This window comes from Plantactinospora sp. BC1, assembly GCF_003030345.1.
Taxonomy (GTDB): domain Bacteria; phylum Actinomycetota; class Actinomycetes; order Mycobacteriales; family Micromonosporaceae; genus Plantactinospora.
Map to the genome: position 1 here is coordinate 115344 of NZ_CP028158.1, position 230686 is coordinate 346029.

Sequence of the window (230686 nt, forward strand, 5' to 3'; positions counted from 1 at the left end):
GGGGGAGACCGGATGCGGTGGCGGCCGACCGGCCGCTGTCACGAATCACCGTCCCACCCGGTCGTTGTGGGTGACAGGGCGCCGTCGGCGCCACGGAAAGCCGAACCAGAGGAACAGAGAAATGAAGATCGTCGTTATCGGCGGCAGCGGACTCATCGGCAGCAAGGTCGTGGAGCTGCTCGCCGCAGCGGGTCACCAGGCGGTGGCGGCCTCCCCGAGGACCGGCGTGAACGCGGTGACCGGCGAGGGACTCGCCGAGGCGCTCGACGGGGCCGACGCCGTCGTGGACGTGTCGAACTCGCCCTCCTTCGACCCGGCCGCCGCGCGGGAGTTCTTCGAGACCTCCACCCGCAACCTGCTCGCGGCCGAGGCGGCGGCCGGGGTGGGCCACCACGTGGCGCTCTCGGTCGTCGGCGCGGACCGGATGCCGAACGTCGGGTACATGGGGGCGAAGGTGGCGCAGGAGGCACTGGTCGCGGCGGGGCCGGTCCCGTACTCGATCGTGCGGGCGACGCAGTTCTTCGAGTTCCTCGACGCCATCGCCGACACCGGGACCGACGGCGACACGGTACGCCTGGGACCGGTGCTCTTCCAGCCGATCGCCGCCGACGACGTGGCGGCCACGGTCGCGGACGTCGCGCTCGGTGCCCCGGTCGGCGGCATCGTCGAGGTGGCCGGCCCCGAGCGGTCCCGCCTCGACGAGGTGATCCGGTCGGTGCTGCGCGCACAGCAGGACCCCCGGCAGGTGGTGACCGACCCGGCCGCCGGGTACTACGGCGCCGAGGTGGCCGAGGACGCGCTGGTTCCGCTCGGCGAGGCCCGGACGGGGCGCATCCGGCTGGCGGAGCGGCGTGCGGTGGACGGGGCCGGGCGGTAGCCGTCGATCCGGCACGCTGTCTGCCCGACCTGCGGCCGGCCCGCCGTGCCGGCCGGAGGCCGGGCCCGGCACCGGCCCCGGATCGTCGGTCGGGCGCCGACGGGATTTTGCCAGCCGCCCCCGAACCCGTGGACGATGGCGATGTGCAGCCCCCGATCGAGCAGGCCGACGGAGCGATCGAACCGGCCGAGGGACCCACCGAGCAGGCCGAGGGACAGCCCGAACAGGCCGACGGAAAGGCCGGGCAGTCCGGACATACCGACGAGCTGGGCGACTTCCAGGCGGTCCGGGGACGGTTGTTCGGCATCGCCTACCGGATGCTCGGCAGCGTCGGGGACGCCGAGGACGTCGTGCAGGATGCCTGGCTGCGCTGGCAGGGGACGGATCGCCGGAGCGTCCGGAACCCCGCGGCGTTCCTCACCACCACGACGACCCGGTTGGCGATCAACGCGGTGACGACGGCCCGGGCGCGTCGGGAGACGTACGTCGGGCCGTGGCTGCCGGAGCCGGTGGACACCTCGGCCGATCCGGCGCTCGGCGCCGAGCGGGCCGAGGGGCTGGAGTTGGGGGTACTGCTGCTGCTGGAGAAGCTCGCCCCGGCGGAGCGGGCGGCGTACGTGCTGCGGGAGGCGTTCGACTACGCCCACCGGCAGGTCGCCGAGGTCCTGGGTACCACCGAGGCGAACGCCCGGCAACTGTTGAGCCGGGCCCGCCGGCACCTGGCCTCGACGCGCTCGACACCCGTCGGCCGGGCCGAACACCGGCGGTTGGTCGAGGCGTTCCGGGCGGCGGCCCGGGGTGGCGACCTGGCCGCGCTGGAGCGGCTGCTCGCGGCCGACGTGATCGCCAGTTCCGACGGCGGGGGACGGGTGCACGCCTCCCGGAAGGACCTGTACGGCGTGGCCCGGGTGACGACCCTGCTCGACAACGTCCTGCGGAAGTACTGGAGCGAGTCGGTGATCCGGGTGGTGCCGGCCAACGGCACCGAGAGCCTGCTCGTGGCCGCCGCAGACGGGACTCCGGAGGCGCTGCTCGCCCTGGCGGCCACCGACCGGGGCGTCGAGCGCCTTTTCCTCGTGCTGAATCCGGACAAGCTGCGCCAGTTCGCCGCTCGGGGCTGACGGCTGCGGCACGGCGGATTCCGGCAAACCGCCCTGCACCAGGCCCGAGCTGTGTCTAAATCGGGTACGTCGGGCGCTGGAACGATCGCGACGTACGGGGGAGTCATGGGCTTCGTCACCGCCAAGGACGGCACGGAGATCTACTACAAGGACTGGGGCTCCGGTCCGGTCGTGACCTTCTCACACGGCTGGCCGTTGAGCGCGGACGCCTGGGACGGCCAGTTGCTGTTCCTGGTGCAGCAGGGCTTCCGGGTCGTCGCGCACGACCGGCGGGGGCACGGCAGGTCCGGCCAGGCCTCGGCCCGCAACGACATGGACGGGTACGCCGACGACCTCGCCGCCGTACTGGAGGCGCTGGACCTGACCGACGTGACGCTGGTCGGCCACTCGACGGGCGGCGGTGAGGTGGCCCGCTACATCGGCCGGTACGGCACCGGTCGGGTCGCCAGGGCGGTGCTGATCTCCGCCGTGCCACCGATCATGGTGCAGACGCCGGACAATCCCGAGGGGCTGCCGATCGACGTCTTCGACGGGCTGCGCGCCAAGCTCTTCGCCGACCGGTCGCAGTTCTACCAGGAGCTGGCGCAGATGTTCTACGGCGCGAACCGGCCCGGGGCGCAGGTCTCCAAGGGCATCCTCGACCAGTTCTGGCTCTGGAGCATGCAGGCCGGCATGAAGAACGCGTACGAGAGCATCAAGGCCTTCTCCGAGACGGACTTCCGCGACGACCTCGCCAAGTTCGACGTTCCGACCCTGGTGATGCACGGCGAGGACGACCAGATCGTCCCGGTGAAGGACTCGGCCCGGAAGACCGCCCAGTTGATCGCGAACGCCCAGGAGATCTACTACCCGGGCGCGCCGCACGGCTTGACCGCCACCCTCCAGGACCAGGTCAACAACGACCTGCTCGCCTTCCTCAGGAGCTGACCGGGGACAGCTCAGAGCCCCTGACCGGCGACGACCGAGAGCAGCCGGAGCCGCTCCGCGCTCTCGCTGCCCGGGGTGGCGGTGAAGACCAGCAGCGACTGGGACTGGTCGGGATCGAGCAGCACCTGGCAGTGCAGTTCGAGGAGCCCGAGCCGGGGATGCTGGATCCGCTTCGCCGCGCAGTACGGGCCGGTGACCGGGTGCTCGCGCCATAGTTCGGCGAACTCCGGGCTGCGGGCGAGCAGCCCGTCGACGATCTCCCCGGCCCGGGAGTCCCGCCCGGCCCGGGTGTACGCCCGGTGCAGGTCGGCGGCGAGCAGCCGGCTGTGCCCGGGATGGTCCTCCTCGGGGTGGATGCGCCGGCTCTCCGGTTCGGTGAACCAGCGGTAGTGCAGGCTGCGGGCCAGCCCGGTGTGCCGGGTCTCGTTGCCGAGCAGCGCGGTGGCGAGCCGGGTCTGCCGCAACGTCTCGCCGAGGTCGCTGACCACCTGCGCGGCCGCGTCGCCGAGCCCGTCGAAGATGCGCATCATCCCCGGGTTGATGTGCTCGGCCCGGCGTACCCGGCTCGGCGTCGGATAGCCGCCGAGCCGGAACAGGTGGTCCCGTTCCTCCAGCGAGAGGCGCAGGCCACGGGCGATCGCGGCGAGCATCTGCTCGGAGGGGCGGGGGCCGCGCTGCTGCTCGATCCGGCTGTAGTAGTCGGTCGACATGTCGCTGAGCGCCGCGACCTCCTCCCGGCGCAGCCCGCCCGTACGCCGCCGCCGCTGTCCCCGGGGCAGCCCGACATCCTCCGGTTGGAGCGCCTCGCGCCGGCTCCGGAGGAACTCGGCCAGCCGCACCCGGTCCATCGCGCCTCCTGCTCGTCCTGCCTTTCGGCCGCCTGCCGACCGTTCGACTTCGGCAACAATCCCCGGACCGGCGGGAATTCCTCCGGCGGCGCCGATCGTCACACCGAGGCGGGCGGCCGACCAGGTGAGCGCTGTCCACGGATCGGCTGTACCTGGCTACGCCCGTACCGCCGGCCAAGACTCGGCTCCATGACTGGACCAACACAGAACGCGCCCGGGCACTGGATCGACGGCGCGTGGACCCCGGCCGGATCGTCGGCGACCATTTCGGTGTCGAACCCGGCGAGCGGTGAGATCGTCGCCGAGGTGCCGGCCGGTACCGCCGATGACCTTGACCGGGCGGTCGCCGCCGCCCGGGCCGCCCTGCCCGGCTGGGCCGCGACACCGCCCGCCGAGCGGGCCGCCGTCGTGCGGCGGATCGCCGAGGGCCTGGGTACCCGGGCCGAGGAGATCGCCGCCGCGATCACCGCCGAGATGGGTTCCCCGCTCATCCTGTCCCGGACCGCCCAGGTCGGCTTCCCGGTCGCCGTCGCCGAGTCCTTCACCAGCCTGGCCGCCGACTTCGCCTGGACCGAGGAGATCGGCAACTCGCTGATCGTGCGCGAGCCGATCGGCGTGGTCGGCGCGATCACCCCATGGAACTTCCCGCTCCAGCAGATCGTGTCGAAGCTGGCGCCGGCCCTGGTCGCCGGGAACACCATGGTCTTCAAGCCCTCCGAGATCGCGCCGCTGACCGCGCGGATCCTCGCCGAGGTCACCGCCGGGGCGGGCCTGCCGGACGGGGTCTTCAACGTCGTCTACGGCACCGGACCGGTCGTCGGCGAGGCGATCTCCGCCCACCCGGGGATCGACATGATCTCGTTCACCGGCTCCACCCGGGCCGGCCGGCGGATCGCCGCCGTCGCCGCGGCGACGGTGAAGCGGGTCGCGCTGGAACTCGGCGGCAAGGGCGCGAACGTGATCCTCGACGACGCCGACCTGCCGACGGCGGTACGGACCGGGCTGGCGATGGCGTTCACCAACGGCGGTCAGGTCTGCGGGGCCTGGCCCCGGATGCTGGTACCGGCGTCGCGCCAGGACGAGGTCGTGGCGCTGGCCGTCGCCGCCGCCCGGGAGTACGTCGTCGGCGAGCCGACCGACGAGGCGACCCGGATCGGCCCGATGGCCTCCGAGGCGCACCGGGAGAGGGTCCACGGCTACATCGAGCGGGGCATCGCCGACGGGGCGAGGCTGGTCTTCGGCGGTCCCGGCCGACCCGAGGGGCTGGACCGGGGCGCCTACCTCCGGCCGACGATCTTCGCCGACGTCGACCCGTACTCGGTCATCGCCCAGGAGGAGATCTTCGGCCCGGTCCTGACGATCATCCCGTACGCGGACGAGGACGAGGCGGTCGCCATCGCCAACGGCACCGTGTACGGCCTCACCGCCGGGGTCTTCGGCGAGCCGGAGCACGCCCTCGCCGTGGCCCGGCGGCTGCACGCCGGTCAGGTCGACGTCAACGGCGGCCACTGGAACCCGCTCGCCCCGTTCGGCGGCTACAAGCAGTCCGGCAACGGCCGCGAGTTCGGCCGGGCGGGGCTGGAGGAGTTCCTGGAGACCAAGTCCATCCAGCGCTGAACGGGCGTGCGGGGGGGCCCGACGGCGGCCGGTGGACGCCCGTCGTCACACCCCGCGCGAGTGCAGGTAGTCCGCCAGCGCGGGGACGGTGTCCAGCCCGGAGACGTCGTCGTCGGGCTCCACCACGACGCCGTAGCGGTGCTCGACGGCCTGGATCAGCCGCACGTAGCCGAGCGAGGTGAGGCCGAGCAGCCCGAGCGACTCGGGCTCGGCCAGGGCGTCCGCCGCACTGATCTGGCCGTCACTGGCCTCGACGACCAGGCCGGCGAGGTCGTGGTGCAGCTCGGAGACGGTCACCCGGGCTCCTCCGGTCGTCACTCCTGCTCCTCCTGTCGCAACGCCTGCTCTTCCTGCCGCCACTCCTGCTCCTCCGGTCGTCACTCCTGCTCCTCCTGTCGCAACTCCTCGATGGAGCTGACCACCCCGTCGACGGTCGGGGTGTCGAAGAAGACGTCGAACGGCACCTCGACGCCGAGCGCCTTCCGGATCCGGGCGGTGATCTGCATGATCGTCAGCGAGTGGCCACCGAGGTCGAAGAGGCTGTCGTGCGGGCCGATCTCGTCGACCCGCAGTACCTCCTGCCAGATGCCGGCCACGATCCGGGTCAGGGCCACGCTCTCCGGCGTCCCGGCAGGCTCGACCTCGGTGGCCGGCGGCGTGCCGTCGGTCCGCTCCGGGGTCGGCAGGGCGGCCCGGTCGAGCTTGCCCGCCGGGGTACGGGGCAGCCGGTCCAGCCACCGGAGATCCCTCGGGATCATGTAGCGGGGCAGCGTACCGGCGACGTGCGCGCGGACCGGCGCCAGCTCGCCCGCGCCGACCAGGTAGGCCACCAGCTCGCCGTCCCGGACCGCCACCGCCGCCTCGACGACCCCCGGCGCGTCGAGCAACGACCGCTCGACCTCGCCCAGCTCGATCCGGTGCCCGCGCAACTTGACCTGGTTGTCGGCCCGGCCGAGGAACTCGACAGTTCTGTCCGCACCGAGCCGTACCCGGTCACCGGTGCGGTAGCGCCGCCGGCCGGTACCGTCCGGCACGAACCGCTCGGCGGTGAGTTCCGGCCGCCCCCGGTAGCCCCGGGCCAGCCCGACACCGCCGATGCAGAGTTCGCCGGGTACCCCGACCGGCACCGGACGGAGCCGGGCGTCCAGGACGTGCAGCGTGGTGTTGGCGATCGGGCCGCCGATGGTGACCCGGGACGGGTCGGCCGGGATCTCGGCGGCGGTGGACCAGATGGTGGTCTCCGTCGGGCCGTAGACGTTGACCAGGCGGTCGACGAGCGGGCGCAGCCGCCGGGCGAGCGGGAGCGGCAGCGCCTCCCCGCCGCTGAGCGCGGTGATCGGGGCGCCGGCCCAGCCCGCGTCGAGCAGCAGTTGCCAGCTCGACGGGGTGGCCTGCACGTGGGTGATCCCGGCGTCCCGGACGAGTCGGCCGAGCGCGGCGCCCTCCCGGGCGGTCGCGTCGGCGGCCACCACCACCCGGCCGCCGGTGCAGAGCGGCGCGAAGAGTTCGAGTCCGCTGATGTCGAAGGAGATGGTGGTCTGGTGCAGCCAGCGGTCGGCCGGGTCGGCACCGAGCAGCTCGGTCATCGCGGTGACCAGGTTGAGCAACGCCGGGTGGCCGATCTCGACGCCCTTCGGGCGGCCGGTCGAACCGGAGGTGTAGATGACGTAGCCGAGCCCGTCCGGGTCGATGGCGGTCGGCGGTGTCTCCGGCTCACCGGCGAAGGCGGCCAGACCGTCGAGCGGCAGCAGCTCGACGGGTACCCCGCCGAGCGCGGCGGTCGCCTCGGCGTGCCCGAGGACCAGCTTCACTCCGGCGTCGCCGACGATGAACTCCAGCCTGTTCGCCGGATAGCCCGGATCCAGCGGGAGGTAGCCGGCCCCGGCGGCGAGGATCCCCAGCACACCGGCGACGAGTTCGACGCCCCGGCGGGGGCAGAGTCCCACCAGGTCACCGGCGGCGACGCCGTGCCGGCGCAGCCCGTGGCCGATCCGGTGCGCGGCGGCGACCAGCTCGCGGTAGCTCAGGGTGCCGTCGTCGGCGTGCACCGCCACCGCGTCCGGGCTGGCCTCGGCGGCCGCCCGGACCAGGTCGAGCACGGTGCTGGCCGGGCGCGGTCGCGCGGTGGCGTTCAACCGGTCCAGCAGCGCCAGCTCCGCCGGGACGAGCAGGTCGAGGTCGCCGACCGGGCGGTCGGGCTCGGCCAGCGCCGCGCCGAGCAGGGTACGCAGGTGTCCGGCGATCCGCTCGGCGTCCGCGACCGAGAGCAGCCGGGCCGGTACGAGCATCCGCCCGGTCAGCCCGCCCGGCGCGTCGACCAGGTGCAGGTGCAGGGCGCTGCGTACCGTCGCCGGTACGAGCAGCCAGTCCACGTCGGACGCGCTCTCGGCCAGCCGTCGGTAGCTGACCGAGACCGGTGCCATCGCCGGCCGGGGCGGCAGGCCGGGCAGGGCACGCCCGAGCGGTACCTCCCGGTGCCGGTAGACGGCCCGGGCCTCGGCCCGTACCGTGCGGACCAGCTCGGCGAAGGGGGCCGCCAGGTCGACGCCGACGGTCACCGGCAGCTCGTTGACCCACATCCCGAGTTCGTGTGCGGTCTGCGGGGACCGGGTGGAGAGGTCGACGGCGACCGAGGCGGTGCCGTTGCCGTAGCGGGCGAGTACCACGTGCACGGCGGTGAGCAGCACCTCGAACCGGGTCACCCCGAGCGCCGCCGCCCCGGCGGTCAACGCGGCGTCCAGCTCACCGCCCCAGTCGAGGTCGAGTCGGGTGGCGGGTTCGGCGGCGGTCGGCGTACCGGTCAGTCCCGGCAGCAGTACCTCGTCGGCCGGTGCCGGGCGGGCGGACCAGAAGTCGCGGGCCGCCGGGAGCGCCTCGGCGATCCGGTCGGCCTGTGCCCGTACGGCGGCGGTCAGCCCGGCCGGCGATCCGTCGCCCAGCGGCCGGCCGGCGAGCGCCTCGGCCAGGTCGGCGACGAGGACGTCCTTGCCGCCGCCGTCGAGCACCAGATGGTGGCCGACGACCAGCACCACCGTGCGACCGTCGTCGACCCGCAGTGCCACGCAGCGGGCGAGCGGGTCGGCGGTGAGGCCGAAGCCGACGGCGAGTTCGGCGGTGACGGCGGAGTCGAGCGCCTCCGCGCCGACCGCCCGGTGCGCGACCGGCGCCGGGTCGGTGCGGGTCAGCAGCGCCGCGCCGTCCACCTCGGTCACGGTCGCGGCGAGCAGCGGATGCCGGCCGGTCAGCTCCGCCCAGGCCCGATCCAGCACCGCTGGTTCCACCGGCTCCGGCACGGTCAGCGCCACCGCCAGCAGGTACGCCGTCGACGCGCCGCCGGCCCGCTCGGTGAACCAGACGCCCTGCTGGGCCAGGGTCATCGGCACCTCGACCGGCGAACCCGCCACCGCACCGGCTCCGTCGGGTCCGGCGCCGACGACCGGGGCGTGGGCACCGGACGGCTCGGCTGGCAGGAGGTTCGGTGCCTGGGTCATGGCCTCGCCGTTCTCTCTGGTGCTGCCTCCGGTGGGCAGCCGCTCGGATGCGCCGGAGTCGGGTCGGGCTGGTCGAAGAGCGCCCGCAGGCGCTGTTTGACCACCTTGCCGCCGGCGTTGCGGGGCAGTTCGTCGACGTGGACGATCCGGCTGGGCTGCTCGTGCCCGGCCAGCCGGCTGGCGAGGAACCCGCGTACCTCGGCGAGGCGCAGCGGGCGGGTGGTCACCAGCGCGGCCACCGGGGTGGTCCCGAGTACCGGATCGGGCAGGCCGAAGACGGCGGCCTCGACGATCTCGGGGTGCTCGTGCAGGGCCGCCTCGACCGCGACCGTGGAGACCTTGTCCGCACCGCTCTTGATGACGTCGCTCTCCCGGTCGACGAGGTAGAGGTAGCCGTCGGCGTCGAGATAGCCGACGTCGCCCATCCGGGTCCAGCCGTCCCGGAACACCCGCCGGGTCGCCGCCGGATCGTCGTGATAGGACCGCGCGGTACCCGCGGCGCGCAGCCACACCTCGCCGGTCACCCCGGCGGGGCAGGGCCGGCCGGCCTCGTCGCGGACCTGGAGCGCGCCACCGGCGACCACCCTGCCCAGCGCGGCCGGGCGATCGGGCTCGAAGACCACGCTGGTCTGGGTCGGCGCCGCCTCCGTCGAGGTGTAGTAGTTGACGATGGTGGCGCCGGGCAGCGCGGCCGCCAGTCCGGTCGCCACGGCCGGTGGCAGGACGGCGGCGGTCGAGCCGAGCAGCACCACGCTGCTCAGGTCGTACCGCTCCAGTGCCCCCGAGCGGAGCAGTTCGATCGCCATCGCCGGCACCACGAAGACGCTCCCCACCCCGTGCCGCTCGATCAGCCGGGCGAAGTGGTCCGGGCCGAACCGGGCCGTCACCAGCATCCCGGCGTGCGCGTCGAGGGCGTTGAACAGCATGGTCTGACCGGCGTTGGTGCCGATCGGAAAGGCGTGCAGGAACTGCCGGGAGTGGGCCAGCGCCCGCAGCGGCGGGTCGAGCCGGCAGCCGTGGGTCAGGTTGGCGTGCGTCGCGGTGACCCCCTTGGGTCGACCGGTCGTGCCGGAGGTGTAGAGGATCTGCGCCGGGTCACCCGGCCGGGGTCCGGCCGTCGGTGCCGCCCCGGGTAGCTCCGCGTCGGGTAGCGCCGCCCCGGGCAGCTCCGCTCCGGGCAGCTCCGCTCCGGGCAGCTCCGCGTCGGGCAGCCCCGCGACGTCGTCGGGGCCCCAGCGGAGCCGGATCGGCACGTCGGGCAGCTTCGCGGTCGGCCCGTGCAGCAGCGCCGTCGCTCCACTGTGGTCCAGCATGTACGCCAGTTCCGCCGGGGCGCTGCGGGTGGAGAGCGGCACCGCCACCGCGGCGGCGGCGAGTACCCCGGTGTAGGAGCAGGCGTACCCGATCCAGTCCTGGGCGCCGTAGAGCAGCCCGACCCGGTCGCCGGGGCGTACCCCCGCCGCCCGCAGCCCGGCGGCGATCGCCTGGGTCCGGGCCTGCCAGGTGCCCAGGTCGAGGCTGGCCGCGCCCTGGCTGACGGCGACGTGCGACGGTTCGGTGCCGGCCCGGGCGGCGAGCAGTTGCGGCACGGTCAGCGCGACCCGACCGACCCCGCCCGGCCGACGGCCGACGGTCCGCCGCGCCCCGCCGCCGGTGGCGACGCCGCGTCCCGCACCGGCGGCGCCCTCGGCCGAGGTGCCGCTCATCGAGCCGTCACCCGCTCGGTGGCCGCCCGCTGCGCCCCAGCGGGCTGCACCCCACCCGGCTGCGTTCCAACCGGCTGCGCCCCAGCGGGCTGCGTTCCGGCCGGCTGCGTTCCACCGGGCTGCGCATCCGACTCCGCCTGGCACCGCGTTCCAGGCTGCGCCCCGGGCTGCGTTTCGGCGGGCTGGGCGGGCGCGGCCCGGTGGCGCAGCGCCTCCACCCCCACCTGGTCGTCCGGCTGGGCGTCCGGGACCTCGTCGTCGAAGCGGGCGATCCGGGGCAGCCGCATCGCCACCAGCGCCACCGCCGCGATGGCGACCGCGAGCAGCAGGTAGAGCAGGCCGATGCCCCGGCCGTGCCCGACCCCGATGACCCGGCCGACCGTGCCGGCGAGCCCCCCGTCCGGGGCCATCAGCGGTTCGAGGAGGCGGGAACCGACGGGGCCGACCAGGGTCCAGCCGATCGGCAGGGTGGACCAGGCGATGACGGTGTTGATCGCGAAGACCCGGCCGTGGAACCGCTGGGGGATCTTGACCTGCACGATCGTGGTGTAGACGCCGTTGAGCAGCACCAGCCACATCGAGATGCCGAACGCGCCGACCGCGATCACCCACAGCGTCGGCCGCAGGCCGATGACCAGGCAGAAGCCGGCCAGCACCAGCGTGCAGCAGAGCACGGTGAAGAGCCGGCGATGCCGGGGGCCGCCCCAGATGCTCATCGCCAGGCCGCCGAGGAACGCCCCGACGCCGCCCGCGACCGAGACCTGGGCCACCTGGTCGATGCCGGCGAAGGCCAGCACCAGCGGCGTCAGCATCATGAACAGCGGCGACAGGAACACGTTGAGACTCATGAAGAAGAGCAGCAGCGACCGGAAGCCCCGGTGCCCCCAGGAGAGGCGCAGCCCCTCGCGGATCTCGGCGGTCAGGCTCTCCCGGCGCCGCCACGCCAGGGTCCGGGGGAAGCGCACCAGCAGCACGATGACGATGGCGGCGGCGTAGCTGAGCACGTCGATCACGAGGATGCCGCCGAGGTCGATCACGGCGAGCAACGCCACCGAGAGCAGCGGCATCATGATGGTGGCGACGCCGGTCACCATCTGGACGACCCCGTTCGCGTGCCCGAGGTACTGCTTCGGCACCAACTGCGCGATCGCCGAGTTGTAGGCGAGCCGCTGGAAGGTGAGCGACACCGACAGCAACGCGATCAGCGGATAGATGTGCCACACCTGGAGCGACCCGGTCCAGAGCAGGACGCCGAGCAGGAGCTGCGTGCCGCCCGCGCCGACGTCGCCGCAGAGGATCACCGCACGTCTGCTGTACCTGTCGACGACGGCTCCGGCCACCGGCAGCACCAGCAGCCCGGGGACGAGCCCGGCGACGGCGAGCAGCGCGAAGTTCAGCAGCGACCCGGTCTCCTTGAGTACCCAGAGCGGCAGGGCCACGTCGGTGAGGGTCGAGCCGAGGATGGAGACGAGCTGGGCGAGCGCGATGACCAGGAAACGCCCCATGCTGGGTTGCGGCCCGGCCGGGGCGACCCGGTCGGCGGACCGGGAGGTGTCGTGCAGCCACCAGGTCGGCTCTGCACCGCGCGCAGGCCGGGTCAGCGGCTCGGTCCGCTCCGCCAGCACGGCGGAGTCGACGGTGGTGACGATCTCGGCCAGCTCGTCGGCCCGCCACCTGAGGAAGAAGTGCCCGGCCTCGTCGAGTACGACGACGGCGGCGCGGTCGGTCAGGAAGTGCCACTCGGTGAACCGTTCGGCGTAGAACTCGGTCGCCGGGTCCCGCTCGCCGGCCACCGTGATGACTGGTGCGCGGAGCCGCTCGGTGCCGGCGTGCATCAGCTGGGTGAAGTACGCCTCGGCGCTGTCGGAGTCCCGGCGCATGTTCCGGATGATCTGGCGGGCTTGGCCCGGCTCGATGTCGCTCATGTCGACGCCCATCGAGGTCAACCAGTTGGCGTAGACCCGGTCGGAACGGAGCGACTCCATCCGGGTCAGCCGGGACAGTGCGGTCCAGACCCGGCTGCGCGGCCGGGCGAACGGGAAGATCGCTCCGATGTAGACGGCGTCGAGGTCCCGCCCGCGCTGCTCCAGCCGGCGGGCGATCTCGACGGTGAGCGCCGAGCCGACCCCGCAGTGGCCGTAGAGCGCCAGTGGCCCGTCGACCTTTGCCAGGATCTCCTCGGTGCAGCGCTCGGCCAGTTCGTCGAAGGGGAGTGCGGCCTCGTCCAGGCCGATGTCGTGGCCGGGGATGGCGACGGAGAAGAGCCGGTGCCCGGCCGGCAGCGCGTCGGCGAGCGGCTGGTAGACCACGGCGCTGCCGCCGCCGTAGGGCACGCAGACCAGGGTGCGTACCCGCTGCGCGGCGGGCACCGGGCGGGTCAGCTCGTGCACCAGGTCCCGGGGGCCGCGCTGCTCCGGCGGGGCGGCGACGAGCCGGGCCAGCTCGCGTACGGTGCGGTGGGTGAAGAGGTCCAGCACGGAGACGCCGGCACCGGCGGCCCGGCGCAGCCGCGCGACGACCTGCACGGCGAGCAGCGAGTGCCCGCCGAGGTCGAAGAAGTCGTCGTCGAGGCCGACCCTCGGCACGTCGAGCACCTCGGCCCAGACCTCCGCGACCAGCACCTCGGTGGCCGTCTCCGGTGCGACGTAGGGGGCGTCGAGGTCGCGCCCCCGGGGCGGGGCCGGCAACCGCCGCCGGTCCAGTTTGCCGTTCGGGCTCAGCGGCAGCTCGGGCAGCTCGACGAAGGCCGCCGGCACCATGTAGTCGGGCAGCCGCCGTTTGAGGGCGAGCCGGAGCGCGGCGACATCCACCGGGGCGGACCCGACCAGGTACGCCGCCAGCCGCCGGTCGCCCGGACTCTCCTCGCGGACGACGACGGCGGCGTCGCGTATCCCGGGCTGGTCGCGCAGCGCCACCTCGATCTCGCCCAGCTCGATCCGCAGGCCGCGCAGCTTCACCTGCCCGTCGAGCCGGCCGAGGAAGTCGAGTGTCCCGTCCGGCCGCCACCGGGCCAGGTCGCCGGTGCGGTAGCGGCGCTCGCCGTCCGGGCCGGTGCCGAACTTCTCGGCGGTCAGCTCGGGTCGGTTGAGGTAGCCGTGCGCCAGCCCCACCCCGGCCAGGTGCAGTTCGCCCGGTACGCCCACCGGGAGCGGCTCGCCCCGCTCGTCGAGGACGTACACCCGGATGTTGTCGATCGGTGCGCCGATCGGCACCCGGGCGGCGCCGGTCAGCTTCTCGGCGGTGCAGTGGTACGCGGTGACGTCGATGGCGGCCTCGGTCGGCCCGTACAGGTTGTGCAGCTCGGTGTCGGGCAGCGCGGCGAGGGCGCGCAGCGCCAGGTCGACCGGGAGTTCCTCGCCGCTACAGACGATCCGCCGCAGCGACCGGCACCGTCCGATCCCCTCCTCGGTCAGGAACACCGTCAGCATCGACGGCACGAAGTGCACCGTGCTGACCTGCTCGGCCACGATCAGGTCGCGCAGGTAGCCGGCGTCCCGGTGCCCGTCCGGCCGGGCCAGCACCAGCCGGGCGCCGGCCAGCAGCGGCCAGAAGAACTCCCAGACGGAGACGTCGAAGCCGGCCGGTGTCTTCTGCAGCACGGTTTCCGTCGCGGTCAGGCCGTAGCGGCGCTGCATCCAGTGCAGCCGGTTGACCACGCCGCGGTGGCCGTTGAGCACCCCCTTGGGCTGCCCGGTCGAGCCGGAGGTGTAGATCACGTAGGCGGGGTCGTCCGGGCCGGCCAGCGGTTCGGGGGCGGTGCCGGGAGCGCCCGCCCAGTCGGCCGGGTCGTCGAGGGCCAGCACCGGCCGGTCGGTCGGCGGCAACGCGGTCGCAGCCGCCCCGGCGGTGAGTACGGCCACCGGGTCGGCGTCGGCGAGCATGAAGCCGAGCCGTTCGGCCGGGTGGTCCGGATCCAGCGGCAGGTACGCCGCACCCGAGACGAGTACGCCGAGCAGCGCGACGACCAGCTCCGGGCTCCGGTGTGCGCAGACCGCGACCAGCCGCCCCGGCCCGGCGCCGTGTTCGCGCAGCCGGTGGGCGACCCGGTTCGCCCGCTCGGCCAGCTCCCGGTAGCTCAGCGTCGTCCCCTCGAAGGTGACGGCCGGCGCCTCCGGGGTGGCGGCGGCGCTGGCCTGGACCAGCTCGTGCAGGGTCGCCTGCTCCGGGAAGTCGGCGGCGGTGTCGTTCCAGGTGACCAGTACCTCTTCCCGGGCCGCTCCGCCGAGGGCGAGCAGGCGGTGCAGCGGCCGGTCCGGGTCGCGGGCGACCTCGTGCACGAACTCGACGAAGGTGTCGGCGATCCGTTCGACCGTCTCGGCGTCGAAGAGGTCGCGGCGGTAGACGAAGGCGCCGGAGAGCGTCTCCCCGGCCAGCAGGTCCAGCTCCAGGTCGAACCGGGTCGCCACCGCCTCGACGACGAAGGGCGCCACCGAAAGCGCGGTGTTCGCGCCGCCCGGGGAGGGCGGGGAGACCGGTGACGGCGCGGCGGGGGTCCGCATCGAGAGCGCGACCTGGAAGATCGGCGAACGGCCGACGTCGCGCGGCACGTCCAGCTCGGTGACCAGCTCCTCGAACGGCAGCTCCTGGTGGGCGTACCCGTCCAGCACGGTGTCCCGGACCCGGGCGACCAGCTCGGGAAAGCTCGGGTCGCCGCTGGTGTCGACCCGGGTGACCAGCATGTTGACGAACATGCCGATCATCGGCTCCAGCTCGGCATGGCTGCGCCCGGCCTGCGGTGACCCGACGGCGAAGTCGTGCTGCCGGGCGAACCGGGCCAGCACCGCCGCGTAGGCGGCGAGCACCACCATGAAGAGGGTGGCGCCGTGGTCCAGCGCCAGCCGGCGCAGCGCCGCCGTCGACCCGGCGTCCAGGTGCACGCCGACCGGCGCGCCCCGGAAGGTCGGCTCCGCGGGGCGCGGCCGGTCGGTCGGCAGCTCCAGCGGGGGTACCCCGGACAGCCGGGTCCGCCAGTAGCCGACGTCGCGGTCCCGGGTACCGTCGGCGAGCCGCTGCCGCTGCCGTTCCCGCTGCCAGAGCGCGTAGTCGCCGTACTGCCGCCGCAGCGGCGGGAGGGGAGCGGCCGGGGTGCCCCGCCCGGCGTCACCGGCGGCGGCGAGCAGGGTGAGCACCTCGCCGACGAGCAGCTCGGCCGACCAGCCGTCGCAGACGATGTGGTGCACGGTGAGCGCGAGTACGTGGTCGTCGGGATCGACGGCGTAGAGGGCGGCGCGCAGCAGCGGACCCCGGGCCAGGTCGAACGGTTCGGCCAGCCGGGCCTGGACGGCAGTACGCACCCACGCCTCCCGAGCCGCCAGGTCGGCACCGGCCGCCTCGACCACCTCCAGCCGGATCGACACGGTGTCGTCGATGCGCAGTACCGGCCGGCCGTCGGCGGTGGCGTCGAAGCGCATCCGCAGGCTCTCGTGCCGCGCCGCGACCGTCCGGAGGGCGGCCTCCAGCGCGGTCGCGTCGAGCGTCCCGCGCAGCCGGAGTACCACCGGGACGGTGTACGCGGCGGTGCCGGGCGCGTACTGCTCCATGAACCAGAGCCGCTCCTGGGCGAACGAGAGCGGCACCGTGGTCCCCGGCGGCCGGGCCGGGACGACCTCGGCCGGCGCGGCCGCCGGCCTGAGCCGGGCGGCGAGCAGCGACCGTTTGGTGGCGGAGAGCTGGCCGGGAACGCCGGCGGTGGCGGTGCCCGGCGGGGTAGTGCTCGACGGGGTAGTGCTCGGCGTGGCGCTGGCTGGCGTGGCGGTGGCTGGCGTGGCGGTGGCTGGCGTGGCGGTGGCTGGCGTGGCGGTGGCTGGCGTGGCGGTGGCTGGCGTGGCGGTCTCCGCCCGGCGCGGGCCCGCGATGCCGGGCTCCGGTGCGGCCGGGGGCGGCTGGATGCGGCCGGTCACGGTGCCCCCGTCCGGGCGGCGGCGAGTTCTGCCGCCGCCTCGTCCTCGGTGAGCCGGTCGATCTCGGCGACGAGTGCCGCCTCGACCGCGCGGGCGAAGCCGGCGACGGTGGGATGCTGGAACAGCAGCCGCACCGGCAGGTCCAGGCTGACGGCCGCCCGCAGCCGGGCGATCACCCGGACGGCGAGCAGCGAGTGCCCGCCGAGGGCGAAGAAGTCGTCGGCTGCGCCGACCCGGTCGACCGGGAGCAGCTCGGCGAAGATCCCGGCGACCAGTTCCTCCGCGTCGGTCCGGGGTGCCTCGAACGCGACCCGGGCCTCGTCGACGATCGACGGCACCGGCAGCGCCGCCGTGTCGACCTTGCCGTGCGGGGTCAGCGGCAGCGCGGCCAGCGGCACCAGCACGCTCGGCACCAGCGGCGCGGGGAGCCGCTCGGCGGCGTGGGCCCGGACCTCGGCCACGGCGGAGGTGCCGGTCACGTACCCGACCAGCGTCTCGCCGAGCGCGGTGACCACGGCCTGGCCCACCTCCGGGTGCCCGGTCAGCACCGCCTCGACCTCGCCCGGCTCGACCCGTACCCCGCGTATCTTGAGCTGCCGGTCGAGGCGGCCGAGGAACTCGAGTACGGGTTCGTCCCGGCGCCAGCGGGCCCGGTCGCCGGTGCGGTAGAGCCGCCCGCCGCCGTACGGGTCGGGGCGGAACCGCTCGGCGGTCAGGTCGGGCCGGCCGAGATAGCCGTCGGCGAGCCCGGCACCGGCCAGGCAGAGTTCACCGACCGCCCCCCGGGGCACGAGCCGCCCCGCCTCGTCGAGCAGGTACGCCCGGGCCCCGCCGACCGGGCGCCCGATCGGTGGCCGGCGAGCGGTGTCGGCGGCCCCGAGGTCGATCGCGGTGGCGATGATCGTCGCCTCGGTCGGCCCGTACGTGTTGGTCAGCCGGATCCGGTCGCCGTGCCGGTCGCGCCAGCGGGCGACCGCCGTCGCGTCCACCTGTTCACCGCCGAGGATCACCAGCCGCAGCGCGGCCGGCCAGTCCGGTACGAGGCCCAGCAGCTCCTGCCAGTACGCGGTCGGCAGGTCGAGTACCGTGATCGCCGGGTCGGCGGCGAGCAGTTCCGGCAGCGACTGTGCACCGTCGGGGAGCAGCACCAGGGTGCCGCCGGTGGCCAGGGTGGGCCAGATCTCCTCGGCGTGGGTGTCGAAGCTCGGCTCGGCGAACTGCACGACCCGGTCGGTGCCGGTCAGCCGGTAGGCGTCGATCATCCAGCCGACGCGTGCGGCCAGGGCGGCGCGGCCGACGAGCACCGGTTTCGGAGTTCCCGTCGAGCCGGAGGTGAAGAGGACGTAGCCGGGGTCGGGCACCCGGGTCGGCGCGGTCGAGCCGGGCCGGAGACCCTCGACGGTGAGTACGGCGGCGACGGCGGCCTGCTCGACCAGCGCCGCCCGGCGCCGGGGCGGCAGTCCCGGGTCGACCGGCAGGTAGCCGGCGCCGACCCGCCAGGTCGCCAGCAGGGCGACGACCAGGTCGGGGCCGCGCGGCAGGTTCACCCCGACGAGCTGGCCGGGCCGGACCCCGGCGGCCCGCAGCGCGTCGGCCAGCTCGCCGGCACGTGCCCAGAGTTCCCGGTAGCTGACCTGGTCGGCGCCGCTGACCAGGGCGATCGCCTCGGGTGTGGTGTCGACCGCCCCGGCGATGCGGGCGAGCAGCGGCGGGCCGTCGGCGAGGACCGGGCCGGTGCCGATCCGGGTCAACTCGGCCCGGGCCGCCTCGTCGACCAGCGGTAGCGCCCGGACCGGAGTGTCCGGGTCGGCCAGCACGGCGCGCAGCACGGCGCCGAACCGGTCGGCCAGCTCGTCGGCGGTGGCCGGGTCGAACAGGTCGGCGCTACAGGTGAGCAGGATGTCCATCCGGACGTCGTCGGACCGGCTGTTGATCGCCGTCGAGCTGACGAAGACGTCCATGGCGACGTCGGTGACGGTGCGCCGCGACCCCTCCCCGAACGCCTCGACGGTGAGCCCCTGGAAACCCTCGAAGCCGGTCGCCGAGACGTCCATCGTGGAGTGCAGGGTGAAGGCGGCCTGGAAGAGCGGGTTGCGGCCCGGGTCGCGCGGCAGGTCGAGGTCGGCGACGAGCTGCTCGAACGGGATCTCCTGGTGGGCGAAGGCGGCCAGGCAGGTCGCCCGGGTCCGCAGCACCAGGTCGCGCAGCGTGACGTCACCGGAGAGGTCGCCGCGGAGCACCAGCATCCGGGTGAAGTAGCCGAAGACCGACTCCGCCGCCACGTCGTCGCGGCCGGCGACCGGGGTACCGACACAGATGTCGTGCTGACCGCTGGCCTGCGCCAGGGTCAGTTGGTAGACCGTCATCAGCAGCATGAACGGGGTGCAGCGCAGGTGCCGTGCCGCCTGTTGCACCGAGGTCCACAGCTCGGCGCCGCACCCGCGGACCACCGCAACGCCCGCCGAGGTGCGTACCGCCGGGCGTGGCCGGTCCAGCGGCAGTTCGAGTACCGGCGGCCGGGCCAGCGCCGTCCGCCAGTAGCCGAGCGCCGCCTCGTCAACGGCCTGCGCGGAGCGGGCGTGGTCGAGGTAGCGCAGGCCGGGGGCGGCGGGTTCGACTCCCCGGTACGCCTCGGCGACCTGCCGGTAGAGCAGGTTCATCGACCAGCCGTCCCCGACGATGTGGTGCACGGCGGTGCAGAGCACGTGTCTGCGCGCGTCGAGGCGCAGCAGGCCGACCCGGATCAGATGCCCCTCGGCGAGGTCGAACGGGCGGCCGATCAGCTCCTCGACGGCCCGCCGGGCCTCGTCCTCGCTCGACACCTCGACCAGCCGTACGGGTGTCGGCCGTGCCGCCAGCACCTCCTGGACCGGTACGCCGCCGGACTCGACGAACCGGGTCCGCAGGCTCTCGTGCCGGGCGATCACGGTGTCGAGGGCGCCGACCAACCGCTCGACGTCGAGGTCGCCCCGGAGCAGCACCGTGGTGGAGACGGTGTACGCGGGGTCGCCCGGGTCGAGCCGGTCGAGGAACCAGAGGCGCCGCTGTGCCGGGGTCAGCGGTGCCCGATCGTGTTCAGCCATGACGTGCCCGCCCCCCGTGGACCGGCTCCGGGACGGCGGGTCCCAGCAGGCGGTCCAGCAGTCGCGGCAGCTCCGGGTGCTGCCAGTCCGGGAAGACCGCCGCCGCTCCGGCCGCCCCGATCCTCTCCAGGTAACCCCGGTCCGGCACGGTGGGCATCGCCACCACCGGACTGCCGGCCGACCGGGCGGCGGTGATGCCGGTGACCGAGTCCTCGAAGACCAGTTGACTCGCCGGGGGGACACCGAGCCGTCGCGCCGTTTCCCGGTAGACGTGCGGCGCCGGCTTCAGCTCCGGTACGTCCCGCGCCGTCACCACCCGGTCGGCGCCGAAGAGCGGGAGCAGCCCCGCCCGGCGCAGGATCCGCAGCGCGGTCCCGCGTTCGGTGACGGTGCCGACGGCCATCGGGACACCCCGACCAGCCAGCCGGTGCACGATTTCGGCCACACCGCTGCGCGGCACGATCTCGTCGACGGCACCGACCAGCGAAGAGAAGTACCGGCGCTTCGCCGCGAGCACCTCGGCCGGCGAGACCCCGGTGCCGGACAGCGCCGCGACCTCCGCCGCCAGCCGGGCGTCGGGGCCGCCGACGAAGTGCGGGAGCCGGTGCAGCGCCTCGTCCCAGCTGAGCACGACGCCGACCTCCCGGGCGGCCCGCAGTAGGGCGTCGTGGTGGAACCGTTCCAGGTCGACCAGGGTTCCGTCGAGGTCGAAGGCGACCGCCGACGGCCGGCTGCCCGTCACCGCCGGCCACCAGGCGGCGCGGACCCGAGGTCGGGTGGTGCCGCCGTCGCCGACCCGGGGTGGGTGAGCCGGACGACGGCCATCTCGTCGTCCTGGTAGGAGATGACGGCGGAGTAGCGGGGCGTGAGCATGTCGAGGAGATAGTCCAGGTCGTCGAGCATGCCGATCCCGTCGGCCGGGTCCCGGCGGAGCCCCTTCGACAGCACCAGCAGCGCCACCCCGGCGATGCGGAGGCTGTCCAGGATCAGCGCGGAGAGGTCGATCGGGGTGAGCATGCGCCACAGGTCGAGGTGCACGACGTAGTCGAAGGAGCCGTCCGGGTACGGCGTCCGGACGCCGAACAGGTGCGGGTTCTCCGGCCCGTACGCGACGGCGTGGTCGATGCCGGTGATCCGGCCGGCCGACGCCGCCGTGCCGACGTCGTACCCGATCCAGAGACTGCTCGCCGCGTCCGGCAGGCCGACGGCCTTGCGCACGGCGTCGCCGGTGACCCGGGCCGGATGGTCCCGGACGAACTCCCGGCACTCCTCGTAGAACGGCAGCGTCCGGGCGACCCGGCGGTGGTTGTCCGACGGGTGGGTGAAGAACTCGACGTCGTAGTGCCGGTATTTCTCGACGAGGTACGGCAGGACCGGCTTGGTCTTCTCCCACTCGGTCGCCCAGTCCCGGAAGTGCGGGGTGTGGTAGCAGAGGGCGTCCGGGTCGTAGCGGAAGCGGCTGCTGTCCCGACCGAAGTGCCGGTAGATCCGGTAGGTGAAGTCGGTGTCCTCGTATCCCCACTGCACGAACGCCTCGTCGAAGCCACCGACCTGGAGGTAGAGCTCGCGGGGGAGCGAGAGGTTGTGCGTGAAGCCGAACATCCAGCCGGTACGCCGGTAGACGTCGAAGCCGCCGCCGGCCCGCCCCGGCAGGTCGCGGTGGTCGCCCTCCATCGGCAGCAGGTCGGCCTCGTCGGGTATCGCCTGCCGCAGCCGGGCGAACGTTCCCCAGCTCGGCTCGATCCGCCGGCCGTAGACGACCTCGACGCACGCCCCGCCGGACCGGCGCAGGTGCCGTTCCACCAGGTCCGGGGCGGCGTAGGAGTCCGCGTCCATCAGCAGCAGCAGATCGGCCCGGGACCGGGCCACCCCGGAGTTCCGGGCCGCCGACCGCCCCCGGTTGGTGTCGTGCCGGACGTACCGCAGTCGCAGGTCGGCCTCGTGCCGGCGGACCACCGCGCGGACGTCCTGGACCGAGGCGTCGTCGACCACGATCACCTCGAACCGGTCCCGGTCGGCGGTCTGCCGGGCGAGCGACCCGAGGGTCAGGTCCAGGCAGCTGACCTGGTTGTAGGTCGGCATGATCACGGAGAGCACGTCAGGCTCCCCGGTGTGCGTGCAGGGTCGGCGTGGCGATCCCGACGAGGTCGGCCACCCGGTCGACGTCGAGGTCACCGGCGTCGAGCAGCTCGATCAGCACGAGTTCCAGCCCGGCCAGCAGCCTGCCGGCGTCGGCGGCCGGCAGGCGGCGGCTGTCGGCGAAGAGTTCGAGGACGGCGCGGGAGCGCAGCGACCTGACGTGCAGGTACAGCGTCAGCCGCTCGCTCTCCCGGCCCTCCAGCTCGGAGACCACGGTGGCCGCGGTCAGCTCGCGCAGCTCGGCGACGCCGAGCGGCGCCGGAGGCGGCCCCGCGACGCCGGGTTCGGGTACCACGTTCACGGTGCTCGCCAGGTCGATGTCGACACCCCGCCGGGTCTGCACCTCCGCCAGCAACCGCGCGACGTCCCGGGGGTCGCTCTGCCCCCGCAGGTACGCCAGCGTCGAGGCCCGGTGCGCGGCGCGGAGGGTGCCGGCCAGCGAGCCGCCGTCCACCTTGATCAGTGCCGGGGCGCCCTGGTAGAAGGTCCCCACCGAGGCGGCGTCGCCCGGGGTGAACCGGTTGCCCCCGGCGAGGAAGAGCGGCACCTCCCGGGTACCGGTCCGGACGCCGATGATCGTGGCGAGCGCGCCGAGCAGGACGGCGGCCGGCCCGACCCGGTGGCGTACCGAGACCGCCCGTACGGCCGCCGCCAGCGCCACCGAGTGCAGGCCGACGCCGGGGAAGAGCGGGCTCCCGCCCGGCCCCGGCGGCCCGGGAAAGGCGGTCGGCGGCATGCTCTCCAGCACCCGGCGCCAGTAGGCGAGGGCGAGCTCGTTGGTCCGGCGGCCCGACGCCGACGCCTCGTAGCCGGCCCGGGCCAGCGGCTGCCAACCTGCGGCCGGCGCGGCGCGGTCGTCGCGGAGCAGGTCGAGGAACTCCCGGCGGAGCACGAAGCAGCCCCAGGAGTCGGCGGCGAGGTGGGAGAGGACGAAGACGACCTGCCGGGGGCGGCCACCGGCGGCGACGAGGCTCACCCGCAGCGGCCACTCGTCGTCGTGCCGGAACGGCTGCCGCCAGAGCCGTTCCTCGGCCTGCTCGGCAACCCGGCGTACCCGGCCGGGCTCGGTCTCGCAGATCTCCACCGGCAGGTCGCCGGCCCGGTCGCAGTGCTGCCGGGGCTCGCCGTCCGGGTCGACGGTGAACCGGGTCCGCAGCGCCTCGTGGCGGCCGACGAGGGTGTGCAGCGCGGTCAGCACCCGCTCCCGGGTGACGTCGCCCGGCAGGTGCACCCGGAACCGGATGTTGAGGTAGTGGTTGGCCGGGGCCAGCGACTCCAGGATGTCCCAGACGAAGCGCTGTCCCCAGGTCAGCTCGGCGCTGCCCCCGTCCAGCCCGGTGAACTCCAGCGTCGACCGCTCGCGGCGCGGCGCGTCGGCTGTCCCGTCGCCGGTCATGACGCCTCGGCGGTCGGGTCGGTGCCGACACGGCGGTAGAGCAGGAACCAGTCACCGGCCCCGACGAGTTCGCGTACGTCGGGGTCGGCGATGGTGGGTTCGCGGGCCGCCAGGACGTAGCCGTGGCGCGCGAGTACCGGGGCGAAGTCCCGCCGGAGGTAGTCGTCCTCCAGGCTGAGCAGCCGGTCGCCCTCGTTCGGCACGATCAGCAGCGTGGGTACGCCGCATCGGGCCAGCAGGTCGATCCAGGCCTCGATCGCCGCGATCGGCATCTCCGAGAAGCTGTGCACGTTGACGGCCAGGTCGGGCCGCTCGGCCGCCAGCCGCTCCGCCATCTCGTCGAGGCGCAGGACCACCGCCTTCGGCTCGACCCTGCGGTGTCGCAGGTAGTGCTCGCTGAGGAAGGTCGACTCCGGGATCGCGTCGACACAGAGATAGCGCTTCAGGCCGGGAACGCTCTCCACCATCCGGTGGGCGAGGCGGCCGTACCCGGCGCCGATGTCGACGACGGTGAAGTCGGTCCTGGAGAGCAGCCCCCAGTGCCGGTCCAGGAAGTAGATCTCGTTGATCGAGTCGAGCAGGTCCCGGCTGGCCGTCGGCAGGCTCTCGAAGTCGAACGTCCAGCAGCCGAACGCGCCGTCCTCGGTGGTCCGGTCGAGCAACTTGTGCGTGTCGAGCGAGCTGACGTACCGGGCGAAGAGGAAGAACTTCAACCGGGCGTTGTCGCCGAGCTGGCGCAGCTGCCAGACGTAGGCGTTGTCGCCACGGAAGTACCGGAGGTCGAGGTCGCGCAGGCGCCGGCTCCGCCGCCAGAACCGGCCGGGCCGGAACGGCGACGCCAGCTCCCGGTAGCGCCTCCGGAGCTGCACCAGGTCCGGGTTCCGGTCGTGCAGCAGCGCGGCCAGCTCGGCGGGGAGCGGTCGGGAGTCGTCGTACCGCCCGTGGCCGGCGTGGATCCGATAGCTGGTGATCTCGGTGGAGGTCCGCGTCAGGGTCAGCCCGAAGAGGCCGACGAGGTAGCGAACGGTGAGGAAGAGCCTAGAACTGACGTGGTTCACCGCGCTCGCCAACCTTCTCGCGTTCCGCCCCGGCACCGGCCGGCCCGTCGTCGGCGGCAGCGGCGCTGAATCGGCAGGCGTCGCCGCCGCGCAGCACGCGTACCGCCATGTGCCCGAGGGCGACGTGCAGGTCCTCGGTCAGGCCGTAGTCCGCCTGGCCGAAGACGACGAGCCGGTCCGCGAGCCGCGCCACCTCACCGGCGTTGCCGAGCGCGGCCAGCACGGTCATCCCGAGGTCACGGCCGACCCGGGCCGCCCGGACCAGGTTGGTCGAGTGACCGCTGACGCTCAGCAGCAGCAGTGCGTCGCGCGGCCTGCCCCAGCCGGTCAGCTGCCGGGAGAAGATCTCGTCGTAGCAGTGGTCGTTGGCGATCGCGGTGATCCGGGCGATGTTCTCGGTCAGCGCCACGACCTGGGGCGCACCGCCCAGGGTGCCCGCCGCCGCCATCAGGTCGCTGGCGATGTGGATCGCCGCCGTGCTGCTGCCGCCGTTGCCGGCCACGAAGACCCGGCGACCCGAGTGCAGGGTGAGGACCAGGGTCTCCAGCAGGTCGGTCACCGAGCCGGTCTCCAGCTGGGCCAGCGCCAGCGTCAGGTCGTCGACGTACTGCTTGACCACGGTTTCGGCGCCGGTGGGTGCGGGGACCGGCCCGGCTGCCGGATCGAGCCGCTCGCCCGGGTGGACGGTCATCGGTATTCGGCGGCGGGGGAGCGCCCGAATTGCACGGACGCACCGCATTCGGTGTTGCTTTCGGATAACCGCCGGAGACCCCGTTCCGGGGTGTGCGGCGCAATTATGGCCGCCGATAGTCCGACCAACGCAGGCTCCTCCTCGACACGTTGTGCGAGGACGGTGACAGACCGCAGCGCTGCGCCAGGTCGCCGTTCCCCCGTGACCCGTGTGGAAGATAACAACCATCGATGGGTACGGCAACCCCGCGATTGTGCGTCCCGGGGCCGGCCTGGGCATCTTCCATCGTGCTACCAGCGACCCGTGACGGCGGTATATCGAGATTGGACGATTCGCGCCCGCTCGGTCCCGAAATAGACCGGTGCCCGCCGTGCGGTGCGGAATGCGCCCGGAATTTGGGTGTCCACCCCGCCCTCGGACCGATCCGGAATCGCTGTCCGGCACATTTTGTCGAATGCCGGGCAACGCTCCCGCTGGCCGACGGTCCGGTCGGTTACGGCTTGGTGGGATTTACGATAGGGAGGACTGGCCCGGCGGCCGGGTGCGGCGCTCAGACCCGGGTGATCCGGACCGCGTCGGCGACGACGTAGCCGGTGCCCGACGTCCACCGGCTCACCCCCACCCTGTTCGCGTCTCCCGAGGGCAACGTGAACACCCCGAGCGACACCCACCGTCCGCCGTTGGCCCGCTGGTTCACCCGTACGGTCTGGTTGCCGCTGGTGGTGGCGACGATGAACGGCGTCGAGTCGTTGTATCCGGGGTCGGCCGGATACCAGACCGCCACCGCGTAGCTGGCGGTCTCCGGGACGTTCACCCGGTACCAGGCGACGTCGCTGGACAGGACCGGGTCGGCGAACCGGTAGTCGGTGCCGAACCTGGAGCTGGAGTAGCTGGAGGTACCCCAGTTCGCGCTGGCGGTGAACCGGCCGGCCGTGCTGTTGTCGACCGTGCTGCTCCACGCCTGCGCGGTGGAGACGAAGCCGATCCCGTTCGGCACCGGTCGTTGCGCGCCGTCCGACGGGGTGTTGCGGACCGACACCGAGGTCGCTCCCGGCATCCGGGCGACCATGGTGCTGGAGCCGCCGCCGTCGAGGTTGATCGCGTCGTCGGCGCCGAGCGACTTCATGTAGTTGGCGAGTTCGACATAGGTCATCCCGACGCTGGTACCGGAGCGTCCGTCGACGACGACCATCCACATGGTGAGCCCGTCCGCCGAGAAACCGACCGCGGTACGCGGATTGCGCGGATGCGCCACCGTGGTGGCCACCCCGTCCCGGACCAGTACGAGGTTGCCGCCGATCGCGACCTGGGTCGCGCCGGCCGCGCCGCGTGGCGAGTAGTCGACGGTGACCGTGTCGCCGACGGCGATCCCGGCCAGGGCGTCGGCACCGGCGTTCACCCCGAGCAGTACGACGGATCCGGCCGACACCTTGCCACCGGCGGTGGTGCTGACCCGGCTGACCCGGCCACCGGTTATCTCGACCTCCCGGCTCCGGGTAGCACCGTCGAGTGCCTGACTGCGTGGCTCGTCGCCCCAGAGCGCGTTGTAGACGCCGATGCCGTCGGCGGCGATGTTCGGCGAGTTGAGGTTGGTGGCGGTGAGCTGGGCGCCGCCGGGGAGGGTGATCCGCGCGTCGAGGAAGATCTGGGCCAGGCCGCCCCGGGTGCCGGTGCCGTTGGCGTACAGCGCGGCCACGTTGTTCCAGCCGGACGCGGGGCCGTGCAGCATCGTGCCGTCGTCCAGCCCCACCCCCCGGGGTGCCCCGGTGGCGCCGATGTCGAAGAAGTCTCCGTTCACGGCGGCGACCGCGCCGACCCGGTTCGCCTGGGTGGTCAGGGTGGCGGTGGCGCCGACGGTCCCGGGACTGAGGTATTTCGGCTTCAGGGTGGGCTCGGAGAGGTTCGCGGTGAGGACGTTGACCTGGTTCGGACCGCTGGTCGAGGCGGTGCTCAGGGAGAGGCCGGGGGCCAGTGAGGTGCTGGCGAGCGTACCGATGTCGGGGTCGGCGGCGACCGCGACCGCCGGGACGGGGTTCGCCGCACCGATGCCGACGAAGGCGACCAGTGCGGCGAGCGGGACGGCGAGGGCTGATCGTCGCATGGCGTCTCCCGTGCGGGCAGGGGTGGGGACCGGAGACCGGTGAGGACCGGACCGGGACGGCGCGAAACTTATTGTCATATCTTGATGCTTCGATGGCAAGAAGCGCCGCCGCCTCGGCCGGGCGGGCGAGGCATTGCTAGGCTGCCCCGGATGATCGGACCGGACGCCTACGTCGAGAACGCCGCCGCGATGTGGAGCGCGGTCGCGCTCCACACGCGTCGAGACCAGAGCTGCTTCCGCGCGGAGCTGCCCCGGGCGACCCGCCTGATCCTGCGCGCGCCGCTCTCCACCGAGGGCGTGTCGGGACTGCTCGACTCCGTGCCGCCGGCCAAGAGTGCGGTAGTGGAGGACGTCTTCGGTGGCGGTGCCGCCGAGCCGGCCGACCCGGCGGTGCGGGTCCTGCGCATGCCGGTGATGGTGCGCCCGGCGGGGACGGTCGGGACCACTTCGGACGGTGACGTCCGGATCGTGTGCGTCTCCGATCCGGCGGAGCTGGCCGTGGCGGAGCGGACCATGGTGGAGGGCTTTCCGCTGCCGGCGTTCCTGCCGTGGCGCAGCGGAGAGGCGCTTCCCGCCGCTGTGCTGACGGTGCCCGGCTGGAGTGTCCGACTGGCGTACCGGCGGGGCGAGCCGGCCGCCGCCACCTACACCTACGACGACGGCCGGGTGGTGGGCCTGTACTGGCTCGTCACGTCGCCCTCGCACCGCTCGGCGGGGCTGGGGCGGGCGCTGCTGACCCAGGCGATCGCGGCGCACCCGGACCGGCCGTTCACCCTGGTGGCCACCGACGCCGGGCGGCCGCTGTACGAGTCGCTCGGGTTCCGTACCGTGGCGACGACCGGTTGGTACCTGCGGGCACCCGTCCCGGCACCCGACCCGCACCGGTAGCCGCTGGTCCGGTCAGCCCCGGGATCCCCGGTCGAACCTGCCCGGCACGGCGTGCGCGGTGTCGGTGACGACCCCGCCTCCAGAAGCTGTTCGAGCCGGCGGAGGTTCGCGGCCATCTCCTCGCCGGGTGGCTTCCCGGCGAGCTTCAGCACCGCGTGACCCAGGTCGCCCAGCGGCGTGCTCAGCACCTCGCGGAGCCGAGCGGGTGCGGGTAACCGATGAATGAGCCGAAGTTTTGTCCGGGCGTCCGAAAGTCTGTTCAGATTGAACGAAAGCGGTTAGCCTCGCGGAAGGTTTCTACCGAGAGCCGAGGTACGCGATGGGTCGTGCGGCACCGCGTCTGCTCGCTGCCGTCCTGCTCGGCCTGCTCACCGTCCCGCTGGGAGCCGTGGCGTCCCGCCCGGCGTACGCGCACGGGCAGCTCGCCGTCTCCACCCCGGCCGACGGCGCCACCCTGAGCGCGCCCGTCGAGTCGGTGTCGCTGGCCTTCACCGAGCAACCCGCGCCGTTCGCGTACTTCACCGTGACGGCGCCGAACGGCAGCCGGGTCGACCGGCGCTGGTCGACCGGCGCCCCGATCCGGCTGGACGAGCCGGTACGCGAGTACCAGTTGGTCAACGGTGCCTGGGAGCCCCGGCTCTTCCACGTCGGGTTCACGGTGCGGGTGCCGGTCGCGTACTGGCCGGAGCAGGGCCGGTACGTGGTGCGGTACCAGACGGTCGCCTCCGACGGCGAGGAGGTCGAGGGCGAGGTCCGGTTCACCTACACCGGCGCCAATACGTCCGCTCCGGCGGGTTGGCAGGCCCCGACCGACCAGCCCAGCCCGGAACTGGTCGCGGCGGCCGGACACGGCCGCCCCACCGCCCCGGCCCCGGTACCCCCGTCGGCACCGCCGTCGGCGTCGGCCGCACCCGCGGCGGCGCCGGAGCGCGGGCCGGGTGTGTCGGTCTGGCTGGTCCCGGCCGTGCTGGTGGTCGGCGCCGTCGTGCTGATCGCCGGGGTCGCCCGCCGCCCGGCCGGTCCGGGCAGCGCGTCCCGCTCACGTGCCCCGACCGGCGGGCCGACCCGCCGCCGGGCCGGTCCCGCCCCGACCCCGAACCGCCGCAAGCGTCGCTAGGCGTGCGTCCCCCGAACCGCCACCGACCGTCCTGGAGACCCCCATGCCGCCCCACCCCCGGCGACACCGGTCGACGCATGCCGCCGTCGCGCTGCTCGCCCTGCTCCTGATCGGACCGACCGCCTGCGGTGACGGCGAGCCGGCCGCCACCGGCACCGTCGAGACCGTCACGGTGACCATCGCCGGAGGTAGCGTCTCACCCGCACCGGGCCGGATCGAGGTGACCCGGGGCCAGACCGTCCGGATCACCACGACCAGCGACGTCGCGGACATGGTGCACGTGCACGGGTACGACAGGTCGGTGACCCTGCGACCCGGGGTCGCCGGCACCGTCGAGTTCGTGGCCGACCAGGACGGGCTCTTCGAGGTGGAGACCCACGGCCAGGACCTGCAACTGTTCCAGCTCGTCGTCAGGTAGCCGGCCGTGTGGCTCGCACACGGCGTCGGCGGGCGCCAGGACCTGCCCATCCCGTTCGGCCTCGCCCTGACCGGCGCGCTGGTCGCCCTGCTGGTCTCGTTCGTGGCGCTGGGCGCGCTCTGGCGGGAGCCCCGGCTGGGCGACGACGCCGGGTCGGCACTACCGCTGCCCGCACCGGTCCAGCGGGTGCTGGCCAGCCCCGCCTGGCCGTGGCTGTGCCGACTGCTCGGGCTGGTCGTCGCGGCGTACCTCGGGCTGGGTTTCGCCGGCCCGGACACGGCCGACAACCCGACCGCCGGGGTGGTGTACGTCCTGTTCTGGGTCGGCCTGCTGCCGCTCTCGCTGCTGTTCGGCCCGGTCTGGCGGAGCCTGAACCCGCTGCGGACCCTGCACCTGCTGGCCTGCCTGGCGCTGCGCCGGGACCCGGTACGCGGGCTGCGTGACCTCCCGTCCGGACTCGGCTACTGGCCGGCGGCGGCCGGGCTGTTCGCCTTCGTCTGGCTGGAACTGGTGGCCCCGCACCGGGTGAGCCTGCCGGTCATCGGCGGCTGGCTCGCCGGGTACGCCGTCGCGATGTTCGCCGGGGCGGTGGTCTACGGTTCCCGGTGGTTCGACCGGGGCGACGCGTTCGAGGTCTACAGTGCGCTCGTCGGCCGGCTGGCGGTGCTGGCCCGGCGCCCCGACGGGACGCTGGTCCGGCGGCACCCGTTCGACGGGATCGCCGGGCTGCGACCGGCTCCCGGCCTGGTGGCCTTCGTGGTGGTACTCCTCGGTTCCACCATGTACGACAGCCTCTCCAACGCGCCGTTCTGGGTCCGGCTCCTCCAGGCGGGCGTGGCGCCGCCACCGCTGGTCGGTACGGCCGGGCTCGCCGTGGTGGTGGCGCTGGTCCTCGCCGCCTATCTGGCGGCGACCGGGCTGGCCGCCCGGCTCGGCGGCCGGTCGGTGCGGGACTGCGCCGGGGAGCTGGCCCACTCGATCGTGCCGATCGCCGTCGGCTATCTGGTCGCCCACTACTTCACGCTCTTCGTGCTGGAGGGGCAGCGCACCCTCGCCCTGCTCAGCGATCCGCTCGGAATCGGAGCGGACTGGCTGGGCACCGGGTCGTGGGCGGTACGAGGCTTCGGCACCTCGCCGGCCAGTACGGCGGTACTCCAGGTGACTGTGATCGTTCTCGGTCACGTCTTTGGCACGGTACTCGCGCACGACCGGGCGCTACGGCTCTTCGACCGGCGTACGGCGCTCGTCGGTCAACTGCCGCTGCTGGTGCTGATGGTGCTCTACACGACGGCCGGGCTGCTGCTCCTCTTCGCCGCCTGAGCAACGGCGTCCCGGCCCGGGCACCCGCCCCGGCACCGGAGGGGGAGCGAGGACGCCGGATCGTCAGCGGTCGGGGGCGTCGGCGGGGGCCATCACCCGCAGCGCGTTGGCGGCGAGCCCGATCCGGACCGGGGTGCGGCCGCGTACCTCGCCGTCGACCTCGACCGGGACCGGGCGGTCGGTGCGGAGCAGGATCTCACCGGCGGTCAGGAAGGGCTCGTCGTCGAGGGTGCGGCGATGACCGGTCGCCGCGTTGCGCGCCGTCGCGCCCAACAGGTCGCGGCGGGTCGGTCCCCCCACCGGGTACGCGACCAGCAGCCGGTCGTCGGCGTTCGCGTCCGCGGTGATCGGCCGGCCGGCGTGGAAGCCGCCGTTGGCCACGAAGAGCTGGTGGGTCAGGTACTCCCGGGACCGCCCGTCGGCCTGCACGGTGATCCGCATCGGACGGTGTCCGGTGAGCAGCGCCAGGGCCGTCGCCGGGTACGCCAGCCGGCCGACCACCCGCTTGAGCCGGGCCGGTACCCGGGCCATCACGTCGGCGGAGAGTCCGACGCCGACGTGGTTGGCGAACGGCATCCCGTCGGCGGTCCCGAGGTCGACGTCGATCACCTTGCCGTCGGCCAGCGTCGCGACGGCCGCGTCCAGGTCGAGCGGGATGCCGACGGTCCGGGCGAAGTTGTTGGTGGTGCCGAGCGGCAGCAGCCCGAGCGCGATGTCGCGGTGCGCGAGCAGCCGGGCGGCGGCCCCGATCGTGCCGTCCCCGCCGCCAACGGCCAGCAGGTCCGGACCCAGCCCGGCGGCGGTGGCCAGGCTGGTTTCGAGCTCACCCGGCCGGTCCGCCGGATAGGTGCCGAGCAGGGTGAAGCCGGCCGCGACCAGCCGGGTCCGGGCCTCCTCGTAGAGCCGGCGGCCCCGGCGGGAGCGGGCGTTGACCACCAGCGCCGCCCGGCGCTCCCGCCGGATGGCGGCGTCCAGCTCCTGCTTCGACCGCATGCGCCAAGACCCTATCGCCCGCCGCCGCGCCGGTCCCCGGCGGTGCGGGACCGGCGGGTCGCAGGCCGCGGGGTCACCCGGGGCGGGCGGTCAGCAGGTAGTCGTCGGTCTCCGGGCTCCACCGCAGCTCGACCGCGCCGCTGGTGGCGGCCGCCTTGCAGAACTGGAGGAAGCTGCGGTAGCCGAGCTTCTTCTCGCTGAAGTCGGGCCGGGCGCGGCGGAGCTGGTTCTTCAGCCCGGAGAGCGCCACCGAGCCGTCCGCGCCGGCGAGGTCGAGGAGCACGGTACGCAGCAGCCCGAACGCCACCTCCCGGTCGCCGTGCTCGGGCAGGGACACCCCCGGGTCGCCCTTGGCCGGGCCCTCGGTCAGCTCGACCACGTTGTGCTCGGCGAGGTGCCGGAGCAGCTCCCCGAAGGCCCGGAACCCGTAGTCGGACTCGCTGAAGGTCGGGTCCTTGCGCAGCAGGGTGCGCTTGAGCGTGGAGGCGGTCACCTCCCCGCTGGAGCTGCCCTGCAACCCCGCCACGGTCTGCGCGACCACCTCGGCGAGGGTGTCGACGTCGCGTACCGGCTCCTCGGTGCCCTGTGCGGGCTCGGGTACCGGCTCCGCCTGCTGGTCCGGACCGGCCTGCGGCGCCTCCGGGCCGGTCGGCCGGGTCGGTCGGCCCCGCCGGGGACGGGTCGAGGGGATGTCCACCCCCTCCAGCCGGTCGTAGTAGAGGAACTCGTCACAGGCGGGCGGCAGCAGTGCCGAGGTGGACTTCTCCACGCCGACGCCGATCACCCGCTTGTTGAGTTCGCGCAGCTTGTGCACCAGCGGGGTGAAGTCGCTGTCGCCGGTGCAGATCACGAAGGTGGAGATGTATCCGCGTTCGAAGGCGAGTTCGACGGCGTCGACCGCCATCTTGATGTCGGCGGCGTTCTTGCGGCTCGCCCCCATCCGCTGCGGGATCTCGATCAGCTCCACGTGTGACCGGGTGAGCATCCGGCGGTCCTCGTCGAAGTACGACCAGTCCGCGTACGCCCGGCGGACCACCACCCGGCCGCGCTCGGCCAGCGCGTCGGCGATCGGGCGGAAGTCGAAGGCCTGGCCCCCGAGATGGTCCCGCGCGCCGAGCGCGAGGTTCTCGTAGTCGAGGAAGAGGGCGATCCGGTCTTCTTGATCCACGTCGTTCAGCCTACGCCGGGTGGGGCGCCGCAGGCGGTGGCCCGGCCCGGCGGGTCCGACCTGCTCCGGGTTGTTGCCCGATATCGCCGGTCGGTACGCTCGCCGCGACAATTGTCGATGACCACGGGGGAGGAACAGTGCCGGAGCATGTCAGTCGCCGGGCGGCGATCGGGATGGGAGCGGCGGCGGCCGCGCTGGTGGCGACCGGACGGCCCGCTGCCGCCGCGCCGGCCACCACGGTGGCGGTCGGGCGGGCACCCGTCTCCGGGCCGGGCGTACCGGGCGGCCCGCTGGGCGTGACCGGCACCGCGCAGGCGTCGATCCGGCAGGCGTACGACACGCAGAAGGCCCGGGCCGGTGGGGTGTGGCACTCGCACATCGCGATGGTGAACGCCGCCGGCACCCTGGAGACCGTGGTGGCGGACGACGCCGACCGGGTGACCCACGGCTACAGCGTGCAGAAGCTCGCGGTCGCGGTGGCGGTGATGGACAAGATCGACCGTGGTCAGCTCCGGCTCGACCAGAAGCTCGACCTGACCGCCGACATCATCCTCGGCGGCACCGGCATCTACTTCCTGCACACCGTCTGGGGCGACGACATCACGGTCGCCAACTTCCTCACCGCGATGCTGCTGGTCTCGGACAACACGGCCGTCCGGATGTGCGGCCGGGTGGTGCCGGCGTTGGAGATCAACGAGATCCTCGCCAGCAAGGGCTTCACGCACACCCGGGTCGAGCCGGTCGCCAACCCGAACCGGTTCTTCCTCGGCGTCACCACGCCCCGGGAGACCCACGACCTGCTGTGGCGACTGGCCAACAAGACCATCGTGACGCCGAGGTCCGCCGACTTCCTGCTCGGCATCCTGCGCTGGATCAACGGCTACCACGACGGGGTCCGCCGGAACATGTCCTCGGCCGAGCGCAGCCGGGTGGCCACCAAGTACGGCGCGGACTACGACGAGTTGGGTGCGGCCCGACACGAGGCCGGCATCATGTTCGACGCGGCGGGCGCGCCGACGCTGACGTACGCGATGTTCGCCGACTCCCTCGGCGACCTGGACAACTACGGCGCGACGCACCCGGCGGTGCAGGCGCACGCGGTGCTCGGCCGGACCATGTTCGACGCGATCGCGACGGTCACCAACCGGACGGCGAAGGCCCGGCACACGGTCGACCCGTTCCGTCCGGTCAGCGGCGGCTGACCGGCGCCGATTCCCGGACCGTCGGCCGGGGCGAGCGGATTCCGGCTCGCTCCGGCCGACGGGTCGCCGGGTGGGCGCTCAGAACGTCACCACCACCTTTCCCTGGCTGTGTCCCTCCTCCTGATAGCGGACCGCCTCGCGGATCTCGGCGAACGGATAGCGCCGGTCGACGACCGGGGTGACCCTGCCCTCCTCGATGAGCCCGGTCAGCAGCCGCAGGCACCGCTTCTTGTCGGGGCAGCGGACGGTGTCGGCGAGCGTGATCCGCTGGGACACCAGCGGGCTCGCCGCGAGCGCCGCGAAGACCCGGCCGACGGGCTGTAGCCAGCGACCGGCCGGGCCGCCGACGACGACGAGGGTGCCGTCGCGGGTCAGCGCCCGCCGGTACGCCGCGACGGAGCGGCTCCCCACGTTGTCCAGCAGCAGGTCGTAGCGGCGTCCGCGCCGGGTGAAGTCCTCGGTGGTGTAGTCGACGACCTCGTCCGCGCCGAGGGACCGGACCAGTTCGACGTTCCGGCCGCTGCACACGCCGGTGACGGTGGCGCCGAACGCGCGGGCGAGTTGCACGGCGAAGGTGCCTACCCCGCCCGAGGCGCCGTTGACGAGTACCTGCTGGCCGGGCTGGATCCGGCCCGCGTCGCGGAGTGCCACCAGGGCGGTGACGGCGGCCATCGGCACCGCTGCCGCCTGCTCGTACGTCAGGTTCGCCGGCTTCGGGGCCAGCAGGTCCTCGCGGACGCAGACGTACTCGCCGAAGCCGCCCTCCGGCAGCAGGGCGTAGACGTCGTCGCCGGGGCGGAACTCGGTGACGTTGCCGCCGACCGCCTCGACCTGGCCGGCCATGTCGCAGCCGGGGATGCCGATCGCCGGGGTGCGCAGTCGGGGGCCGTCCGGCATCAGGCGGGCGACCAGCGGCTCGCCGCGGATGTGGTGCCAGTCGTACGGGTTGACGGAGGTGGCCCGGACCCGGACCAGCACCTCGTCGTCGCCGGGGGTGGGGCGCTGGACCTCGGTGAGTTCCAGTGCATCGGGTGGGCCGTACGAACGCAGGACTGCCGCCTTCATCGTCGTCTCCTCGGCTCGGCTCGGCTCGGTTCGGGCTCGGCTGGATCGCGTGGGCGAGCGGTGTCCCGCGTGGAACCACCGACACCCTTACGTTGTAAGTCTTACGTCGTAAGGTACTCGTACGACGTAAGGTTGTCGAGGGTCGAGCGTCGATGGAATCTCGCGTTGCTGGTCGGCACCGTCCAGCCGGGACGGCGGGTGGGCTCAGGCGCGCTCGCGGAGCCGGTCCAGGCCGTCCAGGATCAGGTCGAGTCCGAACTCGAACTCGGCCTGGTCGTCGCACCAGCCCAGCGTCGAGTCGGGATCGTCGTGCGCGATCTCGGAGAGCATCCCGACCAGGTGCGGAAGCTGCTCGGCCAGCTCGGCCAGCCCGGCCGCCGGGTCACCGTCGCCGCCGCCGTTCGGGTCGAAGAGTTCCTGGCTGAACCCCAACGCCCGGCTGCCCAGCGCGTGCATCGCGTGGTGCGCCAGATCGTAGGAGAAGCCGCCCTCGCGCAGCAGACCGAGCAGGGCGTCGTAGTAGTGCAGCACCGCCATGCTGGTGGTGGTACGCGTCTCGAAGACCCCGGGCGCCCACCAGTGCCGGAGCAGGACCTCGCGGGCGGCGAGGATGCGCTGGCGTACCGCCTTCTTCCAGCCCGCGCCCCCGGCCGGTACGTCGATCCGGTCGACGACCTCGTTGATCTCCGTCGCGATCACGTCCACGACGCCGTCGAGCACGTCTTCCTTGTTGGTCACGTGGTAGTAGAGCGACATCGCCTCGGCCCCGAGATGCTCCGCGAGGCGACGCATCGTCAGCGACTCGATGCCGCCCGAGTCGGCGATGCTGACCGCGGCCCGCAGCACCCGCTCGCGACTCAACGGGATCCGGGGCTCGACGCGCTCGGCTTGGCTGGCCACCTACCTCAACTCTCCTCCGGGACGACATCGTACAAGGCAGGTCGGGGCCCGGACGGCAGGTGGCTCGGCGGAGGCGGTCGCCCGGCCGGCGGCGTCAGTAGATCCGTCGGCCGTGCGCGTCCGGTACCCCCGACTTGCGGAGGAAGTAGGTGTTGACCTTGTCGCGCCACTCCTCGGCCGAGCGCAGCTGCTCGGCGAGCCGTTCCGTCACCCGGGCGTGCAACGCCGGGTCCACCAGCCCCGCCGTGCCGATCCGCTGCCACCGGCGCACCATCTCCACCACCTGCTCGACCCCGGCGAACCGGGTGTCGTAGACGTGCTGGATCACCGTCGACCCGGAGTGCAGCACATGCTGGTAGGGCACGTGGTGGAAGAAGAGCAGCAACTCGTCCGGGCAGGTCTCCAGGAACTCGTACCGGTCCGCCCAGGGCTGCGGGTACTGGCCGGTGAAGCCGGTCCCGGTGGCCCGGGTGCGGTCCACCCCGACGCCGTACCGGTCGGCGAAGTGGTAGGTGCCCCAGCGCGAGTACTCGTAACCGTCCACGTCGGGGCCGTAGTGGTCGCCCGGCGCGACCATGAAGCCCACCCCGAGCGGTGCCGTGTACCGCTCGTAGGTGCGCCACGAGTCGTCCAGCAGCGCGTGCAGCGTCCCGCGCAGCAGCTCGGGATCGCCGGTCGCCGACGGTGTGAAGGTCAGCTCGATCCACTCGTCGAGTACGGCCAGCGGGTCGAGGTCGGGGGCCCAGGCGAGCCGGCCGGCGACGTAGAGGTTGGCCTGGGCGAACGGGTGGCCGGTCCAGTACCGGTCGTCGCCCACGTTGGAGACGACCACCAGGCCGCCACCCGCCGACGCCCCGCCCTCACCGGCACCGTCACCCGCCGAGCCGGCGACCACCGAGGCGACCGTCGGCCCGCCCGGACCCCAGGGCGCGAACCGCAGCACCTCGCTCCAGCAGGGGCCGAGATAGCAGACGTGCCGCTGCTGCCCGGTGTACTCCTGGGTCGCCTGGAACTCCACCGCGAGCCGGGTGTTCGGCATCGCCGCCAGTACCGGGGAGACGGGCTCGCGCACCTGGAAGTCCATCGGACCGTGCTTCACCTGGAGGACCACGTTCTCCCGGAACCGGCCGTCCAGGGGCGTGAAGTGGTCGTACGCCGCCCGGGCCCGGTCGGTCGACCGGTCCCGCCAGTCCTGCCGGTGGTTGTAGACGAAGGCACGCCAGTGCACGGTCCCGCCGAACGGCGCCAGCGCGTCGGCGAGCATGTTCGCGCCGTCCGCGTGACTGCGCCCGTACCTGGCCGGGCCCGGCTGCCCCTCGGAGTCCGCCTTCACCATGAAGCCGCCGAAGTCGGGAATCCGCTCGTAGACCTGCGCGGCGGCCTTGCACCACCAGGCCCGCACGTCGTCGTCGAGCGGGTCGGCCGAGGGCAGCTCGCCGAGGACGAACGGCGCGGCGAAGTTGACCGACAGATGCACCCGGATCCCGTACGGGCGGACCAGGTCGGCGATCGCGGCGACGTCGTCGAGCCGGTCGGTCAGCAGCCGGGTCGCCGTACCGTGCACGTTGACGTTGTTGACCGTCAGCGCGTTCATGCCGCAGGCGGCGAGCAGCCGCGCGTAGTCGCGTACCCGATCCGGGTCCCGGCGCGGCGCACCGTCGCGCCAGAAGATCGACCCGCCCGCGTAGCCGCGCTCGACCTGCCCCATCACCGGATGCACGTCGACGTTGTCCCAGTGGCTGACCAGGCGCAGCCGCATCGCCGGCCGGTGCCGCCGGACCGCGATGTCGGCGCCGAACGCCGCCGCACCGAGCCGGACCACGTGGAACAGGCCGTGGAGCAGCCCGGCCGGCTCGTCGGCGAGCACCACCGAGACGCCGTCCCGGCGGGCCACCGCGAAACCCTCCGGTCCGAGCCCGTCCGGCTCCGATCCGGGGCCGATCTCGGCGGCGAGCGCCGCCGCGCCGGCCGGCAGCGGCCCGGCCGTGCCGAGCGCGAACACCAGGTCGTACGGCCCGTCGTGCTCGCCGGTGCGCTGCCTCTGCTCGGCCGGCAGGTGGGTGACCGTGCCGCCGAAGCGGGCGCAGGCCCCGGCCACCTCGTCGCGCACCGTGTCCACGAGCGCGCCGGCGCCAGAGACCAGCGTCCGCCGCGATCCGATCGCCCGGAACGCCTCCGCCGGCAACCAGGCCGGATGGGTGGCCGTGGGCTGACCGGTGCTCATCGGGTCCCTCCCGGGCATGCTGCCGGAACCGTCATCGGTCCGTCTCCGGGGGGTCCTCGCGCAGCACCAGTACCCCCTTCGGGTCCAGCCGGATCGGCTGGCCCGCCGCCACCCGGCCCCCGCCGAGCAGATCCGTACCGGCGGCGTGCGCCGTCGTCTCGACCGGCTCCGCGCCGTGGTTGAGCAGGAACCGCAGCCGCGTCCCGTCCGGGGCGACCCGCACCGTCGACTCCAGTTCCGGCAGGTCCGCGTACGGGCCGACGAGATCGTGCCGCTCCAGCACCCGACGGACCACCCAGTGCACACCGGGCTGGTCGAGGCCGGCGGCGACGTACCAGCCGTGGCCGGCACCGTAGCTGTTCCGGGTGACCGCCGGAGTACCGGCGTAGAAGTCCGCCAGGTAGCTGCCGACCACCTCCGCACCCTGCGGGATCACCAGCTCGAAGAGGAGCCGCGCCTCGACCTCCAGCTCGTCGTCCGGGCCGGCGCCGTGCAGCCGTACCGGATTGACCACCTCGGGCGGGCGGGCGTCCCACTCGTCGATGCGGATGCCCATCAGCGGCCCGAGCGGACCGGGCACGTCCATCAGGAACGCCCGGTCGTCCTCGTCGACCCGGCCGGAGAGGAAGGTGGTCAGCACCGAACCGCCGCGTTCGGCCACCGCCGCCAGCCGCTGCGCCAGGTCGCCCTTGAGCATGTGCAGCGCCGGCGCGACCACCACCGCATAGCCGGTCAGGTCCGCGGTCACCGGCACGACGTCGACGTCGACGCCGGCCTCCCAGAGCGCCCGATAGTACGCGTGCACGATCTGCTGGTAGCGCAGCAGCCGGGACGGGCCGTCGGAGATCTCCAGCGCCCACCAGCTGTCCCAGTCGAAGAGCAGGGCGACCCGGGCCGGGGTCCGGGCGCCCAGCGTCGCCGGGCCGAGCCGGTCCAGCTCGGCGCCGAGGCCGGCCACCTCCTGGAAGACCCGGGTGTCCTCTCGTCCGGCGTGCCCGATGACCGCGCCGTGGTATTTCTCGCAGGCACCCCGGGAGGCGCGCATCTGGAAGAAGAGCACCGCGTCCGCGCCGTGCGCCACCGCCTGCCAGCTCCACAGCCGCATCACCCCGGGCCGCTTGAGCGGGTTGACGTCCCGGGACGCGGTGTAGCTCGGAGTCTGCTCCATCAACCAGAACGGCTGACCGTCCTTGAGCCCGCGCATCAGGTCGTGGGCCAGCGCCATCCAGGCCGGCGAGTCGTCGTCGGGCGGGTAGTTGTCCCAGGAGGCGAAGTCGAGGTGCGGCGCCCAGCGGTGGTAGTCGATCGGCCGGTACATCCCCATGAAGTTCGTGGTGACCGGCACGTCCGGGCTCGACTCCCGGATCGCCGCCAACTCGTCCCGGAAGTTGGTCAGCATCGCGTCCGACATGAAGCGCAGGTAGTCGAGGGTGATGCCCTGGAAGGCGGTGTGGTTCGGCCCGCGCCAGTGCTCGGTCAGTGCCGACGGCGGCTCGATCTCGGCCCAGTCGGTGAAGGTGTGCGACCAGAACGTGGTGTACCAGGCGGTGTTGAGCGCGTCGAGGCTGCCGTACCGGTCGCGCAGCCAGTCCCGGAAGCCGGCCGCGCAGAGGTCGCAGTAGCAGGCGCCGCCGTACTCGTTGCCGACGTGCCAGGCGACCACGGACGGGTTGCCGGCGTACCGCCGGGCGATCCGCCGGGCCAGTTCGGTGGAGAGTCGACGGAAGACGGGGGAGCTGGGGCAGGAGTTGTGCCGCTGCCCGTACCGGTGCTTGCGCCCCTCGAAGTCCGTCCGGGTCACCTCCGGATGGGCCCGGGCCAGCCAGGCCGGGTGCGCGCCGGTGCCGGTGGCCAGGCAGATCCGCCGGCCCTCGGCGGTGGCCCGCTCGACGATCCGGTCCAGCAGGCTGAAGTCGTAGACGTCCGGCGCCGGCTGGGTCAGCGCCCAGTCGAAGACGCCGAGGGTGACGGTGTCGATCCGGGCGGCGTCGAAGAGCCGGTAGTCCTCCTTCCAGACCTCCTCCGGCCACTGCTCGGGGTTGTAGTCCCCACCGAATGCAATCTTGGGGGTGACCGGCAGGCTCACGCGGTGAACTCCTTCTCGACCTTCGCGATCAGCGGGCGGCAGTTGCGGAGCAGGGCCAGCGTCAGCACCGAACCGAGCAGCCCGAGGACCGCCTCGGAGGTGACCCAGACGACCCCGGCCATCACCACCAGCAGGCAGAGGTTGCCGAGGGTCACCCCGGGGGTGTGCCCGAGGAAGTGCATCGCCAGCCGGGCGACGTCCCGGACCCGGAAGCTGAAGAGCGACGTGATCACCAGGGCGTGCACGCCCCACAGGGTGACGCCGAGCGCGACCAGGAGCAGCGGCACCCGCCACCAGCCGGGCACCCCGGCGGCGCCGAAGTAGCTGAGGTTGAGCGCGACGATGGTGAGCCAGGCCAGCCAGGGCACCCAGATCGCGAGTACGCCCCGGACGTTGGCCCGGTAGCCGCGCCAGAACAGGGTCGCCGGCGTCAGTTCGGTCAGGTCCGGGCGGTGGTGGCGCAGCGCGTACAGCGCGGCGGAGACGGCCGGGCCGAGCGGCAGCGCGCAGAGCGCGACCAGTGGAAGGTTGCTGACGTGCCGGTCCAGCAGGAAGAGCGGGACCAGGCCGGGCAGGGTGGTCAGCACCAGCAGCAGTTCCACCACCAGCAGGCTGTAGACCAGCGCCATGGCCCGGGAGAGCGGCCCGGTGCCGAACCGTCCGCCGGCCTCCGTGGTCTCGTTCATCCCTGCTCCCTCCCGGGCGTACCCTCCGGCGTGGTCAGGCCGAGGAGCCGCCCCTCGCCCCACCACGGCGGGGTCTCGTCGACCACCGCCGTGATCTCCGCCAGGGTCACCTCGTGCCGGGCCAGGGTCAGGTCGAGTTCGACCCGGCCGGCCACCACCGGCAGGCTCCGGTGGGTACGGGCCGGTTCGGCCGCCTCGCGCAGCGCGTCCAGTTGACCGGAGCGCGGCGAGCGGGGCCGACCCATCTCCGACCAGGCCGTCCAGGCGTTGCCCGACTCCTCGTTGACCGTCGAGCGGAGCAGGAAGGCGGAACCGGTGCCCGGCGGTCCGACCGGGATGGAGAGCGCCACCCGATGCCGGTCGACCGGCGCCGCCCCGGTGACGTCCACCGGTGCCCAGGCGAGCACCGCGACCCGGCCGGCGGCATCCCGGGTCACCAGGTGGTCGTCCCCGCGCGCCAGCACCTGGTCACCGAGCCGGGCCAGGAAGGCGTACAGGTGGTAGGTGGGCTTCTTGACCTGGCGGTGGGTGAGCAGGCCGAAACCGCCGTGGAAGAACGAGGTCGGGATGCCGACCTCCTCGAACATGTCGCTGAAGGTCCAGTACGAGAAGGAGTCGACCAGGTCGCCGCCGGCCGCCAGCACCGGGGCCAGATAGGCCGCGTGGAACGCCGTGTCGTGGATCGGGTTGTCCGGCCGGTAGGAGGAGTTGAACTCGGTGATGTGCACCGGCAGCCCGGCCAGGGCGGTGTCCCGGAGCAGCTCCCTCGGCGTGCCGAACTGCTCCAGCAACCGGGACGCCGGAGCCAGCGTCTGGTGTACGCCGAACGGCACGTGCTGGGCCGGCCCGGAGGTGTAGGCGTGCTTGCTGACGAAGTCGATCGGCACGTCACGGGCGGCGACGAAGTCGGCGAAACGCGGCAGCCACTCGTCGGCGCCGGGGGAGATGGCCGGTCCACCGACCTGGAGGCCGGCGTCGACCTCCTTGACGGCGTGCGCGGTCACCTCGTAGAGGCGGTGGTAGGCGGACTCGTCGGCGCCCTGCCAGAACTGTTCGAGGTTCGGCTCGTTCCACACCTCGATCGGCCAACGGCGCACCTCGGCGAGGCCGTACCGGTCGACCAGGTGCCCGACCGTGGCCCTGACCAGGTCGGCCCACTCCGACTCGGAGCGGGGCGGGGTGACGTTGCCCTGCCACCAGAAGACCGTCTGGTCGCCGGAGGCGAGTGCGGCGGGCATGAAGCCCAGCTCGACGAAGGGCCGGATGCCGAGTTCCAGATAGGCGTCGACCACCTGGTCGACGTAGCCGAAGTTGTGCCGGATCCGGCGCGAACCCTGGTGCTCGTAGGGCCGGTAGACGCCGACACCGTCGCTGAGCAGCCCGTGCCCGCGGATGTGCCGGAAGCCGATCTCCCGTTGGACCAGCGCGAGGGAGTCCTGGTAGTCACGGCGCAGCGCCAGTTCGAAGCGGCCCGTGCCGACGCAGGTCCGCCAGGCGTCGCTCAGCCGTCCGGTCGGCTGCTCCGGTACGGGGATGTGCATGGTGTTCCTCTGTTCCGTTTCGCGCGGGTCCCGCCCGCTCCGGTGGTGGTGCGGGCGGGGCCGCTGCGCCGACGTCCGGTCCGGTCGTGCCCGTCGCGGGGCACGACCGGACCGGAGTGGTCAGCCGTGTTCCTTCTGGTACCGGTCGTACGCCTGCTGCACCTTCTCCATGTAGGAGTCCATGTTCTTGCCCTTGAGTTCGGTCAGGTAGGCGTCCCACTGGGCGAGGTCCCGCTGCCCGAGGATGAACTGAAGGGTCGCCTGGTAGACGAAGTCCCGCAGCGGCGTCGCCCAGAGCGATATCTGCTCGCGCTCCTCGTCGGTGAACGGGAAGGGCGGCATCACCGCCCGCGGCTGCCGGGCGTTCATCACCTTCTGGAACTCCTGCTCCTCGGGGGAGAAGAAGGCCTGCACCAGTTCCGGCTTTCCGCCGTAGGCGAAGATGCCGTTGTAGAAGCCGAAGTCCTTCTGCAGGTGCTTCGGCGCCTTGGGGTTGAGCGCGATGACCCGGACGTCCGGCGACAGGGTGTACTTGCCGGAGGCGTCCTTGGTGAAGGTGGTGCCCTCCACGCCGAGCCGGGCGAACTCCTGCCCAGCGTCGGAGTAGAACAGCCAGTCGATGAACTGCATCATGGCGACGAAGTTCTTGCTGTCCCGGGCCTTCTTCGAGATCATGACGCCGTTCTCCAGCCTGCCGGCCGGGTTGATCTCGCCGGCCGGGCCGATCGGCAGCGGGATCTTCGTCAGCGTCGCGTTCGGCAGGGTCTTCGCCAGGTCCGGACGGTAGTCGTTGTCCAGGGTCTGCGCGTTGCTGCTGATCACGAACGACTTGCCGTTGGCGAGCTTCTGCCGGGCGTTGTCGTCGGTCTGGGTGAAGGTCTCCGGGTCGAGCAGCCCCTCCTTCACCAGCTTGTTGAGGTAGGTCAGCATGTCCCGGTACTTCTCGCTGGCGCCGGTGTAGAAGAGCTTCTTGGCGCTCGCGTCCCAGCTCACGTGCTGGAAGTTCCAGCCGGCACCCTCCAGGCCGTACGAGGCGGCGAGGATGTTCAGCAGGTTGCCGGCCGGGTTGGGCTGGCTGAACCGGTCGGAGAAGGGGAAGGTGTTGGGGTACTTCGCCTTCATCGCCTTGAGCACGGTGTAGAGCTCGTCCCAGGTCTTCGGGATCTCCAGGTTGAGTTCCTTGAGAATGTCCGTCCGGATCGCCAGCGAGTAGTCGTGCCAGGGCTTCTCGTGCAACCCGGGGAGCAGATAGAATTTGCCGTCCGCCTGCCGCCGCTGGTTGATCTCAGGAGCCAGGTTCCACTTCTCGATCTTGTCCTTGAAGTTCGGCATCAGGTCGAGATAGTCGCTGACCGGCAGGATCGCGCCGGAGGAGACGAAGGTGTCCTCCTGGCTCGGGTAGGTCTTCGGGATGATCATCGGTGCGTCGCCGGCACCGATCAGCAGACTGCGCTTCTGCTCGTAGTCGCTCAGCGGTACGGAGACCGGTTCGAGCGTGACGTTGGTCCGCTTGTTCAGCTCGGTCCAGAACAGCCAGTCGGCCTTGTAGGGGTAGTTCGGGTGGTTGTTGTAGAGCATGGAGAACGACACCGGTTCGGTCGCCTTGAACTGCTGGTTGACACCGTATTCGGCCATCGCCCCGGCGCGGTTCTCCGAGAGGTCCTCAGCCTCGCCCTCGTCGCCACTGCCGCAGGCGACGAGCGAGAGAGTGAGCGCGCCGGCAGCGACCACCGCTGCTCGGCGCCGGGCTCGTTGGAACATCAGGCTTCCTTTCGCTGGTGGTTCGTGGGTTCGACGGCTCACTCCCGCCTGCCGGACTATCCCTTCACCGCGCCGAGCATCACGCCCGACACGAAGTACCGCTGGACGAAGGGGTAGACCAACAGGATGGGCAGGGTGGTGAGCACGATGGTCACGGCCTTGAGCGTCGCCTCGGCCTGTACCTCGTTCGCCTCGGTGACGGCGCCGACGTTCTCCGCGCCGACGGCTCCGGCGATCAGGTTGCGCAGATAGACGGTGACCGGCAGCAGGTCCTGCCGATCCATGTAGAGGAACGCGGAGAACCACGAGTTCCAGAAGGAGACGGCGTAGAAGAGGATCATCGTGGCGATCACCGCCTTCGACAGCGGCAGCACGATCCGCAGCAGGATGCCGTACGTGTTCAGCCCGTCGACGGCCGCGGCCTCCTCCAGGTCCACCGGCAGGCTCTCGAAGAACGCCTTCATGACCAGCAGGTTGAAGACACTGATCGCGTTCGGCAGCACGATCGCCCAGATGGTGTTCGTCATGCCCAGGCTGCTGATCAGGACGTAGTTCGGGATCAGCCCGCCGTTGAAGAACATGGTGAAGACCGCGATGCCGATCAGCACGGTGCGGCCCTTGAGGTGGTGCTTGGAAAGCACGTACGCGAAACAGGTGGTCAGCACCATCGCGATGATGGTGGCGACGACGGTGTAGACCACGGTGTTCCGGTAGTTGGTCCAGAACAGCGAGTCCTTCATCACCAGCGCGTACGTGTCGGTGTTGAAGCCGCGCGGCACCACGGTGACCTGGCCGGCGATGATGTACGCCTCGTCGCTGAGCGACCGGGCCACGATGTTCAGGAACGGGTAGAGCGTCACCACCACCACGCCGGTCAGCACGATGGCGTTGAACACCTGGAAGACCCGGTAGCCCCGGGTGTCCTGGATGCCGCGCCGCCGACGGGGCCGGCCGAGCCGCTCGGCGGCCCGCTCCGGGTCGGCGGCCTCGGGCGCGACGGTGCTGGAATCCACGGTCACCACAGGCTCGTCCCCACTGTGCGGCGAGAGATCGCGTTCGCGGACAGGATCAGGGCCAGCCCGATCACGGCCTCGAAGAGTCCGATCGCGGCGGCATAGCTGAAGTTGCTCGACTGGAACGCCATCCGGAACAGGTAGGTCGAGATCACGTCCGCTGTCGGGTACGTCAACGGGTTGTAGAGCAGCAGGATCTTCTCGAAGCCGACCGCCATGAAGGTGCCGATGTTGAGGATCAGCAGCGTGACCATCGTCGGCCGGATGCCGGGCAGCGTGACGTGCCAGGTCTGCTTCCACCGGTTGGCGCCGTCGATCCGGGCCGCCTCGTAGAGGTTGTCGTCGATCGTGGTCAGGGCGGCGAGGTAGAGGATCGTGCCCCAGCCGACCGTCTGCCACACCTCCGAGGTGACGTAGATGGTCCGGAACCACTCCGGCCGTTGCAGGAACGGCACGGCGTCGCCGCCGGTGAGCTTGACCAGCTGGTTCACCGTGCCGTCGGTGGAGAGCAGCTGCATCACCATCGCGGCGACGATCACGATCGACAGGAAGTGCGGCAGGTAGGAGACGGACTGGACGAAGCGCTTGAGCTTGCGGGTCCGGACCTCGTTGAGCAGCAGCGCCAGGATGACCGGCAGCGGGAAGCAGACCACCAGGGTCAACGTGCCCAGGATCAGGGTGTTGGTGAAGACCTCCCAGAACGTCGGGTCCGAGAGGAACATCTTCACGTAGCGCAGGCCGACCCAGTACTCGCCGAAGATGTTGCCGCCGGGCTGGAAGCGCCGGAACGCGATGATGTTGCCCAGCATCGGCAGGTATCGGAAGACCAGGAAGAAGAGCAGCGGCAGCAGCGCCAGCGAGTAGAGCTGCCAGTCCCGGCGTATCGCCTGCCGCCACGTCCGGCGGTGCTTGCGGGACCGGCGCCCGGTCGCCCCGGCGGCCGGTCGGTCGGACTCGACGGTCACGGGCGGTGGGCCCGCGGTCATGGGCGCACTCATCGGCGTACCTCCGCAACTGTGGGCGGGAGCGGGCCGGTTTCCTCGCCGGAGGCGTCGGTGCCGCGCAGTCGCGGATCGCGCCGCGGCACGGCGGTCCCCGTCGTGGCGCGGTCGGCCACGGGCAACTGGCTCTTCATGCCACCCCTTCGGGCCGACGCGCCACCGTCCGGTCGGGACGGTGAAGCTGTCAGGCCGGCGAGTCTTCGAAACTTTCGGCAATATCCGCGTTACCTGTGCGGGGCAACCTATGCGGCGTAGCGAAGATGTGTCAAGGGTGTCTGAACTGCTGGATCCGTGACCACACCGCATATCGTGCGTAGAGCGGTCCGGACGGTCAACCGGATCCCACTGCATTGTCGAACCCGGGTCCGCCCGGCCGGTGTTAGGGTTTCGCACCGAAAGTTTCGGATAGTTGCGGGAGGGTGTCGATGACGAGGTCCCGACGGATCGTCAGTACCGGTGCCGCGACGATCGCGACCATCGCCGACGAGGTCGGGGTCTCCCTGACGACCGTCTCCAAGGTCCTCAACGGCCGCTCGGACGTGGCGCCCGAAACCCGGGCCCGGGTCGAGGCCAGCCTCGAACGGCACCGGTACCGCCGCCGCGCGAAGCGCCAACCGAGCGCGGTGGAGCAGATCGACCTGGTCTTCCACGAACTCGACTCCGGCTGGGCGACGCAGATCATCCACGGTGTGCAGGCGGTGACCAACACCGCGAACGTCGGCGTGGTGCTCTCCCAGCTGGGTGGCCGGCACCGCCCCTCGGCGCAGTGGTTGGAGGGTGTGCTGCTGCGGCGGCCGCTCGGGGTGCTGCTGGTGCTCTGCCACCTCACCGAGCCGCAGCGGCAGCAGCTCGCGCGCCGGTCGATTCCGCTGGTGGTGATCGACACCGACAGTGCGACCTCGGCCTCGGTGCCGACGGTGGGCTCCAACAACTGGAACGGTGGCCTGCTCGCCACCCGGCACCTGCTGGAGCTGGGCCACCGCCGGGTCGCCTGCGTCTCCGGTCCGGAGGACGTACTGTGCAGCCGGGCCCGGGCCGCCGGATTCCGCTCGGCACACGACGAGGCCGGCATCCCGGTCGACCCCGATCTGGTCCGGTACGGCATGTTCTCCGCGCAGGCCGGCTACCAGTACGGGATGGAGCTGTTGACCCGGCCCGACCGGCCCACGGCGATCTTCGCCGGCTCCGACATGCAGGCCCTGGGCGTGCTCCGCGCCGCCCGGCAGCTCAACCTCGACGTGCCGGCGGACCTCTCGGTGATCGGTTACGACGACCTGCCGGTGGCCTCCTGGATCGGCCCGGCCCTCACCACGGTCAACCAGCCGCTGCGGGACATGGCCGGCACCGCGACGCAGATGCTGCTCGACCTGGCCCGGGGGGCGGAACTCTCGACCAGCCGGATCGACCTCGTCACCGAGCTGGTGGTCCGGGAGAGCACCGCGCCGCCCCGGCAGCGCGGCTGAGCCCGGCTGCTCTGGTCGACCGGCCGGACCCCGAACGCCGCCGTCGCGCCGCCGGCCGCCCGGTCACACCGGCGCCGGGCCGGCGGTCACCAGTCGGCGTCCTGGCACACCTTGTGCGTGGTGGGCGGCTCGATCTGCAGGGTGCAGTGGTCGATGCCGAAGCCGTCGTGCAGCCGGGCACGCGCGGCGGCGAGCACCGGGGCGAGGTCGGCGCCCGGGGCCAGGGCGAGGTGCGCGGAGGCGACGTCCATCCCGGAGGTGAGGGTCCAGACGTGCAGGTCGTGCACGCCGGTGACCCCGGGTACCCCGGTCAGGCTGGTCGCCACGGCGGCGACGTCGATGTGCGGCGGTGCCGCCTGCACCAGTACCCGGACCGCGACCCGGGCCAGTTGCCAGGTGCGGGGCAGGATGAAGAGGCCGACGGCGACCGCGACGACCAGGTCGGCGTAGCGCCAGCCGGTGGTGGCGATGACCACGGCGGCGACGATCACCCCGACCGAGCCGAGCAGGTCGCCGAGCACCTCCAGATAGGCGCCCCGGACGTTGAGGCTCTCCTTGGCACCGGCGCGCAGCAGCAGGAACGCCACGACGTTGGCGGCGAGACCGACGACCGCGACTGCCAGCATCGGCCCGGCCCGCACCTCGGGAGGGTCGTCGAACCGGCGTACCGCCTCGACGATCACGAAGATCGCCACCCCGGAGAGGAGTACGGCGTTGGCCAGCGCGGCGAGCACCTCCAGCCGGTAGAGGCCGAAGGTGCGGTGGGCGTGCCGGGCGGCCCGGCTGGCGGCGGTGATCGCGGCCAGCGCCAGGCCGATGCCGAGCACGTCGGTGAACATGTGGCCGGCGTCGGAGAGCAGCGCCAGCGAACCGGTCCACCAGGCCGCCCCCGCCTCCAGCAGCAGTACGGTGCCGAGGACGGCCACCGCGGCCCAGAGTGGCCTGCGATGACGCTCGCCGGCCCGCATCGCCTGGCCGCCGTGGTCGTGACCCGCGCCCATCTGCCCAGCCTCCCGCCGCCGACGCCGTCGCAGCCAACATATGCGGACATTGCAATGTGTGCAAGTTGAAACTGGATGCCGATGCCGATGCCGATGCCGATGCCGATGCCGATGCCGATGCCGGTGCCGCTGTCGATGCGGTGCCGGTGCCGATCCCGCTGCCGGTTCCGGTTCAGCTCAGCGGCTTCGCCCTGTTCAGCCAGGCCGCCACGTCGCGGTAGATCGGCGCGTTGGCCAGGTAGCTGAACGGGGCGGCCGGCTTCCAGGGGTAGACCTGACCGGCCCTGACCGCCGGCAGGTTCGTCCAGGTCGGGATCTTCTCGGCCTTGCCCGCCACGCTGGTCACCTCCCGGCTGTCGAAGATGATGGCGTCGGCGGGGAAGCCGCCGATCTGCTCCCAACTGATCTCCTGGAAGTACTCGCCGTGCCCGAGTCGCCGGGACGGCAGCACGAACCGCATCCCGAGGGCGGCCAGGTGCTTCAGGTCGGGGTGGGCGTTCGGGTCGGCGACGTAGAACTTCTCCGGGTCGCGGGAGATGGCGAGTACCCGCAGTCCGGGCTTTGCCGCGATCGCCGCCTTCACCTCGGCGACCGCCGCGTCGAAGTCGGCCCGGGCCGCCTTCACCGGCCCGGCCTCGGGGTCGGCGCCGAGTTGCGTGGCGAGCGCCATGAAGCCGTCGATGATCTGCGGCAGGTCGAGACCGGGCATCTTCATCCCGATCGACGGGGCGAGCGCGTCGACCTCGTCGACACTGGCCTGCGGGATGTACCAGAGGGTCTTGTCGTCGAAGGAGAGGTCGACCAGGAGTTCCGGGCGCAGTGCGGCGTACCGCTCCAGGTTGAACTCGCCCCAGGTCGATCCGACCACCTCCAGGCGGTCCAGTTCGATGTTCCCGGCCTGGTAGTTGAGCTTGCCGTCGGTGGTGCCCAGCTCCCCGTACACCCCGGTCACCCGGAAGCCGGCGTCCCAGAGCGCGGCGGCGGCGCTGCTCTGCGCGACCACCCTGGTCGGCCGGCCGGCCAGCTCGACGGTCCGGCCCCGCCCGTCGGTGTAGCGGAACGGCTGGCTGCCGGCGGACGGGCCGGCGCCGGGGGAGCCGGCGTCGCCGCAGGCGGCCAGCCCGAGCAGTAGGCCGGTGGCGCCGGCGTAGCGCAGGAAGCCGCGCCGGTTCACGAGGTGCGCAGACATGTTTCTCCAGTCGTCTCGGGTGCGATGCGGTCCGGGGAGGGCGCCGTTAGGTTAGCCTGCCCTAAGACTCGCTGCGCAACCCCCTCGGCCTGGTCTTTTCGCTCGGTGACTCCGGCGACAACCGGAGTGGCGAACCCCGATGCTCGCGCGCCGACGGCCCGCGCGACCGGGGGCCGGCGGGTCGGCGGGCTGGCGAACGAAGATCAAATATGCCGGGACGACGGGACGGGACGGGCGCGGCCGGCGCTGCTCAGGCGCTCTCCCGGAGGATCAGCTCGGACGGGTACGCGGTGGCCGGCGGCACCCAGGCCCGGTCGAGCACCGCCGTCGCGGCCGCCGTGGCGATCTGCTCGACCGGATGGCTCGCGGTGGTCAGGGCCGGCGCGCTCAGCGCGGCGAACGGCACGTCGTCGAAGCCGGCCACCGCGATGTCGCCCGGCACGTCGATCCCGCGCCGCCGCAGCACGGCCAGCGCCCCGAGCGCCATCGCGTCGCTGTTCGCGAAGACCGCGTCGGTGTCCGGCCAGCGCTCCAGGATCGTCAGCATCGCGGCCTGGCCGGCGGGAGCGGTGAAGTCGCCCGGCACCAGCCGGATCGGCCGCCCCGCCGCCCGCATCGCCTCCCGGTAGGCGATGACGGGACGCCGGGAGCAGGGCATCCACTCCGGGCCGGTGATCATCGCGATCCGGCGGCGTCCCGAGGCGAGCAGGTGCCCGACGATGGTGCGGGCGGCCCCGCCGTTGTCGACGTCGAACGACGGTACGCTCCGGGAGCCGATCCCGATCGACACCGTACGGCCCTGAAGCCCGGTCGGTACCGCCGCCAGAATCGGTTCGGTGGTGTTGATCATCAGTACCCCACGGACGCCACGGTCCTCCGCCAACTGTCGCAGCCGGGCGGGTGCGTGCAGCGGCAGCCACTCCAGGGAGACCCCGACCTCCCGGGGTGCACAGACCTCGGCCGCGGCCCGGACCACCCGGTCGACGTACGGGTCGTGCAGCACCGTCGGCACCGTGCCGGCGACCGCCACCACCAGTCGTACCCCGGCACCGGTGGCCAGGGCCCGGGCGGCCGGGTCGGGTGCGTAGCCGAGTTGCGCGGCGGCCGCGACGACCCGGTCCCGGGCGGTCGCCGAGGCGGCACCGTATCCGGCGATGACGCGGGAGGCCGTCGACCGGGAGACTCCGGCGACCCGGGCCACGTCCTCCAGGGTGGCCCGGCGCGGCGCCCGGCTAGGCACCCGGGCTCCCCGTGTCGCGCGAGCAGGGAGACGACGGGGTGGCGACGGAACGGCCTGGCTGACGCATGAGGGAATGATGCACCCGAGACGCACCCGTCCGCGAACGGGTTGCGCCGAGGCGGACGAGCGGCGGACCTGCGCTCTCGGGTTGCGTCGAGAGCGTTCCCAGGGGTGCGATCAATGGACCCTTCCGACCCGGACGGCGTGGCGGGCGCCACGGCTTCCACCCGGCGGCCACGACTGACCGCCGGGAAGGGTGCGCAAGGGTGCACTCGGCGGCTCGCCGACGGGGGAGCCGAGGAAGCGGAGGGGTACCAGGTGAACATGTCCGCCGGCACTGTCCGGCCACCCGTCGTACCGCGGCAGGTCCTTACCGCCCGGACCGCCGTCGCCGTGGTCTTCGGGCTCAACGGGCTGGCCGTCGCCTCGTGGTTCGCCCGGGTGCCGGCGGCCCGGGACGCGCTCGGGCTCACCCCCGGACGGTTGGGCCTGCTGCTGCTGGCTCTCTCCGCGGGCGCCCTGCTCGCACTGCCGTCCGCCGGGATCCTGGCGCAGCGGCTGGGCACCGCCCGCACGGTCGGCACCGCGACCGGAGTGGCCGCGCTCGGACTGGCACTCGCCGGGGTCGCCACCGGAAGCTGGCAGGCGATACCGGCCGTCGCGGTCGGGCTCTTCGCCCTCGGCTACGGCTCCGGCACCTGCGAGGTCGCGATGAACGTCGAGGCGGCGGCGGTCGAACGGCGACTCGGCCGTACCGTGATGCCCCGGTTCCACGCCGCCTGGAGCCTCGGCACCGTGGCCGGGGCGATCGTCGGGGCCGGCAGCGCCCGGTTCGGCGTACCGATCGGGCTGCACCTCGGGCTCGCCGCCGTGGCGATGCTCGCCGGTACGCTGCCCGCGGTCCGGCTCTTCCTGCCCGATCGCGCGACCCCGCCGTCGCGGTCGAGGAGCGGACCGACCCGGGGTACGGGCACGCTGGCCGCCTGGCGCGAGCCACGTACCCTGCTGATCGGCCTGCTGCTGCTGGTGATGGCCTTCACCGAGGGGACCGCCAACGACTGGCTGGCACTGGCCTTCGTGGACGGCCACCGGGTGAGCGACGCGGTCGGCGCGCTCGCCTTCGGGGTCTTCGTCGCCGCGATGACGGTCGGCCGGACCGCCGGCACGATCGCGCTGGACCGCTGGGGCCGGGTACCCGTGCTGCTCGGCACCCTAGTGCTGGCCGCGTTCGGCGCCACGGTGGCGGTACTGGCCGGCCCCTGGCAGTTGGCGATGGCCGGGGTACTGCTCTGGGGCCTCGGTACCTCGCTCGGCTTCCCGCTCGGGATGAGCGCGGCGGCCGACCAGGAGGACCGGGCCGCCGCCCGGGTCAGCGTGGTTGCGGCGATCGGCTACACCGCCTTCCTGGCCGGGCCGCCGCTGGTCGGACTGCTCGGCGACCGGGTCGGCAGCCTCCGCGCCCTGCTGGTCGTGCCGCTGCTCCTGCTGCCCGCCCTCCTCCTGGTGCCGGCCACCCGCCCGCCCGCCGACGCCCGACCCGAACCCGTTGGCGGCCGGTCGGAACCCGTTGGCGGCCGGTCGGAACCGGGCGGCCGGTCGGAACCGGGCGGCCGGTCGGTGCCGGTCAGCTCTCCCGGAGACCCCACCGCCGGTGGAGCCGGCTGAGCGGGGCCGGCGCCACCAGTTGGCCGGGCCGGCGAGCTCCAGGGCCGGCACCAGCGGCCGTGATCAGCCGGCCCGTCCGGGCCAGCCGGGTGGCGACCGACCGGACGGCCAGCCCGGTGGCGACCGGCCGGACGGCCAGCCCGGTGGCGACCGGCCGGACGGCCAGCCCGGTGGGGCTGGCCGTCCGGATCAGAGGGTGCCGACCGCCGGCCGGGTCACGGCCGGCGGCGGCACCGGGCGGGGCCGGCGCCGAGACCGTTCCCGCCAAGTGCCGGGCGGGTCCGGTCGGGCGGCGCCGGCCGCCCGCGTTCACCGGCGCGACGGCGCCGTCCCGCCCCGGACCGGCTCGGTGGCCGGCGGGGCGCCGTCGACGGCACCCGCCGCGGTGGCGGCGCTGGTGGCCGGGTCCGGCAGGTCGAGGCTGGTCCGCAGGGTGACCGGCTTGAGCAGGGCGGCGGCGATCACCCCGACCACCGCGATCGCGGCGGAGATCAGGAAGATGTGCCCGGTGGCGTCGCCGTAGGCGTCGCGCACGATGTGCACGACGACGTCCGGCAGGCCGGAGAGGTTCAGGCTGTTGCCGGCGCTGCCCGCTCCCGAGGCCGGGATCCCGGCCGCGGTCAAATCCTCGGTGATCTGCTCGGTGACCCGGCGGGCGAGCACCGCACCCAGTACGGAGACTCCGATGGTGCCGCCGAGCGAGCGGAAGAACGCCACCGAGGAACTCGCCGCGCCGATGTCCTTCAGCGGTACGGCGTTCTGCACCGCGAGGACCAGGTTCTGCATGGTCATGCCGACCCCGACCCCGACCAGCAGCATCGCCCCGCCGATGAAGACCAGGGAGGTCTGGTGGTCGATGGTGCCGAGCATCAGGAAGCCGGCGACCAGGACGACCGCCCCGATCAGGATGTACGGCTTGATCCGCCCGCTGCGGGTGATCAGCCGCCCCACCACGATCGACGAGACGAGTACCCCGACCATCATCGGGATGGTGAGCAGGCCGGCCTCGGTCGGGCTGTAGCCACGGCCGATCTGGAAGTACTGGCCGAGGAAGACGGCGCCACCGAACATCGCCATCCCGACCGCCAGGCTGGCGAGGATCGAGAGTGCGGTGGTGCCCTGCCGGACGATGTCGAGCGGCACGACCGGCTCGGCGGCGCGGGTCTCGACCAGGACGGCGAGGGCGAGCAGGACCAGGGCGGCGCCGACCATGGCACCGGTCTGCCAGGAGATCCAGCCGAACGAGCCGTCGACGAACGAGATCCAGATGAGCAGCACGCTGACCCCGGCCGCGATCAGGGTGGCGCCGAGATAGTCGATCTTCACGTTCTCCCGGCGGACCGTGACCAGGTGCAGGGTGGCCTGGAGGACGAGCAGCGCGATGATCGCGATCGGTACCCCGACGAAGAAGCACCAGCGCCAGCCGAGCCAGGAGGTGTCGACGATGAGTCCGCCGAGCAGCGGTCCGCCGACGGTGGCGAGCGCCATCACGCCGCCGAGGTAGCCGTTGTAGCGGCCGCGCTCCCGGGGCGGGATCATCGCGGCGATCACCACCTGGACGAGGGCCTGCAACCCGCCGACCCCGATGCCCTGGAAGGCGCGGGCGGCGATGAGCTGGCCGGCGTTCTGGCTCAGCCCGGCGACCACGGAGCCGAGAATGAAGATCACGATAGCGGTCTGGACCAGGGCCTTCTTGTTGAACAGGTCCGCCAGCTTGCCCCAGACCGGAGTGGTCGCGGTCGCGGTGAGCAGGGTCGCGGTCACCACCCAGGTGTACTGGTTCTGCGAGCCGTTCAGGGCGCCGATGATCTTCGGCAGCGCGGTCGAGACGACCGTGCTGCTGAGCATCGCCACGAAGAGCACCAACAGCAGGCCGCTGAGCGCCTCCAGGGTGCGCCGATGACTCATCGGCTCCGCTTCCGGCGCGGGTGCGAGGGTGGTGGGTGCGCTCATCGCGCGGCCTCCAGCTTTTCTTGAGAGTTGATCGTTCCAGGGGCCCGGTCGAGGCTGCCCTGGATGTCGGTGACGAACCGGTCGAGCGCGCCGGTCAGCGCGTCGATCTCCGCCGCGCTCCAGTCGGCGAGCGCGGCGCGGAGCAGGTCGCCGTACCAGTCACGGGCTTCGGTCAGTGCCGTACGCCCCTCGTCGGTGAGTACGACGAAACTGGCCCGCCGGTCGGCCGGGTCGGCGCGCCGGGTCACCAGGCCCCGCGCCACCAGCGCGGCGACGGCCCGGCTGACCGTGGACGGGTCGAGCCCGGACCGGTCGGCCAGTTCCTTGGCGTGGCAGCCGGCTGTCTGGTCGGCCAGCTCGTCGATCTGCAACAGCATTCCGACCAGCCCGGACGGCACGGCCGGCCGTTCGATCGCGCGACGGTGCCGGATCAGCCGCATGGCCGACATCAGGTCCCGGAGCCGGTCACCGAGCGCGATGTGCCGAGCCATGGTGTCCACCTCGTCTCCTCGGGCGGTTGGTTGTCACATACAAGGATCGGCAGTCGCTGCGCAACGCGCAAGTTTGCTCTTTGAGAAATGAGTCACCACCCCGTAAGCTCTTCCCGATGGATGAGACGGTGGGGCGGCGGGAGCGCAAGAAGATCGCCACGCGTGAAGCACTGCACCGGGCGGCACTCCGGCTCGCCGCGGAACTGGGACCCGACCGGGTGACCGTTGAGGCGATCGCGGACGCCGCCGACGTGTCCCGCCGGACATTCTCGAATTACTTCGCAAACAAGGAAGAAGCCCTCTTCCACGCCGATCTGCTCCGAATCCGCCGGCTGTTGGAGCTGGTGCACGCCCAGCCCGCCGACGAGGCGCCCTGGACCGCCCTCACCCGGGCCGCCGAGCAACTGGCCCGGGAGAGCGACGGCCTCGACCCGCTGTGGCTGGCCCAGCGGCGGCTGATCCGCCACCACCCCAGCCTCGCCGCGCACCAGATCGCCGCGTACGGCACCGTCGAGCAGGAGTTCATCGCCGAGATCAGCCGGCGCCTGCCCGAGGCACCCGAGACCCCGCTGCACGCCCGGGTACTCGCCGGAACGTTCCTGCACACGCTGCGCGCGGCCACCCAGTACTGGACCGACCATCCCGAGCGCCCCCTGGTCGACGTGGTGCGTACCGCCCTCGGCTACGTACTCCGATGACCGGCGGGCCGGCCCCCACCGGTCGCCGGGGCGGGCCCCGGGCCGGTGACACCCGGTCCCGGATCCAGGACGTCGCGCTCGGCCTCTTCGTCGCCGACGGCTACGACCGCACCTCCCTGCGCGAGGTGGCCGACCGGCTCGGCCTGACCAAGGCGGCGCTCTACTACCACTTCCGGGCCAAGGAAGACATCGTCGACAGCCTGATCGAGGAGCGGATCGCCGCTCTGGACGAGTTGATCGAGTGGGCGGAGCGGGAGCCGGACCCGGTACGGATGCGTCGCGAGTTCGTCCGCCGCTACGCCAGCGACCTGTACGAAACCGAACGGCAGGCGGACATCAGCCGGTTCGTCGCCCGCAACCCGACGGTCGTCAACGCGCTGCCCGGCGGCCGGCGGTTGGCCGCCCGGATGCGGCGGGCCCTGGAACTGCTCGTCGCGCCGGACGAGCCGCTGGGCGCCCAACTGCGGCGGATCCTGGCGGTCTTCTGCCTGCACGCCGGTGAGCTGTTCGACGAGGGGCTCGGCGACGAGCGGGAACGGCGGACGGCGCTGCTGGAGATCGCGCTGGAGACGATGGAGAGCGCGGACGGGGCGACGGCCCGCCGCGACCGGCAGCGGAGCCCTGCTCCGGCGGCAGCGCCCGCGCGACCGGGCACCCGGCAGACCACGACCCGGTCGGGCCACTGACCGCTGCCGGCTGACCGCTGCCGGCGGACGGCTGACCGCTGACCGCTGCCGGCTTTCCGGAGCCCGGGACCGGCCGCGTGGTGAACCCGACTCCCTTGCCGGCTGTCCGGTCTCCGAGGTCGACCTCGACGTGAACCCGACTCCCTTGAACATCGGTGGTGCTTGATGTTAGGAAGAGTTGATAATTTTCGGTCCCTGTGCGGATCTGTCGAGATCCGGGTGAGAGGGTGTCGATGTCATCCCGAGGACTGCTCGCCGCGTTCACCCTGCTAGCCCTGCTGGCGCCCGGCGCGGCGCCGCCGGCCGCCGCGTCGGCCGCCGGGCGCCCGAGTACCGCCGCCGCTGCCGAGGGCCCGGTCACCGCCGAGGACGTCTACCGCTATCTGGACGACCCGGAGATGACCGGCGAGGGGCAGCAGCCGCCACACGCGATGCTCCGCCCGTACCCGGACGCCCGGACCGCCGCCGCCGACATCACCGAGCACAGTGCCCGGTCGCCCTGGATGCTGCCGCTGAACGGCGACTGGCGGCTGACCGTCGCCGAGCGCCCCGGCGAGGTACCGGCCGGCTTCCACGCCGAGGACTACGACGTCTCCGGCTGGCCGACCGTCACGGTGCCGCACACCTGGCAGTCCGACTTCGTCGACCACCCGATGTTCCGCAACATCCCCGAGGAGATCTGGCCCGACGACCCGCCCCGGGTTCCCCGGGACGTCAACCCCACCGGCGCCTACGTCCGCGCGTTCGAGGTCTCCCCGTCCTGGTCCGGGCGGCGGTCCTTCCTCCGCTTCGAGGGCGTCACCAGCGGCTACTTCGTCTGGGTCAACGGCCGCTACGTCGGCTACGACCAGGGCGGCTACACCCCGGCCGAGTTCGACGTGACCGACGCGCTGCGCCCGGGCACCAACCGGGTCGCGGTGCAGGTGCACCGGTGGGGCTCGGGGGCGTACCTGGAGGACGTCGACCAGTGGCGCTACAGCGGCATCTTCCGGGACGTCTGGCTGTACGCGACCCCGCGGACGCACCTGCGCGACGCGTACGTCAGCACCGACCTGGACGACCGGTACCGGGACGCCACCCTCACCGCCCGGATCGGGCTGGCCGGCCCGGCCGACGGGTACACCGTGCGGGGCACCCTGCGCGACGCCGCCGGCCGGACGGTCAGCACGATGACCGGGCGGGACACGCTGAGCACCACCGTGCGGAACCCGGCGAAGTGGAGCGCCGACGCGCCGCACCTCTACGCGCTGGTGCTGGAGCTGCTCGACCCGGAGGGCCGGGTGGTGCAGACCACCGCGCAGGCGGTCGGCTTCCGCGAGGTCGAGGTGCGCGACGCGCAACTGCTGGTCAACGGGGAACGCATCCTGATCAAGGGCACCAACCGGGCGGAGACCGACCCGGAGACCGGCCGGCACGTCAGCCGGGCGGCGCAGCGCCGCGACGTCGCGTTGATGAAGAGGCTGCACATCAACGCGGTCCGCACCTCGCACTATCCGTCGGACCCCTACCTCTACGACCTGGCGAACCGGCACGGGCTCTGGATCGCCGACGAGGTGGACATCGAGACGCACTCCCACGAGAACTGCCCGAACAACTGCCTCGCCTCCCGCCCGGAGTGGCAGGCGGCGTTCGCGGACCGGTTCCAGGCGATGGTGCACCGCGACAAGAACCACCCGAGCGTGATCATCTGGGACACCGGCAACGAGGCGGGCCTCGGGACCGCGCACTTCGCGATGGCCGAATGGGCGGACGCGAACGAGCCCACCCGGCTGCTCTACCACCAGTCGAACAGCCCGAACGGCGACGCGCCGTACGCCGACGTGTGGGGGCCGCGCTATCCGACCCCCAGGTACGTCGAGTCGATCGCCCGCACCACCACCCGGCCGGTGGTCTTCGGCGAGTACGCGCACGCCATGGGGAACAGCGTCGGCAACTTCGACCGGTTCTGGGCGCTCGCCCGGGAACATCCGTCGCTACAGGGCGGCTTCATCTGGGACTGGGCCGAGGCGAACCTGCGCCAGCCCCTGGTGTTCACCCCCGACTCGTCGCGCAACCGGATCCAGGCGTTCTTCGTCGGCAAGCCGTCCCTGGTCGACGGCAGGCGCGGCAAGGCCGTCGCACTGTCCAGCCTGGACGACTTCGTCGACGTGTTCCGCGACCCCCGGCTCGACTTCACCGGCACCGAGGTGACCCTGGACGCCTGGGTACGCCCCGGCGAGTGGGCCGGCAGTTTCCCGGTCGTCACCAAGGGCCGGGCGTACGCGCTCCAGATGCGGGACCGCGGCACCCTGGAGTTCGGGGTGACCACCGCCGCCGGCTGGGCCTCGGTCGCCGCGCCGGTGCCGGCGAACTGGTACGACGACTGGCACCGGGTCAGCGGCGTCTACGACGGCACCGCGCTGCGGCTCTACGTCGACGGCACCGAGGTCGGCAGCGCCGCCCGCTCCGGCGCCCTCGACCCGGGGCTCTACGAGGTGAACGTCGGCCGCAACGCCGCCACCCAGCAGGACGACCTGCGTACCCGGTTGGCCCGGGGGCTGGTCGACGACGTCCGGGTCTACGGCGCGGCGCTGACCGCGGACGAGTTGGCGGCCGACCCGGTGCGCCGGGCCGCGCTGGCCCTGGACTTCGACCGGGCGCAGCCGCGCGGCGAGTTCGACAGTCTCGGGATCAGCCTCTCCGGCACCGACGGGCTGGTCGGCACCGACCGCTACCTCCAGCCGGAGACCGTCGAGGTGGCCTGGGCGCACGCGCCGGTCCGGTTCGACACCGACGACGCGGCGACGGGCCGGGTCCGGGTGCACAACGAGCAGCCAGCCGCCGCGCTCGACCTCCGGCTGCGCTGGTCGCTGGTCGAGGTGGACCGAACGCTGCGGTCCGGCACCCGCCCGCTGCGGCTCGGGCCGGGCCAGACCGTCACCCTCGACCTCGGCGCCGCGCCGCCGAACCCGCAGGACCGGCAGCGTCGGTTGCGGCTGGAGGCGGTCGGCGCCGACGGTCTCCGGTACGGCTGGGACGAGTTCGCCGCCGGTGGCCGGGTGGTGCCCGGCGTACTGCCGTCGGTGCCGGGCGCCGACGCCCCCCGGTTGACCCGGGACGGTCGGACGGTGCTGGTCTCCGGCCCCGGCTGGCGGTACCGGTTCGACACCGGCAGCGGAGTCCTGCGCTCGATGACGTCGGACGGCCGGGAGCTGCTGCGTACCGGTCCGGAACTCGACGTCTACCGGCCGCCGACCAGCAACGAGACGTACGGCTGGGGCACCGCCGACCGGGAGGTCTGGCACGCGCTCGGCCTGGACCGGCTGCGGACCGAGGTGACCGGCGTGTCGTCCACGCTGGAGGGCGGGACGGCCGTCGTCGAGGTACGCAGCGTCGCCCGGGGTTCGGCGGCCTTCGAGATCGACCAGACCATGCGCTACCGGATCGACGGGCGCGGCACGATCACCCTGGAACACCGGGTCACGCCGCGCGGCTCGGGCGTCGGGCAACTGCCCTACCTGCCCCGGGTCGGCGTGCAACTGCGGGTGCCGGACTCGATGCGGAAGTTCGCCTACTACGGCCGGGGACCGCAGGAGACCTACAACGACCGGCAGCGGGGGGCCTTCACCGACGTGTGGCGCAGCACGGTCGACGAGGAGTACGTGCGCTACTCCCGGCCGCAGGCGTACGGCAACCACACCGGGGCCCGGTGGGCGTCGCTCAACGACGGCCGGCGGGGACTACTGGTCGGCAGCGCCACCGGTGCCGATCTCGACGTCAGCGTCACCCCCTACGACGAGCTGGCCCGGGCCGAGTACGACTTCCAGCTTCCACTGGTCCGCAACGACGGCTGGGTCACCCTGCACGCCGCCGCCGGGGAGACCGGGATGGGCGAGACGCCGAACTCGGTGCTGGACGAGTACCGGGTGCCGGCGAACCGGTCGCACGAGTACACCCTGACGCTCCGGCCGCTGACCGGGCCGGAGGTCCGGGCCGGTGGCGTACCCGATTCCCGGGCGGCCGCGCCCTGCCCGCCGGACGTCGCGGTGGCGGCCGGTGCGGAGGTCCGCCCCGGCGAACCGCAGCGGGTCGCGGTCACGGTCACGGCCCGGTGCGCCGACGGCCTGCGGGACGCGGTGGTCAGGCTGGCCGCGCCGGCCGGCTGGACGGTCACCCCGGCGGCCGTGCCGCTGCCGCAGGTGCGGTTCGGCTCGCCCGAGGAGGCGGTCTTCACGGTCACCGCGCCGCCGGAGACCGACTACGGCGGATACGAGCTGACCGCGACGGTGCAGGCGGTGGGCAACGGCTTCCCGTCGGCCGTGCAGGCCCGCACGACGGTACGCGCCCCGCTGCCGCCCGGGGACCGCTGGGTGAGCGACCTGCCGTTCCTGGTCGCCGAGAACGGTTGGGGGCCGGTGGAGCGGGACATGAGCAACGGCGAGCAGCCGGCCGGGGACGGGCAGCCGCTGCGGATCGGCGGGACGACCTACGACAAGGGGATCGGGGCGCACGCACCGTCCCGGATCGTGGTCGACCTGGCCGGCGAATGCACCGCGTTCCGGGCCGACGTCGGGGTCGACGAGGAGATGGGCGGGAGTGGCTCGGTCGCCTTCGAGGTCTGGGTCGACGGCGAGCGGCGGGCCGCGACCGGGGTCCTGACCGGTGCCGCCGGGCCCGAGCGGATCTCCGCCGACGTCACCGGCGGCCAGCGGCTGGAGTTGCGGATCACCGACGGCGGCAACGGCAACGGCGCCGACCACGGCGACTGGGCCGCCGCCCGGCTCACCTGCGCCTGACGCCGGTCAAGCTGCACTCCCCGACGCCGGTCGAGCTGCTTCTGAGGCGTGCCGACCGGCGTCGGGGCGGGCGGGCACGGCGGCCGGTCGGAGACGCCGACCGGCCGCCGGCCCGGTTACGGTGCCACCGGGTACTCCGTGAGATAGACCGGTGCGCCGACCCGGGTGGTGTCGGCCGGCCCGCCGACGCCGTTGACCACGTGGTCGATGGTGCCGGCGCTGAGGTTGACGGTCATGATGTGGTGCAGCCGCACGCCCGGGGTCTCCGGCACCTCGAAGCCGTTCTCGGTGTGGATCGACGGGTTGTTCTGGTTGAAGACGTACACCCCGCCGCCGTGCAGGGTGTGCCGCCGCACCCGGTCGCCGACCTTGTAGCCGGCCCAGCCCTCGACGTCGCCGTTCATCCAGTCGGCCTGGGTCGGCGGGTCGTACGGCAGCTCGTTCTGGTAGAGGATCGTCGTGCCGTCCTCGCCGTTCCAGACGGTGTTGTAGCGCTGGAAGTGCTCGACGAAGAGGCCGGTCGCGGTGACGTGGTCGCCGTTGATGACGGCGCCGTACCGGCCGGTGTTGGTCCGCCAGCGGTCGGTGTCGCCGTTGACGCCCTCGGTGAAGCCCTCGACGCCGTGGTCACCGCGCCACACCCAGGTGTGGTCGATCAGGACGTGGTCGCTGTTCACCTCCAGGGCGATGTGCGTCCTGCCGATGTGCGGCCCGCCGACCCGGAAGTAGACGTCGGACAACGTGATCGGGTTGCCCGGGGTGCTGTGGTTGCGGCCGTGCCGGCTGCCGACCCGGAGCAGCACCGGCGACTCCCGCAGGCCGGCGTCGACGGTGACCCCGGCGACCACCACGCCGGGCACCCCGGCGACCTCCAGCGGAACGGCGCCGTTCACGGCGGTCAGGGTGGCGTGCCCGATGCCCAGCACCACCGTGTCGGGGCGGCGGACCTCGATGCTGCGGGCCACGTCGTAGACGCCGGGGGTGAGCAGCAGATGCCGGCCGCGCGCCAACTCGCGGTTGATCACGTGTACCGGGTCGGACGGCCGGGCGACGAAGAAGTCCCGCAGCGGGATGGTCCGGCCCGGGGTCAGCCCGGCACCCCAGGTGACGCCCCGGCTCTCCCGTCGTACGGCGGGCACCCGGACCTGGTACTTCCCCTTCCCGTCGACGAAGAGGTACGGCTTCTCCCGGCTCAGCGGCGTCCGCTCCAGCGTGGTGTACGGCGGGTCGGGGAACCCGGCGTCGTCGGGTGCGCCGACCACCCCGGCGAAGACCTGGTTCCAGACCGCGTTGGACCAGCTCGCGACCTCGGTGTTGCGGGTCAGCCACTGCTGCTGGGAGCCGTTGGTGGTGGCGGGCAGCCGCGAGTCGGCGATGAAGCCGCCGCTGGCGTACTGCGGTCCGGCGGTGCAGTAGTCCATCAGCGACAGTCCGCCGCCGCCGATGTTCATCCGGCGCAGCGAGACGGCCTGGGAGACGGCCCAGAAGTTCGCCGACGCCCGGCAGTCGTCCTGCCCCGTCGTGACGATGTTGATCGACAGGTTGGAGAGGGTACGCCAGAAGTTGACCAGGGCGATGCAGTTGCCGGTGCCACCGCCTTCGAGGCAGCGGTTGTAGACCTCGACCTTGCCGTTGATCACGACGTCGGTGGGGGAGGCGCCGAGCCCGGAGATCTCGGTGTAGTAGCCGACCTTTATCTGTAGCGGCTGTTCCGGGCTGCCGTAGGTGCCGGGCTTGAAGAGGTAGGCGTACCGGTCGGTGCCCATCTCGTTGCCGACCTGCCGGGCGTGTGTCGCGTCGAGCGTCGCCTGGATCTGGCTGACCGGCATGCTCGGGTCGAAGACGGTGACGTTGCGCCCGAGGTCCTGGGTACCGGGCCGGGCCGGGCCGGTGGCGCCGGCGGGTGCGCTCGTCGCGGTGGTGGCGGTGGCCAGTACGAGGCCGAGCACGAGCGCCCGACGGAGCCGGTGCCGCGCGGGGCGCCGCCGGAGGCCGGGGGAGGGTGTCGTCATGCGGTTCGTCCGTCCTTTCCACTGGCCGGAGCAGCGGCTCCGGACGCAGCGACGGGGTGGGTCGACGGGGCACCTTCGCCGGGCGGCGGCGGAGTCCCGGACGGCTAAGAGAGCGCTCTCTCGACCGTCCGGGGACATCCGCTCGCCGCACGAGGAAGGTTGACATGTTTCTACCCGTTGCCCGCCCCGTACGCCATCGGACGAGCGGCGTCGTCGAGAGTCGACGGACGTCAGGAGATCCGGGTGGCGGTCCTCGGCGCGCTCGCGGGACAGACGACGAGCAGGCAGCTCTCGACGCGTACGGCGTCGATGACCGGGCCGTAGGCGCTGGGCGTGGTACTGGTGAACCGGAGGGTGGTCGAGCCGGAGAGCACGTTGGTGAAGTACACCGTCCGGTACACGTAGCCCATGTCGGACGGGTTCCGGCCGGTGGTGTCGAAGGTCAGGTTGCCGATCGGTGACGCTATGGTGACGCGACCAGGCGGGACAAGGTCGTCCCTGCTCGGGAGTGCCGCCGCCATCCGACAGCGGAAGGAGTATCCGCCGACCTTGACACGCCGGCCCCGATCGTCGGCGGAGCCGGTGGGCGTCGGTGCCGGGCGAGGTCGGGTCGGCCGGGATGGCAGCAGCGGCGGACCTCTGCCGGCGTGGCATCCCTCCGGCTGATACTCAGCTCAGCGCAGGATCAGCACCGCCACCGTGCCGATGACCGCGTTGGCGGTCACGTGCACCAGGTACGGCACCAGGATCCCGCCGCTGCGCAGCCGGAGCACGCCCAGGGCCAGCCCCCAGGTGCCGGCCATGACCATGCCGACCGTGCCGGACGGAAAGCCGGCGTGGTGTGCGGCGCCGAACAGCACCGCCTGGAGCAGCACCGCTGCCCGGGCACCCCAGACGGTGGCGAGTTCGCTCAGCAGTACCCCTCGGAAGAGCATCTCCTCCCACACCGGGTTGACCAGCGCGAACCCCACGATCCCGAGGATGGCGAGCCAGAGTGGGAGGCGTTGCAGGTCCCGCAGGTATTCGGCCGGCTCGGGGCGTACCGCGAGCGCCCAGGCGACGAGTGCGACCCCGCCGAAGAGTACGGTGGCCAGGCCCAGCCACGGCGCCTCCGGGGTCAGCCTGCCCCGGGCCAGCCACGGCGCCGCCGGGGCCACCCCGGCCCATCGCCCGACGAGTAGCAGGCAGGCCAGCGGCAGCACGCAGACCAGCACGGTGGTGAGCGCGGGCGGCCAGTCGGCGAGGATCCCCACCGCGAAGCAGCCGAAGAGCGGGCCGACGAAGGCGGCGGTCCGCAGCGCCGCCGGTGAACGCAGCACGGCGGCGGCCACGATCAGCGCGGCCACCAGCACCGCGACGACCGCCGTCCGGGCCGGTGCCGCGGGATCGATCGGCAGCACGGCGCAGACACCGAGCGCGACGACGATGCCGCCGGCCAGCCCGGCCCGGTTGACCGACGACGTCGATCTCGACTGCTTCGTGCCTGAGGACATCGGCGGCTCCCGAGCGGTGCGCTGCGACGGCGGACAAATCACATTGTGCTGACCGCTCGGCATCGAGGTGGTCCCGGACCGGCGCCGACCGCCGGAATCCCACCTCCGCGCGGCGCTGGCGCGCGCGTCGGAACGGCTCCACGATGCCCGGTCGTGACCCGAGCCGGTGTCGGTCGGGGTTGGTGCCGCTGGGGCACGAACGGCCCCGCAGGCACCCTCCCCGACCGACAGCATCGGGTGGTCGATTCAGCCGACCAGGTCGAATCGTTCCCAGGGGCCGATTCCGGTCCGGTTGGCGACCAGCGGGGCGGCTCCGGCGTTCTCGGCGACCACGTACCGGTTGTTCACCGTGGCGCGCAGGCTGACGCTGCCGTCGCCGTTGCGGACCAGGTGGAAGGTCTCCCAGCCGCCGACCGCCGTCCGGTTGGCGACCAGCGGGTTCGCCCCGGCGTTCTCGGCGGCGACGTACCGGCCGTTGGCCCGGGCGCGCAGCGCCACGGTGCCGGCGCCGAGTTCGACGAGGTCGAACTGTTCCGCCGTACCGACGGCGGTGCGGCTGGCGATCAGCGGGGCGGTGCCGGCCGGGTCGGCGGTGACGTACCGGCCGTTGGCGTGGGCGCGCAGGCTCACCGGCCGGGCCGGATCGGGCCCCGGTCCGGGGTCGACGGCCGGGTTGAACTGGCGTACCCAGTGCCGGGTCCGGTCCAGGTAGGCCGTCTCGGCGGCGGCACCGGTCTGCCCGTACGCCCCGGAGTAGGTCAGGTAGCCGTGCCCGTCCGGCGGGTTCGCGCTGGCCGGTTCGATCGTCGAGCCCTCGTGCCACTCGTTGAACGAGGTGATCGAGACCCAGGTCGGCGGGCCGCCGTGCGCCGCGCTCAGCGCGTTGCCCCACTGCCGGTCGTACGCGGCGCCGTTCGCCCGGTCCACCGTCGGGGTGGTGTTGCCGGGCACCGCCCGGTCGTCGAGGTACCCGGGTGCCACCGAGGGAGCCCAGACCAGGCCGTTCGCCTTGCAGAAGGCGCTGGCGTCGGCCCAGCCGGGCGCGGTCGCCCCGGCGATCCCGTCGTAGGTGTACATCCCGCCGAAGTGCGCCACCTTCGTGGTGTCGGTGGTCTGGGCCAGCACGATGCTGTTCGGCTTGACCTGCTCCAGCGGGGACCAGTCGGTGATCCGCAGGCTCTCGAAGACGTAGAACGCCGACCGGTTGCCGTGCGCGGTGTCCCGGTGGAAGGCCGGGTGGCCGCCGTACCGGCTGTGGATGTAGTTGATGTCGGCGACGGTCGAGTCGGCGCTCCGCCCGGCGTACGGCTCAAGGTGCCAGGCGACCCGGAGGCCGTGCTCGGCGGCGGCGTCCAGCACCACCGGGGTCAGGTTGTCCTCGTAGGAGCCCTGCCCCCACCAGCTGTGCACCACCACCCCGACCCCGGCCCGGCTGATCCAGGCCATGTGCTGCCGCACCGCCGCCGGGTCACCGGAGTCGTACGCCCCGAGCGTCGGATAGAAGTTGGCGCCGATCTCCTGCGGCGGGGTGTGGCCGCCCTGTTGCCAGTGCCGGTAGCTGCCGGAGTGCGCCGGGTTGCCGTACCAGGAGTAGTAGAAGATGTGCACGTTGTCGGCGGTTCGCGGCGGCGCCGCTGCCGCGACCGGCTCGGCGGGGCCGGCCGGTGCGGCGGGGTCGGGCGGGGCGGCGGCGTTCGCCGGTACGGCCGGCGCGGCGAGCCCGGCCGCCAGCAGCAGGGTGGCGGCGGTGCGCCGCAGCCAGCGCGTTCTCGGGTGCATCAGGGGTTACCTCCGTTGTCGAGCCGGGCCGGCGCGGTGCGGTCGGGGGACGCCGACCGCACCGCCCGGCCCGGGGGTGCTCAGCCGTTGACGAGGGTGAACTTCTCCCAGGGGCCGATCGCGGTCCGGTTGGCGATCAGCGGTTCGGTGCCGGCGTTCTCGGCGGCGACGTACATGTTGTTCACCGTGGCCCGCAGGCTGACCGTGCCGTCCGGGTTGCGGACCAGCGCGAACGTCTCCCACGCCCCGGCGGCGGCCCGGTTGGCGACCAGCGGGTTCGCCCCGGAGTTCTCGGCGCAGACGTACATTCCGGTGTTCCGGGACCGCAGCGCGACGTTGCCGCCGCCGAGGTCGACCAGGTCGAACTGTTCGGTGGCCCCGATGCTCGCCTTGTCGGCGACCAGCGGGCTGCTGCCGACGGCGCTGACGTACCGGTTGTTGGCGCTCGCCCGCAGCCCGGTCGCCGGCCCGCCGCCGGTGCCGCCGGTGGCGAAGGTGAACGAGTCGACGTCGAAGAGGTTGCCGGCGCCGCCCTTGAAGACCAGGAAGAGCGTGGTCGTCCCGGCCGGCTGGTTGGCGAGGGTGGTCGAGACGTTGCCGAAGGTGTCCCAGCTACCGGTGTTCGGCACCGCGACGCTGCCGAGCAGGGTGCCGGTGGCCGAGCCGGCCCGGACCTCGATGGTGCCGCCGGCCCCGCCGGAGGAGACCCGCGCGGTGAACCGGGTGGCGTTGCCGAGCTGGTACGGCTGGTACGAAATCCAGTCGTTGTTGTCGATGAATCCGGCGGTCCGGCCGCCCTCGGCGGTGGCGTGCTCGGCGGTCTGCACTCCGCCGGACTGTGCGCCGAAGTGCTCACCCTGCCGGTGTCTCGGTTGCAGGGTCCGGATGCTGTGCGAGGTGAGGCCGCCGTTGTCGGTGTAGCTGGCGTCGAAGACGCCGTAGATGTTCGCGGCGGCGTCGTGCTCACCGTCGACCGGGACGTCGATGGTGCCGGAGCAGCCGGTCCTGGAGGTGATCTCGTGGGCGTGGCTGTCGTGCCCGAGGGCGTACGTGACCCGGACCCGGGCACAGTCGATCGTCCCGTCCTCCGGGTCGCTGACCGTCACCTGGTACGGCACCGTGTCGCCGAAGCTGAACAGCGCGCCGTTGCCGGGGACGGTCAGGTTCACCGTCGGCGCCGAGTTGCCGACCGTGACCACCAGGCTGGCGGTGCCGGTCAGCCCGGCCGGGTCGGTGACCCGCAGCGTCGGGGTGTACGTCCCGTTCGCCGTGTACGTCTTCGTCGGGTTCGCCGCCGTCGACGTCGTACCGTCGCCGAACGTCCAGAGGTAGCTCAGCGTCCCGCCCTCCGGATCGGAGCTGCCGGCCGAGGAGAAGTTCACGGTCAGCGGGCTCGGTCCGGAGCTGCGGTTGGCGGTGGCGACCGCGATCGGGTTGCGGTTGCCGCCGCCGATGTACTCGATCCGGTACAGCGCCTGGTTGTTGGCGCCGGTGCCGTAGTCGAGGACGTAGAGCGCGCCGTCCGGGCCGAACGCCTGGTCCATCACCTGGGTACCCCGCCACGGGAAGTCGGAGATCTCCCCGGGCGAGCCGTCGGCGTTCACCGCGATCGCCTTGATCCAGCGCCGGCCGTACTCACCGGCGAAGAAGCGGCCGTTCAGCGAGGCCGGGAACTTGACGCTGGAGTCGAGGTTCGGGTCGTACCGGTAGACCGGGCCGCCCATCGGGGACTCGGAGCCACCGCCGAACTCCGGTGGCGAGCCGGCGTCGCCGTACCGGATCCAGCTCGGCTTGGCGGGCGGCAGGGTGCTCAGCCCGGTGTTCCGGAACGAGTTGTTGGTCGGCCCGCCGGCACAGTTGTACTTCGCCTGGGACGGCCCTGACGGGAAGGTGTACTCGTTGTACGTCTCCGCCGTGGTGTTCGTGCCGGTGCAGTACGGCCAGCCGTAGTTGCCCGGTCCGGTGATCCGGTTGAACTCGACCTGCCCGCCCGGTCCCCGGTTCGGGTCGCCGACGCCCGCGTCCGGCCCGTAGTCGCCGAGGTAGACGATTCCGGTCGCCCTGTCGACGCTCATCCGGAACGGGTTCCGGAACCCCATCGCGTAGATCTCCGGCCGGGTTCCGGCGGTCCCCGGCGCGAACATGTTCCCGGCCGGGACGGTGTAGGTGCCGTCGGCCTGCGGCTTGATCCGCAGCACCTTGCCGCGCAGGTCGTTGGTGTTGCCGGAGGAGCGCTGCGCGTCGAACTGCGGGTTCCGGTTGGTCCGCTCGTCGATCGGGGTGTACGAGTTCGACTCGAACGGGTTGGTGTCGTCCCCGGTGGACAGATAGAGGTTGCCGGCGGCGTCGAAGTCGATGTCCCCGCCGACGTGGCAGCACTGCCCCCGGTCGTTCGGCACCTGGAGCACCACCCGCTCGCTGCCCAGGTTGAGGGTGTCGTCGGCGTTCATGGTGAACCGGGAGAGCCGCAGGTGCCCCTTCCACCGCTCGAAGTCGGCGGCGGTCCCGGTGGTCGGGGCGTCCCCGGCCGGGGTGTTCAGCGGCGGCGAGTAGTAGAGGTAGACGAAGCGGTTGCTGGCGAAGTTGGGGTCGACGGCGACACCCTGCAACCCCTCCTCGTCGTGGGTGTAGACCGGGATGGTGCCGGCGACCCTGGTGTTGCCGGCCGCGTCGGTGACCCGGACGGTGCCGTTGCGGGCGGTGTGCACCACCGACCGGTTCGGCAGTACGGCCAGGGACATCGCCTCGCCGATCTCGGCGGAGCCGGTGGCGAGGGTGACCTGCTGGTAGTCGGCGGCGGGGACCGGGTCGGCCTGGGCCGCCGTCGTCGGCGACGCGGCGAGGATCGCGGCGGCGGTGGCGAGCGTCGCGGTCGCGTACGACCACGGTCGTCCTCTGCGGGGGTGCGCGGACACGGGAACCTTCCTTCTGGGCCGGGGTGTGCGCGACCGCCGCCCCGGGTCGCGGGGCGCGGCACGCGCGTGCTGGGGGAGGGAGCGGAGCGGCGGTCAGCCGCCGTAGACGTTGAGGTCCCAGAGCGAGTAGCCCCACTGGGTGGCCCGCTGGGTACCGGTGATCCGGACGTACCGGCCGTTCGCCGAGATCGGCACGTCGTCGACGCCGCCGTCGCCGCTGCTGGTGGCGTAGACCTGGGTCCAGGTCGCGTTGTCCGGCGAGACCTGGATCTGGTACGCCCGCCCGTACGCCGTCTCCCAGTTCAGCCGCACCCGGTTCAGCGGGTACGCCGCGCCGAGGTCGACGGTGATCGTCTGCGGGTCGCCGTACGCGCTGCCCCACCGGGTACCGGAGTTGCCGTCGACCGCGTTCGCCGCCACGTGCGGGCTGTTCGGCTCGACGCTGCTGGCGGTGGCCGACCTGCCCCGGGCCAGGTCGGTGCCGGGCGGCTGGGTCGGCCCGTCGGTCCTGATCCGGACGTTGCGGTAGTTGATGTCCAGCCCGGCGCCGTCGTTCTGGAGTCCGAGGTAGCCGTCGGCGATGTTCCGGCCGCTGGTGTAGTCGTTCACCTTGACCCCGTTGAGCCAGACCTCGACCCGCTGGCCGTGCACGCCGATCTCGTAGCTGTTCCACGAGCCGGGCGGGTTCAGCGCGGCGTCCCGGATCGCGGGGTTCGGTGCGGAGAAGCTGTAGACGCTGCCGGTGGTCCGGGACGGGTCGGCGTCGGTGGCGTCGATCTGGATCTCGTGGCCGGCGTCGACCGGCCGCCACGGGTCACCCTGCGGGTCCGGGAACCCGACGAAGACGCCGCCGTTGTCGTCGCCCGGCATCATCCAGTCGACCTTGAGGGAGTAGTTGGCGTAGCTGCGGACCGGGAACCAGAGCAGCCCCATCCCGCCGAACGAGGTCAGCGTGCCGTCGGCCAGGGTGAAGCCGCCCGGCCCGGCCTGCCGCCACTGCGCCAGGCTGGCCTGGGTGCCGTCGAAGAGCGCGGTGTAGCCGGTCTCCGGCCGGCAGTCCGCCGGGGCGGCCCCGGCGGCGATCCGCAGCCCGCCGAGGAGCATCCGGGTGAAGTTCGGATCCGAGTACGACTCGTCGGTGTGCCCGAGCCCGGTGTACCAGGATCGTCCGCCGCCGTAGTTCTGGCACCAGGTGATCGGGTGGTCGCCACCCATCGACCCGCCGCTGTACGACGACTCGTCGAGGCTGGCCAGCACCTTCACCCGGGACCGGGGATTGGTCCGGTAGTTGTACCACTCGTCGGTGCGGGTCCAGCTCGCCGGCAGGTGCGAGGTGGCGGCGTTGCCCCGGTCCTCGACCCGGATCGTCGCCTGCTGGGTCGCCGGGTGCGAGGCGAAGTACGCCCCGACCAGCCCGCCGTACCACGCCCAGTCGTACTCGGTGTCGGCGGCGGCGTGCACCCCGACGTACCCGCCACCGCCCGCGACGTACGCCTCGAACGCGCTCTGCTGCCCGGCGTCGAGTACGTCGCCGGTGGTGTTCAGGAAGACCACCGCCTGGTACCGGCCGAGGTTGCCGGTGTTGAAGGCCGCCGCGTCCTCGGTGGCGGTCACGGTGAAGCCGTTGGCGGTGCCGAGCTGCCGGATCGCGGCGATCCCGGGCGCGATCGCGGAGTGCCGGAAGCCGGCGGTCTTGGTGAAGACCAGCACCCGGCTCAGCGGGGCGGCCTCGGCCGGTGCCGGGCTCAGCACCGTGACCGCGCCGGCCAGGGCGAGTCCGGCGGCCACGGCGGCGGCCGTCACGGCGAGAAGACGTCTGCGCATGCGAACTCCTTGCGAGGGGGTGTGTTCCGGGCGGAGGGGCGGACGGGGCGTGGTCAGGGCAGGGTCCAGTTCTGCGCGGCGGTGCCGTTGCAGTCGTAGATCTGCAACTGCCGGCCGTTGCCGGGATTCGAGCCGGGGATGTCCAGGCACCGGTTGGCCTGCGGGTTGCGCAGGCTGCCGTTGGCGCCGGCCGCCCACTGCTGCGCCCCGCTGCCGTTGCAGGTCCAGAGCTGCACCGGGGTGCCGTTGGTGGTGCCGCTGGCCGCCACGTCCAGGCATTTGCCGCGGGCCCGGATCGTGCCGTCGCCGGGCAGCGTCCACGTCTGGTTGGCCGAGCCGGCGATGCAGTCCCACATCTGCACCCGGGTCCCGTCGGCGGTGCCGCCCGCGTTGACGTCGACGCACCTGTCCATGCCCCGGATCGGCCCGGTACGCGGCCCGCCGCCGCCGGCCGGGGTGCTGACCCCGGCGCCGGTGAAGGTGTAGCTGTCCAGGTCGAGCAGGGCGCCGCCGCTGCCGCCGGTGAAGACGACGTAGAGGTCGTGGGTGCCGTCGTCGGGTTTGCTGACCGGGGCGCTGACCTCGGTGTAGTTGTCCCAGCCGCCGGTGTTCGGCACGGTGACCCTGGCCACCTCCGGGCCGGTCGGCGAGTCGTACCGGAAGGAGACGACGTTGCCGGCCTTGTCCGACGAGACCCGGGCCCGTACCCCGGTGATGCCCTTCAGGCTCACCGCGTGGTGCCGGACGTACTCGCCGGTCTGGATGTCGCCGAGCCGCCGGCCGCCCTCGGCGCCGGAGGCGTTGATCACCTGCGGGCCGTGCACCGAGACGTAGTGCTCGGCCTGCCACTGCTTCGGCCAGAGGGTGATCTCCTTCTCCCCGGTCAGCGGCACCGCGCCGGTGGCGCCCCGGTCGGTGTAGCTGGAGCGGAGCACGAAGAAGAGCACCGAGTCCGGGCCGGCGTGCACCGGTCCGGTGTTGACGGTGAAGCCGCAGCCGGTGCCCTGGCCCTCCTCGTGGGCGTGCTCCTGGTGGCCGAGCGCGGCCCGGATCACCACGTTGGCGCAGGGCACGGCGCCGTCCTGCGGGTCGGTGGCGGTCGCCGTGGCGGTGACGTTCTCGTCCCACGAGATCATCCCGCCGTTCGGCAGCCCGTCCAGCGTGACCGTCGGCCGGTTGTTGCCGACCACGATCGCGACCTGGGTGGTGCCGGACCGCCCGGTGCCGTCGTTGACGGTCAGCCGGGCCCGCTTGTCACCGTTGCCGGTGTAGGTGTACGTCGGGTTCGCGGCGGTCGAGTCGACGGTGCCGTTGCTGTCGAAGTCCCAGGCGTAGCTCAGCGGGTCGCCGTCCGGGTCGGAGCTGCCGGCGCTGGAGAAGGCGACCTGGAGCGGGGCGAGCCCGTTGTCCCGGTTGACCGTGGCGACGGCGGTCGGGGAGCGGCCCCCGGCGACGTAGTTGATTTTGTAGAGGCCGGCGGCGACGTCACCGGAGAAGTAGCCGTTGCCGTACTCCAGCAGATAGAGCGAGCCGTCCGGGCCGAACTCCATGTCGATCGGGTGCACGAACTGCATCCCGGCGAGGACCGGCTCGATGACGGTCGGGTTGCCGGTACGCGGGTTGCCGTTGTCGAACTGGACCTCCTTGATCCAGTTGCGGCAGTACTCCGTGATGATCAGCTTGTCGTCGTAGTACGCCGGCCACTTCACCTCGGAGTTCAGGTTCGGGTCGTAGTGGTAGACCTCGGCGTGGTTCGGCGAGCCGCAGCCGCCCGGGTTGTCCAGCGCCGGCCACTCCCGGCTGCCGCCGTGCTGCTCCCAGACCAGCGCGCCCCGGGTCGGCGGCAACTGCCGCAGCCCGGTGTTGTTCGGCGAGTCGTTGACCGGCCCGGTGCCGCCGCCGCACGGGAACCAGCCGCGCGGGGAGTTGGTGGCGAAGTTCCAGTCGTTGTAGGCGACGTTCGGCCCACCGCAGTACGGCCAGCCGTGGTTGCCCGGCGCGGTGGCCCGGTTGTACTCGTCGTACGCCGCCGGCCCCCGGTTGGCGACCGTGGCACCCGCGTCCGGCCCGACCTCGCCCCAGTAGAGGGTGTTCGCGTTCTTCCTGTCGACCCAGATCCGGTACGGGTTCCGTACCCCCATGACGTAGATCTCGGGCCGGGTCTGCGCGGTCCCCGGCGCGAAGAGGTTGCCGGCCGGGATGGTGTAGCCGCCGTTCTCCTCCGGATGGATCCGGTTGATCTTCCCGCGCAGGTCGTTGGTGTTCCCCGAGGTGCGCTGCGCGTCGTACTGCGGGTCGCGGCTGGGGCGCTCGTCGATCGGCGCCATCCCGGCCGAGTCGCCGCCGGAGTTGGTGTTGTCGCCGACCGCGAAGTAGAGGTTCTCGTTGCTGTCCCAGCTCATCGAGCCGGCCGAGTGGCAGCAGAGCCGCCGCTCGGTCGGCCACTCGATCAGCTTCGTCTCGGCGCCCAGTTGCAGGGTGCCGGTGTCGAAGGTGAACCGGGAGATCCGGTTGACCAGCGGGGTGCCGACCGGCGAATAGAAGAGGTACACCCAGCGGTTGGTGGCGAAGCGCGGGTGCAGGGTGATGCCGATCAGCCCGTCCTCGAACCGGGCGTCGAGTGGCAAGGTCAGCGCCACCGTGGTCGAACCGGTGGCCGGGTTGTAGAGCCGGACCTGCCCGCCGCCGGAGCTGGTACCCCGGTTGATGTAGAGCACCTTGCCGTCCGGCAGCACGGAGAGCTCGATCGGCTCGCCCATGGAGAGCCCGCCGTCGAGCTTGACCTTCTCGAACTGCGTGGTCGGCGGCGGCGCGGCGGTCGCCGGTGGGGCGGCGACGCCGACCGCGACCAGCGGCGGCAGCAGCGCCGCGACGGTGGCCAGCACCACGGCGGCGACGGTACGACGTGCGGGAAGTCTTCGATTCATGGCGTACTCCGGCGGTTCGGTGGGGGTGCGCGGTGGGGTGGTCCGGGTACGCGGCCGCCGATGCCCGACCCGGTGGTACTGGCGGAAGAGCCGGCGGATGCGGCTGTCCCGCCGCCACGGCCGGCGGGTCGGGGGTGGACCCGCCGGCCGTGGCCGGTCAGGCGGGGACCAGGTCGAACTTCTCCCAGGGGCCGATCGAGTCCCGGTTGGCGATCAGCGGCGCCGCGCCGCCGTTCTCGGCGACGACGTACCTGCCGTTCACGTTGGCCCGCAGGCTGACCGAGCCGTCCGAGTTGCGGACCAGGGCGAACGTCTCCCACGCCCCGGCCGAGGGCCGGTTCGCGATCAGCGGGTCGGCCCCGGCGTTCTCCGCGCAGACGAACTGGTTGTTCACCCTGGCCCGCAGTCCGATGGTGCCGCCGCCGAGGTCGACCTGGTCGAACTGCTCCCACGAGCCGACGGCGGCGGCGTTCGCGACCAGGTTGCCGGCGCCCGCGTCGCTGGCGCTGACGTACTGGCCGTTGGCCTGGGCGCGCAGCGCCACCCCGCCGGACGGCTGGCTGCCGCCGGTGAGGATCCGGAGCGCGTCGACCATGCCGACCGAGGTGGTCCGGTTGACGATCCGGATCGTGTGCTGGCCGTTCGACAGCCCGGTCCGGCGCCAGACGACCTGCTGGGCCTGCCGGGCGCCGGAGGCGTTCAGGTTGACGTTGGCCTGCAACACGTTGTCGAGATAGACGTCGACGTTGCCCATGTCGCTGAAGCGCTCCGAGAGGTATTCGACGCCGGTCCCGGTGAAGGTGTAGGAGGCGGTCGCCCCGACCGTGGTGCTGTGGTGGGTGTCGTCGTTGTAGTCGCCGTACCCGCGGGCGGTGGTGAGGTGCCAGTTGGCGTCGTAGCTCAGCAGGGTGTTGTTGACCAGTTCACCGCCGCCCGGGTTGCCGGGGCCGCCGCCGAGGCCGAGCGTCGAGGCAGTACCGGAGAGCGCCTTCGCGCCCTGGTTGGCGCTGCCGGTCAGCGTGGCGGCGGAGTAGCTGGCCAGCGGCTTGCCGGTCCGTTCCAGCACGTAGTTCGCGTTCGCCGCCGTGGCAAAGGCGATCTCGCCGGCCGTGCTGGTCGTCAGGACGGCGTTGTCCGAGGTACGCCGGACGCGTACCTCCTGGTTGCCCCACGGGTTCACCACCCGGGCCTGCTTGCCGTGCAGGCTGCGCAGCCCGACGTACTTGATCTCGCCGGCCTCCCGCTCGGAGCTGACCAGGAAACCGTCCTTGGCCAGCAGGGTGAACCTGCCGACGAAGCTCGCGTCGGTCGGCACCGCCGGAAAGACCCGGATCTTGTCGTTGTACGACTGCATCAGCGACTCGTTCATCGCCGCCAGGTGGATGCCGAGGTACTCGAAGACCCCGTTGGTGTTGTTGGTCATCCCGTTCGGATAGTTCTGATATTTCTGGAGCATCGTCCGCATGCCCTGGAACGCCTGGTTGCCGAGCCCGAGCCGGGCGGCGTGCACGTGGTCGTTGGCCCAGACGTTGCCGTAGGGGTGCGGCCGGACGTTCCAGGTGTTCACCGCGGTCTGGTAATCCGGGTAGCCGATCCCGGTCAGGTCGTAGGGCCAGACCAGCTCCAGCGCCACGTTCTCCCCGTTGCGGGTCGGCGACGACGGCGGGTCGTGCGGCAGGTAGGCCCCGTTCGAGATCTGGTACGGCGCCAGGTTGTTCACGATGTTCTGCCAGTTGGCCCGCAGCCCCGAGTCCAGCCCGAGCTGCTGGCTGACCGCGATGGTCAGCGGGAAGAGCAGCCGTACCGCCGCCAGGTCGGTGATGGCGTTGCGGACGTCCCAGTAGGTCTCGTGGGCGTTCGAGTTCGCCATGTAGTAGCGGCCGGAGGAGTCCCGGCTGAGGATGTCCTCGTAGAACTTCACCGCCTCCCGCATGTACGGGTACGCGGTGTTTCGCAGGTAGTTCTCGTCGTTGGTGTACCGGTATTGCAGGTACATGTTGTAGGCGGCCTCGGTGCCGGTGGAGTAGAGGTCGTTGACGTAGTCGCTGTTGACGGTGCCCCGGGCGTTGCCGTCCCAGCCCATCGTCTCCGGCACCCAGAGCCCGTCACTGCCGTACCGGGTGGTGGTGAAGGACTTCAGCGCGGCCAGGTTGCGGCTGTAGAGCCGGTTGAAGCCGGCCATCAGGTCGACGTGGTTGCTGGCGTAGAACGAGTTGTAGACGTCGCGCTGGTTCCAGTACCAGTAGCCGTTGCTCCACTTGGAGTTGTCCTGGGTGGCCCGGAAGACTCCGTTGATGAAGTGCAGCGGATAGTTGCCGAAGCCGCCCGCCGCGATCATGTAGGTGGCCAGGTAGTAGACGTTCTCCAGGTAGTCGGCGTCCCCGCCCGCGTTGGAATACTGGACGAACGACCTGGCCCAGAAGTTGTGCCACCAGTTGCGATAGTTGTTCAGCGTGCTGGCGTAACCGGTCGCCTTCACCGCCGCGAGCTGGTTGCGCGCCTGCTGCACCGAGTTCTGCCCCGGGGAGTTGATTCGGGAGGCGGCGGTGAACCAGACGGTGTAGCTGCTGGTCGGGGTGATGTTCAGGCGTACCCGGGTGCCGTTGACCGTCTGCGAGGTGTAGCTCGCGCCTTCGACGGTGGCCGCCAGGGTGTAGCCGAAGTTGTTCGGGTCGGCCTGACCCCGGCTGATCCCGACCCCGGTCGAGTCGGCGAAGGTGCTCGCGGTGCGCCAGGTGGTCAGGTTCGGCACGTCAGCGATGTTCTGGACGCTGTTCAGGTCCCAGAGGCTCAGGTCGAGGCCGACGCTGGTGACACCCGGCCGGCTGTCCTCGACGTGGATTCCCATCACCTCCGAGTTGGGCGAGCCCATGATGGTGACGGTGCGGTTGTTGTCGTACTTCGTGGTCAGGGTGCCGTCGTAGAGCGACAGCCGCTGTTGGAACGTGGTGTAGCCGGTGTCCAGCTGCGGGTTGCTGAACAGGTTGACGTTGCCGGCCGCATAGGTCGACTGCTGGGCCAGGTCGACTCCGGAGACCTGCATCGACAGGCCGTTCTGGCTCCACACCATCGCCCCGGTCCTGCCGTTGCCGACGGTCAGGCCGTGCAGCGGGTTGGTGTTCGGCCGGTTGTAGACGATGTCGTGCTTCGACAGGTAGCTGGCGTAGTTGACGTTCAGGGTGCCGGTGCTCGAATTGAACGCGGCGTCGGTGGGCGCCGCTGCGGCCGGTGTGGCCGGGCCGGTGGCGACGAGACCACCGGTGAGCAGGGCGGCGAGCATGACGCGGATCGGCGTACTCACCTTCATCGACACGATCCCCTTCTAGATCGTCCGGTGGATGATGTCTCGCGCCCCGGAGGCCGGTGCAGCTCCCCATCCGCCGAAAACGGGGAGCGACGTCGAGACGGACCGGGCCGGTGCGGTAGCCCGAGGTCGCGTTGACCCCGGGTAACCATCGACCCAGGTCTGTGATTTGCAGTTAACATTGGATGTCTTGCATCCGTCAATCCCTTGCTGCGAGGTTTTGCCGGCAGCCTGCTGCCGGAGAGCGCACACATACATCGGACGTATCGTCTGCCGCACCGTGCCGTGCCGTGCCGTCGTGCGGCAGGCGGCCCGCCCCGGACCAGGGGAGAGTGGTCCGGGGCGGGCCGGGGGTGACGAGACGGGTCAGCGGCGCCGGGGCACCCAGTAGAGGAGCTGCCCGGCGATCAGCGCGGGATGCGTGTCGGGCAGCGCTCGCAGCGCGCGGGCAAGGTGCGCGGCGAGGTACATCATCAGTCCCACCCGGTCACCCCGGAAGCCGACCAGCAGGGCAAGGCGGGCCGGCGCGCACGGCCACGGGTCGCGGCAGGTCCGACACTGGTACGTCGTCGCCGGGCTGTGCCGGCCGGCCGGGTAGCGCCGCGGGTTCCGGCGCATGTGTCGGTACCAGCGCTCCTGCGGCCCGATCACGGCTCACACCAGGGCGCTGGTGCCGCGCCCGGACCGTTGCTGCCGTACCGGCGTCGCGGCGGCCGCCCGGTTGGTCCGTCGGGCGTGCAGGGGTGCGTCCCAGCCGTGGCGGCGGTTGGTCGCCCTGGTGCGGGCCTGCGGCGCGGGTACGGCCGGCTGGGCCGGCTCGGGCGTCGCCGCCCGGACGGCGGCCCGATAGTCGGCGCGGGAGAGTCGCGCTGGTGGCGCCGGCTGACAGGGCATCGGCGTCAGTTCGGCCGAGTCGGGACAACGCCACCGGTAGCCGCACCGGCAATACCGCCAGAGCCGGCGCCAGTTTCGGCGGTGATAGGGCCGGAATCCGCGCCAGAGTTTCATGATGATGCCTTTCGTCGGCGGAATTGGAGGGGGCGGCGCCAGGCTCCGAACCTCGGCGCCACCCCCCGTGGGCACCCACCCGAATTGGAAGGTCACGGGGGCGGGCAAGTGCCCGGATTCCACCCTGGACCCTGGCCCCAGCAGGGCGGAAGATGCTGGTCGGGCACGGGAACCCAGCAGGCAGAACAGCGAACATGACCATCGGCGCCGAAGTGATTTGGGGGACGTGAGAGCCTATGTCCGCGAGCGAATATCTGGTAAAGGACCTACGCCGTACGCGCGAGTTGCTCGGCCTGACCCAGGAGGCGTGGGGAGATCGAATCCACTTTTCCGCCAAGCATGTCGGCGCGGTGGAGCGAGGCGAGCGGCCGGCGCTCCCGGACTATCTTGGGGCGGTCGATCGCGCCTTCGGAACCACGTTCATGCAGTTCTACCGGATGTTCGTGAAGGAGGAGCTGGTCCCGGTCTGGTACCGACCGTTCAACGAGCACGAGCAGCAGGCAAGCCTCCTCAGGGTCTACCAACCGCTGCTGGTCCCTGGCCTCCTGCAAACCGAGGCATATGCTCGGGCCATCCTGGCCGGCTTCCGCATCCATCCAGACTCCATAGATGCCATCGTGGCGACCCGGCTCGGTCGACAGGAGATCCTCTACCGCCGGCCCGACCCCTGCCAGTTGGTCGCGGTGATCGACGAGGGTGTCCTGCACCGCCGCGTCGGGGACGCGGAGGTCATGCGCGACCAGTTGAAGGCCCTGGTGGCGGCGTGCGAGCATCCCAACGTCCGGGTGCAGGTCGTCCCGTTCGAGGCCGGCGCCTATGTGGGGCTGGACGGGCCGCTGGTGGTCGCGACGGTGGACGGCCGGTCGGTTGGGTTCCTGGAAGGGCACCTGAAGGGTCGCGTGGTAGAGAGCCCGGATGCCACGACGGACCTTGAGGGCGCCTGGGAGGCAATCCGGGACTACGCTCTACCCGGTAACCAAAGCCTAGACCTGATCACGAGGACGACTGAGAAATGGACGTGAACACCGCCCCGAACTGGCACAAGTCGTCACGCAGCGAGAGTGGACAGTGCGTCGAGGTGGCTGACAATCTCCCCGGCCGTGTCTTCGTGCGCGACAGCAAGGACCGGCAGGGACCGGTCCTGACGTTCGGCCCCCGACAGTGGCGTGGATTCGTGGAAGGGCTCTCAAGATTCTTGGAGAATCAGGGCTTGTAGCGAACCACAGATCTCCAAGAATCTTGAGGCTTGGCACGGCGGTTCACTGCGCTGCGGTCCGGTCGAGGAGGAACAGTGCGGTGGCGTCGATGACGTCGTCGAAGTGGCTGCCGTTGCCGGGGTAGTGGAACCCGTGTCCCGCCTGGTCGTATTCAAGGAGCGTGCACTCGTTGCCGGCGCGCACCATCGCGTCCCGGAACTGCCGCACGGAGTCGATCGGCTCGACCTCGTCGCGGGTACCGTGGTGGATCTGCATCCGCGGATTCCCCGGCCGCACGAACTCGGTCAGCGAGTACTCGGTCAATCTGCCCGCCGCGACACCGACCTGCTGTTCGAGGCGGTGCTGCACCTCCGGCTCGAAGGAGCGCAGATTCGATCCCGCAGGATTGAAGCCGACCACGGCCGCGATGCCGGGCTCCGGCGCGGTGCCGGACGCCTCCGGGGTCATCGCGGCAAGGATCGCGAGATGAGCACCGGCTGAGCTGCCACCCGAGGCCAACTGCGGCGCTTCGAGCCCGCGCGACGCCGCCAGCCGGCGGAACTGCTCGACCGCGCGCCGAACGTCGGCGATGCAGTCGTCGATGCTGACCGCGCCACGGCCGAGCAGCCGATAACCGGCTGACACCGCGAGGATTCCGCGTGCCGCCAATTTCCGGCAGTGCGGGGCGAGCCCGTCGGCCGAGCCCGCGCGGAGGGCGCCGCCATGGAACAGCACGATGCCGGCGCGCGGCCGTGTGTCGTCGCCCGGCTCGAAGAGCAGCAGGGGCAGCTCCCGGCCGTCGGCGGCCTGATAGAGCATCGAGGACTCGCGACGGCCGGTCGTCATGACGGCGTCAGCCAACCCGGACGGGCAGGGCGGCCAGCCCACGGAAGACCGGAAAGGGGAGCCAGCTCAGCTCCTCCGGAGCGCACGCGAGGCGCAGGTCGGGGAAGCGGCGCAGCAGGGTACCGATCGCGACGGATCCTTCCATCCGCGCGAGCGCGGCGCCCAGGCAGCGGTGCAGACCGTGCCCGAAGGCCAGGTGCCGGTCGTCGCCGCGCGTGAGGTCCAGCCGGTCGGGTTCGGCGAACCGGCGCGGGTCGCGGTTGGCCGCCGCGATCCCGACGATCACGATGCTGCCAGCCGGAACAACGGTGTCACCGATGGTGAAGTCCTGCACGGCGTAGCTCGGCGAAGAACGTGCGGTGGGGCCGTCAAAGCGCAACAGCTCCTCGATCGCGCCGGGCAGCAGCTCCGGCCGCTCGCGCAGCGTGGCCAACTGGTCAGGATGCCGGAGCAGGGCCGCCATGCCGTTGCCGATGAGGTTGGTCGTCGGTTCGTGGCCGGCGAAGAGCAGTTGCTGGGTGAGGGCGACCAGTTCCGCCTCGGTGAGCTGGTCGCCGTCGTCGCTCGCCGCGAGCAGCGCGGTCAGCAGGTCGCCCTGCCCACCGGTACGGGCCTGGTCACGCTTGTGCGCCACCAGACCGATGGCGTACTCCCGCAGCAGCCGGCGCGCCTCCTGCCTGGACATCGGGGCGTCGGTCACGAACGGCGGATGCATCGCCGCGACGGTCCAGGCCCGGAACCGGCCATGGTCGATCGACGGCACCCCGAGCAGTTCGGCGATGACGGTGAGGGACAACGGGTACGCGTAATCTTCGATCAGGTCTGCGGTCGTCCGCTCGGCGACGGCGTCGAGCAGGCCGTCGGCGATCTGCTGGGTCCGCTCCCGCAGCTCGGCCACCCGGCGGGTCGTGAACGCCCGCCCCACCAGCGCCCGCAGCCTGGTGTGCTCCGGCGGGTCGGTGGTGTGCAGGTCGAACGTCGCCTCGCCCGGCTCACCGCTGACCACCCCGGCCGCGCGCAGGGCATCCCAGGCGCGTCGCGGATCCTTCGACAGCCGGCCGTCGGCGAACGCCGCCCGCGCCTCGTCAAACCTCGTGACCAGCCAGTATTCCAGGCCGTTCGGGTTGCGAAGCCGATGTACCGGCGCCTGCTCACGCAGCCGCGCGTACGCCGGGTGCGGATCGGCGAAGAACTCGGGCGTGTACATCGCGTGGTTAGCTGTCACCTGCACCGCCCCCCGGGCACCCCGTCGCTCGTCCTGCCGCCCGAACCGCACCGGACCCGCCCGCCGCTGCCCGGTCGGCTGCCCGGCGATTGCCTCGACGTCCGCGATCGAAGGCTACCTCCACCGGGAGGGTCGCCAGGCCCCTGCGGTGCCGACACCTCGGGCCGGCGGTGTCGAAGGCTCGGCGTAGGCGATAGCCGGCAGTGGGACACCGGGGCAGCGGACGTGGCAGTCCTGGAATTCGGTGCGCGATGGTGGCGCGGGTTTGTAGGCTCGCCGAGCGCCGGAAGCGACGGGGGGCGGCTTGTTCTGTCAGATGGGGACGCTCCGGTGAGCGGCACGCCGGATCTCGGTCCCGTGCCGCAGCGCATCGTCGTCGACGCCGAGCAGGTACGTCGGCTCGTCGCCGACCAGTTTCCCCAGTGGGCCGATCTGCCGGTCTGGCCGGTGGCCGAAGGCGGCTGGGACAACTGGACCTTCCACCTGGGCTCCCGCCGGTCGGTGCGGCTGCCCTGCGCATCCGAATACGCCCTGGCGGTGGCGAAGGAACACCGCTGGCTACCGGAACTCGCCCCTCGGCTCCCGCTGCCCATTCCGGTACCACTGGCGAAAGGGGAGCCGGGCCGAGGCTACCCGTACTCGTGGTCGATCTACCCGTGGTTGGACGGCGAGCCTGCCCGCGCGGACCGCATCGCCGACCCCGTCCGGTTCGCCGTCGGCCTGGCCGAGTTCCTAGCGGCCCTGCGCGACGTCGACCCCACCGACGGTCCCCGGCCCGGCCTGCACAACTGGTTCCGCGGCGGCACGCTGCGCACCTACGATGGGCGCGCGCAGTACGCGCTCACGGCACTCGACGGCCATGTCGACGTCGAGCTGGCCGGCGAGATCTGGAAGAGCGCGCTGGACGCTCGCTGGGACGGTGTGCCGAGCTGGTTCCACGGTGACGTCGCCGAGGGAAATCTCCTGCTCAACGACGGCGAATTGGCAGCCGTCATCGACTTCGGGACGTGCGGCGTCGGCGACCCGGCCTGTGACCTGGCCGTCGCATGGACGCTGCTGACCGCCGACGGCCGGCAGGCGTTCCGGGAGCGACTCTCCGTCGACGACGCGACCTGGGCGCGCGGGCGCGGCTGGGCACTCTGGAAGACGCTCGTCACCTGCTCCCACACCCTGGGCGAGGCCGACGAGTCGGCCGCCGGAAACGCACGGCGCGTCCTCGGCGAGATCTTCTCCGAGTACGCCGCCGGTGCCGTCGCCACGTCATAATCACGTTCTGCGTTAATCGCGTCGCGTGCCGATCGTCGCGGGGGCTAGCCTGGCGCGGTGAGTTCAGGGGATGACCTTCACGGCGGATGTGTCGAGCCGGTGGTCCGGCAGGAACGGGCCGAAGATCACGAGGCCGTGCGGGACCTTCACGCCCGGGCGTTCGGCGACGGCGATCGGGTTCCTGCGCTGGTCGATGCGCTCCGCGCCGGTCGGGCATCGCTCGCGCCGCTGTCGCTGGTCGCAACCGTCGCCGGGCAGGTGGTCGGGCATGTGCTGCTCAGCGCCTGCCGGTTGGACGCCCTGCCCCGGCTCGTGGACGTGTACTCGCTGTCGCCCCTCGGCGTGCTGCCGGAGCACCAGCGTCGGGGGATCGGCACTCGGCTCGTGGCGCACGCCCTCGCGGAAGCCGACAGTCGGGGCGTCCCGCTGGTGTTCCTGGAGGGCTCGCCGCTCTACTACGGCAAGCGCGGCTTCGCCGACGCCACGAAGCTGGGCTTCCGTCCGCCGACACTGCGCTACACGCCCGGCGTCTTTCAGGTCGCCAAACTGTCCTCGTACGAGGAATGGATGACCGGCACCTTCGTCTACTCCGATGCCTTCTGGGCCTTCGATTGCGTGGGCGGGCGGAGCGCAGACGCGCGGTCATAACGAGGTCGACGGGTGAATTCCGGCTGACCGCGCACCCACAATGCGGAGTACGGGGAATGCGGCGCCTCGTGCACGGCCCGCCCGGGGTTGAATGTCGGTAGTACGCTCGGGCGGCGAAGCAACCGAGCGGATTAACCGCATGATGCTACTCGGGCGACTACGGCCATCGGCGGATGGCGGCCGGAACGAGATGAGGGTGCCATGGGGCAGCGGCGGGCAGGTCGGCGCAACAGGTCGACGAAGCCAGGTTCCACGGCGACCCGGGAGGCCGCCCCGCCGCCACGGCCCCACACCCGCGCTGCGGCCACACGCGACTCCGACGAGCCCGGGGCGCCGTACCGGTCGATGATGGAACGCGCCGCACAACCCGGCCCGGCGCTGGCGGTTCTCCTGCTCGTGGGGCTCTTCGCGGCAGGCTGGCTCGCCCCGAGGTACGTCGCCGACCCCACCGCCGTGCAGGGCTCGGCGCGTTACGTGGTCGCCGCGGGATTGGCCGTCGTGGCATTTCTGGCGTTCTCCACCTTGAACCTGGTGGCCTATTGTCTGATCGTCGCGAGACGGTCGGAGCCGACGAAGAGGTTTGTCGCGGCGGTCGGAAACCGTGCCGCTATCGGCGCGATTCTGGGTACTCTGCTGGGCTTGCGCATGGCGACGATGATGGCGGACCGAACGGCGGGCGGCACCGTTACGGAAGGCATCACCTTCCTGGAGTTCGAGAGCAACCTGAGCAATACGATCACGCTGGCGACCCTGGCCCTGATCGGGACGGCGTGGCCATATTGCTGGGGTCCGGTCAAGACCTCGATGGCCGCCTTTGCCGCGAAGCCACCGCTCCAGGCGCACTCCGGCAAGGTGGGATCCGCGCTCGGGGCGGTCCTGCTGCTGAGCACCCACTTCCTGGGATTCGGGGTGGCGTTGTCCGTCTATCGAGGTGTCGCCTACCCGTAGCCGCCTGCCCACGTCCGGTCCCCGGTAACCCCGAGGATCGGCCCGAACCAACCCGGCATGCGCGCGATCAGCCGAGCGCTATGGCCCGCTGCGCGTCGTCGGCCGAGTCGAAGAACGCGCAGCTCGGCCAGGGCGGTAGTTCCGCCGTTCCGCTCCAGGTCAGGTGAACCAGTGCCCACCGGTCGCCGACCCTGAGCAGTACGTCGTCGGTGGCATCGGAGCGTCCGACGACGGTGAAGGCCACCCCGTACAGCGGATGCCCCCGCGATGTCTCCTGGACCAGTTCCGTACTGATCTCCTGGACCTGCCGTTGCTCGGAATCGCCGGGTCCCCGCAGATCCCACCAGGGGTCGACCAGGACCACATCGTCAAGCACGTCGATATCTTGACATGTCGACCGCCGGCGGACGTGCCGTACCCGTCACTCTCGGTGCCGCCCGCGATCCGCGCCCCAGGAGTGGCGGTCGATGGGTGTGGCGATGATGATGAGCGGATGTCGACTCCGACCCGGCCGTCGCCCCCGCGCCGCCGACCGGGCACGGTGCGGGTGGTCACCCAGAACGTCTGGGGGTGGTACTACTTCACCGAGGCGGGGATCGGCCGGGCCGCGCCGGCCGAGGAGTGGCCCGCGCCGTGGCGTGCTCGTCAGGCGGTGCTGGCCGGTGGGTTCGGTGAGCTGGATCCGGACGTGGTCGCGTTCCAGGAGGTGATCGCGGATCCCCACTACGACCAGGTGGCCGAGTTGCTGGGCGCGGGTTACCACGTCGCGCACGCCGGCCGGCGGGAGGCCGACGGCTCGGGGGCCTCGATCGCGAGTCGCTGGCCGATCGGCGACGTGCGCGAGGTCGATCTTCAGGTGAGCGCCCGCACGGCCGAGTTCCCGGCGGTGGCCCTGGTCGCCGAGGTCCGGGCGCCGGAGCCGATCGGGCCGCTGCTGCTGGTCAACCACAACCCGAACTGGGAGCTGTCGTTCGAACGCGAGCGGGAACTCCAGGCCGTGGTCACCGCGCGGGCGGTCGAGGGCATCGGCGGCGTCGACGACCGGCATGTGGTGCTCGCCGGTGACTTCAACGCCGTACCGGAGGCGGCCAGCATGCGGTTCTGGGCCGGGCTGCGCTCGCTCGACGGTGTCAGTGTCTGCTACCGGGACGCCTGGCGCGAGGCTCGGCCGGCGGAGCCCGGCCACACGATGACCCCGGCGAATCGGGTGGTCGCCGAGGGTACCTGGCCGCAGGAGCGCGGCCGGCGGATCGACTACCTCTTCGTCCGCTGCGTCCACCACGGGCCGACCCTCGACGTGCTCGACTGCCGTCAGGTCTTCTCGGAGCCCGTCGGGGACGTCTGGGCCAGCGACCACTTCGGCGTCGTCGCGGATCTCGGGATCCCGAGCAGGGCACCCGCCACCCGCTACTGACCGGCCTGCCGGCGGCGGCCGGTTGTCTCCGGGGAGGTGGCCCTGGCGTACGTCGCCGCACCGGAACCCGCTCCGGCTCGGACGTCTGCGTACGTCGTCCGAGCCGGCCGACCTGCCGCGGAGTCCCGGGCGCGGAGGTCGGCCGGTCGGCGGGACGTCAGCCGGCGGTGCAGGACCTGATCTGTGGTCGGGCGCTGGAGTTGCCGTTGGTCATGGTGGTGAAGCCGAAGCTGTTGCCGCTGCCGTTGGAGCGCATCGTCAACACGGTGTTGTTGCTGCTCAGGCTGGCGCTGCCGCTCCAGGTGGTGCTGATCGACTGTGGTGAGGTGACGGCGACGACGACGGTCCAGTTGCTGGCGCCGCTGACGGTGACCGTGGTGTTGTACCGGTCGCCCCAGACGGTACCGGCGGTGGTCGAGGCGGTGCAGCCGCCGCTGCCGGGGGGTGGGGTGGTGGGGTTGCCGCCGGGCGGCGGGGTGGTCGGGTTGCCGCCGGGGTTGCCGTCCGGGGCCACCGCGCGGCCGGTGGACGGCGAGATCATGCCGGGGCAGAGGTTGCGGCTGGTGAGGTTGGACATGATCTGCGGGATCGCGTCGCGGGTGTTCTGGATTCCGTCGTGCATCAGGATGACCTGGCCGGCCTGGAGTCGGCTGGCGTTGGCGACGATCTGACTGACGCTGGCGCCGTTCCAGTCCTGGGAGTCGACGTCCCAGATCACCTGTCGCATCCCGAGCGACGAGGCGACGGACTGGAGGGTGCCGTTCGTCTCCCCGTACGGCGGCCGGAAGAGCTGCGGCCGGACGCCGGTCGCCGACTGGATCGCCGAACTCGTCTGGGACAGGTCGGACTGCATCTGGCTCTGGCTCATCGAGGTCATGTGGGCGTGGTTCCAGCTGTGGTTCGCGACCCACATGCCGGCCGAGACCTGCGCCTGGGCCGCCGACCGGTTGTTCTGGACGTTCTGCCCGACGTTGAACATCGTGGCCCGTACGCCGTTGTTGCGCAGCACGGAGAGCAGCGCGCTGGTACTGCCGGTCGGCCCGTCGTCGAAGGTGAGTCCGACGTAACCGTTGCAGGCGGCGGCGCTGGACGGAGACGCCACGACGGCGATGGCGGCACCGCCGGTCGCCACGGTGGTGGCGACGACGGCGAGCCGGACGAGGTGGCCGAGCCAGCCCCGGGTGGTCGGTGGCCGGGGCTTGGCGAGTCTGCCGAACATGCGGGTCTCCTTCTCACAGGTGGTGGGGTGCCGGCGGTGTCGGCCGTCCGGGCCGGGGCAGGGACGGCAGTCGTACGGTCCGGACGGGTGGCGGTGGGCGGGAACGCCGCCGCAGACCTGAGCGGGTGCGTCGCATCGACCGCGATAGATCAAAGTATCGCAGCGTAAATTCAGGAACGTCAATAAGTTCCGGAAGCTTTCCGGACGTCGCGCGGGTGGTCGCCGTCCTGCTGGCGACACTGACGCGCGCCGCCGTCGCCGCCGCGCCGCTTCGTCCGAACCGGGGTGACGCGGCGGCGGCCCGCGGCTCAGACGTTTCCGGAACGCTGCCGGGGCCTGGGCGGTCGCGTCGCTCGGCTGTCGCCGCGGCCCGGGTGATGACCGTCGCGCCGTTTCCGGCCGGGCGGCGGGTGCGCGCCCATCTTCCGGAACTTCTCCGATATGAGACCTCGTTGGAGGGCCGGTTCCCCCCGCCAACCGGCCGTCCGCGGGTGCCCGGGACAACCGACGGCTCGCTACTCGCCGACGAGTGTGGACGACGCGTCGCGGCCGGCCGGCGGTCCCACCTCGGGGTGGGTGCTCGGCTGGTCTTCCGCGCCGGGAAGGGTCAGTGCGCGCGGCTCGGTGCGGCTCTCGGAAGTTTCCGAAACATGTCTTGAACTTTTCAGGTCCGTCTGCGAGTCTTTGCCGGTCGATAGACAGTTACTGTGACGTTCGACGGATCGGATGATGGCCGTTTGATGGCTGCGAGCCGGCCGTCGGACCGACACCTGTCGACGGGAGGGGACAGCGGCCCTCGTGTCCAGGGCGGACAACCGAGACCACTGTTCCCGTTCGCCCCGAGGGAGCCTCGGCTGGGCGCACTGGGCAGAGAGGACAGGTTGATGAGGGCAGGCAAGCTACTGACTCTGTCGGTAGTCCTGGCGACGGGCGTCCTGGGAACGGTCGCCTGTGGTTCCGGGGACTCGGAGGGTGCCGGGGGCAGCGGCGGCAACGTCACGATGACCTTCTGGCACAACGCCACGACCGGGCCGGGCAAGACCTTCTGGGAGAAGACCGTCGCCGACTTCCAGGCGGCCAACCCCAAGGTCAAGATCCAGCTTCAGTCGATCCAGAACGAGGACCTGGACGGCAAGCTCCAGACCGCGTTGAACTCCGGCGACGCCCCCGACGTGTTCATGCAGCGCGGCGGCGGCAAGATGGCCGCGATGGTCAAGGCCGGCCAGCTGATGGACATCACGGACGGGATCAGCGACGCCACCAGGAAGGTGGTCTCGGAGGGGTCGTTCAAGGCCCAGACGATCGACGGCAAGGTCTACGCGATGCCGGTCGCGGTGTTGCCCGGCGGCTTCTTCTACAGCAGGGACCTCTTCGCCAAGGCCGGTATCACCCAGACGCCGACCACGCTGGCCGACCTCCAAGCGGCCGTCGAGAAGCTCAAGGCCTCCGGTACCCAGCCGATCGCCCTCGGCGGCAAGGACGCCTGGCCGGCCGCCTTCTACTACTACTTCTTCGCGCTGCGCGAGTGCAGCACCGCCACGCTCACCGAGACCGCCAAGAGCATGAACTTCGACGACCCCTGCTGGCTGAAGGCCGGGCAGGACGTGCAGGCCTTCGCCGCCACCCAGCCCTTCAACAACGGCTTCCTGACGACGTCGGCGCAGCAGGGCGCGGGCAGCTCGGCCGGACTGCTCGCCAACCACAGGGCGGCGATGGAACTCATGGGTGCCTGGAACCCGGGTGTCATCGGCTCGTTGACCCCGGACAAGAAGCCGCTGCCGGACCTGGACTGGTTCCCGTTCCCGAGCATCGAGGGCGGTGCGGGCGAGCCCGGCGCGATCCTCGGCGGCGTCGACGGCTACTCCTGCTCCGCGAAGGCGCCGAAGGCGGAGTGCACCGCCTTCCTCAACTTCATGCTCCAGACCCCCGTCCAGGAGGCGTACTACAAGGCGTTCCAGGCGCCGCCGGTGAACAGCGAGGCGCAGGGCGCGGTGACCGAGACGCACCTGAAGTCGGTGCTGGAGGCGTACAACAAAGCGCCGTTCGTCTCGCAGTGGCTGGACACCGTCTACGGGCAGAACGTCGGCAACGCGCTCAACACCGCCGTCGTGAACCTGCTGGCCGGCAAGGGCAGCCCCGAGGAGATCGTCAGCGCGGTCAAGACCGCCGCGAAGAGGGCCTGAAGACCCGTACATGTTCGACACAGACCGCGAGAGCGTGCAGCTCGCGCAGGACCGGCCGGCGGGTCTGACGACGGTCGGGGGTGACGCGCCCGTCGCGTCGCCCCCGACCCGGCGCCGTGCCCGCAAGGGCATCGGCTGGCCCGCCCGGCTGGAGATCGCGCTGATGACGGGCCCGACGCTGCTCGTCTTCCTCTCCTTCGTCATCCTCCCCGTCGCCATGGCCGGCTACTACGGCTTCTTCAGCTGGCAGGGGTACGGTCCGCCGACCGAGTTCGTCGGGCTCCGCAACTACCTGCTCGTCTTCCAGGACGGCACGTTCGTCGACGCGTTGCGGCACAACGCCGTGATCGTCGTACTGTCCCTGGTGCTCCAGGGGCCGGCCGCCGTGCTCCTCGCCCTGCTGCTGAACCGGAAGATGCGCGGGCAGACCCTGATCCGAGTACTCGTCTTCGTCCCGTACGTGATCTCCGAGGTGGTGGTCGGCACCGGCTGGAGCCTGATGCTCCAGGGCAGCGGCGCCGTCAACGCCTACCTGGAGCGGCTCGGGCTGGGCTGGTTGCAGAGCGACTGGCTCTCCGACCCGGAGAAGGCGATCTGGACCCTGATGGGGATCCTGACCTGGAAGTACATCGGCTTCGCCGTGATCCTCTTCCTCGCCGGGTTGCAGGGCATCCCGGACGAGCTGGTCGAGGCCGCCTCGATCGACGGGGCCTCCTACTGGCAGATCCAGCGCCGGATCACGCTGCCGCTGCTCGGGCCGACGATCCGGATCTGGGCCTTCCTGTCGATGATCGGTGCGCTGCAACTCTTCGACCTCGTCTACATCATCTGGGGCCAGTACGTCGCCGCCACGGCCGGGACCTCGACGATGGCGACGTACATGGTGGCCAACGGCCGCAACGCGGGGGAGTACGGGTACGGCAACGCCGTGGCCGTGGTCCTGTTCTTCGTCTCCCTCGTCGCGGCGCTGGTCTACCAGCGGTTCGTCCTGCGCCGTGACACCGAGGGCGCGATCACCGGAGGGAGACGCTGATGGCCGCGACCGCGGTAGCCGTGCGCAGGCCGGTGCGGGGCGGCCGGAAGCTGCCCTGGGGAAGCCCGGCGGTGTACTTCGTCGCGCTGCTGCTCATCGGGGTGATGCTGGCCCCGATCGGCTACATCGTGCTCGGTGGCTTCCGCACCAACGCGGCGATCACCACCGACCCGGCGGGCTGGCCGAGCCCGTGGGAGACCGGGAACTACCTCGACGTGCTGACCGGCGGCGTGTTCTGGCAACAGGTGCTCAACTCGACCATCGTCGCCGGGTTCACCACCGCGGGCGTGGTCACGCTCGGCCTGATGACGAGCTTCGTCCTGGCCCGCTACCGGTTCCGGGGCCGGGGCGCGATGTACTCGCTCTTCGCGGCCGGGCTGATGTTCCCGCTCACCGTGGCGATCACCCCGCTCTACATCCTGGTGCGGACCCTCGGGCTGATGAACACGCTGCCCGGGGTGATCCTTCCGCAGATCGGGTTCGCCATCCCGATGACGATCATCATCCTGGTCCCGTTCGTGCGGGCGATCCCGGACGAGATCCAGGAGGCGGCGTCGATCGACGGATGCGGCCGACTCGGCTTCTTCTGGCGGATGGTGCTGCCGCTCTCCATGCCGGGAGTCGTCACGGTGGCCATCCTGACCTTCATCTCCAGCTGGAACAGCTACCTGTTGCCGCTCTTCATCCTCAACCGGGAGGAGACCTTCACGCTGCCGCTCGGCGTGCAGGCGTTCGCGTCGCAGTACTCGGTCGACACGGCGAAGGTCCTGGCGTTCACCTCCCTGTCGATGCTCCCGGCGCTGCTGTTCTTCAGCCTGTTCCAGCGCCGGATCGTCGGAGGGCTGACCGGCGCCGTGAAGGGCTGACCGGGGACGGCTCAGCGGCGCGGGGTCAGGTAGCCACGGGAGAAGGCGGTGGCGACCGCCGCCGCCCGGTCGTTGACGCCGAGTTTGGCGTACACGTGCAGCAGGTGGGTCTTCACCGTCGCCTCGCTGATGAAGAGCTGCCGGGCCGCCTCCCGGTTGGTCGACCCCTGGGCGATCAGCTCCAGCACCTCCAGCTCGCGCTGGGAGAGCGGCTCCGAGGCGGGCTGGCGGATCTGACCCATCAGCCGGGTCGCGACGGCGGGGGAGAGGACCGCCTGTCCGCGCGCGGCAGCCTCGACCGCCCGGAACAGCTCCTCCCTCGGCGCGTCCTTCAACAGGTACCCGGTGGCGCCCGCCTCGATCGCGGGCAGCACGTCGCTGTCGGTGTCGTACGTGGTGAGCACCAGGATCCGGGCCGGCACCCCACGGCTGGCCAGTTCCTTGATCGCGGTGACCCCGTCGGTCCTCGGCATCCGCAGGTCCATCAGGATCACGTCGGGCCGGAGCCTCTCTCCGGCGGTGATGGCCTCGGCGCCGTCACCGGCCTCGCCGAGCACCTCGAAGCGCGGGTCGGCGCTGAACATGCCCCGCAACCCGTCCCGCACCACCGGGTGGTCGTCGACGATGAGCAGCGAGATCACTGCGCACCTCCGGCGGGGATGGCCGGCACGGCCGCCGAGATCGCCGTACCGCCACCCGGCTCCGACTCGATGTCCAACCGGCCCGCGAGGCGCTGCACCCGCTGCCGCATCCCGGCGAGCCCGAACCCGCCGTTGTGGGAACCGTTGGCCCGCTTGACCCCGGGCTCGAAGCCGACCCCGTCGTCGCGCACGTCGAGCGTCACCAGATCCTCCATGTAGGACAGGGTCAGGCCGACCCGGCTGGCCCGGGCGTGTTTCGCCACGTTCGCCAGCGCCTCCTGCGCGGTACGCAACAGGGCCACCTCCACGTCGGTGTGCATCGGCCGGGCGTCGCCGGTGGTGGTGAGTACCGTCTCGATGTGGTGCGCCTCCGCCCAGCGCCGCGCCATGTCGTTGATCGCGTCCGGGAGCCGGGCCTCGGCCAGCATCGTCGGCTCCACCGCGTGCACCGACCGGCGGGCCTCGGTGAGGCTCTCCCGGGCCAGGTTCATCGCGTTCGTCACGTGCCGGCGGGACGTCGCCGGGTCGTCGGTCTGCTCGGCGGCCTGGAGCTGGGTGAGGATGCCGGCGAGCCCCTGGGCGAGGGTGTCGTGGATCTCCCGGGCCATCCGCTGCCGCTCGTCCAGCACCCCCGCCTCGCGCGCCTGCACCAGCAGTTGGGCGTGCAGGCCGGCGTTCTCCTCCAGCGCCGCCTCCAGCTTGGTGTTCGCCTCGTGCAGCTCGGTCAGCGCCTGCCGCTGCTTGTGGTTGCGCTGGTCGGCCAGCTCGGCGAAGTAGAAGAACACCCCGGCCAGCACGATGCAGATCACGCTGACGGAGATCCCCTCCCACCACTCCCCGGCGACGATCTCGGCGGCCCCGCCCAGGTAACCGATCGCCGAGACGACCGCCGTGGCGGCGACGCCGGCATAGCGCCAGCGGCCCTTGAGGTAGAGGAACGCCTGGGGGTAGCCGACGAAGGCGAAGAGCGCGAAGAAGGGCGCGATCGCCACCAGGCCGGCGGCCAGCACCATCAGCCCGGTGTAGTAGAGGCCCATCAGCGGGCCTCTCTGGTGCCACTCCGGGTGCAGGGTGTGGAAGCAGAGCAACCAGAGCGTGGCCGCGAACGCCAGCCCGAGCACGGCCGGGACGTGCACCGGCGTGTCCCAGGTCGGTTGCAGCAGCGTGACCAGGACACTGGCCGCCAGGAGGAGGTACGGCAGCACGTTGAAGAGCGCCACCTCCCGGCGTTCCCAGCGGTCGAACTCGGCGCGCAGCTCCGCCTCGATGCTCACGACCTACTCCCAGCGGAAGTACCGCGCGGCCAGCCCACCGGCCACGATCGTCCACCCCAGCATGACAGCCAGGTGCAGCGGCTGCGGCCAGTGCCCGGCCGTCGCGTCCTGCAACGCCTGCACACCCGCGCCGAGCGGGGTGAGGTCGCTGATCGTCCGCAGTACGTCGTTCATGCTGTCGCGGGGGATCCAGAGGCCGGCGAAGAAGACGATCGGGAAGAACAGCACGGTCCCGATCGCGCCGGCACTCTTGCCGCTCGGGGCGAGCGCGGCGACGAGCAGGCCGATCGCGAACATCGCCAACGCGGCCAGCAGGTAGCCCAGCAGGTAGGCCGGGAGCTGCCGGGGCAGGCGTACCTCGAACGCCAGCCGGCCGACCGCCAGGACCACCACCATCGTTGCCACCGACAGGATCGTCGACATCAGCAACTGCGCGCCGAGCATCATCGCCGGCTTCACCGGGGTGGTCCGCATGCGTCGCAGCACACCCTTCTCCCGATAGCTGGCGAAGAGCTGGGAGAGGCCGTTGAGCGCGAACATCGCGAGGGCCAGCGCGACGACGATCGGCACGTACAGGTCGATCACCCGCAGGCCGCCGAGGGACTGGTCGGGTTCCCGGAACGCCGGGATCGCCCCGAAGATGCCGAGCAGGATCGGCGGGAAGGCGAGCGCGAAGAACACGATCATCGGCTCGCGGAAGAAGAGTCGGGTTTCGGTGGCGGTGAGCCGGTACAGGGCGGACATGGCAGTCTCCTCAGGCGTCGACGGGTCGGCCGGTGAGCGCGACGAAGGCGTCCTCCAGCGAGGTCTGCTCGACCCGCAGGTCGGCGGCGACGACCTGGTTGCGGGCGAGCACGGTGGTCACCGCGAGCAGCAGGTTTCCGGTACCGGTCACCACGAGTTGGCTGCCGGCCCGCTCCACCGACGTCACCTCGGGCAGCGCGGTCAGTACGGCGTGGTCCAGCGGCGCCGACGGGCGGAACCGGATGCGCTGCCGGTCGTCGACCCTGGCGACCAGCCCGGCCGGAGAGTCGAGCGCGACGAGCCGACCCGAGTCGATCACGGCCAGCCGGTCACAGAGCCGCTCCGCCTCCTCCATGAAGTGCGTGACCAGCAGGATCGTCACGCCCCGGTCGCGGATGTCCTCGATCAGGTCCCAGGTGTCCCGGCGCGCCTGCGGGTCCAGGCCGGTGGTCAGTTCGTCGAGTACCGCCACCTTCGGGTTGCCGACCAGCGCGAGCGCGATCGACAGCCGCTGCTTCTGCCCGCCGGAGAGCCGCCGGAACTGCGTACCGAGCCTGCCGGTGAGCCGCAGGGTGTCGACCAGGTCCCGCCAGTCGGCCGGCTCTCGATAGAAGGAGCTGAACAGTCGCATCGCCTCGCCGACCGTGAGCTTGTCCGGCAGCTCGCTCTCCTGGAGCTGTGCGCCGAGCAGTTGCCGGAGTTCTCCGGTGTCCCGCTGCGGGTCGATGCCGCAGACCCGGATGCTGCCGGCGTCCGGGGTACGTAATCCCTCGACGCACTCGACGGTCGTGGTCTTACCCGCCCCGTTCGGTCCCAGGATGCCGAAGATCTCGCCCGGCTCGACGGCGAAGCTGACCCCGTCCACCACCGTCTGCTCGCCGTAGCGTTTGACGAGGCCGTCTACCTCGATGATTGTCATACCGGAAGCGTGCCGTCCGCGCCCCGGCGCCGAATCGACCACGCAGCCACCGCTGCCGCCGGCCCCGACGGGTGCCCCGGTCAACCGATCGGTGGATGCCCGGCCCGTCGTCGGGTCGACGTCCAGTCGGCGTCCAATCTGCGTTCAGTCCGCACTGGGAGCTTGTCCGAAAACCACACCAGCGACGGAGGCGACAGTGGAACGGACAGGCACGGCACGGATCGTCGGCCGGGGATCGGCGTGGATTCTCGCGCTGACGCTGGCCCTGATCGGGGCGTTGGCGAGCACCTTACCCGCGCAGGCCGGAGCGCGGGCGGCACGCGGCGCACCGGATCTCCCCAACCTCACCGCCTCGGCACCGTCCGGCATCGCCAAGGCGACGCCGGATGCCGCCAAGCGGCCGGCAGGCGCCCAGCGGGCACTGCGCAAGCTCGACAGCACCGCGATGAAACTGGGTACGAAGGACGCGGGTACGGCCACCCGGAGGGTCGACGGCACCCAGGCGGAGGCTGCCGGGTGCACGCCGTACATCAGCGGATACGTGACCCGGGTCGGCCTCGACGTGCGGATCGACTACCTGGCGGAGATCGTCTGCAACTTCTACCTCGCCGGCGCCGGCCAGGCGTACCTGATCGAGCGGACGAGCGGCTCACCGTACAACGGGCAGGTGGTCGCCGCCGCCGGGGTGTTCAGCTTCGGCAACGACTACTACGGCTACAGCCTCGGCGCGGTGCTGATCGACGGCCGGGTATACGACGGCGGCAGCCAGCTGGAGATCGGGTTCAACCTGGCGTTGCAGACGCTGGACGGATCGACCTGGGCCGGCTGCTTCCCGCTGCCGGCCGGGCAGCGCTACCTGAGCGGGTGTGCCGGCCTCGGCACTCCGACCATCTCCGTCTCGGTCGGTTCCGGAGTCTTCGGCACGGGGCTCGCGCCGAACCGGCTGGCGGTGCTGGCGAGCCTGACGCAGACCGGCTCCGACAGCTATGCCACCTGGGACGCGGCCCGGCAGAACCAGGCGATCCTGGCCGCGTACATGTTCGACTGGTCCAACGACGGCTGCACCGGCGCGCCGGACAACCCGCTCGGGTTCGCCTTCGAACTCTCCTGCATCCGGCACGACTTCGGTTACCGCAACTACAAGGCGGCGCAACGGTTCGCGGAGAACAAGGACCGGCTCGACCTCGCCTTCTACGGCGACATGCAGCGGGTCTGCGCGACCTACTCCGACGCGCTGCGACCGCCCTGCTACGGCCTGGCGACGATCTACTACGAGGCGGTCCGGATCTTCGGGCGCCCGAACGTCACCGACGCGCAGCTCAGGGCGGCGCAGGAGCAGATGCCGGAGGGTACGGCCGGCACAGCCCCGCTGGCCAGCACCGGCTGAGTACCGGGACCGCAGCCAGCGGCAGGCAGCATTCCGGTAACCGGTCAGCGACGCCGGCAACGGTGCACGGCGAGCCTACGAGCAGGCTCGCCGTGCACCCCGTTGCCCGCTCCGACGGCCGGGTCATCCGGGGAGAGCGGAGATCGTCTTGACGAGGAACCGGCAGGCGTCCGCGATCTCGTGCCGGACACCGTGGTCGTCCACGTACGGGTAGCGGTCCAGGTAGCGGCAGCCGGTATCGCGGTACCCGAGCCGGAGATAGAGCCGGGCGGCGCGGACGTTCTGCTCCTCGACGCCCATCCCGATCCGGTGCCGGCCGCGGCGCGCCGCAAGGTGTTCGGCCGCACGGATGATCGCCGACCCGACGCCCTGCGACCGCCGCTCGGCAAGGACGGCCAAGCCGTTGATCTCCGGGCAGCCGGGGAACCGGTCACGGACGTCCGGATCCTTCGCCCCCTGCCACATGACCTCGCCGGAACCGACCGGAACGGCATCGAGGCAGGCGATCAGGAACGTGCTGGAGCCCGCACGCTGCCGCTGGTAGCGGGCCTCGTGGTAGCGGTTCCGCCCGGTGGGGAAGTGCCGCTCCAGCACGGCGACATCCTCCGGTCGGCACTGCCTGAGCGTCAGCCGCAGCCCTGCCGTACCCACCCGCAGCACGCTAGCCCGCGCCGACCACCGGTACCAGGGGTTATCTGTGACCGAACGTCGTGAGGCACGCCGATGTGGATTGTGACCCGGCCATCGCCCCCGCGCCGTTGACCGGGCACGTTGTGGGTGGTCACCCAGAACGTTTGGGGTGGTACTACTTCACCGAGTCGGGAATCGACCAGACCGGGCCGGGCGAGGAGTGGCCCGCCCAGTGGCGTGTTCGCCAGGCGGTCTTGGCCGGTGGGGTCGGTGAGCTCGATCCAGACTTGGTCGCGTCCCGGGAGGTAATCGCGGAGGGGAAGGCGCACGCTGCCGATGCCTGTGGGACGCCCTCGACAGCGACCGTCCAGGACAGGCTAGCCTCACAGAGCTGCACGCCCGGCGAAAGCGCACGAGTTGTGGCGAGACTTCAGCTCCCGGGAACCTCGACCTTGTGCAGGTATCTGGCCACCTCTTCGAAATCGACGTGCGCCAGATCGACCGGACGGAGAACGATTCTCAGCTCTCGGGCCACCGTCCGGTCGAGTGTACTAGCGACGAAGGACTCTATGATCAGCGTGAGCAGGCGGGTCGGCGAGACTCCGTGGACGCGGGCGAGGGCCGAGCCGATCAACGGCATCGCCACCGGTCGAAGCTGTCCCTCCTGGTACACCGTGTGCCACAGCGCGCTGAGGCTTGTCCTTACGTCGTCCAGCGTGGACCGCGCGATCAGATCGTTGCCCATCCTGCTATATGCGAGGGCGAATACCTGTCGATCCTGCTGGCGTAGCACGGCGACGGTGCCTATCGGATACCGGATCAGGCGTCCTCTGGGTTTCGCGGTCCGTTTCTCACGGCCGGCCTCCGGGACGTGGCGCAGGGCGGCACGCAGACGACGGTCGAGCAGGGCGCGGTCGCCATCGAAGAGCCGTCGCATTGCCTGTGCCTGGACGGACTCATTGCTGATGACGACGTTCTCGTGAGTGTTTGTGTCGAACGTATCGGTGAAGCCGACAACCAGGTGGGCATCGTGGTGGTCGAAGAGGTCCCCCGACACCACGCTGATGCTGACCGGTGGGCTGTCACTGATGATCCGGTGGATCAGTCCACGCCGTCGTGGTCGCAATTGCTGCTTGATCCCGGAGAGGATCGAACGAAGCACGGTGTCGTCTGGACGCTCCTGTAGGCAGGCCGTGCCGAAGGCGAGCGCGCTCTCGGGTCTGCCGACGTCCCGGTAGAGGCCGACGAGATCGTGTTCGGCCGCCTGCCGAAGGTCCGCCAGCCGTCGGATCGGTTGCTGGGCGAACGGCAGGTCCGCGACCTCGGCCAACGGCATGCCTTGCCAGAGACCCAGCGCTGCCTCGATCAGGGGTGTCGCGGCGACCGCGTCGGCGGACCGGGCCTGGTCCACTAGGTGCTCGAAAAGTAGGAAGTCGATCCGCTCGGGCGGCAACACGAGCCGGTAGCTGGAGGTGGGCGCGGCGTTCTCCGTGCTTATGAACGACTCGCTGTCGCCCCCTGCTACCGTACGTAGCAGATTGACACACTTCTGTACTTGATTTCGTGCTACACGATCAACCGGCGCGCCCGGCAGGTTCCATACGTCGCGATAGATCCGCTCGACGGGGAGCGCCTTGCCCGCCGCGACGGCGAGCCGGAGCAGGATGCGTACAACGCGTGGCGGGAGCATGGCCTGTTCGCCGTTGACGAAGAGGCGGCCTGGGCCGAGGGCGGCCAGCCAACCCGGCTCGTGGGAAGCGCTTGGGAAGCACTTGAGATCTTTCGTGGGAAGCATATGCCGGCTTTCCTTGCCTCAGCTGTTCTGCCGCTGACAGAGTCCGACCCTGATGATGCTCGTATCCGGCACTGCCGCCTAACTCCCTTCGGCCATCTCACGTTCGGCCGTCCGGCTCCGGTCACCGTCGCGCTGGAGGTTCCACCGATGTGTACCGCTCGGTCACACTCACCCTCGAGTCCTATTCCGCCGACGCCGGTTCCGTCTCCGGTGTCGTGTTGACGATCTTCATCGAACGGACGATCTCTATGGAACGTACGATCCTTGTCGAACGACAGTCGCTGGTCCACGGTGCGAACCGGCTGACGTCGGTGAGTCCGACGTCGGTTGCCGGACCGACACCGGTCGGTGGGCCGTGGTGAGCCAGCACGACTGGTCGCTGGAGGACCCGGTTGGTAAAAAGCCGAACTATCTTGCCTCCCCCTCCGCGAACAACCGGCCCACCTGCCGACTCTGCGAGGCCGTGCATCTCAACGGCCCGCTGAGGCGGAGCATCCTCGCTGCCTATCTTGGGCGTGCCGTGAGCGCCTGGCCCCCGAACTACGGGCTCGACATGATTGCGGTGCTCAGACACGCCTGGTGGGCGCAACGCTGGGAGCGCGGTCGCAACTTGGCTCTCTGCGCGGTCATCGTCGGCGTTCTGGTGGTGCTGGCGGCCGCGTGCTACTCCCGGGGCGACGGGCCGGTTGCCCTCGCCGTGGTGCTGCTGGTCCTCCTGTTGGTGTTCCTGCGTCGTCTCCTACGGCGACGCCGAGTCACCGTCCGCGAGGCCTTCAAGTGGTTCCGGAAATGGCGCCAGCGTCATCGAGCCCTGGCGCGGCGCGTCACGACGCTGTTCCTGCTCTGCACGTTGGTGTTCGGCTGGTTGATATCGCAGCTCGCGCATCCGCAGGATGCTCAGGTCGTGCTTGTCGGTGCAGTGATTATCTGGGGCATCGGGATCGTTGACGCCTACGTGGTGGCCGGCCGTGCACGGCGTTGTCGGCATGCCTATCGAACCCTCGACGCACCTCACCTGCGTGACGTCGCTCCGGCGATGCCGGACCACCAGGAACGGAGCTTCTACGCTCTGGGCGAGGGTCCCGATCCCGATCAGACTCGCGGTAGGGCCATCGCGCGAGTCATCGTCTATGACCTGGAGTTGCGGCACGACAACGAGTTCATCGGGAGCGGTGAGTCAATCTGGGACGTCGAGTACCGCGTCGACACTCGCCTCGGCAGCACCGGCAAGGACGGCAAGAGCCGCCGTCCCAAGCGAGTAGACATGGTGACCTTGCATCGCAAGCTTGAGTTCTCGATGCGGAAAGCCGGGGTCCCCGGTCTCTGGTGCGGCTACCGCATGTATGTCAACGGGCTGGATCTGTTTGCCAATGACGTTCTGCCCGAGCCGAAGAAGGTCCCAGTCACCCACCAGCCACGAGACCAAATTCTCCAGTATCTGCGCGAGACGGTGGCTACTAGGCGGACTTATCTCTGTGTCCAGGTACCGGTGTCGGGCTGGGACAACGAAATCATCGTGACGCTGTTCGTGCGGGGTCAGCTGATCGGCGACCAACTGATCCTGCATAGCAAGATTCTTATCCTTCCGGCCATGATCTTCACCACTTTCGGGCGCCCCGAGAAGAATCCGAACGACGGGTGGACTCAACTCATGCACGCGATCCATTTCGGAACTACAAAAATCTGGGTGACAGCGCTGGGGAGTCCGCGTTTACTGGCCGATGAGGCGTTCGCTGCAGTACGCCGTCGATGGGCGCGGTGGCGGATCAAAAAGGCGGTCAAGCACAACCGCGAAATTCGTTATGGAGCGATCGATTCCATCCGGGAGCAACTCGCTGTAGGCGGCGCCGTGGTCACTCCAAACGCCAGGCAGGACATCCGGGGGACGATCGCATTTCTCGACCAGACTCTCGCGAAGGCTGTCAGGACTTACCTGGTGAAGCGGCGAATTGACACCTCGAGCTTCGACGGATTCGTCCAGAACATCTTCAACCAGCATCAGAACAAGATCGACCAGCTCAATGCCAAGAACGTTACGTTCGGCAGCAAATCACGTGCCGGCGACAGCACGGAGACCGGAAAGTCAACACCCGCCCTCGGAAGGGATTGAAGACAGTCATGGCTGAGCAACGCAATCGGATCGGCAGGGTGAACGCCGACGCGGTGACCTTCGGCGAACGCAGCCCGATCCACGCAAGCCCCGCCGAACCCACGCCGGCTCGACCCCGCAAGGCGGGGAAGGGCAGACGGGTGTTCGTCATCCACGGTCGTGACCTGGCGGCCCGCGACGCGCTCTTCGACTGCCTCCGGGCTCTCGGGCTCACACCCATGGAGTGGGAGCGACTCGTTCGCAACACCGACTCCACCGTGCCGTCCCTGAAGGAGGTGATCAACAAGGCGGTCCGGGACGCTTCCGCAGTGATCGCTCTGCTGACGCCGGACGACATCGTCGAGCTGCATCCGACGCTGCGCGGAGCGACGGACAGTGCTGACGAGCACGGATCCTGTCAGGCCAGACCCAACGTGTTCCTGGAACTCGGTATGGCCCTCGCGCTGCACCCGGACCGCACGATCATTCTGGAAGTGGGCACGATGCGTCGTCCCACCGACCTCGCCGGTCTCAACTACGTCCACATGGATGCCTCCGGTAACTGGCTCAACAAGATGGCCAGCCGACTGGAAGGGGCCGGCTGTCCTGTCGACCGGACCGGCGATGACTGGCGGACTCTCGACCGATTCAACACACTGGCGGCACATGAGAGGAAGCCGCGCTGACGTCGGCGTAAACCGGAACGGTGGGTACCCCGCGGCTACGGGTGCCGGCGGGGTACCTCGGTGGAGATCCGCCGCCACTCGCCCGGGGTGAGCCCGTAGGTGGCGCGGAACCGTCGGGTGAAGTGGGTCGGGTCGGTGAAGCCCCAGCGGCGGGCGACGGTCGCGATCGTACGGCCGCGGCTCGCCGGTCGCTGCAACTCCTGCCGGGCGCCCTGAAGTCGTTCGCCGATGATCCACTGTTCCAGGCTGAAGTCGGCCTGGGCGCAGATCTTGTAGAGGTGGCGGAGCGAGACGTTGTGCGCGGCGGCGATGGTGGCCGGGCGCAGGTTCGGATCGGCGAGGTGCTGGCGGACGTAGGCGCGGACCCGGGTCAGCAGCGTCTCGGCGAGGACCGCGCGGCTGAGCGGCTCGACCCGGGCGGCCGAGACGAGCAGGGCACGGAGCAGCTCGACGCTGGCCCGGCCGAGCGCGTCGGCGGCGGGGTCGAGGCTGAGCCGCTCGGCGTCCCCGACGAGCTGGCTGACGTGGTTGGCGACCAGGCCGTACAGCGGGCTGGTGCGCAGGTTCGCCGCCGCCCGGCGGATCAGGTCGAGCGGGAGGCCGACCTGGTCGATCGGGACCTGGATGCAGCCGGCCGCGCCCTCGCCTGACCAGGAGAAGTCGTACGCCGCCGAGAGGTCGACCATCAGCATCTCGCCGGGCGGCACGACCTGGCGGTACCCGAGTTGCTCGTGCCGGCCGTCGCCGAGCCGCTGCACGGAGAGCGCGATGACCGGGGCGGCGTCCTGGCGGGCCTGCTTGGGGGTGCGCAGCAGCCGGAGGCCGGTGGAGCGGGCGGTGAAGATGTTGGCGCCCCCGAGGTCCCACACCTCCAGCCGGGTCCGGACCTCGCCGTCCGGATCCTCGTGGATCACGTACGACGGGACGGACGCCTGCATCATCGCCGCGTAGATCGCGTCGACCCGCTCGTGAGGTGGAATGTCCGCCGTATCCAACACGAAGCCCATTTACCCCGCCCGATGTGCACGCTCAGCCGACAACGGTGCACGCACAGCCCCCGACCCGACGCGCTCCGCTCAATAGGTTCGCATGCGGGTGTTACGAGAGGGTGCCGTGCCGCAGGGGGCGGGGCAACGCCCGGATCGTCGCCCGACTCCTCATCAGCGCGAGCGCGGGAGTGTATGCATGCCCTTCGTCACCACCGCCGACGACACGCAGATCTACTACAAGGACTGGGGCGAGGGGCGACCCGTCCTGCTCAGCCACGGCTGGCCGCTCAACTCCGACAGCTGGGAGGCGCAGCAGCTCTTCCTCGCCGAGAACGGATACCGGGCCATCGCGCACGACCGCCGTGGGCACGGCCGCTCCACCCAGTCGTGGACCGGCAACGAGATGGACACCTACGCCGACGACCTCGCCGCCGTCATCGAGGCACTCGACCTGCACGACGTCACGCTGGTCGGCTTCTCGACCGGCGGCGGCGAGGTGACCCGGTACATCGGCCGGCACGGCACCGCCCGGGTCGCCCAGGTGGTGCTGGTCGCGGCCGTACCGCCGCTGATGGTGCGGACCGAGGACAACCCCGGTGGCGTGCCGGTGGGGGTCTTCGACGGGATCCGGGCCGGTTCGGTGGCCGACCGTTCGCAGCTCTACCGGGACCTCGCCGACGGCCCGTTCTTCGGCCTCAACCGTCCGGGGGCGAGCGTCTCGCAGGGCGTGCGGGACGCGTTCTGGCGGCAGGGACTCCAGGCGGGACACCGCAACGCGTACGAGTCGATCGCCGCCTTCTCGGCCACCGACTTCCGCGCCGACCTGGACGCGTTCGACGTACCGACGCTGGTCATCCACGGCGACGACGACCAGGTCGTCCCCTTCGAGGTCGGCGGAAAGGCCTCCGCCGCCCGGATCAAGGGTGCGACGCTGCTCGTGTACCCGGGCGCACCGCACGGCATCACCGACACCCACAAGCAGCAGCTGTCCGAGGACCTGCTCTCGTTCCTGAGGAGCCTGCCATGACCAGCACGCCCGACACGATCGTCCTCGTGCACGGCTTCTGGGTGACGCCGCGCAGCTGGGAGCAGTGGATCACGCACTACGAGGCGAAGGGCTTCCGGGTGATCGCGCCCGGCTACCCCGGCTTCGAGGTGGAGGTCGAGGCGCTGCGGGAGAACCCGCAGATCATCACCGACGTTACCGTGCCGGCGATCATCGCCAAGATCGAGGGGATCATCCGGGAGCTGGACCGCCAGCCGATCATCATCGGCCACTCGGCCGGCGGCGCCTTCACCCAGATCCTGCTCGACCACGGCTTCGGCGCGGCCGGCGTCGCACTCAACTCCGCACCCACCGAAGGGGTACGGGTCGTGCCGCTCTCCCAGGTGAAGTCGACGCTCCCGGTGTTGAAGAGCCCGGCCAACCGGCGCCGGGCCGTCGGCCTCTCCTTCGAGGAGTGGAAGTACGCCTTCACCAACACGTTCACCGAGGAGGAGTCCCGCGCCCTCTACGAGCGCTACCACATCCCGGCCAACGGCGGCATCCTCTGGGGCAGCGTGCTCGCCAACTTCCAACCCGGCCACCAGGACACCTGGGTCGACTACCACAACGACAACCGGGCGCCGCTGCTCTTCGTCTCCGGCAGCGAGGACCACATCATGCCGCCCGCGATCCAGAGGTCGAACGCCAAGCACTACAAGTCCAACACGGTCACCGAGGTCGAGGAGTACCAGGGGTACGCGCACCTGCTGCCCGCGCAGAAGGGCTGGGAGGAGATCGCCGACCACGTTCTCGACTGGGCCCTCTCGCATGCCCGCTGAGGTCCGCGTCACGCACATCGGCGGCCCGACCGTACTGATCGAGGCGGCCGGCTGGCGGCTGCTGACCGATCCGACGTTCGACCCGGCCGGGCGCAGCTACGCGTTCGGCTGGGGTACCTCCTCCCGCAAGCTCGCCGGTCCGGCCGTACCTCCGGACGCGCTCGGGCCGGTCGACGCGGTACTGCTCACCCACGACCACCACGGCGACAATCTCGACGAGGCCGGCCGCCGGTTCCTTCCCTCGGCCGGGACCGTCGTCACCACCGTGTCCGGCGCGGGCCGTCTCGGCGGCGGTGCGCGCGGCCTCGCGCCGTGGGCGACGACCACCCTGCGGGGTGACGGCCGGCCGTCGATCGAGGTCACCGCCACGCCCTGCCGGCACGGGCCGCCGCTGAGCGGGCCGATCGTCGGTGACGTCGTCGGCTTCGCCCTGCGCTGGCCGGGGCAGCGGCACGGTGCCCTCTGGATCTCCGGCGACACCGTGCTCTACGGCGGTGTCCGGCAGGTCGCCGGGCGGATCCCCGTCGGGCTGGCGCTGGTGCACCTCGGCGGGGTCCGCTTCCCGGTCACCGGTCCGCTCCGCTACACGATGACCGCCCGGGACGCCGTCGAACTGCTCGGTGCGGTACGTCCGCACACCGCCGTGCCGGTGCACTACGAGGGGTGGCGGCACTTCCAGCAGCCCCGTTCCGTCATCGAGGCCGAGTTCGCCGCCGCCGCACCCGAGGTACGCGACCGCATCCGCTGGCTGCCGATCGGCGCCCCCACCGAACTGGAGACCTGACCCGTTCCTCGGATTGGCCAACGACGCCCGGGCCTGCTTCGAGGCGCGCGAACGGGCCCGGGATCTGCTGGCGACGGATCCACCCACGGCCGGCAATGTGGTGGCGCGCCGGCCCGGCGGTGGCTACCGTGCCAGGGTCGCGGCCCTCTAGCCGATGGAGCGGGATTGACTCTCGACAACGATCCTGATCTCACCGAGGGATCGGCGACATCGATCGTCACCCAGGAACTCGGCGTCCGGGCGACAGGTGCGCGACGGGTTGCCGGTTCCGTTGGAAACGCGACCTTCGTGGTGCGGGTCGCCAGCGGCGGCGATGTCGTGCTGAAGGTCGGCAGCCGCGATCTGCTGACCGCCGAGACGTGGGCCTGCGGTCGAGTCCGCGATGCTGGCATTCCCGGGCCGGAGGTCGTCACGCACCGGCTGGACACCGACGCGGTCGACACCGCGTTCATCATCATGCGGGTACTCCCCGGAGAGCCCACCCGCGACCTCGACGTCTGGCGCCAGGCCGGCAGATCGTTCCGCGCGGTGCACGACATCAGGCTCCCCGGGTACGGTGCGCTGGCCGTACGCCCCGACGAGGTCCGGGGCCGTCACGGGTCGTGGCACGACGCGCTCGACAGCGTCCTCGCGCGAATCCCGGATCTCGTGACGGCCGGTGTGCTGACCCGCGACCTGGGCGGCCATCTCGACCAGGCGATCAGGTCCTCCGGCATCATGACCTATCGAGAACCCGGTGTCCTGCTGCATCGGGACCTCAAACCGCAACACGTCTTCGCCGACCGGGCGCGACTGGCCGGGATCATCGACTGGGGCGATGTCGGCGTCGGTGACCCGATGCTCGACATCGCCCGCGTCTCCATGGCCGGGCAGGAGATCCTGTCGGCGTTCCTCGACGGCTACGGGCTGAGCCTGACACCCGAACTCGGCGACAACATCCGCGCCTATCGTCTGCTCTGGAACCTTGCGGCGCTCGCCTTCGAGTTCTCGGCCGGCGGCGACTGGTTCGACTTCTACCGGCGGAACATCCAGGCGGACCTGGGAGCCCGCGGATAGGCCCCGACCGGCCGGCGTCGGCCGGGCCCAGTGCGGTCAGCAGGGCCGGTGCTTCGCGGCCGTGGGGCGCAGCAGCCGGTAGCCGCCGCCCTGCCGGGTCAACTGGAGGGTGAGATCCCAGCGCGTACAGGTCTCGTCCGGCCTGCCCTTCGGGCCGTAGCCGGCGGCCTGGTTGCTGGTGAAGGTCACCCGGGCCCGGACCGGGTCCAGCCGTGGGTCCACCTGCACCAGCGCGACGTCCGAGTCCTCGGTGCTGGACATCGCCGCAATGAAGGAGTCGCGGCTTTTCGGCTTCGCCGGGTCGACCACGCCGTCCGGGTCGTAGAGCGCGAGCAGGGTGTCCCAGTCCTTGTCGTTGATCGCCCGGAAGTAGCCGTCGAAGAACTCGGCCACCTCGATCACCTCGGCGCTGTCACCGGCACCCGCCAGCCGGACCATACCGACCCGGTCACGCGGCGGCTCGGTGGAGAACCCGGTGCTCGGTGTCGCGGCCGTGCTCGGCACCGCCACCGGCGGCGGGACCACCCTCGTGCTCGCACTCTCGTCCCGGGCGCCGTCGTCCGTCCGGCCGCCGACCCAGACCAGCAGCACACAGAGGGCGGCGACGATTGCCGCGGCGGCGACGGCCCAGCGCGCGGTCCCGGACCGTGACGTCCGGGGTGGAGCGGTGCCGCCCGCTGGCCCGCCGGCCGCCCCCGGCACCGGGCCGCCGGTGGCGACCCGCCGCCGCTCCGAGCGCGGTCCCGGCTGCGGGGTGGGCACGATCTCGTCCGAGAGCGGCAGGACGGCGTCGAACGCGGCCGTCCACTCGGGCCAGTCGGGCCGCGCGTCCGGCTCCCGCCGGCTCCGGGCGGCGAGATCGGCGACGTCGGCGAAGAGTTTCCGCGCGGCCGTGAGTTCGGCCGGGTCGCGGGCGGCCTGATCCGACAGCAACAACCGGAGCACGAGCAGACCGAACTTGTACCGGTCACCCGCCTCGGTGCCGAGCGCCTCGCCCTCCGGCAGCCGCCAGTCCGGCGTTTCGACCTGCGGCGCCACGGAGTCGCCGTCGACGCAGACCGCATCGCAGTCGAGCAGGAAGCAGCGTGGCGGATCCACCGTCACCAGGACGTTCTTGGGGGAGAGGTCGCCCACCACGATCCGGTCGCCGTGCAGCACCGCGAGCATCCGGGCGAACTCGCGCAGCAGCCCGACCCGGTCGCGCTCCGAGACCCGCAGGCCGACCTTCGCCATGTACTCGATCGGGTTGAGCAGGAACTCCATCGCGAGTGGCCGGGGTCGACCGTCGCCCGGAAGGGTGAGCGTCACGGTGTATTCCGGCGGGGCCGGCGGCATGAGGAATCCGCGCAACTGCGCGCCGCGCCGGACGGCGGCGAGCGGCCACGCGGCCCGCTCGGCGAGCAGGGTACGCAGGTCGTCGCCGGCCGACGCGCGCAGCGCCACCAGCCGGTCGAGTACGTCGGCCCGCACCGAGGCGATCGTCCCCGGGTCGTACTCCTTGAACGCCAGCCGTCCCGGGAAGATCCCCGGCGCCTCCACCAGCCGGACCCGGCCCTGCCCGCCGGAGCCGAGTTCCCCGACCACGGTGAGCGCGTCGACCTCGACCGGCCCGCCGATGACCACGCTCATCCCGCCGCCCCCGACCGCCGGGGACGCGGCCACACCGCGACGAGCGTCCGGTCGTCGTCGAAGGTGTCCCGGGAGAAGTCGAGCGCGTGGGCCAGCCCCAGCATCGGCGGTGGCCGGTCGAGCAGCGTGCCGAAGAGGTCGCCGACCAGGCCGGTGCCGTCGCCGAGCGGATCGCCGAAACCGTCCGTTCCGATCAGCAGCACCGATCCGGTCAGCGACACCTCGACCGGTGCGATCCGCTCCGGCAGCCTGGGCAGGGCCGTCACCGCCGAGTCGACCATGCCGCCGCCGGAGTACTTCGACGGGAAGAGGCCGGTGAACCCGGAGCCGTCGAAGGTCCAGGCAGCGGAGTCACCGGCGCGGACCAGCTCGGCCGTCGCGCCGGAGCGGGTCGGCCGGACCACGCCGGTGACGATCGTCGTGCCGAGCCGCCGCTCCACGTCCTCGGCCCGCTCACCCGACCGCAGCCCGTACCGGCCGTGCCGCAGCAGCGCGTCGGCGGCGTCGGTCAGCACCCGCCGCCAGTCGACCCGGGTGCCACGGTCGAGTTCGTCCGCCAGCGCCTGAAGGGCGGCCTGACCGGCCAGCCTGGCGCCGACCTCGGCAGCCGTCGCACTGGAGACACCGTCCATGACCGCGAAGAGCACCGCTCCGGTCGGCCGGTGCAGCACGACACCCGCATCGTCCTGCCGGTACTTTCCGGCGTACCGGTGTGCGTTCCCGCGTACCGAGGCCATCCGGACCACGAAGTCCGGCGTCGTCCAGCCGTCGCAGACCGTGTCGGGCTGACGTCCCGGCGCCGGCCGGGGGTCGAAGGGGTCGGTGGGCTCGTCGACCACGATCGGCGCCCACTGCCCGGGTTGCGGCGGGTTGTGGATCCTCGGGTACCCACCGGGGTCGGCCGGCGGTTCGTCCCGGGTACTCCCGGCGGGGTTGGTGCGCGGATCGGCCGCCCGGCCGCGTCGCAGGAGCATCGTCACACCACGTCGATCGCCATGTGGAAGCCCTCCGGGCGGTCGACCCGGAGTTCGGCCGCGCCGTTCGCCATCGACCGGCCCGACTCGACCACGCTCTTGGTGAGCGCCGCGCAGAACTTCGCGATCGCCTGCCCGATGTCGGAGCCCTGGATCGAGACGAACGCGTACTCGGGACGCGTGGCGACCTCCAGGATCGTCCGCGCCTCGGCCCCGCCGATGCCGCAGGCGATGATGTTCGGCGCGCCGAGGGTCTGGTTCCGGTCGACGAGTTGCCGGTGGGACCGCCGCCAGTTTCCGCCGTCGCTGGGCTGACCGTCGCTGAGGAAGAAGACCGCCGGGCGGTGCACCGCGTACTCCTGCGACTTCAGGTGTCTGACATCGGCCGGGATCTGCTGGAGCAGCGCCTGGAACGCGGCGCCGAAGCTCGTGGCGCTCCGGCAGGCCAGCGGCGGCATCCCGTCGACCCGGCGCAGGTCGGCGAGGTGCATCCGCAGCACGGCGGTGTCGGAGAAGCCGATGACGGTGAAGCGCACCTTCGCCGCCGCCATCGGTTCGGCCAGCAGCGCCTGGTGCAGCGAGACGAGGCCCGCGTTCAGTTCACCGACGAGGTGCCGCATCGAGGCGGACTCGTCGGCGAGTACGTAGATTGGCAGTAGGTGCCCGCGTACGTCCGGCATGTGCTGGATCACTCTCCCTGGGGTGGCGGCGCAAGCAGTTCGGCGGCCGGGCGGAAACCGTCCGGCCCGGTGACGACGGAGTTCTGGTCGCCGTCGAGGACGGCGCGGCCGTATTCGACGACCCGGCGCAGGGCGAAGGCGCAGAATCGGCGGGCCGCCTCGGCGACGTCGCCGGCCGGGGCGACGAAGGCCAGCTCCGGCCGGGTCGCGATGCGCAGGACCGTCGGCGCCGAGGCCGGGCCGACGCCGCAGGCGATCAGGTCCGGGGCGTAGCGCTGACTGGCCCGGTCGGAGAGCCGGCGGTGCACGTCGGCCCAGGGCTGGTCCTCGGCGGGCCGGTCACCGGTGAGCATCAGCACCTGGGGGCGGCGCAGCGACGAGGTCTCCTCTTTGAGCGCGGCCGCGTCCCGTGGGATGCAGTCCAGCAGGCGGGAGAACGCGTCGGCGAGCCTGGCGGAACCGGCGCCGACCGTGAACGCCGGAAGCCGGACGCCCGGTCTCGCGGTGCTCAGGGGTATCCGGACGGCGGCCGTGTCGGCATAGCTCAGCACCGCCAGCCGGACCACCTCGGCGACCTCCGGGTCGGCGGCCAGGGTGTCGTAGAGCGAGCGCAGGCCGGCGTTGAGCGCGTCGATCCCGGCGGCCATCGCCGGTGACTCGTCGATCACCAGGTAGATCGGAATCAGGCCCGGCGGCCGGTTACCGGGCCGGTCCGCACCGTCCCCGGCCTCCGGCAGCGGTACGTCCCAGCCCGACGCCGTCGAGGGAGCACTGCCCAGCGCGACGTGCGGGTACCCGGAGGCACCGCGGACGACCTCGTCGCGGACCTGGCCCATGTCGTACGCCTCGACCAGGTTCCGGCCGGCCATGTACTCGAACTTCTCCCAGTTCCGCTTGTCCGCCTTCTCCCGCTCGACGGCGAGCCGGGCCTCCATGTCGGCGGCCATCTCCAGGGCTCGGGCGGTGTCTCCCGGGTTGTTCTCCAGGTGCAGCGCGAGCAGGTCCTGCATGCTGAACGGCCGCCCGGCGAGCGCGTCGCGTTCCCGGGCCCGCTGTTCGATCGCGCCGCTCTGCCGGATCAGGTCGATGTTGTTCGCCCGCCGGGCCTCGTCCGCGTTGCGCTCGTGCTCGGCGGCCTTGACGACGTTGTCCCGCTTGGCCTCCTCCTCCCTCTGGAGGTAGGCGACCGCCGCCGCGTCGGGTTCCAGCCGGGCGCGGCACATGTACAGCTCGATGCAGCCGCCGATCGTCACGCCGCGCCGGAAGCGGGCGTTGATCGCGTCCTCCGCCGCCTTGGCCTCCTCGATCGGGAAGGCGGCGGTGATGTCGCGGAACTCCGACATCAGATAGTCGGAGACCACCCGGAGCCCGTCCTGGATGTTGCGGCTCACGATCTGCCTCGGATCGGTCACCCGGAAGCCGACGTTCACCATCGTCGCGAAGTGGTAGATCCCGCCGCGCGCCGGCGGTGGCGAGCTGCGCAGCTCGATGGTGCGCTGGTGGTCGCTGAGGTCGACGTCGTACCTCGTCCGGTAGCGGAGCAGGAGTTGGTCGCCGAGCCCGATCGGCCGGCCGCCGTCCAGGATGTCGATCTGACCGCCGGCCGTCACGTACACGGCGGCGACGTGCGGGTCGCGGACCCGTTCGGTGGCATCGAACCGCGATACCGGTCCGGACCTGAGGATCAGTTGAACGGACATGCTCGGGTTCACCTCGTGGAGTGTTCGGGGGGCAGCACGGCGTTCACCGCCTGCGCGACATTCGGCATCGGAATCAGGGCGTCCTCGTCGTCCCAGCGACGGGCCTGGCGGGTGACCACCGCGCCCGCCCACGGGTCGAACTCGGCGACCGCCCGCACCAGCCGGGTGAACGCCTTGCGGATCGCGGCGTCGGACTCGGCGTAGCTGGCCCAGATGCGCAGCACGTGCTCCGCGACCGAGCTGTAGCGGCTGCCGGCCAGGGTGCGGGCCCAGGACTCGATAAGCGGCCGGCGCAGATGACCGTGACGGGTGGCCAGCAGCAGCAGCGTCGGCCACCTCGTCTTCGCGTCGTCCGCGCCGGTGACGTCGCTGAGCAGGTCCGCGGCGACGAACAGGAACATCAGCTGCGCGGTGTCCGTCCGCTTCGGATCTGCCAGGCACCGCTCGACGACGCCGTAGAAGAGCGGAAGGTACTGCTCCGGCTCCTCGGCCAGCAACGCCGCGAACCCTCGGCAGATGCCGAACTGCACCTGCAGGTCCGTGACCATGGCCAGCCGCTCCAGTGCCCGGACCGACCTGGTGGTGTCGGTACGGCCGAGCCGGGTGCCGTGTGCCAGCGCCGCCGTGGACTGCAACTCGGGACTGCCGGCCCGGTACCAGCCGTCGACGAGCCAGGTCACCGCGGTCTGCAACTCCGGCACCCCGGCCGCCACCCGGAGCACGTCGGCGACCGCCTCCCGGCGGTACGTGTTGTCACTGGCCGCCCACTCGTGCAGGACGGCACGGCGGACGTACTCGAAGGCCAGCGTCGCCAGGAAACCGACGGCTGTGCCCGCCGAGACGCGTATCTCGTCGGAGCGGTGCATCACCAGGTCGCCGAGCCAGTCGAGGATCTGGTCCTGGATCCGGTAACCCTTCCAGGCGCGTTCGATGACCCGGCGCGGATAGTCGGGGTTGCGGTACGAGATCTCGGTGGCCGGCGCGTACCCGTAGGGTGTCCGGATCGTCCCCTCCGTGGTGCGGGCCTGTAGCGTCCGCAGCAGCTGGATCGGCGGCATCCGGAAGGGATCCGGCCCGGCGACCCGCAGTGACGCGTCGTCGTCCACCACGAGCGGGCCACCGGCCGACAGGCGCTGGTGCAGCCGACGCGCGGCGGCGGCGACCTCCTCGAACGGCTGCCCGTCCAGCACCGCGAGGGCGATCGCGAAGCAGCGCAGCTCCAGGTCGGCGAGCCCGTCGAACCAGATGCCGAACTCGTCGACGTCCCGGCGCATCAGCATCGCCCGGATCCGGGCGACGTCCACCGTCTCCGACTCGCGGCTGAGCAGCATCGCCAGGATGGCGGCGACCTCGCAGGTGATGCTGTCCCGGTCGAGCTTCTCCCTGACCAGCTCGGCCACGGCCGGCTGCGCCAGCAGTCCGTCGGCCCGGGTCTCGTCGTCGAGGCGATATCTCAGATGGGTACGCAGGATCTCCCGCCGTGGTGGCGCCGCGGGCAGGCTTATCCGGTGCCGGAGCAGGCTCTCGTCCCGGATCGGTGCCTCCGAGCCGATGGTGAGCACGAGCCGCGCGTCGGCGGCCCTGAGCGCCGCCTCCAGCCGGTCGAAGGTGGAGGCGTCGAGCCGTCCGACGTCGTCGGGCTGGCAGAGCAGGAAGGCGGTACCGCGCTCGAACCGGCGTGCGGTGAGTTGCTCCGCCATCCGGCTCAGGTCGATCCGGGGATCGAGTTGGTAGATGACCTGGGATTCGACGCCGAGGAGGAGCCGGATCGCCATCGTGACCCGGCCGCCCCCGGTGACTCCCTGGAGCAGGACGCTGCGGCGGTCCTGGAAGTCGGCCCGGCAGGCGTCCCAGCGCTCCGGGAAGACGAAGGCGTGCCGGGCGTACTCCTCCAGGGTCGGCGCCAGCCTCGTCAGCGGCGCGCTCTGCTCCCCACCGGTGAGATAGAAGACGATCTTGTCGCCGGAGACGGCGTCGCCGCCGAAGCGCTGCTGCGCGTCGCGGACGAACTGGTGGCGGTCTGATCCGCGGCCCGGCTGGTCGGGCAGTTCGGGCAGCGCGTCGGCGCCGCCGGCCCGCTCGGTGCTCCCGGCGTCGCCTTCACCGCCCTGCTCCGGCGGTGTGGCCCCGGCCTCCGCGCCACCCTCGGGCGGCGGAGCGCCGCCGGCATCACCGGCGGCAGCGGGCCCGGCTGGTCCGCCCTCGGGTGCCGGTCCCGCGTTGGCCGGTGCCGCGGCCGGCTGGGCGGCCGCCGGTGATGCCGCTGCGGCGGGTGCGGCCGGTGCGGCCGCCGCGGCGGGTGCGGCCGGTGTCGGCGCCGTCCCGCTCATCGGTATCCCGCCTCGTCGCCGCGCACGACCTTGTTGCCGTTGACCCAGTCGCCGCCGACCTGCGGGCCGTGCACCGGTCCGTGGTTGTTGAACTGGACGCCGTGGTTGCCCGCCGGTGCCGGGCCGCCGCCGGCGGAATCCGGTGGGGAGGGGACGTCCGGCGCCGACCGGAGACCCGGCGGGGACGGGTACCCCGGAGCGTGTACCCAGCAGCGCTCCCTGCCGCCGGCGATCGGCACGGGCAGGTAGGTGGACGGATCGGCCACCAGCGGGTGCGCCCGCACCACGCCGTCGTAGAAGGCGTCCGGCAGTACGAGGACGAGGCCCGCCTTCGTCGCTCGACGCCGTACCTTGGCGACCGCCGGAAGGTCCAGGAGGTAGGCGAGCTCGTCACAGACGTCCGTCCGGCCGCTGCGCATCGTCGAGTGGTGCAGTCCGGCGCGGACGCGCAGCGGACCGCTCTCCGGGACGGGTTGGTCGGTCAGGACCGTCTCCAGCGCGCCGACCAGCCTGGAGAGCACCCGGATCGGCGGAACGGCCGCCGGGACGAAGAGTGTGAGCCTGGTCGGACGGGTCACCGTCTCGATGTCCGACATCTCCGCGTCCGCCGTGGCGCGGTCGATGGCCTGGTGCAGGGCGGCCACCTGCCACTCCCGGACCGGTGGTTCCAGTCGCAGCATCAGGACGGTGCCGTCCCGACCCGTCGCCGGCCCGGCGGCCGCAGCGGGCTCGCCCCGGGCGAGGGTGGCGAGTTCCTCGATCAGGAGGGGAAGGTCCCGCTGGATGCCCCGGGTGCTCAGCCACCGGTACTGCCGGTGCGCCAGTTCCGCGATGTCGTCCGGAAGGTTCTCGGCGCGGAGCGCGGGTACCTCCCCGACCAGGACCGGGACGACGGGGATCCCCATCGACAACGCCGCGGCGATCTCCCGCCGTACGAAGTCCTCGGGCTGGTCGATGCGCCTGCGCCCGCGACGGTCCCGGGCCAGCCACCGTTTCCCGATGACGACCACCAGCACCACGCTCTTGGCGAGACTGCCCCAGAGTTCGGGACGGTAGTCGCGTCCCAGTTCGATCGATCGGTTGTCCCGGAAGACCCGCTTCGGGCCGATCGTCGCGCACAGTTTCTCGTCGATAAGGACGGCCACGGCCGCCTCGTCGTCGGAACGGTAGTTGATGAATACATCCGGCACCAGGAAATCCTTACTAGGATGGACTCATTCCCGATCGCCGCGGCCGATGGAGCCAGTGCATCCAGAATCGCGCGGAGTTGCCGGCCGCCGCGCTTTCAAACGATGCCAATCGTCCCAACGCCGCCAAGCCGGGACAAGCGGTTGTTGGGTCCTTCGGCAATGGACAACGGGAAACATGAGACGGATTCGGTACGGCCCGACGACGCCGATCATGTGGAGCGGCCCCGCTGGATCCCCGAAAGGAGACCGACGATCGGGAGCGTCGGCGCGGACCGGCTGCGGCGGAAGGCTGAATGACCGGCCGGGCGAGCGCGCCGGTCGGCCACAGTTGTCGTACCCGCGGACCGGTCCGCCCCGGCCAGCCCCCGTGCGGAGCTGGCGTCAGGCGCCGGGCGGCGATTGCGCTGACACCGGGCTGTCGAAAACGCGCATCCTCGGGAATCGCCTCGTGCGCCGCCCGCGACTCCGTAGCAGGTCCGGGTCGGTGAAAACCCGCCATGAATGATCTTCGCCGAGTACTGTACTACTGTCCGTAATGGGCAAACAGTCGATCAAGGTTGTTTCAACACTCGGGGACCTCGATGTCGATCCGCGCGCGGCAGCGGCTACTCAGCCTCGCCGCAATCAGCACCGTGACGATGCTCGTCGCGCCGGCCGCTGCGGCGGCACCGCCGTACCCGCCACCCCCACCGCCGGACTGGATGGTGGAGGACCCCCCACTGAAGCCCGACTGGGCAGAGGTGATCAAGGTGAAGCCCTTCAAGCCGGAGGAGCCGATTCACCTGGGCCACACCGGTGGGATCAACATCAGGTTGTCGTTGCCCACCCCGCACCGGCAACGAATGGGCGCGAACGGGAACAGCGAGCTGTACACCACCGCCGACGAGGAGGGCGAGGTTCGGTTCGCCGTGACGTTCAGCGAGGCGGGTACGGCGACGATCGAGGCCACCGGGCTGGTCTCGGAGATAACCAGCAGCATGGACCTCACGGCGGTGGAAGACCCGCTACCACGGCTGTTGACGGCGAACGACTCCGCGGAACGCCCGCGCCCGGACGAGGAGAGCCGGAACAACCTGGCCCTCGCAGCGTCCACGGTACTGGCGGCACTGGCCGCCGGGACCGTAGCGCTCTGGCTGGTGCGGCTGCGGCGACGGCATCGCTGATGTCCGGAACCCCGTAGGCGTCCGCCGGTTCCGATGCCGGCGTCGCCGGCCTGGCGCCGCCCGGCGAGCGACCGGGGTCGGTCACCCGCCGGGCGGCGGAGGGGGTGGGCGGAACCTCGGACGGTCAGCCGAAGGCGCGGGCCTGCCAGCTCGACACCTGGTCCGCCGGTAGCGCCTCGGGCAGGATGGCGATCCGGTCGACCTCACCGGTGAGCCGCTGGCCGCCGTCCTGGTCGGCGCCGAACCGCAGCTCCCGGGTGGCGCAGCCGACGATGCCGCCGTCGGGCACCTTGGCCGTACCGGCCTGCTGGCCGTCGAGGTAGACGACGATGTTGCCGTCGTCGTCCATGGTGACGACCAGGTCGACGTACCGGCCGGTGGGCACGGTGGCGTTGCTGGTGACACCCGTACCGGAGCCGATGAACCGGAGCTGGTTGCCCGGGGTCAGGTCGATCAGGATCCCGTCGGTGCCGGGGTCGCCACCGGGCTGGAAGTCGAAGAGTCGCCGGTAGCTGCCGCTGGTGGTCACCTTGACCTCGGCCGCGAACGTCGCCTGCTCCAGATAGCCGAGGGTGGTCGGCGCGGTACGCAGGAACCGGTTGCCGTCGAGCACCAGCGCGCTGCCGGTCGGCCCGGCGGCGACGTACGCCCCGCCGGTCTGCACGGTCGCGGTCCGCCCGTTCGGCGAGTGGTCGGTCACCGTGTCGCCGGAGACCGGGTCCCAGGCCACCAGTGGCAGGTCCGGGGCCGGTCGGGCACAGGGCGGCGGGACCGGCAGCGCGATCGACGTGCCGGCGGTGGCCCGCCATTTGTCGTGGGTCAGCCGCGCCTCGATCCGGTTCGGACCGGGTGCCGCCGCGCCGCCGGGGGTGACGGTGAACCGGTAGGTTTGCGCGTCACCCGGCCACAGCCGGGGCACCTGGACCCGACCCGGCCGGACCTGCCAGCCCGCCGGCAGCACCAGCTTCAGCGCCGAGGGCGGCACCTTCTGGTCACCGAGCGCGGAGACGGTCACCGAGACCGTCCCCGACTCGTCGGTCTCCAGCGTCGCCGGAGCGTCGATGGTGAAGCCGACCTGGGCGGTGGCGACGTACCGGTGGCCGGCCCGGGCGGTGAAGGTCAGCCTGTCGCCCTTCGCCGTCCCGTTCACCTTCCTGCCGGTACCCGCGTCGACCAGCTCGTACGGGCCGGCGAAGAGCGGACTGCGCACCGTCACCTCGCCGGCCCGGTCGGCGGTCAGCGCGATCTCCGTGGCGGCCCCGGCCGACCACGTCGTGTCGACGGTCAGCCCGCCCCGGGCCCGCAGTCCGCGCACCGAGCCGTCGCGCCACGCGCTGGGCAGCGCCGGCAGCACGTGTACCTCACCGGTCTGGCTCTGCAACAGCATCTCGGCGATCCCGGCGGTCGCGCCGAAGTTGCCGTCGATCTGGAACGGCGGGTGGGTGTCCCATAGGTTCGCCAGGGTGCTCTGCCGCAACTGCTCGACCAGCATCTTGTGCGCGTGGTCCCCGTCCAGCAGCCGGGACCAGAAGTTGATCTTCCATGCCTTGCTCCACCCCGTACCGCCGTCGCCGCGCGCGGTGAGCGAGACCTTGGCGGCGGCGGCCAGCTCCGGGTCGTCCAGCGCGGTGATCTGCGCGCCCGGGTGCAGGGCGAAGAGGTGCGAGACGTGCCGGTGCTGGTCGTCCGGGTTGTCCAGGTCCTCCTTCCACTCCTGGAGCTGCCCCCAGGAGCCGACCCGCAGCCCCGGGTCGAGGCTGGCCAGCGCGTCGCGCAGCTCCCGCCGGAACGCGTTGTCGCCGCCGACGATCCCGGCCGCCTCGATCGTGTTGGTGAAGAGTTCCCAGACGATCTGCTGCGACATCGAGGCACCGGCGGTGAAGTCGCCGTTCTCCGGCGAGTAGCTCGGCGAGACCACCAGCCTGCCGTCGCGCGGGTCGACGACCAGCTCGTCGAGCCAGAAGAGCGCCAACTCCCTCATCAGCGGGTACGCCCGCTCGCGGAGGAACCGGGTGTCGCCGCTGAACCGGTAGTGCTCGTAGTAGTGCTGGGCCAGCCAGGCACCGGCCTCCGGGAACCAGAACGACTGCGGATAGCTGTGCAGGCCGGTGAAGCCGTAGACGTTGGTCTCGTTGTTCACCACCCAGCCCCGGTTGCCGTAGATCTGCTCCGCGGTGACCCGGCCCGGCGGCACCATCGCGTCGACGTAGTCGAAGAACGGGGCGGTGGTCTCCGACAGGTTGGTGGTCTCGGCCGGCCAGTAGTTCATCTGGAGGTTGATGTTGACGTGGTAGTCGGCGTCCCAGGGCGGGTTGGTGACGTTGTTCCAGACGCCCTGGAGGTTCGCCGGCAACGAGCCGGGCCGGGAGGAGGCGATCAGCAGGTAGCGGCCGTAGGCGAAGAAGAGCGCCTCCAGCGCGCGGTCCGCCGCCGACGCCCCGCCGCGATACTGCCGCAGCAGCTCGTCGGTGGGGATCGCCGGCATCTGCTGGCCGATGTCCAGGCGTACCCGGTCGAAGAGCGCCCGGTGGTCGGCGGTGTGCGCGGCGAGCAGGTCGGGGTAGGACTTCGCCGCCGCCGCGTCGACGGTGGCGGTGACCCGGGCGTGCGGGTCGGCTCCCCGGTACGTCGGGTACGTGCCGGCGTAGTCGGTGCCGGCGCCCAGCACCAGGGTGGCGGAGTCGGCCCCGGCCACCGTGACCGTGCCGTCGGTGCCGTCGGCGACCGTACCGCCGTCGGCGGTCACCTGGATCTGCGACTCGTATTTCAGCTTGTTGTCGTCGAGGGTGCCGGCGAAGGTGATCCGGCCGCCGCTGGCGGTGACGTTCTTCGAGCGGTTGTTCGGCGCGGTCACCCCGGCGGTGAAGCCGATCTTCCCGGGCCGGTCGGCGCCGAGCCGCACCACGAGTACCCCGTCGGGCTGGCTGGCGAAGTACTCCCGGGTGTAGCGCACGCCGTCGTGCGCGTAGGAGACCCTGGCGACCGCCCGGCCGATGTTCAGCTCGCGGCGGTAGTCGCCGACCGTGCCCGGGTCCTCGGTGAGTCGCAGCGACAGCTCCCCGAAGGTGTTGTACGACCCGAAGCCGCTCTTCGGCTGGCCGAGCCGGTTCGCCACCTCCTGCGGGCTGAGCCGGCCCCGCTCGTTGATCAGGCGCTGCACCTCCTCGATCGCGCCGGGGCGGGGCGAGGTCCAGTTGCCGAAGTTGTAGCCGCCGGCCGAGCCGGGGCCACCGGTCCAGAGCGTCTTCTCGTTGAACTGCACGGTCTCGGCGGCGACCCGGCCGAAGACCATGCCGCCGAGCGCGCCGTTGCCGATCGGCAGCGCCTGGGTCTCCCAGTCGGCGGCCGGTTCGTCGTACCAGAGGGTGAGCGGGTCCTCGGCGGAGGCCGCGCTGCCCGACGTGTGGTCGGGGGCGGCGGAGGCGGGGGTGCTGGTGGACCAGGTCGGCAGGAACGCGGTCAGCGCGGCCACCAGGGCGGCGGCCGTCCACCGACGCGGCGCGGGCCGCCGGTTGGGGTCATCCATTGCTGTCTCCGGGTCGTCCAGATGGGCCGGGGGAGAACTCTGGCGGGGCGGACGCCGCAGCCACGACCACGGGTCCGGCACGCATCCGATGTTTGGCGATGAGGTTACAAAGGACACCCGGGAGAAACAAGAGAAGATCTTGGTACGGGCTGCCTGGTCACCCGGGTATCCCCAGGTCGGTCCCGGGTTTCCGACGACGATGACGGCGGTCCCGAGCGGGCGCCGGTAGGCCGGCGATTACCGTCCCGCTCTTGTGCCCCGGCGAGCGCACCTGATAGACATCGGATGTATTCCTGACGGGTTGCGATGGAAGTCTGGGGGCGACGGGTGAGGCTGTTGCGGGTGGGCGCACCGGGGCAGGAGACCCCGGCGCTGCTGGACGAGGCCGGGCGGTTGCGCGACCTCGGTGGAGTGGTCGACGACCTGGACGGATCGTTCCTGGCCGACGGCGGCATCGAGCGGCTGGCCGGGATCGACGTCGAGGGGCTGCCGCTCCTTCCCGACGGCCTCCGGGTCGGGCCACCGCTGCGGCCGGGAAAAATCATCTGCATCGGCCTGAACTACCGGGACCACGCCGCCGAGACCGGCGCCCCGCTCCCGGCCGAACCGGTGGTCTTCATGAAGGCCCCGGACACCGTGGTCGGCCCCGAGGACGAGGTGCTGGTGCCACGCGGCAGCACCAAGACCGACTGGGAGGTCGAGCTGGCCGTGGTGATCGGGCGGACCGCCCGCTACCTGTCCGGCCCGGCGGAGGCGCTGCGCTGCGTCGCCGGCTACGCCGTCTCGCACGACATCTCCGAGCGGGAGTTCCAGCTCGAACGCGGCGGACAGTGGGACAAGGGCAAGAACTGCGAGACCTTCAACCCGCTCGGCCCGTGGCTGGTCACCGCCGACGAGGTACCCGACCCGCAGCGGCTGGGGCTGCGGCTCTGGGTCAACGGGGTGCTCAAGCAGGACGGCAACACCTCGAACATGGTCTTCCCGGTGGCCGAGACCGTGCACTACCTGAGCCAGTTCCTGGTGCTGCATCCCGGCGACGTCATCAACACCGGCACCCCGGCCGGGGTGGCGCTCGGCCAGCCCGAACCGAAGCCCTACCTGGTCGCCGGTGACGTCGTCGAGCTGGAGATCGACGGGCTGGGCCGGCAGCGCCAGACGATGGGGCAGGCATGATCTTCACCGGACTCGACATCGCCGACATCCGCTTCCCGACCTCCCGGGAACTCGACGGCTCGGACGCGATGAACCCCGACCCCGACTACTCGGCCGCGTACGTGGTGATCCGTACCGACGCCGGGGACGGACACGAGGGGCACGGCTTCGCCTTCACCATCGGGCGCGGCAACGACGTGCAGGCGGCGGCGATCGCGTCGCTGCGGCCGTACCTGGTCGGCCGCTCGGTCGAGGCGGTCCTGGCCGACCTCGGCGGCCTCTGGCGGGAACTCGTGCACGACTCCCAGCTTCGCTGGCTCGGCCCGGAGAAGGGCGTCATGCACATGGCGGTCGCCGCCGTGGTCAACGCGCTCTGGGACCTGCGGGCCAAGCGGGCCGGGCTGCCGCTCTGGCGACTGCTGGCCGGGATGAGCCCGGAGGAACTTGTCGACCTGGTCGACTTCCGCTATCTCAGCGACGCGCTGACCCGCGACGAGGCGCTGGCGATCCTCCGGGCCGGCCGCACCGGCCGGGCCGAGCGGGAGGAACACCTGCTGCGCGACGGCTTCCCCGCCTACACCACCTCGCCCGGCTGGCTCGGCTACGACGACGAGAAGCTGCGCCGGCTCTGCAAGGAGGCGCTCGCCGACGGCTTCACCCAGATCAAGCTGAAGGTCGGCGCCGACCTGCACGACGACATCCGCCGGATGGGGATCGCCCGGCAGACCTGCGGGCCGGACATCCGGATCGCCGTCGACGCCAACCAGCGCTGGGACGTACCGCAGGCGATCTCCTGGGTACGCGAGCTGGCGCCCTTCGACCCGTACTGGATCGAGGAGCCGACCAGCCCGGACGACGTCGTCGGGCACGCCACCATCGCCCGGGAACTCGCCCCGGTCCGGATCGCCACCGGCGAGCACGTGGCGAACCGGGTCGTCTTCAAGCAACTGCTTCAGCTCGGCGCGATCTCCTACCTCCAGATCGACGCCAGCCGGGTCGCCGGGGTCAACGAGAACATCGCGATCCTGCTGCTGGCGGCGAAGTTCGGCGTGCCGGTCTGCCCGCACGCGGGCGGGGTCGGGCTCTGCGAACTCGTCCAGCACCTGTCGATGTTCGACTACGTCGCCGTCGCCGGCTCGATGCAGGACCGGGTCATCGAGTACGTCGACCACCTGCACGAGCACTTCGTCGACCCGGTGGTGATCCGCCGGGGCCGGTACGTGGCACCGACCGCCCCCGGCTTCAGCGCCACGATGCGCCCGGAGACGCTGACCGAGTACGCCTATCCGGACGGCCCGGTCTGGGCCGCCCCGCCGGCCGAGGTGGCGGTGCCGTGACCGTCGAGAACCTCCCCGGCGACGGTGCCGGTGCCGGGGCGGGCGCCGGCCGGGGCGAGTTCGCCGGCCTGGCGGCGGTGGTGACCGGCGGAGCCTCCGGGATCGGCCTGGCCACCGCCACCCTGCTGGCCGCCCGGGGCGCCCGGGTCGGCTGCCTGGACCTGAACCCGGGCGGTCTCCCCGAACCGCTGCTCGGGTTCGCCGCCGACGTCTCCGACGACGCCTCGGTACGCGTCGGAGTGGCCGCCGCCGCCCGGGCGCTCGGCGGCATCGACGTACTCGTCAACAACGCGGGGATCGGCGCGCAGGGCACCGTGGAGTCCAATCCGGACGACGAGTGGCACCGGGTACTCGACGTGAACGTGGTCGGGATGGTCCGGGTGAGCCGGGCGGCGCTGCCGTACCTGCGCCGCTCCGCGCACGCCGCGATCGTCAACACCTGCTCGATCGCGGCCTGGGCCGGGCTGCCCAACCGGGCGCTCTACAGCGCCAGCAAGGGCGCGGTGCAGTCGTTGACCCTGGCGATGGCGGCCGACCACGTCCGGGAGGGGATCCGGGTCAACTGCGTCAACCCGGGCACCGTGGACACCCCGTGGGTACGCCGGCTGCTGGACTCCGCCGCCGACCCGGCGGCGGAACTCGCCGCACTCCAGGCCCGCCAGCCCACCGGCCGGCTGGTCGGCGCGGACGAGGTGGCGGCGGCGATCGCCTACCTCGCCAGTCCACTGTCGGGGGCGACCACCGGCACGGTGCTGGGGGTGGACGGCGGCATGTACGGGCTGCGGCTGCGGCCGAACCCGCCCGGCTGAGCGACCCCGGTCCCGGTCCCTCCGATCCGGACCGTCGGCCGCGCGGGCGGGTCGCCGGTCCCGTTGCCATTCCCTCGTTCCCTGCCGCCCGGCATCCATCCGATGTAACGATTCCGCGTGGCCGGTGACGGGGCGGCAGATTGCCGGTTCTGGGTCTTGCGGGGCCACGGGTGGACTGATAGACATCCGATGTATTACCCGCGTGTTTCCACATTGCCTCCAAGAACCGCCCACCGTATCCGCACCGGATGGAGGACCACAGTGAGACATACCGCCAAGTCCCTGGCGGGGATCGCGATGGCCGCGACTCTCGCCGTCGGCACCGTCGCCTGCGGCGAGTCGTCGTCGAGCGGGACGGGTGGCCAGACCGGCGGCAGCCCGCAGATCGGCATCGACCTGCCCCGCGCCGACTCCGACTTCTGGAACTCGTACGCCAAGTACGTCCCGCAGTTCGCCGACGAGTACGACATCAACCTGATGTCGCCGACCAACTCGCAGAACGACGTCGCCAAGCTGGTGGCCAACGTGCAGGCGATGGTGAGCCAGGGCGCCAAGGCGATCGTGATGGCGCCGCAGGACACCGGCGCCATCGCCTCCACCCTGAGCACCCTGGAGTCGAAGAAGATCCCCGTCGTCTCCGTCGACACCCGCCCCGACAAGGGCAAGGTCTTCATGGTGGTCCGGGCCGACAACCGGGCGTACGGGCAGAAGGCCTGCGAGTTCCTCGGCGAGAAGCTCGGCGGCAGGGGCAAAGTGATCGAGTTCCAGGGCTCGCTCTCCTCGATCAACGGCCGGGACCGCTCCGAGGCGTTCGCCGAGTGCATGAAGACGAAGTTCCCCGGGATCACCATCTTCGAGGAGCCGACCGAGTGGGAGGGGCCGAAGGCCGCCGCCGCGCTACAGACCCGGCTCGCCCAGCACCCCGACATCAAGGGCATCTACATGCAGGCCGGCGGCGTCTTCCTGGCCCCGACGCTCCAGGTGCTGAAGGCGAAGAACCTGCTGGTGCCGCCGACCGACCCGAAGCACATCTTCATCGTCTCCAACGACGGCATCCCGCAGGAGTTCGAGGCGATCCGCAAGGGCGAAATCGACGCCACCGTCTCGCAGCCCGCCGACCTCTACGCCAAGTGGGCGCTCTATTACGCCAAGGCGGCGGCCGAGGGCAAGACCTTCCAGCCCGGCCCGACCGACCACAACAGCACCATCATCGACGTCGGCAACGGCCTGGAGGACCAGATCGCCGCACCGCTGGTCACGAAGGAGAACGTCGACGATCCGGCGCTCTGGGGAAACCAGATCGGCAAGTGATGACCGGTCAGACGCAGACCGCAGGCACCGTGGCCGGGGCCGTCGCCCCGGCCGCGGAGGCCCGCGACATCTCCAAGCGGTACGGCGCGACCGTCGCGCTGCACTCCGCCGGCATCACCGTCGCACCGGGCGAGACGCACGCCCTGGTCGGGCGCAACGGCGCTGGCAAGTCCACCCTGGTGGCGATCCTCACCGGACTGCAACGGCCGGACGCCGGCCAGGTGCGCTTCGACGGGACCCCCGCACCGGCACTCGCCGACCGGGACGCCTGGCGGCAACGGGTCGCCTGCGTCTACCAGAAGTCGACGATCATCCCGACCCTGACCGTCGCGGAGAACCTCTTCCTCAACCGCCAGGCCGGTCGCGGGCTGATCGACTGGCGCGGGCTGCGGCGCCGCGCCGCCGACCTGCTCGACGGGTACGGCGTAGCCGTCGACCCGGCCGCGCCGGCCGGCAGCCTCAGCGTCGAGCAGCGCCAGCTCGTCGAGATCGCCCGCGCGCTCTCCTTCGGTGCGAAGTTCATCATCCTCGACGAGCCGACCGCCCAGCTCGACGCCGCCGCGATCGAACGGCTCTTCGACCGGATGCGCGAGTTGCAGGCCGCCGGGGTGACCTTCCTGTTCATCTCGCACCACCTCCAGGAGGTCTACGAGGTCTGCCAGACCGTCACGGTGCTGCGCGACGCCCGGCACATCCTGACCCAGCCGGTCGACACGCTCTCCCGGGAGGCGCTGGTCGCCGCGATGACCGGCGACGCGGGGGAGACCCTGGCCGGGATCGACCGGCCGGCCGTACCGGAGAGCGCGCCGGTCGTACTCGACGTCGCCGGCCTCGGCCTGGCCGGCTCCTACACCGACGTCGACCTGCGGGTGCGGGCCGGTGAACTGGTCGGGCTGATCGGGTCGGGCAGCAGCGGCAAGGTCGCGCTGGCCGAGACGATCGCCGGACTGCGCCGCGCCGACACCGGCACGGTGAGCCTGGCCGGCAACACCCCGAAGCCGGGCAGCGTGCCCGCCGCGCTCGCCGCCGGCCTCGGCTACCTGCCGCAGGACCGGCACCGGGAGGGGCTGGTGCCGCTGCTGTCGGTGGCGGAGAACGCCACCCTGCCGATCACCGACCGGCTCGGGCCGGCCGGGATCATCACGCCGGCCCGGCAGCGTGCGGTGGCCCGGCGCATGATCGAGCAGTACGACATCAAGACCGACGGTCCACACCAGCCCGTCAACGGCCTCTCCGGCGGCAACGCCCAGAAGGTCGTGCTCGCCCGCGCGCTGGCGAACGACCCGAAGGCGCTGGTGATGGTGAGCCCCACCGCCGGGGTGGACGTCCGCTCCAAGGACTCTTTGCTGCGGGCGGTGGCCGAGGCGGCGGCCCGGGGCACCGGGGTGCTGATCGTCTCCGACGAACTCGACGACCTGCGCTCGTGTGACCGGGTGCTGGTGATGTTCCACGGACGGGTGGTCCGGGAGGTCCGGCGGGGCTGGGCCGACGCCGAACTGGTGACCGCAGTAGAGGGAGTGGAGGAGCCGTGACCGGCACCCAGACAATCGCCAAGCCGCCGGCCCCGACCGGCGGCCGGCCCGGACCGGGCGGACGGATACCGCTGGCCCGGCTGCGGGACCTCGCGCTGGTACCCGCGATCCTGCTGCTCGTGGTGGTCGGCGCGGTCATCGACCCGGTCTTCCTCTCCGCCGCCAACATCACCAACGTGCTGCAACAGCAGACCGAGCTGGCCCTGCTGGTACTCGCCGAGGCGATCATCCTGATCGCCGGCAAGTTCGACCTGTCGCTGGAGTCGACGATCGGGCTCGCCCCGGCGCTGGCGCTGGCCCTGGTCATCCCGGCCGCCAGCAACGGGCTCGGCACCGAGCTGCCGGCCAGCCTGGCCATTCCGATCTGCCTGCTCGCCGGGATGGCGATCGGGGCGTTCAACGGGCTGCTGATCCTGCGCTTCAAACTCTCCGCCTTCATCGTCACCCTCGGCATGCTGATCGTGCTGCGCGGTCTCCAGATCGGGATCACCGGCGGGCAGAACCTCTTCGACATCCCGCCGTCGGTGCTCTATCTGGGCAACGCGGTCTGGCTGGGCGTACCGGCGTCGATCTGGATCAGCGGGACGCTCTTCGTCATCGGCATCGCCGCGCTCGGGTTCTTCCGGCACGGCCGGGCCGTCTACGCGATCGGCGGCAACACCGACGCGGCCCGGGCCGCCGGGATCCGTACCGACCGGGTGGTCTGGATCATCCTGATGATCGGCGGGCTGCTGGCGGCGCTGGCCGGGCTGCTGATGACCGGCCGGCTCGGCTCGGTCGCGGCGGCACAGGGCGACGGCATGATCTTCACCGTCTTCGCCGCCGCGGTGATCGGCGGGATCAGCCTCGACGGCGGCAAGGGGACGCTCTTCGGCGCGCTCTGCGGCGTCATCGTCCTCGGACTGATCAACAACATCCTGACCCTCGCCGGGGTCTCCGCGCAGTGGATCCAGGCCATCTACGGCGCCATCATCCTGATCGCGCTGATCCTGGCCCGGCTGACCTCCGGCAAGGCACAGGACTAACCCGCCGGTGGACCGGCCGGTCCGGCGTGCCCCGCCGACGGTACGCCGGACCGGTCCCGGCCGGACAGCATCGAGAAGGAGCTTCGCAGCATGCAGCGGATCGCCCTGCACACCCGGCTCAAGCCGGGGCGGGAGGACGAGTACGACAGCGTCCACCAGGTCATCCCCGCCGAACTGGAGAGCGCGCTGCGCGCGGCCGGGGTGCACACCTGGCGGATCTGGCGGGACGGCCAGGACCTGTTCCACCTGGTCGAGGTGGAGGACTACCGGCGGATGCGGCACGAACTGCGCGACCATCCGGCGAACGTGCCGTGGCAGGCTCGGATGGCGGAACTGCTGGAGGTGCGGGACGACTACTCCGGTAACGACTCGGGCCTGTCGCTGGTCTGGGAGCTGCCCACCGGCCGACCGGAGGACCGGGGCGACGACGAACGCGACGAGGAGACGGCATGACCGGGATCAGGGTGGGACGCTCCGACGTGGTCGTGAGCCCGCTGGGCCTCGGCTGCGCCCCGATCGGCAACCTCTACACGGCGGTCGGCGAGGCCGAGGCGCTGGCGACCGTCGCGGCGGCCTGGGAATCCGGCATCCGCTACTTCGACACCGCCCCGCACTACGGCCTCGGGCTCTCCGAGCGCCGGCTCGGCGACGCGCTGCGTACGCTGCCGCGCGCCGAATACACCGTGAGCAGCAAGGTGGGGCGGCTGCTCGTACCGGACCGGTCCGGGGCGGGGCGGCGCGACGACGAGGGTTTCGACGTACCGGCCGACCACCGGCGGCTCTGGGACTTCAGCGCCGACGGTGTGCGGCGGTCGCTGGAGGCGAGCCTCGTCCGGCTCGGCCTGGACCGGATCGACCTGGTGCTGATCCACGACCCGGAGGACCACCGGACCCAGGCGCTGGAACAGGGCTATCCGGCCCTGCACGAGCTGCGCGCCCAGGGCGTCGTCGGCGCCATCGGGGTCGGCTCGAAGCAGTGGCAGGTGCTGCACCGGTTCGCCGCCGAGACCGACGTCGACGCGGTGATGGTGGCCGGCCGGTACACCCTGCTGGAGCAGCCGGCGCTGGACACGCTGCTGCCGGAGTGCGAGCGGCGCGGCGTCTCGGTGCTGAACGCGGGCGTCTTCAACAGCGGACTGCTCGCCGTCGAGCGGCCGCACGCCGGGCTGCCGTACGACTACGCCGACGCCCCGGCCGAGATCCTGGACCGGGCCCGGGCGATCGCCACACTCTGCGCCGCGCACGGCACCACCCTGCCGGCGGCGGCGCTCGCCTTCGCCGCCGCACACCCGGCGGTCGCCTCCGTGGTGGTCGGCGCGCACAACCCCGACCAGGTACGCCGGAACGCCGCACTGCACGCCGCCGCACCACCGTCCGGCGAGTTCTGGGCGGAGCTGGTCGCCGTGGGACTGCTCCGCCCGGACGCGCCGGTCCCCACCCACCGGGTCGGTACCCGGTGATCGTCGACGCACACCACCACCTGTGGCGGGTCGAGGACGGCTACCGGTGGCTGGACGCACCCGAGCTGGCCCCGATCCGCCGCTCCTTCCTCCCCGCCGACCTGGTCGCCGAGCTGACGGCGGCCGGAGTCGACCGGACCGTACTCGTCGAGGGCGGTAGGTGCGACACCGCCGAGGCGGAAACCCTGCTCGGCTACGCGGTCGGCTGCCCGGCCATCGCCGGGGTGGTGGCCTGGGCCGACCCGGCCGACCCGGCGCTGGCCGAGACCATCGCCGGCTACCGTCGGCTGCCCGGCGCCGAGCTGCTGGTCGGGATCCGGCCACAGGTGCAGGCCGAGACCGACCCGGACTACCTGGACCGGCCGGAGGTGCGGCGCGGGCTGCGTACCATCGCGGAAGCCGGACTCGCCTTCGACGTGGTCTGCCGGGCGGACCAGTTGCCGGCGGTGGCCCGGGCCGCCCGCGACGTGCCCGAGCTGCGGTTCGTGCTGGACCACCTCGGCAAGCCGGCGATCCGGAACGGCGCGGCCGGACTGGCCGCCTGGGCCGGCCCGGTGGCGGAGCTGGCCGCCGCGCCGAACGCGACCGCGAAGCTCTCGGGGCTGGTGACCGAGGCCGACTGGCGGCGGTGGCTCCCGGCCGACCTGCGGCCGTTCGTGGCCGAGGCGGTCCGACTGTTCGGACCCGAGCGGCTGATGTTCGGCTCGGACTGGCCGGTCTGCCGGCTCGCCGCCGACTACGGCGCGGTGCTGGCGGCACTGACCGAGGTGCTGCCGCCGCTGTCGACCGCCGAGCGGTCGGCGGTCTTCGGCGAAACGGCGGTCCGGACCTACCGGCTCGGCACCTGACCGGCGCCTAGTCTTCGCGGTACGGCGGAAGGATGTGGGAGGAACGCGTGGCGGTCACAGACGAGGCGATCGACAAAATCAAACAGATGATCGTCGCCGGTGAACTGCGCCCCGGTGACCGGCTGCCCCGGGAACCCGACCTGGCCGAGCGGCTCGGTCTGTCCCGCAACTCGCTGCGGGAGGCGGTCAAGGCGCTCTCGCTGATCCGGGTCCTCGACGTACGCCAGGGCGACGGGACGTACGTGACCAGCCTCGACCCGGCGCTGCTGCTCGACGCGCTGAGCTTCGTCGTCGACTTCCACCGCGACGACACCGTACTGGAGTTCCTGGAGGTACGCCGGATCCTGGAGCCGGCCGCGACGGCGCTGGCGGCGCAGCGGATGACCGAGGAGCAGTTGGCCAAGCTGCGCGGCGTACTGGACGGGCTCGGCGACGATCCGAGCATCGACGAGCTGGTCGCCAACGACCTGGAGTTCCACCGGCAGATCGCGGCCTGTGCCGGCAACAACGTGCTGACCTCGTTGCTGGACAGCCTCTCCGGGCCGACGACCCGGGCCCGGGTCTGGCGCGGGCTGACCCAGGAGGGCGCGGTCAGCAAGACCCGGGAGCAGCATGCGGCGATCCTGGACGCGGTCGCGTCGGGTCAGCCGGAGCTGGCCCGGGCCTGGGCGACCGTGCACGTCGCCGGGGTGGAGGAGTGGCTGCGTCGGGTGCTCTGACGCCCGGTGCCAGACGATCCGGGAGCGGTGCCGGGACCGTCGACCCGGTCCGGCCGACGGCGGCCCCGGGCCTCAGTGCAGGCCGAGGCGGAAGACCTCGAAACCGGCCGCGTACTTGACGCCCAGGCGGTTGCCGGTCTGCCGGGAGATGCCCTCCAGGAACTCCTCCGGGTCGAAGTCCCCGGTGCCGAGGCCGCGCAGATAGGCGGCGTGCGCCTCCAGTGACCGGACGCCCAGCTCGAAGGTGTCGGTGATGTCGGCCGCGTGCTTCGACAGCGGTGAACCGGCCGCCCAGACCTCCCGGACCCCGCCCCAGCGCTCCAGCCCCTCGTCGAGCTGCTCCCGGAACACCCAGCGGTTGGCCGCGTCCCGGACGGCGTCGAGTACGGCCCGGCCGGTGACGATGTGGTCGGACATGTTCAGCGCGTCGCCGGCCTCGTCCCAACTGTCCCGGAAGTTGTTGGTGATCACGATCTCCGGCCGGTACCTCCGGATCACCCGGCTCAGGTCACGGCGCAGTGCGACGCCGTACTCCAGTACGCCGTCGGGCAGCCCGAGGAAGTCGACCTGGGACACCCCGACGATCGCTGCGGAGGCCCGCTGCTCCTCCTCGCGGACCGGCCCGGCCTCGGCCGGGTCCATCCCGTCGATCCCGGCCTCGCCGCTGGTGAGCAGCGCGTAGCTGATCTCCTTGCCCTGCCGCGTCCAGCGTGCGACGGCCGCGGCGGCGCCGAACTCCAGGTCGTCGGGGTGGGCGACGATGGCGAGCGCGCGCTGCCAGTTCTCGTCGACGGGCTGGAGCGGGTGTGGAACGACGGGTGTGTCAGCAGTCATGGGGACCATCATCCTCGACGTCGCGCCGGATCCTGGAGCCGGCCGCGACGACGCTGGCGGCGCAGTGGGTCACCGCCGTCGCGCGGTTCACCGAGGAGCGGCGTGACTATGCGCAGCCGCAGTCGGCGTCCCGGTCGACCTGTGGCTCGGGCCCGCGGCGGTGTTTCATCGTGGGAATCGGCAGTCCGAGCGCCCTGGCGAGCCGTGGATCGGCCTGCCAGATCGCGCCCGGACCGAAGAGTGCCACCGCCAGTGCGGCGCCGTTCGGCCCGTAGACGGTCCATGCCGGATCCAGCGACGGTGCGAGGTGTTGCTGCGCGTTCCGCAGTCTGGCGACCAGCCGCCTGATCGCCGATCGGTTGCCGAGCCAGCCGTCGGCCGCGAGCTGGTCGCGGAGCCGGTCGATGGCTGCCGCCACCCCGGGTTCGGCCGCGAGTCGGCGGTGCCGGCCGTCGCGGGCGGCGCCTCCGGCGGCGATCGCGGGCCCGGCCGGGGCGTCGCGCAGCGCGCAGAACACGGCGAAGGCCAGGGTTTCCGGCTCCGGCGGCGGGCCGGCAACGATCAGTCGACCGTCCGCGTCCACGGCCACCGCACCCGTGCTGTTCAACGACGCGATGCACGCCCAGACGGCGGTCCGGGTGCCACCGACGAGGAAGGCGACCCCTGTCCCGTCCGGCTCGCCACGCGGCCCGACTCGACGTAGGAACCATGCGGCCACCGGCCAATAGTAGCGAGGACACGCCGGCGGCCAGTGCGGCGACGACGTCGACGAAGACCGGGTACGCGTCGTCACGCGCCAGCCTCCGCCCAGGTCCGGTACGGCGGGATCGACAGGTCAGCGGCGCGGGTCGACGTGGATCTTCGGGGCGGCACCCCAGCCGGGATCACGTTCGCCGCGCAGCACCGCCGCCACGTTCCCCAGCCCTACCGTGGCGGCCACCAGCGGGCGCGGGTCGACCGCGCCGGAGGCGTACAGCGCGATGGTGCCGGCGAGCCCGCCGGAGGCGCTGAGCACGCCGATCGCGGTGACGTCCCGGAGCACCAGTTCGCGGGTGTCGAGCAGGCTCGGCCGCTCGGCGAGGCCGATCCAGACCACCCGGCCGCCGGGTTCGACCCGCCGCACCGCGTACGCCGGAAGCCGCTCGTCGTTGCTGGCGTCGGCGACCGCGTCGAAGGGGAGTGTCGCCGGGTCCGGCAGGCTCCGGGCGGTCCAGAGGTAGCCGAAGCCGAGCCGGCGGGCGACGTCGAGCGACGGTTCGTCCCGGCCGAGCAGGTGCACCTCGGCACCCCGGGCCGCCGCGATCTGCGCCACCAGCAGGCCGATGGTGCCCGGGCCGAGCACCAGCAGCCGCCGGCCGGGGCCGACCCGCGCCGCCTCGACCACTCGCAACGCGTTGCCGCCCGGTTCGACGAGGGCGCCGAGGGTCGGGTCGACCTGGTCGGGGAGCGGGTGCAGGGCCCGGACCGGCACCGGCAGCCGCTCGGCGAGCGCACCCGGCCAGCCGCCCCGGATGCCGATCTCGTGGCGGTCCGCGCAGAGATGCTGCCGCCCGCCGAGACAGCGGGCGCAGCGGCCGCAGCCGAGCATGGTGTCGCCGGTGACCCGCCGCCCGAGCCACTCCTCGGGCACGCCGGGTCCGACCGAGGACACCACGCCGCACCACTCGTGCCCGATCCGCAGCGGGTAGCGGGCGTCGCCGCTGTGCAGGTACGCCATCTGCCCGGAGAAGAACTCGACGTCGGTGCCGCAGACACCGGCCCGCAGTACGTCGACGACGACCTCGTCCGGCCCGGCGACCGGGGGCGCGACGTCGCGTACCTCGGCGACGCCCGGACCGGTCACCACGAAGGCACGCACGGTCAGGCCACCGCCCCGGGCGTGGCACGACGGTGCGGTACCGGGGTGATCCGCCGAGGACGGCGTAGCTGGTACCCGAAGTTGTTCTTGATAATGGAGAGTATGCCTGCACTTCGGAGCGATCAGTGGTACGCCGGCTCGGACCGCAACGCCTACCTGCACCGCGCGTGGATGCGCCGTGGTGTGCCGGACTCGGCGTTCCAGGGACGGCCGCAGATCGCGATCGCCAACACCGCGTCGGATCTCACCCCCTGCAACCGGCACCTCGACGAGGTCGCGGCGAGCGTCGCCAACGGGATCTGGGAGGCCGGCGGGGTACCGCTGAACCTGCCGGTGGTCTCGCTCGGCGAGACGCAGGTCAGGCCGACCGCGATGCTCTGGCGCAACATGGCGGCGATGGCGATCGAGGAGATGATCCGGGCCAACCCGGTCGACGGGGTGGTGCTGCTCGGCGGCTGCGACAAGACCATCCCGGCGCTGCTGATGGGCGCCGCCTCGGTGGACCTGCCGGCGGTGGTGGTGCCGGGCGGCCCGATGTTGACCGGCACCTTCCGGGGCGTGCCGCTCGGCTGCGGCACCGACGTGTGGCGGCTCTCCGAGGAGGTACGCGCCGGCACGCTCTCCCCGGAGGGCTTCCTCGACTCCGAGTCGTCGATGATCCGCAGCCGTGGCCACTGCAACACCATGGGTACCGCCTCCACGATGGGCCTGCTCGCCGAGGTACTCGGGATGACCCTGCCGGGCACCGCCGGCCTGCCGGCCCCGGACAGCCGGCTGCTGGCCCGCTCGCACGGCACCGGCAGGCTGATCGTGGAGATGGTCGCGGCACAGCGCCGGCCGAGTCAGGTGTTGACCGAGGCGTCGTTCCGGAACGCGATCGTCGCGCTCGCCGCGCTGGGCGGCTCCACCAACGCGGTCGTGCACCTGCTGGCCATCGCCGGCCGGGTCGGGGTGCCGATCACCCTGGACGACGTCGACCGGCTCGGCAGCGGGGTACCGCTCCTGGTCGACCTGCAACCGGCGGGCCGCTTCCTGATGGAGGACTTCCACCGGGCCGGTGGCCTGCCGGCGGTGCTGAACCAGGTCGCCGACCTGCTCGACCCGACCGCGCCGACGGTGACCGGCCGGCCGATCGGCGACTATCTCGCCGGGCACGAGATCAGCGACCCGGAGGTGATCCGGTCCCGGGAGGCGCCGCTGATGCCGGAGGCGGGGATCGCGGTGCTGCGCGGCAGCCTCGCACCGGCCGGCGCGATCATCAAACCCGCCGCCGCCTCCCCGCACCTGCTGCGGCACCGGGGCCGGGCGGTGGTCTTCGACTCGGTCGAGGACCTGCACGCCCGGCTCGACGACCCGGATCTCGACGTCGACGCCGACTCGGTGCTGGTGCTGCGCGGCTGCGGGCCGAAGGGCTATCCGGGGATGCCGGAGGTGGCCAACCTGCCGCTGCCGGAGAAGCTGCTGCGCCAGGGCGTACGCGACATGGTGCGGATCTGCGACGGCCGGATGAGCGGCACCGCGTACGGGACGGTGGTGCTGCACGTGGCGCCGGAGGCGGCCGCCGGTGGGCCGCTCGGCCGGGTACGCACCGGTGACCCGATCGTGCTCGACGTCGAGGCGCGCCGGCTCGACGTGGACATCCCGGCCGCCGAGCTGGCCGCCCGGCCGCCCGCCGAGGCGATGGCGACCGCCTTCGCCCAGCCGGCGCGCGGCTGGGAACGGCTCTACGTCGACACCGTGCTCGGCGCCGACACCGGCGCCGACCTGGCGTTCCTGGTCGGCGGCAGCGGCGACCGGGTGGCCCGCGAGTCGCACTGAGCACCGGCACCCCCGGCGGGATGTTCACCGGGGGTGCCGGGTCGGTGCGGGGGAGACCTCGCTGCCCACCCGCGTCGGGGCCGCCTAGAGTCGCGCGCCGAGCTGCGGGTAGTCGCGCGGGCGCAGGAAGTCCGAGCCGCGGATGTTGCCGTTCGCGTCCCGGGGCCCGGTCAAGGTGCCCGGGTTGGTGCTGACCAGGTCGGCCGCGCTCCAGGAACTCTTGATGTTCCAGGAGTTGCCGGTGGCGGTGGAGGAGCCGAGCGAGACCCCGGCGCCGTTGGCGACGGCGAGGTTCCCGGTCAGCCGGGAGGTGGAGTTGGCGAACTTGAAGCCGCCGTCGCCGTTGCGCCAGGCGCTGTTCCGGTCGACGGTGATGGTGCCGGGGTTGCCGTTGTCGATGAAGCCGCCGACGGCGTTGTCGAAGGCGACGCTGTTCCGGATGGTGTGGTTGGCCGGCGGATCGGGGTCGCCGCCGCCCATCTTGAAGCCGTTGCCGTCGCCGACGTAGTCGGGCAGGTTCCACCGGTTGACCCCGTTGCCCCAGGCGGCCGAGTTCTCTACCAGGATGGGGGAGGTGAACAGCCAGGCGTCGAAGCCGTCGTCGGAGTTGTTCCACAGCCGGGCACCGCGTACGACGTTGCCGCTGCCCGAGCCCTCCTTGATGGCGAGCCCGTCGGCGCTCTCACCGTTCTTGCGCGGGTCGCGGTTGCCGTACGCGTCGAGGTTGAGTACCTGGTTGTTGCTGGACGCGCCCTGGATCTGGAGTCCGGACTCGTAGTTGTCCCGGGTGACGAGCCGGTCGAAGACGTTGTTGTTGCAGTCCCGGCAGAAGATCGCGTACGGCCCGTGGATGATCTCCAGTCCCCGGATCCGCCAGTGGTCGGCCTCGATGTGCAGCACCCCGCGCTCCAGGTTGGGGATGCTGCCGCCGACCGGTGCCGGGGTGTGCGGCAGGTTCTCCCCGTCCAGCACCACCCGTTCGCCGTTGTGGTTGCTGATCGTGTACGGGCTGGCCGAGGTGCCGTCCTTCATGATCCGTACGTTGCTGCCGAACTGGTAGGTGCCGCCCCGCAGCGCGATGGTGGTGCCCGGGGTGGCCAGCTCGACCGCCCGGCCCAGTGTCGCCAGTGGCGCGCTCAGGGTGCCCGGGTTGGCGTCGTTGCCGTTCGTCGCCACGATCAGCGTCGACGCCGCGGCTTGCGCCGGGACGGTGGGGCCGAGACTGGTGCCCGAGGCGGCGGCGACGCTGGCGGCCAGCGCCGCCGTCAGTGCCGTTCGGTGCAGTCGTCGAGACATCGAGAAACTCCCTGGTGGTCGACGGGGCGGGCGGGTCCGCGAACGTGCGGCGCGGACCCGCCCGGTGCGGCCCGGGTGTTACCGGTAGGTGAGGTCGGACGAGGAGTAGATGCAGTTGGTGCCGTCGGCGCCGGTGCCGACCTGGGTGGGTTCGTCACCGTCGTCGTTGCCGTTGTACTTGCGGCAGATCACCATCGACCGGCCGGAGTCGTTGACGATGGTGATCCCGCTGAACCGGGCGGTGTCGCCGTAGTTCACGTTGATCCCGGCGACGGTGTTGCCGGGCCGGGTCAGCGTGACGTTGCGGATCACGACGTTGCGCTGGTGCTGGGTCGAGCAGTTGCCGCAGGAGCGGTAGAAGGTGCCGAAGTTGTTGGCCTGGAAGTTCTGGATGGTCAGCGTGCCGGGCCCGTTGTGCTGGAAGACCTTGTCGCTGGCGCTGCGTGCGCCGCCGCCGTCGACCAGGAAGCTCGGCGAACCGCTGCCCCGGAAGGTGGCGGCGTCCTCGCCGACGTCCTCCCACCAGACGTTGCGCAGGGTGCACGGGCCGGAACAGTGCACGCCGTCCCCGGCCGGGGCGCCGATGATGACGTTCTGCAGGGTGGCGCCGGAGGCGAGGCTGAACATCGGGTCCTGGTCCTCTTCCTGACCGCCGTCGCCGATGCAGCAGTACCGGCGCATCCCGCCGTCGAGGGTGCCGGAGACCGAGATGGTGCCGTTGACCCCGACCTGCCCGGTCGGGGTGGGCCAGCCACCCGTCGGCGGGGGGTTCGTCGGGGGCGTACCCCCGCCGCTGACGGTGGTCAGCCGCCACTGCTGGTTGGTGCCGTTCAGGTCGGCGAACTGGGCGATCGGGGCGCCGTCGGCGGTCGACCACTCCCAGACGTCCAGCGCCTTGCCGCTGTGCCGGTTGATGAACCGGACGTGGCCGCCGTCGGAGTCGGCCAGCCGGAAGTGCTGCCGGGTGTTGTTGTTGTCGGTCATCTGGACCAGCCGGGTGCCGTCGTCGGCGTTGGGCAGTTCCAGCACCTTGCCGCTGTGCACCGAGCGGATCCGGTAGTAGCCGCTGCCGGCGTCGACGAACCGCCATTGCTGGACGGCCAGGTCGTTGCGGGCGAACTGGACGATCGGCGCACCGTCGTTGGTGGCCCAGTCGTAGACGTCCAGCGCCTTGCCGCTGTGCCGGGACGTGATCACGTAGGTGGCGTTGGTGTCGACGGTCGCGGCCGAGGCGGTACCGACGTCGACGACGCCGATCGTCGCCACCGCGGCGAGGGTGGTCGCGCCGGCCAGGACTGCCGCCCGCCAGCGTCTGGCGGGCCGGGCGATACCGGCCGCCGCCATGGACTGCGTCATATCGGAGGACCTCCGGGAGCGTGGGTGGTGGTCGGGGGACTAGGAACGCGCTTTCCTGCCGAGGTCGGAATCCTGTCGATCGATCAACCTCCAGTGCTGGTCGTGCGGCCGGGAGTCGTACGCCGGCTCGCCCGGGTGTCGGACCTGCTCCCCGGGCCGTCGCGCCGTTCGTCGCGGACCCCGGGACCCACCGGTCCGAGTGGTTGCCCTGTCGCCGCCGCCGGAGCGCGCGCTGCGCCACGGCGGGGGCGGGCGGGGCCACTGTAGATCTGACACTGACAGCAGTCAATGCCCTCCGCAATTCGCGAGGAGTTTGTTTCATCGGTTGACGTAAACGGAAATCCGGTCGTAACCTTTCCGGCAAGATCGGACCCGCCGGCCCGCTTCCGCCGCTGCACAGTGCTCCGACGCCACCGATCCGGCCCAGGACCGTCGCGACCGACCCGCCGCCGCAGCCGGTGTGGCGCGGCCCGCCCTGGTGCGCCCGCACCGGCCGGCAACCCGCACCGGTGGCCGCCGGCAACTCCTGAAGGGACTGGGACTCCGTGACTGACGCAACGGCAAGAGTCGCCCGTACGCCGATGAGCCGCCGGGCCGTGCTGAGGACCGCCGGGCTCACCGGTCTCGGCCTCGGTCTCGGCACCTCGGCCTGCGGCCGGGGCTTCGGCGGCGGTGACGACGCCGAGGGCGGCACCGTCGCGCTCAACATGGTCTGGTGGGGCGACGCCAAGCGGGCCGAGAAGACCCAGGCCGCGCTGGAGATCTTCCAGCGGAAGAACCCCGGCGTCACCGTGCGGACCGAATACCAGGACAGCGGGCCGTACAAGGACAAACTGGCCACCCGGTTCGCCGCCGGGAACGCGCCGGACGTGATGGCGATGCGGATGGACAGCCTGCGCGAGTACGCCGACCGGGGCGCCCTGCTCGACCTCGGGCAGCACGCCGACGCGCTGGACTTGACCGGGCTGAGCGAGAACGCCCGGGCACTGGCCACGGTCGGCGACAGGACCTACGGGGTACCGGCCGGGCTCAACGCGATCGGCTTCGTCGTCAACCGGACGCTGACCGAGAAGTACAACGTCGCGGTGCCGGACGGCAACACCTGGAACTGGCCCGACCTGGCGAGGTTCGCCCGGGAGGTGACCAGGGCGAGCGGCGGCAGGGTCTACGGCACGAACTTCGAGGCGTACACCCTGGCCAACATCATCGTCTTCACCCGGCAGCGGGGCGAGGACTTCTACACCGCCGACGGCGGGCTCGGGGTCAGCGAGGCGACCGTCGCCGACTGGTTCGGGATCGTCGAGTCGATGCGCGCCGAGGGCGGCTTCCCGCCGGCCGGGTTCATCGAGAAGATCGGTGCCTCCGCCGAGCAGTCCTACCTGGCCAAGGGCTCCATCGCCTCGCAGATCATCCCGACCAACAACCTGCTGGCCTTCAACGCGGCCGCCGGGGGCAACCTGGCGCTGCTGCGCATCCCCGGCGAGACCCAGAGTGTCCGTCGTGGCCAGTCCGTCGACTGCCCGCACCTCTGGTCGATCGCCGCCGCCTCCAAGCACCGTGCCGAGGCGTTGCGGCTGCTCGACTTCCTGGTCAACGACGTCGAGGCGTCGAAGGCCACCGGCACCACCCGGGGCGTACCGGCGAACTCGACGGTGGCCGAGGAGATCAAGCCGACCCTGAGCCGGGACGACCAGGCCGCCACCGAGTACCTCGGCGGGTTGCAGCGGGAGCGGTTGCCCCGCTCGTACACCTATCCACCCGGCTCGTCGAAGATCGCCGCCACCCTGGAGTCGATCGCCGCCGAGGTCGAGTTCAAACGGCAGACCCCGCAGCAGGCGGCGAAGGCGTTCGTCGAGGCCGGCCGGAAGGCGCTCGGCAGGTGAGGGCACCCTCCGGGCCGGGGGACGGCGGCCGGCCGTGAGCACGACGACCGGAGCGCCGGCCGGCGCCGTGGTCCGGCTCGATCCGGGTACGCCGCCGCCGGCCCGCCGGGCCCGGCCGCGTCGGGACCGGGCCGGCTATCTCTTCCTGCTGCCCTGGTTCCTCGGGATGCTCTTCACGATCATCCCGTTCTTCGCCTCGCTCTACCTGGCGTTCACCGACTACAACCTGCTCAACGCGCCCCGCTGGATCGGCGCGGAGAACTTCACCGAGATGCTGCACGACCCGCTGCTGCGCCAGTCGCTGAAGGTCACCTTCGTCTACACCTTCGTCTCGGTGCCGCTCTCCCTGGTCGTGGCGCTCGGGGTGGCGATGCTGCTCAACCGGGGCATCCGGGGACTGGCCGTCTACCGGGCCGTCTTCTACCTCCCGTCGCTGCTCGGCGGCAGCGTCGCGGTGGTGCTGCTCTGGCGGTACATCTTCGGCCTGGACGGGATCGTCAACGCCTTCCTCGGCTGGTTCGGCATCGACGGGCCGGGCTGGACCTCCGACCCCGACTACGCGCTGACCACCCTGATCGTGCTGCACATCTGGACCTTCGGCTCGCCGATGGTGATCTTCCTCGCCGGGCTGCGCCAGATCCCGGCAATGTACTACGAGGCCGCCGCGACCGACGGGGCGTCGAGGTGGCGGCAGTTCCGCTCGGTGACGCTGCCGCTGCTCAGCCCGATCATCTTCTTCAACCTGATCCAGTCGCTGATCACGTCGTTCCAGACCTTCACCCAGGGATTCGTGCTCAGCGGCGGCACCGGCGGCCCGGCCGACTCCACGATGTTCTACAACCTCTACCTCTACCAGCAGGGATTCTCCCAGTTCAACATGGGCTACGCCTCGGCCATGGCCTGGATGCTGCTGGTCGTCATCGCGGCCTTCACCGCGCTGAACTTCCTGGCCGCGAAATACTGGGTCTTCTACGACAACTGAGGTCACGCCATGTCGATCGACACGAGGACTCCGGCCAGGACCGCCCGGCGGCGGGCCGAGGAGGAGAGCCACCTCGAACGGGTCGGGAGCAGCCGCCGGTCCCGGTTCACCCGGCACGTACTGCTCTGCCTCTTCGGCGCGGTGATGCTCTATCCGCTGCTCTGGATGGTCTCCAGCTCGGTCAAGCCGAGCCGGCAGGTCTTCACCGACCTCTCGCTCTGGCCGGCGGACTGGGACCTGGGCAACTATCCCGACGGGTGGGTCGCGCTGGAGCAGCCGTTCGGCGTCTACCTGGCCAACTCGTTCGTGATCGTCGTACTGAGCATCGTCGGCAACCTGCTCTCCTGCTCGCTGGCGGCGTACGGCTTCGCGCGGCTGAACTTCACCGGCCGCAAGCTCTTCTTCGCCCTGATGCTCGGCACCATGATGCTGCCCGGGCACGTACTGCTGGTGCCGCAGTACATCGTCTTCGCCAAGCTCGGCTGGATCAACACGTACTATCCGCTGCTGGTGCCGAACTTCCTGGCCACCAACGCGTTCTACATCTTCCTGATGGTGCAGTTCATGCGGGCCCTGCCCCGGGAACTCGACGACGCCGCCCGGATCGACGGCTGCGGGCCGTTCCGGACCTTCTGGAGCGTGATCATGCCGCTCTGCATGCCCGCCTTCGCCACCACCGCGATCTTCACCTTCATCTCGGTCTGGAACGAGTTCTTCGGCCCGCTCATCTACCTCACCGACTCAGAGCTCTACACCGTGCCGCTGGCGCTGCGCCAGTTCGTCGACTCCGAGGGCCAGTCCCAGTGGGGGCAGATGTTCGCCATGTCGTTCCTCTCGCTCGCCCCGGTGATCGGGTTCTTCATCGCCGGCCAGAAATACCTGGTCAAGGGGATCGCCACCACCGGCCTGAAATAGCCGGCCGAGGACGGAAAGGACCCACACCGATGACGCAGCAGCGACGGAGGAGGCGACCGTGCCCGACCCGGCCAGCCCGGCCGACCCGGTCAGGCTGAGCCTGGCCGGCCGGGCCGTCGCCGACTACGTCTGGCGGCCGAGGCTGCCCCGCACCCTGTCGCCCCGGCCGTTCCTGCACCCGGTACGCACCCTCGCCGGCACCGAGGTCACCGAGTCGATGCCCGAGGACCACCTGCACCACCTCGGCGTCAGCGTCGCGGTCGCCGACCTCGGCGGCGTCAACTTCTGGGGCGGCCGCACCTACGTGCCCGGGCAGGGGCCGGTGCAGCTGCCCAACCACGGCACCCAGCACCATCGCGCCTGGACCGCCCGGAGCAGCACCGACGTACGCCACGAGCTGCGCTGGGTCGGCCCGGACGGCACCGAACTGGTGCACGAGCGACGGCGGATCGCCGCCCTGCCGCTCACCGGGCAGGCGTGGGCGCTCGACTTCGGCTTCGAGCTGACCAACGTGACCGCCGAACCGCTGACCTTCGCCAGCCCCGCCACCAACGGGCGGCTGGGCGCCGGGTACGGCGGCTTCTTCTGGCGGGCCCGGCGCGGCGACCGGCGGGTGCACGTGCGGGGCCCGGAACGGACCGGCGAGCGGCACCTGCACGGTCGGCGGGCCGCCTGGCTGGCGCTGACCGGCACCGGCGCCGACCCGTGGACGCTGATCTTCGTCCCGGCGGGCCGGCCGCACCGGCCCGATCTCTGGTTCGTGCGCAGCCGCGACTACGCCGGCGTCGGTTCCGCGCTCGCCTGGACCCGGCCGCTGGTCGTGGCGCCCGGCGGCCGGGTGCGGCGGCGCATCGTCACCGTCGTCGCCGACGGCAGGCTACGCTCCCGACAGGTCGCCGACCTCGCCGAGACGGTGGCGGCGATCCCGGCCGAGGCGGCCCGGTCGTGAGCGCCGGCCGTCGGGCCGAGCCCGCTGGCGCGACCGTCCGGGCCGGCGGCGAACCTCGGCGGTTGGCGTACCACGGGGGCCAGGCGACGAGAGGCGGCGAGGCGACGATGGCACGTCCCGGCGTACCGGATCCGGCGCTCGCCGACCGGCCGCCCGGCACCGCCGTACTCCGGGTCGAGGGTCGCGACGTCGCCCGGTACACCTGGCGGCCCGACCTGCCACTGGCGATGTCCCCGCGCCCCTATCTGCACCCGGTACGCACCCTCGCCGGCAGTACGGTCACCGACGCCGCCCCCGACTCGCACCCGCACCAGCTCGGGATCAGCCTCGCCGCCCCGGACGTCGGCGGGCGCAACTTCTGGGGCGGGCGCACCTTCGTGGCCGGACACGGCCCGGCCTGGCTGGACAACCACGGTCGCCAGCGGCACCGGCGCTGGCTGCGGCACACCGGCGAGGAACTGGTGCACACGCTGGTGTGGACGGACGCGCACGACCGCACGCTGCTGGCCGAGCAGCGGACCATCACCTGCCGGCCGGTCGACGGGACCGCCTGGTCGCTGGGCCTGCACACCCGGCTGGCCAACGTCACCGACCGGCCGTTGACCATCCGCAGCCCGGCGGCGCAGGGCCGGGCCGGGGCGGGGTACGGCGGCTTCTTCTGGCGTGGCCCGGCCGTCGCCGACACCGCCCGGCTCCTCAGCCCCGCCGGCACCGACGCGGCCGCCGTCAACGGCAGCCTCGCCGGCTGGGTCGCGGTCACCGGCACCGGCGAGGCCGGCCCCTGGACCGTGCTCTTCGTGCCGGGCGACGACACCACCGCCCGGGACAGGTGGTTCGTCCGGGCCCGCGACTATCTCGGGGTCGGCTCGTCGCTGGCCTGGGACCGGCCGCTGGTGCTCGGCCCGGCCGAGACGATCAGCCGGCACCTGGTCACCGTCGTCGTCGACGGTGCCCTGTCGGCGGCGACGGCCGGCGTACTCGCCGACGGTGTCCGGCAGCCGGCATGACCGGACCGATCCGGCCGAGCCGACCCCGGCAGGCCGAGCAGCCCGTCCGGCAGGAGAGCCTGCGCAGCATCAACCTCGAACTCGTCTTCCGGCAGATCCTCGGCGCCGCGCGGCCGATCTCCCGTACCGAACTCGCCGCGGTCACCGGGCTGACCCGGCCCACCATCACCCGGATCGTCGACGACCTGCTCGGCGGTCGACTCGTCACCGAGACCGGCCTCGCGCACGACGGTCGGGCCGGCCGACCCCGGGTCGGGCTGACCATCTCCGACCGGGGACCGGCCGGACTCGGCCTCGACATCCGCGCCGACGGGCTCGCGGCGTGCGTCGTCGACCTCACCGGTACGGTCCGGCACCTGGCCTTCGCCCCGGCGAGCTACGCCGACCGGGGCGCCCCGGCCGTCCTGGCCGACCTGGCCGGGATGGCGGACGCCGCCGTACGCGCCGTCGCGGCCGAGGACCTCACCGTCGTCACCGCCACCCTCGCCGTGCCCGGTCCGGTCGACGCCGGGCTGGTCAGGTCCGCCCCGGCGCTGGGCTGGCGCAACGCCGACGCCGGTACGCTGCTGCGGGCCGCCACCCGGCACCTGGACCTGCCGATCGCCGTCGACAACGAGGCGAACCTCGCCGCGCTTGGCGAGCTGTACGCCACGCACCACACCCTGGACAGTTTCGTCTACGTCTCCGGTGGACTCGGTATCGGTGCCGGGATAGTCCTGGACGGACGGTTGATGCGCGGCTCGCGGGGCTGGAGCGGCGAGCTCGGGCACGTCACCGTCCATCCGGACGGGAAGCCCTGCCCCTGCGGCTCCCGGGGCTGCCTACAGACGTACGCCAGCCTGGCGGCGATCCTCGGCGCCGAGCCGGCACCGCCGGGTACCACTCCGGACGCCGAGATCACCGCCCGGGCCGACGCGGGCCACCCGGACACCCTCGCCGCGCTCGACGTCGCCGGCACCGCGCTCGGCGTCGCGCTCGCCGACATGCTCAACATCCTCGACATCGGCTCGGTACTCCTCGGCGGCAGCTTCTCGCTGCTGGCGTCCTGGCTCACCGCCAACGCCCGGGCCGAGATCGACCAGCGGGTGCTGACCACCGACTGGGCGCCGGTGACCGTCCGGCCGGCCCTGCTCGGCCCGGACGCGGCCGTCATCGGTGCCGCGCTGACCTCCATCGACCAGGTCCGGCAGCAGCCGGCCGGTTGGTTGTCGCGCCGATCGGGCCGGCCCGGAGCGTCCCGACCGAGGCAACCGGCGAAGCCGTCCGGATAGCGCCCGACCTCGCCGGGGGGCCGGAAACGCGATGGGGTCGGCGGACGGGTGTGGGACGTCGCGGCCGTGCGCCGGGAACGCGGCTGATGGACGAGAAGCGCGAACTGCCCGGTTGGACGGTTGTGTGATCCCGAAAAGACAACGGTGGTTGTCCATGGCCGTGACGTCGCATAGCGTCCCTGTCGTTGCCCGCGTGTCCGGACGGATGCGGGCGGTGATTGCTTCGCTCACGCACGCGCGGAAGGGGAGGGACGTGCAACGACTGACATTCAGCGGGGGGATGAGATGGGCAGCCGGGCGAAGGCGCCTGCTCGCGGCGTCGGTACCCGTGCTGCTGGTCGCGGCGGCCGGAATGGCCGTCGGCGGTGCCGGGCCGGCGACCGCCGACCGGGCGGCCCGGTTCACACCGACCGAGCGCGACTTCTACATCAACTATGTGGACCCGAAGGTCGAGCGGCCCAGTGACGGCCCCGAGGTGGTGGTCCAGGGCGGCAAGCGCAAGGTCAAGCGGGCCAAGCCGGATCCGGTCACCGCGTTCGGCCGGAAGTTCGCCGAGGGCAACCCGGTGGCGGCCCGGAGCCTGGCCAGGACCGAGGCCGAGGCGATCCGGACCGGCAGGAACCCCCGGCACATCCGCTACAAGCAGGCCGACGAGACGCAGGTCGCGAAGCTGCTGACCATCCTGGTCGAGTTCAACCCCGACGCGGACGACGACTTCACCGGCGTGATGGTGCCGCGGGCGACGTTCGACGACGCGACCACCCCGGAGAACGAGCGGGAGTGCGTGCCCGGCAACGTCCAGAACGGGCCGCTGCACAACAACATCCCGAACCCGGCGAAGGCCTCCCACCCGGACAACAACTCGATGTGGGTGCCGGACTTCTCCACCGAGTTCTACAACAAGATGCTCTACAGCCGGGAGGGCATCACCGAGCGGGTCCGCACCGACCTGCGTGGCCCGGACGGCCGGCGCGGCATCGACCTGCGCGGCTACACGATGCGCAACATGTACCTGGAGATGTCCAAGGGCGCGTACACGGTGAGCGGCGAGGCGACCCCCTGGGTGACCGTGCCGCACTCCGAGGCGTGGTACGGCGCCGACACCTGCACCCAGGCCGACGGTGAGTGGGTGGCCGGGGCCAGCCAGGACATGAACGGGCACCCGGACAACCCGGCGGGCCCCGGCGCGCTCGGCGTCGACGCGGTCAACGTGCTGGCCGCGCAGAACCCGGACTTCCCGTGGGCCGACTACGACATCGAGGACGTCGCGGACGCCGACGGCGACGGCAACCTCAACGAGCCGGACGGTGTCATCGACCACCTGGTGCTGGTGCACGCGGGCGAGGACAAGTCCGGCGGCGGCGGCGCCGAGGGGCCGTACGCGATCTGGGCGCACTCGTCCGCGATCGTGCCCGGCCACACCATCCCGGGTACCGACAAGATGATCAGCAACTACATCGTCCAGCCGGAGGACTCCGGCGTCGGTGTCTTCGCCCACGAGTACGGGCACGACCTCGGCCTGCCGGACCTCTACGACATCGGCTCCGGCGGCGACTCGGACGTCGACTTCTGGGACCTGATGTCGTCCGGCTCGCACACCGGCCCGATCTTCCAGGGCATCCCCACCCACATGGGACTCTGGGACAAGTTCGTGCTCGGCTGGGCCGACCCGGTGATCCTGAACCCCGGCGACGACCCGGCCCGGGTCAAGCTCGGGCAGACCTCGCGGACCCCGGTCGGCACCGAGGACGGCGTCCGGGTGAACCTGCCGGCCAAGCAGATCAGCCTCTCCACCCCGCACAGCGGGGAGGGGCAGTGGTGGACCAACAACGACCAGTCCTGGGCCGACGTGCGGCTGACCCGCTCCCTTGAGGTGCCGGCCGGCTCCGACGTGCGGTTCTGGCTCTGGAACAACTACTCCATCGAGGAGGACTGGGACTACGGCTTCGTCGAGGTCTCCACCGACGGTGGCAGCACCTGGGCCGAGCAGAAGGTCTTCGACGCGGCCGGCAACCTCGTCTCCACCGACGACGGCGACCCCGACCCGAACGGCCGGCTGCACGACTACGGCAACAAGAAGTACGGCCTGACCGGCAGCACCGGCGGGCAGTGGCGGCACGACTACGTCAGCCTGACCGGGTTCGCCGGGCAGACCGTCCAGCTGCGACTGCGGTACGCCACCGACGCCGCGTTCGAGGACACCGGCTGGTTCACCGACGACTTCTCGGTCACCGCCGACGGCACGACCGTCTGGTCCGACGACGTGGAGAGCGGTGCCAACGGCTGGACCGCGACCGTCGGCACCTTCACCAACACCACCGGTACCGGCTGGAGCATCTCGCCCGGCGAGTTCTCCTACGCGCACTACTACCTCGCCGAGTGGCGCAACCACGACGGCTTCGACGAGGGCCTGAAGTACGCGTACCAGACGAACTACAACCGGGACGGTGCCTGGAAGGTGGACCGGGTGCCGTACAACGCCCCCGGCATGCTCGTCTGGTACCGGGACACCAGCTACGGCAACCTGAACCTGGTCCTGAACAACCTCTACGACCCGCCGAGCATCGGTGCCAAGGGCGGTCTGCTGATCGTGGACTCGCACTTCGACCCGTACCGCCGGCAGGGGACGGCGGCGGCGAAGGACCCGTCGGGGCTGGACAACCTGCCCTCGCGGCCGCAGTCGTCGAACGCGGCGTTCGGCTTCGGCCGGACCTACCCGTTCACCGAGTGTTTCGAGGCGCCGAACGAGCCGTTCAGCGCGTACTGCACCAAGTTCAGGTCCCAGCCCGGGGTCAGGTCCTTCACCGACGCCAAGGGCTGGTACCCGGGCATCGAGTACCGGCCGGACCTGGACGCGGAGAGCCCGCTCTTCTTCCGGGACGCCGACGCGTCGGTCGTGGTCCCCTCGGAGGGGAACGCGCCCTACTCGGTGCGGACCGTGGACCGCAACGGCAAGCCGGCGCGGAGCCAGTACGGCCTCGACCTGGGTGGCGGGGTCGTGACCGGCACCGGCAATCCGGGTGATGCCGGGGTGGACCTCGGCGTCCGGTTCGAGCTGCTCAAGCCCGGCCACCGCAACCAGTGGGCGGATGTCCGGGTGGTGCCGCCCGGCGCACCGTAACCGGTACCGGAGAGATCCACCGGTCTCCAGGGGCCGCCGTCAGCATCCCGCTGGCGGCGGCCCCGCCCGTTTCCCGTTCCTGGCGTTTGGCCCGGTCCCGGCGGCGCCGGCCAGTACCATTACGGGTTATATGCACGCAATCCGCTTCTCCTCTCGGAGGTGCGCGTGACGACGACCGGTCGACGGCGGCCCACCCCCGCCGACCCGAGCCCCGAGCCGTCGCCAGGCGGCCGGGTGCCGAGCGGGACGGATCGGGACCTGCCTCCCGAGCTGGGCCCGGACGCGGTCGGCGTACTCGACGGGTTGTCGTTCATGCTCTCCGACGCGACCGGGGACGTGCCGGCCGGCTCGATCGGCGGGCTGATCCACGAGGACACCCGGTTCCTGAGCCGCTGGGAACTCCTGCTCGGCGGCGTCCGGCCGCTGCTGCTCGGCTCCAGCTCGGTCGACCCCTATTCGGCGGCGTTCTTCCTGGCCAACGCGGAGCTGCCGGAGTTGCCCGCCAACCGGGTCGGGATCCGCCGGCAGCGTTTCGTCGGCGAGGGGATGTTCGAGCGGATCTCGGTGCAGTGCTTCGCCGACGAACCGGTGCCGATCGAGCTGCGGCTGGCGGTCGACGTCGACTTCGCCGACCTCTTCGAGGTCAAGGAGCAGCTCCGGGACCGTTCCGGCCAGATCGTCCGGGAACATACCGCCGACGGCTCCCGGCTCAGCTTCGGCTACCGCAACGAGGGGTTCACGGTCAGCACCGAGATCCGGGCGGTCCCGCCGGCGAGCCGGATCGAGGGCGACGACCTGGTCTGGGACCTCCTGCTGCATCCGGGGGAGAGCTGGGAGGTCGAGCTGCACGTGCCGCTGCACTACGTCAGCGTGCACGTGGTGCCGACCCGTCGAGAGTTCGGCGACGTGTTCGAGGTCGGCAGGGACGACGACTCGACCGGCCGGTGGCGGTCCAGCCGACCCGAGGTGCACGCCGACTCGGACCTGGTCCGCGACGTCTACCACCAGTCCGTGGCCGACCTGGTCTCGATGCGGGTCGAGAAGGAGATCGCCGGGGAGCGGATCGTCTTCACCGCCGCCGGGCTGCCGTGGTTCCTCACGCTCTTCGGGCGGGACTCGGTGATCACCGCCTACCAGGCGCTGATCGGCGGGCCGGAACTCGCCCGGGGCACCCTGCTGACCCTCGCCGCGCACCAGGCCGTCGACCTGGACGACTTCACCGACCGCGAGCCGGGCAAGATGCCGCACGAGTACCGTGGCGGCGAGCTGACCCGACTCGGCGTCAAGCCGCACAACCCGTACTACGGCGCCGCCGACACCACCCAGCTCTGGCTGGTGCTGCTCTCGGAGTACTGGCGCTGGACCGGTGACGAGCAGTTGCTGCACGACGTACGGGAGAACGCCTACGCGGCGCTGCACTGGATCGACGAGTACGGCGACTCGGACGGCGACGGCTACGTCGAGTACGCCACCCGCTCCACCCAGGGCCTGGGCAACCAGTGCTGGCGGGACTCCTGGAACGGGGTGCAGACCGCCGACGGGACGATCCCGGTGCTGCCGATCGCGACCTGCGAGATCCAGGGCTACACCTACGACGCGAAGCTGCGGCTGGCCGAACTCGCCGACGGCCCGTACGCGGATCCGGAGCTGGCCCGGCGGCTGCGCGCCGATGCCGCCGAGCTGGCCGACCGGTTCAACCGGGACTTCTGGCTCGACGACCGGGGCGGCTACTACGCCCTCGGGCTGGACGGGGACAAACAGCCCATCGACGCGATGACCTCCAACATGGGACACCTGCTCTGGAGCGGCATCGTGCCGGCGGAACGGGCCGCGATCCTGGCCCGGCAACTCATGTCCGACGAACTCTTCTCCGGCTGGGGCGTGCGTACCCTGTCGACCCGCGATCGCGGCTACAACCCGATCGGCTACCACCTCGGCACCGTCTGGCCGCACGACAACTCGCTCGTCGCGCACGGGCTGGCCCGGTACGGCTTCCGGGCGGAGGCGAACCGGATCATCGAGGCGATGCTGGAGGCGGCCCGGTATTCCGACAACCGGCTGCCGGAGGCGTTCTCCGGCTACGACCGCTCGTTCGGCCGGGTCCCGGTGCCGTACCCGACCGCCTGCAATCCGCAGGCCTGGGCCAGCGCCGCCCCGCTGCTCTTCCTGCGCACCATGTTCGGGCTGGAGGCGGTCGAGGGGCGGTTCGTGCTCGACCCGGAGGTCCCGGAGCGGTTCGGACGGATCCAGCTCAACCGGGTACAGGGCTTCGGCCAGCGCTGGGAGATCGAGGTCAACGGCCGGCAGGGCCACCTGCGGCTGGTGCCCTGACCTCGACCGCGCCCCGGAGACCGGGAACCTGCACGGGCTGCTGGCGGCGTCGGCCGGCCGCCCCGGCCAGGTCGAGTGCGGTCCGGAGCAGCGCGACCGCCGGTGGGATCTCGGCATCGGTGATGTTGCCGTACCCGAGGACCAGCGCGGGCGACCCGGCCCGCTCCACCCGGTACGCGTCGAGGTCCGCCAGCCGCAGTCCGGCCGCCTCCGCCCCGGCGACCACCGCAGCGGTGTCGGTGCCGGCCGGGAGGTGCAGCAGGACGTGCAGTCCGGCGGCGGTGCCGGCCACCCGGCCGTCCGGCACCCGGGCGGCGAGTTCGCGCAGCAGCAGGTCGCGTCGGGTCCGGAACCGGCGTCGGGCCGCCCGCAGGTGCGTGTCGTACCAGCCCCGGTCGATGAAGGTGGCCAGGGCGAGCTGGTCCAGCACCGGCGGCGGCGCCGCGACGGCGTTCGCCGACCGGAGTGCCGGCAGCAGGGCCGGCGGTGCCACCGTCCAACCCAGGCCGAGGGCGGGGGAGAGGGTCTTGCTGACCGAGCCGACCAGGAAGACCCGGCGGGGGTCCAGGCCCTGCATCACCGCGATCGGCCGGCGGTCGTAGCGGAACTCGGCGTCGTAGTCGTCCTCGACGACGTACCCGTCGACCGCCCGCGCCCAGCGCACCAGTTCGGCCCGGCGGCCGGGGCTGAGCATGGCCCCGGTCGGAAACTGGTGCGCCGCGCCGACCACCACCGCCCGCACCCCGCCCGCCCGGGCCAGCTCGGCCACCCGCAGCCCGTCCCGGTCCACCGGGACCGGGACGGTCCGCAGCCCGGCGCTCGCCGCCGCGTCCCGGAGCCGACCCCAGCCCGGCTCCTCCACCGCCACCTCGGCGATCCCCTCCGCCCGCAGCGCCCGGCAGATCCGGAACAGCCCGTCGGTGATGCCGGCGCAGACCAGCACCGACCCGGGCTGCGCGTCGGCGCCGCGCGACCGGCGCAGGTATTCCGCGAGCGTGCCGCGCAACGCCGGATGGCCGGCCGGGTCGGGTGGACCGAGGTCGTACCGCGCGGCCGAGCCGGTGACCGTGTGCACCGCCTCGGCCCAGCGTCGGCGGGGGAAGGCCCGCAGGTCGGGCAGGCCGGGCGCCAGGTCGTAGCGGAGCGGTGGCAGCGCCGGTCCGGGCACCGCGCGGCGGCGTGCCGGTGCGGTCTCCGGCGACCACGAGACCCGGGTGGCCGAGCCGACCCGGGCCGCGAGGTAGCCCTCGGCGACCAGTTGGGCGTACGCCTCGGTCACCACCCACCGCGAGCAGTCGAGTTCCTCGGCGAGCGCCCGGCTGGGCGGTACGGCGGCGCCGGTCGCGAGCCGGCCGTCCCGGATCGCGGCCCGCAGCGCCCGGGTCAGCCGGTCGTGCAGGGGACGCCGGGCGCGTTCCCGGGGCTCGATCTCCAGCAGGGTGGCCCACGCGGAATTGGTCTGGGATTCTGCCACGATATTGGAGCGTACTGCCCGTCCGATCGCGCCTACCGTTTCAGTCATGACCCACAACATCGCGCTCGGCGCCATGCTCTTCGGCACTGTCCAGGACGAGCGGCGCTCCTTCGAACTCCTGGACCACTTCGTCGAGGCCGGCGGCACCTGGATCGACACGGCCAACTGCTACGCCTTCTGGGCGGACCCCAGCGGGTACGGCGGGCAGAGCGAGGAACTGCTCGGCCGCTGGCTGGCCCGCCGCCCGGGGGTACGCGACCGGATCAGGATCAGCACCAAGGTGGGCTGCGAGCCGACCGTGGCCGGCCGGTTCCCGGAGACCGCGGAGGGGCTCTCCGCCTCGGCGATCAAGCACGGGATCGACGGCAGCCTCCGCCGGCTCGGCGTGGAGCACGTCGACCTCTACTGGGCGCACATGGAGGACCGCCGCACGCCGCTGGCGGAGACGGTGGCCGCCTTCGACGAACTCGTCTCCGCCGGTACGGTCGGCGCGCTCGGCTGCTCGAATCACGCGATCTGGCGGGTGGAGCGGGCCCGGGAGATCGCCCGGACGAACGGGATGACCGGGTTCACGGCGGTGCAGCAGCAGCTCAGCTACCTCCGCCCCCGCCCCGGGACCCGGCCCAGCGTGGTGCACCGGTTCGGTGCGGTCAGCGACGAGGTCGTCGACTACCTGGAGTCCCACCCCGAGATGTCGCTCTGGGCGTACACGCCGCTGCTCGGCGGCCAGTACACCCGGGCGGACAAGCCGCTGCCGCCGGAGTACGAGCACCCGGGCACCGAGCGCCGGCTCGCCGTACTGGACGAGATCGCCGCCGAGACCGGCACCAACCGCAACCAGGTGGTGCTCGCCTGGCTGACCGGGGGCAACCCGGCCGCCACCCCGATCGTCGGGGTGAGCACGGTCGCCCAGTTGCGGGAGGCCCTGGCCGGGGTGGCGCTGGTGCTCACCGCCGAACAGCGGGCCCGGCTCGACGCCGCCGCCTGACCCGGCTGCCGGGCGCCGACGGCCCGGAACCCGGCCCGACGAGCCGGCCCGGCGGATCGGGGGCGGGCGCGGGCGTGCGGTGCCGGGGAACCGGACGCGGGTCCGGGTGGCCACCTCGACGGTGACCACCCGGACCCGGTGCCGTGCCGGCCGGGCTACCGTCCGGCGAGCGCGCCGTCCGGCTCGAACCTCGGCCGGAGCTGCTGGAGCCCGGTCGCGTCCACCTCGGCCGCCGGGCCGTGGTAGATCGCGTTGTACAGCAGGTTGAACTGCGCCCGGGGCAGGGTACGGAAGGTGATCTCGCTGCCGTACGTCACCACCTGTCCCTTGCCGACGTCGAAGGAGGCGGTGTTGACCGTGCCCCGGATGTGCTCGGCGCCGCGCAGGTATCCGCTGGCCAGCACCTCACCCTCGGCCGGGTACTTCGACACCACCGTCCCCTTGCCGGTCAGCTCCCACGCCTGGGTGTCGTAGAGCCAGACCGGCCAGGACTCCGGCATGCCCCAGGCGACCGGGTTGGTCGGGTCGAACTCCTGGTGCAGCAGGCTACCGCCGGTGACGAACTCGTCCTCGTCGTCGGGCAGGGCCGGCTTGATCGGCAGTTTCAGCAGTTCCTGCACGGTCGCCACCGAGCTGCCGATCGCCAGCAGCGTGCCGCCGTCCCGGACGAACTGCGCCAGCTTGCGCCAGCCCTTGTCGCCCACCCCGTAGGCCCAGGAGTACTTCTCGGCGTACTCCTTCGGGTCGAGGCCCTCGACGATGTCGTCCTTGGAGATGCCGTGCGACAGGACGATGGTGTCGTACAGCTCGTTCAGCGACTTCCGCTGGAAGTCCTGCGCCGCGACGACGTCGTAGTTGACGCCGTACTGGTCGAACTGCCACATGTCCCAGCCGCCCGGCATGTTGCCGACGCCCCGGAAGAGCCCGACCCGGGTCTGCGGCTTGAGCTGCACCCCCGCGACGCGCGGCGCCCGGGCCACCGCGGTGACCTGGAGGCCGACCCTGGCCGAGGCGGTCGCCAGCACGTTGCGGGCCTGCGGGGTGGCCGGCACGACGTAGGTACCGGGCGGATAGCTGCCGCCCTGCGCGTCGAACCCCTGCGCGGCGCGGAACGTCGGGATGTTGGCGTCCTGCAACGCCGAGACGAGCTGGATCGTCCCGTACGACTCGGGGCGGACCAGGTAGGCACCCCGGTTGCCGGGGGCGGGCGGCATCGTCACCTGGGGCAGCTTCACCGAGGTGACCCGTTCCAGGCTGGCCTCGAACGGCGCGCGGATCTCGGCGACGTCGACCCCGAGTTGCAGCGGCAGGCTGGTCGTCGCCTCCGCGTACGGCAGCAGCACCGGGCAGTCGCCGCAGTCCCGTACCTCCGGGTACCTGTCGGTGCCGAGCACCTGGTGCGCCCAGTTGCCGCGCGGCTGCCGCATCTTGATCACATAGGAGCCGGCGCCGTAGCGCTTCCCGTCGGCGACGAACTCCGAGGTGGCCCGGTCGATCTCCACCTGTGTCCACTCCAGACGCTGGAGCATCTCGAAGGTCGCGTACGGGTCACGCTGGTCGGCGTCGACCACGAACGCGTAGCTGCCGGCCGGTACGCCCTTGGTCATGTACTCGTGCGGCACCGCGTACAGGTTGTCGTAGAGCAGGTCCCGGCCGTTCTCCGCGGTGTACTCCATCCCGGCGTAGGTGGCGATCTTCGCGTAGTCGACGATGTCCGCCAGGGTCCAGGTGTTGGAGCGGTACGGCTCGATCAGGCTCATCCTGGCCTGCTGCGGGCCGAGCGGGCGGCCGTCCGGCGACACCTGCGGGTAGGCGTAGTCGGTCACCGAGGCGATCTCGGTCAGGTAGACGCCGGAGCCGGTGAACGGGAAGAACCCGACCGGCTGCTCCAGGGTCCAGAAGATGTGGTAATCGAGGCTGCCCACCCCGGTCTTGCCGGCGGCGGCGAGGGCCCGGGCGGCGTGCTGACCGATCGCCGAGACCGAGGAACTCATGTTCGCCGGCACGTTCTCGCTGGTGATCCCCCCGTACGGCGGTACGAAGATCCGGCTGCCGGTGTTCCCCTTCTGGTGCATGATGTGCACGATCGCCGGCCGGTACTTCTTCTCCAGCGCCAGCCGGTACTGCGCCTCGATCTGGGTGAACATCGTCCAGTCGCGGTTGTCGTCGTGCCCGGTGTACTTGTGGTAGAGGTCCGGGTACGTCCGCCGGTAGTCCGTCCCGGCGGTGGAGTTGAAGTGGTCGACGATGAGGTGCTGGCCGTCCGGGTTCTGCGACGGGACCAGCACGATGACCGAGTTGTTCAGGACGTTCCTGGTGAACTCCGAGTCCTCGGTGGCGAGCCGGTGCACGATGTCGTTGATCGCCTGTCCGTTGCCGACCTCGCTGGAGTGGATCGTCGCCTCCAGGTGGTAGAACGGCACCCCCTCCCCGGCGAGCCTGCGGGCCTCCTCGGGGCTGGTGTTGCGCGGGTCGGAGAGCTTCTGGTTGATCTCGACCAGGCGGTCCAGCCGGCGCAGGTTCTTCGGCGCGCTGATCAGCACGGTGGCGTACTCGTTGCCCATCGTGGTGCGGCCGATCGTCTCGTAGTCGACCCGGTCGGAGCGTTCCGCCACCAGTCTCATGTAGCGGAGCACGTCGGGATAGCCGGCCAGTTTCCCTTCGGCGCCCATCTTGAAGCCGAAGTGCTGTTCCGGAGTGGGGATGGGTGCGGCCCGCGCGGTGCCGGCGGCCTCGGCGAGACCGGGGCCGGCGGTGGCGGTTGGTGCGACGGCGGTGGAGCCGACCAGGGCCAACAGGCCGACACAGGCGGTGTACAACAACGGGGGGCGGGTTTTGAGCATCGCGGGACCTTTCGACTCGACATCAGTCGTCGTAGATCGACCGTGCCTGAACGCTAGCGGTGTGAATGAAGATCCACAGTGGGGTCGCTGTTCGCGTTTGTTCGGTCTTCGGTCCCGCTCGGCGGAAGCTCAAGAATGCCTCAACACTGTTGCTCCGGGTGCGGGCCGCGAGGTATCAAGAGCCATGATCGCCGGGGGGCCGCAGCCAGGGATCGGCGACCGGTTCCACCGGGCCGCCGCCGAGGTGCCCACCCGCCGGCCGGATCGGCTGCACGCCCGCGCGCTCGCGTTGATGCTCACCGACCGGTCGGCCCGGGGTATCGCCGACCGGCTCGGCCACCTGATCTACTCCGGGGAACTCGGCGCGGGGCTGCACCTGCCCACCGTGCGCGCCCTGGCCGCCGCGCTGCACGTCGGCCCGACCACGATCGCGTCGGCCTGGGCCCAACTGCGGCAACGCGGGCTGATCCACTCGGATCGGCGGCACGGCAGTTTCGTCCGTGGCCCGGGGCGGCTCGCCGGCCGCCGCTACGCCAGCCTGCCGGCCCCGGCCCGGGTCCGGCTGGACCTCTCCACCGCCCTTCCCGACCCGGCCCTGCTGCCGGACCTGGCCGGCCCGATGGCCGAGGCGGTGCACGGCGCCCGCTGGCGCAGCTATCCCGACGACACCGTGGACGCGCACCTGGCGGCCGTGCTGGACCCGAGTTGGCCGTTCGAGGCCGAGGACTTCACCGTGACCAGCGGTGCGCACGACGCCGTGCACCGGGTCGCCGACGTGCTGCTCCACCCGCACGACCGGGTGGTCGTCGAGGAGGTCGCCGCCGCCTCGCTGCTGGACATCGTCGAGGACCACCGGGCCCGGGCGACCCCGGTGGTCTGCGACGACGAGGGACCGCTGCCCGAGGCGCTCGAACTCGCCCTGGCCGCCCAGCCCAGGATGCTGCTGTTCCAGTCCAGGATGGCCAGCCCGCACGGCCACGCACTGTCCCGGCGACGTGCCCAGGCGCTGGTGCCGATGCTCGCCGACCGGGACATCGTGATCGTCGAGCAGGACACCGCGCACGAACTCGCGCCGGCCCCGGACGTCTCGCTCGGCGAGTACCTGCCGGAGCAGACCCTCCTGGTGCGGAGCTGGAACAAGTCCCACGGACCGCACCTGCGGGTCGGCGCGCTGGCCGGGATCGGGCGGGTGGTGGCCCGGGTCCGGGCCCGGCAGCGCGCGACCGGCAGCTGGCCGTCGGTGCTGACCCAGCGGGCCCTCGCACAGATGCTCACCGACCCGCAGACGCAGGCGGCGATCCGGCTGGCCCGGACCCGCTACCGGCAGCGCCGGCAGCGGATGGTCCGGGCCCTGCACGAGCACGGGCTGGCCCCCACCGGCGTGGCCGGGCTCTCCGTCTGGGTGCACGTCCGCAACGCCGGGGCGGCGATCCGGTCGCTGGCCGCCGACGGCATCGGGATCGCCTCCGGTGCCCCGTTCGTCGCCTACGGCGACGGCAGGTCGCACGTGCGGATCGGTACCACCCTGCCGCACGACCAGCACACCCGGATCGCCCGTACCCTCGGCGAGGCGCACCGGGGCTGACCGGCCGGCGGTCCCGGCGAGGGCCGGCGCACCGACCCCGCGCGGCCACCCGCCGGCCGCCCCGCCGGTCTCACGGGCCGGGCTCGGCTCCCTCGTCGGCGGCGGACCGGTCCGCGTCGTCGTGCGCGGCGGCGTCGGCGGGCGGGATGGGGAAGTTGCGGTCGAAGACGTTGTCGGGGTCGTAGACCGCCTTGAGCGCGCGCAGCCGGCCGAGGGTGGGCTCGGGAAACGCGTCCAGCAGGCGCTCCGGTGCGGTGTCCACCTCGAAGCTGAGGTACATGCCGTCGAGGTGCGGATAGAGCTCGGCCCAGTGCCGGTCGAGCCGGGACCGCCGCTGCGGGACGGTGGCGGCGAGCACCGAGAAGTTCTGGGTCCGGTGTGGATAGGCGGTCTCGTCCCGGGCGACGTCGTTGACGGCGCCGCCGACGGAGCGGAGCTGCATCACCAGTACGTCGCCGGAGCGGATCATCTTCGCCATCGCGCTCGCGGCCGCCGCGTCGACGTGGTGCAGCAGGCCGCTGTGGCTGTCCACCAGCCCCTGGCCCCGATGCTGGTTGCCGGGCGGCGCGACGATCGCCGGATAGGGCACCAGCTGGGCCTGCTGGTCGAGGACCGGTCCGATCTCCAGGAACGGGCTCAGCGCTGCCTCGGCCGCCTCGACGTCGTCACCGGCGTAGACCAGCGTGACCTGGGCCATCGGTGCGGCACCGCGCCGGGCGGGGAAGAGGGAGAGGAAGCTGGTGATCTCCCGGGGGGACTGCTCGACCAACCCGCCCCAGCGCTGGAGCAGCTCGGCCGGCTCCGAGGCGTCCACCACGAGCTGGGCGTAGACGACGTTGCCGACCTCGTACGCCTCCAGTTCGAGGGCGGTGACGACGCCGAAGTTGCCGCCGGCACCGCGTACCGCCCAGAAGAGGTCGGGGTGGTGGTCCCGGTCGACCCGGAGCAGCCGCCCGTCCGCGGTGACGATCTCGGCGGCGACGACGTGGTCGATGGTCAGCCCGTACTTCCGGACCAGGTAGCCGATTCCGGCGGTGGTGGCGAGCCCGCCGACGCCGACGTCGCCGTAGTCGCCGGAGCTCATCGCCAGGCCGTACGGGGCGAGTGCCCGGGCGACGTGTCCCCACCGGGCACCCGGTTCCAGCCGGATCCGCCGGGTTGCCCGGTCGAGCACCTCGACCCGGTTCAGTTTCGACAGGTCCAGCACGATGCCGCCGTCGTTGGTGGAGCGGCCGCTGATGCCGTGCCCGCCGCTGCGTACCGAGATCGTCACGCCTTGCGACCGGGCGTACCCGAGCGCCTCCACCACCTCGGCGGCGCTCTCCGGCCGGATCACCAGTGCGGGCGAGCCCTGCCGGCTGTAGCTGTGCCGGACGCGGTCGTACTCGGGGTCGCCGGGTTCGATCGCCCGCCCGGCCAGCGCGACCGGCAACGCGTCGTAGTCGATGCCCCGGTGCCGCCTGGCCAGCGCGACGGAGGGCCGGACCGGCCCGGTCGCGGTGCCGTTCTTGCGCCGCTCGGTGGCGACCGCCTCGCGCAGTGCCGGTGCCACATCCCGGCCGAACGTCTGGAGCAGGCGCGGGTCGTCCCGGCCGATCAGGAACGCGCTGAACCCCTCGTCGAGGACGAGCGGGAGCAGTTGGTCGACCCACTGCGCGGGCGGCCCCTGTAGGAAGCCGCGTCCGGCGGCGGAGAAGTCGACCTGCATGATGTTGAGCAGCCGGCGGATCTGCCGGGGATCGCGTCCGGCGGCGACCGCCGCCTCGTCGATCAACCGGTTCGCGGTGACCCGGTCCGGGGTGTCCAGGTATTCCTGGGTCGGTAGCCATCCGTCGGCCTTGCGCCCGGTCAGCGCCAGCATCCGGGGCTTGTACGCACCCAGCCAGATCCCGATCTCGTGCGCCGGCGCGGGGCCGCGCCGCATTCCGGGTACCGGGTAGTGCTCGCCGGGCAGTCGCAGCGGTCCCGCCGTCGCGGTGTCCCAGACCCCGCGCAGCACGTCGATCGCCTCGTCCAGCGCCGCCACCCCCGGGCCGGCGCCGAGTCGGCGGGCGCCCATCCCCTCGATCGCGTCCCAGAACGCCCCGGCGCCGAGCCCGAGTTCGAACCGGCCTCCGGAGAGCAGGTCGAGGCTGGCGGCGGCCCGGGCCAGCACGGTCGGCGGGCGCAGCGGCAGGTTGAGCACGTTGGCCGAGACCCGGATCCGCTCGGTACGGGCGGCGACCCAGCTCAGCAGGGTCCAGGTGTCGAGGAAGCCGGGGTTGTAGGGGTGGTCCTGGAAGGTGGCCAGATCCAGTCCGGCCGACTCCGCCAGCTCGGCCAGCTCCACCACCCGCTCAGGCGCCTCCGCACTGGGCGTGATGAACGCCCCGAAGAGCAGCTCATGGCCGTAATCGGGCATTGCTTACCTCCGCGCCCCGTCGGTCAACCGACAGGAACTCTAGGTGAAATATCTTCTGCCACACAACTCATATGGCGAGCAACATATTCCGCGCGGGGTTCGGAGCAGCGTCGGCCCCCTCCAGGGACTCCCGGAGGGGGCCGACCGAACGGTTCCTGAGCTGGCGGGTCAGCTCGACGGGTACGGCTGCGCCGCCAGCAGGTGCGCCAGGTGTGCGGCATTGCGGGCCAGTGTCCTGGTGGCGGCGCCGGTGGTCTCCGGCTTCGGCCCGGCGTCGCGGTAGTCGGTACCGCCCATCGCCTCGCCGACCCAGTAGGTGGACGCGGCGGCGGCGACGCTGAACCCGACGTCGTTGAGTGCCTGGAGCACCTCGGCGGTGACGTGGTGCGCCCCGTCCTCGTTGCCGACCACGGCCACCGCGCCGACCTTGCCGTAGGTCCGCAGCCGGCCCTGCTCGTCGGTCTCGGAGAGTTCGGCGTCGAGGCGTTCCAGCACCATCTTGCAGACGCTGGAGGGCTGACCCAGCCAGATCGGGGTGGCCACGACGAGGATCTGCGACTCCATCAGCTTGGCCCGGATGGCCGGCCACTCGTCGCCGTCGCCCTCGTCGGTGGAGACACCGAATCTGACCCGGTGGTCCACCACCCGGACCACCTCGCCCTGCACGTCGTGGTCGGCCAGCGCGGCGAGGACCTCCCGGCCGAGCAGTTCGGCGCTGGACGGCGCGGGGGAGGGCTTGAGGGTGCAGCACAGGACGAGGGCACGCAGGGTGGGCATGTCGCTCCTCAGCTCGATCTTCCGGTACCCGAAGCCTCCTACCCCGGCGGCTTCCGGCCGAACCATCAGCAGAGATCAGCACCGACAAACCGGCCCGAAGCTCCGGCCCGGTGTGGCACAGTCGTCGGAAGTCGGTGCGGAAGGGTGGGAGACCGGCGGTGGAGACCAACATGACGGAGCGGCTGCTGGACGCGCTCAAGCGGGCCTCGGAGGCGCACGGGGAGCACGAGAAACAACTCGGCCGGGCCGACCCCGACTGGCCGCAGTGGTACGCCGAGCACATGACCCGGACCCTGACCGCGGACGGCTACGAGCTGACCCGGGCCACGCTGTCGTAGCCGCCCGGGCCGGTCCCGCCGGTGAACCCCCGGCGTCAGCCCAGCACCAGCACCCCGTAGTAGTCGAGCCGGTCGACCGTCACCGACAGCCGGCCGTGCCGGCAGGACCAGGCCGGCACCCGCGACCCCGCGAAGTCGGGCGAGACCAGCGTGATCCGCCGGGGGCAGGACGGCAGCTCCACCCGTACGTCGACGCCGGTCTGCGGGATGATCCCCCGCTGGTAGTTGTGGTTGACCAGGTGCAGCGTCCGCGCCCCACTGCCGCGCTGCACCAGCAGGCTCGCCGCGACGTTGCCGGTGCCCACCCGGACCTGCTGCGCGGCGTGCGCGTTGCCGCGGTAGAGCGCCCGGTGCTCCCGGTAGAACCGGGTGTACGTCCGGAAGAAGCCGAGCATCCCGGACTGCTCCGCCGTCGGGCCGCCGATCGTGTCCTTGAGGTGGAAGGCCGGGAAGAGCCCGTTGGCGTACGCCTCGGCGCCGAAGATCTGCCAGTAGTCCCGCTTCTCCGCGAGCGGCAGGTTCTGGTAGTTGGTCATCATGTCGTTGGGCCAGTCGATGAAGACCGCCACCGGCACGTCACCGGCGATCTCGCGGTTGCGCTCCTTCAGGTAGCGGTAGTTGGCCTGCAACGACTTCGCCCCGTTGAGGTGCCCGTCGACCACCGGCACGTAGTCGGCGCCCCGGAAGTCGGGGGTCTGCTCGTCGGGGTTCCACGGATACATCCCGACGCTGTTGAAGTCGACGTACGGCAGCAGCCCGTTCGAGCTGACCAGGAGGTGCCGGTCCGCGCTGTCCCGGGCGTACGCCCGCAGTTCGTCCACCAGCTCCTTCCAGTACCGCCGTAGGTAGCTGGCGGTGAAGGAGTGGTCGTCGGCGTACATCCGGTTGGCGGTGACCCGTCCCCACTCGGCGGCCATCGGGTTGCCGGGGTTGAGCGGGTCGAGGTGCCAGCCGCCCGCCCGCAGGTAGTCGCGGTAGTTGAAGTTGCCGGTCAGGTCGTCGGCGGGCACGTCGGGGCGGACCAGGTTGTCGTCGGTCATCCCGAACCGGGACTTCCAGTCGGCGGCGGTGAAGGCCGGGTACTTCGCCAGCAGGTACCGGTTGAAGTCGGCGATGGCGTGGTCGTCGAAGCCCTCGTTGCCGTTGAAGCCGTACTTCTGCCCGCCGCTGAACCCGGCGTTGACCTCGTCGAGGTTGATCCCGTCCACGCCGCCGTCGATCTGGATCTTCGCCCAGTCGAGCAGGTAGTCCCGGTACCTCGGATTGAAGATGTTGCCCCGGCGGGCCGGGTCGGGGAAGCCGAACTCGTCGTGCGGTACCGGATTGTTCTCCGCGTCCCGGGTCGACATGTCGTCGAAGATCTCGGTGCTGGCGAAGTCGTGCGGGAAGATGACGCTGGCCGTCCCGCTGCCCATGAAGGTGATGCCCCTGGCGTGGTAGCGCCGGATCTGCTCGAAGTTGTAGTCGGCCGCCTCGTCGCCGTTGCTGGACCACTTCCCGATGGCCCGGATGGTGACGTCGGGGACGAGTTCGTAGACCTGCGGGTCCTCCTCGTGCACGTCGGACTGGCTGAAGCCGAAGACGGCGAAGTCCGCCGCCCGGGCGTCGCGGCCAGCCGGGGGCCCGGAGCCGGCCGGTGCGGCCGCGGCGGGCGGCACCGGCAGCATCACCGCGAGTACGACGGCGCAGAGTGCCCGGTGTGGTGTTCCGGATCGCCGTGGCATCGCGTTCCTCCGGTGGCCAGCATTCCCGCGTCCTCCGCCGGCCGGGTGCCGCGCTGCCGCCGGCAGGGCACCGCGAGCATATGCCCGGAGTACCAATATAGAAAGCTGTCTATTGCGGGCAGTTGCCGCTGGTCCGGGTGACCGTGTATTCGGTGTCGTCGTGGGTGATGCCGGACGGCTCGCCGTCGAAGTACGCCTCGACCTTCTGCCAGCCCTGCCGCTGCTCGTAGTGCAGGTGCGGCGCGCCGGAGTTGCCGGTGCTGCCGACCCGTCCGATCTGCTCGCCCTGTTCGACCCGCTGACCGACCTCGACCAGCGGTGGTTCGAGCAGGTGCAGGTACTGCGTCTCCCACTTGCCGCCGTGGTCGATCTTCACCCAGTAGCCGCCGCCCCGGCCGCGCGGACCGTCCGGGTTCTCCGGGGTACGGCCGCCAAGCGAACCGTTGATCCCGGCGACCGTGACCCGACCGCCGTACGACGCGAGCACCGGCCGCCCCCACGCCTCGCCCTCGGTCGGGAAGAGGTCGACGTCGTAGTCGTCGTGCCCGGGATAGGTGCCGAGTTGCCACGCCTCGCCGCAGGCCACCGGCAGTTGGAAGAGCGGGCGCGGACCGGGTGGCCAGAGCAGCACCGCGGCGATCACGGCCACCGCGAGCACGACCACGGCCGACCCGATCGCGGTGATGGTCAACAGGATCCTGGTGGTACGGCTCCGTGGGCGGCGCCGGGCGCGGCGTCTGGTCGGCTGGCCGGTCGTCACCGCCCCGAGGATGGCAGACGACGGCAACCCGCCGGCCGGCGGGTACCCGGCAGGGGAGTTTGTTTCATCGATTGATTTAATCCGGCGGGGTGCCATAGCCTCGCAGGTGCATCGAGGCGGATCGGTGGCGGGCAACCACCTCTCCGTCAGCTCGTCGCCCGTCCGGGCCGGCGACGGCTACCCAGCCCCACGATGACGGCCGACAGGATCCTGATCTTCGGCTCCCACCGTCGCGAACCCGCGTACCGGGACGGCCGCCGTCGCGACCCGGCATCAAATCAGACCAACCCTGGCCCCCGTCGGCGACGCTCCCGATCGGCGATGCGTCGCACCCCACCCGACCGGCCATCCTGTGAGCAGAGAGGATAGTCGATGTCCCAGAGGATTGCGCCGGTGCTCCGGCGTGTGCTGGCGGCGGGCGTGGCGGCCCTGACGGTGCCCGCCGTCGTGGTGGCGGTGTCGGCGCTGCCGTCCCGGGCGGCCGAGGCACCCGCGCACGGCGGTGTCTACACCCTCGCGGTCGGCGCGTCCGGCAAGTGCCTGGAGGTGGTGAACGGTTCGGTCGACAACGGTGCGCTGGTGCAGCAGGCGTCGTGCTCGGCGTCGGCGCGTCAGCAGTGGCGGGTGGTGTCGTCCGGGGGGCGGTTCACCCTGGTGAACGTCGGCAGTACCCGCTGCCTGGACGTGCCGTCGGGCTCGGCGGTGTCCGGGCTGCGGTTGCAGCAGTGGGGCTGCGGCGACGGTACGAAGGTGAACCAGGGGTGGTCCTTCGCGGCCTCGTCGGCGGCCGGAAAATACCGGATCACGAGTGCGGCGAGTGGACTGTGCGTCAGCGACCGGGACGGCGCGGCGGCGGACGGCAACCCGGTCGTCCAGGAGACCTGCGCGGACGTGGCCCGGATGCAGTGGGCCTTCGACCGGGTCGGCGGCACTCCCGACCCGACGCCGACCGGCGGCGGACGGAACTGGTCGAACACGGCCGACGGCTTCGCGCAGGGCACCACCGGCGGGGCCGGCGGACAGACCGTCACCGTCAACACCCAGGCACAACTCAACCAGTACGTCACCGCGAGCGCCCCGTACGTGATCCGGGTCGCCGGCACCATCACCATCAGTCCCAAGGGCACCGAGCTGCGGGTCGCCTCCAACAAGACCATCATCGGGGTCGGCACCAGCGGACACATCGTCGGCGGCGGCTTCTTCCTCGGCGCCGGGGTCAGCAACGTGATCATCCGCAACCTGACCATCCGCGACACCCTGATGCCCGACGACGACCCGGACGACGACGCGTACGACTACGACGCCATCCAGATGGACACCGCGAACCGGATCTGGATCGACCACAACCGGCTGTCCCGGATGAACGACGGCCTGATCGACAGCCGCAAGGACACCACCAACCTGACCGTCTCGTGGAACCACCTGGTCGACAACAACAAGACGTTCGGGATCGGCTGGACCGACAACGTCACCGCCCGGATCACCATCCACCACAACTGGTTCCAGAACACCCGGACCCGCAACCCGAGCGCGGACAACATCGCCTACTGCCACCTCTACAACAACTACCTCCAGAACACCTCCTCGTACGGCAACTACATCCGGGGCCTGACCAAGGGGGTGGTCGAGAACAGCTACTTCGAGAACAGCCGCAACCCGTACTACGTCGAGGCCGGTGAGCTGGTCAACCGGGGCAACGTCCTGGTGAACAGCCCCTGGGACTCCGGCAAGGTCACCTCGAAGGGGTCGGCGTTCAACCCGAGCAGCTTCTACTCGTACACCCTCGACCCGGCTGCCGGGCTGCCCGCGCTGCTGCGCACGTACGCCGGGCCGCAGTCGAACATCGGCACCTGATCCAGCCGACCCGAGCGGCCGGCCCCGCCCCGCGGCCCGGGGCGGGGCCGACCCCGCCTTTGCTCTCCGGGCCGGCATGACCTATGGTTCCTATTCGATGTAGCCGACTCCTTCCCCCGTGGGAGCCGGCTACATCCTTTTTCCGAGACCGTCACCCGGCCCGGCCGGGGAGCCGGACCGCCCGGACGGGGGACCCGACCATGCCGGAGAGCACCCCCGCCCGGCCCCGGGCCTCCGCCGGTGCGCTGATCGTCGACACCGACGGCCGGATCCTGCTGGTCGACCCGACGTACAAACCGTTCTGGAACCTGCCGGGCGGCGCCGTCGACACCGGCGAGACACCCCGGGCGGCCTGCTGCCGGGAGTTGCGAGAGGAACTCGGGCTCGATCTCCCGGTCGGTCCGCCGCTCGTGGTCGCCTGGACGGCGAACGGCCCGGACGGACAGCTCTTCTTCGTCTTCGACGGCGGCGTGCTGTCGCCGGAGCAGCGGGCGGCGATCGTGCTGCCTCCCGGAGAACTCGCCGGGTACGCCTTCGTCCCGCCGGCCGAGGCCCGGGCGCTGCTCGCCGAGCCCCGCCGGGCCCTGCTGGCCGAGGTGCTGCGGGCCCGTGCCGACGGTCAGACCCGCTACCTGGAGCTGGCCGGGGCCTGAGTCGACGGTCCCGCCCCGCCCCGCCCCGCCCCGCCGCGTCGAGTTCGATCTTCGGGCGCTCCGGCGGTATCGTTGCACGCCGCACCCCTGCTCATGTTCCGGGCCGCCGCCGACGGCATCCGTCCCGAGCCGAGTGGTCCCTCGTCACCCTGGGAGTCGCTCGTGACCCTGCCACCGCCCGAGACGACCGCCGACTGGTTTGGGACCGCCGCCGCCGCGCTGCCCGAGGACGCCGAGCAGAGCGTCCTGGTCGGCCGGATCTGGGATCCCGCCGTCGGCGGACCGTCGCCCGTGCTGGTCCGCGACGGCGACGTCTTCGACCTCAGCGCCGAGTTCGCCACCGTGCGGGACATCTGCGAGCTGCCGGAACCCGCCGCCGTGGTCGCCGGGCTCGCCGGCCGGCGGGTCGGTGCCTTCGCCGAGCTGCTGGCCAACACGGGCCGGGCCGACCGGGACCGCGACCGGCCCTGGCTGCTGGCACCGGTCGACCTCCAGGCGCTCAAGGCCGCCGGGGTGACCTTCGCGGTCTCGCTGCTGGAGCGGGTCATCGAGGAACGGGCCCGGGGCGACCTGGGGCGCGCGGCGGAGATCCGGCAGCGGCTGCTCGCCGAGGTGGGCACCGAGCTGGCGGAGCTGACCCCGGGGTCCGAGCAGGCGGCGCGGTTGAAGGAACTGCTGGTCGCCGAGGGAGTCTGGAGCCAGTACCTCGAGGTGGGGATCGGGCCGGACGCCGAGATCTTCACCAAGGGGCAGGTCCTCTCCGCCGTCGGTACCGCCGAACCCGTCGGCGTACTCGCCGCGTCGACCTGGAACAACCCCGAGCCGGAGGTGGCGCTGCTGGTCGCGTCGACCGGGCGGATCGTCGGGGCGACCCTCGGCAACGACGTGAACCTGCGGGACGTCGAGGGTCGCTCCGCGCTCCTGCTGCCGAAGGCGAAGGACAACAACGCCTCGTGTGCGCTCGGCCCGCTGGTCCGGCTCTTCGACGACCGGTTCGACCTGGACCGGGTACGCGGGCTCGAGCTGGCGCTGGAGATCGAGGGCGCGGACGGCTTCCGGCTCGACGGCGTCTCGGAGATGTCGCGGATGTCGCGCGACCCGGCGGAGCTGGTACGGCAGATGCTCGGCCGGCACCACCAGTACCCGGACGGTGCGGTACTGATGCTCGGCACCATGTTCGCGCCGATCCAGGACCGGGACCGCCCGGGGGAGGGCTTCACGCACAGGGTCGACGACGTGGTCCGGATCAGCTCCGCCCCGCTCGGCACCCTGGTCAACCGGGTCCGGCACAGCGAGGAGTGCGAGCCCTGGAACTTCGGCATCCGCGACCTGATGGCCAACCTGGCCGGGCGGGGACTGCTCTGAACCGGGCCGGGGCCCGGTGCGGAGGCTGCTCGCCGCCACACCGGGCCCCGGGACGATCGCTGGGGCGAACTATCCGGCCGAACAGGTGGGACTCATCCCCGTCCCGGAACCCGACCCCTGGAAGCCGAACTCGGTCGACTGGCCGGCGGCGATCGAGCCGTTGAAACTGACGTTGCTGAACTGCACCGCACCGGTGTTCCCGCTGCGGTTGGCGTTCCAGACGTTCGTGACACTGGCCCCCGACGGCAGGGTCATCGAGACCGTCCAGCCGTTGACCGGCGCGGAACCGGCGGTGACCCGTACCGTGGCGACGAATCCGCCCGTCCACTGGTTGAGCGACACCGTCGCCGAGCAGGCTCCGCTGACCGGCGGGGTGGTCGGCGGCCGCGTGGTGGGCGGGGTGGTGACCGGCGGCGTGGTCGGCCCACCGGTCGGCGGCGTGGTGGGCGTCGTGCCCGGACCGTCGGTCAGGGTCGGGGTCTGCCAGTCCCGCCACTCGGCCAGGTTGCCCGCCTTCCGGCTGGAGATCCGCATCGTACCGGCGGCGTTGCCCGTCTTCAGCAGGAACTTCTGGAGGTTCTGCTGGAGCGGGGTACGCCACTCGGACCGGACGGCGCAGTGCGTGCCGTCCTGGACGTCGGACCAGTAGGTGATGTTGTCGCCGGCCCCGAGTGCCTTGTAGACCTCGGCACCGCCCAGCGCCGCCACGCTGCCGGAGCGGGCGCCCAGCCAGTCGACGTGCGGGTTGTCCATGATGAACAGGCCGCGCGGCGCCACCATCCCCACCATCTGGTGGGTGTCGACCGGCAGGCTGTTCGGGTTGCCGGTGAAGGAGCTGAACGCGTCACCCAGCCACGGCTGCTCGCCGTACGCACTGCTCAGCGGCTGTGCCCCACTCTCGGTGGCGATCGAGCGGAAGGCGCCGACGCCGCCGCTGCCGGACTCGATCGGCATGGTCAGCGCGATGCGCTGGTCGAAGACGCCGATGGTGAAGGCGCCCTTGCCGTACCGGGAGCAGCCGGTCACCCCCATGGCGTCGGCCCGGAGGATGTTGCCGCCGGAGGACTCGATCACGTCGATGATCCGGCTCACGCCCCAGGCCCAGGCCATCAGGATGCCGGTACTGCTGGACGCGCCGTAGATGCTGTAGAAGGCGCCCTGCTTGTTGTTCCGCGGGGTGCCCTCCCGGCCCACGGCCAGCGGGTCGAAGCTGATGGTGGCGACCCCGGCGGAGCGGATGGTGGAGGTGTCGGCGCCGAGCCCGCCCACCACGACGACGGCCGGGAAGGGGCCGGTGCCGCTGGGCAGTTGGACGCCGGCCGAGAAGCTCGCGCTGCGGCCCTGGTCGGAGACGTTCACCGTGATGCTGGAGCTCGACACCGTCCCGGTGACGGTGGCCGGCTTCGCGGGTTTCTGGCCGTAGACGTGCCGCTCCGCGAGCTCCCTGGTCTCGGCCCGCCGGCAACGCCAGTCGGCCTTGCTGGTGATCCGGGTACCGTCCATCTTCCGGAACGGGTCGGGAAGCCGGGAGTTGGATGTCGAGGACCCCGAGCCGGGTACGGGACAGTCGGCGCCCTCGTCCTCGACGCCAGAGGCGGCCACGACGACGTCGGCGGCGGCCTCGGCGGTGGTTGTCGTTCTCGCTACTACAGTTACCGTTCCGACGACCGCGAGCGCCGCTACCGCCAGCGTGACGACCGTCGAGCGGAGGCTAGAGCAGCCCGAGTTGGTGGCCACCAGGGCTCTCCTTCCGGGTGGGGTGATGGTCTCGCCAGCAAGTAATCGATGATCACCGATGCCGACTTGATAAGTTTCAGGCAAGGCGGTGAAACATGTCAATGCTGCTCCGGTGCCGCCGGATTCTCTCGCTGACCGTCGCCCCGTGATCACTTCAGGTGGCCGGCTCCGGAAGCTCCGCCGCGTCGGGTGACCGCCGGTGCGGGAGGTTCCGCTGGCCAGCGCCCTCGGCGTGGACCTACCGCCCGACCGGCCACATCCACCCGGACCCGGCCGAGAGCGGACGCCGCGAACCGGCGTGACGAGAAACGGCGCCGCTACCCGGGTGCCCCGGGGCCGCGGCGCCTCCCGCCGAACACCGGCGACGACCTCCGGGACCGCCCCGCCGGGCGGCCTTTTCCGGTACGCGTTTCAGCGCCGTCCACCGGGGCGGGGGCGCTCACGGTGTCGGCTCAGTGCGCGTGATCGGCTTACGTGCTCGGCTCAGTGCGCGGTGTCGGTTCAGTGCACGTGATCGGTTCAGTGCACGGAATCGGTTCAGTGCACGTGATCGGTTCAGTGCACGGAATCGGGGTGCCCGGTCGTCGCCGAGCTGCCGCCGCTGCCGCCGGACGCCCCACCGGCCATCCCGGAGCCGTCGTCCTCGGTGACGATGTCCGGCCTCTCGTCCGTACCCGACGGGGCCGGGACCTCCGTGTCGGCGACCACCTGGGTCAACCTGGCCTGACCCTCCTCGTCCTCGGCGCGGTCCAGATCGACCGGCTGCTCACCCTGGCGCGCCCGGTATCCCATGACCGCCCTCCCGACTTCGCTCCCGGACGCGGCGGTCGCCCGCCGATGCCCACCGAGGGCCCGTCCGCGCGGTGCGCATACCCACGGCGGGCCCGGAGTCACCCGCCGGCCGGGCGGATCTGTGCCGGGCGAGCAACCCGGGGCCGACCGGCGAAACGGACATCCGGGCATCGCCGGAACACCGCCCCCCGCGCCGGCCCGGGGGACCGTCGCCTCCGGCGCCCCGGCTCCCGTGCCCCGCGCCGATCGGGTCGGTCGGGTCGGTCGGGTTGGCCGGCGGTGCGCTCAGGCCAGCAGGGCCGGGCGCATCTCCGCGCCCAGGTTGATCGCGCTGACCACCCGGTGCCCGCTGGGGTCGTAGACGTCGATGTTGTTGTTGCGCCGCATCAGCTCCCGGGCCGGCGGCGGCAGCCGGGGCGGGTCGTCCATCGCCGCGCGGATCTGCCGGGCGGTCGAGATCAGCCGGTTGGCCAGGGCGGCGGCGTCGACGTCCGCCCGGACCCGGCCGTACTCCCAGCCGGCGGCGGTGAGGTCCAGCACCTCGAACACGTGTCGCAGCAGCGGGCTCGGGTCGGTCATCCGCACCAGCCGGGGCGCCCGGGCGCCGACGACCGCCACCGCCCCGGCCACCTGGACGTACGGGTGGAAGTCGCACCGCAGCGCCAGCAGCGGCCAGCGCAGCTGGGGCCCGGCCTCCCGCCACAGCGGCCGGTAGTTCCGCCGGTCGACCACGAGCCGGCGTCCGGTGCGCCGGTACAGCTCGGCGGCCTGGGCGAGGAGGTCCGCGTGGGCCGCGTCGGCGAACTCCCCGACGACCCGGGCCGCCACGAGCAGACCGTCGTCACCATCCAGCAACCGGCTGACCGCATCGGCCTGGTCGGCGAACCGGACCTGCCCGCCGGCACCGAACCGGTGCCGAAGGTCCTGGAGGAGGGCCTCCTGTCGGGCCGGATCGTGCTGGATCTGCCTCCGACCCAGCAGGCGCTGGAACCACCGCATGTCGTCTCGTTTCAGCAGCCGACTGAAGAACGCGGCAATGCTACAAGGTGCGGCCGACGGAAGCGGGCACCGCCGCGTCGACACCGGGGAGCGGCCCGGCTCCGCGGGTCAGCCCCGCTGTCCCTCGTGAGAACGGCGGGGCCTCCTTGGCGCTGGGTTCCAGGCGCACCACGGCAATCCCGGCGATCCTACCGGCGATCCGGCCTTGACGATCTTCGCGGTGGGTCGGACCGCGCAGCGGGCGTCGGCGACCCGGGAGGCCGACACTGTGTACCGTCACCGTCGTGCTGGACGGACTCGACCGGGTGCCGTGGGCGGAGCTGACGCACGCGTACGGCCGCGCGAATGACGTGCCGGACCTGATCCGCCGGATCGGCGGTCCCGACGAGGAGGACGCGCTGTACGCGCTCTACGAGCTGCGCGCCCGCATCCTGCACCAGGGCAACGTCTGCCCGGCGACCGCCCCGGCGGTGCCGTTCCTGGCCGCTCTGCTGGACCACCCCGCCACCACCGATCCGGGCGGCATCGCGCACCTGCTCGGCGACATGGCGCAGATCGTCGACCCGGACCATCCGGTGCTGGCCGCACTCCGCCGCACGGTCACCGCCGAGGTCGACCGGCTGCTGCCCCTGCTCGCCGCAGCCGAGCCGTGGAGCCGGCTGGCCGCCGCCTACGCGCTCGGGCAGTGCCCGGAGCGGGCCGGCGACATCCTGCCGGCACTGCGCGACCGGTGGACGGTCGAGACGGACGACCAGGCGCGGGGAGCGCTCGTCATCGCGGCCGCCGCCCTCGACCCGGCCACCGCCCTGCTCGCCGAGGCGCTCGGGGAGGGCCAGCCGGGCCCGGTACGCGCCGCGGCGGCGCTGGCCGCGGCCCGGGCGCCGGCACCGTGGCCGGGGGAGGTGGCGGTGGCGGCCGTACGGGCGGGCTGGGCCGACGGGGACCACTGGCTCGACCGCGCCTCGGACGAGTACGGCATCCAGATCGGGCCGTACCTGTGGAACTGGGACCCGATCGAGGACCTGTTCGACCATCTGACCCCCGCCGACCAGCCAGCCGTGGTCGCCGCACTGCTCGCCTCCACCGATCCGGCGGTACGCGCGAAGGCCGCCGGCTGCGGCGGCGAACCCGTCGACCGGTAGCGGTCGGTTCGCCGGCCGGCGGCGCCGGTGCGGCGCTCCGCCGTCGTGGCCGGTCCGGCGCTCGCCGCCGTGCTGGCCCGGGGCCGGCCCGGGAACCGGGGCGAAATCTCAAGTAATGCTCAAGATCCGCTTCGGGTCGTCCGTCGATGTGAAGAATGCGCATACGCTCACCGCACCCAGCCTCGTCCACCGGCCGCTCCACGCGCATCGACCAGAGGCCGCAAACAGAAGGAGGGAGCATGCGACGCAGACGACTGCGCACCGCGCTCTTCGCGCTGCCCGCCCTGGTGGGGACCGTCCTGATGGCGACCGCACCGGCGGGTGCGGATCCCACCAGGTCCACCGACCCGGCCGGTTCCGGGCGATCCCCACTGGAGAGCCAGGAGTCGGTACGCCTGGTACGCATCCAGTTGACCGGCGCCGACATGCTCGACAAGGTCGTCGCCGCCGGCTTCGACCTCGAGCACGGCCTCCGGCGCGTACCGGCCGGCATCGAGGGCGAGGCGGTGCTGACCGCCGCGCAGGTCGCCGAGGTCCAGGCGATGGGCGTCAAGATCCTCGGCGACGACGAGTCCTTCTCCTGGAGTGACCGGGCCGACGGCGGGTTCGCCGCCCTCGGCGCGCGGGCGGTCCAGCCGCAGACCCACGAGAAGACGGTACGGGTGGTCCGCGCCGACTGGTTCACCACGAAGGGCCAGGGCTTCCTCTACGTCGAGGCCCGGACCACCGAGGGGCAGCAGTCGGACCCGGTCGTGGAGATGCAGCTCGAAAACGACTCGGGCCGGGGCACCCCGTTCGGCTTCGCCCGGACGATGAGCCGGTTCGTCGACTCCGGGCAGTACATGTTCCACCGGAACCTGTTCAAACTCGACGTACGGCCGAAGCAGATCCGGGTCACCAGTTCGACCGGCGGTGTCACCACCGGCGACGTCTCCAACTGGCTGGAGAACGCGCCGCCGCCGCTGACCGCGCGTCCGGGTTACCGGTCGGACTTCGTGGACGGCTACCGGCACCCGCAGCAGCTCTACCGCCGCGCCGAGGAGATCGCCCGGCAGTACCCGGACATCGCGGAGATCGTCTACCTGCCGAACCGGACCAACGGCTACCAGCGCAAGGCGCAGGCCACCATCGGCGGTACCGGGCAGGAGGCGGTCGTCGTCAGCTCGGCGGCCTGGGGCCACCAGGGCGGCAACGAGGTGACCGTCGAGTTCGTGGAGCGGCCGGGTGCGAACCTCCCGCTCGGTGTCGAGGTCGTCGGCAAGGCGGTCCGGGTCCTCCTCGCCAAGGACGCCTCCGGCGCGCTGGCGAGTACCGCCGCCGAGGTGGCGGCGGCGCTGGAGAGCGGCTCCCGGGGCCTCGTCGACCGGGCGCACCCGTACCGGACGAACGCCGGCACCGGAATCGTCGCGCCGACGCCGGGTCCGGTCGCGCTGACCGACTTCCTCGACCAGAAGCGTGACGGCGCACCGGCGGGCGAGGTGCCCCGGGGCCCGGCCACCATCCCGGTCCTGCGGATCGGCAAGCACCGCGACGGCAAGAAGCCCGGCGTCCTGATCCAGGCGCAGGACCACGCCCGCGAGTGGGTACCGGCGACGACCACGCTGGAGACGGCCGAGCGTCTGGTGCACAACTACCGGACCGACCGGGAGACGAAGAAGATCGTCAACGACACCGACATCTTCCTGATTCTCTCCAACAACCCCGACGGGGCGAACTACAGCTTCTACAACTTCGCCTCGCAGCGCCGGAACATGACGAACCACTGCCCGGACGAGAACGCCGATCCGGGGCAGCGGAACGCCTGGGGCGTCGATCTGAACCGCAACTACCGGGTCGGGTCGGGCCACGACGGCTACGCGGGCGGCTCGACCAACTGCGTCAGCAACACCTACCAGGGACCGGCGGAGCTCTCCGAGCCCGAGTCGAAGAACATCATCTGGCTGGTCGAGAAGTACTCGAACATCAAGTTCATGATGTCGGTGCACTCCAACGGCGGCCAGCTCTTCTGGCAGCCCGGCGCCTACATCGCGGACGGGCGGATCACCACGCCACGGCCGCCGCTGGGTGACGAGGCGTTCTACTGGCAGTCGGCCGCCCGGATCCTGTCACAGGTCAAGGCGCACCGGCAGACCGTCGTCACGCCGGAGAACGTCGGCGGCTCGTCGGACGTCCTCTACTCCTCGGCCGGCAACGTACGCGAGGACCTCTATCACACCTACGGGATCTACGCCTTCGGCTGGGAGGTCGGCGGTTCGGTCTACAACCCGGGTACCGGCGACTGGCAGGGCGGTTCGTTCCAGCCACCGTGGGTGGGTGACCCGGAACTCGTCAGCGGCCACGCCGAGACGATGGAGTACGCCAACGGGATCATGGAGATGTTCCGGATCGCGGCGGAGTGGGGCAACGACAAGCGGGACCCGACCTCCCGGCTCCTTCCCGGCGCCGGGACATACCGCGACTCCGTCGACGTGCGCTTCGAGACCAGCGAACCGGCCACCATCTACTACACGACGGACGGCAGCCGGCCCACCCTGGACTCGCCGCGTTACGAGGCGACCGAGTTCCGTGAGCCGGGGCAGGTGTTCCACGTGACCGAGACGACCACGTTCCGCTGGTTCTCGGTCGATGCCGCCGGAAACATCGAGAACAACTACGACCCGACGAAGAAAGACCGGCGCGAGAAGTACCGTACGGCGACGATCAGGATCGTCAAGCGGTAGCGTCCGATCCGGCCATCGCCTCGTCAGTGTGGTCCGCCGCGCTGACGCGGGCGATGGCCGATCGACGTCCGGGCCCGGCCCAGCCGGGAGGTCGCGGGTCGGCACGGCTCGCCGCCGGCCGGTCGTCCACCTGTGACAGGTCGACCGCGACCGGCTGCGGCGGCGGTGGGCGAGGACGGCTGCGGCCGGTCGCATGGTTCGGGACCGAGCGGGGTGCCAAGGAATCTGGGCGATCTCCTGGATGGCCGACCAGCACGACACCGGCTACCACGACCACCACGCCTCCAAGGGCGCCGTCTTCGTGGTCCGCGGCGCCATCCGGCACGAACGCCTGCGGCTGGAGGGTGAGCCGGAGGGCGAGGCGGTCAGGGCGGGCGAGGTCTTCTGCTTCGACGAGACCTTCATCCACCGGATGCGACGCGAGCCGGGCGCGGGGGAGACGGTGACGATCCACGCCTACTCGCCGCCGCTGCGCCAGGCCGGACAGTACTCGGAGAGCGAGCAGGGCCAGTTGCGTCGCCAGGCGACCCCGGCGGAGGGGCAGCTCGCACCGAAGGGGCCCCAGGGCGAGCCCACCGAGCGGTGAGCGCCGGCAGGCGTCGGGGTGGCGGGGCGGTGGCACGGGCCACCGGCGCACCGTCGCAGTCCGGCCGGACCCGGGGGCGGCGACGGATCAGGGGTGCCACATTCCCACTCTGACCGGGACCCCTACGGACGCGTGCAGCAGCGGTTCCCCGTCCGGCGGTGGCAGACCCGCCGAGGGGAGCAGATCCTGGTCCAGGTGCAGCAGTTCGGCGCGGTGCAGCGGCCACTCGACGTGTTCCGCCTCGGCGGCGACGAGCCGGCCGAGTACGACGCTGAACAGCCGGTACCGCGCCGTCAGGAAGTGCGCCAGCTCGTCGCGCTCGCGCTCGGCGAGCGGCGGACCGAGCCGTACGTCGGCGTCACAGCGCGCCCCCCTCGGGCCGGGCCAGCGGCGGGCGCACCGGTAGGAGATCCGGTCGTCGGCCCGGCGTACCGTCATGTCCGACCAGAAGTACGGCAGTGCGTAGCCGGCGCGGGCGGCGACCACGGCGGGCAGCCGCGCCGCGTCCAGGGACAGGAACCAGATGCCGCTGCGGCCCCGCCCGTCACGGACGTAGGTCCGGACGTTCGTCTCCGGGAATTCCGACAGCCACGGCACGCTCGGCACGACGGGTGGCCGGACCCCCTGCATGAGGAACGGGGTCAGGCCGATCCAGGCCGACCCGTCGAAGGTCTCCACCCGCAGCCCGGCGGGGAGCATCGCCTGCACCAGAGCCGGCGGGTAGCGCCAGTGGAGGAAGCTGATCCAGTTCCACCGGTGGTACATCACCGGGTGAGCCACCCGGGGTGGAGGTGGAGCGTCCATTCGTGCCTCCCGCGCTGCGTGTCCGCGCCGACCACGATGCTGGCCGGTCGGTGACCCACCCGACCGGCCAGCATCGATCGCGTCAGCGCTTCCTGGTGGTGAGGAGCCCGAGAGCAATCATCCCCACCCCGAGGAAGAAGTGCAGCCAGTTGTCCGCACCGTTGAGCGGGACGAAGTTGGCGGCGCTGTCATGCCCGATGACCAGGCCGTACAGCCAGAGGACCAGGTAGACGGCGCCACCGCCGATGAGGTACAGCCGGGCCCGCTCGACGGTACGGGCCATCGCCAGGCCGACGACACCGAAGAGGAGGTGCACGATGTTGTGCAGCACCGAGACCTCGAAGACACCGAGCAGATGGGCGTCGGACTCGTGCCCGGCGAAGGTCATGCTGTCGTAGTTGGTCGTGACGCCGGGGATGAAGCCCAGGACGCCGACGAGCAGGAAGACCGCGCTGACGGCGACCGCGACCCTGCGAACGAGGGCGGTCTCGTTCACCGTCCGGCCGACCGGCTCGGATCTGCTGGCCATGATGCCACCTCCATTGAAATAGGTGGCTGCATATTCTCCGGCTGGAGATCCCCCAAACCCGCCGCCGTTGATCGGAGACTTGGACGATCATCACCGTCCACTCCCGCCGGACCGAAAAAATGTCACGGCACAGTGGATCGTGCTGCGTTCGCGCGCTGATATGGCCGTGCTTGCCGGGATCGGCATCCCTCGACCGCAAAAAGCTTTGATGTCGCGTTTATTGGCAGGTCGCCAGGGTACGGGGTGCGCACTCGACCGCTGGAGGAGAAATCGTGTTCAATCCCTTGGAGCACCAGGGCCTGCCACTGGACAGGCAAATTCGCAACTGGCGTGAGCTGAACGTCGAACCGATCGACCCGGAGGCGGTCGACCCGTACACCCGCTGCCGCATCATCACGATGAACGGCATCGAGGTCGAGGCGATCATGTTCCAGCACAACTTCGCCCGCAACTGCCCCGACCCGGAGGTCCGCCGCCAGCTCGCCTACGTGCGGTACGTCGAGAACCAGCAGCAGCGGGTGGTGAACTGGCTGCTGCCCGGGGTGGCCAGTGTGCTGGAGACGACACTCGGATACGAGCAGGTCGCGGTCGACCTCACCGCCTGGGTGGCCCGGCACGAGCCGGACCCCTACCTGAAGCAGGCGTACGAGTTCGGGGTCCTGGAGGACTTCGACCACCTCTACCGCTACGCCAACCTGTACGAGATGGTCGAGCGGCGCAAGGCGGAGAAGATCGTCGACGGGCTCACCGAGGTGATGCCGGGCCGGCCGACCGTGGCGGAGCACCGGCACCCCTTCGACGAGGTGCGGACGCCGTACGACAAGGACACCGTCGACCCCCGGTCGAAGCTGAACGCGCTGACGATCCTCTCGGCCGAGCAGCAGGTGATGATCTACTACATGAACGTCGGGCCGCAGTACATGGAGCCGATCGCCCGGCAGCTCTACCAGGAGATCAGCCTGATCGAGCAGGAACACGTCACCCACTACGAGTCGCTGCTCGACGCGGGGGAGAACTGGTGGGAGCGGCTGCTCACCCACGAGTACAACGAGTGCTGGCTGTACTACTCGTTCATGGAGCAGGAGAGCGACCCGCGGATCAAGGCGATCTGGGAACTCCACCTCCAGATGGAGCTGGCCCACCTGCAACAGGCGGCGAACCTGCTGCGGGTGCACGACGGCCGGGAGCCGGAGGAGATCGTCGGCAGCACCGGGGTCCCGGAGCCGCTCACCTTCGAGCCGAACAAGGACTATCTGCGCCACCTCCTGGCCACCCAGATCGACCTGAACAAGCTCGGCGAGGGCTACGTGCGGGAGGCGCACGAACGGTTCGAGTGGATGCAGCAGCAACTCCACGACGGCCAGAAGCCGCCGAGTGAGGAGGTCATCGACCTGCACCGGGAGAAGTTCGGCGACGAGTACCGGATCGAGACCGAGGGCCCGCACCCGGTCGAGTCCCTTCGCGCCCAGGAGGGGTCCCGCCGTGCCTGACGACAACGGCGCCGCCACCGCCACCACCGCCGGTTCGGCCCTCGCCACCCCCGGCCCCGAACCGGACGTCGTCGACCTGCTGCTCGCCCAGCACGCGCGGATCGAGGAGCTGTTCCTCCTGGTGACCGGGGGTGACGGCGAGACGCGGCGGGACGCCTTCGACGACCTGGTCCTGCTGCTGGCCGTGCACGAGACGGCCGAGGAGGAGGTGGTCCATCCGCTGGCCCGGACGCTGCCGGGCGGTGGCGGCGACGAGCTGGTCGATGACCGGCTGGCGGAGGAACGCCAGGCCAAGGAGATGCTGAAGGAACTCGTCGACGGCGGCGTGCAGGCGGACGGCTTCGACGAGGGCGTGCTGCTGCTGCGGGAGGCGGTGCTCCAGCACGCGCGCCACGAGGAACGGTACGAGTTCCCGCTCCTGCGTCAGCACGTCCCGGCGACCCGGCTCCGCCGGCTGGCCACCGCGCTCCAGGCGGCGGAGGCGGTGGCACCGACACGGCCGCATCCCGGGGCCGAGTCGGCCACCGCCAACGCCGCGCTGGGGCTGCCGCTGGCCGTCCTGGATCGGGTCCGCGACTCGCTCCGGCGGGCCGCGGACGGCCAGGACTGACCGTCGACATGGCAGGTGCGACATGGTAGGCAGATCCACGGCGGACGTCGCCGGCACGACCGACGCCGTCGCCCCGGTCCGCAGGGTGGCGCTGGTGGTCGGCGTCGCGTTCCTGCTGGTCGGGATCGCCGGCTTCATCCCCGGTGTGACGACGAACTACGACAGCATGATGTTCGCCGGGCACGAGTCCGACGCCCGGCTGCTCGGCGTCTTCCAGGTGTCGGTGCTGCACAACATCGTGCACCTGCTGTTCGGTGTCGTCGGCCTGGCGATGGCCCGTACGGCCGAGCGGGCCCGGGTGTACCTCATCGCCGGCGGCGCCGTCTACCTGGTGCTCTGGCTGTACGGCCTGGTGATCAGCCACGACAGCCCGGCCAACTTCGTCCCGCTCAACGGAGCCGACGACTGGCTGCACCTCGGTCTCGGGATCGGGATGATCGGGCTCGGCCTGGCGACCGGGAACCGCCGCTGACCGCCCTGCGGCCCGCGACGCCGACCGGTGGGACGGATGATCGGCGCGGCCGGCCCCCGAGGGCCGGCCGCGCTCGCCTCTCCTTCGGGCCGGCGTCGTCGTGATCGACGAGGCGGTGCGGCGCGGTCCTGGAACCGGCGCGCCGAGGACTTCTGGGGACACCGAACAGATGACCGTCAGTGCGGTCAACCGGCGCGGGCGGCCGGTCGAGGTACGGGTCTCCGGCACCCCGATGCCGAACCAGCAGCACGGCACCACCGGGGCGATCCTGGTGATGGAGATCGACGAGCCGTCGGCGTGCTGAGGTGCCGGCCCGATCAGTCGGGAGGCGGCGAGCCGATGTCCAGTGCGGCCCACACCACCTTGCCGCCCTCGACCGGAACGCTGCCCCATCGCCGGGCCACGCTGTCGACCAGCAGCAGCCCTCGCCCGGTCCCCAGCGTCGACGGCGCGGGCACGGACAACCTCGGCTCGGCCACACTGCCGTCCTGTACCGCGATCATCAGGTAACGGCGTAGCGAGACGCGCAGGTCGATCAGGGTCTGGGCGTGGGTCACCGCGTTGCTGACCAACTCGGTCGCGACGAGGCAGGCCGGGCCCACCGGATCCGCCAGGTGCCACCGGGTGCACGCGTCGGTGACCACGTCCCGAGCCCGCCGTGCCGCGCTGGAGACCGGCAGGAGCATCTCCCTGACCGAGGGCAGCAGCGGCCCGGCGTCGGTGGACAGCGCCCGGTCGATCGAGTCGAAGACCGCCATCCGCCCGTACGACCCGCTGCTCAGCAGGGCCGAGGTCGTCGTGTCCGGAGCGCAGAGCAGAACCGGGGTGCCGGGCCAGACGGCGGCCTGCCGGGCGACGGCGGTGAACACGGTGAGCGCCGTCGGCTGCGCGACGGTCAGCGCGGCGAGGTCGACCACCAGCGCGTCCGGCTGGTCCGCCAGACACTTGAGCAGGTTGAGTCGTACCGACGGGGCCGATGCCACCGTGAGGTGGCCGACAAACCGGGCGACCACCCGGGTGCCGACCAGTTGGGTCTCGCACTGGACCATACTGTCCATCCGTCGATTGTTCCCAGCGACGCCCGCCGGGCACACCCGCCAGCTCTTCGGGCTTTTGCAGCCGGACGATGTCGCGGCCCCTCCCATAGAGCCGAATCATCCCGAACGGGGTAACGTGGCCGGTGGGTCAAGACGTGCGCCCGAACCGTTCGCCACGACGCCCGACACTACCTGAGCGGGCGGCTCCTGCCGATCACCCCCGGAGGCGTCATGCCGATTGAACAGGGGGCAACCAGTTCCGCGACAGCTCGGATCATCGGTGCCCCGATAATGTCACTCACGTTGGACCCCGAGGGCACGACGATCGTGCTCGGGGCGCGGGGTGAGGTCGACATGAGCAACGCCGACAGTCTCGTCACGGTCGTCGAGCGGCTGGCCGGCGGCCGGCCGCTGCGGCTCGTCCTCGACCTGTCGGCGGTGACGTTCTTCTCCGCGCACGGCGTCAGCGCCCTGCTGCGGGCCCGGAGCATCGTCACCGGCGCCGGCGGTGAGTTGGTTATCCGTGACATCTCCCGGACGGTCGAGCACGTCCTCACCCTCACCGGCGTCCACCCCGATTTCGGGCTGGAATCGCGGTCGTGCATGCCAGGTGCGGACCGTCCCGACGTGACGCGGTGCGTGGCCGGCCATGCCGTCCCCAGCAGTGGGGGCGAGCACCGTGGCTGAGCGGAGAGCCGCCCCATCGGCCACCGGGCACGTCACCGCGACGGGCGGGGCGGAGACCCGGAGGGATTCACCGCACACCCACCCGCTGCTCGGCCAGGGACCGCCGCTGACGGTGGCGCTGGATCCGGGCACGGCCGGGGCACTCACCGTACGACTCGCCGGTGATCTCGACATGGACACCGTCGACCTGCTGCGCCGGGCGCTCGACCAGGTGTTGCGGCACGGGTTCGCCAGCGTCGCCGTCGACCTGTCCCAACTGAGATTCTGCGACTCGTCCGGGATCAGGACCCTCCTGTTCGGATGCGCCGACGCCGAGCGGCTCGGCTGCCGGATGTACGTGGTCAATCCCCGGCCCTTCATCCTGCGGGTGTTCGAGCTCACCGGGGTGACGAGCCTGCTCGGGCTCCCGGAACGCCGGGCTCCGGAACGGTCGGATCGTGGCTACGCCCCGCCGCCGTTCTGAGATCCAACTCTGCTGATTCGGCGGCGTGGGGCAGGGGTAAAGGCAGACCGTGGTCGGCCATCGGCCGTCACGATCTGCGAAGCCGTGGCCCGGAGGAGTTCGAGAATGGCAGCGAAGCCATCCGCCGCGTCGGAGACCCGTGTGATGGACCACAACGATGCGTACCGGGCGATGCTCGACGCGGCGGCCCTGCGCTACGCCGAGCGTGCCGGACACCTGTCACCGTCGCAACGGGCCGCCGAGGCCGAGGAACTGGCCCGCCTGGCGCTGCCGTTCGTGCACGTCCTCGCCAGGAGGTACCGGGAGCGGGGCGAGCCGGTGGAGGACCTGCAACAGTCCGGCAGCCTCGGGCTGATGCTGGCGATCGCCCGGTTCGACCCGGGCCGCGGTTCCTTCAGCGCCTACCTCGCCGCCACCGTGCTGGGGGAGCTGAAGCGGCACTTCCGGGACCGCACCTGGGGGGTGCACGTCCCCCGCCAGCTACAGGAGCTGTCCCAGGAGGTCCGGCAGTGCGCGGCCACCCTGCGGCAGCGGCTGGCCCGCGAGCCGAGCGAGGCGGAACTGGCCCGGGAGATGGGTGCCTCGGTCGTCGACGTCCGGCAGGCCCGGCAGTCCTCGCTCGGGTATCGTCCCGCCTCCTACGACGCGCCCCTGCGCGGCCGCGACGACAGCAGCGTCACCCTGGCCGACCAGATGGGCAAGCCGGACGCCCAACTCGAAACCGTCGACGAGCGGGTCACCCTGCAACGGCTGCTGGCGCAGTTGCCGCCGCGCGAGCGCCAGATTCTTACCCTGCGCTTCTACGGGAACAAGACACAGTCGGAGATCGCGCAGCGGTACGGGATCTCCCAGATGCACGTGTCCCGGTTGTTGACCCAGACACTCTCCTGGCTGCGCGTGGCGATGCTCACCGACGAACCGCCCGCGTGGCGCGGCTACCAGCCGGGTGGATGGCCGCCGGCCTTGCGGCTCCGTGGACAGCTCCGGGACGGCGTCCTGCGGCTCCGGGTCGAGGGTGAGATCGACCACGACACCGCCGGTCAACTCCGGCACACCCTGCTGGAGTCGGTCGGCCGGGTCGCCGCGCGTCGGCTGGAGGTCGACCTCAGCCGGGTACCGCTGATCGACGCCGCCGGGGTGGCCGCACTCCTGGCCGGATACGAGGCCAGCCGCGCCGCCGGTTGGACGTACCGGATACTCGGCTCTCCGCCGCTCGTCGCCCGCGTGCTCCGGCTCTCCGGTCTGGCACCGCTGATGCGGGATTGACGCGGCCGGCTTCCTGGACGTTGGTGCCGGCCCCGCCGCACCCGGCGGGAGCCGGTCGCGGATTCGGCCGGTCGGAGTCCTGACCGGTTACCGGGCCGGGGGGCGGCGCCGCGCCCCGGGCCCGGTCTCGGGCTCGCGGCGCGGGCGGGGTCGAGGGTCGGACCTCAGCCCGGCCCGGAGTCGCCGCCGGTCCGCCACCGGTCGTTCTCCGCGCCACCCCGGTCGGCGCCGCCGAGATCGTCGTCCGGTTCCGCCTCCGCATGCTCGGGGCGGCGTACCTCGGAGGGTTCCGGCACCTCGACCGGGCGGGCACCGGAGCGCGGGTCCGGCCGGTGCTCCTCGGCCCCGCGCGCACCTCGGGCCCCGCCCGGCGCGGGCCGGTCGGACCGGTCCGGGCCGGAGTCGGGCCCGAGCACCTCGTCCAGTTCCTGCGGCGGCTTCGTGGACCGTTGCGGCAGGTCCCGGCCCAGGTCGGCGACGAGCGGACCGTACTTGACGTCGAAGGCGGGCCGCTCGGAGCGGATCCGGGGCAGCCGGTCGAAGTTGCGCAGCGGCGGGGGGCAACTGGTCGCCCACTCCAGCGAGTTGCCGAAGCCCCACGGATCGTCGACCTCGACGACCCGGCCGAAGCGCCAGGACTTCCAGACGTTGTAGAGCAGGAAGAGCGTCGACGCGCCGAGGACGAACGACCCGATGGTGGAGATCGTGTTCAGCGTGGTGAAGCCGTCGGTCGGCAGGTAGTCGGCGTACCGGCGGGGCATCCCCTCGTTGCCCAGCCAGTGGTGCACCAGGAACGTGGTGTGGAAGCCGACGAACATCGTCCAGAAGTGGATTTTCCCGAGGCGCTCGTCGAGCATCCGGCCGGTCATCTTGGGAAACCAGAAGTACACCCCGCCGAAGGCGGCGAAGACGATGGTGCCGAAGAGTACGTAGTGGAAGTGCGCCACCACGAAATAGGTGTCGTGGGTGTGGAAGTCGATCGGCGGGCTGGCCAGCAGCACCCCGGAGAGTCCACCGAAGAGGAAGGTCGCCAGGAAGCCCATGGCGAAGAGCATCGGCGTCTCGAAGGTGAGCTGTCCCTTCCACATCGTGCCGATCCAGTTGAAGAACTTCACCCCGGTCGGCACGGCGATCAGGAAACTGAGGATCGAGAAGAACGGCAGGAGCACCTGGCCGGTGCCGAACATGTGGTGCGCCCAGACGCTCATCGACAACCCGGTGATCGCCAGCGTCGCCGCGACGAGTCCCTTGTAGCCGAAGATCGGCTTGCGGGCGAAGACCGGGATGATCTCGGTGATGATGCCGAAGAACGGCAGCGCCACGATGTAGACCTCGGGGTGGCCGAAGAACCAGAAGAGGTGCTGCCACAGCAGCGGTCCACTGGTCTCGGCGGAATAGACGTGCGCGCCGAGCTTGCGGTCCGCGAGCAGGCCGAGCAGGGCCGCGGCGAAGAGCGGGAAGACCAGGATCGCCAGTACCGAGGTGAGCAGCATGTTCCAGGTGAGGATCGGCATCCGGAACATGGTCATCCCCGGTGCGCGCAGGGTCAGGATGGTGGTGATCAGGTTGACCGAGCCGAGGATCGTACCGAGCCCGGTGACCACCAGGCCGACGATCCACAGGTCTCCGCCGACACCCGGGCTGTGCTCGTACCGGCTCAGCGGGGTGTAGGCGGTCCAGCCGAAGTCCGGCGCCCCGCCCGGGGTGAACAGGCCGCCGACCACCAGCAGCGCCCCGAAGAGGTAGAGCCAGTACGCCAGGGCGTTCAGCCGGGGGAACGCGACGTCCGGGGCGCCGATCTGCAACGGCACGAGGTAGTTGGCGAAGCCGAACACCAGCGGGGTGGCGAAGAGCAACATCATGATCGTGCCGTGCATGGTGAAGAGCTGGTTGTACTGCTCCGGCGAGAGGAACTGCATCCCCGGCCGGCCCAGCTCGGCCCGCATCAACAGCGCCATCACCCCGCCGACCAGGAAGAAGCCGAACGAGGTGACGAGATACATCAGGCCGATCTGCTTGGCGTCCGTCGTCCGGAGCAGCGCGGTGAGCGTACTGCCCCGGCGGGTACGACGGACCGGCCCCGGATAGCCGGACTGCTGCGGAACCAGTACCACCTGCGGTGTCGCGCGTCGCCGCTCCGGTATCGTCTCGCTCACGGCCACTCCGTCCGCTCGCCGGCTCCGAAGCCGGGCCGCTACCCCGGATTCCCCCCGCGAAACGTGCCCGTCGGGCGCACCGTCTGCTGCCCGGAACGACGGCCAGCGGTGGGCGTGTCGCCGGCCGGAGGACCGGCCGCCATCGCCGCCGACGCCGCGCCGTGTCGAGGTTGGAGGTCCACCCGTCGTTTGGCTGTCCCGGATGGGGGTAGCGCACCCTTCGCAGGAGACGGCGACCACGACGCGGAGCTGGCCGACAGCGGGCCGGAGCGCCTCGAACGGAGGGGTGGAGATGACCGAGGGTGCGAAGCGACAGGGCGGCGAGCGTGGTGCGGCGGAGGAAAGCAGCGGCATACCGGAGACGCCGACCGAGAAGCGTGCCAGCGAACGGCCGCCGGGCCACCCGGAGGGGCACGAGGAGGACTCCCGGATGGAGGGCTACGCGGAGGCCAGGAGCGACGAACGGAACTCGGCCGGGTGATCCGGCCGGTGGGCGGCAGCGCGCCGGCCCCGTCGGTGCGGCTCCACCCACGGCACCGGCCGCCCGACCCGACGGGACCGAGATGACCAGGACAGCGCCGGCGATGGTGGCGGCGTCCGGTGAGTGGCGGGACGACGACGGCGTACGCCAGCCGGGCGGCGAGGTGCACGCGTGGCGGCCGGGGCAGAACCAGACGGTCTGCGGGCTGGCACTGAGCCGTTCCGCGCTGCGGCGTTTCCCGCACGTCAACTTCGAGTACGCCTCGACGGACGTGCTGACCGACAGCGACCAGGTACGGCATGTCTGCCCGCGCTGCGTCGCGGCGACCGGCGGCCGGCGGGACCGCCGGCCGTGGACCCGCAACTCACCGCGCCCCTGACCGGGGTGCTCACAGGTCCCGGCGCTGGAAGGAGACCGCCGCCAGTCCGAGGGCGAGCAGGACCCAGAGGCCGGTCCAGCCGAGATAGGTGGGGGTGAGCGCCGCCTCGCTCAGGAAGGGGTGCCCCTTGAACGCCTCCTGGAACTGGACCAGCAGGGACGGGTCCTGGAAGGCGTTCATGGCACCACGCCACAGCCCGTCGGTCGGCAGCAGCATCCGGGAGACGGTGCCGATCCGGGCCACGCTCTCGTTGCCGAGCGCCTCGCCGAACGCCCCGACCACGCCGCCGATCCAGGTGGCGCCGAAGAGGCCGACCGCGACGACACCGGACGCCATCGGGGAGACGGCGGTGGAGAGCAGCAGGCCGAGGGTGAGCAGCACCGCCGCCTGCGCGGCGAGCAGCGCCAGGCCGGTGACCGGTCGCGGCGGCCAGTAGCCGGTGGTGGTGCGGACGATGAGCAGCTGGGCGAGTCCGGCCACGGCCACGAAACCGCTGCCGAAGGTGACCAGCCCCAGCCACTTGCCGAGCAGCACCGTCGAGCGGCGTACCGGCCGGGCCAGGACCGCCAGGGCGATCCCGGTCTCGGTCTCACCGGCCAGGGTGGGGCCGGCGAGGAACGCCGTACCGAGCGCGGCGGTCAGGCTCAGGCCGAACATCACCAGGTTGAGCACCATGGCCGCCGCCAGCCGGGCCTCCCCGCTGGTGAGACCGCCGAAGGTGGCGTCGATCCGGGAGAATCCGAAGGCGCTGACCCCCAGCAGTACGACCGTCAGCGCGACGAGCGCCAGCAGCACCCGTCGGCGTGCGGCCTCCCGGACGGTGAGCGTGGCGACGGTGAACACGGTACGGGCGGTCATCGGTGCTCCTCGCTGGGGCCGGTACGCAGGATGTCGAGCAGCCGCTCCTCGAGGCTGATCCGCCCCGGCTCGACGGCGTGTACCCGTACCCCGAGCCGGACCAGGTCGGCCACCAGGTCGGGTACGCCGACGCCGTCCTGCTCGGCGGGGAGGGTGACGGTGAAGGTGTCTCCGCTCCGGGCGAGCGGGCCGGCGGCGGCGAGCCGCGCCTCCGCCTGCGCGTTCACCCCGTCGAGGCGGAACCGCAGCTCACGCTGGCCGAGCAGCTCCGCGAGGGTTCCCGATGCGGCGACCCGGCCCCTGTCGAGGATGACCACCCGGTCACAGACCCGCTCGACCTCGCCGATGAGGTGCGAGTTGAGCAGGACGGCGATCCCACGGGCCTTGAGCGAGAGCAGCAGGTCCCGCACGTCGGCCCGGCCGACGGGATCGAGTGCGCTGGTCGGCTCGTCGAGGACGACGAGTTCGGGGCGGGCCACCAGCGCGACGGCCAGCCCGAGGCGCTGCTGCATGCCCTTGGAGAAGCCGCCGACCCGGTCTGCGGCGCGGTCGGCGAGGCCGACCTGGGCCAGACACTCCTGTTGCTGGGCGGCCGGCACCGCGACACCGGCGAGCCGGACGTGCAGGGCCAGCACCTCGGCGGCGGAGAGCCACGGCTGGTACCGGAAGAGTTCCGGCAGGTAGCCGACCCGGGCCCGGGAGTGCGGGTCCCGCCCGGGTCGCCCGAGCAGCAGCACCTCGCCGGCGTCGGGCCGGACCAGACCGAGCAGCATCTTGATCACGGAGGTCTTGCCGGCTCCGTTCGGTCCGAGCAGCCCGACCACCTCGCCCCGGCCGACGGTGAGGGAGACGTCGTCGACCGCGGTCCGGCGCCGGTACCGCTTGCGCAGCCCCGAGCACCACACGGCCGGCGACGGGGGCAGCTCGGCGAGGAGCCGGTCGGCGGATTCGGGGGAGGGTGCCTCGCCCCGCCGGGTGCCGGGATCGGCCGTCACCGGTGCCACCTCGCCCCACGGGCCACCGACAGCACCTCGTCGGTGCTCAGCGAGCCGGTCACCGCGTTGAGGACGCCGTCCCGGACCCAGAAGACGGCGGCGAGCGTGCCGTCCCTGGTGGTGAGGACCGTGGCCGGTGCCCCGTCGACGTCGGCGGGGAAGCTCCGCTCCTGACCGGTCTTCACGATCAGGGGCAGGGTCGTCCCGTTGTCGGTGAAGCGGCGCAGTTGGGACGCCACGTCCTCGGGCAGGCCGGGCAGCGAGAGCAGATAGTCGCGGGCGGTGGAGAAGGGTACGCCCGAGGAGTAGACGGTCGGTGCGACCGCGCGGCCGACGATCATGGATGGCCCGCCGTGGGCCTGCGACCAGACGGCGGCGATGCCCGGACCGGCGGTCATCCTGAACGGGCTGCCGTCGAGCCCCGGTGGCGGCGGGGGCAGCGGTTCGCCGACGGCCGCGGCGGTCCGCGCCGCCTTCTCCGCCGAGAAGGTGAAGGTGGCGCTCACCTGGTCACCGACGTGGAACACGGGTTCTCCGGTCACGCCCCGGGGCAGCTTCGCCACCCGTGGCGCGGTGAGGCCGGTGGCCCTCTCCGCCGCGTCGGCGTCGGCGACCGGGCGTACGTCGGCGATCCTGGTCACCGTCGCCTCGCCGTACGCGGAGAGGTCGGGCAGCCGCAGCAGATCGGCCTGGCTGATCGTGATCGGGGCGATCCGCTCGGTACGGAAGATCGGCAGCCAGTTCGCGGCGGCGGCGGTGGTGGCCCCGGTCAGCAGCGCGACGGCGGCGACACCGGCGAAGAGCGGGCTGCGCAGTGCCGTACGCCATCGGGGGGCGCGGGCGGTCACGGCAACCTGTCGGGGCCGGTCTGCGGCGACCGCACGGGAGAGGCGCTGCCAGCCGTGCTCGACGTCGCTGTCGACGTCGACGTCGAGCGCCGTTGCGGCGAGCGCGGCGTCCCGGCGGGTGGCCGCCAGTCTGGACCGGCACCGCGGGCAGTCCGCGACATGCTCGCGGTCGGTGTCGGCGACGCCGCCAGGCTCGTCCAGAAGCCGGCGCAGCATGCCGTCAGTCGGATGACGCATGACGGTTCAACTCCTTGCGTAGGGCGGACTCGGCGCGGCGCACGACGGTGCCCACGCTGCCGGGGGAGAGGTCGAGGGCGGCGGCCACCTCGGCGTAGCTCAGGCCGCTGTGCCGCAGTACCAGGGCCACGGCCTGCCTGCGGGGCAGCCGGGCCAGCGCCGCCCGCACCCGGCGGCGCTCGTCGCGCGTCACGACCATGTCGGCGACGTCCGGGCTGGCGACATCACCGACGCCGACGGCCTCCTCGCGGGAGGCGCGGCGCCGCCCGGTTCGGAGATGGTTCAGCGCGGTGTGCGCCGCGGCCACGCACAACCACCCCACCGCCTCGCCCGCCGGCACCGTGCAGCGGCCGAAGCTCAGGAAGACCTCCTGCGCGACGTCCTCGGCCTGGTCCCGGGAGCCGAGCACCCGGGCGGCGACCGCCACCACCCGGGGATAGGTGGCGCGGAAGACCTGCTCGAGGTCGGCACGGACGCTCTTTCGTCCCAGCGGCGTCGACAAGGCCACGGCATCCTTCCGTCCGGCTCGCCCGGCCGCCCGGCCGCCGATGGGCGGCACCGTGGCGACGACCGAGGCCAGCACCGTCGCACCCCGCCCGACGAACTCCACATCTTCCTCCACACCTGATGAGCACCGCCGACGGCCCGGATGTGACACCGCCGCCGGAACGCGCCGCGCAGCGCCCACCCCGCCCGGACGCGGCCCCTGGGGGTTGTGCGGGTTGGACGGGCTACGCCGGGTGGATGGGGATCGGGGCCGGGTCCGCTGCGGCCGGGGACGCCGCCCGGGCCGCCCACTCCTCGTCGGCGGCCCGCTTCCTGGCCAGCCCGTCCCGGCCGTCGTAGCGCAGGAACGCGGGCAGGGCCGCCGCCAGCGCCAGCGTGCCGACGACACAGAGCACACCGCCGGAGACGATCGACCCGCCGATGCCCACGAACCGGGCGGCGACGCCGGAGCGGAGCTGGCCGAGCAGCGGCCCGGTGGCGTACGAGAGCATCTCGATGCCGGCCAGCCGGCCACGCAGATGGTCGGGGACGGTCTGGTTCCAGATGGTCATCCGGAAGATTCCCGAGACCATGTCGGCGGCGCCGGCGAAGGCGAGGAAGACGAGCGCCAACCAGAGCCAGTCGGTGAGACCGAAGCCGATGATCCCCACCCCCCACAGCCCGGCGGCGATCACGACCATCAGCCCGTGCCGGTGCACCCGCCCGGTCCAGCCGGAGGTGACCGTCGCGAGCAGCGACCCGACGGCGGGTGCCGCGTAGAGCAGGCCGAGTACGGCGGGGCCGCCGAGCTTGCCCGCCATGAAGGGGTAGAGCGCCTGCGGCATCCCGAAGAACATCGCGTTGATGTCCACGAGGTAGGTACCGAGCAGCTCGGGGCGGCTACGCGCGTAACGCAGGCCGGTCGCCACCGAGCGCAGCGACGGGCGCTCGGCGGCCGGCGGCGGTGGTACGGCCCTGACCAGGTAGAGGCAGACCAGGGAGAACACGAACGTACCGAGGTCGACCGCGTACACCCAGGGCATCTCGACCGACGCGATCAGCAGGCCGGCGACGGCGGGCCCGCCGAGTTGGGCGATCTGCATCCGCAGCGAGTTGAGCGCGCTCGCGGCCGGAATCTCGTCCAGCGTGACGACGCGCGGGGTCAGTCCCTCCAGCGCCGGCCGCTGGATGCCGTCGATCGCGGCGGTGAGCCCGGCGATCACGTAGAGCAGCCAGAGGTGCGGCCGGTCGAAGAGCGAGTTGACCAGGAGCACGCCGCAGAGCGCGGTGAACGCGACCTCCGCGCCCAGCACCAGCGCCCGGCGGTCGAGGTAGTCGGCCAGGGCGCCGCCGACGAAGGCCATCACCAGCAGGGGTACGAGTTCGCAGACGCCGAGGAGGCCGACGAGCAGCGGATCGTCGGTCAGCGCGTACACCTGGAAGGGGATGGTCACGTACGTGATGAACGACCCGAACCCCGAGACACCGCTCGCCGCGAAGAGCAGCCGGTAGTCCCGCGACGTCCGTAACGGCGTGACGTCGAGCGCCATCCGGCGGAGCAGGCGTTTCACGAAGCGTGATGGTGCACCAGCGGCGGGGCGGTGTCGACCGGATTACCCCGGACCCGGCACCGTCTCGACGGCCGGGCCATCGGTACCGCGACGTGGCGTTTTGAGTCGGAGCGCGGCGGGGCATATCCGTCGGTCAGAGGAAGGAGCGGACGAGATGAGCGACGTCACCCGTAGCAGCGCGGCCGACCCGGACCAGGCGCCGACCGCGGAACTGGTCCGCCAAGCCGCCGAGCAGATCTCGCACCTGGTTCGGAGCGAGCTGGCGCTGGCCAGGGCGGAGATGACCGAGAAGGGCAAGAGGGCGGGCGTCGGCGCCGGCCTGTTCGGCGGCGGCGGGCTGGTCGCCCTGTACGGGATCGCGGCGCTGCTGGCCAGCGTCATCCTCGGCCTGGCCGAGGCGATGCCGGGCTGGCTGGCCGCATTGATCGTCTCCGTGCTGCTCTTCGCCGTCGCCGCCGGGCTGGCCCTCGTCGGCCGCAGGCACGTGCGGCAGGCCGGTCCACCGGTCCCGAAGGAGGCGGTACGCAGCGTGAAGGCCGACATCGACGAGGTGAAGGAGAGGGCACACCGATGAGCACGAGTACCGGTAAGGCAGGCGCGGATCCCGGTACCGCCACCGTCGGCGGGACGGGTGCGCCGCAGTCGGCGGGTCCGGAGGCGATCCGGGCCGACATCGCCCGGACCCGGGCGGAGCTGGGCGACACCGTGCAGCATCTGGCGGAGCGGGCGGACGTCAAGACGCGCGCCAAGGAGAAGGTCGCCGAGGTCAAGGACCAGGCCGGACAGGTCAGGGACCTGGCGGCGGAGACCGCGCAGGTGGTGGCGGTCCGGGCCGGGGAGGTCGGCCGGCGGGCCGCCACCAGTGCGCGGCAGCGGCCGGCGCCGTACGTCGGCGTGCTGTTCGGGCTCGCCGCCGCGGTACTGACGGTGGTGCTGCTGCGCCGTCGCGGCACGACCGGGCACGGTGCCCGGTCGCGGCGTTGGCGGGCGCGGTAGCCACCCGACGGAGTCGATGGGACCCGGGTCGACCCAACTGAGAGGCAGGCTCCGCGATGGTGGAGAAGAGCACGGACCACGCGTACCGCGACGACCAGGTCGCGGACGGCGGGACGGTACCCGGGAGTCGACGCCCGTCGGCGCCGCAGGCGGGTACGCACGGCGCCGGTGACGCCCCGGACCAGCCGACGAAGCTCGGTCTACGGGGCTGGTGGGGCGTACTGCGACGTACCGTGCGCGAGTTCGGCGACGACAGTCTGACCGACTGGGCCGCCGCGCTCACCTACTACGCCGTACTGTCGATCTTCCCGGGCCTGCTGGTCCTGGTCTCGGTGCTCGGCCTGATCGGCGACTCGGTGCTCCAACCGCTGATCGACGACATGGGTAAGATCGCGCCCGGCCCGGTCGGCGAGATCCTGAAGACCGGTGCCCGGAACCTCACCGAGGCACAGGGTACGGCCGGACTCTTCGCCGCCGTCGGTCTGGCCGTCGCGCTCTGGTCCGCGTCCGGGTACATCGGGGCGTTCATGCGCGCCTCCAACGCCATCTACGACGTGCCCGAGGGTCGTCCGATCTGGAAGACCCTGCCGATCCGGGTCGCGGTCACCATCGTGGTCGGGACGCTGCTGGCGGTCAGCGCCCTGATGGTCGTCTTCACCGGCCGGCTCGCCGAGTGGGTCGGTCACGCGATCGGCGCGGGCTCGACACTGATCACCGTCTGGAACATCGCGAAGTGGCCGGTGCTGCTGGTACTGGTCAGCCTGATGTTCGCCATCCTCTACTGGGCGGCGCCCAACGCCCGGCAGGGCGGCTTCCGATGGATCACTCCCGGCGGTCTGCTGGCCGTGCTCATCTGGATCATCGCCTCGGGCGGCTTCGCCTTCTACGTGGCGAACTTCGGCACCTACAACCAGACCTACGGCACGCTGGGCGGTGTCGTCATCTTCTTCGTATGGCTCTGGATCTCGAATCTGGCGGTGCTGCTCGGCGCCGAGTTCGACGCGGAACTGCACCGGGGCCGCGCCATCGCCGGCGGGCACCCGGAGGACGAGGAGCCGTTCGTCGAACTCCGCGACACCAGGAAGATCAAGGAAGGCAAGGACCGGGGCCTGAGCTGACCGGCCCGGCACCGGAGCTGACCGGCCCGGCACCGGAGCTGACCGGCCCGGCACCGGAGCTGACCGGCCCGGCACCGGAGCGGACCGGCCGGCGCAGCGGCCGGTCCGGCCGGGCGGAGGCGACCCGACCGGAGTCGCCGGCACCTTCACCGTCGACGGCGGGGTCGGTGCCGGTTCGGGCGCCGTCGGCGGTAGCCGAGGTAGCCGGCGAGCAGCAGGGCGCTGGCGGCCGCGACGAGGGCGAGGTAGCGGTTCTGCTCGGCCGGCCGGTCCGGGTCCGGCCGGGGCGGGGCCGCCCGTGGCGTACCGCCGCAGCTGACCGAGCGAGCTTCGCCCGGCCCGGTGGCGGTGGGCGGCGGCACGGTCAGCCGGGCCTGGCAGTACCCGATGCCGGGCGCCGCGACGTCCACGGTGGTGGTCCACTCGCCGGCGGAGAGGGTGCCCTCGTAGCGGATGACGGACGGGGTCCGGGCGTCGATGGCGCGCAGCGGTACCGGACCGATCCGCGCTCCGCCGTCGGCCTGGGCGTTGATCGTGGCCACCACCGGGGTGGTGACCGGATGCCCGTCCGACCAGGTGACGTCGACCCACACGCTGCCCCGCCCGTCGTGGTGCACGACGGTCCGCACGTCGAGGTGGGCGCCGGCCGGGGCGGTGCTGGCGAGCAGCAGCCCGAGCAGGGGTGCGAGGAGCAGGACGAGTCGTCGTGCTCCGACGGCCGCGCTGACGTGGACCCTGCCCACCTGGCCGTTCCTTCCCAGGCTCGGGGCGGGGAGGTGGACAGCGCCGGCCTCCCCGCCGTACCGGTCGTCGGTGGTGCCGGATCAGCCGGCGGCGACCCGAACCTCGAGCAGGCCGACGGAGGCCGCCGACCCCTGTAGTACGACCCGCAGCCGGCTGGTGTTCACCCCGGTGAAGGTGACCCGGTTGTACTGGTTCACCGCGGTCGGGTAACCGCTCGCGCCGGGCACGTCCAGGTAGCCGCTGCCGTTCCAGTACTGCACCCGCCAGCCGGCGGGGGTGCGGACCCCGCCGTTGTCGTCGAAGAAGTAGACCTCGGCGGCGGAGACGCTCTGCGCCTGTGGCCAGGTCAGTTCGACCCACTGCTCACCCTGCTCCGGCCAGGTGCCCCAGCGGGGGTTGGCGGCGTCGTTCGACGACGTCGGCTCGACACCGTCGTTGACCGCCGCGACGTTCTCCCATGGCGAGGTGTAGGACGCGGTCGCGGTGGCCGAGCGGGCCAGGTTGCCGGCCGGCGGATCGGGGTTCGGTCCCGGGCCGCCGCCGGTGCCCCGGATCAGGAAGAGGTTGTCGGCGACGTTGAAGTACTGGGCCAGGTAGCTGCCGGCCGGCGGGTTGGTGTGGTAGTAGTCGTCGTGGTTGCAGTCCAGGCGCTGGTCGAGGGCACGGTCCGCACACCTGGTCTGGATCACCGTGTTCGCGTTGTCCTTGTAGCACATCACGTCCCACTCGTCGACGCAGTGGGCGTAGCCGGAGGCGTTCGGCGCGTTGTTGTTGACGGCGCCGAGGGTGTGCCCGAGTTCGTGCGCCGCGACGCCGGCACTCCAGCAGCCGTTGTCCATCCGGGCGTACTCCGGTCCGGAGTTCGACCGGTTGGCGTCGCTCTTGCGGGTGTCGCCCGCGAACCCGCCCAGTCCACAAAAGACCCGGGCGTCGACGAACTGGAGATACTTGCGGTCGGTACGGGTGTAGCCGGCCGCCTTGACCGCGTTGAGCAGTGGTGCCCAGTCGTTGGCGTTCAGCGCGGCGTCGGGGATCTGCACGTCCCGGACGACGGGCCGGCAGGCGCCCCCGACGGACTCGGTGACGTACCGGACGTGCCGTTCGCCGCCGGTGGCCCGGGCGCTCTCGTTGAAGATCACGTCGACCGCCTCGGCGAGTTGCCGGAAGGTCTCCAGGTACTGGTTGTACCGGCTGGTGCTGCCGCGCACGTAGAGCACCTCGACGCGGCGGCCGGAGACTCCGTCACCCTCGCAGACGGCGAGCGGCTGGCTGCCCGCCCCGGCCCTGCCGGCCGGCAGCGGTGCCACCGGTCGCTTGACGGAGAGGCCGGCGGGCGCCGGATCGGGTCCGTGGGTGCACATCGCCGGTTCGACGCCGATCACCCGGAACAGCCCCGCGCACGGACCGGACCGGTCGGCGGCGAGTCCGGTGTAGACCAGCCCACGGTCGAGGTCGTCGGCCGGTACGGCGAGCGGGGCGGCGGCCGGTCGGTCCCGGTCCGGCGTGGCCGGCGGGCCTGCCTGGGCGGAACCTCCGAGGGTCGCCATCGCCATGACGGCCGCCAGGCCGACCGCGACAACTGCCTCTCGTCGGCGCCCCGAGGCGTGCGGTGGTGCTGACATGGTGCTCCTTCCGACAGTATGGATCTCGTCAGCCGGTGGGCGCCGACAAGGCAACAGAGTTACCTATCTCGATCTTTCGATAAAAACGTTTTCGGCACGGTAGGCGGTCTTCTTCGACACCGTCAAGAGCACGTACTGTTACCGACGTCGATGTGTCGCCGGCCGAGGTGCCGGAACTGACCTGCGTCGAAGTCGGCGAAGCCGTCGCATGGCGCAGGTCAGCGCGGTCGCGGCCGGAGGGGGTTGCCGGCGGCGCCGTTCAGATGCTGAAAACCTTTTCGGGTACCGCGCGCCGCCGCGATCGCGCGCCGGCAACCGGGCGAGGCCGTTCTGAGCCCCGACGGCACAGTCGTGGCCCGGGGACCGGTCGGTCCCCGGGCCACGGCCCGTTCGGATACGGCGGCTCAGCCGGCCCGGGAGAGCGCGTCGCGCGGCACCGTGAGGGTCACCACGCCGGGGTCGGCCTCGGAGACGGTGGCCACCTCACCACCGCCGACGTAGGCGTCGGCGGTGGTCATGCCGTCGAGATCGATCCGCAGGTAGCCCGCGTCCATCAGCCGCTCCGCCTCCCCGGCGGGGGCGTCCGGGCGTACGTCGGTGCCGGGCTGCTGGACGGCCGACACCGTTCCGACGTGTTGGCCGGTGACGTCCAGCACGGACATTCCGGTGTTGACCTGGGCGATCGGCAGCGGCTCGGTCGGCATGCCGGGCACTGCGGGCGTGTGCGGATGCATGCCCGTCTCCTTCCCGCGACCGCCGGCGGCGAAACGTGACCGGGGTGTGCGGCGCTCGGGCGGCCGCCGGGCGGTCTCCGGCTCGGAACGCCGAGCCGGGCGGCGGCTCGGGTCCGGCCGTGCCATGATGCATGGCGGACGGCCAGCGTGGCGGTCCTGATCGCCACGCCCACCAGGCCACCTGGACAATGACACCGGAACAGCACCCGCCCGTCGAACCCGAGGGTGAGCAGACCGTTGTGCCCTCGGTCCCGGCTGCCCGGTCCGCCCCGAGCGGCACCGGGCGGCCGGACCGGTTCGACCGGCTGCGGCGGCACCGACGGTGGCTCTTCGGGCTCGTCGTGGTGGCGCTGCTCGGGCAGATGGCGGCGGCGATGGTCAGCACCGCCCTGCGGCAGACCCCCACCATCGACGAACCGGTCTACGTGGGTACCGCCATGGTCTACCTGCGGGAGCACAGCCTGCGGTACAACCCCGAGCATCCGCCACTCGGAAAGCTGATCATCGGAGCCGGGCTGTCCTTCGCCGACGCGCGCTTCGACCCGGCCTTCACCGGTTCCCAGGGGGCGGTCGGGCGGCATCTGCTCTACGAGTCCGGTAACGACCCCGGGCGGCTGATGTTGCTGGCGCGGTTGCCGATGATCCTGTTGACGCTGCTGTTCGGACTGGTCGTCTACCTGTTCGCCGGTGACCTCGTCGGCCGGGTGGGCGGATCGGTGGCGCTCGCGCTGTACGCCTTCTCGCCCGACGTCATCGCGCACGGGTCGTTGGCCACACTCGACGTACCCGCGTCGGGGTTCCTGCTGACGTCGGTCTGGCTGCTGTGGCGGGCCCGCCGCCGACCGCTGCGCTACCTGCCACTCGCCGCGGTGGCACTCGGTGCGGCCCTGGCCACCAGGATGAGCGCGTTGGCGGCGGTGCCGGTGCTGCTCCTGCTGGTCGTCGTCTCCGTCTGGTACGCCGGCCGCCCGAGCGATCTCGGCGCGCGCACCAGGGCCCGGCTGCTCGCGCTCGGCGCGGCGGCGGGGGTCGGCGTCGGGCTGGTCGCGATCGCCGTGGTCTGGGCCAGCTACCTCGTCGTCGATCCCCGGTTGGGCTGGGCGACGCCGGAGAACCTGCGTGCCGTGCACGGGCTGCGCGGGCTGGCCCTGGACTGGCTGCCGTTCCCGCAGCCCTACCGGGACGGGATGCGGTTCCAGTTCCTCATCGAGGACAAGACGCTCAGTGGGTTCCTGTTCGGCCGGCACTACCGAGGCTCGCGGTGGTATTACCTGCCGGCCGCGATGCTGGTGAAGACGCCGCTCGGCGCGCTCGCGCTCTGGCTGGCCGGCATCGTGGCGCTGGTGCTGGTGCCCCGGCTTCGCGCCGTGGTGCCGTACGTGCTGGTCCCCCCGGCGGTGCTGCTGGCCGTGGCGGTGACCGGATCCCGTGACTTCGGCGTCCGGTACGTCATCTTCCTGCCGATGTTCCTGGCGGTCGCCGCCGCTGCCGTGGTCGCCGTCCGCTGGCGGTGGGCGCCGGCGGTGACCGGGGCACTGGTCCTGTTCGTCGCGGTCAGCTCGCTGAGTACCTACCCCTACTACCTGCCGTACTCGAACGAGGCCTTCGGCGGGCCGGCGAGGACGCACCGGCACCTGCACGACTCGAACGTCGACTGGGGGCAGGACCTGGGACGGCTGGCCGACCGCCTCCGGCAGCGGTACCCGGGGGAGCGGGTCTGGCTGGTCTACAAGGGCAGCGGGGTGCCGTCCTACTACGGAATCGTCGCCGCCGACCCGCTCAAGGTCCCGCCGAGCGAGGTGCACGGGTTGCTCGTCGTGTCGAACAGCCGGGTCGCCAAGGCCGGACCCCCACTGAGCACGCTGATCGAGAGCAGCAGGCCGATCGACCAGGTCGGCCACTCGATCACCATCTACCGTCGCCCGTGACCGGGAGACCTCGGTCGCCGGCCGGCGTCATGGAGGCGTTCCAGAAATCGGCGTAGCGGCCGCCACGGCGGAGCAGCTCGTCGTGGTCTCCCTCCGCCACGATCCGACCGCCGTCCAGCAGCACGACCCGGTCGGCGCGGCGGACACTCCGCGGCCGGTGTGCCACCATCACCACCGTCCGGCCCGCCATCAGCCGCTCGATCCCCTCGTGCACGGCCGCCTCGTTCACCGGATCCAGCGCCGAGGTCACCTCGTCCAGCAGCACGATGGGCGCGTTCTTCAGCAGCGCCCGCGCGATCGAGACCCGTTGCCGCTCACCACCGGAGAGCAGCGCGCCGCCCTCGCCGACGTTCGTCGCCCACCCGCCGGGCAGGCGCTCGAGCACGTCGTCCAACCGGGCGGCGGTCGCCGCCGCCCGTACCTCGGCATCGCTCGCGTCGGGACGGCCGAGACGCACGTTCTCCTCGATCGTGCCGGCGAAGAGATAGACGTCCTGGAAGACGAAGGCGATCCGCGCCATCAGCAGGTCGGTGTCGATCTCGCGTACGTCCACCCCGCCCACCCGGACCGCCCCCGCGTGCACGTCGTAGAAGCGCGCGAGCAGCCGCAGCAGGGTCGTCTTGCCCGCACCGGACGGTCCGACCACGGCGAGCCGCTGCCCCTGCGGCACGGCGAGCGAGAGGTCGTCGAGCACCGTACGGTCGCCGTGCCGGAACGAGACGGAGTCGAACGCCAGGTCGTGGCCCTCCGGCTGGCTGGGCTCGCGGGGTTCCGGCAGCGGCTCGGTGCGCAGCAGCGCGTCGAGTCTGGCCAGCTCGGCACGCGCGCCACGCAGTTGGCTGCCGATGTCCGACAGCGACAGCAGCGGATCCGCGCACCGGGCGGCCAGCACCAGGATGGTCAGGACCTCGGCCGTGCCGATCCGCCCGCCCAGCGCGAGGTAGGCGCCGAGCACCAGCAGCAGGGTGAAGACCGCCTGCACCACCAGGGTCAGGCCCAGCACGCCGGGCAGCGCCGACCGGATGCCACGCCGGGACGCGCGTTCGACCTCGCGCAGCGCGTCGTCGAGGAGTCGGAACCGCTCGACGGTACGGCCGCCGGCCCGGAGCACCGGCTGTGCCTGGAGGTACTCGATGACCCGCCCGGTGGCCTCGTGGTCACGCTCGGCGCGCTCGGTGTCGGCGGCGGCCATCGCGCGTCCCGTCCAGAGCTGGACCGCCGCCACGACCGGTACGGCGGCCAGCGCGGCCAGGCCCATCCGCCAGTCGAAGGCGAGCATCACGGCGACGATGGTCAGCGGCGTCACGCTGGCGGAGATCGACGGTGCCAGCAGGTGCGCGATCACCCCCATCGCCTGGAGGACGCCCCGGCTGGCCAGTACGGAGACCTCGCCGACCCGGGCGGCGCTGTACCAGCCGACGGGGAGCCGGGCCAGGTGGTCACCGAGCCGGTGGTACATGCCCCGCAACAGGGTGGTCGCGGCGCGGAAGCCGGAGACGTCGCTGAGGTAGCGCAGCACCGCGTAGCCGGCGACCACGGCCCCGAACCCGGTCAGCCAGGGCCAGGCGTCGTCGGGGGTGCCGCCGAACAGCTTCCGCAGCACCGGGACCAGCAGTGCGTAGCAGAGGCCCTCCACTACCGCGGTCGCCGTCATCAGCGCCACGGTCCGGCGTACCGGCCGGGCGTGTTCGCGGCCCAGCACGCGCAGCAGCATCCGGATCATCGGGCCTCGCCTCCCTGCGGTACGCCAGCGGGTTCGGGACCGTCGGCGAGCGCCGACCGGTGTGATCGCCAGTACGCGGCGAAGCGCCCGTCCCGGGCCAGTAGTTCGGCGGGGCTGCCGCGCTCGACGATCGACCCGTTCTCCAGCACCACGACGCAGTCGGCGTCGGCGATCGTCTCCAGCCGATGCGCGATCACCAGGATCGTCCGGCCCGCCCGCAGGGTGGCCAGGGCCCGGCGTACCGCGAGTTCGGTCTGCGGGTCGGCGAAGGCGGTCGCCTCGTCGAGTACCAGTACGGGGGCGTCGGCCAGCAGCGCGCGGGCGATCGAGATCCGCTGCGCCTCGCCACCGGAGAGTTCGGCCTCCTCGCCGACCACCGTCTCGTAGCCGCGCGGCAGCTCCAGGATCCGCTGGTGGATGTTGGCCAGTTCGGCGGCGCGGACCACGTCGGCGAGGTCGGCCCGAGGTACCGCCAGTGCGATGTTCTCGGCGACCGTCGCGCGCAGCAGGCGGACGTCCTGGAAGACGAAGGAGACCATCCGGTAGAGGTCCCGGCTGCCGATCTCGCGCAGGTCGACGCCGCCCAGCCGGACCGAGCCGTGGGTCGGGTCGAAGAACCGGGGCAGCAGTTGGGCCAGCGTCGACTTTCCGCTCCCGGACGGCCCGACGATCGCGGTCACCGTACCGCTCGGCAGCACCAGGTCGATCCCGCGCAGCACCTCGTGGTCGGGCCGGTAGCCGAACCGGACGTCCCGGATCTCCACCAGGTGTCCCCGCGGTGCGACCGGGCGCGCGGGTTCGGGCAGCGGCGGCACCGCGAGCACGTCCCGGATCCGTCCGACCGCGCGTCGGGCGGTCTGCATGTCGTCGAAGCCGTGCCCGAGCGCCGCCACCGGAGCGGTCAGGCCGAGTCCGAGCAGCAGGAACGGCAGCAGGTCCGCCGGGGCCATCGAACCGGTGGTGAGCAGGGCCGCACCGCCGATCAACACGGCCAGCAGCACGAACGGTGGGGAGAGCGCGACCTGCATCCCGGCGGCGATCCCGGCGAGGCCGCGCACCATCCGGAAGAAGGAGCTGACGAAGTCGTCCACGGAGGTCCGGAAGGCGTGGTGGGCCCGCCCGGTTCCGCCGAAGGTCTTGACCACGGCGATTCCCTGGACGAACTCGACGACGGAATTGGCGATCCGTCCCATCGCCGCGTCGAACTCCTGCTGCTCGCGGAGCCGGGTCGGGGTCATCATCAGCGGGACCAGCGCCACCGCCAGCAGCACCGGGATCAGCGTGACGAGGGTGAGCCGCCAGTCGACGGTGCACAGGTAGACCAGCGACACCAGCGGCACGACGAAGGCGGAGACGAGTTCGCCGGGGGTGTGGGCGATGAACGGGTGCACGGCGGTCACGTCCTCGCCCAGCACCTTCGCCAGTTCGCCGGTGCGGCGTCGGGAGAGCCAGCCGATCGGTACCCGACCCAACCGTTGCGCCAGTTGCCGGCGGAACGACAGCTGCACCCGGCTGTCCACGGCATGCCCGACTCCGGAGGACGCCGCGGTGAAGAGCAGCCGGACGAAGAGCCCGAGCACCCCCGCGACGACGACGGTCCGGACATGTCCGTCGTCGACCGGGCCGGGGGACAACAGGGTACGGCCCAGTTCGACGACCGCCAGCAGCGGCGCGAGCCCCGCGACGGCGCCGATGACCTGGAGGATCACCACCGCGGCGAAACTGGCGACGAACGGCCGCAGCAGTACCGCCAGGCTCCGTCCCGGTCCGGGCTCGGTGGGGTCGGGCCGCTCCCTCGGCTCGGCGAGACCGACCGCGCTCATCGGTTTCCCGCCGTCCATACCCAGTCACCCCGGGTCCCCGTTCGGCGGGGGAGATTCCTCTGCATGCCGTCGATCGTCGCGCCGACCGGGCATGCGTCGCTTCCGTCGACGGACGACGCCGGTTACGTAAACCCGCGTACCGAGCGGGTGGTCGGCTACGTCGGCCGGCGTACCCGGTGCCGCTTCGCGGCGGCGGCACCTGCCGTGACGGGTATCGTACGATCACGGCATGGAGCTGGGGGCGGTGTCGGGGCAGACCTCCGCCTGGTTCTCCCGCCGGCCCGCCTGGTTCTCTGACCTGCTCCTCGCGCTCTTCGTCACCGTGATCCAGATTCTGAGCGTCGCCGACTACGGGGTCGGTCTGCCCGAACCGGTCTCCCGGCCGGTCTCGGACTTCGGCAACGCCGGTTACCTCCTGTTGGTCCTGAGCGGGGTGGCCGTCGCCGCCCGTCGCCGGTGGCCGGTCGCGGTCTTCGCCGTCACCGCGCTGACCAGCCTGGTCTACTTCGGACTCGGCTTCCCCGACCGGCTCTCCTATCTCGGTCTCTTCGTCGCCCTCTACAGCCTCGCCGCCTACGGCGACGGCCACCGATCGCTGCGGATCGCCGCCGCGGGCACCACGGTGCTGGCCGTCGGCTGGCTGCTCGCCGCTGCGGACATCGAGCCGCGGGCGGCTCTCGGCTGGGTCTTCTTCCGGATCGGCGGGTCGGTGATCAGCACGACGCTCGGCGAGTCCGTCCGGTCCCGCCGGGTCATCGCGGCCGATGCGCAGCAGCGGGCGGAGCTGGCGGAGCGTTCCCGCGAGGAGGAGGCCCGGGCCCGGGTCGCGGCCGAACGGCTGCGGATCGCCCGGGAGGTCCACGACACGGTCGCGCACGCGATCGCCATCATCAACGTGCAGTCCGGCGTCACCGCGCACGTGCTGGACAAGCGGCCGGAGCAGGCCCGCGAAGCGCTGCACACCATCGAGGAGACCAGTTCCCGGGCACTGCGGGAGATGCGTGCCATCCTCGGTGTGCTGCGCGACGGCGACGAGCGCGAGCCGTACCCGGGTCTCGACCAGATCGACGAACTCGCCGACAAGGCCCGCGAGGCGGGACTGGAGATCGCGGTCGAGCGGGCCTCGCCGGTGACACCGCTGCCGAGCGCGGTGGGCAGTGCCGCGTACCGCATCGTGCAGGAATCGATCACCAACGTGATCCGGCACGTCGGCCCGACCCGGGTGACGGTGGTACTCCAACCCGGCGTCGACGCGCTGCGGGTACGGGTGGTCGACGAGGGCGGCCGGGAAGCCTCGTCCGCCCCGGCTCGCCCCGGCGCCTCACCCGCCACCGGTCGCGGCATCATCGGGATGCGTGAGCGCTGCCGGCTGCTCGGCGGCGAACTCGACGCGAAACCGCGCCCCGAGGGCGGGTTCGAGGTCTCCGCGCACCTGCCGCTCGCCCCGGTCGGACCGGCGTCGTGAACTCCGCCCCGCCGATCAGGGTGCTGATCGCCGACGACGAGCGGCTGGTCCGGTCGGGTTTCAGGGTCCTGCTCGACCTGGAGGACGACATCACTGTGGTCGGTGAGGCCACGAACGGCGCCGAGGCGGTCGAACTCGCCCGCGCCAGCCGTCCCGACGTGGTCCTGATGGACATCCGCATGCCCCGGTTGGACGGGATACGCGCCACCGGCCAGATCGCCGAGACGAACGGGATGGAGCAGGTCAGGGTTCTCATCCTGACCACCTACGACACCGACGACAACGTCTTCGAGGCCCTACAGGCGGGGGCGAGCGGGTTTCTGCTCAAGGACGCGGGGCCGGCCGAACTCCTGCACGCCATCCGGGTGGTCGCCGCCGGGGACGCGCTGCTCGCACCTCGGATCACCCGCCGTCTCATCAGCCAGTTCACCGCGCGACGTCGGACTGCCAGGGAGGGCGAGGACCGGCTGGCGGTGCTGACCGACCGGGAGCGCGAGGTGCTCGCCCTGGTGGGGCAGGGCATGAGCAACGACGAGATCGGTGCCGCGCTCTTCCTCAGTCCGGCCACCGCGCGCACGCACGTCAGCCGGACGATGGGGAAGCTGGGCGCGCGGGACCGGGCGCAGCTTGTCGTGATCGCCTACCAGAGCGGGCTGGTCCCCTTCGCCGGTTAGGGCCACCGCGCCACCCGTGCGCCGCGCCGGCCGCCCGGACATGTCCAGTGGATCGTGCACTTTTGTCGACCGCTAGGAAAGTTGGGTCCGTCTTGACGAAACATCTAGACATCCAAACGTAACGATCGTAGGGTTTGCCTCGCCAGGCAGCGGCGTGCCAGGTCAGGTACAGGACGTCACGATGTCGTCCGTCGGCCGAGCACGGTGCGCCGCCGAGCGGTCCGCCATGCGCGTCACGGCGCGGCGTCGTCCCGCTCACCCCTGGGAGGAAACATGTTCCTACCATTCCGACGAGCGCGTACGCCGATTCTCGGCGCGGTCGCCACCGCGCTCGCCGTCGCGGCCGTGTGCCTGCCGACCGGCGCCGCCACGGCCGCGCCGCCGCCGCAGGAGCCCGGTGTCACCCTGCGGGTCTTCGACCTCCAGGTCCCGCTCAACAACCTCTGCACCCTCAAGGCCGCCCAGACGCCGAACGTCGACAAGCTGATGCCGACGGTCAACTGGACCAGCGCGGCCGACTTCGGCTTCGAGAACTACTTCCTCGCCCAGGTCCTCGGCAACATCAACATTGCCCAGGCCGGCAGCTACACCTTCCGGCTGATCAGCGACGACGGGTCGCGGCTGCTGATCGACGACGCCGTCGTGGTCGACCACGACGGGCTGCACGGACCGGACCCGAAGGACGGCACGGTCGACCTCGGCCCCGGCTACCACTCGCTGCGCATCGAGCACTTCGAACGCGACGGCGGCCAGCAGTTGACGCTGCAGTGGCGTACCCCCGGCTCGACCTCCTTCGTGACCGTGCCGAACTCGGTACTCAGCACCGACGCCGGGGTCGTCCGGGTGACCGCGCCCGGCCGCAAGGAGTGCGAGGCCAGCGGGGACTCGCCCGGTGACGGCCTGCCGCTGACCGCAGTACACCCGAACTACACGCTGACGAACCTGCGGCCCAGCGGCTTCGAACCGCAGGTCACCGGCTTCGACTGGCTTCCGGACGGACGCCTCGCGGTGCTCACCTGGGGCGGTTCGCTGACCACCGCCGGCGAGGTCTGGCTGCTCGGCAACGTCACCGGCAACACCAGCCCGGCCCAGGTGACCCGGACCCGGGTCGCCAGCGGACTCCAGGAGCCGATGGGGATCAAGGTCGTCGACGGCAAGCTGTACGTCTCCGAGAAGCACCGGCTGACCGAGCTGAACGACACCAACGGGGACGGGGTGACCGACAACTACCGGACCGTGGCCACCTGGCCGTTCGGCGGGAACTTCCACGAGTTCGGGTTCGGGCTGCTCTACGCCGACGGGTTCTTCTACCTGAACCTCTCGGTGTCCATCAACTACGGCGGCGCCACCACGGATCCGCAGCCGGCGGGGAACCGGGGCACCACGATCAGGGTGAACCGGAGCACCGGCGCGGTGTCGTACATCGCGGGCGGGCTGCGTACCCCGCACGGGATCGGTTGGGGACCGGAGGGCGGGCTCTTCGTCACCGACAACCAGGGCGGCTACCAGCCGGCGTCCAAGCTGCTGCACATCAAGCAGGACCGGTTCTTCAACCACTACCTCAACCCGGCCGGACCGTTCGACAACAACCCGGTGACCCAGCCGGTCATCTGGTTCCCGCAGAACGAGATCGGCAACTCGCCGAGTACCCCGGTGATGATGACCCAGGGCGTCTTCGCCGGCCAGATGGCGATCGGCGACGTGACGTACGGCGGCCTCCAGCGGGCGTACCTGGAGAAGGTCAACGGTGAATACCAGGGCGCGCTGTTCCGGATGACACAGGGCTTGGAGGCCGGCGTCTCCGAGGTCAGCCTCGGCCCGGACGGCGCCCTCTACACCGGCGGACTGCACGGCGGCGGCAACTGGGGCCAGGAGGGCAAGCTCAGCCACGGCCTCCAGAAGATCACCCCGAACGGCAGCAACACCTTCGACATGCTGGCGATGCGGGCCCGGTCGAACGGGTTCGAGATCGAGTACACCAAGCCGCTCTCGACGGCGACCGCGACCGCGCTCGCCTCGAAGTACCGGGTCAAGCAGTGGCGGTACGTCCCGACCGCCGCCTACGGCGGGCCGAAGGTGGACGAGGAGACGCTCGCGGTCTCCTCCGCGACACTCTCGGCCGACGGCCGGAAGGTCACCCTGGTCGTCAACGGGCTCAAGGCCGGCCGGGTCGTCCACGTCCGCTCACCCCGGCCGTTCAGCGCCAGCGACGGCCAGGCACTCTGGAGCACCGAGGTCTGGTACACCCTCAACGCGATCCCCGGCCAGACGCCGCCGGTCAACCTCGCCCTGGGCCGGCCGGCCACGGCGGACAGCTCCTGCTCGGCGGTGGAGGGCCCGGCGAAGGCTGTCAACGGGACCACCACCTCGGGCAACCTCGACAAGTGGTGCTCGACGGGCGCCAGCCGGTGGTTGCAGGTCGACCTGGGCTCGGCGCAGAGCGTGAACCGGGTCGTCGTGGCGCACGCCGGTGCCGGTGGCGAGGCCGCCGGCTGGAACACCCGGGACTTCGCCGTCCAGGTCAGCACCAACGGCACCACCTGGAGCACGGTCGCGAACGTCACCGGCAACACGGCCAACACCACCACGCACACCTTCGCGGCCACCCAGGCCCGGTACCTCCGGCTCGCCGTCACCACCCCGGCCAGCGACGGCAACAACGCGGCCCGGATCTACGAGTTCGAGGTCTACGGCGGGGCCGCTCCACCGACGGCCAATCTCGCCCTGGGCCGGCCGGCGACGGCGGACAGCTCCTGCTCCGCCACGGAGGGACCGGCGCAGGCGGTCAACGGCAGCGTGACCGGCGGCAACAGCGACAAGTGGTGCTCGCTCGGCGGCACCAAGTGGTTGCAGGTCGACCTCGGGGCCACCCAGAGCGTGCAGCGGTTCGTGGTCCGGCACGCCGGTGCCGGTGGGGAGAACACCGCCTGGAACACCCGGGACTTCGCCGTCCAGGTCAGCACCAACGGCACCGCCTGGAGCACGGTCGCGAACGTCACCGGCAACACGGCGAACGTCACCACGCACGACGTCCCGGCCACCCAGGCCAGGTACGCGCGACTCGCCGTGACCGCGCCGACCAGTACCACCGACAACGCGGCCCGGATCTATGAGTTCGAGGCGTACGGCCCCGGCGGGGCCCCCGGCCGGATCACCCTCTTCGACGGGTCCAACATGAACAACTTCCAGCAGCCGAACGGGGCGAACCCGACCTGGCCGCTGGGCAACGGCGGGGTGGAGGTGCTCGGCGGCGACATCCGCAGCCGGCAGAGCTTCGGCGACTTCAGGCTGCACGTCGAGTTCTGGTTGCCGAACCTGCCGGCGGACGTCACCGGGCAGGCCCGGGCCAACAGCGGCATCTACCTCCAGGACCGGTACGAGTTGCAGGTGCTCGACTCGTACGGCGACACCACCCCGGCCACCAACGAGTGCGGCGCCATCTACGAGAAACTGGCGCCGAGGGTGAACGCGGCGACCGCGCCGCAGACCTGGCAGACGTACGACGTGACGTTCCGGGCCGCCCGGTTCGACGCGGCCGGGGTCAAGACGGAGAACGCCCGGGTCACCGTGGTGTGGAACGGCGTCACCGTGCACGACAACGCCGAGATCAACGGGCCGACCGGCGGCGGTGCCCCGGAGGGACCCTCGGTGGGCCCGATCCGGCTACAGGACCACGGTGACCCCGGCCCCAACCTCTTCTACCGCAACATCTGGGTCGAGCCGATCGGCTAGGGCCCGGTCCGGCAGGGATCGCGGCGACGAGGGCCGTGACCACCCGGACGGCGAGAGCTGCCGTCTCCCGGGGCCACGGCCCTCCGGCCACGGTGGCCGGCGCGCGCCTCAGCCGGTGACGTGCAGGATCGCGTCGGCTCCGTCGACGGTCGCCTCGGACCCACCCCACCTCCCGGCAGGGCTATTTCCCGCTCGACCAGCGGTCGGTCTCGAGGGCGATCGAACGGAAGCCGATCTCGACGAGCTGGGCGAAGAGTTCGTTGCGGATCGCGCCGAACGCGGGCTCCTGGTGGGTCGGCTCGCCCAGGGCGAGCACATCACATGGTTCGGGTACGAGGTCCCGAATCTGCTGGCTCATGTGGCAAAAACGTACCATTGAACCCCTGTTTGACGCTTTTGCTGAACGACGCTCCGTGACTGCCGTCGCCAAGCCTCAACCGGGCGGGCGGCGGCCCCGTCGGCGGCGGGGGAGACCCGTGCCGTGCTGTCTCCCCTCGACCGGTCGACGGGGCCGTGCCCGCGGCGAACCGGGCCGATCCGCTCAGCAGGTGGAGTTGGTCTGGGTCAGTAGCGCGAGGCGCCAGGGGAGGCTGTTGTAGTCGCCACCGGCGCTGGGGTCCATGCCCTGGTAGAGATAGCGCAGGTTGCAGGGGCTGATCGTGAGGGTCTGGTCCACGTCGGTGCGGACCAGCTCGCCGTGGCTGATGTCCCGGGTCCAGGCCCCGTCCGGGAAGCTGACGTTGTTGGCCCGGGCGAACGGGTTGTTCTCCTCGGCGGCGAGCACCTGCCACGGGCCGGCGATGTCCGAGGACGTCCAGGAGCGGAACCAGCGGCGCCCGTCCGAGCCGATCGCCTCGTGGAGCAGCAGGTACTGGTCCCGCCCGGCGACCCGGTAGACGTTGGCGGCCTCGAAGAGCCGGTACCGGTCGGCGTCCTGCATGGTGATCACCGGCTGGCTCATCCCGTCGGGGAAGTTCGCCAACGTGGTCTGCGACCGGTAGAGGTGGCCGTTGTCGTCGGAGGAGAAGAGGTGGCAGTTGGCGGTGTCGCAGATGACCCACATGTCGACCCAGTAGCCGTCGCCGATGTTGTCCTCGATGATCTGTGGCATGCCGCTGTAGAAGTGCCTCGGCGCGGTCCAGCCGTTCGGGTCGCCGATGTCGGGGTTGGTGGAGTACGACGCGTTGCCGGTCTGGTAGACCAGATACCAGAGCCGCTGCGGGGCGAAGTAGAACACCTGCGGCGCGGCCCGGTATCCGGTGCCGAGCGGCGCCTGGTCGAGGTAGTGGAAGGTGGCGTTGCCGGCCTCGGACCAGTCGGTGAAGTTGAAGTAGACCAGGTTGTAGCCCGCCGCCTTCGCCGTGCTGGCGAAGACGTGGTAGCGGCCGTTGTGGTAGACGACCGAGGGGTCCTTGATGCCGGCGATGTCGCGGCCGTCGTTCTTCGGCCCGACGAGTACGCCGGTGGAGTTCCACCGGAAGCTGCTCGGCAGGTTTCCGGTCGGCGGGTTCGTGGGCGGGTCGGTCGGCGGGGTCGTCGGCGGATCCGTGGGCGGGTTCGTCGGGGGATCGGTCGGCGGGTCGGTGACCCCACCGGTGCAGGTGGTGCCGTTCAGGGCGAACGACGAGGGCGCCGGGTTGCTGCCGGTCCACGACCCGTTGAGGCCGAACGACGCGCTCGCGTTGCGGGCTATCGAGGCGTTGTAGCCGACGTTTCTGGCGGTGACCTGGGCGCCGCTCTGCGTCACCGACGCGTTCCACGCCTGGGTGACCCGCTGCCCGACGCCGTAGGTCCAGGTGAGGGTCCAGCCGTTGATCGGGTCACCCAGGTTCGTCACGGTGACGTTGGCGCCGAACCCGCCCGGCCACTGCGACGATATCGAGTAGTTCACCGAGCAGCCGGCCGCGACGGCGTGTGCGGGCAGCACGGTCACCGCCCCGGCGGCGGCGACCATTCCGCTGACCGCCACGAGGATGCCGGCTCGTAGTCTGGCTGGTTGTCGCACTGGAGACTCCTAACAGTCGCGCTGGGGTGGCGCCGCGCTGGGGTACGCGGCACCCGGACATGCCCGCATCGGCCTCGCGCCTCGTTCCGGCTCTCGCCCCGGCCGTCCGCCCGGTGGCGCGGAGCCGGTTGGAGCCGGGCGGCGAGGTACACCGGGGTGCCGATCGGCTCGGGACGTCGGCGGGGAGACGCCGGTTGGCCGTACCCGGCGACCGCCGGCAGTGGGGCATGCGGCGACGCGTGCCCGTGGACGGCCTGCACTGCACTGCCTGGCCCGTCCCGCGCGTGCCTGTCGGCGCGGCCGGGGGCTCGAAAGGCGTCCCGTGCCCCGCGTCGGCGCCACCCCGGGTGTGCTTGCCGCACACCCGTGCCCATGGGTGGGCGCCGATGTGAGCGATAACATATCGCCTGCCGGTGATCGCCGCAAGATGCGATTTCCGTCGACCTCGAAGAAATGCGTCGAGCGACCGAATGAGCGCCGCACACTCTTCTTCGCCCGGATCGTCGACTTCGACGGTGGCCGACGAACTCCTGGCATCCCCGCGGCATCCCGGAGTGGTTGCCGACACCTTTTCCGGGTCACCGCCCGGATCACCGGTCCGGGATCGGACGCCGGAAAATCGGACGGTTACTTCTTGACTCGGCCGTCGGCGTCCATCACAGTCAACCACCACACCATCGGCCCCTCGACTCCGCCGGGTACGCGACCGGCGTGCGACGGCTCGACACCACTCGTGCCCGTACGCCCGGCGTTCCGTGGCTGAAACCGGTCCGGGCCCGGCACCACCCTCCGACACCTGCGACAGCGATGGGACATGCGAGCTACCCGTACGAACGAGACGAGCCTGGTCGTCGCGGCACAGTCCGGCGACCGTCGGGCGCTCGACGAACTCGTCGTCACGTACCTGCCGATCGTCTACACCATCGTGCGCAGGGCGCTGAGCGGCCATCCGGACGTCGACGACGTCGTGCAGGAGACGATGTTCCGTGCCCTGCGGGAGCTGCGGACGCTGCGGACGCCGGAGAGCTTCCGGCCCTGGCTGGTGGCGATCGCGCTGCGCCAGGTCAGCACGGCTGCGCAGCGCCAGCAGGCCGCCGCCGAACGCGCCGTCGCGCTGGAGGAGGTGGCCGGGGAGCCGGAGGTCGGGGCCGAGTTCGAGGACCTGACGCTGCTGCGGGTGGACCTCTCCGACCAGCGCCGGCAGGTGGTACGGGCCAGTCGCTGGCTCGACCCGGAGGACCGGGCGCTGCTTTCGCTGTGGTGGCTGGAGATCGCGGGCCGGCTGAGCAGGGCGGAGTTGGCCGCGTCGCTCGGCGTCGGGCTGGCGCACGCCGGGGTACGCGTCCAGCGGATGCGCAACCAGTTGGAGCTGGGCCGGCGGCTGGTGGCCGCGTTGGACGCCCGTCCGGGCTGCGACGGTCTTCGGGCCGTACTGGCGGACTGGGACGGCCGGCCGAGCCCACTGTGGCGCAAACGCATCACCCGGCACACCCGGTCCTGCCCGGTCTGCGCCCGACACGGCGACGCGCTGGTCGCGCCGGAGCGCCTCCTCGTCGGCCTGGCGCTGATCCCCGTTCCCGCGGCGCTGGCGGCGGCCCTGACCGCAAAGGGCGGGCTGGCCGGGGGCGTCCTCGGCGCGGTGTCGACGGCGGCCGCTTCGGGCGCGAACGGGATCGGCGGCTCCGGAGCCGTCGGCGCGGGCGTCAAGGCGGGGCTCCTCGGCCAGTTGGGCCAGCTCATCGGGACGCATCCCGTCGTCGCCGTCGTCGCCGCCGGTACGGTGGCCGCCGGTGCCACGGTCACCACCGCGACCTGGCCGGCGGCGGACCCACGGCCACCGGTACGCATCGCCGCGCCGACCTCGGCACCCACGGCCGCCGGCCCCACCTCGGCACCGGCGGTCGGTGTCCCCGCGACCTCGGCGCCCCGGGCCAGCACGCCGGCCCCGGGGCGCCCGAGCCGGACCGGTGCCCCACCGTCGAACACCGGGTCGCGACCCTTCCCGCTCGGAAGCGTGTCGATGGAGTCGGTCAACCAGGTGGGGTCGTTCGTCACGGCGGTCGACGGCGTCGGACTGCTGACCCGGGTCGGCGCGCAGAGCGACGGTGCGACCCGGCAGCGGGCGACGTTCGAGGCGGTCCCCGGCCTGGCGGACCCGGACTGCGTCTCCTTCCGCGCCGGGGACGGACGTTACCTGCGCCATTCGTCCTGGCGGGTGCGGTTGAGCGAGGTCGAGGAGAGCCGGCTGTTCCGTGGCGACGCGACCTTCTGTGTGCGGCCGGGCGCGGCGCCGGACTCCGTGTCGCTGGAGGCGTCCAACTACCCCGGCTGGTTCCTGCGGCACCGGGATCTCCAGCTCTGGGTGGACCAGGTCGTCGACGATCCCGAGTTCCGGGCCGACGCCTCCTTCCGGACCCGCCCCCCGCTGGGCGGGTAGCACCGGTCCAGCACCGGTCCAGCTCCGGCGGGACCCTTCGGCGGGGTCCGTCCTCGGGCGGCGGCCGGCGCCGGAGGGGCGGCGCTGGGCCGACCGACCGGGTCGGCCGGGCGACTCCCCGGCGCCGGCGTGGATAACAGAAAAGCGGTGTGAGATATCCGGCCGTGTCCGGCCGACCCACTCCGGCGGAAAGTGTTATCGGTCCGCGTTATCCAAAGTCGGCGTCGGATCGGGTCCGTGTCCGGTCACCCGATGCGGCAAATTCCGGCCAGGACATTGACGCTCACCCTTGAGTACGTCGAAACGTTCTGGCAATATCCGGTACATCCGAAGGAGCGACTCACGCCGGGTCGGTTTGCTGCGGCGGTACTGTCGGCCCATTCGTGTTAGCGCTCACATTGCTGTTGTGGTCAGCCCGGATATCGGGGGCGAGGATGGTCACGACCGGAGGGAGAAACACCGTGGATGTCGCGGCGCAGTCGCCACCAGCCGCACCGACCCCGGGACCGGCCCACCGGCCCACGCTCCGCGGCCGGCGGCGTCGCTGGCGGACCGCCCTCGTCGCCGTCCTGGCGACCGCGCTGGTCAGCACCGCGACGGCCGCGTTCGGCCCGATGCCGGCATCGGCGGCCACCGTGGACACCGGTGCCTGGTATGTGTTGCTGAACCGGAACAGTGGCAAGGCGCTGGACGTCTACAACCTGGCCACCGGGGACGGTGCGCGGATCACCCAGTGGGCGCGGGGTGACGGCGCCTGGCAGCAGTGGCAGTTCGTGGACTCCGGTGCCGGATACTACCGGCTGCGGTCGCGGCACTCGGGCAAGGTGCTGGACGTGTTCGACCGGTCGACCGCCGATGGTGCGGCGATCGTGCAGTGGAGTGACGGTAACGGGACGAACCAGCAGTTCAGGCTGGTGGACTCGACCGACGGACACGTTCGGCTGATCAACCGGAACAGCGGCAAGGCGATGGAGGTGCAGGGGGCCTCGACCGCCGACGGGGCGAACATCGTGCAGTACTCGGACTGGGGCGGCACCAACCAGCAGTGGCAGCTCGTCCGGGTCGACGGTGGTGCCGGCCCGACCCCCACCGACCCGCCCGCCGGCACGTTCAGCAACCCGGTGGTGTGGCAGGACTTCGCCGACGTCGACATCATCCGGGTCGGCGAGGCGTACTACCTGTCCGCGTCGACCATGCACTACTCGCCAGGCGCACCGATCCTGCGCTCGTACGACCTGGTGAACTGGGAGTTCGCCGGGCACTCGGTACCCCGGCTCGACTTCGGGTCGAAGTACGACCTCTCCGGCGGCCGGGCGTACGTGGACGGCATCTGGGCCTCCACCCTCAACTACCGGCCCAGCAACCGGACCTACTACTGGGCCGGGTGCATCGACTTCGCCCAGACCCACATCTACACCGCGTCCGCCGTCGACGGCACCTGGAGCCGGCACGCCACCATCCCCCACTGCTACTACGACGCCGGCATGCTGGTCGACGACAACGACACGATGTACGTCGCGTACGGCAACGGCACCATCAGCGTGGCCCAGCTCTCCGCCGACGGCCGTACCCAGGTGCGCAACCAGCAGGTCTTCAGCACACCGTCGAACATCGGCACCCTGGAGGGCGCCCGCTTCTACAAGCGCAACGGCAGCTACTACATCTGGCTCACCCGCCCGGCCAACGGCCAGTACGTGCTCAAGGCGAGCAACCCGTTCGGGCCGTACGAGATCCGTCAGGTGCTGCTCGACCTGCCGGGGCCGATCGCCGGCGGCGGGGTACCGCATCAGGGCGGCCTCGTGCAGACCCAGAACGGCCAGTGGTACTACATGGCGTTCACCGACGCGTACCCCGGCGGCCGGATGCCGACCCTGGCACCGGTCAGCTGGACCGGCGACGGCTGGCCCGTGTTGCAGACGGTCAACGGAAGATGGGGGAGCACGTACCCGAATCCGCTGCCGCTGCGGCCGGTCAGGCCGCTCACCGGCGTCGACACCTTCGCCGGCACCACCCTCGGGCCGCAGTGGGAGTGGAACCACAACCCGGACAACGCGCGATGGTCGGTCGACAACGGGCTGCGGCTGCAGACCGCCACGGTCACCGGCGACCTCTACAACGCCCGTAACACCCTGACCCACCGCATCCAGGGCCCGACCTCGACCGCGACGATCGAGCTCGACCATTCGGCGATGCGCGACGGCGACCGCAGCGGCCTGGCGATGCTTCGCCAGTCCTCGGCCTGGATCGGCGTCAGGCGCGACAACGGCACCACCCGGGTGGTCGTGACCGACAACCTGACCATGGACAGCAACTGGAACACCACCGGCACCGGGACCGAGGTCGCCAGCGCCGCCGTCTCCGGGGGCCGGATCTGGCTGCGGGCCAACGCGGACATCCGGCCCGGCAGTGGGCGACAGGCCCGCTTCTCGTACAGCACCGACGGCGTCACCTTCACCGCCCTCGGTCCGGCCTTCACCCTGAACAACGCCTGGCAGTTCTTCATGGGGTACCGGTTCGGGATATTCAACTACGCCACCTCGGCGCTCGGCGGCGCGGTCACGGTCCGGAGGTTCGAGCTGTCCACACCATGACGCTCGGGGTGCGGGAGTGGAGGGGACCGCCCTTCCCGGCCTCGACCGCACCCCGAGACCGCCCACTGCTGGACGTGGGCGACGGGAGCCGGCGCGGAGTAGGCGACGCGCCGGCTCCCGGCGGTCTCCGGTGGTATTTGGGCGAGCGCGTCGTCGACGTCGGCAGTACCCGTCGACCCTGACCGTCGCCGGTGCGGGGCAGTAACCGGAGCCGGACCCGGGGGCGGTGATCCGTACTTTGTTTGGCTCCCAAACTATTGACAAGCAGCATTCATGGGTGTGAATCTCTCATCAGGGCACCGCCGCCGGAGCCGGGTGGTTGGTGCGGGAGCGCCGGGCAGCCTCCCGCGTACTCGCTCGTGCAATCGACGTCTGGGGATCCCTATGTCTACACTCGCCCAACAACTCGATCCGGCCCGACACCGCGTCACGACGGTCCTGCGGATTCTCGCCGTCGCGGTGGCCGGGGTCGTCGCGCTCACCGTGTCCCTGGTTGCCACGCCGGACACCGCGAGCGCGCACGGCTCGACGATCAACCCGGCCTCCCGCAACTACGGTTGCTGGAAGCGCTGGGGCAGCGACTTCCAGAACCCGGCGATGGCCACCCAGGACCCGATGTGCTGGCAGGCCTGGCAGGCCGACCCGAACGCCATGTGGAACTGGAACGGCCTGTACCGCGACGGTGTCGCCGGCAACCACCAGGCGGCCGTGCCGAACGGGCAACTGTGCAGCGCCGGGCGCACCGGCGGCGTCCGGTACGCCGCACTGGACAACCCGGGCAACTGGCAGGCCACCAACGTCGGGGCCAACTTCGGTGTCAAGATCCACGACCAGGCGCTGCACGGCGCCGACTACTTCCGGATCTACGTCACCCGGCAGGGGTTCAACCCGCTCAGCCAGCGGCTGGGCTGGAACAACCTCGAACTGGTCCGGGAAACCGGCCGGTACGCGCCGGGCGCTGGCACCCGGGAGAACGACCCGGTGCTGAACGGCGTCTCCAACACCATCAACGTGAGCGCGCCGGGACGTAGCGGTCGGCACATCGTCTACACCATCTGGAAGGCCAGCCACTCCGACCAGACCTACTACTGGTGCGCCGACGTCAACTTCTGAGGCACGGGGGGCTCGCCCCTGAACCGCACCACCGCCCGACCATTCCGCCATGGTCAGGCACGGGCCGGGTCCGCGTCACACGTGGACCCGGCCCCTCCCGTCGGGCCGCCGCGGCGCCAGGTCGTCGGCGTACGGACCGGTCGAGCCGTCTACCACCCGTACCGTCGACGGGGGTCCGTCGGGATCACGCCCGGCTCCAGCGTTGGTTCGCGGCGGTGTGACACGTCCAGACGATCACGGCGGTGCCGTTGCTGGTTCCGCCGTTGTCGACGTCCAGGCAGAGGTTGAGGAGCCCGACGTTGCCGATCGTGCCGTTGCCGTTGAAGGTCCAGCGCTGGTTCGCACCGCCGTTGCAGTCCCAGAGCTGTGCCGGCGTGCCGGCGGTGGCGTTCGTCGGGATGTCCAGGCACTTGCCGAGCACCTGCAGGGACTGGCCGGACTGGCTGAACTGCTGGTTGGCCCCGGTGTGACAGTCCCAGACCAGCATCGTCGTACCGTTGGCCGTGCCGCCGTTGTCGACGTCCAGGCACCGGCCGCTGGACTCGCTGCGGAGCCGGAAGGTGGCCGGCGGCTCGGTGGTACCCCCGCCGCTGACCCGGTAGACGACCGTGCCGTGCGCCGGCACGTTGGCGGAGATGCTGCCGCTGGTGGTGGAGGTGGCGTTGGTCCAGGCGTCCCGGAGGGTGAACGAGGTGCCGGACTTGCCGATCGCCGCCGCCGTCGTGGAGACCGTGGTGCCGGAGCTGCCCTGGTTGAACAGCGCCACTGCGACGTCGCCGTTGGAGAGCCGCTTGGCCAGCACCCGGCGGGTACCGTCGTTGGAGACCTGCACCGCCTGGAGGGCCAGCGGATCCTGGTTGATCGCGATCAGGTTCTGGTTGCGCAGGATGGCCAGCGTCGCGGCGTCCGCGCCGCGCAGGTCGTTGCCGGCGATCAGCGGCGCCGCCATCACCGCCCAGAGCGCGAAGTGGCTGCGCATCTCGGTGTCGGTCATGCCGCCCCGGCCGACCTCCATCATGTCCGGGTCGTTGAACGACCCCGGCCCCGCATAGCCGGCCAGCGGCACGTTGACGTCGACGATGTTCTGGATCCCCATCGGATATCCGTTGGTCTGGCCGGTGTTCCACGCGTTGGTGATGTCCTCGGTGCTGCGCCACATGTTGGCCACGTCACCCCAGTTGCGCATCGGCCCGGTCTTCTCGTGGATGCTGTTCGGATTGATGCTGTAGACGATCGGCCGGCCGGTGGCGGCCAGGGCGTCGCGCATCCTGGCGAACGTGGCGACCTGGTCGTCGATGGTGCCGCTCGGCGAGCACCAGTCGTACTTGAGGAAGTCGACGCCCCAGGCGGCGAACCGCCGGGCGTCCTGGGCCTCGTGCCCCTGGGCGCCGGTGGCTCCCGGGTACGAGCCGAAGTACTGTGCGCAGGTCCGGTCCAGCGGCGCCTGGTAGATGCCGAAGAGCAGACCCCGGGCGTGCAGGTAGTCGCCGAGCGCCTTCATCCCGCTCGGGAACCGGCTCGGGCTGGCCTGTAGCTCGCCCTGGGCGTCGCGGTTCGGGTCCATCCAGCAGTCGTCGACCACGACGTACCGGTAGCCCAGCTCGCGCATGCCGTTGGCCACCATGGCATCGGCCATCTGCCGGATCAGCGTCTCGTTGATGTTGCAGCCGAACGTGTTCCAGCTGTTCCAACCCATCGGTGGGGTACGGGCCACCCCGTTGTTCAACGCCTGTGCCGGTTGCGGTGGGCGGAACGGTTCGGTGACGACCACCGCCACCGCGAGCAGAGCGACGGTCAGGGCGGCCGACCATCTGGTACGCGTACGCATGAGCCCCTCCAGGCGGGTGGGTGACGAGGATGGGAGTTCGGGAGTTCCGTGCGGGTCAGACGAAGCGCCAGAGATGGTCGCTGGTCCCGTTGTCGTCCCAGATGACGATCTGTGCGCCGGCGGCGGTGGCGGCGCCGTCGACGCCGAGTACCCGGCCGCCGTTGGCGCACTGGATCCGGAAGTAACCGTTGCCGCCGTACCGGAGCCGCCACCGGTGGTCCTCGGTGCCGTTGTCGGCCCACTGCACCACCCGGGCGCCGTTGGCGGTGCCGGCGTCCTGCACCCCGAGCACCTTGCCGCTGTGCGAGTTGCGCAGCCGCAGGTAGCCGCCGGTGTCGACCAGCGCGGTCCAGAGATGGTCGGCGGTGCCGGTGTCGCCCCACTGGACCACCTGTCCGCCGTCGGCGGTGGACATCTCCCGTACCCCGAGCACCAGGCCGCTGGCGAGGTTCTGGATCCGCCGCGCCCCGTTGGGGACGAACCGCCACTGGTTGTCCGGCGTGCCGTTGTCCGGATCCTGCACCGCCTGGGCACCCTGGGCCGTGGAACCGTTGAGCAGGGCCAGCAGCTTGCCGGTGTGCACGTTGCGGATCTTGTGAGAGCCGTCGCCGACGTCGGTGACGGTCCACCGGTGGTCGGCGGTACCGCTGTCGCTCCACTGCACGACGGGTGCGTTGTCGGCGGTGGACATCTCCTGGACGCCGAGTACCTTCCCACTGTTGAGGTTGCGGAGCCGGACGGCGTTGCCGTCGACGACCAGCTCCCAGTCGTGGTCGGCGGTGCCGGTGTCACCCCACAGCAGCGCCCGGCCGCCGTCGGCGGTCGACATGTCCTGGATCCCCAGCACGAGACCACTGGCCGCGTTGGCCAGCCGGTAGCTGGCGGTCGAGCCACCCGCCTGCCCGTTGGCGCTCCAGTAGACGGTGTAGTTGTGCCCGTGCGCGTCGTAGAAGGGACCGAGGTTCACGGTCGCGCCGTTGGCGGTGGCGGTGAAGGCCAGCGAACCGCTGCCGGTGCGGGTCACCGAGCCGGTGGCCAGCGACGGGAGCGCGCTCAGCGTCGTGTTTCCGTAGTTTCCGGACAAGACGACCGGACCGTAGGTGACCGCCACGACGTTCGGGTTGTCGTTCGCGGGCTGCGTCGCGACCCGCATGGGCAGCCGTACGGTGACCACGTCGCCGGAGGCCCAGGAGCGGGTGAGCGTGGCGTAGCTTCCCGGCGCGGTGGCGATGCTCTGTGCGACCCCGTTGACGCTGACCGTCGCCCCGCTCGTCCAGGCCGGGATGCGGATCCGCATCGTCCACGACCCGCCCGCGCTCCCGGTGACGGTGAGCGTCGTCGTGTCGCTGACCGGATAGCTGGTGGTCTGGGTGACGGTGATCCCGCGCTGCGACCAGGTGAGCACCGACGGCATGAACAGGTTCACCGTCAACGTGGTGCCGTTGTGGAAGTAGATCGAGTCCATCAGCTTGGTGTTCGTCTCCAGGCCCGTACCCTGGCAGCACCAGAACGAGTTGTAGTCGGTGCTCCAGGTGCCGCCGCCCCACGCCGGACCGACGCCCCGGCGACCGCCCGGGTTGAGCGGGGTGAAGTAGGTGACGTGTCCACGGCTGTCGGCCGGGTTCTGCTGGCCGACCATGTGGTTGAGCAGCGCCCGCTCGTAGTAGTCGAAGTACGCCACCCGGTTCGGGTCCAGCAGCCACAACTCCCGGGTCAGCTTCAGCATGTTGTAGGTGTTGCAGGCCTCGCAGGTGTCGTTGCGCAGATATCCGGCGATGGCGTCGGGAGCCCGGAAGTGCTCGGCCTGGCTGTTGCCGCCGATGACGTAGGTGTGCGCGTCGACGGTGATGTTCCAGGCGTTGCTGGCGATGTCCCGGTAGCGGGTGGTGCCGGTGGCCTTGAACTCCCGGGCCGCGCCGACCCACTTCGGGACCTGGGTGTTCGCGTGCAATCCGTTGAGCTGGTCGGAGTTGGCCGCCAGGGGGTTGAACACGGCTGCGTGGTCGAACCGCTGGGCCGCGGTGAGCCATCGGGCGTCACCGGTCTGCTGGTAGAGGTCGGTGAGCACCGCGTTCATGCCGCCGAACTCGGTGCCCAGCATGGCCTGCATCTGCGCCGGGGTCAGCCGGCCGGTACGCCAGTCGACCCAGCCGGCGAGCCCGAGGAGTACGTCGCGGGCCTGGTTGCTGCCGAGGTGACGCCACACGTCGAGCAGCCCGGCCAGCGTCTTGTGGATGCAGTAGTAGGGCACGTTGCCGTTGCTCAACGTGCGCGCCTCCAGGGCGCTGAAGTCGGACTCGGGGAAGCCGGAGAGGTAGCCGGGGTTGAACCCCGCGGCGGCGTTGTTGGCCTGACAGCGGGCGAGTTCGGCCACCATGCGGTTGGCCCTGTCCCGGCAGGTGGTGTCGCCGAGCACCGCCCACATGTAGGCCCAGGCGGTCAGGAAGTGGCCCTGCATGTGGGTGCGGAACGGGAACGAGGGCGCGTCCCATCCACCGGTCGCGGCGGCACCGTTGGTGGAGAGGCGGTGGTTGGCCCGGAAGTTGTAGAGCAGCCGCTCCACGTCGACGAAGCGCAGGTAGTTGAGGGTACGGTTCTGGTTGTCGAGCCAGCGGCTGGCGGTCAGCCGCACCTGGCCGAATTCGAACGGGTACGCCGAGACGCCGATGTCCGGGCGGGCGGGTGCGAGGGCGGCCTGCGCCTGGGGACCGTCGAGGACGGAACCGACGGCCGAGGCGACGGTGGCGACACCGGCGGCCTGCAACAGGTGGCGGCGGCTCATGGGCGGGAACGACACGGGGGCCTCCGTTGACGGTGCGGAGTTGACAGCCGTGATCTCCGGGCTGCGGTGATTCCGGGCTGCGGTGGTTTCCGGACTGGCTTCCGGGCTGGCTTCCGGGGTGCCGGACTGGTGTTCCGGGCCGCCGGACTGGTGTTCCGGACCGGGGTGTTTCCGGATCTGGGGCCCGACCCGCCCGCCGGGCCCGGTGGCGGTGCCTAGGAGATGACCCGGAAGGTGGCGTCCTGCCGGTCCGACGCGCTGGAACTCGCGCCGAGCGGGTCGATCCGCAGCAGGTAGCCACTGTGCCGGAGGTAGCGATCGGGGAAGTTGTAGGAGCGGAACGACGACCACGAGCTGTCGGCCAGCCCGGCGGTACGCGAGAAGGTGGCGTCGGCCCGGAACGTCGCGCTGTTGTCGTTGGGGTCGAGCCGGATCGCGTAGTCGCTGTGCCGCAGGTAGCTGCCGGGGCGGTTCACCGACTCGAACGACACCCCGGCCGGGTCCGCCAGGCCGGGGACCATCCGCCACATCTGGTCCTGGTACGGGTCGAACGGGTAGGGGTCGATCCGACCGACGTTGTTCGCGTGCCGCACGACGTGGTCGGGCAGGTTGGAGCACTTCAGGCGTACCCAGTTCGGCGTGCCCCAGCGGCTGACCAGGCCGTTGTACTCGGCGTCGGTGATGCCGAGGATCGAGCCGTGCTTGCCGTTCAGCGGCGGGGTGTAGTCGCGCTGGTTCAGTTGGCTCCACGCGTTCGCGGTGATGTTGCTGGAGGACCAGGCGTAGTAGTCGGCGTTGACCGGGCTGAACGAGTCGCCCCAGAGCCACCACCCGGCACCGTCGTTCCGCTTGACCAGCAGCGGCGCCTCTATCGCGTTGCCCTGTCGCAGGCCGCCGGTGTAGGTGGTGAAGCTGTTCGGGGCGCCGGTGCTGGACCTCGCGCCGTAGAGGTTTCCGTCGGTGAGGTTCTTGTAGTACAGGTAGGTGGTGCCGCCGTCGACGACGATGTCACCGTCGAGGACGCCGGAAGCGGGTCGGAAGAAGGGCTGCGGCGAGCTGACGGAGCGGAAGTCCGTCGTGTAGTTCACCTGGAGGATGTCGCCGCCGTTGTTGCACGAGTAGACGATCGCGTACTGGCTGCGGGAGGCGTCCCAGAAGACGGTCGGGGCCCAGGTGTGCGCGTTCAGGGTGTGCATCCGGATCCGGCGGTAGCCGGTGAAGGACTGTAGGTTGGTCGAGTCGTACACGTGCAGGTACTGGCTGGTCCGGCTGAAGTCCGTACCCCTGAGGTCGGTGGCGACCACGACGAAGGTGCCGTCCTGCTTGCGGTACACGAACGGGTCGCGCAGGCCCAGTTCGCCGGCGGTCGGGGTGACCACCGGGTTGTTCTGGTTCAACGGGGTCCAGTTGAGTCCGTCCCGGCTGACCGCGAGGTGCAGGCCGTAGTCGGCGCCCTGGAAGCTCGGCGTCTCGGTGAAGTAGGTCATCACGTAGCCGGTGTAGGTCGCCGCCCAGGCGGCTCGGGGGCGGATCGCCAGGCCGGTCGCGGTGACTGCGGCGGAGGCGGCCACCCCCAGGGTGAAGGCTCGTCGAGTCAGGGGCACGGTAACGACCTTTCTGGGCAGGTGCTGCGAGGTGTGCCGCCGTACTGCTCCGGCCGGGTGTCGGCCCGACCGGCGGAACGCGGCGGGCGGTCAGCCGCACATGGGCTGCTATCGATGTGAGCGCTAACTTATCCCGCTCACGGGATGTTCGCAAGCATCCTCGTCCGGCTGGCACATCTCCGGAGCCGATCAGTCACCCGAGGGCTCTACGGACCCTGTTAGCGCTCACACCCGGCGGGCGCAGGTCTCGCCGAAGTTGCCCGACGCCCGCGCCCGCCGCCAGCCGGGAGGGCGCTACACCCGCCACTCACCGGCGACCATCAGATCCCGGCCCGCGATCTCGTTGACCTCGCGCCACGCCTGGATCAACTCCGGCCGGATCCGGAAGTACGGGTAGTTCCGCAGTTTCCGGGGGTCGAACCCGGTCTTCACCGCGAACGCGTCGCCGACCGCGTCGGTGAGCGCGCCGACCTCGGTCGCGGAGCCCTCCACGAGTACCACGTCGCGGGTGGGCCCGATCGTGAGCCGGACCCGCCCGTTGGCGCGCAGGTTCCGGGCCGTGGGGTTGGTGGCGGCCGTCGAGACGAGGAGCGTCTCGTCGTCCCAGAGGAAGGACAGGGGTACCAGATAGGGCGTACCCGCCGCGTCGGCGGTGGCGACCCAGGCGTCGACGTCGTGTTCGAGCCGGTGCAGGGTGTCCGCTTTCCGCCGCTCGGGCGGTCGGGGTGGCGGTGTCATGGCGTCGAGCCTCCTGTTCACGGTCGAGCGATCGTCGTCGATCGGATGCGCCGGGACGGCGTGTCCGCCCTCGCGGGTGTTCCTTTCTACCAACCGGCTGTGACGTGGTCGGACGCCGCGGTCAGCGGTCCGCGGGAGGCCGAGGACGGGTGCCCGCGGCGGTGACTCGGCGAGCTTCGCCCCGATCTCCGGTACGTGCCCGTAGCTGCGGCCGACCTCCCGACGACATTCGTCCAAGACGCATGCCCGGCAGGCCGTGCACCATCGCCAGATGAGCGAGTACGACGTTGAGTACCCGGACGGGTTGCACGTGGTCCACGACGGCCCCCGGCAGGCGCCGGCGCTGCTGCTCATCCACGGATCCGGGGCGTCGAGCGGCAACTGGAAGCCGATGGTCCCGGCACTCGCCGGTCACCACCACGTCATCCGGGTCGACCTCCCGGGCCACGGCCAGTCGCCACCCGGGCTCTGCTACGAGGTGCCCGCCCAGGCGGGCCGGGTGGCGGCGGTCCTCGACCACCTCGACCTGCGGGACGTGGCCGTGGTCGGACACTCCAGCGGTGGCTACATCGCCACCGCCCTCGCCGAGCAGCGCCCCGCCCTGGTGCGGTCGCTGACGTTGATCAGCACCGGCCCGAGCCCCGACGCGTTCCTGCCGCAGCCGATCCTGCTCCGGGCCCTGTTGGCCCCGCCGCTCGGCCCGCTGCTGTTCGCGAGGCGGTCGGACGCGATGATCCGGCGGGGGATCAGCGCCACCTGCGTCCGTCCGGTGGAGATCCCGGACGACGTGGTCGCCGAGCTGCGCGGCATCTCGTACCGCACGTTGCGGACGGTGCTTAGCCGGAACACCGCGTACATCACCGAGCGGAGCGTGCCGGAGCGTCTCACCGACCTCGACCTCCCGGTACTGGCGATCTTCGGCGCCGCCGATCCCCGCTGGAACCCGTCCTCCGCACACCGGTACGCGACGGTGCCGAACGCTCGGCTCGAACTGCTGCCCGGCGTCGGTCACGTACCCATGTTCGAGGCGCCCGAGGCGGTCAGCGAACTGCTGCTGAGCTTCGCGGCGACGAGCCGCTGACGTCCCGGCCGTGACCTCCGCGCCGTAGGCTGGTCGCGTGCTGCCGACCGGGACATCTCCCGACTGGGCGTCGGTGGAGGTCGCAGTCCCGCGCCCGTCGCGTCGGCTGCCGGGGATCAGCATGGCCGGCTTCCGCCACCACACCCCGGCCGCCGTGGACATCGCCATGGTGGCGCACCCGTCCGTCACGCTGATCGTCGACCTGAGCGAGGGCGAAGGACTCGGCTACCACGCGCCGGGCCGGCACGGGCACGGCAGCGTCGTCGTCGGCCTCCTCCCCGGCGCGTTCCGGGCGGCGGGCCGGCGGGGTGAGTGCCTCCAGATCCGGCTGGAGCCGGTCGTGGCGGCCGCGGTGCTCGGCGCGTCCACCGAACTCACCGGGACGGTGGCGACGCTGGACGAGATCTGGGGCCGTGACGCCGGGCGGGTCGAGGAGCGGCTGCGCGCCGCCGCGTCGTGGGACGAACGGTTCAGGATCGCGTGGGAGATCCTCGGCCGGCGGCTGGACGCCCGCCCGGCGGTCGATCCGGAGGTCGCGCACACCTGGCGGCAGACGCTCAGCAGCCGGGGACGGGTGCGCGTCGACGGGCTGGCGGGCGACGTCGGCTGGAGCCGCAAGCGCCTCTGGTCCCGCTTCCGGGCCCAGATCGGCATCACCCCCAAACGCGCCGCCCGGCTGGTGCGGTTCGACCACGCCGTACACCTGCTCGCGGCGGGGCAGGCCGCCGCCAGCGTCGCCACCGAGAGCGGCTACGTGGACCAGTCACACCTGCACCGCGAGATCAGGGCGATCGCCGGGCTCACCCCCGCCGCCGTGGCCGACGCCCCGTGGCTCGCGATCGACGACGTCGCGTGGCCGGCTCCGGCGCGACCCGGTGCCCCGGTGACGCGTGGCGAAGGCGGCGCCGGCCGCTGATCTCCGTCGGGGGCGTTCCGGACCTTCAACGGGCTCGATCGGGCGGTCCGCCGAGGGGCGGTCGCCGGGGCAGCGAGCCGTGAACATTGTCGATACGGTGATCACGGCGCGCCGGCCGGCGCGCCTTTCCACACGACAAGACGGGGGGTTTCATGCTGCTCAGACGCTTGACGACACTCGGCATGGCGGCCGGGGTCGTCACCGCCACCGTGCTGACGGTCGCTGCCGCGCCGGCCCAGGCGGCACCGACCAGCGTGACGTCGTACTCGTTCACCAGCGAGGCCGGCGACTACATCGGCGGTGGACAGACCCGCGACTACCAGGCGCCGTCGGCCGACATCCGGCTCTCCGGCACCGCCGGGTACGTGACGATGCGGGTGGACGCCGGTTCGGAGTGGTGGACCATCGAGTTGGCCGCGCCGAACGGTGACGTACTCCGGCCGGGGCGCTACCTGGACGCGGAACGGGCCGCCTTCCGCACCGGCCGCTCCCCGGGGCTGGACGTGTCGGGGACCGGGCGGGGCTGCAACCGGGTCTACGGCAGCTTCTGGATCGACCAGATCGGCACCGCCGCCGACGGTACGGTGACGCTGCTGGACGCACGATTCACCCAGCACTGCGAGTCGGAGACCGCGCCCCGTCTACAGGGGACGGTGAAGTTCGCCGCCTACCCGCTGTCGTACCGGTTCGCCAGCGATGCCGGGGACTACATCGGCGGCGGGGTCACCAAGTCGTACACGAACGCCACCTCGGTGTTCGGGCTTCGGGGTACCGCGAGCGGCGTGTCGTTCTCGGTCTCCGGCCAGCGCGACTACTGGTCGGTCGAGCTGTACCCGCCGGCGGGGCAGACGCTGCGGGTGGGTACCTACACCGACGCCCAGCGGTACCCGTTCAACGAGAGTGGCCATCCCGGCCTGTCGGTGAGCGGAAATGGGCGGGGCTGCAACACCCTGACCGGAGAGTTCACCATTCGGGAGATAGCGTTCGACGCGTCGGGTGCGGTTAGCGCACTCTCTGCGACGTACGTGCAACACTGCGAGGGCGGTACGCCGGCGTTGCGCGGCACGATCCGCTACTTCGCCTAGCCGAGACTGTCCCGAACTGTCCGAGGCTGGCCGAGCGGGGGCGTGACCCACGGGTCGCGCCCCCGTCGCACATCCGTTCCCGACACCGCCGACGGCTCGGTGGCAACGCCGCCGGCCTGAGTGACCGGTCAGCGGACGAGTAGCGGAAAACTGTACTTCATACCTGGATCGGACTCGCCGCGAGGGTACGTCGCAGGAAACTTATGTACCGATTCCACATTGCCCCTAGTCAATGCCGTAGGGCGATGCTATGAATTGGTGGGTCGCTGGCGACCTACCAGGGCAATGCCGCCTCCACCGTCTAGGCATCGACGTCGTTTTGGGGAGAGAACAGTACATGAGCAAAGATCAGGATGGTTGGTTGCGGTCTGTGTGGCGGCGTTGGGCGAGAGCTGTCGCCACGGCGGTGGCATCCGCCGGAGTCGTGGTGCTCGCCATCGGAGTCACCGCCGGCACCGCTGCCGCGGGCGTCGATCCCGCCGAGCGCGGCTCGCTGAACGCCGCGCTGGCCGCCCCGACGGTTTCCAGCGTCGCCGCGGGTTACGCGCACACCTGTGCGATCAGCACCGACGGCGGACTCTGGTGCTGGGGCGGCAACAGCAGCGGTCAGCTCGGTGACGGCACCACCACCAACCGGAGCACTCCGGTGCGGGTCGGCAGCGCCAACACCTGGGCGAGCATCGACGCCGGCACCAGTTACGCCTGTGCGGTCCGGACCGACGGCACGCTGTGGTGCTGGGGCCGCAACAGCAGCAACCAGCTCGGTGACGGCACCAGCACGAACCGGACCAGCCCGGTGCAGGTCGGCACCGCCACCAACTGGGCCAGTGTCAGCGCCGGTGACGGGCACACCTGTGCCACCCGGACCGACGGCAGCCTGTGGTGTTGGGGCCGCAACCGCAACGGCCAGCTCGGTACCGGTGCCGCCCTGGCCGACGCGACCACCCCGGTACGGGTCGACACCGCGACCACCTGGGCGAGCGTCGCGGCCGGCTACGCACACACCTGTGCCCGCCGCACCGACGGCACCCTATGGTGCTGGGGGGACAGCTCGAACGGACAGCTCGGTATCGGCGTCCTGAGCTACCGGACGACTCCGACCCAGGTCGGCACCGGGACCACCTGGACCGGCGTGGTGACCGGCTACACCTTCACCTGCGCGGTCCGTGCCGACGGGACGCTGTGGTGCTGGGGCGAGAACGGCTACGGCCAGCTCGGCGTCACCGGCCCCCACCGGACCTCGCCGGTCCAGGTCGGCAGCGCCACCACCTGGAGGTCGGTGCTCGGCGGCAACGACACGGCCTGCGCGGTCCGCACCGACGGCAGCCTGTGGTGCTGGGGCAACAACTCGATGGGACAGCTCGGCGACGGCAGCACCACCCACCGGTACGCCCCCACCCGGGTCGGCACCGCCACCACCTGGGCCAGCGGGGTCGTCGGCAGCTACCACAACTGTGCGGTCCGCACCGACGGCGGTCTCTGGTGCTGGGGCAACAACGCGGCGGGACAGCTCGGCGACGGCACCCTCACCCAGCGGTCGACCCCGACCCAGGTGACCATCCCGGGCTGACCGGTCGACCACCGCATTTCGCTGTCATGCCGTCGGCCCGTGCCGCTGCCACTCCAGCGGCCGGGCCGACGGCATGACGACCGGGATCACCGCAGACCGCCGCGTACCCCGTCAGCGGTGCGCGAAGACGAAGCCACCCACCAGGTCCGGGGTCGGGCGCTGCACCATCTCGGCCTCGACCCTGAAGCCGGCCGCTTCCAACCAGGCCGTGACCCGAGCCGTCGACCGGCGATGCACGTAGACGTGCATCGGGTGGCCGCCGTACCCCTTCGTCTTGAGTTCGCTGCCGTCGCCGGCATGGAATCCCACCAGCAGTGGCGCGCCCGGCCGCAGCACCCGGAAGAACTCGGCCAGCACCACCGGTACCTCGTCGTCGGGGACGTGGATCAGCGAGAACCAGGCGAGCAGGCCGGCCAGGGATTCGTCGGCCAGTTCCAGACCGGTCATGGAGCCGACCTCGAACCGCAGCCCGGGATGGTCCCGCCGGGCCACTTCGATCATCCCGGGTGAGAGGTCGACGCCGAACGCGTCCAGGCCGATACCTCGCAGATGGGCAGTTATCCGGCCGGGGCCGCAGCCGACGTCGGCCACCGGCCCGTCCGGTCGGGCGCGCACCAGCTCGGCGAAGAGCGCCAGGATGCCCCGCTGGAACGGCTCGCCGGCCAGGGCGTCGCGCAGCATCCCGGCGTAGCTGACCGCCACGGTGTCGTAGGAGGTTCGGGTGTCGTCGAGCCAACCGGGAACGCGCATGCGCAGGACGATAGTCCCGGGCGGGCTGGGGTCGGCGTTCGCCAGGCGCTATGGTCGGCGCTATGCGGAACCGACAGCACCCGACCGGCGTCGAGCGGCGACTCGCCCTCTCGATCCTGGTGGTGCTGGCGGTGGTCGTCGCGGCCGTACGTACCGGTCAGGCGCTGGGCATGTGCATCGTGGTCCGGCTGGCCCGCGCCGTTCCGGGCTGCGTGCCCGCCTGGTCGGCCGACCGGGCCCCGCCGGGCGTGCCCCTCCCCGCCCGACCGTTCACCGCGCTGCGCTGACGCCGAGCCGCTCCGGCCGGCGGTCGGCAGCCGTCCCGCCTGGATCGCCCGTCAATGGAAATCGAGCGTACGACCCTGCCCGGCATCGGGGTACGACAGACCTTCACCACGGCACAGGGCCACCGGATCGGCATCGTCGAGTACCACGACGGCGACCGCCGGGACGTCGTCCACGACGATCCGGACGACCCGGACCGGATGGTCGGCCTCACCCTGACCCGCGACGAGGCGGTGGCCCTGGCCACCCTGCTCGGCTTCCCGGAACTGGTCGACGTCGCGGCCAGGCCCGCCGAGACCCGCCGCCGGGTCTCAGCCCGGGACCGCCCCTGATACGCACACCCCCCGCTCCCGACGGTGGCTGTCCGGGTCGGCGTGGCTGGTGAGGGCGGCGAGGCGGCGTTCCGCCTCGACCCGCTCGGGCGCCCTGAGACGGTCGAAGATGGCCACGGCCCGCTTCCAGTACCGGCACGCCTCGGCGCGGTCGTCTCGTTCGAGAAGGCCGGCGATGCCGGCGAGGGCCCGCCCCTGCTCGTAGGGGTGGCTGATCCGGGTGGCCACCCGCAGCGCGTGGTGATGGAAGCCGACGGCCTCGTCGTGGCGTCCCTGTGCGGCCAGGGTAAGGCCGATCCCGTTCAGCGCGGCCGCCTCACCCTGCCGCTCACCGATCTGCTCCGCCGAGGCGAGCGCGCGTTGGTGGTATTCACGGGCCTCGTCGAACCGGCGCAGCCCGCGCAGCGCGGTACCCAGCTCGTTGAGGGCGAACGCCTCGCCGTACCGGTTGCCGGTACGGTCCTGTAGCCGCATCGACGTACGGAGGAAGCGGACGGCCAGCTCGAACTGGCCGAGCCGCGATCTGACCGCACCGAGATCCGTCAGGGCCCGGGCGAGGTGGAAGGGGCTGCCGACCACCCGGGCCAGGTGGAGGTGCCGACGGTGGATCTCCAGGGCTTCCTGGTACCGACCGAGGAACATCAGGGCCAGGCCGATGTTCGGCAGGACGGTCAGCACGTGCTCGCCCCAGGACGTACGGTCCGCCAGCAGATCGCGGTGCAGGTCGATGAGGTCGTCCATCCGGCCGAGATACCAGTAGACCGTCCCGAGATTGGCCCTGCTGCCGCTGGCGCCCGCCCTGTCGCCGATCTTCTCCCGTACCTCGATCGCGGTCTCCAGGTCCCGTACCGCGAGCTGAAGGTTGCCGCTGCGCATGTAGGCGTACGCCCGGTAGTTGCACATCGCGGCGACACCCGACTCGTCACCGCACTGTCGCGCCGCCCACAGCCCGTACTCGTAGGTGTGGAGAATGTCGTCGTAGTAGCCCCGCATCATGTAGAACCGCCACGTCGAGGCGGCGAACTGCCAGGTCCACTGTGGGCACCTCTCCGCCCCGAGTCGGGCGAGCGCCCGCAGGTTCTGCCGCTCCGCCTCCAACCACTCCAGGTCTGTCGGTAGCGCCGAGAGCAGATCCGGCCGCAGTGGTCCGCCCGGGCTCACCTTCGCCGGGATCGGGACCGGCTCCATCGCCCGGCTCGCCGCCAGACAGGCGTGCACGTAGTAGTCGAACAGCCGCGCGAAGGCCGCGGAGAGGTCCGCCGGCTCGTCCCGACCCGCGGTCAGCTCGCGCGCGTAGTCGCGGACCAGGTCGTGCAGCCGGAACCGGCCGGCGGCCGGCTCCTGGACGAGGTGGCGGTCGACGAGTTCCGCCATCAACGTCTCCGCCCGCATCAGCGACACGTCCGCCAGCGCCGCCGCCACCCCCACCCCGAAGTGCTCACCGGGGAAGAGCCCCAACAGCCGGAACATCCGGCGTGCCGGCTCCGGCAACGGCTCGTACGACAGGCCGAACGCGTTGGCGACGGTGCTGTCCTCGGCCGAGAGTTCGTCCAACACGGGGCGGGCGCCGGCCAACCGTTCCGCGAGATCCGCCACCCGCCATTCCGGTCGGTGTGCCAGCCGGGCGCCCGCCAGCCGGATCGCCAGCGGAAGATATCCGCACCGGCCCACCACCGCCGCCACGGCTTCCGGCTCGGCATCGACCCGCTCCCGCCCGACGAGCCTCGCCAGCAGGTCGACCGCCTCGGCGCGGTCCAGCAGCGGCAGGGTCAGCGGCGGTACGCTGCTACTCACCACCAACCGCCGCCGGCTGGTCACCAGCGTCAGCGAACCCGGCGCCGACGGCAGCAACGGGGTCACCTGCTCGCTGCTGCCCGCGTTGTCCAGCACCAGCACCACACGCCGGCAGGCCAGTTCCGAGCGCCACAGCGCGACTCGATGGTCGAACTCCGCCGGAATCCGGCTCGCCGGGACGCCCAACTGGCGCAGCAGCGTGATCAGCGCCGCCGCCGCGCTGACCTGACCGTCGGTGCCGTGTCCGCCCAGGTCCACGAACAACTGCCCGTCCGGGTACGACCTGGCGAACCGCCCGGCCAGGTGGACCGCGACCGCCGTCTTGCCGATCCCGGCCATGCCGTCGATGACCAGCACCGCCGACGAACCCGGGTCCACCCGCCGGATCGCCGTCGACAACCGGTCCACCAGCTCGTCCCGACCGGTGAAGTCTGCCGGTGCCCGGGGCAACCAGCGCGTCGGCACCGCACCGGCACTCTCGGGCGCCGCCGACTTCGGGGACGGCGATTCCGTGTCGTCCCGGGGCGTCGACCGGTCCCGGGGACGCGGCCCGGAACCGGCTCCGTCGAGCACCGGATCCCGGTTGAGTACCGCCTGGTGCAACCGCTGTAACTCCGCGCCCGGTTCGATGCCCAACTGCTCCACCAGCGCCGAACGCGCCACGCCGAACGCGGCCAGCGCCCCCGGCACGTCTCCCTCCTGGTACAGCGCCCGGATCAGCAACCCGTGCCCGCCCTCACGCAGCGGATGGGCGCTCAGGTGGTCCCGCAGCATCATCACCGCGGCTCCGGCCCGGCCGGTCGCCAGGCAGAGCTCCGCCCACTGCTCGACCATCCCGAGCCGCAACTCCCGCATCGCCTCGGCCCGGGCCGAGAGCGCCGGACCCAGCGGCAGCCCGGCCAGCATCGGCCCCCGCCACCGCCCCTCCGCGCGGCCGAGCGACCGCTCCGCTGCGGCGAGGTCCCCGGCGGCCAGCGCGACGGACGCCTCTCGAAGCTCCGCGACGAACCCGAACACGTCGACGTCCTCCGGCCGCAGACCGAGTTCGTAGCCGTCGCCACGCCGGACGAGCACACCACGGCCGGCGGCGACCCCGTCCAACAGCCGACGCAGGTTCGCCGCGTACCCGCGCAGGTTCGCCACCGCCGACGCCGGGGGACCCGAGGGCCACAGCTCGTCGACCATCTCCGGCATGCCGACCCGCCGTCCCGGCTGCGACGCCAGCATGCTCAGCACCACCTGCTGCTTCGGCGGCCCGGGCGGCAGCGGTACGTCGTCGGCGATGATCTCCAGCGGCCCGAGAAGCCGAACCTCCAGCATCGCAGCCCCCCAACCACGGCCGACGTCACCCGCTATCGGGGCATCCTATCGATGGCCGCCACCGAGAAACCGGTGCGCGATTCGGGGACCAGCGGCGCTGACAGGCCCGCCTCGGGCTCGCGCCGATCTCTCCGGCGGGACGGAGCACGAACGAAGAAAGGCGACCGGCGGCCGGGATGAGATCGTGGCTGCGCGGCGTCGGTCGCGCCGCCCCACCCGGGCAGTCGTCGTCGACAGCGGCGTCGCCCGGCCGGGCCACCGCGCACGGCTGAGAGGCAGGACGATCATGGCGCACATCGATTTCGGTGTCGACGAGAAGCAGTTTCCCGGAATCACCGGCCCGATGCGGTACCGGCCGGA

Annotated in this window: 178 protein-coding genes (1 of these 178 running past the window's edge); 86 read left to right on the top strand and 92 right to left on the bottom strand. The window is 71.7% G+C overall.

Going from position 1 to position 230686, the window contains the following annotated elements:
- Positions 1-121: 121 nt before the first annotated feature.
- The 3 genes from C6361_RS00495 (at position 122) to C6361_RS00505 (ending at position 2925) form a co-directional block, all read left to right on the top strand.
- Positions 122-877, top strand: coding sequence for an SDR family oxidoreductase (locus C6361_RS00495; RefSeq protein WP_107266365.1), 756 nt, complete (start codon positions 122-124; stop codon positions 875-877).
- A gap of 143 nt (positions 878-1020) precedes the next feature.
- On the top strand, positions 1021-1998 hold the full coding sequence (locus tag C6361_RS00500) for an RNA polymerase sigma-70 factor (protein ID WP_234359228.1): 978 nt from the start codon (positions 1021-1023) through the stop codon (positions 1996-1998).
- Positions 1999-2103: 105 nt separating this feature from the next.
- On the top strand, positions 2104-2925 hold the full coding sequence (locus C6361_RS00505; protein ID WP_107266366.1) for an alpha/beta fold hydrolase: 822 nt from the start codon (positions 2104-2106) through the stop codon (positions 2923-2925).
- A gap of 11 nt (positions 2926-2936) precedes the next feature.
- On the opposite strand, the gene C6361_RS00510 is transcribed toward C6361_RS00505, so the two are convergent.
- Complete coding sequence (locus C6361_RS00510; protein WP_107266367.1) at positions 2937-3773, bottom strand: helix-turn-helix transcriptional regulator; 837 nt, start codon at positions 3771-3773, stop codon at positions 2937-2939.
- Between the two features lie 189 nt (positions 3774-3962).
- Between C6361_RS00510 and C6361_RS00515 the strand changes: the two genes are divergently transcribed.
- Complete coding sequence (locus C6361_RS00515) at positions 3963-5390, top strand: aldehyde dehydrogenase family protein (RefSeq protein WP_107266368.1); 1428 nt, start codon at positions 3963-3965, stop codon at positions 5388-5390.
- A 45-nt stretch (positions 5391-5435) separates the two neighbouring features.
- On the opposite strand, the gene C6361_RS00520 is transcribed toward C6361_RS00515, so the two are convergent.
- The 11 genes from C6361_RS00520 to C6361_RS00580 form a co-directional block, all read right to left on the bottom strand.
- Positions 5436-5708, bottom strand: a complete 273-nt coding sequence (locus C6361_RS00520; RefSeq protein ID WP_159079098.1) for a phosphopantetheine-binding protein — start codon at positions 5706-5708, stop codon at positions 5436-5438.
- A gap of 59 nt (positions 5709-5767) precedes the next feature.
- Positions 5768-8881 (bottom strand): non-ribosomal peptide synthetase, encoded by a 3114-nt coding sequence (locus tag C6361_RS00525; RefSeq protein ID WP_107266370.1) that lies wholly within the window; start codon positions 8879-8881, stop codon positions 5768-5770.
- Complete coding sequence (locus tag C6361_RS00530) at positions 8878-10587, bottom strand: class I adenylate-forming enzyme family protein (RefSeq protein ID WP_107266371.1); 1710 nt, start codon at positions 10585-10587, stop codon at positions 8878-8880. The genes C6361_RS00525 and C6361_RS00530 overlap by 4 nt, the downstream gene beginning before the upstream one ends.
- On the bottom strand, positions 10584-16487 hold the full coding sequence (locus C6361_RS00535) for a non-ribosomal peptide synthetase/MFS transporter (protein ID WP_234359229.1): 5904 nt from the start codon (positions 16485-16487) through the stop codon (positions 10584-10586). The genes C6361_RS00530 and C6361_RS00535 overlap by 4 nt, the downstream gene beginning before the upstream one ends.
- Positions 16484-19570, bottom strand: a complete 3087-nt coding sequence (locus C6361_RS00545) for a condensation domain-containing protein (RefSeq protein ID WP_107266373.1) — start codon at positions 19568-19570, stop codon at positions 16484-16486. The genes C6361_RS00535 and C6361_RS00545 overlap by 4 nt, the downstream gene beginning before the upstream one ends.
- Positions 19563-20312, bottom strand: a complete 750-nt coding sequence (locus C6361_RS36775) for an HAD family phosphatase (RefSeq protein ID WP_159079099.1) — start codon at positions 20310-20312, stop codon at positions 19563-19565. Before C6361_RS36775 ends, C6361_RS00545 begins: the two co-directional genes overlap by 8 nt.
- A complete protein-coding gene (locus tag C6361_RS00560; RefSeq protein ID WP_107266375.1) occupies positions 20309-21667 on the bottom strand; it encodes a glycosyltransferase family 2 protein in 1359 nt (452 codons plus the stop codon). Before C6361_RS00560 ends, C6361_RS36775 begins: the two co-directional genes overlap by 4 nt.
- Position 21668: 1 nt before the next feature.
- Positions 21669-23105 carry a condensation domain-containing protein gene (locus tag C6361_RS00565; RefSeq protein WP_107266376.1) on the bottom strand — a complete coding sequence of 479 codons (1437 nt, stop codon included), beginning with the start codon at positions 23103-23105 and terminating at the stop codon, positions 21669-21671.
- The gene (locus C6361_RS00570) at positions 23102-24163 is read right to left on the bottom strand and encodes a putative sugar O-methyltransferase (RefSeq protein ID WP_107266377.1); all 1062 of its coding nucleotides are present in this window, start codon (positions 24161-24163) and stop codon (positions 23102-23104) included. Before C6361_RS00570 ends, C6361_RS00565 begins: the two co-directional genes overlap by 4 nt.
- Positions 24144-24854 (bottom strand): SIS domain-containing protein, encoded by a 711-nt coding sequence (locus tag C6361_RS00575; protein WP_159079100.1) that lies wholly within the window; start codon positions 24852-24854, stop codon positions 24144-24146. The genes C6361_RS00570 and C6361_RS00575 overlap by 20 nt, the downstream gene beginning before the upstream one ends.
- A gap of 550 nt (positions 24855-25404) precedes the next feature.
- Positions 25405-26955, bottom strand: a complete 1551-nt coding sequence (locus tag C6361_RS00580) for a phosphodiester glycosidase family protein (protein WP_159079101.1) — start codon at positions 26953-26955, stop codon at positions 25405-25407.
- Positions 26956-27105: 150 nt separating this feature from the next.
- On the opposite strand from C6361_RS00580, the gene C6361_RS00585 reads away from it, so the two are divergent.
- From C6361_RS00585 to C6361_RS00600, 4 genes are all read left to right on the top strand, one after another.
- Positions 27106-27843, top strand: coding sequence for a GNAT family N-acetyltransferase (locus C6361_RS00585; protein WP_159079102.1), 738 nt, complete (start codon positions 27106-27108; stop codon positions 27841-27843).
- 319 nt (positions 27844-28162) lie between these two features.
- Positions 28163-28960, top strand: coding sequence for a copper resistance CopC family protein (locus C6361_RS00590; RefSeq protein WP_107266381.1), 798 nt, complete (start codon positions 28163-28165; stop codon positions 28958-28960).
- A 43-nt stretch (positions 28961-29003) separates the two neighbouring features.
- Positions 29004-29378 carry a hypothetical protein gene (locus C6361_RS00595; RefSeq protein WP_107266382.1) on the top strand — a complete coding sequence of 125 codons (375 nt, stop codon included), beginning with the start codon at positions 29004-29006 and terminating at the stop codon, positions 29376-29378.
- Between the two features lie 6 nt (positions 29379-29384).
- Positions 29385-30698, top strand: coding sequence for a hypothetical protein (locus C6361_RS00600; RefSeq protein WP_107266383.1), 1314 nt, complete (start codon positions 29385-29387; stop codon positions 30696-30698).
- 63 nt (positions 30699-30761) lie between these two features.
- On the opposite strand, the gene C6361_RS00605 is transcribed toward C6361_RS00600, so the two are convergent.
- Positions 30762-31691: a diacylglycerol kinase family protein gene (locus C6361_RS00605; protein WP_107259829.1), complete on the bottom strand. Its 930-nt coding sequence runs from the start codon at positions 31689-31691 to the stop codon at positions 30762-30764.
- Between the two features lie 73 nt (positions 31692-31764).
- Entirely contained in the window at positions 31765-32859 is a 1095-nt protein-coding gene (locus tag C6361_RS00610) for a PIN domain-containing protein (protein ID WP_107266384.1), read from the bottom strand.
- Between the two features lie 137 nt (positions 32860-32996).
- On the opposite strand from C6361_RS00610, the gene C6361_RS00615 reads away from it, so the two are divergent.
- Positions 32997-34061, top strand: a complete 1065-nt coding sequence (locus C6361_RS00615) for a serine hydrolase (protein ID WP_107259825.1) — start codon at positions 32997-32999, stop codon at positions 34059-34061.
- 78 nt (positions 34062-34139) lie between these two features.
- On the opposite strand, the gene C6361_RS00620 is transcribed toward C6361_RS00615, so the two are convergent.
- The 9 genes from C6361_RS00620 to C6361_RS00660 all read right to left on the bottom strand — a co-directional run bounded on the left by C6361_RS00620 (position 34140) and on the right by C6361_RS00660 (position 46335).
- Entirely contained in the window at positions 34140-35126 is a 987-nt protein-coding gene (locus C6361_RS00620; protein WP_107266385.1) for an NAD(P)-dependent alcohol dehydrogenase, read from the bottom strand.
- A 204-nt stretch (positions 35127-35330) separates the two neighbouring features.
- Positions 35331-36026: a TetR/AcrR family transcriptional regulator C-terminal domain-containing protein gene (locus tag C6361_RS00625; RefSeq protein ID WP_199853187.1), complete on the bottom strand. Its 696-nt coding sequence runs from the start codon at positions 36024-36026 to the stop codon at positions 35331-35333.
- Positions 36027-36120: 94 nt separating this feature from the next.
- A complete protein-coding gene (locus C6361_RS00630; protein ID WP_234359230.1) occupies positions 36121-38250 on the bottom strand; it encodes an alpha-glucuronidase in 2130 nt (709 codons plus the stop codon).
- 31 nt (positions 38251-38281) lie between these two features.
- A complete protein-coding gene (locus tag C6361_RS00635; protein WP_107266387.1) occupies positions 38282-40336 on the bottom strand; it encodes a beta-galactosidase in 2055 nt (684 codons plus the stop codon).
- A complete protein-coding gene (locus C6361_RS00640; protein ID WP_107266388.1) occupies positions 40333-41022 on the bottom strand; it encodes a DUF624 domain-containing protein in 690 nt (229 codons plus the stop codon). The genes C6361_RS00635 and C6361_RS00640 overlap by 4 nt, the downstream gene beginning before the upstream one ends.
- The gene (locus C6361_RS00645) at positions 41019-42563 is read right to left on the bottom strand and encodes a xylan 1,4-beta-xylosidase (RefSeq protein ID WP_107266389.1); all 1545 of its coding nucleotides are present in this window, start codon (positions 42561-42563) and stop codon (positions 41019-41021) included. The genes C6361_RS00640 and C6361_RS00645 overlap by 4 nt, the downstream gene beginning before the upstream one ends.
- Positions 42564-42683: 120 nt before the next feature.
- Positions 42684-44324 (bottom strand): extracellular solute-binding protein, encoded by a 1641-nt coding sequence (locus C6361_RS00650; RefSeq protein ID WP_107266390.1) that lies wholly within the window; start codon positions 44322-44324, stop codon positions 42684-42686.
- 56 nt (positions 44325-44380) lie between these two features.
- A complete protein-coding gene (locus tag C6361_RS00655; protein WP_234359231.1) occupies positions 44381-45343 on the bottom strand; it encodes a carbohydrate ABC transporter permease in 963 nt (320 codons plus the stop codon).
- Positions 45340-46335 carry a sugar ABC transporter permease gene (locus C6361_RS00660; RefSeq protein ID WP_107259810.1) on the bottom strand — a complete coding sequence of 332 codons (996 nt, stop codon included), beginning with the start codon at positions 46333-46335 and terminating at the stop codon, positions 45340-45342. Before C6361_RS00660 ends, C6361_RS00655 begins: the two co-directional genes overlap by 4 nt.
- 428 nt (positions 46336-46763) lie before the next feature.
- Here C6361_RS00660 and C6361_RS00665 point away from each other — a divergent pair, with 428 nt between their 5' ends.
- Entirely contained in the window at positions 46764-47801 is a 1038-nt protein-coding gene (locus C6361_RS00665) for a LacI family DNA-binding transcriptional regulator (protein WP_107259808.1), read from the top strand.
- A gap of 86 nt (positions 47802-47887) precedes the next feature.
- Here C6361_RS00665 and C6361_RS00670 read toward each other — a convergent pair whose 3' ends face one another.
- Complete coding sequence (locus C6361_RS00670) at positions 47888-48802, bottom strand: cation diffusion facilitator family transporter (protein WP_107259806.1); 915 nt, start codon at positions 48800-48802, stop codon at positions 47888-47890.
- 65 nt (positions 48803-48867) lie between these two features.
- Here C6361_RS00670 and C6361_RS36780 point away from each other — a divergent pair, with 65 nt between their 5' ends.
- Positions 48868-49023, top strand: coding sequence for a hypothetical protein (locus C6361_RS36780; RefSeq protein WP_159079103.1), 156 nt, complete (start codon positions 48868-48870; stop codon positions 49021-49023).
- Here C6361_RS36780 and C6361_RS00675 read toward each other — a convergent pair.
- Both C6361_RS00675 and C6361_RS00680 read right to left on the bottom strand, forming a co-directional pair.
- Positions 48975-49991 (bottom strand): ABC transporter substrate-binding protein, encoded by a 1017-nt coding sequence (locus C6361_RS00675; RefSeq protein WP_107266391.1) that lies wholly within the window; start codon positions 49989-49991, stop codon positions 48975-48977. The two genes, C6361_RS36780 and C6361_RS00675, sit on opposite strands and share 49 nt — an antisense overlap.
- A gap of 250 nt (positions 49992-50241) precedes the next feature.
- A complete protein-coding gene (locus tag C6361_RS00680) occupies positions 50242-51231 on the bottom strand; it encodes a LacI family DNA-binding transcriptional regulator (RefSeq protein WP_107266392.1) in 990 nt (329 codons plus the stop codon).
- A 324-nt stretch (positions 51232-51555) separates the two neighbouring features.
- On the opposite strand from C6361_RS00680, the gene C6361_RS00685 reads away from it, so the two are divergent.
- Complete coding sequence (locus C6361_RS00685; RefSeq protein WP_107270643.1) at positions 51556-52896, top strand: MFS transporter; 1341 nt, start codon at positions 51556-51558, stop codon at positions 52894-52896.
- 309 nt (positions 52897-53205) lie between these two features.
- On the opposite strand, the gene C6361_RS00695 is transcribed toward C6361_RS00685, so the two are convergent.
- Positions 53206-54849, bottom strand: a complete 1644-nt coding sequence (locus tag C6361_RS00695; protein WP_107266394.1) for an MDR family MFS transporter — start codon at positions 54847-54849, stop codon at positions 53206-53208.
- Positions 54846-55340: a MarR family winged helix-turn-helix transcriptional regulator gene (locus C6361_RS00700; protein WP_107270644.1), complete on the bottom strand. Its 495-nt coding sequence runs from the start codon at positions 55338-55340 to the stop codon at positions 54846-54848. The genes C6361_RS00695 and C6361_RS00700 overlap by 4 nt, the downstream gene beginning before the upstream one ends.
- A 116-nt stretch (positions 55341-55456) precedes the next feature.
- Here C6361_RS00700 and C6361_RS00705 point away from each other — a divergent pair, with 116 nt between their 5' ends.
- From C6361_RS00705 to C6361_RS00715, 3 genes are all read left to right on the top strand, one after another.
- Entirely contained in the window at positions 55457-56038 is a 582-nt protein-coding gene (locus C6361_RS00705) for a TetR/AcrR family transcriptional regulator (RefSeq protein ID WP_107266395.1), read from the top strand.
- Positions 56035-56724, top strand: a complete 690-nt coding sequence (locus C6361_RS00710; RefSeq protein ID WP_107266396.1) for a TetR/AcrR family transcriptional regulator — start codon at positions 56035-56037, stop codon at positions 56722-56724. The genes C6361_RS00705 and C6361_RS00710 overlap by 4 nt, the downstream gene beginning before the upstream one ends.
- A gap of 233 nt (positions 56725-56957) precedes the next feature.
- A complete protein-coding gene (locus C6361_RS00715; protein ID WP_107266397.1) occupies positions 56958-61499 on the top strand; it encodes a glycoside hydrolase family 2 TIM barrel-domain containing protein in 4542 nt (1513 codons plus the stop codon).
- A gap of 116 nt (positions 61500-61615) precedes the next feature.
- Here C6361_RS00715 and C6361_RS00720 read toward each other — a convergent pair whose 3' ends face one another.
- The 10 genes from C6361_RS00720 to C6361_RS00765 all read right to left on the bottom strand — a co-directional run bounded on the left by C6361_RS00720 (position 61616) and on the right by C6361_RS00765 (position 78647).
- Entirely contained in the window at positions 61616-63511 is a 1896-nt protein-coding gene (locus tag C6361_RS00720; RefSeq protein WP_107266398.1) for an adenylyl cyclase, read from the bottom strand.
- 230 nt (positions 63512-63741) lie between these two features.
- Positions 63742-64032, bottom strand: a complete 291-nt coding sequence (locus C6361_RS00725) for a hypothetical protein (protein WP_107266399.1) — start codon at positions 64030-64032, stop codon at positions 63742-63744.
- A 153-nt stretch (positions 64033-64185) separates the two neighbouring features.
- Complete coding sequence (locus C6361_RS00730) at positions 64186-65004, bottom strand: CPBP family intramembrane glutamic endopeptidase (RefSeq protein WP_234359232.1); 819 nt, start codon at positions 65002-65004, stop codon at positions 64186-64188.
- 246 nt (positions 65005-65250) lie between these two features.
- Complete coding sequence (locus C6361_RS00735; RefSeq protein WP_199853188.1) at positions 65251-66783, bottom strand: hypothetical protein; 1533 nt, start codon at positions 66781-66783, stop codon at positions 65251-65253.
- A gap of 80 nt (positions 66784-66863) precedes the next feature.
- Entirely contained in the window at positions 66864-69698 is a 2835-nt protein-coding gene (locus C6361_RS00740; RefSeq protein WP_107266400.1) for a PQQ-dependent sugar dehydrogenase, read from the bottom strand.
- 93 nt (positions 69699-69791) lie between these two features.
- Positions 69792-71522, bottom strand: a complete 1731-nt coding sequence (locus C6361_RS00745) for a ThuA domain-containing protein (protein ID WP_107266401.1) — start codon at positions 71520-71522, stop codon at positions 69792-69794.
- 53 nt (positions 71523-71575) lie between these two features.
- Positions 71576-74449: a ricin-type beta-trefoil lectin domain protein gene (locus C6361_RS00750; RefSeq protein WP_107266402.1), complete on the bottom strand. Its 2874-nt coding sequence runs from the start codon at positions 74447-74449 to the stop codon at positions 71576-71578.
- A gap of 157 nt (positions 74450-74606) precedes the next feature.
- The gene (locus C6361_RS00755; protein ID WP_234359233.1) at positions 74607-77756 is read right to left on the bottom strand and encodes a glycoside hydrolase family 95-like protein; all 3150 of its coding nucleotides are present in this window, start codon (positions 77754-77756) and stop codon (positions 74607-74609) included.
- Between the two features lie 363 nt (positions 77757-78119).
- The gene (locus tag C6361_RS00760; RefSeq protein WP_234359234.1) at positions 78120-78371 is read right to left on the bottom strand and encodes a flavin reductase; all 252 of its coding nucleotides are present in this window, start codon (positions 78369-78371) and stop codon (positions 78120-78122) included.
- A gap of 36 nt (positions 78372-78407) precedes the next feature.
- Positions 78408-78647, bottom strand: coding sequence for a hypothetical protein (locus tag C6361_RS00765; RefSeq protein ID WP_107266403.1), 240 nt, complete (start codon positions 78645-78647; stop codon positions 78408-78410).
- A gap of 350 nt (positions 78648-78997) precedes the next feature.
- On the opposite strand from C6361_RS00765, the gene C6361_RS00770 reads away from it, so the two are divergent.
- Both C6361_RS00770 and C6361_RS00775 read left to right on the top strand, forming a co-directional pair.
- Entirely contained in the window at positions 78998-79783 is a 786-nt protein-coding gene (locus tag C6361_RS00770; protein ID WP_107259774.1) for a helix-turn-helix transcriptional regulator, read from the top strand.
- Positions 79774-79977, top strand: a complete 204-nt coding sequence (locus tag C6361_RS00775) for a DUF397 domain-containing protein (protein ID WP_107266404.1) — start codon at positions 79774-79776, stop codon at positions 79975-79977. The genes C6361_RS00770 and C6361_RS00775 overlap by 10 nt, the downstream gene beginning before the upstream one ends.
- Before the next feature lie 43 nt (positions 79978-80020).
- On the opposite strand, the gene C6361_RS00780 is transcribed toward C6361_RS00775, so the two are convergent.
- Positions 80021-80776, bottom strand: a complete 756-nt coding sequence (locus tag C6361_RS00780) for an alpha/beta hydrolase (RefSeq protein WP_159079105.1) — start codon at positions 80774-80776, stop codon at positions 80021-80023.
- 34 nt (positions 80777-80810) lie between these two features.
- The gene (locus tag C6361_RS00785) at positions 80811-82028 is read right to left on the bottom strand and encodes a cytochrome P450 (RefSeq protein ID WP_234359235.1); all 1218 of its coding nucleotides are present in this window, start codon (positions 82026-82028) and stop codon (positions 80811-80813) included.
- A 330-nt stretch (positions 82029-82358) separates the two neighbouring features.
- On the opposite strand from C6361_RS00785, the gene C6361_RS00790 reads away from it, so the two are divergent.
- From C6361_RS00790 to C6361_RS00800, 3 genes are all read left to right on the top strand, one after another.
- Positions 82359-83294 carry an aminoglycoside phosphotransferase family protein gene (locus C6361_RS00790; protein WP_234359236.1) on the top strand — a complete coding sequence of 312 codons (936 nt, stop codon included), beginning with the start codon at positions 82359-82361 and terminating at the stop codon, positions 83292-83294.
- A gap of 57 nt (positions 83295-83351) precedes the next feature.
- Positions 83352-83942, top strand: coding sequence for a GNAT family N-acetyltransferase (locus tag C6361_RS00795; RefSeq protein WP_234359237.1), 591 nt, complete (start codon positions 83352-83354; stop codon positions 83940-83942).
- A gap of 345 nt (positions 83943-84287) precedes the next feature.
- Positions 84288-84890, top strand: coding sequence for a hypothetical protein (locus C6361_RS00800; RefSeq protein ID WP_107266407.1), 603 nt, complete (start codon positions 84288-84290; stop codon positions 84888-84890).
- 67 nt (positions 84891-84957) lie between these two features.
- Here the strand turns inward: C6361_RS00800 and C6361_RS00805 are convergent, their stop codons facing one another.
- Positions 84958-85266 (bottom strand): hypothetical protein, encoded by a 309-nt coding sequence (locus C6361_RS00805; RefSeq protein ID WP_107259762.1) that lies wholly within the window; start codon positions 85264-85266, stop codon positions 84958-84960.
- A gap of 117 nt (positions 85267-85383) precedes the next feature.
- Here C6361_RS00805 and C6361_RS00810 point away from each other — a divergent pair, with 117 nt between their 5' ends.
- Positions 85384-86304: an endonuclease/exonuclease/phosphatase family protein gene (locus C6361_RS00810; protein WP_107266408.1), complete on the top strand. Its 921-nt coding sequence runs from the start codon at positions 85384-85386 to the stop codon at positions 86302-86304.
- Positions 86305-86461: 157 nt separating this feature from the next.
- Here C6361_RS00810 and C6361_RS00815 read toward each other — a convergent pair whose 3' ends face one another.
- Positions 86462-87523, bottom strand: coding sequence for a polysaccharide deacetylase family protein (locus C6361_RS00815; RefSeq protein ID WP_107266409.1), 1062 nt, complete (start codon positions 87521-87523; stop codon positions 86462-86464).
- Positions 87524-88524: 1001 nt separating this feature from the next.
- Between C6361_RS00815 and C6361_RS00820 the strand changes: the two genes are divergently transcribed.
- Genes C6361_RS00820 through C6361_RS00830 form a run of 3 tightly spaced genes read left to right on the top strand, consistent with a single transcriptional unit; the run spans position 88525 to position 91605 of the window.
- Positions 88525-89706: an extracellular solute-binding protein gene (locus C6361_RS00820; protein ID WP_234359238.1), complete on the top strand. Its 1182-nt coding sequence runs from the start codon at positions 88525-88527 to the stop codon at positions 89704-89706.
- A 10-nt stretch (positions 89707-89716) separates the two neighbouring features.
- Complete coding sequence (locus C6361_RS00825; RefSeq protein WP_107259755.1) at positions 89717-90739, top strand: carbohydrate ABC transporter permease; 1023 nt, start codon at positions 89717-89719, stop codon at positions 90737-90739.
- On the top strand, positions 90739-91605 hold the full coding sequence (locus C6361_RS00830; RefSeq protein ID WP_107259753.1) for a carbohydrate ABC transporter permease: 867 nt from the start codon (positions 90739-90741) through the stop codon (positions 91603-91605). Before C6361_RS00825 ends, C6361_RS00830 begins: the two co-directional genes overlap by 1 nt.
- A gap of 11 nt (positions 91606-91616) precedes the next feature.
- Here C6361_RS00830 and C6361_RS00835 read toward each other — a convergent pair whose 3' ends face one another.
- The 4 genes from C6361_RS00835 to C6361_RS00850 are packed head-to-tail and all read right to left on the bottom strand — an operon-like array spanning position 91617 to position 95183.
- Complete coding sequence (locus C6361_RS00835; RefSeq protein WP_107259751.1) at positions 91617-92246, bottom strand: response regulator transcription factor; 630 nt, start codon at positions 92244-92246, stop codon at positions 91617-91619.
- Complete coding sequence (locus tag C6361_RS00840) at positions 92243-93520, bottom strand: sensor histidine kinase (protein WP_107266411.1); 1278 nt, start codon at positions 93518-93520, stop codon at positions 92243-92245. The genes C6361_RS00835 and C6361_RS00840 overlap by 4 nt, the downstream gene beginning before the upstream one ends.
- Before the next feature lie 3 nt (positions 93521-93523).
- Complete coding sequence (locus C6361_RS00845; RefSeq protein WP_107259747.1) at positions 93524-94264, bottom strand: ABC transporter permease; 741 nt, start codon at positions 94262-94264, stop codon at positions 93524-93526.
- A 10-nt stretch (positions 94265-94274) separates the two neighbouring features.
- Positions 94275-95183, bottom strand: coding sequence for an ABC transporter ATP-binding protein (locus tag C6361_RS00850; RefSeq protein ID WP_107266412.1), 909 nt, complete (start codon positions 95181-95183; stop codon positions 94275-94277).
- A 196-nt stretch (positions 95184-95379) separates the two neighbouring features.
- On the opposite strand from C6361_RS00850, the gene C6361_RS00855 reads away from it, so the two are divergent.
- Positions 95380-96570, top strand: coding sequence for a phospholipase (locus C6361_RS00855; protein WP_234359239.1), 1191 nt, complete (start codon positions 95380-95382; stop codon positions 96568-96570).
- A 123-nt stretch (positions 96571-96693) separates the two neighbouring features.
- Here the strand turns inward: C6361_RS00855 and C6361_RS00860 are convergent, their stop codons facing one another.
- Entirely contained in the window at positions 96694-97221 is a 528-nt protein-coding gene (locus tag C6361_RS00860; protein WP_234359240.1) for a GNAT family N-acetyltransferase, read from the bottom strand.
- A 409-nt stretch (positions 97222-97630) separates the two neighbouring features.
- Positions 97631-98995 carry a macro domain-containing protein gene (locus C6361_RS00865; protein ID WP_107266413.1) on the bottom strand — a complete coding sequence of 455 codons (1365 nt, stop codon included), beginning with the start codon at positions 98993-98995 and terminating at the stop codon, positions 97631-97633.
- 358 nt (positions 98996-99353) lie between these two features.
- On the opposite strand from C6361_RS00865, the gene C6361_RS00875 reads away from it, so the two are divergent.
- Positions 99354-101105, top strand: a complete 1752-nt coding sequence (locus C6361_RS00875; RefSeq protein ID WP_159079106.1) for a hypothetical protein — start codon at positions 99354-99356, stop codon at positions 101103-101105.
- 8 nt (positions 101106-101113) lie between these two features.
- Positions 101114-101770 (top strand): TIR domain-containing protein, encoded by a 657-nt coding sequence (locus C6361_RS00880; RefSeq protein WP_107266416.1) that lies wholly within the window; start codon positions 101114-101116, stop codon positions 101768-101770.
- 35 nt (positions 101771-101805) lie between these two features.
- Here C6361_RS00880 and C6361_RS00885 read toward each other — a convergent pair whose 3' ends face one another.
- Positions 101806-102768 carry a helix-turn-helix domain-containing protein gene (locus C6361_RS00885; protein ID WP_199853189.1) on the bottom strand — a complete coding sequence of 321 codons (963 nt, stop codon included), beginning with the start codon at positions 102766-102768 and terminating at the stop codon, positions 101806-101808.
- Positions 102769-102955: 187 nt separating this feature from the next.
- Between C6361_RS00885 and C6361_RS00890 the strand changes: the two genes are divergently transcribed.
- The 4 genes from C6361_RS00890 (at position 102956) to C6361_RS00905 (ending at position 106423) form a co-directional block, all read left to right on the top strand.
- The gene (locus C6361_RS00890; protein WP_107266418.1) at positions 102956-103786 is read left to right on the top strand and encodes an alpha/beta fold hydrolase; all 831 of its coding nucleotides are present in this window, start codon (positions 102956-102958) and stop codon (positions 103784-103786) included.
- Positions 103783-104583, top strand: coding sequence for an alpha/beta hydrolase (locus C6361_RS00895; RefSeq protein WP_107266419.1), 801 nt, complete (start codon positions 103783-103785; stop codon positions 104581-104583). Before C6361_RS00890 ends, C6361_RS00895 begins: the two co-directional genes overlap by 4 nt.
- Complete coding sequence (locus tag C6361_RS00900) at positions 104573-105367, top strand: MBL fold metallo-hydrolase (RefSeq protein WP_107266420.1); 795 nt, start codon at positions 104573-104575, stop codon at positions 105365-105367. Before C6361_RS00895 ends, C6361_RS00900 begins: the two co-directional genes overlap by 11 nt.
- A gap of 165 nt (positions 105368-105532) precedes the next feature.
- Positions 105533-106423: a phosphotransferase family protein gene (locus C6361_RS00905; protein WP_159079107.1), complete on the top strand. Its 891-nt coding sequence runs from the start codon at positions 105533-105535 to the stop codon at positions 106421-106423.
- 36 nt (positions 106424-106459) lie between these two features.
- Here the strand turns inward: C6361_RS00905 and C6361_RS00910 are convergent, their stop codons facing one another.
- From C6361_RS00910 to C6361_RS00935, 6 genes are read right to left on the bottom strand one after another with little or no spacing between them, the layout of a single operon-like run.
- Entirely contained in the window at positions 106460-108052 is a 1593-nt protein-coding gene (locus C6361_RS00910; protein ID WP_159079108.1) for a hypothetical protein, read from the bottom strand.
- On the bottom strand, positions 108049-109026 hold the full coding sequence (locus tag C6361_RS00915; protein ID WP_107266423.1) for a protein phosphatase 2C domain-containing protein: 978 nt from the start codon (positions 109024-109026) through the stop codon (positions 108049-108051). Before C6361_RS00915 ends, C6361_RS00910 begins: the two co-directional genes overlap by 4 nt.
- A 2-nt stretch (positions 109027-109028) precedes the next feature.
- A complete protein-coding gene (locus C6361_RS00920) occupies positions 109029-109718 on the bottom strand; it encodes a hypothetical protein (RefSeq protein WP_234359241.1) in 690 nt (229 codons plus the stop codon).
- Positions 109715-111406: a hypothetical protein gene (locus C6361_RS00925; protein WP_107266424.1), complete on the bottom strand. Its 1692-nt coding sequence runs from the start codon at positions 111404-111406 to the stop codon at positions 109715-109717. Before C6361_RS00925 ends, C6361_RS00920 begins: the two co-directional genes overlap by 4 nt.
- A gap of 8 nt (positions 111407-111414) precedes the next feature.
- Positions 111415-113736, bottom strand: coding sequence for a hypothetical protein (locus tag C6361_RS00930; RefSeq protein WP_107266425.1), 2322 nt, complete (start codon positions 113734-113736; stop codon positions 111415-111417).
- Positions 113733-114926, bottom strand: coding sequence for a toll/interleukin-1 receptor domain-containing protein (locus C6361_RS00935; protein WP_159079109.1), 1194 nt, complete (start codon positions 114924-114926; stop codon positions 113733-113735). Before C6361_RS00935 ends, C6361_RS00930 begins: the two co-directional genes overlap by 4 nt.
- A 581-nt stretch (positions 114927-115507) precedes the next feature.
- Between C6361_RS00935 and C6361_RS00940 the strand changes: the two genes are divergently transcribed.
- A complete protein-coding gene (locus C6361_RS00940) occupies positions 115508-116089 on the top strand; it encodes a hypothetical protein (RefSeq protein WP_107266427.1) in 582 nt (193 codons plus the stop codon).
- Positions 116090-116213: 124 nt separating this feature from the next.
- Here C6361_RS00940 and C6361_RS00945 read toward each other — a convergent pair whose 3' ends face one another.
- Positions 116214-119615: a glycoside hydrolase N-terminal domain-containing protein gene (locus tag C6361_RS00945; protein ID WP_107266428.1), complete on the bottom strand. Its 3402-nt coding sequence runs from the start codon at positions 119613-119615 to the stop codon at positions 116214-116216.
- Between the two features lie 327 nt (positions 119616-119942).
- On the opposite strand from C6361_RS00945, the gene C6361_RS00950 reads away from it, so the two are divergent.
- The 10 genes from C6361_RS00950 to C6361_RS00995 all read left to right on the top strand — a co-directional run bounded on the left by C6361_RS00950 (position 119943) and on the right by C6361_RS00995 (position 129808).
- Positions 119943-120788, top strand: a complete 846-nt coding sequence (locus C6361_RS00950) for a fumarylacetoacetate hydrolase family protein (RefSeq protein ID WP_107270649.1) — start codon at positions 119943-119945, stop codon at positions 120786-120788.
- On the top strand, positions 120785-122104 hold the full coding sequence (locus C6361_RS00955; protein WP_107266429.1) for an L-fuconate dehydratase: 1320 nt from the start codon (positions 120785-120787) through the stop codon (positions 122102-122104). Before C6361_RS00950 ends, C6361_RS00955 begins: the two co-directional genes overlap by 4 nt.
- Positions 122101-122913, top strand: a complete 813-nt coding sequence (locus C6361_RS00960) for an SDR family NAD(P)-dependent oxidoreductase (RefSeq protein ID WP_107266430.1) — start codon at positions 122101-122103, stop codon at positions 122911-122913. Before C6361_RS00955 ends, C6361_RS00960 begins: the two co-directional genes overlap by 4 nt.
- A 261-nt stretch (positions 122914-123174) precedes the next feature.
- On the top strand, positions 123175-124224 hold the full coding sequence (locus C6361_RS00965) for a sugar ABC transporter substrate-binding protein (RefSeq protein WP_234359242.1): 1050 nt from the start codon (positions 123175-123177) through the stop codon (positions 124222-124224).
- Positions 124224-125756 (top strand): sugar ABC transporter ATP-binding protein, encoded by a 1533-nt coding sequence (locus C6361_RS00970; protein ID WP_107270650.1) that lies wholly within the window; start codon positions 124224-124226, stop codon positions 125754-125756. Before C6361_RS00965 ends, C6361_RS00970 begins: the two co-directional genes overlap by 1 nt.
- Positions 125753-126781 carry an ABC transporter permease gene (locus tag C6361_RS00975; protein WP_107266432.1) on the top strand — a complete coding sequence of 343 codons (1029 nt, stop codon included), beginning with the start codon at positions 125753-125755 and terminating at the stop codon, positions 126779-126781. Before C6361_RS00970 ends, C6361_RS00975 begins: the two co-directional genes overlap by 4 nt.
- A gap of 90 nt (positions 126782-126871) precedes the next feature.
- On the top strand, positions 126872-127234 hold the full coding sequence (locus C6361_RS00980; RefSeq protein ID WP_107259714.1) for an L-rhamnose mutarotase: 363 nt from the start codon (positions 126872-126874) through the stop codon (positions 127232-127234).
- Positions 127231-128241: an aldo/keto reductase gene (locus C6361_RS00985; RefSeq protein ID WP_107259712.1), complete on the top strand. Its 1011-nt coding sequence runs from the start codon at positions 127231-127233 to the stop codon at positions 128239-128241. The genes C6361_RS00980 and C6361_RS00985 overlap by 4 nt, the downstream gene beginning before the upstream one ends.
- Positions 128238-129089, top strand: a complete 852-nt coding sequence (locus C6361_RS00990) for an amidohydrolase (RefSeq protein WP_107266433.1) — start codon at positions 128238-128240, stop codon at positions 129087-129089. Before C6361_RS00985 ends, C6361_RS00990 begins: the two co-directional genes overlap by 4 nt.
- Positions 129090-129136: 47 nt before the next feature.
- Positions 129137-129808, top strand: a complete 672-nt coding sequence (locus C6361_RS00995; RefSeq protein WP_107264135.1) for a FadR/GntR family transcriptional regulator — start codon at positions 129137-129139, stop codon at positions 129806-129808.
- 72 nt (positions 129809-129880) lie between these two features.
- Here the strand turns inward: C6361_RS00995 and C6361_RS01000 are convergent, their stop codons facing one another.
- From C6361_RS01000 to C6361_RS01010, 3 genes are all read right to left on the bottom strand, one after another.
- Complete coding sequence (locus C6361_RS01000; RefSeq protein ID WP_107270651.1) at positions 129881-130642, bottom strand: PIG-L deacetylase family protein; 762 nt, start codon at positions 130640-130642, stop codon at positions 129881-129883.
- Between the two features lie 106 nt (positions 130643-130748).
- Positions 130749-131360 carry a hypothetical protein gene (locus tag C6361_RS01005; protein WP_159079110.1) on the bottom strand — a complete coding sequence of 204 codons (612 nt, stop codon included), beginning with the start codon at positions 131358-131360 and terminating at the stop codon, positions 130749-130751.
- Positions 131361-131477: 117 nt separating this feature from the next.
- Positions 131478-132500, bottom strand: a complete 1023-nt coding sequence (locus C6361_RS01010; protein ID WP_107266435.1) for a zinc-binding dehydrogenase — start codon at positions 132498-132500, stop codon at positions 131478-131480.
- Positions 132501-132602: 102 nt separating this feature from the next.
- On the opposite strand from C6361_RS01010, the gene C6361_RS01015 reads away from it, so the two are divergent.
- On the top strand, positions 132603-134318 hold the full coding sequence (locus C6361_RS01015; RefSeq protein WP_107259702.1) for a dihydroxy-acid dehydratase: 1716 nt from the start codon (positions 132603-132605) through the stop codon (positions 134316-134318).
- An 84-nt stretch (positions 134319-134402) separates the two neighbouring features.
- On the opposite strand, the gene C6361_RS01020 is transcribed toward C6361_RS01015, so the two are convergent.
- Together C6361_RS01020 and C6361_RS01025 are read right to left on the bottom strand one after the other, a co-directional pair.
- Entirely contained in the window at positions 134403-135614 is a 1212-nt protein-coding gene (locus tag C6361_RS01020) for a right-handed parallel beta-helix repeat-containing protein (RefSeq protein WP_107266436.1), read from the bottom strand.
- Between the two features lie 78 nt (positions 135615-135692).
- Positions 135693-136970 carry a pectate lyase gene (locus tag C6361_RS01025; protein WP_234359243.1) on the bottom strand — a complete coding sequence of 426 codons (1278 nt, stop codon included), beginning with the start codon at positions 136968-136970 and terminating at the stop codon, positions 135693-135695.
- Between the two features lie 581 nt (positions 136971-137551).
- Here C6361_RS01025 and C6361_RS01030 point away from each other — a divergent pair.
- The 8 genes from C6361_RS01030 (at position 137552) to C6361_RS01065 (ending at position 149429) form a co-directional block, all read left to right on the top strand.
- Positions 137552-138853, top strand: a complete 1302-nt coding sequence (locus C6361_RS01030) for an ABC transporter substrate-binding protein (RefSeq protein ID WP_107266438.1) — start codon at positions 137552-137554, stop codon at positions 138851-138853.
- Between the two features lie 34 nt (positions 138854-138887).
- The gene (locus C6361_RS01035) at positions 138888-139835 is read left to right on the top strand and encodes a carbohydrate ABC transporter permease (RefSeq protein WP_234359244.1); all 948 of its coding nucleotides are present in this window, start codon (positions 138888-138890) and stop codon (positions 139833-139835) included.
- Between the two features lie 9 nt (positions 139836-139844).
- Positions 139845-140750, top strand: coding sequence for a carbohydrate ABC transporter permease (locus C6361_RS01040; RefSeq protein ID WP_107259696.1), 906 nt, complete (start codon positions 139845-139847; stop codon positions 140748-140750).
- Positions 140751-140808: 58 nt separating this feature from the next.
- Positions 140809-141699, top strand: coding sequence for a PmoA family protein (locus C6361_RS01045; protein WP_107266439.1), 891 nt, complete (start codon positions 140809-140811; stop codon positions 141697-141699).
- The gene (locus C6361_RS01050) at positions 141696-142706 is read left to right on the top strand and encodes a PmoA family protein (RefSeq protein ID WP_199853191.1); all 1011 of its coding nucleotides are present in this window, start codon (positions 141696-141698) and stop codon (positions 142704-142706) included. Before C6361_RS01045 ends, C6361_RS01050 begins: the two co-directional genes overlap by 4 nt.
- Complete coding sequence (locus tag C6361_RS01055; RefSeq protein ID WP_107266440.1) at positions 142703-143977, top strand: ROK family transcriptional regulator; 1275 nt, start codon at positions 142703-142705, stop codon at positions 143975-143977. Before C6361_RS01050 ends, C6361_RS01055 begins: the two co-directional genes overlap by 4 nt.
- 280 nt (positions 143978-144257) lie before the next feature.
- Positions 144258-147098, top strand: coding sequence for an immune inhibitor A domain-containing protein (locus C6361_RS01060; RefSeq protein WP_107266441.1), 2841 nt, complete (start codon positions 144258-144260; stop codon positions 147096-147098).
- A 165-nt stretch (positions 147099-147263) separates the two neighbouring features.
- Positions 147264-149429 (top strand): glycogen debranching N-terminal domain-containing protein, encoded by a 2166-nt coding sequence (locus C6361_RS01065; protein WP_234359245.1) that lies wholly within the window; start codon positions 147264-147266, stop codon positions 149427-149429.
- Here the strand turns inward: C6361_RS01065 and C6361_RS01070 are convergent.
- Positions 149392-150903 carry a PLP-dependent aminotransferase family protein gene (locus C6361_RS01070; RefSeq protein WP_234359246.1) on the bottom strand — a complete coding sequence of 504 codons (1512 nt, stop codon included), beginning with the start codon at positions 150901-150903 and terminating at the stop codon, positions 149392-149394. The genes C6361_RS01065 and C6361_RS01070 overlap by 38 nt on opposite strands.
- Before the next feature lie 46 nt (positions 150904-150949).
- Here C6361_RS01070 and C6361_RS01075 point away from each other — a divergent pair, with 46 nt between their 5' ends.
- A complete protein-coding gene (locus C6361_RS01075) occupies positions 150950-151891 on the top strand; it encodes an aldo/keto reductase (RefSeq protein WP_107259685.1) in 942 nt (313 codons plus the stop codon).
- A gap of 155 nt (positions 151892-152046) precedes the next feature.
- On the opposite strand, the gene C6361_RS01080 is transcribed toward C6361_RS01075, so the two are convergent.
- Positions 152047-154734 (bottom strand): M14 family zinc carboxypeptidase, encoded by a 2688-nt coding sequence (locus tag C6361_RS01080; RefSeq protein ID WP_107266443.1) that lies wholly within the window; start codon positions 154732-154734, stop codon positions 152047-152049.
- Positions 154735-154918: 184 nt separating this feature from the next.
- On the opposite strand from C6361_RS01080, the gene C6361_RS01090 reads away from it, so the two are divergent.
- On the top strand, positions 154919-156319 hold the full coding sequence (locus C6361_RS01090; protein WP_107259681.1) for an aminotransferase class I/II-fold pyridoxal phosphate-dependent enzyme: 1401 nt from the start codon (positions 154919-154921) through the stop codon (positions 156317-156319).
- A 70-nt stretch (positions 156320-156389) separates the two neighbouring features.
- On the opposite strand, the gene C6361_RS01095 is transcribed toward C6361_RS01090, so the two are convergent.
- Together C6361_RS01095 and C6361_RS01100 are read right to left on the bottom strand one after the other, a co-directional pair.
- Entirely contained in the window at positions 156390-158720 is a 2331-nt protein-coding gene (locus tag C6361_RS01095) for an LLM class flavin-dependent oxidoreductase (protein ID WP_107266444.1), read from the bottom strand.
- A 168-nt stretch (positions 158721-158888) separates the two neighbouring features.
- The gene (locus C6361_RS01100; RefSeq protein WP_107270655.1) at positions 158889-159497 is read right to left on the bottom strand and encodes a flavodoxin family protein; all 609 of its coding nucleotides are present in this window, start codon (positions 159495-159497) and stop codon (positions 158889-158891) included.
- A gap of 170 nt (positions 159498-159667) precedes the next feature.
- Between C6361_RS01100 and C6361_RS01105 the strand changes: the two genes are divergently transcribed.
- Positions 159668-159835 (top strand): hypothetical protein, encoded by a 168-nt coding sequence (locus tag C6361_RS01105; RefSeq protein WP_159079111.1) that lies wholly within the window; start codon positions 159668-159670, stop codon positions 159833-159835.
- Between the two features lie 35 nt (positions 159836-159870).
- On the opposite strand, the gene C6361_RS01110 is transcribed toward C6361_RS01105, so the two are convergent.
- A complete protein-coding gene (locus C6361_RS01110; RefSeq protein ID WP_159079112.1) occupies positions 159871-161559 on the bottom strand; it encodes a hypothetical protein in 1689 nt (562 codons plus the stop codon).
- Positions 161560-161668: 109 nt separating this feature from the next.
- Entirely contained in the window at positions 161669-162319 is a 651-nt protein-coding gene (locus tag C6361_RS01115; protein ID WP_234359247.1) for a M23 family metallopeptidase, read from the bottom strand.
- Positions 162320-162691: 372 nt separating this feature from the next.
- Between C6361_RS01115 and C6361_RS01120 the strand changes: the two genes are divergently transcribed.
- The 3 genes from C6361_RS01120 to C6361_RS01130 all read left to right on the top strand — a co-directional run bounded on the left by C6361_RS01120 (position 162692) and on the right by C6361_RS01130 (position 166191).
- Entirely contained in the window at positions 162692-164173 is a 1482-nt protein-coding gene (locus tag C6361_RS01120) for an RICIN domain-containing protein (protein WP_107266447.1), read from the top strand.
- A gap of 200 nt (positions 164174-164373) precedes the next feature.
- A complete protein-coding gene (locus C6361_RS01125) occupies positions 164374-164826 on the top strand; it encodes an NUDIX hydrolase (protein ID WP_107266448.1) in 453 nt (150 codons plus the stop codon).
- Between the two features lie 162 nt (positions 164827-164988).
- Complete coding sequence (locus C6361_RS01130; protein ID WP_234359248.1) at positions 164989-166191, top strand: fumarylacetoacetate hydrolase family protein; 1203 nt, start codon at positions 164989-164991, stop codon at positions 166189-166191.
- Between the two features lie 69 nt (positions 166192-166260).
- On the opposite strand, the gene C6361_RS01135 is transcribed toward C6361_RS01130, so the two are convergent.
- The 3 genes from C6361_RS01135 to C6361_RS01145 all read right to left on the bottom strand — a co-directional run bounded on the left by C6361_RS01135 (position 166261) and on the right by C6361_RS01145 (position 169719).
- Positions 166261-167694 (bottom strand): cellulose binding domain-containing protein, encoded by a 1434-nt coding sequence (locus C6361_RS01135; protein ID WP_107270656.1) that lies wholly within the window; start codon positions 167692-167694, stop codon positions 166261-166263.
- Between the two features lie 789 nt (positions 167695-168483).
- On the bottom strand, positions 168484-168720 hold the full coding sequence (locus C6361_RS01140; RefSeq protein ID WP_107266450.1) for a preprotein translocase YidC: 237 nt from the start codon (positions 168718-168720) through the stop codon (positions 168484-168486).
- 285 nt (positions 168721-169005) lie between these two features.
- Positions 169006-169719, bottom strand: coding sequence for a hypothetical protein (locus C6361_RS01145; RefSeq protein ID WP_107266451.1), 714 nt, complete (start codon positions 169717-169719; stop codon positions 169006-169008).
- A gap of 284 nt (positions 169720-170003) precedes the next feature.
- Between C6361_RS01145 and C6361_RS01150 the strand changes: the two genes are divergently transcribed.
- The 3 genes from C6361_RS01150 to C6361_RS01160 all read left to right on the top strand — a co-directional run bounded on the left by C6361_RS01150 (position 170004) and on the right by C6361_RS01160 (position 174167).
- On the top strand, positions 170004-170861 hold the full coding sequence (locus C6361_RS01150) for a hypothetical protein (protein WP_107266452.1): 858 nt from the start codon (positions 170004-170006) through the stop codon (positions 170859-170861).
- 239 nt (positions 170862-171100) lie between these two features.
- Positions 171101-173581, top strand: a complete 2481-nt coding sequence (locus tag C6361_RS01155) for a M14 family zinc carboxypeptidase (protein WP_107266453.1) — start codon at positions 171101-171103, stop codon at positions 173579-173581.
- A 193-nt stretch (positions 173582-173774) separates the two neighbouring features.
- Positions 173775-174167 carry a hypothetical protein gene (locus C6361_RS01160; RefSeq protein WP_107266454.1) on the top strand — a complete coding sequence of 131 codons (393 nt, stop codon included), beginning with the start codon at positions 173775-173777 and terminating at the stop codon, positions 174165-174167.
- An 87-nt stretch (positions 174168-174254) separates the two neighbouring features.
- Here C6361_RS01160 and C6361_RS01165 read toward each other — a convergent pair whose 3' ends face one another.
- Positions 174255-174971 (bottom strand): YqjF family protein, encoded by a 717-nt coding sequence (locus C6361_RS01165; RefSeq protein ID WP_107266455.1) that lies wholly within the window; start codon positions 174969-174971, stop codon positions 174255-174257.
- 82 nt (positions 174972-175053) lie between these two features.
- The gene (locus tag C6361_RS01170; protein WP_107266456.1) at positions 175054-175500 is read right to left on the bottom strand and encodes a DUF4383 domain-containing protein; all 447 of its coding nucleotides are present in this window, start codon (positions 175498-175500) and stop codon (positions 175054-175056) included.
- A gap of 272 nt (positions 175501-175772) precedes the next feature.
- Between C6361_RS01170 and C6361_RS01175 the strand changes: the two genes are divergently transcribed.
- The 4 genes from C6361_RS01175 to C6361_RS38790 all read left to right on the top strand — a co-directional run bounded on the left by C6361_RS01175 (position 175773) and on the right by C6361_RS38790 (position 178376).
- Positions 175773-176990, top strand: coding sequence for a hypothetical protein (locus tag C6361_RS01175; RefSeq protein WP_199853192.1), 1218 nt, complete (start codon positions 175773-175775; stop codon positions 176988-176990).
- The gene (locus tag C6361_RS01180) at positions 176983-177600 is read left to right on the top strand and encodes a hemerythrin domain-containing protein (protein ID WP_107266457.1); all 618 of its coding nucleotides are present in this window, start codon (positions 176983-176985) and stop codon (positions 177598-177600) included. Before C6361_RS01175 ends, C6361_RS01180 begins: the two co-directional genes overlap by 8 nt.
- 22 nt (positions 177601-177622) lie before the next feature.
- Positions 177623-178072 (top strand): DUF4383 domain-containing protein, encoded by a 450-nt coding sequence (locus tag C6361_RS01185; protein WP_107266458.1) that lies wholly within the window; start codon positions 177623-177625, stop codon positions 178070-178072.
- Between the two features lie 169 nt (positions 178073-178241).
- The gene (locus C6361_RS38790; RefSeq protein ID WP_255416197.1) at positions 178242-178376 is read left to right on the top strand and encodes a hypothetical protein; all 135 of its coding nucleotides are present in this window, start codon (positions 178242-178244) and stop codon (positions 178374-178376) included.
- A gap of 13 nt (positions 178377-178389) precedes the next feature.
- Here the strand turns inward: C6361_RS38790 and C6361_RS01190 are convergent, their stop codons facing one another.
- Positions 178390-179130 (bottom strand): ATP-binding protein, encoded by a 741-nt coding sequence (locus C6361_RS01190; RefSeq protein ID WP_234359250.1) that lies wholly within the window; start codon positions 179128-179130, stop codon positions 178390-178392.
- Positions 179131-179400: 270 nt separating this feature from the next.
- On the opposite strand from C6361_RS01190, the gene C6361_RS01195 reads away from it, so the two are divergent.
- The 3 genes from C6361_RS01195 (at position 179401) to C6361_RS01205 (ending at position 181525) form a co-directional block, all read left to right on the top strand.
- Positions 179401-179796, top strand: a complete 396-nt coding sequence (locus C6361_RS01195; protein ID WP_159079113.1) for an STAS domain-containing protein — start codon at positions 179401-179403, stop codon at positions 179794-179796.
- The gene (locus tag C6361_RS01200; RefSeq protein WP_159079114.1) at positions 179789-180259 is read left to right on the top strand and encodes an STAS domain-containing protein; all 471 of its coding nucleotides are present in this window, start codon (positions 179789-179791) and stop codon (positions 180257-180259) included. The genes C6361_RS01195 and C6361_RS01200 overlap by 8 nt, the downstream gene beginning before the upstream one ends.
- Before the next feature lie 144 nt (positions 180260-180403).
- Positions 180404-181525, top strand: coding sequence for a SigB/SigF/SigG family RNA polymerase sigma factor (locus tag C6361_RS01205; protein ID WP_107266461.1), 1122 nt, complete (start codon positions 180404-180406; stop codon positions 181523-181525).
- A 164-nt stretch (positions 181526-181689) separates the two neighbouring features.
- Here the strand turns inward: C6361_RS01205 and ctaD are convergent, their stop codons facing one another.
- A complete protein-coding gene (gene ctaD, locus C6361_RS01210; RefSeq protein ID WP_369931474.1) occupies positions 181690-183669 on the bottom strand; it encodes a cytochrome c oxidase subunit I in 1980 nt (659 codons plus the stop codon).
- A gap of 304 nt (positions 183670-183973) precedes the next feature.
- Here ctaD and C6361_RS01215 point away from each other — a divergent pair, with 304 nt between their 5' ends.
- Positions 183974-184162, top strand: a complete 189-nt coding sequence (locus tag C6361_RS01215) for a hypothetical protein (RefSeq protein ID WP_159079115.1) — start codon at positions 183974-183976, stop codon at positions 184160-184162.
- 82 nt (positions 184163-184244) lie between these two features.
- Positions 184245-184541: a hypothetical protein gene (locus tag C6361_RS01220; RefSeq protein ID WP_107259632.1), complete on the top strand. Its 297-nt coding sequence runs from the start codon at positions 184245-184247 to the stop codon at positions 184539-184541.
- Positions 184542-184550: 9 nt separating this feature from the next.
- On the opposite strand, the gene C6361_RS01225 is transcribed toward C6361_RS01220, so the two are convergent.
- The 5 genes from C6361_RS01225 to C6361_RS01245 form a co-directional block, all read right to left on the bottom strand.
- On the bottom strand, positions 184551-185399 hold the full coding sequence (locus C6361_RS01225) for an ABC transporter permease (RefSeq protein WP_107266463.1): 849 nt from the start codon (positions 185397-185399) through the stop codon (positions 184551-184553).
- Positions 185396-186394 (bottom strand): ABC transporter ATP-binding protein, encoded by a 999-nt coding sequence (locus C6361_RS01230; RefSeq protein WP_107270659.1) that lies wholly within the window; start codon positions 186392-186394, stop codon positions 185396-185398. The genes C6361_RS01225 and C6361_RS01230 overlap by 4 nt, the downstream gene beginning before the upstream one ends.
- Positions 186391-187479, bottom strand: coding sequence for a hypothetical protein (locus C6361_RS01235; RefSeq protein ID WP_107266464.1), 1089 nt, complete (start codon positions 187477-187479; stop codon positions 186391-186393). The genes C6361_RS01230 and C6361_RS01235 overlap by 4 nt, the downstream gene beginning before the upstream one ends.
- Positions 187463-188101: a sigma-70 family RNA polymerase sigma factor gene (locus C6361_RS01240; RefSeq protein WP_234359251.1), complete on the bottom strand. Its 639-nt coding sequence runs from the start codon at positions 188099-188101 to the stop codon at positions 187463-187465. Before C6361_RS01240 ends, C6361_RS01235 begins: the two co-directional genes overlap by 17 nt.
- A gap of 109 nt (positions 188102-188210) precedes the next feature.
- Positions 188211-189536 carry an MFS transporter gene (locus tag C6361_RS01245; protein WP_369931115.1) on the bottom strand — a complete coding sequence of 442 codons (1326 nt, stop codon included), beginning with the start codon at positions 189534-189536 and terminating at the stop codon, positions 188211-188213.
- A gap of 154 nt (positions 189537-189690) precedes the next feature.
- On the opposite strand from C6361_RS01245, the gene C6361_RS01250 reads away from it, so the two are divergent.
- From C6361_RS01250 to C6361_RS01260, 3 genes are read left to right on the top strand one after another with little or no spacing between them, the layout of a single operon-like run.
- On the top strand, positions 189691-190110 hold the full coding sequence (locus C6361_RS01250) for a phage holin family protein (protein ID WP_107266465.1): 420 nt from the start codon (positions 189691-189693) through the stop codon (positions 190108-190110).
- A complete protein-coding gene (locus C6361_RS01255) occupies positions 190107-190532 on the top strand; it encodes a DUF3618 domain-containing protein (RefSeq protein ID WP_107266466.1) in 426 nt (141 codons plus the stop codon). Before C6361_RS01250 ends, C6361_RS01255 begins: the two co-directional genes overlap by 4 nt.
- A gap of 56 nt (positions 190533-190588) precedes the next feature.
- Positions 190589-191650 carry a YihY/virulence factor BrkB family protein gene (locus C6361_RS01260; protein ID WP_107266467.1) on the top strand — a complete coding sequence of 354 codons (1062 nt, stop codon included), beginning with the start codon at positions 190589-190591 and terminating at the stop codon, positions 191648-191650.
- 146 nt (positions 191651-191796) lie between these two features.
- On the opposite strand, the gene C6361_RS01265 is transcribed toward C6361_RS01260, so the two are convergent.
- The 3 genes from C6361_RS01265 to C6361_RS01275 form a co-directional block, all read right to left on the bottom strand.
- On the bottom strand, positions 191797-192393 hold the full coding sequence (locus C6361_RS01265) for a hypothetical protein (RefSeq protein ID WP_107266468.1): 597 nt from the start codon (positions 192391-192393) through the stop codon (positions 191797-191799).
- A gap of 81 nt (positions 192394-192474) precedes the next feature.
- On the bottom strand, positions 192475-194016 hold the full coding sequence (locus C6361_RS01270) for a hypothetical protein (protein ID WP_159079116.1): 1542 nt from the start codon (positions 194014-194016) through the stop codon (positions 192475-192477).
- A 404-nt stretch (positions 194017-194420) separates the two neighbouring features.
- The gene (locus C6361_RS01275) at positions 194421-194750 is read right to left on the bottom strand and encodes a hypothetical protein (RefSeq protein ID WP_234359252.1); all 330 of its coding nucleotides are present in this window, start codon (positions 194748-194750) and stop codon (positions 194421-194423) included.
- A 239-nt stretch (positions 194751-194989) separates the two neighbouring features.
- Here C6361_RS01275 and C6361_RS01280 point away from each other — a divergent pair, with 239 nt between their 5' ends.
- The gene (locus tag C6361_RS01280; protein WP_234359253.1) at positions 194990-196678 is read left to right on the top strand and encodes a glycosyltransferase family 39 protein; all 1689 of its coding nucleotides are present in this window, start codon (positions 194990-194992) and stop codon (positions 196676-196678) included.
- Here the strand turns inward: C6361_RS01280 and C6361_RS01285 are convergent.
- Both C6361_RS01285 and C6361_RS01290 read right to left on the bottom strand, forming a co-directional pair.
- Positions 196656-198401: an ABC transporter ATP-binding protein gene (locus C6361_RS01285; protein ID WP_107266471.1), complete on the bottom strand. Its 1746-nt coding sequence runs from the start codon at positions 198399-198401 to the stop codon at positions 196656-196658. The genes C6361_RS01280 and C6361_RS01285 overlap by 23 nt on opposite strands.
- Positions 198398-200224, bottom strand: coding sequence for an ABC transporter ATP-binding protein (locus C6361_RS01290; RefSeq protein ID WP_107270660.1), 1827 nt, complete (start codon positions 200222-200224; stop codon positions 198398-198400). Before C6361_RS01290 ends, C6361_RS01285 begins: the two co-directional genes overlap by 4 nt.
- 229 nt (positions 200225-200453) lie before the next feature.
- Here C6361_RS01290 and C6361_RS01295 point away from each other — a divergent pair, with 229 nt between their 5' ends.
- From C6361_RS01295 to C6361_RS01305, 3 genes are all read left to right on the top strand, one after another.
- Positions 200454-201689, top strand: a complete 1236-nt coding sequence (locus C6361_RS01295; protein WP_107266472.1) for a sensor histidine kinase — start codon at positions 200454-200456, stop codon at positions 201687-201689.
- Complete coding sequence (locus tag C6361_RS01300) at positions 201686-202363, top strand: response regulator transcription factor (protein ID WP_107259613.1); 678 nt, start codon at positions 201686-201688, stop codon at positions 202361-202363. Before C6361_RS01295 ends, C6361_RS01300 begins: the two co-directional genes overlap by 4 nt.
- 273 nt (positions 202364-202636) lie before the next feature.
- Entirely contained in the window at positions 202637-206095 is a 3459-nt protein-coding gene (locus C6361_RS01305; RefSeq protein ID WP_107266473.1) for a discoidin domain-containing protein, read from the top strand.
- A 181-nt stretch (positions 206096-206276) separates the two neighbouring features.
- Here the strand turns inward: C6361_RS01305 and C6361_RS01310 are convergent, their stop codons facing one another.
- Positions 206277-206453 (bottom strand): hypothetical protein, encoded by a 177-nt coding sequence (locus tag C6361_RS01310; protein WP_234359254.1) that lies wholly within the window; start codon positions 206451-206453, stop codon positions 206277-206279.
- Between the two features lie 183 nt (positions 206454-206636).
- A complete protein-coding gene (locus C6361_RS01315; RefSeq protein ID WP_234359255.1) occupies positions 206637-208100 on the bottom strand; it encodes a non-reducing end alpha-L-arabinofuranosidase family hydrolase in 1464 nt (487 codons plus the stop codon).
- Positions 208101-208914: 814 nt separating this feature from the next.
- On the opposite strand from C6361_RS01315, the gene C6361_RS01320 reads away from it, so the two are divergent.
- From C6361_RS01320 to C6361_RS01330, 3 genes are all read left to right on the top strand, one after another.
- Positions 208915-210537, top strand: a complete 1623-nt coding sequence (locus tag C6361_RS01320) for a sigma-70 family RNA polymerase sigma factor (RefSeq protein WP_107266475.1) — start codon at positions 208915-208917, stop codon at positions 210535-210537.
- Between the two features lie 614 nt (positions 210538-211151).
- Positions 211152-213128 (top strand): family 43 glycosylhydrolase, encoded by a 1977-nt coding sequence (locus C6361_RS01325; protein ID WP_107270661.1) that lies wholly within the window; start codon positions 211152-211154, stop codon positions 213126-213128.
- Positions 213129-213512: 384 nt separating this feature from the next.
- Positions 213513-214241: a lytic polysaccharide monooxygenase gene (locus C6361_RS01330; RefSeq protein WP_107259603.1), complete on the top strand. Its 729-nt coding sequence runs from the start codon at positions 213513-213515 to the stop codon at positions 214239-214241.
- A 184-nt stretch (positions 214242-214425) separates the two neighbouring features.
- Here the strand turns inward: C6361_RS01330 and C6361_RS01335 are convergent, their stop codons facing one another.
- The 4 genes from C6361_RS01335 to C6361_RS01350 all read right to left on the bottom strand — a co-directional run bounded on the left by C6361_RS01335 (position 214426) and on the right by C6361_RS01350 (position 221193).
- On the bottom strand, positions 214426-216069 hold the full coding sequence (locus C6361_RS01335; protein ID WP_107266476.1) for a ricin-type beta-trefoil lectin domain protein: 1644 nt from the start codon (positions 216067-216069) through the stop codon (positions 214426-214428).
- Positions 216070-216124: 55 nt separating this feature from the next.
- Positions 216125-218851 (bottom strand): beta-L-arabinofuranosidase domain-containing protein, encoded by a 2727-nt coding sequence (locus C6361_RS01340; protein WP_369931475.1) that lies wholly within the window; start codon positions 218849-218851, stop codon positions 216125-216127.
- Between the two features lie 215 nt (positions 218852-219066).
- On the bottom strand, positions 219067-220455 hold the full coding sequence (locus tag C6361_RS01345; RefSeq protein ID WP_107266478.1) for a glycoside hydrolase family 43 protein: 1389 nt from the start codon (positions 220453-220455) through the stop codon (positions 219067-219069).
- A gap of 294 nt (positions 220456-220749) precedes the next feature.
- The gene (locus tag C6361_RS01350; protein ID WP_107266479.1) at positions 220750-221193 is read right to left on the bottom strand and encodes a pyridoxamine 5'-phosphate oxidase family protein; all 444 of its coding nucleotides are present in this window, start codon (positions 221191-221193) and stop codon (positions 220750-220752) included.
- 271 nt (positions 221194-221464) lie between these two features.
- On the opposite strand from C6361_RS01350, the gene C6361_RS01355 reads away from it, so the two are divergent.
- From C6361_RS01355 to C6361_RS01370, 4 genes are all read left to right on the top strand, one after another.
- On the top strand, positions 221465-222274 hold the full coding sequence (locus C6361_RS01355) for an alpha/beta fold hydrolase (protein ID WP_107266480.1): 810 nt from the start codon (positions 221465-221467) through the stop codon (positions 222272-222274).
- A gap of 121 nt (positions 222275-222395) precedes the next feature.
- Positions 222396-223190 (top strand): AraC family transcriptional regulator, encoded by a 795-nt coding sequence (locus C6361_RS01360; RefSeq protein WP_107266481.1) that lies wholly within the window; start codon positions 222396-222398, stop codon positions 223188-223190.
- A gap of 152 nt (positions 223191-223342) precedes the next feature.
- Positions 223343-224275 carry a hypothetical protein gene (locus C6361_RS01365; RefSeq protein WP_159079117.1) on the top strand — a complete coding sequence of 311 codons (933 nt, stop codon included), beginning with the start codon at positions 223343-223345 and terminating at the stop codon, positions 224273-224275.
- Between the two features lie 337 nt (positions 224276-224612).
- Positions 224613-225845: an RCC1 domain-containing protein gene (locus tag C6361_RS01370; RefSeq protein WP_107266483.1), complete on the top strand. Its 1233-nt coding sequence runs from the start codon at positions 224613-224615 to the stop codon at positions 225843-225845.
- 111 nt (positions 225846-225956) lie between these two features.
- Here the strand turns inward: C6361_RS01370 and C6361_RS01375 are convergent, their stop codons facing one another.
- Entirely contained in the window at positions 225957-226595 is a 639-nt protein-coding gene (locus C6361_RS01375; RefSeq protein ID WP_107266484.1) for a class I SAM-dependent methyltransferase, read from the bottom strand.
- A gap of 62 nt (positions 226596-226657) precedes the next feature.
- Between C6361_RS01375 and C6361_RS01380 the strand changes: the two genes are divergently transcribed.
- Complete coding sequence (locus tag C6361_RS01380; RefSeq protein WP_107259585.1) at positions 226658-226882, top strand: hypothetical protein; 225 nt, start codon at positions 226658-226660, stop codon at positions 226880-226882.
- Positions 226883-226936: 54 nt separating this feature from the next.
- Entirely contained in the window at positions 226937-227212 is a 276-nt protein-coding gene (locus tag C6361_RS01385) for a potassium transporter TrkA (protein WP_107266485.1), read from the top strand.
- Here C6361_RS01385 and C6361_RS01390 read toward each other — a convergent pair.
- Positions 227192-230326, bottom strand: coding sequence for a BTAD domain-containing putative transcriptional regulator (locus C6361_RS01390; protein ID WP_107266486.1), 3135 nt, complete (start codon positions 230324-230326; stop codon positions 227192-227194). The genes C6361_RS01385 and C6361_RS01390 overlap by 21 nt on opposite strands.
- A gap of 286 nt (positions 230327-230612) precedes the next feature.
- On the opposite strand from C6361_RS01390, the gene C6361_RS01395 reads away from it, so the two are divergent.
- Positions 230613-230686 carry the 5' portion of a carboxymuconolactone decarboxylase family protein gene (locus C6361_RS01395; RefSeq protein ID WP_107266487.1) on the top strand. Its footprint extends 481 nt past the window's final position, so the window shows 74 of its 555 coding nt (coding positions 1-74); the start codon lies at positions 230613-230615; the stop codon falls past the right edge of the window.

Coding starts and splice junctions, on each gene's coding strand:
- C6361_RS00595 (WP_107266382.1), top strand. CDS start 29,004: ATGCCGCCCCACCCCCGGCGACACCGGTCGACGCATGCCGCCGTCGCG.
- C6361_RS01360 (WP_107266481.1), top strand. CDS start 222,396: ATGGCCGGCTTCCGCCACCACACCCCGGCCGCCGTGGACATCGCCATG.
- C6361_RS01320 (WP_107266475.1), top strand. CDS start 208,915: ATGCGAGCTACCCGTACGAACGAGACGAGCCTGGTCGTCGCGGCACAG.
- C6361_RS00545 (WP_107266373.1), bottom strand. CDS start 19,570: ATGGCTGAACACGATCGGGCACCGCTGACCCCGGCACAGCGGCGCCTC.
- C6361_RS01090 (WP_107259681.1), top strand. CDS start 154,919: ATGATCGCCGGGGGGCCGCAGCCAGGGATCGGCGACCGGTTCCACCGG.
- C6361_RS00865 (WP_107266413.1), bottom strand. CDS start 98,995: ATGCTTCCCACGAAAGATCTCAAGTGCTTCCCAAGCGCTTCCCACGAG.
- C6361_RS00940 (WP_107266427.1), top strand. CDS start 115,508: ATGTCGATCCGCGCGCGGCAGCGGCTACTCAGCCTCGCCGCAATCAGC.
- C6361_RS01380 (WP_107259585.1), top strand. CDS start 226,658: ATGCGGAACCGACAGCACCCGACCGGCGTCGAGCGGCGACTCGCCCTC.
- C6361_RS01270 (WP_159079116.1), bottom strand. CDS start 194,016: ATGTCAGCACCACCGCACGCCTCGGGGCGCCGACGAGAGGCAGTTGTC.
- C6361_RS00620 (WP_107266385.1), bottom strand. CDS start 35,126: ATGAAGGCGGCAGTCCTGCGTTCGTACGGCCCACCCGATGCACTGGAA.
- C6361_RS00825 (WP_107259755.1), top strand. CDS start 89,717: ATGTTCGACACAGACCGCGAGAGCGTGCAGCTCGCGCAGGACCGGCCG.
- C6361_RS01080 (WP_107266443.1), bottom strand. CDS start 154,734: ATGCTCAAAACCCGCCCCCCGTTGTTGTACACCGCCTGTGTCGGCCTG.
- C6361_RS01120 (WP_107266447.1), top strand. CDS start 162,692: ATGTCCCAGAGGATTGCGCCGGTGCTCCGGCGTGTGCTGGCGGCGGGC.
- C6361_RS00980 (WP_107259714.1), top strand. CDS start 126,872: ATGCAGCGGATCGCCCTGCACACCCGGCTCAAGCCGGGGCGGGAGGAC.
- C6361_RS00810 (WP_107266408.1), top strand. CDS start 85,384: ATGTCGACTCCGACCCGGCCGTCGCCCCCGCGCCGCCGACCGGGCACG.
- C6361_RS00525 (WP_107266370.1), bottom strand. CDS start 8,881: ATGACCCAGGCACCGAACCTCCTGCCAGCCGAGCCGTCCGGTGCCCAC.
- C6361_RS00890 (WP_107266418.1), top strand. CDS start 102,956: ATGCCCTTCGTCACCACCGCCGACGACACGCAGATCTACTACAAGGAC.
- C6361_RS00880 (WP_107266416.1), top strand. CDS start 101,114: ATGGCTGAGCAACGCAATCGGATCGGCAGGGTGAACGCCGACGCGGTG.
- C6361_RS00945 (WP_107266428.1), bottom strand. CDS start 119,615: ATGGATGACCCCAACCGGCGGCCCGCGCCGCGTCGGTGGACGGCCGCC.
- C6361_RS00770 (WP_107259774.1), top strand. CDS start 78,998: ATGTCCGCGAGCGAATATCTGGTAAAGGACCTACGCCGTACGCGCGAG.
- C6361_RS01020 (WP_107266436.1), bottom strand. CDS start 135,614: ATGTCTCGACGACTGCACCGAACGGCACTGACGGCGGCGCTGGCCGCC.
- C6361_RS01350 (WP_107266479.1), bottom strand. CDS start 221,193: ATGACACCGCCACCCCGACCGCCCGAGCGGCGGAAAGCGGACACCCTG.
- C6361_RS01110 (WP_159079112.1), bottom strand. CDS start 161,559: ATGCCACGGCGATCCGGAACACCACACCGGGCACTCTGCGCCGTCGTA.
- C6361_RS00510 (WP_107266367.1), bottom strand. CDS start 3,773: ATGGACCGGGTGCGGCTGGCCGAGTTCCTCCGGAGCCGGCGCGAGGCG.
- C6361_RS01335 (WP_107266476.1), bottom strand. CDS start 216,069: ATGCGTACGCGTACCAGATGGTCGGCCGCCCTGACCGTCGCTCTGCTC.
- C6361_RS01040 (WP_107259696.1), top strand. CDS start 139,845: ATGTCGATCGACACGAGGACTCCGGCCAGGACCGCCCGGCGGCGGGCC.
- C6361_RS00530 (WP_107266371.1), bottom strand. CDS start 10,587: ATGAGCGGCACCTCGGCCGAGGGCGCCGCCGGTGCGGGACGCGGCGTC.
- C6361_RS00760 (WP_234359234.1), bottom strand. CDS start 78,371: ATGCGCCGGAACCCGCGGCGCTACCCGGCCGGCCGGCACAGCCCGGCG.
- C6361_RS01370 (WP_107266483.1), top strand. CDS start 224,613: ATGAGCAAAGATCAGGATGGTTGGTTGCGGTCTGTGTGGCGGCGTTGG.
- C6361_RS00720 (WP_107266398.1), bottom strand. CDS start 63,511: ATGACGACACCCTCCCCCGGCCTCCGGCGGCGCCCCGCGCGGCACCGG.
- C6361_RS01275 (WP_234359252.1), bottom strand. CDS start 194,750: ATGCATCCGCACACGCCCGCAGTGCCCGGCATGCCGACCGAGCCGCTG.
- C6361_RS01095 (WP_107266444.1), bottom strand. CDS start 158,720: ATGCCCGATTACGGCCATGAGCTGCTCTTCGGGGCGTTCATCACGCCC.
- C6361_RS00955 (WP_107266429.1), top strand. CDS start 120,785: ATGATCTTCACCGGACTCGACATCGCCGACATCCGCTTCCCGACCTCC.
- C6361_RS00505 (WP_107266366.1), top strand. CDS start 2,104: ATGGGCTTCGTCACCGCCAAGGACGGCACGGAGATCTACTACAAGGAC.
- C6361_RS01205 (WP_107266461.1), top strand. CDS start 180,404: ATGGACCACAACGATGCGTACCGGGCGATGCTCGACGCGGCGGCCCTG.
- C6361_RS00710 (WP_107266396.1), top strand. CDS start 56,035: ATGACCGGCGGGCCGGCCCCCACCGGTCGCCGGGGCGGGCCCCGGGCC.
- C6361_RS01030 (WP_107266438.1), top strand. CDS start 137,552: ATGAGCCGCCGGGCCGTGCTGAGGACCGCCGGGCTCACCGGTCTCGGC.
- C6361_RS01330 (WP_107259603.1), top strand. CDS start 213,513: ATGTCTACACTCGCCCAACAACTCGATCCGGCCCGACACCGCGTCACG.
- C6361_RS00755 (WP_234359233.1), bottom strand. CDS start 77,756: ATGAAGGTGAGTACGCCGATCCGCGTCATGCTCGCCGCCCTGCTCACC.
- C6361_RS01140 (WP_107266450.1), bottom strand. CDS start 168,720: ATGGGATACCGGGCGCGCCAGGGTGAGCAGCCGGTCGATCTGGACCGC.
- C6361_RS01290 (WP_107270660.1), bottom strand. CDS start 200,224: ATGAGCGCGGTCGGTCTCGCCGAGCCGAGGGAGCGGCCCGACCCCACC.
- C6361_RS00850 (WP_107266412.1), bottom strand. CDS start 95,183: ATGACAATCATCGAGGTAGACGGCCTCGTCAAACGCTACGGCGAGCAG.
- C6361_RS00660 (WP_107259810.1), bottom strand. CDS start 46,335: ATGAGTGCGCCCATGACCGCGGGCCCACCGCCCGTGACCGTCGAGTCC.
- C6361_RS01255 (WP_107266466.1), top strand. CDS start 190,107: ATGAGCACGAGTACCGGTAAGGCAGGCGCGGATCCCGGTACCGCCACC.
- C6361_RS00735 (WP_199853188.1), bottom strand. CDS start 66,783: ATGCACCCGAGAACGCGCTGGCTGCGGCGCACCGCCGCCACCCTGCTG.
- C6361_RS00650 (WP_107266390.1), bottom strand. CDS start 44,324: ATGTTCCAACGAGCCCGGCGCCGAGCAGCGGTGGTCGCTGCCGGCGCG.
- C6361_RS00670 (WP_107259806.1), bottom strand. CDS start 48,802: ATGGGCGCGGGTCACGACCACGGCGGCCAGGCGATGCGGGCCGGCGAG.
- C6361_RS01325 (WP_107270661.1), top strand. CDS start 211,152: ATGCCGGCATCGGCGGCCACCGTGGACACCGGTGCCTGGTATGTGTTG.
- C6361_RS01135 (WP_107270656.1), bottom strand. CDS start 167,694: ATGGACGGTACCCGGATCACCAGCAAGGCCGACTGGCGTTGCCGGCGG.
- C6361_RS01260 (WP_107266467.1), top strand. CDS start 190,589: ATGGTGGAGAAGAGCACGGACCACGCGTACCGCGACGACCAGGTCGCG.
- C6361_RS01145 (WP_107266451.1), bottom strand. CDS start 169,719: ATGCGGTGGTTCCAGCGCCTGCTGGGTCGGAGGCAGATCCAGCACGAT.
- C6361_RS01190 (WP_234359250.1), bottom strand. CDS start 179,130: ATGGACAGTATGGTCCAGTGCGAGACCCAACTGGTCGGCACCCGGGTG.
- C6361_RS01025 (WP_234359243.1), bottom strand. CDS start 136,970: ATGACGCAGTCCATGGCGGCGGCCGGTATCGCCCGGCCCGCCAGACGC.
- C6361_RS01375 (WP_107266484.1), bottom strand. CDS start 226,595: ATGCGCGTTCCCGGTTGGCTCGACGACACCCGAACCTCCTACGACACC.
- C6361_RS00725 (WP_107266399.1), bottom strand. CDS start 64,032: ATGGCGGCGGCACTCCCGAGCAGGGACGACCTTGTCCCGCCTGGTCGC.
- C6361_RS00645 (WP_107266389.1), bottom strand. CDS start 42,563: ATGCACATCCCCGTACCGGAGCAGCCGACCGGACGGCTGAGCGACGCC.
- C6361_RS01285 (WP_107266471.1), bottom strand. CDS start 198,401: ATGATCCGGATGCTGCTGCGCGTGCTGGGCCGCGAACACGCCCGGCCG.
- C6361_RS01250 (WP_107266465.1), top strand. CDS start 189,691: ATGAGCGACGTCACCCGTAGCAGCGCGGCCGACCCGGACCAGGCGCCG.
- C6361_RS00630 (WP_234359230.1), bottom strand. CDS start 38,250: ATGAGCACCGGTCAGCCCACGGCCACCCATCCGGCCTGGTTGCCGGCG.
- C6361_RS00910 (WP_159079108.1), bottom strand. CDS start 108,052: ATGAGCGTGGTCATCGGCGGGCCGGTCGAGGTCGACGCGCTCACCGTG.
- C6361_RS01305 (WP_107266473.1), top strand. CDS start 202,637: ATGTTCCTACCATTCCGACGAGCGCGTACGCCGATTCTCGGCGCGGTC.
- C6361_RS00830 (WP_107259753.1), top strand. CDS start 90,739: ATGGCCGCGACCGCGGTAGCCGTGCGCAGGCCGGTGCGGGGCGGCCGG.
- C6361_RS01220 (WP_107259632.1), top strand. CDS start 184,245: ATGACCAGGACAGCGCCGGCGATGGTGGCGGCGTCCGGTGAGTGGCGG.
- C6361_RS01155 (WP_107266453.1), top strand. CDS start 171,101: ATGCGACGCAGACGACTGCGCACCGCGCTCTTCGCGCTGCCCGCCCTG.
- C6361_RS01000 (WP_107270651.1), bottom strand. CDS start 130,642: ATGACTGCTGACACACCCGTCGTTCCACACCCGCTCCAGCCCGTCGAC.
- C6361_RS00780 (WP_159079105.1), bottom strand. CDS start 80,776: ATGCTCTATCAGGCCGCCGACGGCCGGGAGCTGCCCCTGCTGCTCTTC.
- C6361_RS01160 (WP_107266454.1), top strand. CDS start 173,775: ATGGTTCGGGACCGAGCGGGGTGCCAAGGAATCTGGGCGATCTCCTGG.
- C6361_RS00915 (WP_107266423.1), bottom strand. CDS start 109,026: ATGCTCCTGCGACGCGGCCGGGCGGCCGATCCGCGCACCAACCCCGCC.
- C6361_RS01105 (WP_159079111.1), top strand. CDS start 159,668: ATGACGGAGCGGCTGCTGGACGCGCTCAAGCGGGCCTCGGAGGCGCAC.
- C6361_RS01365 (WP_159079117.1), top strand. CDS start 223,343: ATGCTGCTCAGACGCTTGACGACACTCGGCATGGCGGCCGGGGTCGTC.
- C6361_RS01185 (WP_107266458.1), top strand. CDS start 177,623: ATGGTAGGCAGATCCACGGCGGACGTCGCCGGCACGACCGACGCCGTC.
- C6361_RS01340 (WP_369931475.1), bottom strand. CDS start 218,851: ATGAGCCGCCGCCACCTGTTGCAGGCCGCCGGTGTCGCCACCGTCGCC.
- C6361_RS00685 (WP_107270643.1), top strand. CDS start 51,556: ATGTCCGCCGGCACTGTCCGGCCACCCGTCGTACCGCGGCAGGTCCTT.
- C6361_RS01015 (WP_107259702.1), top strand. CDS start 132,603: ATGCCTGCACTTCGGAGCGATCAGTGGTACGCCGGCTCGGACCGCAAC.
- C6361_RS00845 (WP_107259747.1), bottom strand. CDS start 94,264: ATGTCCGCCCTGTACCGGCTCACCGCCACCGAAACCCGACTCTTCTTC.
- C6361_RS00930 (WP_107266425.1), bottom strand. CDS start 113,736: ATGAGCGGGACGGCGCCGACACCGGCCGCACCCGCCGCGGCGGCCGCA.
- C6361_RS00605 (WP_107259829.1), bottom strand. CDS start 31,691: ATGCGGTCGAAGCAGGAGCTGGACGCCGCCATCCGGCGGGAGCGCCGG.
- C6361_RS01055 (WP_107266440.1), top strand. CDS start 142,703: ATGACCGGACCGATCCGGCCGAGCCGACCCCGGCAGGCCGAGCAGCCC.
- C6361_RS00695 (WP_107266394.1), bottom strand. CDS start 54,849: ATGAGCGCACCCACCACCCTCGCACCCGCGCCGGAAGCGGAGCCGATG.
- C6361_RS00730 (WP_234359232.1), bottom strand. CDS start 65,004: ATGTCCTCAGGCACGAAGCAGTCGAGATCGACGTCGTCGGTCAACCGG.
- C6361_RS00775 (WP_107266404.1), top strand. CDS start 79,774: ATGGACGTGAACACCGCCCCGAACTGGCACAAGTCGTCACGCAGCGAG.
- C6361_RS00820 (WP_234359238.1), top strand. CDS start 88,525: ATGACCTTCTGGCACAACGCCACGACCGGGCCGGGCAAGACCTTCTGG.
- C6361_RS00900 (WP_107266420.1), top strand. CDS start 104,573: ATGCCCGCTGAGGTCCGCGTCACGCACATCGGCGGCCCGACCGTACTG.
- C6361_RS01195 (WP_159079113.1), top strand. CDS start 179,401: ATGTCACTCACGTTGGACCCCGAGGGCACGACGATCGTGCTCGGGGCG.
- C6361_RS01385 (WP_107266485.1), top strand. CDS start 226,937: ATGGAAATCGAGCGTACGACCCTGCCCGGCATCGGGGTACGACAGACC.
- C6361_RS00580 (WP_159079101.1), bottom strand. CDS start 26,955: ATGCGACGATCAGCCCTCGCCGTCCCGCTCGCCGCACTGGTCGCCTTC.
- C6361_RS00565 (WP_107266376.1), bottom strand. CDS start 23,105: ATGACCGGCGACGGGACAGCCGACGCGCCGCGCCGCGAGCGGTCGACG.
- C6361_RS01215 (WP_159079115.1), top strand. CDS start 183,974: ATGACCGAGGGTGCGAAGCGACAGGGCGGCGAGCGTGGTGCGGCGGAG.
- C6361_RS00495 (WP_107266365.1), top strand. CDS start 122: ATGAAGATCGTCGTTATCGGCGGCAGCGGACTCATCGGCAGCAAGGTC.
- C6361_RS00970 (WP_107270650.1), top strand. CDS start 124,224: ATGACCGGTCAGACGCAGACCGCAGGCACCGTGGCCGGGGCCGTCGCC.
- C6361_RS01310 (WP_234359254.1), bottom strand. CDS start 206,453: ATGAGCCAGCAGATTCGGGACCTCGTACCCGAACCATGTGATGTGCTC.
- C6361_RS01390 (WP_107266486.1), bottom strand. CDS start 230,326: ATGCTGGAGGTTCGGCTTCTCGGGCCGCTGGAGATCATCGCCGACGAC.
- C6361_RS00715 (WP_107266397.1), top strand. CDS start 56,958: ATGTCATCCCGAGGACTGCTCGCCGCGTTCACCCTGCTAGCCCTGCTG.
- C6361_RS00705 (WP_107266395.1), top strand. CDS start 55,457: ATGGATGAGACGGTGGGGCGGCGGGAGCGCAAGAAGATCGCCACGCGT.
- C6361_RS00675 (WP_107266391.1), bottom strand. CDS start 49,991: ATGTCTGCGCACCTCGTGAACCGGCGCGGCTTCCTGCGCTACGCCGGC.
- C6361_RS01060 (WP_107266441.1), top strand. CDS start 144,258: ATGAGATGGGCAGCCGGGCGAAGGCGCCTGCTCGCGGCGTCGGTACCC.
- C6361_RS00745 (WP_107266401.1), bottom strand. CDS start 71,522: ATGCGCAGACGTCTTCTCGCCGTGACGGCCGCCGCCGTGGCCGCCGGA.
- C6361_RS00665 (WP_107259808.1), top strand. CDS start 46,764: ATGACGAGGTCCCGACGGATCGTCAGTACCGGTGCCGCGACGATCGCG.
- C6361_RS01165 (WP_107266455.1), bottom strand. CDS start 174,971: ATGGACGCTCCACCTCCACCCCGGGTGGCTCACCCGGTGATGTACCAC.
- C6361_RS00700 (WP_107270644.1), bottom strand. CDS start 55,340: ATGGCTCGGCACATCGCGCTCGGTGACCGGCTCCGGGACCTGATGTCG.
- C6361_RS01170 (WP_107266456.1), bottom strand. CDS start 175,500: ATGGCCAGCAGATCCGAGCCGGTCGGCCGGACGGTGAACGAGACCGCC.
- C6361_RS01100 (WP_107270655.1), bottom strand. CDS start 159,497: ATGCCCACCCTGCGTGCCCTCGTCCTGTGCTGCACCCTCAAGCCCTCC.
- C6361_RS00985 (WP_107259712.1), top strand. CDS start 127,231: ATGACCGGGATCAGGGTGGGACGCTCCGACGTGGTCGTGAGCCCGCTG.
- C6361_RS00925 (WP_107266424.1), bottom strand. CDS start 111,406: ATGTCCGTTCAACTGATCCTCAGGTCCGGACCGGTATCGCGGTTCGAT.
- C6361_RS01235 (WP_107266464.1), bottom strand. CDS start 187,479: ATGCGTCATCCGACTGACGGCATGCTGCGCCGGCTTCTGGACGAGCCT.
- C6361_RS01295 (WP_107266472.1), top strand. CDS start 200,454: ATGGAGCTGGGGGCGGTGTCGGGGCAGACCTCCGCCTGGTTCTCCCGC.
- C6361_RS01075 (WP_107259685.1), top strand. CDS start 150,950: ATGACCCACAACATCGCGCTCGGCGCCATGCTCTTCGGCACTGTCCAG.
- C6361_RS00800 (WP_107266407.1), top strand. CDS start 84,288: ATGATGGAACGCGCCGCACAACCCGGCCCGGCGCTGGCGGTTCTCCTG.
- C6361_RS00750 (WP_107266402.1), bottom strand. CDS start 74,449: ATGAATCGAAGACTTCCCGCACGTCGTACCGTCGCCGCCGTGGTGCTG.
- C6361_RS00575 (WP_159079100.1), bottom strand. CDS start 24,854: ATGACCGTCCACCCGGGCGAGCGGCTCGATCCGGCAGCCGGGCCGGTC.
- C6361_RS38790 (WP_255416197.1), top strand. CDS start 178,242: ATGACCGTCAGTGCGGTCAACCGGCGCGGGCGGCCGGTCGAGGTACGG.
- C6361_RS00640 (WP_107266388.1), bottom strand. CDS start 41,022: ATGAACGAGACCACGGAGGCCGGCGGACGGTTCGGCACCGGGCCGCTC.
- C6361_RS01355 (WP_107266480.1), top strand. CDS start 221,465: ATGAGCGAGTACGACGTTGAGTACCCGGACGGGTTGCACGTGGTCCAC.
- C6361_RS00895 (WP_107266419.1), top strand. CDS start 103,783: ATGACCAGCACGCCCGACACGATCGTCCTCGTGCACGGCTTCTGGGTG.
- C6361_RS00515 (WP_107266368.1), top strand. CDS start 3,963: ATGACTGGACCAACACAGAACGCGCCCGGGCACTGGATCGACGGCGCG.
- C6361_RS00590 (WP_107266381.1), top strand. CDS start 28,163: ATGGGTCGTGCGGCACCGCGTCTGCTCGCTGCCGTCCTGCTCGGCCTG.
- C6361_RS00585 (WP_159079102.1), top strand. CDS start 27,106: ATGATCGGACCGGACGCCTACGTCGAGAACGCCGCCGCGATGTGGAGC.
- C6361_RS01125 (WP_107266448.1), top strand. CDS start 164,374: ATGCCGGAGAGCACCCCCGCCCGGCCCCGGGCCTCCGCCGGTGCGCTG.
- C6361_RS00765 (WP_107266403.1), bottom strand. CDS start 78,647: ATGCCCTGTCAGCCGGCGCCACCAGCGCGACTCTCCCGCGCCGACTAT.
- C6361_RS01225 (WP_107266463.1), bottom strand. CDS start 185,399: ATGACCGCCCGTACCGTGTTCACCGTCGCCACGCTCACCGTCCGGGAG.
- C6361_RS00815 (WP_107266409.1), bottom strand. CDS start 87,523: ATGTTCGGCAGACTCGCCAAGCCCCGGCCACCGACCACCCGGGGCTGG.